The organism is Mycobacterium sp. DL592, from assembly GCF_011694515.1.
Taxonomy (GTDB): domain Bacteria; phylum Actinomycetota; class Actinomycetes; order Mycobacteriales; family Mycobacteriaceae; genus Mycobacterium.
The window spans coordinates 1,619,399-1,807,726 of the sequence record NZ_CP050192.1 but is presented as its reverse complement, the minus strand read 5'-3'; the positions used below and the strand labels follow the sequence as shown (position 1 = coordinate 1,807,726).

Below are 188,328 nucleotides of genomic sequence, written 5' to 3'. Positions count from 1 at the left end.
GCTGCTGAGTAGGGCGGGCGGGGCTCGAACCCGCGACCAGCGGATTATGAGTCCGCGGCTCTAACCGACTGAGCTACCGCCCCCGGTGCGGCCCCTATGGTCGCATGCCCGGGGGTCCAATCGCGACCAGGCCCTGGTCAGCCCAGCGCGCTGCGGTCACTGTCGATGATGCCTTCCACCGTGCCGGCCAGCGCCGAAAGCTGGGCCAGCTCGTCGTCGGTGTAGTCGCGCGCGAAGTCGTCGAGCACGCACACCGTCCCCACCACGGCGCCCGACCCGTCATGCACCGGCAGCCCCAGGTAGTTGTGCAGACCGAACTCCACCTCGTCCTCGTTGCCCGCGAACGTCGCGTCCGCCCGGGAATCGCGGACGAACACCGGGCTGTCGGAGTCGACCACCCGCTCGCAGTACAGCGGCACCTTCGCCTCGTCACCAAGGGCCTTCTTGCCTGCGGCGCCGACGGTGTAGTGCTGGGTGGCTTCGCCCGCGGTGGCGGCCACCACCATCGAGTCCGGCTCGGAGCGCATCACCAGCACCGACTTCACCCCCAGTAGTGCCGCGATCTTCTCCAGTTCCTCGGCCAGGGGCGCCAGCCCCGCGGTGGTGTCCGTCTTGTAAGGCTGCGCGTCAGACATGCCCGCAGTCTCCCAGCGGCCGTCCATCCGGGCGAGCCTTTCACTCACCCCGAATGCGGATGTAACGATGAATGCCGTGCCGCACACGTCCGCCGCCTTCGCCTCCGACAACGCCGCCCCGGCCCACCCCAAGGCCATCGCGGCGCTCGTGGCCGCCAACCACGGCGCTGTCGTGTCCTACGGCGCCGACCCGATCACCAAGCGCGCCATCGGCCGGATCAAGAAGACGTTCGACGCACCGGACGCGCACGTGCTGTTCGCATTCACCGGCACCGGGGCCAACATCGTCGCGCTCGCATCGGCGGTGCGCCCCTGGCACGAAATTCTCTGCAGCGATATCGCACACTCCCTGCTCGACGAGGCCGGCGGACCGGTCCGCGTCTCCGGCGCGAGCCTGGTGCCGCTGCCCAGTGCCGACGGCATCATCGACCCGGCCGAACTGGACCGCCGCATCACCCGCCGCGGCGACGTCCATCACTCCCAGCCGCGCATCGTCACCATCACCCAGTCCACCGAGAACGGCCGCGTCTGGCAGCCCGATACCATCGCGGCCTTCGTCGACCACGCCCACGAACTCGACCTGCTGGTCCACGTCGACGGATCACGCATCGCCAATGCCGTTGCCGCCCTGGGCGTTACCCCTGCCGAGGCGGTCGGCGACGCCGACGTCGTCACCCTCGGTGGCACCAAGAGCGGCATGCTGTTCGGCGACGCCATCCTGGTACGCCGTCCCGAACACTTCGCCGGAATCGAGTTCGTGCAGAAGCAGATCGGTCAGCTGGCAAGCAAACATCGTTACGTGTCAGCGCAATTCGAGGCGATGCTTGCCGACGGCGATTGGCTGCGCGCAGCTGCTCATGCCAATGCCATGGCGGCCCGGCTGTCCACCGGCATGACCGACCTCGGGCTGCAGCTGGCCTCCCCCACCGACGCCAACGAGATCTTTGTCGAACTCGACCCGCACACCCTGCACGCCGTCCGGGAACACTTCCTCGTGCACGTCCCAGACCCACACGCACCGGCCGTGCGCTTCGTCTGCTCCTGGGCCACCACCGACGAGGATGTCGACGCCGCCCTCGGGGTGCTCAGGCGAACTGTGTCTGACCGTCGGCGTCGATGAGATACCGCTCGGTGCCCTGCTCGACCCGCGGTGCATCGGCGGCCAGCGCCACCGCGATCTTGTTACTCGCGTTGCGCATGACATCGAGCGTGAGCTCGCGGGCCTGCTCGTCGGAGAAATGCTTGCGCACCCCCGCCGCCACCGCCGGGCTGATCCGCGCCGGTGACCAGATCAGCGCGTCGGCGTACCGCAGCGCCGCCTTGTGGGCGTCGCTGAGCCGCTCAGAGGCTTCGTAGTGCTCGATGTCCTCGTACAGGCTCTCCGACCCGCCCGCGTCGAGCGCGTTACCTTCGCGGAGCGACTTGCACAGCCGGCAGTTGTGCTGGGCGGCGCCCCGTAGCCGCACCACTTCGGAGGTCACCGGGTCCAGCGCCCGCAGCCTGGCAATTCCGGGCAGCAGCCGGTTGAACACTACGTCGGTAGCGTCGACGTGGACGTCCCACACCGGCTCCTCGGGCAGCCACGGCACCGGAAGACCCAGGATCTCCAGCGCAGTGCGTACCCGCGGCAGGAAGTCGGCGACGAACATCTGCGTCGCCACGGCGAATGTCGTAGCCCCTAGTGCGCCCGTCAGCGCCGCTCGCTGCGCCTCGGACACCGTGGAGACGTCCACGCTGAACTGCTCGGCGAAGTCGGCCACCACCTTCTCGGTGTCCGACTCGGGGTGGGTGACGACGACCTCCGAGGGCAGCGGTGTGAGCTGCAGCGCGGTCGCGCACGTCGACCTGATCAACCCCACCAGCCGTTGCTGGCCCGCCGGGGACTGCACGACGAGGGAGTTCAGCTCGGCATCGACATCGTCGGTCATAGCTGAATTATTGCGCTTGGCTCACCGATGACATGTGAAAGTCCGGGATTCGCAAGGTCGGCATCACCGCGCGAGTGGCCCAGTCGCCCCACTCCCGGGGCAGGGTGGCCTCGGGAACGCCGGCCTCGCTGGCCCGGCGCAGCAGGTCCATCGGGCTCTCGTTGAACCGGAAGTTGTTGACCGCGGCGGTGACCTCGCCGTCCTCGATGAGGTACACGCCGTCGCGGGTGAGCCCGGTCAGCAGCAGCGTCGTCGGGTCGACGGTACGGATGTACCACAGTGTGGTCAGCAGTAGTCCGCGCTCGGTGGCGGCCACCATGTCGGCCAGGTCGGCCGAACCACCGGTCATCAGCAGGTTGTCCGCGGGCATCGCGGGCGCGACGCCGAACTCGGCGGCCGCGGCACGTGGATAGGCCAGCGCGTTGACGGCGCCGTCCCGGATCCAGTCGACGCGGCCGATGTCGATTCCGTTGTCGAACACCGAGATTCGCTCCGAGCTGCTGGTGGCCGCGACGAAGGGCGCACATTCCTGTCCGGGCGCGAACGGATCGGAGTACATCGTCAGCGGCAGATCGGAGAGCTTCTCCCCCACCCGGGTGCCCCCGCCGGGCGCCGACAGCGCGGTGCGTCCCTCCTGGGCGCCGCGGCCGTCCATCGACCAGCCGAGGTAGATCATCATGTCGGCCACCGTCGACGGCGGCATCAACGTCTCGTACCGCCCGGCCGGCAACTCGACGGTGCGCTGAGCCCAGCCCAGCCGCATCGCCAGGTCGTCGAGCATCGCATCGGTCGGGACATCGGCGAACCACGGCGTGCTCACCCCGGCCCACGCGCTCGCGCGAGCGCGCTTGGCGTTGATCTCCACCGTCCCGGTGGGCTGGGTGAACCGACGGCGAAGCCCGGTCGAGGTGGCCAGGAATGTCGTCTCGACGAGGTGGTGGGCGTAGCCGTAGAGGCGATCGGTACCGGTGAACCCGCCCGCCAACGACTCGGCGACGTCGGCGAACACCTCGGCCCCGGTCTCCGGCACCGCATGGTTCCAGTCGCCGGGAGTGCCGGTGCCCGACAACAGCGCCGCGCTGTCGCGGGCTTCGGGCGCAGCGTGCGCGGCCTGCTCGGCGGCGGCCACCAGGGCACCGATCGCCGCCGGGTCGACGTCACTGGTGCGGATCGACCCGGTGTGCGACGTATTGCCCTTTCGCACAATGGAAATCACCGTGGTGGAGCGGGTGGTCGACACACCGTTGGTGGTCATCGAGTTCCCGGCCCAGCGCAGCGAGGCCTCGGCGCGGTCGGTGACGATGACGATGGTCTCGTCCACCGTGGCCGCGGCCAGCGCCAGTTCCACGACCTGCTGTGCGGGGATCATGCGCGGCCCGATTCTTCACGCGTGTTGAGCACATTGACACCCCGGAACAAGGCCGACGGGCAGCCGTGGCTGACGGCGGCAACCTGACCGGGCTGGGCCTTACCGCAGTTGAACGCCCCGCCCAGTCGCCAGGTCTGCGGCCCGCCAACGGCTTCCATCGAGTTCCAGAAGTCCGTCGTGGTGGCCTGATACGCCACGTCGCGCAGCTGGCCGTCCAGCTTGCCGTCCCGGATCCGGAAGAACCGCTGCCCGGTGAACTGGAAGTTGTAGCGCTGCATATCGATTGACCACGACTTGTCACCGACGATGTAGATGCCGTCGCGCACCCGGCTGATCAGGTCCACGGTGGACAGATTGTCGGTGCCCGGTTGCAACGAGACGTTGGCCATCCGCTGGATCGGAACATGGTGTGGGGAGTCGGCATACGAGCACCCGTTGGAGCGGGCCTGCCCCAGCCGGGGGGCGAACACCCGGTCCAGTTGGTAGCCGACGAAGATGCCGTCGCGCACCAGATCCCAGCTCTGGGCGGCCACGCCTTCGTCGTCGTATCCGATTGTGGCCAAACCGTATTCGACGGTGCGGTCGGCAGTCACGTTCATCACCGGCGAGCCGTAACGCATGGTGTTCAGCTTGTCGGGGGTGGCGAACGAGGTCCCGGCATAGGCCGCCTCGTAGCCGATGGCCCGGTCGTATTCGGTGGCGTGGCCGATGGATTCGTGGATCGTCAGCCACAGGTTGGTGGGGTCGATCACCAGGTCGGTGGGTCCGGCGATCACGCTGGGCGCCTTGGTCTTCTCGGCCAGCAGGGTCGGCAGCTCGGCCAGCTCGGAGGTCCAGTCCCACACCTCGTCACCGGCCACCGCCTCCCAGCCGCGCGCGGTGGGTGGGGCCAGGGTGCGCATCGACTCGAAGCTGCCCGCGGCGGCGTCGACGGCCACCGCCTCCAGCATCGGCATCACCCGTACCCGCTGCTGGGTGATGCTCGACCCGAATGTGTCGGCGTAGAACACCTGCTCCTTGACGGTGTTCACCATCGCCGAGACGTGGTCGACGCCGTCGGATGCCAACAGCCGCCCCGAGTACTCCCCCAGCACGGCGATCTTGTCGGCGGTCGAGATGGTGAACGGGTCGACCGCGTACGTCGACACCCAGCTGGCATCGGAGTACACCGGCTCGGCGGCCAGCTCGATGCGTTCGGCATTGAGCGCGGCCAGGGTGGTGGCCACCGCCACCGCCCGCCGCGCCGTCTCGGCCGCGACCTCCGGCGCCAGCTCGGCATGCGAGGCGAACCCCCAGGTGCCGTCGACGATCACCCGCACCGCCAGGCCGATCTCGCGGTCAGTGACCGCGGTCTCCAGCTCACCGTCGCGCAGCTGCACCAACTCGGTGGTGATCGCATGAATTCGCAGGTCGGCGTAGCTGGCACCGGCCGCGCGGGCCGCCGTCAGCGCGGCGTCGGCCAGCTGGTGGCGCGGCAGAGCGACGAAGTCGGCGTCGACATCACGAAAACTCACCGCTACACCGTAACGGGCGACCCCGCACACCGGCTTTAATGACTGGCGTGACCATCCGTCGTCGGCGCTCGGGCCTGCTGGGCTACGCGCTGCTGGCGCCCAGCCTGTTCGGGGTGGTCTGCTTCCTGCTGCTACCGATGCTGGTGGTGGTCTGGCTCAGCGTTCACCGCTGGGATCTGCTCGGCCCGATCCGCTATGTGGGACTGCAGAATTGGCGTTCGGTGCTGACCGATCCGGGGTTCGGCAACTCGCTGCTGGTGACCCTGGCGTTCATCGCGATCGTGGTCCCCGTGCAGATCGTCCTCGGGTTGGTGGCCGCCTCCCTGCTGGCCCGCGAGCTGCCCGGCAGCGGCATGTTCCGCACCCTCTACGTGCTGCCATGGGTGTGCTCGCCGCTGGCGGTGGCGGTGCTGTGGCATTGGATTCTGGCGCCGACCGACGGTGCGGTCAGCACACTGCTGGGCCGGCCCGTCGAATGGCTGACCGACCCGGGGCTGGCCCTTCCGGTGGTCTCGGCGGTGACGGTGTGGACCAACGTCGGCTATGTGACGCTGTTCTTCCTGGCCGGCATCCTGGCGATCCCGCCGCAGATCCAGGCCGCCGCGCGTCTGGACGGCGCAACCGGCTGGCAGCGGTTCTGGCATGTGACGCTGCCGATGCTGCGCCCGACGCTGTTCTTCGTCTCGGTCACCGGCATCGTGAGCGCCGCGCAGGTGTTCGACACCGTCTACGCGCTCACCGGCGGCGGGCCTGCCGGGCGCACCGACCTGGTGGCCCACCGCATCTACGCCGAGGCGTTCGGCGCGGCGGCGATCGGGCGGGCCGCGGTCATGGCTCTGGTGTTGTTCGTGATCCTGGTCGGCGCGACGATCGTCCAGCACCTCTACTTCCGGCGCCGGGTCAGCTATGACGTTACGTAACGCGGTGGTCTACCTTGCACTGCTGGCCGGTGCGGTGATCACCCTGGCGCCCTTCGGTCTTGGGCTGCTGACGTCGTTCACCTCCGCCGAACAGTTCGCCACGGGCACGCCGCTGTCGCTTCCGCGCCCGCCGACGCTGGCCAACTACGGTGCACTCGGCGACGCCGGGTTCGGCCGGGCACTGGCCGTCACCGCGCTGATGACGGCGATCATCACGCTGGCCCAGCTGACGTTCTCGGTGCTGGCCGCTTTCGCGTTCGCCCGGCTGGAGTTCAGAGGTCGCGACGCGTTGTTCTGGGTGTACATCGCCACGCTGATGGTTCCCGCGACGGTGACGGTGGTCCCGCTGTACCTGATGATGGCCCAACTCGGTTTGCGCAACACCTTCTGGGCGCTGGTGCTGCCGTTCGTGTTCGGCTCGCCGTACGCGATCTTCCTGCTGCGGGAGTACTTTCGGGCCATCCCGGGTGATCTGATCAATGCTGCGCGGCTCGACGGGGCCAACACCCTCGATGTGATCGTCCACGTGGTGCTCCCGGCGAGCAAGCCGATCCTGGCGACGCTGACCCTGATCACTGTTGTGAGTCAATGGAATTCGTTCATGTGGCCGCTGGTCATCACCAGCGGCGGCACGTGGCGGGTGCTGACGGTGGCGACGGCGGGCCTGCAGTCGCAGTACAACGCGCAGTGGACTCTGGTGATGGCCGCGACGACCGTCGCGATCGTCCCCCTGCTGGTGCTGTTCCTGGCGTTCCAGCGACACATCGTGCGCTCCATCGTGGTGACGGGTCTCAAGTGAGCCGGCCGCGCGTATCGACGCTCATGCTGGCGACCCTGCTGTCCGTCGCGCTGGTACTCGCGGCGTGCGTGTGGGTGCTGGGGCGGACCGGCGAACCCAGCGGCAAGACCGTGGTCACGGTGCGTCTGTGGGACCCCCAGGTGGCCGCCGCCTACCGCGACTCCTTCGCCGAATTCAGCCGCACCCATCCCGACATCGAGGTCCGCACCAACGTCGTCGCCTACGCGAGCTACTTCGACACCCTGCGCACCGACGTGGCCGGCGGCGGGGCCGACGACATCTTCTGGATCAACAACGCCTACTTCGCCGAATACGCCGACAACAACCGCCTGCTGGCCGTCACACCGAGCCCGGACTGGGATGGCTCGGTGGTCGCCCAGTTCACCCGCAACGGCACACTGTGGGGGGTGCCGCAGCTGACCGATGCGGGTATCGCGCTGTACTACAACGCCGATCTACTGGCCGCCGACGGCGTCGATCCCGCCGAGCTGGACAGCCTGCGCTGGGATCCCGACCCGGCCGTCGACACGCTGCGGCCGTTGCTCACGCGCCTCACCCACGGCCGCCAGTGGGCGTACAACGCCGCCAACGATTTACAGGGCATCTACCTGAACTACATCGGCTCGGCGGGCGGGGTGTTCGCCGACGGCGACCGGTTCGCGTTCGACAATCCCCAAGCCACCGAGGCATTCCGCTACGTCGTCGGCCTGATCAACGCCGACCGGGTCGCACCGCCGGCGTCGGACACCAACGGCAACGGCGACTTCTCCCGCAACCAGTTCCTGTCCGGGCGGATGGCGCTGTTCCAGTCCGGGACCTACAACCTGGCCCAGATCGCCGAGCAGGCCCGGTTCCGCTGGGGTGTCGCGATGCTCCCGATCGGGCCGGCGGGACGGGTCAGTGTCACCAATGGCATTGCCGCTGCGGGCAATCCGGCCAGCCGGCACCCCGATGCGGTCCGGCAGGTGCTGGCCTGGCTGGGCAGTCGGGAGGGCAACGAATACGTCGGCAGGCGCGGTGCGGCGATCCCGGCGGTGCTGCCGGCCCAGCAGGTGTACTTCGACTACTGGTCGGCCAAGGGCGTCGACGTCACCCCGTTCTTCCGGGTGCTCGACGGACCGCGGATCGCCGCGCCCGGCGGGGCCGGGTTCGCCGCCGGCTACCAGGCGATCAAGCCCTACTTCGACGAGATGTTCCTGGGCCGAGCCTCGGTCGCCGAGACGCTGGCCACCGCGCAGCGTGCCGCCAACGACGCGGCGAACCGCTAGCCCAGGACGATCAGCTCGAGCCCGACCGACAGGACACACACCGCGGCGGTGACGGCGAGCGCCACCCAGTCGGCCCGGCGCGGGCCCGACGGTGCCGCGGCGATCTGGCCGGTGCCGCCGCGCGCGGTGATCGCATCACCCATCTCGTCGGCGCGGCGCAATGTCACGGTGATGCCCGCGGCCAGCAGGTCGACGATCTCGATGGACCAGCGGCGCCGGCGCGCCCGCCGGCTGGTCAGCACGGGGCTGGGCCGAAGCCGCCGCGCGGCATACATCATCCGGAACTCGTCGAGCAGCATCGGAAAAGACCGCAGCGCCAACGACAATGCCACCGCCCAGTCGTCGACCGGGATTCGGAACACCTTGAACGGGCGGCCCAGTTTGGCCACGGCGGGCGCGACGTCGGCGACATTCGTCGTCCACGACACCAAGCCGGCCAGTGCGATCAGAAGGAAGGAGACCGCGGTGAGCCGCAGGAAATTCAGCAGTCCGTGCAGACCGATGGTGATCGGGCCGATGTGGACCTCGGGACTGCCACCTGCCAGGGCCGCGGTGACGCCGCCGAGGAGGATCAACAGCCACAACCACTTCGGGATCGTCGGCAACACACCCCACGTCACCCGGGCCAGCCAGAGGGCGACGGCGACCAGGACGGTGACCAACGCGATCGGCACCCAACCCGGGTAGAACGCGAGCAGGGCCGACAGCGCCAGGACGACAAGGATCTTGGTGCCCGCCCACAGTTCGTGGATCGTCGAGGTTCCCGGCGTCGGGCGCAGCAGGACGACGGGACGACGCTGACGGGTGGACGTCATGCCATCCCTCCCGCAGCGGTGGGAGCCGCAGCCAGGACCCCGTCGTCGAGATGCAATGTCTGCGGGCACAATTCTTCGAGCCCGACGAAGTCGTGCGAGATCACCACGACGGTCAGCCCGGTGTTACGGCGCAGGTCGGTCAGCAGGCGCAGCAGCCCGCGCTGGGCGGCGGCGTCCAGACCGGCCAGCGGTTCATCGAGGATCAGCGCCTGCGGCGAGCGGGCCAGCAGGCCGGCCAGCACCACGCGGCGCATCTGCCCGCCGGACAGCTGGTCGATGCGGCGGCGCGCCAGCGAGGCGTCGAGGCCGACGTTGGCAAGGGCCGAGGCGACGCGGGCCTTGTCGTCAGGTGAAAAGCCTGCTGCTGATGCAACTTCCAGGTCGACGCGGGCGCGCATCAGCTGCAGGCGCGCGGCCTGGAAGGCGATCGCGACCTCGCCCACGTGCTCACCGGCGGGCCGGCCGCGCACCAGGCACGAACCGGAGGTCGGGGCGATGAGCCCGGCCATGATCCAGGCCAGCGTCGACTTGCCTGAACCGTTACCGCCGTGGATGAGAAGGCCCTCGCCTTCACGGACGGTGAAGCTCACATCCCGCAGTGCGGACTTGGCCCACGGTGTGCCCTGGGCGTATTCGTGACAGACGTTGTCCAGCTGCAACACCGGTGCGCCGCCGCGCGGTGCGTGTGCAGCTGCCGTGGTGGTCGGCGCGTCGGCGCTGTCGACCATCGTGGTGTTGTCCAGCGACTCGCTGAGGTTGACGATCCGGTCGGCGATGTCGGCCTCGTTGGCGTAATGGGTGATCTGCACCAGCGCCATGCGGTGCCGTTCGGTCAGACCCGACAGCACGCTCAGCAGACCCTCCCGGCCTTGTTGGTCGACCATGCTGGTGATCTCGTCGGCGATCAGCATCGAGGGCTGACGGGCCAGCGCGGCCGCCACCGCCAGGCGCTGCAATTCGCCGCCGGACAGTCCGCCGGTGTCACGCTCCTCCATACCGGTCAGCCCGACCTCGGCGAGCAGGGTGGACACGTCGGTCTTCGTTCCCGGCGGGAGACCCCAGACGATGTCGTCGGCGACCCGGGTCCCCAGCACCTGGCTCTCCGGGTGCTGCAGGATCACCGCCGTCCCACCGACCTGGCCGAGTCCGACCGCGCCCGGGCGCTCCAGGGTGCCCGACGTGGGCCGCCGACCGGACAGCAGCAGCATGAGGGTGGTCTTGCCGGAGCCGTTGGCACCGGTGATGGCCACGTGCTCACCGGCCTCGACAGTCATCGACAGCGGCCGCAGTGCGTCGTGGTCGGCGCCCGGGTAGCGGAAGCGCGCGTCGACCAGCCGGACCGGCACCGGCGCGACGGGACCCGAGTCGGACGGGGCCTCCAACTTGTGGACATCAGGGATGCCGCGCAGCCGTTCCAGGACCCGCGACAGCGCCCACCAGCCGACCAGCGTCACGACCATGATCGACAAGATCGCGTACACCATGATGATCAGCGGCCAGTACTGCAGCGCGGTGCCGAAGAATGCTCGGAAGTCCTGGGCGGCGGGCCGGAACGGTTCGAAGCGCGACATCACCGACACCACGCCGTCGACATTGGCGGTCATCGCATCGAAGGTCAGGGTGCGCAGCCGGGCCAGCACGGTCAGCGCGGCGATGATGAACAGCCCGGAGATCACCCCGGCCACCACCGAGACCGCGATCACCGTCGGCGTTCCGCGCTTGCGACGCTTGATGATGCCGGTGAGTCCGCCCACGTAGGCGCAGTTGAGCACCACCATGAAACCGGCGATGCCGCCGATGAGGAACGCGATGACGCTGCCGGCGAAGGTGGCCGCGACGAGCACCCGCAGCCGGTAGCGGTAGCCCAGCAGACCCATTGGAACGGTCACCAGCAGCGACAGGCCGCCGGCGAACGGGATCACCACCGACAGGATGGACAACGCCGCAGCAAGGGCGGCCATCACCGACGCGTGCGCCATCTCGACGGGCGTCATCGATCGGTTGGCAGGTGCCTGCGACGCGGAGTCGGGAGGGTCCTGGAGCGCCCCCGGTCGCGTCGCGGTCATCTCCCGATTCTGCCAGTCGGCGCGCCCGGGCCCCGGTTGCGACCTGTCTGTGAGGAAACCCACGGCCCACCTGGCGTCACAACATAGTAAATCTATGTAAATATGTACCCATGAGTTCGACGCCGCCACAGACCACTGGCCTGGGTTCCGAACTGCTCAGCGTCGTCGCCAAGTTGAACCGGCTGGCCACCCAGCGCATCAGACTGCCGTTGCCGTGGGCGCAGGCTCGGCTGCTGAGCACCATCGACGACCAGGGCGAGGCCCGGATCTCGGATCTGGCCGAACTCGACCACTGCTCGCAGCCGACGATGACCACCCAGGTTCGCCGACTCGAGGATGCGGGGCTGGTGGCCCGCACGGCCGATCCCGACGACGCGCGCGCGGTGCGGATCCGCATCACGCCGCAGGGCCAGCGTGTCCTGGCTCAGGTTCGCGCGGATCGCGCCGCGGTGATCGATCCGCGTATCGCGCGGCTGTCCGAGGAGGACCGCGCCGTTCTGTCGGACGCCGTCGGTGCCCTGCACCGCCTCCTCGGCGATCTCGACGCTTCTCCCCGTTCGTAACTGACCGCACCGACATAGTGAGGAGGGGCCACTCATGTGGCGCCAACCCAAGGCTGTTTGGGCCGTTGCCTTCGCGTCCGTCGTCGCCTTCATGGGCATCGGACTCGTCGACCCGATCCTCAAACCGATCGCCGACAACCTTAATGCCACACCGTCACAGGTGTCGCTGTTGTTCACCAGCTACATGGCGGTGATGGGCATGGCCATGCTGATCACCGGCGTGGTGTCGAGCCGGATCGGCCCCAAACGCACACTGCTGCTGGGCCTGGTGATCATCATCGCCGGGGCCGGGCTGGCCGGTATGTCGGACACCGTCATGGGAATCGTCGGCTGGCGGGCACTGTGGGGACTGGGCAACGCGCTGTTCATCGCGACCGCACTGGCCACCATCGTCAGCTCGGCTCGCGGCTCGGTGGCCCAGGCGATCATCCTGTACGAGGCTGCGCTGGGACTGGGCATCGCGGTGGGCCCACTGGTCGGCGGTGTGCTGGGGTCGATCTCCTGGCGCGGACCGTTCTTCGGGGTGTCCGTGCTGATGGCGGTGGCGCTGGTGGTCACGGCCGTGCTGCTGCCGGAGACGCCGCGTCCGCAACGGGCCACCACGCTGGCCGATCCGTTCCGGGCACTGCGCCACCGTGGCCTGCTCGGGGTGGCCATCACCGCGCTGCTCTACAACTTCGGGTTCTTCACCCTGCTGGCGTTCACCCCGTTCCCGCTCAACATGACTGCACACCAGATCGGGCTGATCTTCTTCGGCTGGGGGCTGGCGCTGGCCTTCACCTCGGTGGTGGTGGCTCCCCGGCTGCAGGTCCGGTTCGGCACCGTGCCGACCCTGCTGGCGAACCTGCTCTGCATGTCGTCGGTGCTGGCGGTCATGGCGTTGGGCACCGACCACAAAGCTGTGCTCGCCGCGTGTGTGGTGGTGGCGGGCCTGTTCATCGGCATCAACAACACGCTGATCACCGAGACGGTCATGAAGGCGGCCCCGGTCGAGCGCGGGGTGGCGTCGGCGGCCTACAGCTTCGTGCGGTTCGGCGGCGCGGCGGCGGCACCCTGGCTGGCCGGCGTTCTCGGTGAGCGCTTCGGCGCGCACGTGCCGTTCTGGGTAGGTGCCGGTGCGGTGCTGGCGGGCGCGGGCGTGCTCGCCGCGACGAGTCGACATCTGAGCGGTATCGACACCCACCATGATGAACTCGACGAGATCACCGACCAGGCCACCGCCGTGACGGTGGGCAGCGACAGCTGACCGCACCACGGGGCCGGACCCGAGGAGAACGAAGCAGTTCTGGTGCGGTACCCCGTTCATGAAGCGGCCGGCCGAGGCCCCCGCGGTGGCCCGGATGGTTGACGAGGCCGGCTACGACGGCATGATCTGTGCCGACCATCTGATCTATCCGCGGGTCCTGCGTTCTGCATATCCCTCACCCAGCGGTGAGCCCGGCTGGGCGCCCGAGACACCGTGGCCGGACAGCTGGGTGCTGATCGGCGCGATGGCAGCGGTGACCACCCGGCTGCGGTTCTCCAACGCGATCTACGTCGCACCGGCCCGCCCGCTGCTGGAAGTGGCCAAGCAGGTGGCCACAGCCGCTGCGCTCTCGGAGGGGCGGGTGTCTCTCGGTGTCGGAATCGGCTGGATGCGTGAGGAATACGAGCTACTGGGACAGGACTTCGCCAACCGGGGCAAGCGCCTGGACGAGATGATTCCGGCGCTGCGCGCCCTGTGGCAGGGCGGCTGGGTGTCGTGGGACGGCACCTACTACCAGGTACCGGAGATGATGATCGAACCCCATCCCCCACAACCGATACCGATTTGGTGCGGCGGCGAGTCCGCGGCAGCGCTGCGCCGTGCGGCAAGGCTGTGTGACGGCTGGATAGGCACGGCCTACAGCTGGGACGGCGCGGTGACCTTCGTCGAGAAGCTGGCTGCCCTGCGGCGCGAATTCGGCCGCAGCGGCGAACCTTTCGACATCATGGTGGCGCTGCTGGAGCGGCCGTCGCCCGATCTGTACAAACGCGCCGAGGACATCGGCATCACTGCGGTGATGTGTGCGCCCTGGGTGACCGAACCGGGTATCGAAACCGGCACCGACGTCGAGCGTTTTCGCGCGCCGATCGAACGGTTCGCGCACGCGGTGGTCGCCAAATGCCGTTGATCTCAGCCGAAATCACACGACCGTGCCGATGAGCTTTCCGACGGTGTAGGTCGCGGCGATGGCCACCACGCCGAATGCCAGTTGCCGTCCGGCGCCGAACCACAGCGAGCCCTTGGTGAAACGCGCCGCCACCGCGCCGGCCACCAGCAGGCCGGCCCCGCCGCACACCAGGCCCGGCCACAACGACTCGGCCCCCAAGAGGTAAGGCAGCAGCGGGACGATGGCGCCGATCGCGAACAACAGGAACGACGACACCGCCGCGACCATGGCCGACGGCTTCTCCCGCGGGTCCACGCCGAGCTCCTGGGTGATGTGGAAGTGCACGGCCTTGTCCTCGTCGAGGTGGATCTCCTCGGCGGCGGCGCGGGCCGTCGGCTCGGTCATCCCCATGTCCATCAGCATGGCGACGAGTTCGACCTGCTCGGCATGCGGATGACGCTCGAAGGCCAGCCGCTCGGCGCGCACCTCGGAATCGAGCTGCTCGTTGGCGGTGGTGACCGAGGTGTACTCGCCCAGCGCCATGGAGAACGCCCCGGCCAGCAGGCCGGCGACACCGCTGAGTACGACAGTTTGCGCGCCGGCGCTCGCGGCGACACCGGCGATCAGTGCGGTGTTGCTCACCAGTCCGTCCATCGCGCCGAACGTGGCGGCACGCAGCCAGCCGCCCGTGACATCGGCGTGGGAGTGGTCGATCTCGTGGGGAAGGGCGACCTCAGGCTGCGTGTCGCCCCCGGTCTGTTCAGGCATGACCGCTATTCAACGCGGCCCGCCGAGGTCACATCGACTCAGGTTTACCTGTGTTTGCCACAAGGGCGTTTGCGCGCACAACAAGCGGGTTACTTTCACGTATGACTACCACTGCTGAGCATCTTCGCAATGCGCTCGACGGTCGCTGGCGCGACGTCAAGAACGACGTCCGCGCCGAACTGGCGACGGAAGTGTTCCGGCCGCACTACACACCCAACACCGTCATCGCCCGCGCCAAGGTCGCCGAGCAGCTGAAGATCATGGCGGCCGCCGGCGCCGCCGAGGACGGCTTCCGCAAGGAGTACGGCGGCAACGGGGATGTCGGCGCCGCGGTCACCCGTATCGAGATGCTGGCGATGTCGGACCTGTCGCTGATGGTCAAGGCCGGTGTGCAGTGGGGTCTGTTCGGCGGAGCCATCGAGAATCTGGGCACCGAACGTCACCACCAGGCCTACGTGCAGCGGATCATCGACCTGGACCTCCTGGGTTGTTTCGCCATGACCGAGACCGGTCACGGCAGTGACGTCCAGTCCATCGAGACCACGGCGACCTACGATCCGGACACCCAGGAGTTCGTCATCAACTCCCCCACCCCGTCCTCACGCAAGGATTACATCGGCGGTGCGGCGCAAACAGCAAGGGTCGCAGCGGTTTTCGCGCAGCTGATCACCAGCGGCGAAGGACACGGGGTGCACTGCTTCGTCGTACCGCTGCGCGACGAGGACGGCAACGACCTGCCCGGTATCACCACCTCGGACTGCCACTACAAAGGTGGGCTGCCCGGTGTCGACAACGGCCGGATCATGTTCGACCAGGTCCGTGTTCCCCGGGAGAACCTGCTCAACAAGTACGCCGACGTCGCGCCCGACGGCACCTACTCCTCGCCCATCGAGAACCCGAACCGCCGGTTCTTCACGATGCTGGGCACCCTGATCCGCGGGCGGGTCACCGTCGGTGGCAGCGCAGCGGCGGCAGCGCGGGTCGCCTTGGACATCGCGGTGCGGTATGCGTTGCAGCGCAGGCAGTTCAGCGCACCCGACGACGAGAACGAAGTGCTGATCATGGATTACCTGGTGCACCAGCGCCGGCTCTTCCCGCTCGTCGCGCGCTCCTATGCGCTGCAGTTCGCCCAGAACGAGCTGGTCGCCCGGTTGCACGACCTTCAGACCTCCGACAGTCCCGACGCCGAGGAGCAGCGCGAGCTGGAGTCGCGGGCGGCCGGGCTCAAGGCCGCCAACACCTGGCATGCCAGCGCCGCCATCCAGGAAGCCCGCGAAGCCTGCGGCGGCGCGGGCTATCTCGCCGAGAACCGGCTGATCGCGCTGCGCGCCGACACCGACGTGTTCACCACCTTCGAAGGCGACAACCATGTGCTCACCCAGTTGGTCGCCAAGGAACTGTTGACCGCCTACGCCGACGACATCAAGGGCATGAGCCCGGTCGAATGGGTGCGCTTCGCCGCGAACTTCGCCGGCGACCGGGTGCTGAAAAGGACTGCGGCAGAGACGATCATGCAGACCATCCTCGACACCCGCCAGGACAACGAGGAGGAGGGCAGCCTGTTCAACCGCGGCACCCAGGTCAAGATGTTCGAGGACCGCGAGCAATACCTGCTCTCGACGGTGGCGCGGCGCCTGCAGGGCAAGTCCAAGGAGTCCTCGGCGTTCGAGGCGTTCAACGCCGTCCAGGACCACGTACTGCACACCGCGCAGGCGCATATCGACCGGATCGTGCTGGAGGCGTTCATCGCCGGTATCGACGCCTGCGAGTCCACGTCGGTTGAAGGGCGGGAGGCGCGCCGGGTGCTGGAGATGGTCTGCGACCTCTACGCGCTGACGGTGCTCGACGAGGACAAGGCCTGGTTCATCGAGCATCGGTTCCTGTCCACCGAGCGGGCCAAGGCCGTCACCCGGGGCATCAACGAACGCTGCCGGACGCTGCGGCCGTATGCCGAGGCGCTCGTCGACGGCTTCGGGATTCCGGAGCAGCTGCGGTACGCCGAGATGCTGCACCCCGAACACTTGCAGTGAGTTTTGACATTTTTGACAAAACGCGAGTGATATCCCAGTAGCCTTCCCGGCGTGGAACTGACGCTGCAGCGGATTGGTGCCTGGTCCGGGACGATCATGTTGATCCTCTACGGGACGTGTATGTCGGGGCTGGCGCGGATGTTTCCGCCGATGTCACCGGTGTGGTCGGCCCAGGAGGTCGCCGACTTCTACGTCGACCACAAGATCTGGATCCGGATCGGCGTCGCCGGGTGCCTGCTGACGTCGGTGATCGCGCTGCCGTTCCTGGCGACCATCGTGCTGCGCATCCGCCGCGTCGAGGGCCACTGGGGCATGCTGACGGTCACCCAGCTGTTCGCCGCGGTGATCTTCGTTCCCGCCCTGCTGTTTCCGTTCCTGGTGATGGCGGCCGCCGCGTTCCGGCCGGAGACCCGCCCTGCCGAGATCACCATGGCGCTCAACGACGTGTTCTGGCTGATGTTCATCGGCATCGTCGGAACGATCATCATGCAGAACATCGTGCTGGCGATCGCCTCGTTCATCGACAAGACCGATCCGTTGACCTTCCCGCGGTGGTATGGCTACCTCAACCTCTGGGTGGCGCTGCTGTCGCTGCCGGGGTGTGTGGTCGTGGTGTTCAACGACGGACCGCTGGCCTGGTCGGGCGTGTTCGCGTTCTACATCCCCGGCGCCGCCCTGACCGTCTGGATGTTCACCACCACCTACGTGCTGTTGCGCGGCATCAAGGCCCAGCAGCGGGCCGAGGCGCCGTGACGGCGGTCGGCGGCTCGGCGCCGCCGGCCCCCCGCCGCATCCCGGGTGAGCAGGGCACGTGGGTGTTCCTGTTCGGCGACATGCTGGTCTTCGCGGTGTTCTTCGCCACCTTCATGGTCGAAAGATCAAAGGCGCCAGTCATTTTCGACATTGCCCGCAAGACCCTGCACCTCAACATCGGACTGGTCAACACACTGGTCCTGCTCACCAGCTCGCTGTTCGTGGTCGCCGCGGTGGGAGCGATCCGCACCGGCGCCCGTGCGATCGCCGCCCGCGCCCTGCTGGCCGCGATCGGCTGCGGCGTGATGTTCGTGGCCCTCAAGATCACCGAGTACGTGCTGCTCGCCAGCGACGGACATACCCCCGGCGACAACCACTTCTACCTGTACTACTTCATCCTGACCGGACTGCACCTGCTGCACGTGCTCATCGGCATCGTCGTGCTGGTGCTCCTGCTCACCCAGACCCGCCGGGTCGACCTGTCTGCAACCAGGCTCGCCGTGATCGAGGGCGGCGGGTGCTTCTGGCACCTGGTCGACCTGTTGTGGATCGTCCTGTTCCCGCTGCTGTACCTGGTGAGCTGATGCTGTCTCTGATCCCTGTGCGCGCCCGCGTGAGCTGGCTGATCCTGGTGGCCGCCACGTGCGCGTCGTGGGCGCTGGGGGCCGAACACGGCACCGGCTCGGTGGTCGTGGTGGCCGTGCTGGGTATCGCCGCGGTGAAGGTGCGCTTGGTCGGCCTGGACTTCATGGAACTGCGCCACGCGCCGATACCGCTGCGAACGGTCTTCGAGGTCTACTGCGTGGCGTTGTGGGCCCTGCTGTCGGGCCTGTATCTGTGGCTGTAGCCACACTGGTCGTGTGTGCTCCCCCGGATGGACTCGAACCATCAACCTGCCGATTAACAGTCGGCTGCTCTGCCAATTGAGCTACAGGGGACTGACTTCCCGGCCAGGCGCGCTTGCGCTGACGCGGACCGGAGAGTGACTCTAGCCTACCGGGGACCCTCGACGCCAAAACGGGTGGACGGGCATCCACCCACCCGCGTCAGGCAGGATGGTGGAGACCAGCCGAGGAAGGGAGCGCAGTGATTCGGTATCTGGCCGTACTGGGCGTGGGCTACGTGTTGGGCACCAAAGCCGGACGACGTCGCTACGAGCAGATCGTGGGTACCTATCGTGCGCTCACCGAGAATCCCGCCACCAAGACAGTGCTCGATGCGGGTCGTCGCAAGATTGCCGACCGGGTCTCGCCGGACCCGGATCCGAAGATGGTGACGTTGACCGAGATCGACGCCGAGACCACCGTGGTGGAACCACGGCGGCCTGAAGCGAAGTGAGCGGAGAACCTAGCCCAGCGGGATGCTGATGGTCTGACCCGGCATCAGCGGACCTGTGGTCACGCCGATACCGCCACCGGGCATCGACCCTGCATCGGGGCCGTACACACCGAGCTGCGGCGTGCCGATGTAGGTAGGCGTGCCGTTGGAGTACGAGATGCACTGGCCGTCGTTGCGCGAGCCGACCCAGGCCAGGCAGGTGCCGGTGGCCGAGGTGCTCGAGGTGCTGGCATCGGTCAGCGCCGCCAGAGCCGGCACCGCAGCCGCGGCCACGGCGAGCGCGCCGAAGGCGGCGATACGCCGGGCACGAGTATTTGCGGTAGTCATATCTGACCTTTCGCCGGAGACAGGCAGCGTGTTAACCATACCGTGATCACAGTTGTCACGCAGTGAGGTCGTCGCCGCTGGCCTGCTCGAGCAGGCTGCGCCGATACGACTCCAGCGCCACCAGGTCGCCGAACAATGCGTGATATTCGTCTCCCTGCTCCACCGGCGACATCCGCTGCAACTTGGACTTGACCTCGGCGACCTGCCGTCCGACCCAAACTTCCTGCAGCCGGGCCAGCACGCCGCCGATATAGCGGGGCAGCTTCTCCTCCTCGTCGACCCGGATCGCCTCCACGCCGAGCTCGGTGATCAGGCCCTGTGCAGCCGGGGAGCCGCTCTGCTCGCGGACCGCGTCGATCCACTGTCCGCCGCTGATCCCCGACGACGTTCCCCCGGCAGCCTCGATCGCCAACCGCACCGCGGCATAGCCGGGATGGGTGAAGCTCTCGACGGTCAGGGTGTCGAAGATGGGCCCGGCCAGCGCCGGATACTGCAACGCCGCCTTGAGCGCCTCCCGTTGGGGCCAGAGCGTCGGGTCGCGCGGATCGGGCCGCACCGCCACGGCCTCGGCAGAGGATTTGGGCCGCGCGGGCTGGCGCCGGTTGTCCCGCGCGCCGGGCTTGTGGCCGGCCTCCTCACGAACCCGTGCGATCACCTGGGCCACGTCGTCCCAGCCCACCCAGCCGGCCAGCTGCCGGGCGTACTCGTCACGCAGCGTCGGGTCTTTGATCTGGGCCACCATCGGCACACAGCGGCGCAACGCCGACACCCGCCCCTCGGCGAGGTCGAGGTCGTGCTCGGCCAGTGCGGTGCGGATGGCGAACTCGAACAGCGGAGTGCGGCGGGCCACCAGGTCGCGCAGCGCGCCGTCGCCGTGCGCCAGTCGCAGATCGCACGGGTCCATCCCGTCGGCGGCGACCGCCACGAAACTCTGCCCGGCCAGATTCTGCTCACCCTCGAACGCCTTGAGGGCGGCCGCCCGGCCGGCAGCATCGCCGTCGAAGACGTAGATCAGCTCGCCGCGGAAGAACTTGTCGTCCATCATCAGCCGCCGCAGCATCGACAGGTGCTCATCGCCGAACGCGGTGCCGCAGGACGCGACCGCGGTGGTGACGCCGGCCAGGTGCATCGCCATCACGTCGGTGTAGCCCTCGACGACAACCGCCTGGTGTCCCTTGGCGATATCGCGCTTGGCCAGGTCGATGCCGAACAGCACGTTGGACTTCTTGTAGAGCACCGTCTCCGGGGTATTGACGTACTTGGCTTCCATGGTGTCGTCGTCGAAGATGCGGCGGGCGCCGAAGCCGACGGTTTCGCCGCTGGCCGTGCGGATCGGCCACAGCAGCCTGCGGTGGAAGCGGTCCATCGGTCCGCGCCTGCCCTCACGAGAAAGCCCCGCGGCTTCGAGTTCCTTGAACTCGAAGCCCTTGCGGATGAGGTGCTTGGTCAGCGAATCCCAGCCCGACGGCGCGAAGCCGCACCCGAACTGGCGGGCCGCGGCGGCGTCGAAGTTGCGCTCCGTCAAGTACTTTCGCGCAGGCGCGGCCTCGTCGGACTCCAGCGCTGCCGTGTAGAACTCCTGGGCTGCAGCGTTGGCGGCGATCAGCCTGCTGCGGCTTCCGCGGTCGCGCTGCACGCTGGTACCGCCGCCGCTGTAGGTGACGGTATAGCCGATGCGATCGGCCAGCATCTCCACTGCCTCGACGAAGCTGATGTGGTCGATCTTCTGGAGGAATGCGTAGACGTCGCCGCCCTCGCCGCAGCCGAAACAGTGGAAGTGGCCGTGGTTGGGCCGGACGTGGAACGACGGCGACTTCTCGTCGTGGAACGGGCACAGACCCTTCATCGAGTCCGCGCCGGCCCGGCGCAGCTGCACGTAGTCGCCGACGACGTCCTCGATGCGTACCCGCTCCCGGATGGCGGCGATATCACGGTCGGAGATGCGGCCCTTCCGATCTCCGCCCCCGCTCACGCCACCGGCCATCGGCACAGTCTAGAGCGCCACGATCCGCTCGAGCCTGCCCTCGGTGTAGGAGGCGATCTGGTCGACGACGACCCGCATCCGAGCGCCGTCGTCGGCGGCGTCGTTGAAGGCCGGGACGAAGATGGCATCCAGCGTCGCGGGCGCTCCGGCCAGCAGCCAGTGCGCCACCGCGTGGATGCGATCGCGCTGGCGGGCCTGCAGTTCCAGGTGCCGCGGATCGGACATGATGAATTGCAGCGCAAGCGTCTTGAGCACCACGACTTCAGCGCGCACGGTGGCGGGCACCGCAAGGTCGGCCTGGTAGCGCACCAGCGGTTGCGGCCCGGCGGTCTGGTGGGTCAGCGCGATCGCGGCCGAGGCGAACCGGCCCACCAGCTCGCTGGTCAGCCGCTTGAGGGCCACCGACGCGGTCAGGGTCCCGTCGTATTTGCCGACGGCGGCGACCACCGGCAACCGGGACAGCCGCCCGGCGGCCTCCTCCAGATCGTCGGCGGCGATGGTGTCCGACTCCCCCAGCCGGGCCAGCGTCGCGGCGGCGTCGTCGTCGGCGAGGACGCGCAGGTCGATGCGGCCCGAGACCACGCCGTCCTCGACGTCGTGCACCGAATAGGCCACGTCGTCGGCCCAGTCCATCACCTGAGACTCCAGGCACGGCCGCTGCTCGGGCAGGCCGCCACGCACCCAGTCGGCCAGTTCGCGGTCGTCTTCGTAGAAACCGAACTTGCGGCCACGCTCACCGCGGAACCACGGGTACTTCGTCACCGCGTCCAGCCCCGCGCGGGTCAGGTTGAGACCGACGCTGCGCCCTTGGGCGTCAAGCACTTTCGGCTCGATGCGGGTCAGGATGCGGAAGTTCTGTGCGTTGCCCTCGAAACCGCCGCACGAGGCGGCGAACTCGTCGAGGGCGCGTTCGCCGTTGTGCCCGTAGGGCGGGTGCCCGATGTCGTGGGCCAGCCCGGCCATGTCGACCAGGTCGGGGTCGCAGCCCAGCGGGATGGCCATACCCCGGCCGATCTGGGCGACCTCGAGCGAATGGGTCAGCCGGGTGCGCGGGTTCTCGCTTTCCCGCGGCCCGACCACCTGGGTCTTGTCGGCCAGCCGGCGCAGCGCAGCGCAGTGCAGCACGCGGGCCCGGTCCCGGGCGAACTCGCTGCGATGCTCGGCACTGGTCCCGGGCAGCCCCGCCGCCTTGGGTGGCTCGGTCACCACCCGTTCGTGATCGGCCTCGTCATAGCGGCCCTGCTGATTCGTCGTCACCGAGGCACAGTCTGCCAGCTACATTTGACCCTCATGCGCATCGCTCGTCTGCTCAGCCTGCTCGCCGTCATCGTGGCGGCCGCGACCCTGGTGGCACCGGCCGCCACCGCCGAGCCGCCGTTCCGGTTGCCCGACTACGTCACCGACAACGCGGGCGTGCTCTCCGACAAGCAGATCACCGATGTGCAGAAGGCCGTCGATCAGCTCTACGCCGACCGGCACGTACGGCTGTGGGTCGTCTTCGTGGATTCGTTCGCGCCCAAGGGCGCCATGTCGTGGGCGCAGGACACCCGCCGAATCAGCGATCTGGGGGATGAGGACGCCATCCTCGCGGTGGCCACCCAGGACCGGTCGTATTCGTTCCTGGTGCCTTCGGCGGCGGCAGGCGGCAGCTCCACCAAGGTCGACGACATCCGCCGGGACCGGATCGAGCCTGCCCTCCGCTCCAACGACTGGGCGGGCTCGGCGATCGCCGCCGCCAACGCCCTGGGCACGCTCGGAGCGGCCGGCGGCGGCACGGCGGCGGCCAGCATTTCGTGGGTGCCGGTGCTGATCATCGCGGCGATCCTGGTGCTGGCCGTGGCGCTGCTGATCCTGTGGAGCCGGCATCGCAAGCGCAAGCGCCACGAAGCCGAAGTCGCGGCAGCCAAGCGGGTCGATCCGACCGATCCGAATGCACTGGCCACCGTGCCGATCGACGCTCTCGACGAGCTGTCCCGCTCGATCGTCGTCGACGTCGACAACGCCGTCCGCACCAGCAGCAACGAACTGGATTTGGCCGTCGAGGAATTCGGCCCGAAGGACACCGAGCCGTTTGCCAAGGCCGTCGAGAACGCCCGGATCACCCTCAAGCAGGCGTTCAACGTGCGCCAGCAGCTCGACGACGACGTCCCCGAAACCCCGACCGAGCGCCGGGACCTGCTGACCCGGGTGGTCGTCGCCGCGGCCAGGGCCAACCGTGAACTCGACACCCAGACCCAGTCGTTCCACCAGCTGCGCGATCTGGTGATCAACGCACCGGACCGCCTCGACGCGCTGACCCAGCAGCTGGTCGACGTCACCGCGCGTATCGAACCCTCGCAGCAGAAACTGACCCAGCTGCACAGCGAGTTCGCCGACTCGGCCCTGGCGTCGGTGGCCCGCAACGTCAATGCGGCCAAGGAGCGGGTGGCCTTCGCCGACGAGTCGATCTCCCGCGGCCGCGAGCTGGTGGCCAAGCCGGTGGCCGGTAAGCAGTCCGAACTGGTCGACTCGGTTCGCGGTGCGGAATCGGCTCTGCAGCAAGCGACGTCGATGCTCGACGCGGTGGACAGCGCGGCCAGCGACATCCGCAAAGCGGTGAGCACCCTGCCCGCGGCGATCGCCGACATCCAGAACGGCATCAACCAGGCCGCTGCCCAACTGGCCCAGGGCGAGCTGGCCAACGCCCCCGAACTGTCCGCCGCGCGCGACGTCGCGGTGAAGGCGGTCACCGCGGCCCAGAGCACCGGCGCGGCCGACCCGCTCGGCGCGTTCACCCAACTGACCGAGGCCGACGCGCACCTGGACCGGTTGCTGGCCGCGGTGGCCGAGGAGCGGGAGGCCGCCGAGCGGCTCAGCCGGTCCTACGACCAGGCCCTGTTCACCGCGCAGTCGCGGGTGCGTTCGGTGTCGGACTACGTCGACACCCGCCGCGGCAGCATCGGCCCGGAGGCACGTACCCGGCTCAACGAGGCGGTGCGGCAACTAGAGGCCGCCCAGTCCAAGCAGAAGTCCAACATCACCGAGGCCATCGCGCACGCGAACGGCGCGTCACTGTTGGCCGCCCAAGCCCAGCAGCTGGCCAACAACGACGTGCAGGTGGCCCAGCGCGCCTACATGAATCGCTATGGCGGCGTTGGCCGTTCGTCGGACATGGGCGCGGTGATCGGCGGCATCATCCTCGGCAACATCCTGTCCGGCGGCTCGCGCGGCGGCGGCTTCGGCGGTGGCGGCGGCTGGACGTCGACCACCTACGGCGGCTCCCAGGGCTCGTCCGGGGGCGGCATGCTCGGCGGTGGCGGGCGGTTCTAGCCCTTCAGCCGCGTCGCCAGGTAGTCGACCACCGAGTCGATACCGATGCGCTCCTGGGTCATGTGGTCGCGCTCACGCACCGTGACCGCGTAATCCTCGAGCGTGTCGAAATCGACTGTGACGCAATAGGGTGTGCCGATCTCGTCCTGGCGGCGGTAGCGCCGCCCGATCGCGCCGGCGTCGTCGAACTCGATATTCCAATACTTGCGCAGCTCGGCGGCCAGGTCCTTGGCCTTCGGTGTCAGGTCGGCGTGCCGCGACAGCGGTAGCACTGCCGCCTTTACCGGCGCCAGCCGCGAATCCAGGCGCAGCACCGTGCGCTTGTCCACCCCACCCTTGGCATTGGGCGCCTCGTCCTCGGCGTAGGCGTCGACCAGGAAGGCCATGAACGAACGGGTAAGTCCCGCTGCGGGTTCGATGACGTAGGGGACGTAACGGATGTCGTTGGCCTGGTCGTAGAACGACAGGTCGGTACCGGAGTGCTGCGAATGCGTCTTGAGGTCGAAATCGGTGCGATTCGCGATGCCTTCAAGCTCACCCCACGGGTTGCCCTGGAAGCCGAACTTGTACTCGATGTCGACGGTGCGATCGGAGTAGTGCGACAGCTTCTCCTTGGGATGCTCGAACAGCCGCAGGTTCTCCGGCTCGATGCCGAGGTCGATATACCACTGCAGGCGGGTGTCGATCCAGTACTGGTGCCAGTCGCGCGCGGTGTCGGGCTCGACGAAGAACTCCATCTCCATCTGCTCGAATTCGCGGGTGCGGAAGATGAAGTTGCCGGGGGTGATCTCGTTGCGGAAGCTCTTGCCGATCTGGCCGATGCCGAACGGCGGCTTCTTGCGCGAGGTGGTGACCACGTTGGCGAAGTTGACGAAGATGCCCTGTGCGGTCTCGGGGCGCAGGTAGTGCAGGCCCTCCTCGGTCTCGATCGGGCCGAGGTAGGTCTTGAGCATCATGTTGAAGTCGCGCGGCTCGGTCCACTGCCCTTTGGTGCCGCAGTCGGGGCAGGTGATGTCGGCCATCGGCACCGAGTCAGGGTCTGAAAGGCCCTTCTTCTCGGCGTAGGCCTCCTGCATGTGGTCCTGGCGGTGCCGCTTGTGGCAGTTCAGGCACTCGACGAGCGGGTCGTTGAAGACCTCGACGTGGCCGGAGGCCACCCACACCTCGCGCGGCAGGATGATCGAGCTGTCCAGGCCGACGACGTCGTCGCGACTGGTGACCACCGACCGCCACCACTGCCGCTTGATGTTCTCCTTAAGTTCGACGCCCAGCGGGCCGTAATCCCACGCAGACTTGGTGCCGCCATAGATCTCGCCGGACTGGTAGACCAGGCCACGCCGCTTGGCGAGGTTGACGACGCTATCGATCACGGACGCCACGATGGGTGTCACTCCTTTGTCTGTCGGTGGGCAATAGTTCCCTAGCCTAGCGACCCGCGGATGCCGCCTTGTTTGCCCGGCGGTTGTGCGCCGTCGTTGAAATGCACAACTGCGCATGTATTCTGGGTGCTATATGAAAACCGTTTCCAATTGGACTGATGTCGATGCATCGCCGCAACTGCCCGCCGACCTGCTGGACCGCGCCGGTGAGTTGCTCCGGGCGCTGGCCGCGCCGGTGCGCATCGCCATCGTGATGCAGCTGCGCGAGTCTCAGCGTTGCGTGCACGAGCTCGTCGACGCCCTGGACGTGCCGCAGCCGCTGGTCAGCCAGCACCTGCGGATCCTCAAGGCCGCGGGTGTCGTCGCCGGCGAACGGTCCGGACGCGAAGTGATGTACCGGCTCGTCGACCATCACCTGGCCGAGATCGTCGTCGCTGCGATCACCCACTCCGGCGAGGACCACGCGTGACCAAGGCCGAGGTGCGCTCCGCCGGAGCAGGCGTGCGCGCCACCCGCCAGCGGGCGGCCATCATCGCCCTGCTCGACTCCGTCGAGGAATTCCGCTCGGCCCAGGATCTGCACGACGAGCTTCGCCGCCGCGGCGAAAACATCGGCCTGACGACGGTCTATCGCACACTGCAGTCACTGTCGTCGGCCGACCTGGTGGACATGGTCCGCACCGATACCGGTGAGTCGATGTACCGGCGCTGCTCGGCGCCACATCACCACCACCACCTCGTGTGTCGGCACTGCGGCTCGACGGTGGAGGTCAGCGGCCGCGAGGTCGAGGCATGGGCCGCCGAAGTTGCTCAGGCGCACGGCTTTTCCGATGTCAATCACACCATCGAGTTGTTCGGGACCTGCGCCGACTGCACGCCCTAGCCGGTCAGAGCGGCCCGCGCGTCGACCCCGCCGGCGAGCACCATCAACACCAGCGTGCTCAACGCATGATTCTCCAGGCCGTCACCGGGAAAGTTGTAGCGCAGCATCACATCACCGCGCTTGCCCGGCTGCTCGACCAGCGTCACCGTTCCCAGCATCGTCGACTGTGCTTGGGCGGCAACGCGTTTGCGTAAATCGGCGGTCAGTGGCAGATCCCAGGCAAGCACCTGGGTCACCGACACCATCACGATGTCCTCGGCGATCGTGACCGTCCGCAGCGAGGCGAACGTGCCGTCGTGGCGCACCGTCAGCGCGCCGTCCTCCTCGACCTCGACGGGCATGACGTCGGTGAGTGCCTCGGCAAGACGTTCGGCGAGAGCCACGGGCTAGGCGCGCCCGAAGCGCCGGTTACGTTCGGCGTACTCTTCGCACGCCGCCCACAGGTCGCGGCGGTCGTAGTCCGGCCACAGCTTGTCCTGGAAGACGTATTCGGCGTAGGCGGCCTGCCACAGCATGAAGTTGCTGGACCGCTGCTCCCCCGATGTCCGGATGAACAGGTCGACATCGGGGATGTCGGGGCGGTGCAGGTGCTCGGAGATCGTGGTCTCGTCCACGCGCTCCGGGTCGATCCGGCCGGCGGCCGCGTCGCGCGCGATCTGCTTTGCGGCTTCGGCGATTTCGGCCCGGCCGCCGTAGTTGACGCAGTAGTTGACGGTGATGACGTCGTTGTCGGTCGTCATGTTCTCGGCGATGTCGAATTCCTTGATGACGCTGCGCCACATCCGCGCCCGCGAACCCACCCAGCGCATCTGCACACCCATGATGTCGAGGTTCTCGCGGCGACGGCGCACCACCTCGCGGTTGAACCCCATCAGGAAGCGGACCTCGTCGGCGCTGCGGCGCCAGTTCTCGGTGGAGAACGCATACACGGTCAGATGTTTGATGCCGATCTCGATGGCCCCGCAGGTGATGTCGATGAGCACCGCCTCGCCCATCTTGTGGCCCTCGGTGCGACTGAGCCCCCGCTGAGTGGCCCAGCGGCCGTTGCCGTCCATCACCACGGCGACGTGCTTGGGCATCTGGTCGGCGGGGATCGCCGGCGGCACCGCCTTGGAGGTGTGCTGAGGCGGCCTGCACGGGCCGCCATCCGGCGCCGGAGGCAACGCCGGAAAAACAACCGGCCAGCTCGAAGTGTCGGGGAACGTCGGGTAATCGTCGGGCGCCGGGGGCAGCTGGGGGAATTGTTCCTTCCGCCTGCGGTTAGCCCCCCGCCACGAGCTGGTCACCCGGTTCATCGCCATGGGGCACATCCTGCCTGAACATCTCCTTACCGTGGGTAGCGGGCTGCCGGTAGACGCGCTCCACCAATGGCAGCGTTCGCAGCTGGCGTTCCAGGTGCCACTGCAGGTGAGCAGCGACCAAGCCGCTGGCATGGCTGCGATGCGACGGCGTCGAGGCCTCCGCCACCTCCCAGTCACCGTCGTGCAGTGCCGACATCAGTTCCAGCACCGCCTGCGGCGGGGTCGTCGACCCGGACGGCCTGCAGTGTATGCATACGCTGCCACCTGCACCGATGTGGAACGCGCGATGCGGTCCCGGCGCCGCGCAGCGGGCACATTCGGTCAGCGCGGGCGCCCAGCCGGCGATCCCCATGGCCCGCAACAGGTAGGCGTCCAGGACCAGTTCGCGGGGGCGGCCGCCGTCGGCGACCGCCCGCAACGCCCCGACGGTCAGCCGGTGCAGCGCAGGAGCCGGTGCATGTTCCTCACCGGCCAGCCGCTCGGCGGTCTCCAGAACCGCACACGCGCAGGTGTAGCGGCCGTAGTCGCTGACGATGTCGGTGGCGAACGCGTCGATGGACACCACCTGGGTGACGATGTCCAGGTTGCGGCCGGGATGTAGTTGCACGTCGATATGCGCGAACGGCTCCAGCCGGGAACCGAACTTGCTGCGGGTACGCCGGACACCCTTGGCCACCGCGCGGACCAGACCGTGGTCGCGGGTCAGCAAGGTGACGATGCGATCGGCCTCACCGAGCTTGTGCTGGCGCAGCACGACCGCCCGGTCCCGGTACAGCCGCATGAAAGCCAGTTTCGCACCGCAATGCGACAACCACAGGGACCCGCGCCGTTAGTCTCGACGTCGCGATGTCTGTGAATGTGAATCCGAGCAGGTCGACACGGTTTCCGACCGTCTCCGAGCAGCTGTACCAGTTGGCCAGCGGCGCGGTGACCTCTGCCGAACTGGTACGGCGGTCCCTGCATGCGATCACCGTCAGCCAGTCGACGCTCAATGCCTTCCGGGTGGTGCTCACCGAAAGCGCACTCGCGGAGGCCGCCGAGGCCGATCACCGGCGCGCCGCCGGTGAGCAGGCCGCCCTGCTGGGAGTTCCGATCGCCGTCAAGGACGACGTCGACATCGCGGGCGTGCCCACCTCCTTCGGCACCGCCGGGCGGATCCGCCCCGCCACACAGGACGCCGAGGTGGTCCGCCGCCTGCGGGCCGCCGGTGCGGTGATCGTCGGCAAGACCAACTGCTGCGAGCTGGGCCAGTGGCCGTTCACCAGTGGCCCGGCGTTCGGGCACACCCGGAACCCGTGGTCACGCAAGCACACCCCGGGCGGCTCCTCGGGCGGCAGCGCCGCCGCGGTGGCCGCCGGCCTGGTGGCCGCGGCCATCGGCTCCGACGGAGCCGGCAGTGTGCGGGTGCCCGCGGCGTGGACACATCTGGTCGGCATCAAGCCGCAGCGTGGCCGCATCTCGACCTGGCCGCTGCGCGAGCCGTTCAACGGCATCACCGTCAACGGTGTGCTGGCCCGGACCGTCGCCGATGCCGCGCTGGTGCTCGACGCCTGCTCGGGCAATGTCGAAGACGATCCGCACCAGCCGCCTCCGGTACGGATCTCCGACCATGTCGGTGTCGCGCCGGGTGCGCTGCGCGTCGCGATGTCCACCCGGTTTCCCTACACCGTGTTCGGCGCCAAGCTGCACCCCGAGATCCGGTCCGCCATGCAGACCATCGGCGACCAGCTGACCGACCTGGGCCACACCGTGATGGCGGGCAACCCGAACTACGGGCTGCGGCTGCCGCTCAGCTTCCTGCCGAGGTCGACCGCCGGGCTGCTGGAGTGGGCCGACCGGCTCGGCGAGGACGTCACCTTCGACCGCCGCACCGAGGCGAATCTGCGGATGGGGCAACTGTTGTCGGGGTCGATGCTGCGCTGGGCGCGCCGCAGCGAGCCGGCGCTGCAGCGCCGGGTGGGCGCGATATTCAACGCCGTCGACGTGGTGCTGGCGCCGACCACCGCGCAGCCGCCGCCCCCGGCGCGGATGTTCGACGACCTCGGACCGACGGGCACCGACCGGGCCATGATCGCCGCGTGCCCGGTGACGTTCCCGTGGAACGTGCTGGGCTGGCCGTCGATCAGCATCCCGGCCGGTTTCACCGCCGACGGTCTGCCGATCGGTGTCCAGCTGATGGGACCGGCCAACAGCGAACCGCTGCTGGTCTCGCTGGCCGCCGAACTGGAGGCCATCAACGGGTGGGCCGACAAACAGCCGGCGGTGTGGTGGAACACCCCGGTCGTCAAGGATCTAGAAGCCTAACCGCCCAAGCTGTTTGGGGTCGCGCTGCCAGTTCTTGGCGATCTTGACCCGAAGATCCAGGTACACCTTGGTGCCGAGCAGTTTCTCGATCTGCGTGCGCGCGGCGGTGCCGACTTCTTTGAGTCGGGTCCCGCCCTTGCCGATCACGATGCCCTTCTGGCTGTCGCGCTCGACGTAGAGCACGGCGTGCACGTCGATGAGGTCGTCACGGCCTTCCCTGGGCTCGATCTCCTCGATCACCACGGCCAGTGAGTGCGGCAACTCGTCGCGCACACCTTCGAGTGCGGCTTCCCGGATGAGCTCGGCCATGAGCACCTCCTCGGGCTCGTCGGTGAGCTCGCCGTCGGGGTAGAACGCCGGCCCCGGTGGCAGCTGCGCGGCCAGGACATCGATGAGGAGGTCGACCTGTTCGCCCGTGCTGGCCGACACCGGAACGATCTCGGCGGCGGTGTCGCCGACGAGCTCGTGCACGGCGATGAGCTGTTCGGCCACTTTCTCTTTGGTGACCTTGTCGATCTTGGTGACGATGACGACGAAGGTGGTTCGGGGTGCGACGGTCCGGATCTGTTCGTAGATCCACCGGTCGCCGGGGCCGATCGGCTCGTCGGCGGGGATGCACAGGCCGATGACGTCGACTTCCGAATAGGTGTCGCGCACCAGGTCGTTGAGCCGCTTGCCCAGCAGGGTGCGCGGCCGGTGCAGACCCGGGGTGTCGACGAGGACGATCTGGAACTCCTCGCGGTGCACGATGCCGCGGATGGTGTGCCGGGTGGTCTGCGGGCGGTTGGAGGTGATCGCCACCTTGGAGCCGACGAGAGCGTTGGTCAAGGTGGACTTGCCGGTGTTGGGCCGGCCGACGAAACAGACGAAACCGGAATGGAATTCGCTCATTGCGGTGTCCCGGCGCGGTCGGTGACGATGACCGCAGCGTCAGGCGAGAGCTCGCGCACCGCCGCGACACCGGGGTCGTCCGCGGATCCGCCGACGAGCACCGCGGCCTCCAAACCCGTTGCCCCGCTGGATACCGCGGCGGCCACCGCGGCCTGCAGCGCGGTCAGGCCCAGCGCGGCCAGCGTGACCGGTGCCCCGGCGTAGGTGCGGCCGTCGAGGTCGCGCACCGCCGCTCCCTGCGGGGCTTCGGCACGGGCCATCGCCCCTCGTGCGAGCACCACCAGTTTGGCGTCTTCCGCGTCGAGCTCACTCATCGGTTACCTCGTTCTCCAGTTCCGTCCTGCTGACGAGGACGGTTTCGATCCGCACCCGGCCGCGGTGGTCGCGGCCGCCTTCGGCGATCAGCCGTAGACCGTGCGACACCACTTCGGCTCCGGGCAGGGGAACACGGCCCAACTCCAGGGCCAGCAGTCCACCGACGGTGTCGACGTCGAGGTCCTCTTCGAACTCGACGTCGTACAGCTCGCCGACGTCCTCGATCGGCAGCCGCGCCGACACCCGGAATCTGTTGTCGTCCAACTCCTCGACGGGTGCCACCTCGTGGGTGTCGTATTCGTCGGCGATCTCGCCGACGATCTCCTCGAGGACATCCTCGATGGTGACCAGCCCGGCGATGGCACCGTACTCGTCGACGAGCAGGGCCATGTGGTTGCGGTCGCGCTGCATCTCCCGCAGCAGGTCGTCGAGCGGCTTGGAGTCCGGCACGAAGACGGCTGGGCGCATGACGTCGCAGACGGCGGTGTCGTGTCCGCCGTTGGCGGAGTAGTAGGTGCGCTGGACAAGGTCTTTGAGGAAGACGACGCCCACGACGTCGTCGACGTTCTCGCCGATCACCGGGATCCGGGAGTGCCCACTGCGCACCGCGAGCGAGGTGGCCTGCCCGGCTGTCTTGTCGGACTCGATCCACACCATCTCGGTCCGCGGGACCATCACCTCGCGGGCCGGGGTGTCCCCGAGTTCGAACACCGACTGGATCATGCGACGTTCGTCGTCGGCCACGATGCCGCGCTGCTGTGCCAGGTCGACGACCTCGCGCAGTTCGATTTCCGAGGCGAACGGGCCGTTGCGGAAGCCGCGGCCGGGCGTGACGGCATTACCGAGCAGGATCAGCAGCCGGCTGATGGGGGTCAGGAGCACCGAAATCGCTTGCAGCGGAACCGCGGACACCAGGGCGATGGTGTACGCGTTCTGCCTGCCGATGGTGCGCGGGCCCACCCCGATCACCACGAAGCTGGCCACCGTCATGATGGCGGCGGCACCGACCAGACCCCACGTCAGACCCAGGTCGTCCCACAGGAAGGCCACCAGCAGCACGGTGGCCGCCGCCTCGCAGGCGATCCGCAGCAGCACGACAAGGTTGATGTAGCGCGGCCGTTCGGCCATCACCCGGGCCAGGCGCAGCGCCCCGGGCCGTTCGTCGCGCACGAGTTCCTCGACGCGGGCCACCGACACCGTGCTGATGGCGGCGTCTATCGCCGCGAACAGTCCGCCCAGCGCGATGAGCGCGATCGCGCCGAGCAGCGGGACGATTCCGGTCACGGTTCGTCGAAATACCGTGACTTGTCGAGCAGTCGCCGGTCCTTCTCGTTCTGGCGCTCGGAGTGATAGGACTCGACCTGGTCGGCCACCCACTCCTCGAGCAGCTGCCGCTGCAGGGCGAACATCTCTTTTTCCTCGTCCGGTTCGGCGTGGTCGTAGCCCAGCAGATGCAGTACGCCGTGCACGGTGAGCAACGCCAGCTCCTGACCCAGGGTGTGGCCGGCCGACTCGGCCTGGCCGGCGGCGAACTCCGGGCACAGCACGATGTCACCGAGCATCGCCGGCCCGGGCTCCGGTGAGTCGGGCCGGCCGCCGGGTTCGAGCTCGTCCATCGGGAAGCTCATGACGTCGGTGGGCCCGGGCAGGTCCATCCAGCGCATGTGCAGGTCGGCCATGGCGTTGGTGTCCAGCAGCACCATGGACAGCTCGGCGGCCGGGTTGACGTTCATCTTGCGAATGACGAACCGCGCGACGCTGATCAGTTCCTCTTCGGAAACGTCGAGGCCGGATTCGTTGGATACCTCGATGCTCATGTTCTCGGCCGCCGCCTAACGTCTGGGCGAGCGCCGCTGCGCCCGGTTCATCATGCCCGGCTGCTCGGCTTTCGCGTAGGCGTCGACGATCTCGGAGACCAGCCGGTGGCGCACCACGTCGGCGGAGGTGAGCTGGGCGAAGTGGATGTCGTCGATGCCGTCGAGGATCTCCGCGGCCGCGCGTAGACCCGAGGTAGCTCCCCCGGGCAGATCGACCTGCGTAACATCGCCTGTGACAACGATTTTCGAGCCGAACCCCAGCCTGGTGAGGAACATCTTCATCTGCTCGGCGGTGGTGTTCTGCGCCTCGTCGAGGATGATGAACGCGTCGTTCAGGGTGTTGTGCGTCAGAAGGAAGTCCTCCGTGACATACAACGAGTCTTGGGCCGCAACCCGGATGCAGACGGCCTCCTCTGTGCCGGCAGATTCGATCCGATCGACGAATCGCTTAGGGTGGCCGCCCCCAGTCACGTTGTACTTCGCAGCCTTACGCGCCAATCGGAAAGGCGCGAGACCCTCGGGCAATCGGATGTCCAGAACGTGTGCATCGGATCGGTAGTGGACCTCCCTGCCACGTGCGAGGCCGGGTTTGCGGCCCTCCGCTTTTCGCGTGCGGCAGTACACGACACCGCCCAGCGACCGGACGAGGAAGACAACGTCACCGCGCAGGCGGTCAGAGACCGTCGTGTATTGAATCCGACAGGTGCGGGCCTGTTGAGTGACGGGACCGCCATCGGTGTCCAGCAGTCCCTGCAAGACCGCTAGCCGCACGTCAGCCGAGTTGAGCAGGTAGTCCTTGGGGACGAACTTGGTATTCGAGCGCTTGCCGTCGAGCCCCAACAGGCGCATCGCGCCGGTGACGGGGTTCTCGATAGTGATGACTTCACCCGGCTTCCGGATCCTGTTCAGGACGTAGTCGACCTCGGTCTTTTGCCGCGCTTGGATTCCGGGGATGAGATCGGTCAGCGCCTGGGCCAGCTCGGGATCGGTGGTGGCGAAGGTCGGGGTGGCGCGGCAACTGAAGCAACCGTCGCCCAACAGAAGGCCCAAGGCGTACGGGTCGAGCGGCACTGGTCGCGATTCAAAAGCGACGGGCTTATCGAGCAGCGGCAGTTCATACCTGTGCTGGTGTGCGGTCCGCAAATTCCCGATCATCTGCTTGGTTTCCAGAACCCGGGCGGGCCGGTTACGCCGCCGATCACTTGCGGTGTAGACCGACCAGAGGTGATCTCCCGACGCGAGAGTCGACGAGCCGTCCTGGGTGAAGACTCGATAAATCTCCTTGTAGCCCTGCGGATAGACACCGAGCACCTCGGTTGGCCGACCGTCCGAGCCGATGACGAAGTCGCCGACCTCAAGTTCACCGATCGGCCGGAAACCGGACGGAGTCAAGACATTCGTCGACAGGGGCTGCGCCCGGCCCCGCATAAAAGCCAGCGGCGCAACCTCGATCACCCCTGCCGTCATCAGCTTCGGGATGGCGTCGGGATCCATCATGTCGTGCAGCGCGTCGTACAGCGGCCGCAGATACGGGTCGATCTTCTCGTAGAGCGTGCCCGGCAAAAAGCCAAGGCGCTCACCGGCTTCCACCGCCGGACGGGTCAAGATGATGCGGGTGACCTGCTTGGTCTGCAGCGCGCTGACGGCTTTAGCCATCGCCAGGTAAGTCTTGCCGGTGCCGGCCGGGCCGATTCCGAACACGATGGTGTTGGCGTCGATGGCGTCGACGTAGCGCTTCTGGTTGAGCGTCTTGGGCCGGATGGTCTTGCCGCGCCGCGACAGGATGTCCAGGCTCAGCACCTCGGCCGGCGATTCGTTCTCCGCACCCGACATCATCGCCACACTGCGGCGCACCGCGTCGGGCGTCAGGCTCTGCCCGCCGGCGACGATCGCGACGAGCTCGGAGATGACCCGCTCGGCCAGCGCCACGTCGGCGGCTTCACCGGCCATCGACACGGTGTTGCCGCGAACGTGGACGTCGGCCGTGAGGCTCTTCTCTATCGCACGCAGATTCTCGTCAGCGGAACCCAGCAGGCCCACGACGAGGTCGGGCGGAACAGTCATGCTGCTGCGCACTTGCGAGGCAGCGGTCGTCTCGCGGGGCGTCACGTGGTCTTCGAAGCCTGCTTCCTGGGTTCCCTGGTCGGACGTAGTGAGCGCCCAGTTTACCGCGTTCGGGTGAACGCATCGTGGGTCAGCGCCGAGTTCATGAAGTCCCGGAAGTGCAGCCACTTGCCATCGCGCAACGTGATGATGTGGGCGAACTCCGATTCCCAGGTGTGCCCGGTGGACGGCCGCAGGAACTTCTGGTGGCCCCAGACCGCCAGGTTGTCGCCGTCGGGGATGAACAGCCAGGGCTCCATGGCCACGATCTGGATGTGTTCGGCCACCGTCGCGAAGAACTCCAGCGCGCGGGCCATGCCATGGTAGTCGCCGGCATATGGGATCGCGTCGCTGCCGTAGTAGGTGATGCGGACCTCGGGATCCAGCAGGCTCACCGCGGTCTCGAGGTCACCGGCGGGAACGGCGGTGTAGATCGCCCTGGTGTTCGCGATATTGCGCCGTTCGCTCATCGGGCCAGCTGCAGCGGGAGCCGGACGAAGCCGTGGGTGAGCAGGCTGGCGGTCTGCCGCTCCCCCGGTTCCTCGGACAACCCGATCGTCGGGTAGCGGTCGAGCACCGCGTTGACCACTGCGAGCACCTCCAGCCGGGCCAGCGGTGCGCCCAGGCAGAAGTGCAGACCCTGGCCGAAGGCCATGTGCTGACGGATGTTGGGCCGGTCGAGGTCCAGGCGCTCGGGATCGTCGAAGACGGCCGGGTCGTGGTTGGCCGACCCGAAGAACAGCGCGACCCATTCGCCCTTGCGGATGGTGGCCCCGCCGATCTCGACGTCGCGGGTGGCGATCCGGAACAGTCGCTGCGGACCGGTGAGCCGCGCGACCTCCTCGATGAACGTGCTCACCAACGACCGGTCGGACCGCAGGCGGGCGGCCACTGCGGGCTCCCGTGCCAGCGCGTGCAGGACGCTGCCGATCAGGTAGGTCGTCGTCTCGCTGCCCGCGACCACCAGCGTCACGCAGAACCGCACGATCTGTTCGGCCGTCAGGCGCTGCCCGTCGAGTTCGGCGCGCAGCAGCGCCGAGATCAGGTCCTCGGCCTCTTCGACGTCCTGGTCCTCGCCAAGGCGTGCGCTGTGCTCGACGACCCGCTCGGCGAACGCCGCCACCATTTCGGCGTTGCTGGCCATCCGCTCCTCGGGTGTCATCGCCGAGGACAGCATGAAGGCGTTGGCCCAGTTCTTGAACCGGATGTGGTCACCGTCGGGCAGGCCCAGCAGCCGGACCATCGCGCGGGTGGGCACCTCGGCGGCGAACTCCATCACGTCGCGGTCACCGTCGCCGGTACGGTCGTCGAACTCGGCGAGCAGGGCCGGCACCAGATCGGTGAGCCAGCCTTCGAGCCGGCGGATGCGCCGCGGCGAGAACGCCTGGCTGACGAGTTTGCGCTCCCCGGTGTGCGCGGGCGGGTCGGTGTTGACCAGCATCAGACTGGGCGCCGACGAGGCCTCCTGGATGGGATCGCGGGAGGAGAACGTCTCGTTGTCCCGCGCCGCGGCGAAGACCTGGTCGTAGCGGAACAGCGCCCATGCCGTCACGGGTTCGTCGGCTCCGGGCACCGTGCCGGGCGGCCAGTCCCGGTAGCCGGGCACCGGTGAGACCTCGCGCAGGTGCTCGAAGAGCGGATAGGGGTTGGCCACGCCCTCCGGGGTGGTCAGCTGGTGCAGTGCCGATGTCGTCGTCAAGGTCATGCCACCAGCGTCGCGGCAGCCGATACGGCGGGTCGATCTCCCGATGGAGGTCAGTTCTGCCCCCGAGCGGGCGGATTTGCCACCGCAGGCCGCGAACCGGTGCGACGATCGACGCACTGTGAGCCTTGTCAGCGAACCTTTGTCCCTCAGCGCACTCGCCGACGGCGACCATCCCGGGTGGGCATCGAAGCCCGCACCCCTGAGCCCGGTGTCCCGTCGCTACGCCGAGGCGTGCCGGGCCGGCACCGTGGAGCCAGGCGGCGATCCGATCACCGCGGTGGCCGAAACCGTTGACGCCCAAGCCGCCATCGTCCGGGACGCCCTGGAGGCTCTCGGCGACGAGCGGGCGTTGGCCGCACTGGAAGCCGTGCTGGACCTCTCGCTGCTCGAACGCCAGCTGATCGAGGACGGTGCGCGCCGGAGGGCCACGGCGCTGCTGCAGGTTCAAGATGGGCTGAGCAAGCTGCGGGCCGTGGACGAGGTCGCGGCCATCGTCGACCGCGCGCCGCGTGAGCTCGTCGAATGCTGCGGTTTCGATCGGGCGGTGCTGTTCCGGGTGCACGACGGCCGCATGGTGATGGAGTCGGCGTACTTCGGCGACGACGTCGAAGGCGCCGAGAAAATGGTGGCCTTCGCCCAGTCGGTGTCACCGCCACTGGACCATATGTTGTTGGAAACACAGATGATTCGCCGGCACGCGCCGGCGATCGTTCGCGACGCCCGCAACGACCCGAGGGTCAACCGGCCGATCATCGACTTCTCCCTGACCCGCTCCTACGTCGCCGCGCCGGTGATGCCGACCGGCCGGGTGATCGGGTTCCTGCACGCCGACCGGTTGTACAGCGGGCGCACGGTCGACGAGATCGACCGCGACACGGTGTGGGCCTTCGCCGAAGGGTTCGGCTATGCCTTCGAGCGGACCGTCCTGGTCGAGCGGATGCGCCGCCAGCATGCCGAGGTCCGCACCGCGCTGGCCACCGCCGAGAAGGCGGCGCAGGCCGTGCAGGACGCCGACCTGGAATTGCGCAAGGTCGAGCCTGCGGTGCGCAGCCCGGCCAGCCGGATGCTGGCCACCATGACCTCGCGGGTCAATCAGATGCTGACCCGCCGCGAGGTCGAGGTCTTGCGGCTGATGGCCGACGGGCGCACCAACCAGCAGATCGCCGACGAACTCGTGATCACACCGGGCACCGTGAAATCCCACGTGAAGCGGGTGCTGCGTAAGTTGCATGCGACCAACAGGGCCGAAGCGGCGTCGATCTATGCCCGGCTGGGGAACGCACCCACCGAGTTGTGACCGGTCATGACGACGGCGCCGCCCACCGCGGCGTGAGCACGCCGAGGGCGCCCAGGGCCACCGCTGCCGCCGTGGAGGTGCGGAGCACCGTCGGGCCCAGCCGGACCGTCCGGGCACCCGCGGCCGCCAGGTCGGCGAGCTCGCCGTCGCTGATCCCGCCCTCCGGTCCGACGATCAGCAGAATTGAATCCGCTTGCGCCACAGGAATTTCGGCGAGCGGCACGGTGGCAGACTCGTGCAGGGCCAGCACCACCGCACCGGCGGCGACCCGGTCAGCGACCAGCTCGGCCAAGGCCGCCGTGGTGACCGGGCCGCTGACGTCGGGGATCCACGCCCGGCGGGACTGCCGGGCAGCCGAGCGGGCCACCGCATGCCAGCGCCGCAGCCCCTTCTCGGCACGGTCGCCGTCCCAGCGGGCCACGCAGCGGGCGGCCTGCCAGGCGATGAAGCCGTCCGCACCGGCCTCGGTGGCCAGTTCGACGGCCAACTCCGAACGCTCAGACTTCGGAATGGCTTGCACGACGGTCACTTCGGGCACCGGTCGCGGCGCGGACCACCGCTGCAGCACGGTGGCCGTCAGGCCGCGCTTGGTCGCTGATTCGACCTCGCACCGGGCCAGCGCTCCCGCACCGTCGGAGAGCACGAGCACTTCACCGGGCCGGATGCGGCGCACCGTGGCGGCGTGAAAACCCTCGTCACCCTCGACGACGGCGCTGGCGCCGACAGCCGGGACGGCGTCGGTGTAGAACAGCGTGTCGGCCACCGCGTCAGCGGCCGCTGAAGGTTTCCCGCAGCCGGCTGAACAGGCCGCCCCCGGCGTTGGCGCTCTGCGCGTGCGCGGAGCGGACCGCAGCCTCTTCGTGGCTTCGGGTCTTGACCTCGGTCAGAAGTTCCTTGACGCGGGCATCCAGTTTGGTCGGGATGCTGACCTCGATGTGGGCGTGCAGATCACCGCGAACACCGGAGCGAAGGTGTGGCATACCATGGCCGCGCAGCGTGGTCACCGAACCCGGCTGGGTTCCGGGCGCGATGGTGATCTCGGTGAGCCCGTCGAGGATCGCGTCGACGGTGACGGTGGTGCCTAGCGCCGCGTCGACCATCGGCACCGACACGGTGCAGTGCAGGTCGTCGCCGTCGCGCACGAAGATGTCGTGCGGCTGCTCGTGAACCTCGACGTAGAGGTCGCCTGCCGGCCCGCCACCGGGTCCGACTTCACCCTGGGCGGCCAGCCGCACCCGCATGCCGTCGCCGACGCCGGCGGGGATCTTCACGCTGATGTCGCGGCGGGCCCGAACCCGTCCGTCGCCGCCGCAGCGGTGGCACGGATCCGGAATGACCTCACCGACCCCGCGACACTGGGGGCACGGGCGGGACGTCATGACCTGGCCGAGCAGCGAGCGCTGAACGGTCTGCACCTCACCGCGCCCACCGCAGACGTCACAGGTGGTCGGGGTCGAGTTGCCGTGGGTGCCCTTGCCCTGGCAGATGTCGCACAACACGGCGGTGTCGACGGTGACCTGCTTGGTCACGCCGGTCGCGCACTCGGACAGATCCAGCCGCATCCGCAGCAGCGAATCCGACCCGGGCCGCACCCGGCCGACCGGGCCACGCGATCCGGTACCACCGCCGAAGAACGCCTCGAACACGTCGCCTAAGCCACCAAAGCCGCTGAAGCCGTTGGCCGCCGCGCCGTTCTCCAGCGGGTCGCCACCGAGGTCGACGATGCGCCGCTTCTCGGGATCGGAGAGCACCTCGTAGGCGGCGCTGATCTCCTTGAACTTGTGCTGGGCTTCCTCGTCGGGGTTGACGTCGGGATGCAGCTCGCGGGCCAGCTTCCGATAGGCGCGCTTGATCTCCTGATCGCTGGCGCCCTTGCTCACCCCGAGCAAGCCGTAGTAGTCGCGTGCCACCCTTGACCTTTCGAAAATCTAGTTATCGGCTCGAACCGCTTATCGGCCGCCGAGAACCTCGCCGATATACGTCGCAACCGCCGCGACGTTGGCAATAGTTCCCGGATAGTCCATCCGCGTTGGCCCCAGCACACCCATGCCGCCGTACACCGTGTTCGAGCTGCCGTAGGTCGTGGTCACCACCGAGGTACCGACCATCTGCTCGGCCTCGGTTTCGTGACCGATACGCACCGTGACTTTACCCGCCTCCTGCTGGGCGGCGAGCAGCCGAAGAACCACCACCTGCTCCTCGAGCGCTTCGAGCACCGTGCGCAGCGATCCGCCGAAATCAGCGGTATTGCGGGTCAGGTTCGCGGTGCCACCCATCAGCAGCCGCTCTTCGTTGTGTTCGACCAACGACTCCAGCAGCACCGTCGCCGACCGGCCCACCGCGTCACCCAGACCGCCGGACCCGTCGAGCCGGGCCGCCAGGTCGGCCACGGCCACCGAGGCCGCCGCCAGGCGCTTGCCGTCCAGCGCCTGGCCCAGCAGTTCCCGCAGCTGCGCCAGCTGGTGCTCGTCGATGGCGTCTCCGAGTTCGACGATGCGCTGGTCGACCCGGCCCGAGTCGGTGATGACGACCATCAGCAGCCGCGCCGGGGTCAGCGAGACGATTTCGAGGTGGCGCACGGTCGAGCTGGACAGCGTCGGGTACTGCACGATCGCGACCTGCCGGGTGAGCTGGGCCAGCAGCTTCACCGCGCGGCGCAGCACGTCGTCGAGGTCGACCCCGGACTCCAGGAACTGCAGAATCGCGCGCCGCTCCGAGGACGACAACGGCTTGACCTGGTCAAGCCGGTTGACGAACTCGCGGTAGCCCTTCTCCGTGGGCACCCGGCCGGAGCTGGTGTGTGGCTGGGCGATGTATCCCTCGGCCTCCAACACGGCCATGTCGTTGCGCACCGTGGCACTGGATACGCCGAGGTTGTGTCGCTCGACCAGGGCCTTGGAACCGATCGGCTCCTGGGTCGCGACGAAGTCGGCGACGATGGCACGGAGCACCTCAAAGCGACGGTCGTCAGCACTTCCCATCTGGTACACCTCCAAGTCGTCTCCATTTTACGGCCATCATCTGCACAATTAGCACCCACAGCCGGAGAGTGCCACCGCGCGTCCCAGCGCGTCACACCTCGGTCACCGGCGCATCGAAGTTCGCCCAGCACTGGCATTCCGTCAGGCAGCGACTAGCCTTGCTCAAATGTTGACGCCAGGCCTGGGGGTTGCGCTCGGGACGGCACGTCGATGATCTTCAAGGGCGTCCGGGAAGGTAAGCCGTATCCGGAGCACGGGCTGACCTACCGTGACTGGTCACAGATCCCGCCGCGACAGATCCGCCTGGACGAGCTCGTCACGACCACCACCGTGCTGGCGCTGGATCGGTTGCTGTCGGAAGACTCGACGTTCTACGGCGACCTGTTCCCCCATGCGGTCAAGTGGCACGGCGTGGTCTACCTCGAAGACGGCCTGCACCGGGCGGTGCGCGCGGCCCTGCGGAACCGCACCGTGTTGCACGCGCGGGTCTACGACATGGACGCCGGGACCGGCGCCCAGTACTAGTTCGTCGAGGACGTCACGCACCACGGCGTCGGCCAACAGCCTGCCCCGCGGGGTCAGCACCAGCCGGTCGGCGTTGCGCGTCAGCAGACCGTCGGACACCGCCTGCCCGGCCCGTGCCCGTTCCGAGTCGGTGAGAACCTCCAGCGGCAGACCGCTGCTCAACCGAATCCGCAGCAGCACATCCTCGACGTGGCGGTCATGGGCACCGAGGCGCTCGAAATCGGCCACCGGCATGAGCTTTTCGCTGAGCCGCTCCGCATAAGCGTTGGGATGCTTGACATTCCACCACCGGGTGTCGCCGACGAAGCCGTGCGCACCGGGACCCACACCCCACCACTGGCCGCCGTTCCAGTAGCCAAGGTTGTGCAGGCACTCACCGCCGGGCTTGCTCCAGTTGGACACCTCGTACCAGTCGAAGCCCGCCGCCGACAACCACGAGTCCAGGAGTTCATAACGGTGGGCCAGCACGTCGTCGTCGGGCCGGGTGACCTCGCCGCGCCGAACCCGCCGTGCCAGCGCGGTCCCCTCCTCCACCACCAGTGCGTAGGCCGACACGTGGTCGACGTCGGCGGAGAGCACCGCTTCGACCGACTGCCGCAGGTCGTCGTCGGACTCCCCCGGTGTGCCGTAGATCAGATCGAGGTTCAGGTGCTCGAACCCGGCCGCCCGCGCCTGCGCCGCCGCCTGCAGCGCCCGCCCCGGGGAATGGGTCCGGTCCAGCGTCGCCAGAACCCTGGGCACCGCGGACTGCATGCCCAGCGACACCCGCGTATAGCCGGCAGCGCGGATCTGGTCGAAGAACGCCGCCGACGTCGACTCGGGGTTCGCCTCGGTAGTGACCTCGGCGCCGGCGGCCAGCGGGAAGTGGGCGCGGATCGCGTCCAGTACGGCCGCGAGGCCGGCGCCACCGAGCAGCGACGGCGTGCCGCCCCCGACGAAGACCGTGTCGATCGTCACGTCGCCGAGCATCTCGGCGGCCAGCGCGAGTTCGGCCCGGGCGGCGACGAGCCAGCCCTCCGGGGTGGCACCGCCGAGTTCCCCGGCGGTGTAGGTGTTGAAGTCGCAATACCCGCAGCGGCTGGCGCAAAAAGGCACGTGAACGTAGATGCCGAACGCCGTGCCCCGGGCGGCAGTGAGCTCGGGCACAACGGCCGGAACGGGTCGGACCGACATGCTGTCAGTGTCGCAGACCCTAGTTTTACTCATCGCGAGCACAAATCTGGCCCGGTTAGAGGTATCGCGAGCGTTCGTGGCAGAATGGCGCGCATGGCTGCACCTCAGACACTGCGTAACGGTGTACTGGTGGCTCGGCGCCATGTCGATTTCAAGCGCGTCTGTACCTGTTGTTGTTTGGTTTGACGCCGTAGACCCGCCCGCTCGTACTTCAGCTGGCCGACGGATCTGCGCCGCCGGAACAGCTCACCGGTGATCAGCGCAGTCCGAACGTCAGCTCCTTGACATGAGGAGCACATTTCATGAGTCAGCCGACCAAGGCCACACAGAAGCGGCCCAAGGGCGAAGGCCAGTGGGCTCTGGGCTATCGCGAGCCGCTCAACGCGAACGAGCAGAGCAAGAAGGACGACAACCCGCTCAATGTGCGGGAGCGCATCGAGAACATCTACGCCAAGAACGGCTTCGACAGCATCGATAAGGGCGACCTGCGCGGCCGCTTCCGCTGGTGGGGCCTCTACACCCAGCGCAAGCCCGGCTATGACGGCACCTGGACCGGTGACGAGAACACCGACATGCTCGAGGACGAATACTTCATGCTGCGGGTCCGCAGCGACGGCGGCGCGCTGACCACCGCCGCGCTACGCACCCTCGGCGGCATTTCTACCGAGTTCGCCCGCGATACCGCCGACATCAGCGACCGCGAGAACGTGCAGTACCACTGGATTCGCGTCGAGGACATGCCAGAGATCTGGCGCCGGCTCGACGAGGTCGGCCTGCAGACCACCGAGGCGTGCGGGGACTGCCCCCGGGTGGTGCTCGGCTCGCCGCTGGCCGGCGAATCCGTCGACGAGGTTCTCGACGGCACCCCCGCGATCGACGAGATCGTCCGCCGCTACGTCGGCAAGAAGGAGTACTCGAACCTGCCGCGCAAGTTCAAGACCGCCATAAGCGGTCTGCAGGACGTAGTGCACGAGGTCAACGACGTGGCGTTCATCGGGGTCAACCATCCCGACCACGGCCCCGGTTTCGACCTGTGGGTCGGCGGCGGCCTGTCGACCAACCCGATGCTGGGCCAGCGGGTGGGCGCCTGGGTTCCCCTCGACGAGGTGCCCGATGTCTGGGAAGCGGTGGTCAGCGTGTTCCGCGACTACGGCTACCGGCGGTTGCGCGCAAAGGCCCGGCTGAAGTTCCTGATCAAGGACTGGGGTATCGAAAAATTCAGGGAAGTTCTCGAACAGGAATACCTCAAGCGTCCGCTGATCGACGGCCCGGCACCCGAGCCCGTCGTCCGCCCCATCGACCACGTCGGTGTACAACGGCTGAAGAACGGTCTCAACGCCGTCGGAGTCGCGCCCATCGCGGGCCGCGTCTCGGGCACGATCCTGACCGCAGTCGCCGACCTGGCCGAGGCCGCGGGCTCCAACCGGGTCCGGTTCACCCCGTACCAGAAGCTGGTCATCCTCGATGTCCCCGACGACAAGTTGGACGAGCTGCGGGCCGGTCTCGACGCGCTCGGTCTGCCGTCGAGGCCGTCGCACTGGCGGCGCAACCTGATGGCCTGCACCGGAATCGAGTTCTGCAAGCTCAGCTTCGCCGAGACGCGGGTGCGCGCCCAGAGCCTGGTGCCCGATTTGGAGAAGCGCCTCGAGGACATCAACGCGGGGCTGGACGTGCCGGTGACCATCAACATCAACGGCTGCCCCAACTCGTGCGCCCGCATCCAGATCGCCGACATCGGGTTCAAGGGACAGATGGTCGACGAGGGTAACGGACCGGAGGAAGGGTTCCAGGTTCACCTGGGCGGCAGCCTCGGCCTGGACAGCGCTTTCGGCCGCAAGCTGCGTCAGCACAAGGTGCTCTCCAGCGAGCTGGGCGACTACATCGAGCGGGTCGTGCGCAACTTCGTGAAACAAAGACACGACGGTGAGCGTTTCGCCCAGTGGGCGCTGCGCGCTGACGAGGCTGATTTGCGATGACCATTGGGGTGCATGAGATGACCGAGACTGACCTGCGGACACTGGCGGAGCGCGGGGCCGCCGAGTTGGACGGAGCCAGCGCCGCCGAACTCCTGGCCTGGACTGACGAGCATTTCGCCGGTAGCTACGTGGTGGCCTCCAATATGCAGGACGCCGTGCTGGTCGACCTTGCCGCCAAAGTCCGCCCCGGGGTAGACGTGCTCTTTCTCGATACCGGCTACCACTTCGCCGAGACCATCGGCACCCGCGACGCCGTCGAAGCCGTCTACGACATCACCGTGGTCAACGTCACCGCCGAGCACAGTGTCGCCGAGCAGGATCGGCTGCTGGGCAAGGACCTCTTCGCCCGCGATCCCAACGAGTGCTGCCGCCTGCGCAAGGTGACGCCGCTGCGTAAAGCGCTGCAAGGCTATTCGGCCTGGGTGACCGGGATTCGCCGGGTGGAGTCACCCACCCGCGCCAACGCACCCCTGATCTCCTTCGACGAAGCGTTCGGCCTGGTGAAGGTCAATCCGCTCGCGGCGTGGACCGACGAGGACATGCAGGCCTACATCGACGCCAACGGTGTGCTGGTCAACCCGCTCGTCGACGAGGGCTACCCCTCGATCGGCTGCGCGCCGTGCACGGCCAAGCCGGTCGACGGCGCCGACCCGCGCAGCGGCCGTTGGCTCGGTTCGGCCAAAACCGAATGCGGACTTCACGTTTCGTGAAGCTGCTCCTGACCGCGCACGGCAGCGCTGATCCGCGTTCCGCGGCGACCACGCACGCCGTCGCCGAGCAGATCCGGCTGCTGCGTCCCGCGCTGGACGTATCAGTGGCGTTCTGCGAGAAGAACTCTCCGAATCTTCGCGACGCATTGCGCGCGACCAATGGGCCTGCCGTCGTCACTCCCCTGCTGCTGGCCAGCGCGTACCACGCCCGGGTCGACATACCGGAGATGATCGCCGACGCGGGCGCCGACGTGCTGCAAGCGGACACGCTGGGTGAGGACCCCCGCCTCGTAGAGGTCATGCGTGAACGCCTGGCGCAGGCCGGAATCCCCGGTGACGCCGAGAACGTGGGGGTGCTGGTCGTGGCGGTCGGTTCGTCGCACGCACAGGCCAACGCCCGAACGGCGACACTGGGCGATGCCCTGGCCGACGGATCCCGGTGGGCGGGCGTGCAGGTTGCCTATGCCACCGGCCCGCAGCCCTCGGTGCTCGACGGCGTCGAACTTCTACGGGGGCGTGGCGCGAGCCGGGTGGTCCTGGCGCCGTGGTTCATCGCGCCCGGCCGTATCACCGACCGGGTAGCCGAGATTGCCGGTGCCGCAGGCATTGTGATGGCAGCGCCACTGGGCGCACATCCGTTGGTCGCCCAGACGGTGCTGGACCGGTTCGACCTGGCGGTGGCGCAGCGGGCCGCGGCCTAACTCGCCGCGACCTGCACTTCACCGGCGATCGGCGGCACCCGGGTGGCCCGCACGTAGACGGTGTCACCTTCCTTAAGGCCAAGCGCCTCGGCGTCGCCGCGGGTGATCTGGGCGATGAACGGTGCACCGTTGGTGGCGCTGGTCAGTTCCACCCGGACTTCGAAGCCGAGGTAGGCCACGCGGTCGATGGTGGCCCGTATGACACCGGTGGACTCCGCGGTGCCGTCGCCAGCCGCGATGGCCAAGTCCGGGCTGCGGCCCACCCGAATATCGTGCGGACGCACCAGGATTCCGTTCAGCGCCGACACGGTGCCCAGGAAGGACATGACGAACGCGTTGGCGGGACTGTCGTACACCTCGGTCGGTGAGCCGACCTGCTCGATGCGGCCCTTGTTGAGCACTGCGATCCGGTCGGCCACGTCGAGCGCTTCGGCCTGGTCGTGAGTCACCAGCACCGTCGTCACGTGGACTTCGTCGTGCAACCGGCGCAGCCATGTCCGCAGGTCCTCGCGGACCTTGGCGTCCAGCGCGCCGAACGGCTCGTCGAGCAGGAGCACCTCGGGGTCGACCGCAAGGGCCCGGGCCAACGCCATGCGTTGGCGCTGACCGCCGGAAAGCTGGTTGGGATAACGGTTTTGGAATCCCGCCAGCCCCACCACCTCGAGCAGATTGTCGACCTTGTCCTTGATCTCCGGCTTGGCGACCTTGCGGATCTTGAGTCCGAACGCGACATTGTCCCGCACGGTCAGGTGTTTGAAGGCGGCGTAGTGTTGGAAGACGAACCCGATCCCCCGGCGCTGCGGCGGCACATTGGTGACTTCGCGGCCGTTGATGGTGATGGTACCGGTGTCCGGCTGGTCTAGGCCGGCGATCGCTCGTAGCAGGGTCGACTTGCCCGAGCCGCTGGGGCCCAGCAGGGCCGTCAGTGACCCGGAGGGCACTACGAAGTCGATGTTATCGAGAGCGACGAAATCGCCGTAACGCTTGTTGGCGCCGCTGACGGTGATCGCATTGGTGGTCATGACAGTTCCATTCTTGTCTGGCTCACTCGGCAGCCTGAGTGCGCCGCGCGTCGAGCACGACTTGAACGACGAGGACGATGACCGCCACCGCCATCAGCAGAGTCGATACGGCGTAGGCGCCGTACTCGGCGCCGCGGGTGTAGCGGTCGGACACCAACAGGGTCAGCGTCTGGGACTTACCGGGCAGGTTGGAGGACACCATGATCACGGCGCCGTACTCGCCGAGGGTCCGGGCCACGGTGAGCACGATGCCGTAGGTCAGGCCCCACCGAATCGACGGCAGGGTGATCCGCCAGAACGTCTGCCACCAACTCGATCCCAGCGTCGCGGCGGCCTCTTCCTGGTCGGTCCCGAGTTCATGGAGCACCGGCTCGACTTCCCGGATCACGAACGGCACGGTGACGAAGATGCTGGCGAGCACGATGCCCGGGAAGCCGAAGATGATCTTGAAGCCGAGGCTGTTCTCCACGAAGCCGAACACCCCGGCCGTGCCCCACAGCAGGATCAGGGCCACGCCGACGACCACCGGCGACACCGCGAACGGCAGGTCGATGATCGCCTGTAGAGCGGACTTGCCACGGAACTTGTTGCGCGCCAGCACCAGTGCGGTCGGGACGCCGAAGATGACGTTCAGCGGCACGACGATCGCCACCACCAGAAGCGACACCTGCAACGCCGACAAGGCGGCCGGGGTGGTGATCGATCCGAAAAACGCACCGAAGCCGGGGGCGAAGGTGCGCCACAGGATCAGCCCGACCGGAACGAGCACGAGAACCAGGATGTAGGCCAGCGCCGTGTAGCGGGCCAGGTACCGCACCAACGGTGATGGAGTCATGACGCCAAGGCCTCCCGTTTGGCTGCCCGTGACCCGATCGTACGGAGGATGAACAGCACGACGAACGAGATCAGCAGCAGCACAATCGAAATCGCTGCCGCACCGGTCCGGTCGTCATTCTCGATCAGGGTGCGAATCCACTGTGAGGACACCTCGGTCTCACCTGGCACGGCGCCGCCGATCAGCACCACCGATCCGAACTCGCCGATGGCGCGGGAGAACGCCAGCCCGGCACCGGACAGCAACGACGGCAACAGTGCGGGGACGATCACCTGTAGGAAGATGGTCCTGTTGTTGGCGCCCAGCGAGGCCGCCGCCTCCTCGACCTCACGGTCGAGTTCGAGAAGGACCGGCTGAACCGAGCGCACCACGAACGGCAGCGTGACGAACAGCAGGGCGATACCCACACCCCACTTGGTGTGCTGCAGATGCAGATCGACCGGGCTGTTCGGGCCGTACAGCGCCAGCATCACCAGGCTCGCGACGATGGTGGGCAGCGCGAACGGTAGGTCGATCACCGCGTCGACCAGCCGCTTGCCGGGGAAGTCGTCGCGGGTCAGGACCCAGGCCACCAGCAAGCCGAACACCGCGTTGATCAGCGTGACCCCGATCGAGATGGTCAGCGTCACCCGGAACGACTCCAACGCGGCGTTCGAGGTGACCGCGGCCCAGAAGGCGGCCCAGCCGCCCTTGGCGGACTGCCAGACGATGGCCGCCAAGGGAAGCAGGACGATGACGCTCAGCCAGATCGACGCGGCACCGACCCGCAGCCGGGTGGTGCCGTGCCTGCGGGACCGGAAGCCGGGCGGCCCGCCCGAGTCACCACCGGTGAGCTCGGGACGGACCACCTGAGGATTCGGCTCGACAGCTGCTGTCATCCAGTGGCCTGCTTGTAGATCTTGGTGATGGAGCCATTGTCCTTGTCGAACAGCGCGGGATCCACTGTCTTCCAGCCACCCAGGTCAGCGATCGTCCAGAGCTTCTCCGCGGGTGCCGGGAAGTCACTGGCGAAGTCCGCGGCAACCTTGGGGTCGACCGGGCGGAAGCCGGCCTCGGCCCAGATCTTCTGCCCCTCCGGGGTGTACAGGAAGTTCTTCAGCGCGGTCGCCTTGTCCTGATGGGCGCCGGTGGTCACGACTGCCACCGGGTTCTCGATCTTGAAGGTCTGCGGCGGGATGAAGTGCTCGACATCCTTGCCCTGACGTTCGACGTTGATGGCCTCGTCCTCGTAGCTCAACAACACGTCACCGGTGCCCTGCAGGAACACGTCGGTGGCCTCCCGGCCCGAGCCCGGGCGGGTCTTGACGTGCTCGCTGACCAGCTTGCTGATGAAGTCCAGGCCGGCCTGCGGGTCCTGGCCACCGTTACTCTTGGCGGCGTAGGGCGCAAGCAGGTTCCACTTGGCCGAACCCGAGCTCAACGGGCTCGGGGTGACGACCTCAACACCGGGTGCCAGCAGGTCGTCCCAGGTCTTGATGTTCTTCGGGTTGCCCTTGCGGACGACGATGGCCACGACCGAACCGAACGGGATACCCTTAGTCGCGTCGGCGTTCCAGTCGGCGGCGACCTTGTTGGCCTTCACCAGTCGGGTGACGTCGGGCTCGACGGAGAAGTTGACGATGTCGGCGGGCTTGCCGTCCACCACCGCGCGCGACTGGTCACCGGAAGCGCCATAGGACGTCGTGACCGCGACACCCTTGCCGTCCGGGGTGGCCGCGAAGGCCGGAATGATCTTGCTCCAGCCGGGTTCCGGCACCGCGTAGGCGACCAGCGTCAGCGTGGTGTCGGCTTTGGCGCCGCTAGTACCGCCTGCGACGTCGCTGGAGCCGCCGCCGCACGCGGCGAGCACGGTCGCGGTGACGGCAAGCGCCGCCGCCGCGCGCCAGCGGCTGGGGATCGAGGTGACTCTCTTCATTGGGGGCCTTTCTCATTGCGGAACGGGGAGGGATCGAACCCGTGGCAACGGAATGGCGTTGTGTCATGAGCGAATTGCCGTGACCAATACCGACACCAAACCGCAGACGGGCAGGGGTGTCAGCGACAACAAGCAACATCAGCAACGGCGCAAGCACCGACGGCAATGAGGGCCAAGATGTGGCCCTCGCCGTAACCGGTCGCCGATTGCATGGCGCGAAGCTTAACAGAGTTCCGACGCAGGGCGACTCGGGCCGTCAGCGGTTCAACAACCACACGACGACGACGAGGATCAGCAGCGCCACCAGGGCCAGAGTCACCCGGGATCGGGGCATTCCGCTCATCGGCGCTGCCTGTCGCCGCGGCGAATCCAGTGCAGTGCCTTGATGCCGTTGCCCAGCAGCACGTCAACTGTGACGGCGATCCCGTAGGCCAGCGCCAGAACCACCGGCATCACGATGATCACCTGCAGGACGAACCCGAGCCCGGAGAGCCACAACTCAACGCCGTCCCACCAACTCAGGATCCCGGTCACGTTCCCCACCTTATGCCGACGCCGCAAAACAGTTGCGATCTGCGTGAGCAGCAAAGTTACGGTTCGGCCTACAAGTAGACGCCAGGCGTCTGCGCGGTCGATGATGTCTGAATGGTTCTGCAAGCCCAGCCAGCGGACGAGGACACAGCCGTGCCGGCCTACCAGACGCCGACGCCGCTGTCTGCCACTGCCCCGGTGCCGTACACCCCGGGCGGGCCACTGCGTAACCCGTTCCCGCCGATCGCCGACTACGCCTTCCTGTCGGATTGCGAGAACACCTGCCTGATCTCCTCGGCGGGCGCCGTCGAGTGGCTATGCGTCCCGCGGCCGGACTCCCCCAGCGTCTTCGGCGCCATCCTCGACCGCGGCGCCGGGCACTTCCGGCTCGGGCCCTACGGCGTGTCGGTTCCGGCCGCGCGCCGCTACCTGCCCGGCAGCCTGATCCTCGAGACCACCTGGCAGACCCACACGGGTTGGGTGATCGTGCGCGACGCGCTGGTCATGGGTCCCTGGCACGACATCGACACCCGGTCGCGCACACACCGTCGCACCCCGATGGACTGGGACGCCGAGCACATCCTTTTGCGCACCGTGAAATGCGTCAGCGGCACTGTCGAACTGGTGATGAACTGCGAGCCGTCGTTCGACTACGCCCGGGTCAACGCCACCTGGGAGTACTCGGCCAACGCCTACGGCGAGGCCATCGCCCGGGCCCGCAAGGATCCCGACGCGCATCCGACCCTGCGGCTGACGACCAACCTGCGCATCGGTCTGGAAGGCCGGGAGGCCCGGGCCCGCACCCGGCTCAAAGAGGGCGACAACATCTTCGTCGCGCTGTCGTGGTCCAAGCATCCGTCGCCGCAGACCTACGACGAGGCCGCCGACAAGATGTGGCAGACCAGCGAGGCGTGGCGGCAGTGGATCAACATCGGAGACTTCCCGGACCACCCGTGGCGGTCGTATCTGCAGCGCAGTGCGCTCACGCTCAAGGGGCTGACCTACTCGCCCACCGGCGCCCTGCTGGCGGCCAGCACCACCTCGTTGCCCGAGACACCGCAGGGGGAACGGAACTGGGACTACCGCTACGCCTGGGTACGTGACTCGACCTTCGCGCTGTGGGGGCTTTACACCCTGGGTCTGGACCGCGAGGCCGACGACTTCTTCTCCTTCATCGCCGACGTGTCGGGTGCCAACAACGGCGAACGCCATCCGCTGCAGGTGATGTATGCCGTCGGCGGCGAGCGTGAACTGGTCGAAGAGGAACTCAATCACCTCTCCGGCTACGACAACGCCCGGCCGGTGCGCATCGGGAACGGGGCCTATAACCAGCGCCAGCACGACATCTGGGGCACCATGCTCGACTCGGTGTACCTGCATGCCAAGTCGCGCGAGCAGATCTCCGATCAGTTGTGGCCGGTGCTCAAGGAGCAGGTCGAAGAGGCCATCAAGCACTGGAAGGAACCCGACCGCGGGATCTGGGAGGTGCGCGGGGAACCGCAGCACTTCACCTCCTCGAAGGTGATGTGCTGGGTGGCCCTGGACCGCGGCTCGAAGCTGGCCGAACTCGTCGGCGAGAAGAGCTACGCCCAGCAGTGGCGGGCGATCGCCGAGGAGATCAAGGCCGACATCCTGACCAACGGGGTCGACAAGCGTGGGGTCCTCACCCAGCGCTACGGCGACGACGCCCTGGACGCCTCCCTGCTGCTCGTCCCGCTGGTGCGGTTCCTGCCGTCCGACGATCCGCGGGTGCGGGCGACGGTGCTGGCGATCGCCGACGAGCTCACCGAAGACGGGCTGGTGCTGCGCTACCGCGTCGAGGAGACCGACGACGGGCTGTCCGGCGAGGAGGGCAGCTTCACCATCTGCTCATTCTGGCTGGTGTCGGCGCTGGTGGAGATCGGCGAGGTCAGCCGGGCGCGCCATCTGTGCGAGCGACTGCTGTCCTTCGCCAGCCCGTTGCATCTGTATGCCGAGGAGATCGAGCCGCGGACAGGGCGGCACCTGGGCAACTTCCCGCAGGCCTTCACACACCTGGCGTTGATCAACGCCGTCGTGCACGTGATTCGTGCCGAGGAAGAGGCGGACAGCACCGGGGTGTTCCAGCCGGCCAACGCGCCGATGTAGGCGGATGGCCTACAAATAGCCGGATGTAGGCGGATGGCCTACAAACAGCCGGATATAGCGGGTCAGCCCAGGCGGTCGGCCAGCAGCCGCGCCTCGGCGCGATCCAGCAGGTTCTTGACGGTCGCCACATCCCGCAGATCGTCACCGAACGCGATCGACATCTGCCGGGCCCACTGGCTGCGCAGTCGGGTCAGGTTGTCGGCGGCAAGCGTGGTCGGGAAGAGGTTGACTCCGCGGGCGTCGTGCACGTCGGCGCGGCGTTCGACGAATCCGCGGCGCTCGAGCCCTTTGAGGGCGGTGCTGAGGTTGCTGCGCTGCAGGCCGGTGAACCTGGCGACGTCGCTGGGCGCCGCCCCCGGGTGGTCGTCGATATAGCGCATGACGTGCGCCTCCGATGGCGTCAGCACCGTGTCGGGTTCCATCCCCATCCGGATCTCGCGGGCGACGACGAGGATCACCTCGGCGAGGTCGGCCAGCTCACTCTCCATGGACAAATCCTAACGGAGTTGGTTATGATTACATAGTTATTACATCATAATTATCTAGCTTCAAGGATGGACATGACGACCGCCGTGACCGAGCCGACCCAGACTGCCCAGCGCGACAGATCGATATCGCCCTGGCTGCTTCTGGTGCTGGCGTTGTTGTCGGCCGTCGCCCCGGTGGCCACCGACCTGTACCTGCCCGCCTTCCCGGAGATGACGGTCGAACTGCACGCCAGTGCCACCGCCGTCCAGTTGACGCTCACCGCATTCCTGCTCGGCCTCACCTTCGGACAGCTCGCCTTCGGGCCGCTCTCGGACCGGATCGGACGGCGCGGCCCGCTGGTCGTCGGCACCCTGCTGTGTGTGGTCGCCAGCGCGGTGGCGGCGATGGCCCCGACCGTCGGCATCCTGGTCACGGCACGCTTCGCGCAGGGGTTCACCGGCGCGGCCGGCATGGTCATCGGCCGGGCCGTCATCTCCGACCTCGCGACCGGAAAGGCTGCGGCACGGGCCTTCAGCCTGATGATGATCGTCGGCGGCATCGCCCCGGTCGTCGCCCCGTTCGCCGGCGGGCTGCTGGTGGGTCCGGTCGGCTGGCGCGGCATCCTGTGGGTCGTCGGCGGCATCGCCGTGGCGATGTTCGTCGCAACTGTCGCACTGGTGCGCGAATCGCATCCCAAGGAACGCCGAGCCGCCCTGAAAGCGCATGCCGCCGATGGTGTCTCACCGTGGCACGAGTTGCGGTCACGCACCTACATCGGCAATACGCTGGCGTTCGGCTTCGGTTTCGCGGTGATGATGGCCTACATCTCGGCCTCGCCGTTCGTCTACCAGGTGATGCTCGGCCTCACCCCGATGCAGTACGGCATCGCGTTCGCCGTCAATGCGCTGGGACTCACCGCGGTGAGCGCGCTGTCCGCGCGCCTGACTGCGAGCATCTCCAGCCGAAAGCTGCTCGGTGCGGGCCTCGGCCTGACGCTGGCGGCGACGCTGACCCTGCTGGGCCTCGTGCTCACTGGTGCGCCGGCGTGGACGATCGCCATTCCGATCTTCGTGGCCGTGTCCTGCCAGGGCCTGATCCTCGGTAACGCCACCGCATTGGCACTGTCCGCAGTCCCGCGTGCTGCCGGCGCAGGCTCGGCGGGCCTGGGCGCCGTGCAGTTCGGGCTTGGGGCGGCGGTCTCTCCGCTCGTCGGTCTCGGTGGCGAGCACACCGCGCTACCGCTGGCGGTGGTGATGGTGACACTGTCGGTCCTGGCGATGGCCGCCTATCTCAGCGGCGGCCGCACGTCAGCTGACCAGCGGCCGGCCCAGCGGTAGCGCGCGCCCTCCGGTCTCCTCCCACAGGGTTGCGACATAGAAGTAGACGACGAAGGCCACGAAGGCGAATACGAACCAGCCACCCGCCTTCGTCGCCACGTCGCTACCTGTCAGCGTTCCGATCAGAAGCAGGATCAACGCGACGTCGACGATCGCCAGCAACAGCGGGTATGTCCACGGCAGCCGTAGCGTCAGCACGGTGAGCAGACCGATGGTCAGCAACCAGCTGGCCAGCCACAAGGCCGTGGTGTCCTGGACGGCGGCTGCCGGAATGCCGAACCAATCGTGGGTGAATCCCAGCGACAGAACCGAATAGCTTCCGTAGAAACCGAAGAACACCCCGTAGACGGTCACATTGACGTTCTGTCGCAGTGCCGCCGACCAGATCGTGGTGATCAGCAGTCCCACCGTGGTGGCCGACAGCAGGATCGGCACGGCGGCCGAGCCTGCTGTGATGATCCCGGTGTTGGTGAATCCCAGGCCCAGCGCTCCGGCGATGATCAACGGAAGCCCCAGTACCCCGGGATTGCCCTGGGGTTCGCGTGTGATGGTGTCCGCGACCGCAATTCGCTCGACCTCGGGTGCGATGACGGTATCGGTCATGACGTCTCTCCTAGTCTCGACGCGGTCACCCGGCCAGGGCCGGTTCGTGGGCGGCCGTGTACTGCTGCCAGGCCACCAGCACCGCCTCCAGCTGCTCGGCCGAGTGCCGCCCGAGACCGCATTCGGTCGACAGGCCGAAATCGGGGAGAAACTCCGCCGCCACCGCCGCGCGGGCGGCGGCCCCCTGTGCACCGTCCTCGGCATGCAGGAGGCCGAGGTAGAACTCCGTCTCCGGTTCCAGGGCGAGGTCAGCCAGCGGCTGCCAGTGCGCACGCTTAGTCCACGCGGCCACCGTCGCGGCCTGGATCGCATCGATGCGGCGCGAGACGTGCCGCGACAGACCGTTGGATACCGCCACGATCGTCGAGGCATCGCGCGGCAGGATGTGCCGTCCACCGCGGGCGGCGGCCTCGGCGTTGGGCGGCTCCCCCATGAACGGCGAGGCCCCGAACTTGGAGTCGCCGTAGCACAGATGGAACGTCAATTCGGCGTCGTCGTGTACCCAGTCAGCCACCCTCGCAGTGGCGGCGAAGATCGGTTCGAAACCGTCATAGGGGTTCTCGAACCAGCCCTCGATCGTTGCCAGTTCCGTCGGCAGATCCCACTGGATGGCAAGGTCCGCGGGCGGGATCGCGTCCTGCACGGCATCGACACTGTGCCGCAGGGCTTGCTCGTAGGCGGCGGCCACCTCGACCCGATCGTCGAACTCGACAAACGAGTTCACCGCGTTGAAGGGGGTCGGGATCGACACCAGGAATCGCGAGCCCTCCTGCAGCACCCCACTTTCGCGGGCCTGGCGGAATTTCGCATAGGACTCCGCGGCGATGCTGTGGTAGTCGACGGGGCCGAAACTCACTGCGACGCCGGGCCGAACCCTGGCCCGGTCGCCGACCACGTCCAGGGTCGGGTTGTTCAGGAAGTGATCCGCCTGGGTGAACACCCAGTTGGCCCGGTCACCGGGCTCCCCGTCGGGAACCCTGCTCACGCCGGGTTGTAGCCGAGCGCCCACGAGCCGAAAGGCATCCTCGACGGTAGGGACGTTGATACTGCCGGTGACATAGAACTTGGTCATGAAAACTCCTGTGAGAAAACAGGTTTACAAGAGAACGCCGAGGCGCGGCGGACGGGTGCCGTGCAGCGTGTGATTGCCGAGGTGGACGTACTTCCACCGGGCCGGGTCGTGCAGGGAATGCACTCGGATATTGCGCCAGTGCCGATCCAGGGCGTGACGGCGGTCGGTCGCCGAGGCGCCGGCGAGTTCGAACACCCCGCTGGCGATCTCCACGGCGAACTCCTGGGCCAGCGCCTTCGCCGCGGCGACCTGCAGTGAGGCCGCGGCCGCGGAATCCCTGGTCAGCTCCGCCTCAGCCAGTGCGTCGTCGACCAGTCCGGCACCGTGCGCCAGCAGTGCCTCCAATGCGAACAGCCGCGCCGTCAGTTCGCCGAACCGCCGGATGACGTGCGGCTCGTCGGCCGCGGAGTCGACCTGGGCCTCGAACCATGGCCTGCTGGTGGTGCGGACGAACTCGGCGCCGTCCTCCAACGCTGCCCGCGCGATTCCGATGTCCACTGCGGCGTGCAGGGCTTGGTCGAACGCACCGAGAACAGACGGGTCCGATGTGACCGGGTCGGGATCGGGTCCCTCGTCGATCACGAACTCGTCGTCGACCACCACGCCGTCGAAAACCACCTCGCCGCTGGCCGTGCCACGCTGGCCGAAGGACGACCACTTGTCCAGATGCAGTGCGACACCGACGTCCTCGGGCCGGACGAAGACCGTCGCCCCGTGTGCCGGATCGGTGCCGGGGATGCGCGCCGCGACAGCGATCCAGGTCGCACCGAGCGAGCCGGTGGCGTAGTACTTCGTGCCGTCGAGCACCCATCCCCCCTCCGACCGCCGCCGCACCGTGGTGAGTCTGTCCACCGAGGTCCGGGTCCCACGCTCCACGCTCGCGTTACCCAATTGGGCACCGGCCAGTACATCGGCGAAAATCCTTGGTGCAGGATCATTTTGACCCAGTCCGCGAATCGCCGCCGACAGCACGTAGTGGGACAGCAGCAGCTGACCGACCGCGGAGTCGGCCCGGGACAGGATGCGCAAGACCTCGACCGCCGTCGACCGTGGAAGATCAGGCCCGCCGTGTTCGGCAGGCACGATGATGCCCAGCAGCCCCGAAGCCCCCACCTGGCGGAGTTGCTCGACGGGAAGCACGCCGTCGATCTCCCGTTGGACGGCACCGGCGCCGATGTCGGCGGCAAGCAGGTGCGCGACCGCGAGGGCCTCGTCGGCCGAGTGCAGCACCGGGGCTGAGGTTTGGGCGGTGGTCATGGCAATTCACTCCTGGCTAGATGTGCGGTGGATGGGGGTGGATGGGACATCGGTTGTGCGGGAATCTCATTGGTCACCTATGCGGTTCGGCGATCGGGTTGATGACCAGGAATGCTAGGCGGAGAATTGGCGGGGCGAGCCGGTGTCAAGCGACGCTGAACGGGTGTGCAGGAATGCTGTACACCTCGTCGGCGGCAAGCCGCGCACCAACTGCCTGGATGAGGGCGACCAGCGCTGCCAGTGCCGTTCCACGCCCGGGCGGCTCGGCAGTCGCCACCGCGATCCGCCGTACCGGTCGCCGGCCGGCGACCCGTCGTACCGCCACGTCCGATCGCGATCCGGAGGCCGCCAGCGAGGGCACCAGTGACACCCCGAAGTTGGCGGCCACCAAACCCTGCACGGTGGCGTAATCCTCCGCGCGGAAGGTCACTGAGGGCGCGAAACCGGCTTGGCGACAGGCATTGTGGAACACCCGGGTATCCGGACAGGTCCCGGTCGCCGAGCTCACCACCCATTGGTCGGTGGCCAGGGCCGGCAGCGGCACTTCAGCTGCCGCGCAGAGTCGGTGATCGGACGGCAGGACGACGAAGAACTCGTCGTCGTACACCGGGACGGCCACCACGTGCGGGTACTGACTGCGTTCGCCGGGGACTTCGGTGATGATCGCTGCGTCCACTCCCCCGGCGGCAAGCAGGGCGACGCCGTCGTCCGGATCGGCGTCGACGATCTCCACGTCGGTGCCCGGGTAGCGGCTGCGAAACCTCGCCAGCGCGCGGGGCAGGATCGCCGCGGCCGCACTGGTGAACGACGCGACCCGCACGACAGCGGGCGCTGCCGTGGCCAGTCGGGTGAGGTCGCGCTCGGCGGCGTCAATGGCGTCGAGGATCCGCTCGGCGTGCTCGAGCAGCCTGGTGCCCGCGGCGGTGACTTGAGCACCCGACGGACCACGCACCAACAAGGTCGCTGCGAGTTCGCGTTCTAGCGCCGAAATCTGTTGCGATACAGCCGAGGTCGTGTAGTTCAGGGTGGCCGCTGCACCGGACAGCGAACCGCACCGGGCAACCTCCTGCAGGACCCGCAGCCGGCGCACATCGAACACCCTGTTCAAGCTAGCGCCGGGGGCCGCACCCGCCCATGGTTGTGCTCAACACGAAGAAATCAGTATGCCGCGGCCGGCCCTGCGGGTTTGATCCCGTGGTGCAGTTCAGCCACGTCGGGGTGCGCTCGGGTCCGCGACTTCCACGCGTTCTCGCCGTAGGTGTTGAAGATGGGGTTGTCCGGGTCGGCCTCCACACCCCGGGAGCGGGCCGCCAAGTCGGGCGGCAACGCGATGATCGGGATGGTCGCGTCCAGACCGGGGTTGACGAAGTACGGGATGGACACCCGATCGGTGCCGGGCTCCGGCGCCAGCACCCGGTGGCGGGTGGCGCGCAGATATCCACCGGTGGCGACCTCGAGTAGCTCCCCGATGTTGACGACGAAGGCGCCGGGCACCGGCGGGGCGTCGAGCCACTGCCCATCGGAGAGCTCGACCTGCAGGCCGGTGGATCCGGGCTCCAATAGCAGTAGGGTCAAAACGCCCGAATCCTTGTGCGTACCAACGCCTTGCCGATAGTCGTCGCGCCCCGGGTACCGGACCACCTTTATCAGGGTTGCGGGCCGGTCGGCGAAAGCCGCGTCGAAGGTGTCCTCGGCGGCCCCCAGTGAGGCCGCCCAGTGCCGCAACAACCGCAGACCCAACGCGGACAGGCTGGCGTCCCAGGCTTCGAACGCCGCCCGAAAGCCCGGCGGCGAGGACGGCCACAGATTGGGGCCCTGCAGCCGCCAGTAGCCCGTCGCGCCGTCGATCACCGGGCGTTGCGGACCGATGTCGATCTGCTCACGCCAGTCGACTTTGCCGTTGGTCAGCTCACCACCGAGGCGCGAGTAGCCCCGGAACTGGGGGCTTTTCAGCTGGCTGATCTCGGCTTTAACATCGGCCGGCAGCGCGAAGAACTCTCGCGCCAGCGCCAGCACCTGCCGGGCCTGCTCGTCGTCGACCCCGTGGCCCACCAGATAGAAGAAACCGAAGTCGTGGGCGGCCTCGCGCAACCGCGACCGAAACGCCTGCGGATTGCCGTCGGCCTGCCTCAGGTCGAGTACGGGGAGCACGTGCGCCATTGTGCGGGACCGGCGGTGGGCACCGCCACGGGCCTTCACGAGAACTACACGGGTCTGAAGCAGGTCGACACGGCGGAATCCACCTCGGATCATCGTGCACCGATCTCTTGTCCCGCGACCGCGGCCACCGCGACGATGAACCCATGAGCTACCGCTACGTTGACACCTCGCGCCGAGTCATCGATCTGGCGACCGGCATTCTGGTCGGCCTGCGCGGCTGCTCGGAGCGGGAGGCGTTCGCCGAGCTGGTCGCCGCCGTCCACCGGACCGGGGTCGGCCTCGGCGCGATCGCCCGCGCGCTGGTCGCCATCGCCGGACCCGTCGACCAGTCGGTACCCCATCAGGCCGAGGCGTTCGACCTGTGGGCCGATCTGCTCGCCGCCCGCCCGACGACGTTCGCCACCCGATAGCGCTACCGGTCAGGCCTTGAGCTGGTCAGACCCGAAGATCACCGCCGACCACACCGACAGGCCCAGCGCAAGCGCCCACACCACGGCCAGCGCCGCACCGGCGCTGACATCGGCATCTCCGAGAAGCCCGATGCGCTCCACCTGCACCAGCCAGAAGACCGGATTGACCCGGCTCAGCAGATCCCAGACATGGGGCAGCTGCCGCACCGAATAGAAGACGCCCCCGAGGAAGCCCAAGGGCAGCAGGATGATCGACTCCATCGAGTAGACGTGGTCCAGCGACTTGGCCAGGCTGCCGGCGATCACGCCGGTCTGTGCCGCGACCACCAGAACCCCGAGCGTCCCGAGGGCGAAGACAACCGGACGGGCCACACCGGCGGTGTGGGTCAGCGGCAGGGCGATCGCCAGCACTGCGGCACCGACGATCGTGCCGCGGGCCAGCCCCCCGGTCACCAGTGCCGCGTTGATCTCCCACCATCGCAGTGGGCTGGCGAACACATCATGGATGTACTTGTCGCGACGGGCCTCGAACAGGCTCGTCGTGCCGTTGAAGAATCCGACGTTGACGATGGCCTGGGCGAACAGACCGGGAACGATGAACTGTCCGTAGGGAATTCCGGCGATTCCGTCCACGTGGTTGCCCAGAGCCGAACCGAACACGATGACGAACAGGATGGTGGACAGTACGGGCCCGACAATCGTGTACTGCCAGATGTTGAGGAAGCGCAGGATCTCCCGCTCGGCCAACCACAGAAACGGCGCCCGCTCGAATGCCACTCGGGAGCTGCTCATCGGGCACCCTCGCGGCTGATGACCCGGTGGTAGACCTCGGAGATGTCGCGTGCCCGGTGCCGTCGGCGCAGTGTGGCCGCCGAGCCCCGATCGACGATCCGGCCGGCCACGATCAGAGCGAACTCGTCGCAGAGAGTCTCGGCTTCCTCGAGGTAGTGGGTCGTCAGCAGGATCGTCGTTCCGCCTGCGTTGAGTTCCTTTGTCAGCCGCCAGATCTCGGTGCGCAGCGCAACGTCGACACCGGCGGTGGGCTCATCGAGGATCAGCAACCGCGGCCGGTGCATCAATGCGCGCGCCAGCACCAACCGGCGCTGCATACCGCCGGAGAGTTCGTAGGCCCGCGCGGTGCTCTTGTGCCCCAGCTCGAAAAGCTCCAGCAACTCGTCGGCGCGGCGGCGCGCCGTCGCGCGCCCGATCCCGTGATAGCCGGCGTGGTACACGAGCAGCTGGCGGACCGACAGGAATCGGTCGAGGTTGATCTCCTGTTCTGCCAACCCGATCAGGCGACGCGCGGCCCGGGTGGTGTGATCGTGGCCGAAGACCCGGAGCTGACCGTCGGTCGGACTGACGATGTTGCACACCGAGCCGATGAGCGTGGTCTTGCCGGCTCCGTTGGGTCCCAGCAGACCGAAGATGGTGCCCTCGGGCAGTTCCAGGTCCAGGCCGTCGACTGCGGTGAAGCCCCCGCGGTAGACCTTGCGCAACCCCTTGATCGACAGGGCGGGCGGCGAAGGCTCAGCAGATGTCACACCGAAAGTGTGCACCGTTGCTGGACACAACGTCGGCTCGGGTGGCTGGCTCAGTTGCCCTGCCCGCCACGGCCCAGTGACGCCAGGTCGGCCACCGGATCGGCACGGTTGATCAGCCAGTCACCGAGGATCCGGGCCTTGTACACCCGCGGATTATGCGAGGCCAGCGTCCGCGCGTTACGCCAATGCCGGTCCAGTCCCAGCCGTTCGGACACCCCGGAGGCCCCGAGTGCATCGAAGACGTGCGTGGTGGCCGACAACGCAGCGGCGATGATGACCAGCTGTGCCTGGTCGACGGCGACCTCCGCGTCGATCAGACGCTGACGCGCATCGGCGGGGTCACCGCTGATCCTGCCTTCGACGATCCGGTCCAGGGCACGGCTGCTGCGCGCGAGCGCGGACTCCGCTGCGAACACATCGGCCGACACCTCACCGATCACCTGAAGTAGCTGGGGGTCGGCGGCCGGGACCGGGGTCAGGCCCTGCGGATAATTCCTGATCCGCTCGGTCAATGCCGTCGACCCGTCCCGCAGTGCGGCTTTGGCGATTCCGGTCAGCACCGAGTGCATCGCGTTCTGATAGAAGTGGCCCTGATAGCTGAACCGGTCGGTCGCCGGGAACACGTCCCCACGGTCGGCGCGCGCCCGCTCGTAGCGTGCGGTACCGCTGGCCGTGGTGCGCTGACCGAATCCCTCCCAGTCGTCGACGAGGGTGACGCCGACATCGTCGCTGCGGACCAGCGCCGTCAGGAGTTCGCCGTCATCACCACGCCCGAGGACGTCGAGCCAGTCCGCGTAAAGGCTACCTGTCGCATAGTATTTCGCGCCGCTGACCAACCAGTGGTCGTCCTCGGCGGTGATCGTCGTCGTCAGGTTGGCCAGCGGAACATTGTTGGCCTCGGTCCATCCGCCGCCGACGAACTCGCCACCGAGGAAGCGTTTGATCCAGGTGTCGTTGCCGTCGGTGACCTCAGCGTTGAGCCTGTCCTCGACAAAGGCCAGATGATTGCGCCAGACATGCGCGACGTTGGAGTCGGCGGCGGCCAGGTCGGCCAGCAGCTGGAACGTCTGCTCCAGGGAGGCACCGAACCCGCCGTTGGTCGCCGGAATGCGCAGCGTCCCGAAGCCGGCGTCGTTGAGCCAGCGCACCTGCTCGTAGGGAAACACCCGGTCGCGTTCACGTTCGACACTGGCCTCGGCGATCTTGTCGAAGATCGGGCCGAACGCTGAGGACAGATCGGTGTCCGACGCCGTCGGAACAGCAAGATAAGTCGTGGATTCGGTCATGACTGCGCCCCTGCGGTATCGATCCGGTAAGCCGACTGATGCGACACCGTGACATAGCCGAGGCGCCGGTAGAGCAGATGGGCCTTGCTGCGGTTGTTGATATCGGTGCCTAGCGAGGCAGCGGTCAGTCCGCGGCGCAACGCGGCCAGCCAGATCTTGCGCAGCAGGAGCTCGCCGATTCCATGCTTGCGCTGGTCGGGCCGGACACCGATGTAGTCGGTGTGAGCGCTGCGCTCCTCGCCCGGTGCTGTCCCCGAGGTGTAGGTGGAGCCCAACACGTAGCCGACGACCTCGCCACTGTCATCCACCGCGGCATTGCTGAAATCCGGTGTGAATGATCGGCTGTGAATGTGGTGCTGCCAGTCCTCGGGCGTCTTCGACATGTTGCCGAAGTGCTCCAGGAAGGTCGCATGCTGGAGTTGGCGCACCTGCTCGCCCAGCCCGCGGCTGATGATCTCGGGCCAGCCGATCACCGTGATGCCCGGAATGCGGTACTGCTCCAACGCATCCTCATCCTCGGTATGCAACGGCTTGCGAGTACCGACGAACTGGGCCTCTCGCACGGCACCCCGCCGTTTGAGGGCATCGATCACGTCGGTCTGGTCGTCGCCGAGGATGACGCGGAAGAACGACCCTGCGATGGCCGCCGATTCGCGTTCGAAGCGGCGAACTGTCAGCCCGATGACATCGTCGACGATGTCGGAGGGCACCTCGCCGCCGAACGCGAAGTCACCGAGGATCTCGGGCTGTTCACCGTGCGGGTGATGCACCGCCGCGTACCCGCGCACCCGGCCGCGACTGTCGCGCACGACACGCGTCTGGAAGGCCCCGTCCAGCTGCTCGGCCACATCGCGGGAGTCGGCGGCGAACTTGCGGCCACCCAGTCCGGGAGTGGTCGCCAGAAAGTCGGCGATCAGCGGATGGTCGGTGGGTGCGATCGGGTTGACCGACCAACTACCTGTCACCGAAATGTCGAGCAGTGTCATTTCTTGCTCCTTGGCGGCGGGACCGAGATGCCCACCAACGTCGCTTCGTTGAGCCAGCTCAGTTCGATGCTCTCCGGTTGCTTCAGCTCGCGCGGAGGTGTTGTGGCAGTGAGCCATCCACTACGGATCGCGGAGAAGAACAGTCGAGTGCGACCGCTCATTTCGCCACCGCCTGCTTGTCGCGGTCGTCGTCGTGCCGGGGGGCCTCGTCGGTGAGCACCTCGAGGATTCCCTCGTCGATCAGCCGCTGCTGTTCGGCCTCCGACAGCGTCTGGATGGTGCCGAGGCGGGCGGCCACCTCGGGCCGGGTCTTACGCAGGTAGAGGTACCAGGCCAGGCCGGCGGCGAGCAGACCGAGGAAGACGAACGGCAGGATGTTGAACGGGAACTCCGGAACCGGGTAGAAGTTGGAGAAGATCACATAGCCGATGCCCAGTGTCGCGGCAACAGAGACCACGAGCCGGGTCACGTTGAGCGCGTTGATCTTCCGCAGCCAGATAGGTGTTGCGATGACGACAAGGAGGTAGCTGACCAGGAATCCCCAGTTGGCCACGTAGCCGCCGTAGACGTCGAACACCAGCCGGCCCACCGAGCTGAAGGTCGCAGTCGCCGAGAAGATCAGCGCCAGAGCTCCGACGAAGACGATGCCCACCCACGGCGTCTTGTATTTGGCGTGCACGCGGGTCAGCGCCTGCGGTAACGCACCTTCGTGGGCCAGGGTGAACAACGACCGGGCGGCGGCGGTGGTCACCGCGGTGACGAACACGATGTAGGCGATCGCCACCGTCAGACCCACGACATAGTTGACCCACGAGACCCCGGTGACGTCGGCCAGCTGGGGCAGCACGGCCTTGTCCCCGTCGATGGCGCCGAAGTGCAGAATCTGCGGGTACGTCGTGAAGATGTAGAGCACACCGATCAGCAGCACCACCCGCAGCAGCGAACGGGCGATGTTTTGGTGAGCATTCTTGGCCTCCGCGCCAAGAGACGCCACACTTTCGAATCCGGCGTAAGAACCGACTGCGCTCACTGCGGCGATGAAAGTGGCACTGTTGCCCAGGTGCGAGAGGCTGAACTGCTCGGTGTCGATGTGTGCGCCGTAGCTCACATAGGAGGCCACGATGATCACCAGGATCGACGCGATAGCAATTACCTCGAAGGCCAGTTCATATTTCGCGGCGATCGCGACACCCCGGATGGGCAGGAACGTGGCGGCGGCGACCACGACGACCACGAGCAGCAGTCGGAACCAGGCCGCCTGCGAACCCAACCCGATGGACTCCAGGAACGAGTCGAGATACAGCACACCGCCGAGGGTCCCGGTGATGGCGAACCCGATGTAGCCCAGCAGCAAGCTGAACCCGGCGGCGTAGGCGAAACCGGGACCGAGGCCGTTACCGGTGTAGGTGCCCAGCGATCCGGACGACACGGTGCGTTTGGCCTGGAAGCTGATCGTCGTCGCGATCAGGATTGTCAACGCCAGACCGATCAGTACCGCCCACGTGGCACCCCCGCCGGCTGCGACGAACAGTCCGAAGGGCACCGACGCGATGGCCACGCTGGGCGCCGCCGCGGCCAGACCCTGGGCGAACACGCCCCAGGGGCCCAGCGCTTCTCGTTCCAGCCCGGTGGATTCTGCCGCGGTCAGCCGACGGCCACCGAGTCCGATGTGTGATGTGGACATGACGTTACCTCTCTGAACCCGGCGTGCATCACCGGCGCCACGCAAGTGCCTGGCACGCAAGGGTTTTACCTGTTGTTGATGTGATAGTTACGGTGCCGGAAAGCTTTCCGTACCGTCAGTTATCGAATCGCTGAGATTCTTTTGCGGTATGCCGAACCCGGATGGTCATCCGGCAGATAGGCCGATCCGGCCGGGAACAGTCGCTGGCGCAACGTCTCCCCCGGGTCCGAACTGACCAGCCCCCGACGCCGCAACTCCGGTACGAGGTATTCGGCGACGTCGGCGAAGCTGCCGGGGGTGACGTGGTAGGCCACATTGAACCCGTCGACCCCGGTGCGGGCGGCATAGTCGCGAAGGCCGTCGGCCACACTGCCCGGATCCCCCACGAAGAGCGGACCGCCGAAGCCGCCGAGCTTTCCGACATAGTCGCGCAATGTGATTCGCTGCCGAAGGCCGGGATTCGCGGGGTCTTCGATGGTGGACAGGATCGAGCGACACGCGTCGGTGTCGAACTGCTCGATCGGCCGGTCGACCCCGTAGGTCGACCAGTCGACCCCGGTGAGTGCGGACAACAGAACCAGCCCGCCCTCGAGGTCGGTGTAGCGCGACAGCTCGTCAGCCTTAGCCTGCGCGGCCCGTGCCGTGCTGTCGACGACGATCTCCACCGACGTCAGGAACCGCACCGAGTCCGGCGCCCGCCCCTGTTCGACCGCCCGGCGCCGGATGTCATCGACACGCGACCGGACGACATCGGGCCGAGGGTCCGACAGGAACACCAATTCGGCGTTGCTGGCCGCGAATTCGCGGCCCGCCGTCGACGAGCCGGCCTGAAACAGCACCGGCGTCCGCTGCGGTGAGGGCTCGACCAGATGCGCTCCGGGGACGCTGAAGTAACGGCCCTCGTGCTCGATCGGATGAACCTTGTCGGGGTCGGTGAACACGCCGCGCGCGATATCGCGCACCACCGCTCCGTCCTCCCACGATCCCTCCCACAGCTTGTAGGTGACGTCCAGGAACTCCTGGGCGATGGCGTAGCGCTCGTCGTGCGGAATCTGGCGCTCGCGGCCGAGGATGTTGCGCGCAGCGCTGTCGAGTAGCGAGGTGACGACGTTCCAGCCGATCCGCCCGCCGGTCAGGTGATCGAGCGTGCTGAACTTGCGGGCCAACAGGTACGGGCTCTCGTAGGTCGTGGAGACCGTGATACCGAACCCGAGCCGGGTGGTGGCCGCGGCCATCGCCGAGACGGCGAGCAGCGGATCGGTGACGGGGGTCTGCACAGCATGGGCCAGCGCGGCCTGTGCGCTGCCCCCGAACACGTCGAGCTGGCCGACGGCGTCGGCGACGAACAGCAGATCGAAGCCCCCGGTATCGAGCAGGCGGGCCAGATCCACCCAATAGTTCAGGTCGGTGTAGTGCGCGGTGCGATCCGCCGGATGCCGCCACAGGCCGAAGTTTCCATGCGAAGCGGTCGACATGGTGAAGGCCGAGAGCACGAACGGCGCGAGGCTCATGCCGACCTCACCCGGCGCGCAGGGACGGCGAGTCCGAGATGGTCACGCAGGGTGGGCCCGCTGTACTCGTGGCGGAACAGTCCACGCTTGCGCAACACCGGAACGACCTGTTCGACGAAATCGTCGAGCTGTCCGGGAAGTCCGGAGTCGGCGAGCACGAAGCCGTCGGCTGCCCGGCCGACGAACCAGGCCTCGATCTCGTCGGCGATCTGCTCAGGCGTACCGGCCACCCGGGCGCCCCACCCGTTGACAGTGCGGTAGAGGAACTCCCGGACCGTAGGATTGCCGTCGGTGGCCAGTGCGCGGTATCCGGCCAGCGCCGTCTGGTGGGTCTCGGTGGTGGCCGGGAACGCCGAGTCGGGAACCGGCCCGTCCAGGTCGGCTCCGGTGACGTCGACGTCCACTTCGAGCAGCCAGCCCGCCTGGTACTCGGGACTGAAGTAGTCGAACTCCGCCTGCTGCAATCGCCGCACCTCGTCCTCGGTCGAGCCGACGAGGACCCGCAGCGACGGTGTGATCAGCGGTGCCTGTGCCCGGCCCTGGCGACGCGCCTCGGCCTGGATCTGCCGGTAGAACTCCTGGCCGCGGGAGATGGTGCCCTGCCCGGTGAAGATCACCTCGGCATGCCGGGCGGCGAACTGACGGCCGCGCGGCGACGAGCCCGCCTGGAAGATGACCGGCTGGCCCTGCTGCGAGCGCGCCGCTCCCAGTGGTCCACTGACCTGGAAGTGCCGGCCGCGGTGATCGGCGACCTGGATTGTGTTGACGTCGTTGAAGATTCCGCGCCGGCGATCTTCGACGATCGTCTCCTCACCCCAGCCGTCCCACAGTTTCTTGACTACCTCGATCGCCTCGTCGGCGACGGCGTAGCGCTCGTCATGGTCAACCACCCCGCGGTCGCTGAAGTTGTCTGCCGCGGCGCGGGCGAAGCTGGTGACGAGGTTCCACCCGGCCCTGCCGCCGCTGAGGTGATCCAGTGAGAGCAACTGGCGGGCAAGGTGATAAGGGTGGGCGAGCGTGGCTGAGCCGGTTACCACCAGCCCGATGTATTCGGTCACCGACGACAGCGCCGCGGTGGCCGTCAATGGTTCGAAGTCCTCAGTTGTCTTGTACGCCCAGGTGGCCGGCGGACCGAAGTTCAGTCCGTCGGGGAAGAACAGCGCATCGAAGGTGCCCCTTTCCGCGGTGCGAGCGCGTTCGATCAGCCGGCGGCGCACCGCCGACGTGCTGTTGTCGATATCGGGATGGCGCCACGGACCTGCGGAACGGGTGCTGCCGAAAGCCAGCAGATGCACTTCTCGGGACACCTTGGCAGGTTAGAACCCGTTGGTGCGCAGGCGCATCGGTTAAACCCGCCGCGAATCGAACTGTCCGGCAGCCTCGAACGGCTACTTCTTCTTGGCCGCGTTGCGCAGCATCGCGGTGACGATGCTCTTGGCCTCGTCACCGATCGAGTCGCTGCACGCCCACGCCTCGACGATCAGGTTGGTGCCGGTGGCCATCGCGTGCTGGCAGCCCCATCCCCCGGCGTCCTGCTGGTCGGCGCTCTGCGTCAGGACATCGCCGGAGGTGTCGGCCGGCCCGATGTCCCATGTCGAGTGGACCTCGTCATGGTCGATGTCGATCGAGGTGTTCTGACACGTCGTCCACGTCGACCGTGACTTCTCCAGGAACTTCTGCGCCTTGCCCGCAGTCGGGTACAACACGGCGATCTGTTCCACCCAGTGTTGGTTGTCACCGTTGGGCTCCTGCAGGACCTCGTCGCGTACGGCGGTCCAGTCACTGCCCTTGTAGACCAGTTCCTCGGCACCGTAGATGGCCCCCAGACAGTCAACATCGGACACCACGTCAGAGTTGTCGCTCATCGCGTCGCTGGACCCGCCCCCGCGGATACCCGTGGCCCCCATGATGCCGTTGATCTCCCCGGCACTGAGCATGACCCGGCCGAGGTCGGACTCCTTCAACTCGGGCAGGTTCGCCGGGACTACGCCGCCGCCTTGCGCCCTTACTGCCGTTCCCTGCACCGTCGAGGCGCAGCCGGACAGCGCAACACCGACGGCGAGAGCGGCACACACCACGGAAACGGGGCGGATCACGGGGTCATTCTCCCCCGGCTGGACGTTTCCTGTGCACCTTCCGGGCCGAACCGCGATCAGCGAGCTCGAAGGATGTTCCTGGCTGTCAGTCCGGCGATGTCAGCCGCCCGGCGCCGCGGCGTCTGCTGCGCGGGTCCGCCGGCGGTCACCGCGACGTCGACGTCGACCAGGCAGTCGCCGGCCAACTCGACCGCCCGCTCGGTGGGGAACGCGGCATCTCCCTGATTGTCGGAGTTGACCACGGTCGCCGTCAGCAGCGTTCCGTCCACCCGGACACCGGTGATCTTCTCGTAAAGCTCGGTGCCATTGGCGTCACGCAGGAACGTGGTCACCGTCGTGCCGTCGCAGGACTTCCAGCGGTTCACGAAATCGGTGAACATCCGCTGCGCCTCGGCTTCCGAACGGAACTGCACCACCCCGGTGTCCGCGCTGGACACCGCCTGCCCGCCACCGTAGTTGGCGAACTGCTGCCAGGCCGCGCCCACGACATCGCCTTTCTCGTAGACGATCCGCATGAACGGCGATACCGGCCCCAGGCAATCGATCGGCCTGGCCGTGTCGTTGTCGCGAATTCCGTTGGGCAGGACGTCGATACCGCCCTGCTGCAGTTTGGAACCGTTGTTGTCCAACGGATTTCCGACAATCTTGCTGACCTCGGCACTGCCGGGCAGTGCCGAGGCAAGATCCCGCGGTGTCACGCCGCCCGTCTGGCGCACCGCACTGCCGCCGACGGTTGCTGTGCAGCCTGCCAAGACGGCGATGCCGAGCACGGCACCAAGTATCGATCGCCCCCGAACGACACGAATGTCGTGTGTGATGTGCCCTACTTCCTGGTTTTGTCGGCGGCGGCATCGGCGGACAGCGCAGCGACGAAGGCCTCCTGCGGCACATCGACCCGCCCGATGGTCTTCATCCGCTTCTTGCCCTCTTTCTGCTTCTCGAGCAGTTTGCGTTTGCGGGTGATGTCGCCGCCGTAGCACTTGGCGAGCACGTCCTTGCGGATGGCCCGAATGTTTTCGCGGGCAATGATTCTCGATCCGATGGCTGCCTGCACCGGGACCTCGAACTGCTGGCGCGGGATGAGTTCCTTGAGCTTGGTGGTCATCTTGTTGCCATAGGCCGACGCGGAGTCCTTGTGGACGATCGCGCTGAACGCGTCGACCGCCTCGCCCTGCAGCAGGATGTCCACCTTGACCAGGTCGGCCTGTTGTTCGCCGGCCTCCTCGTAGTCGAGGCTGGCGTAGCCGCGGGTGCGTGACTTCAGCGAATCGAAGAAGTCGAAGATGATCTCGCCCAGCGGCATCGTGTAGCGCAGCTCAACGCGTTCCGGCGAGAGGTAGTCCATGCCGCCGAGCTCGCCGCGCCGGGACTGGCACAGCTCCATGATGGTGCCGATGAACTCGCTGGGCGCGATCACGGTGGTCTTGACCACCGGCTCGTACACCTCGCGGACCTTGCCCTCCGGCCAGTCCGAGGGGTTGGTGACGATCTTCTCGGTTCCGTCGTCCTGGACCACCCGGTAGACGACGTTGGGCGCGGTCGAGATCAGGTCGAGGTCGAACTCGCGCTCGAGACGCTCGCGGGTGATCTCCATGTGCAGCAGGCCCAGGAAACCGCACCGGAAGCCGAAGCCCAGCGCCACCGAGGTTTCCGGCTCGTAGGTCAGTGCGGCGTCGTTGAGTTGCAGCTTGTCCAGGGCTTCGCGCAGGTTCGGGTAGTCCGAGCCGTCGACGGGATACAGCCCGGAGTAGACCATCGGCTTGGGTTCGCGGTATCCGGTCAGCGCCTCGGTGGCACCGTGGCGGGCGGAGGTGACGGTGTCGCCGACCTTCGACTGGCGCACGTCCTTCACGCCGGTGATGAGGTAGCCCACCTCGCCGACGCCGAGACCCTCGGTGGGTTTGGGCTCCGGGGAGACGATGCCGACCTCGAGCAGCTCGTGATGGGCGCCGGTGGACATCATCTTGATCCGCTCGCGCGGGGTGATCTTGCCGTCGACCACCCGCACGTAGGTGACCACGCCGCGGTAGATGTCGTAGACCGAGTCGAAGATCATCGCCCGGGCGGGGGCATCGGAGTCGCCGGTCGGCGCGGGAACCTGGCGGACCACCTCGTCGAGCAGCTCGCGCACCCCCTCGCCGGTCTTGCCGGAGACGCGCAGCACGTCGTCGGGTTCGCAGCCGATGATGTGGGCGATCTCACCGGCGTAGCGCTCCGGGTCGGCGGCGGGCAGGTCGATCTTGTTGAGCACCGGGATGATCGTCAGGTCCCGGTCCAGGGCGAGGTAGAGGTTGGCCAGGGTCTGGGCCTCGATGCCCTGGGCGGCGTCGACCAGCAGGACCGCGCCTTCGCAGGCTTCCAGCGCACGGGACACCTCGTAGGTGAAGTCGACGTGGCCCGGCGTGTCGATGAGGTGCAGGACGTAGTCGGTGTCGGCAACCTTCCAGGGCAGCCGGACGTTCTGGGCCTTGATCGTGATGCCGCGTTCCCGCTCGATGTCCATCCGGTCCAGGTACTGCGCCCGCATATCCCGGTCAGCGACGACGCCGGTGAGCTGCAGCATCCGGTCGGCCAGCGTCGACTTGCCGTGATCGATGTGGGCGATGATGCAGAAGTTCCGAATCTGTGCCGGCGCGGTGAACGTCTTGTCGGCGAAACTGCTGATGGGAATCTCCTGGTCGGGCGGTGTTCGGAGGGCCGTTGGGCAGCTCAAGAGTATCGACACCGGCGCCGTCGAGCACAATCGCGCTCCATCCTCCTCGCCTATGCTGTCGAGAATGGCGTCGCAGTGGAAGACGTTGCAGCGGATTCTGATAGGCACTGAGCACCTGGTGTTCAACGAGGCCCCGAAGCTCATCCGTCAGCTGCAGGGTCCGCAGGGGGTGCAGCGGACCATCCAGCAGGGCCTCAAGTTCGGTCTCGACGCATTGCTCGCGACCGCCCTCGCTCCCGAGCCGCCCGCCGCGATCACCGCCGGCCGCCCGGTGACCAACAACAGCGTCCCGAGCGCCCACCGCGCCCGCAAGGTGGTCTACGCCCCCGACCTCGACGGACGTGCCGACCCGGGCGAGATCGTCTGGACCTGGGTGGTCTACGAGGACGACCCCACCCGGGGCAAGGACCGGCCGGTTCTCGTCGTCGGCCGCGACCGGCAGGTCCTGCTGGGGTTGATGCTGTCCAGCCAGCATCACGGGGAGGACCCGAACTGGATCGGGATCGGTGCGGGTAACTGGGACTACGAGGGCCGGGCCAGTTGGGTGCGGCTGGACCGGGTGCTCGACGTGCCCGAGGAGGGCATCCGGCGCGAAGGGGCGATCCTCGACGCGGTGACCTTCGAGCTCGTGGCGACCCGGCTGCGCGCCGAGTACTCCTGGAGCTGAGCGCTCAGACCGCCGCGCCAGACCGTTCGGCGTCGCGCACCACCGGCAGCACGCCGCTGCCGACATGGGCGATCTCGTCGATCTGGGGATAGCCGGACAGCACGAACTCGCTGATGCCCAGGCGGGCGTACTCCTCGAACAGTGCCGCGACATCGGCGTAACTGCCGACCGCGGCGGTACCCGCGCCGTCGCGCAGCAGGCCGGGTCCGGCCCACAGACCCGGATGCACCTCGAGGCTGCGGGCATCCAGGAGTTCCCCGTTGGTCAGGGCGGCCATCCGGCGCTGCCCTTCCGAGCCCGAACGCAGGAAGCGCTCATGAGCGGCGCGGACCTGCTCGGCGGTCAGGTCGGCCAGCAGCTCCTCGGCGCGGGTCCAGGCTTCCTCGCGGGTGGGCCGGGCGACGGTGTGCACCCGAAGGCCGTAGCGCAGGGTGCGCCCGTGGCGGGCCGCGGCGGTGCGCACCTGATCAATCTTCTCGGCGACCTGGTCGGGTGTCTCACCCCAGGTGAGGTAGACGTCGGCGTGCTCGGCGGCCACCTCGATGGCCTCCGGTGACGACCCGCCGAAGTAGATGGCCGGCGCCTCGGGCACCGGGTAGGCGACGCGGGCGTTCTCCACCTGATAGAACTCGCCACGGAACGAGAACTCGCCGCCGCGCCACACACCGCGAAGAATCGACAGGAACTCGCCCGTGCGGCGGTAGCGGGCCGCTTTGTCGAGATGGTCGCCGTAGCGGCGCATCTCGAGGTCTTCCCCGCCGGTGACGATGTTGAGCGCCAACCGGTTGCCGGTGAACCGCTGGTAGGTGCTGACCTCCTGGGCGGCCAGGGTCGGCGAGAGCACCCCGGGCCGGAACGCGACGAGGAACTTCAGCTTCTCACTGTGCTGTGCCAGAGCCGCGGTGGCGATCCAGGAGTCCTCGCATGCCGAACCGGTGGGGGTCAGCGCCGCCTCGAAGCCGAGGTGTTCGGCGGTGCGGACCAACTTGGTCAGGTTCTCCAGTGTCGGCAGCAGATGCGACTGGGCGCGTCGTTCGAAGTCGAGCTGATTGTCGGCGATGGTGGTGGTGTCACCATGGGTGGGCAGATACCAGTGGAACTTCAGCTGGTCACTCATGAAATCCGTTCGACTCCCCATCATTTCAGCGCAGACGCACCCCTGCGCAGGATGACAGGATCGAGCCGGTGAAGCGATATTTCAAACCACGGTGATTGCAGGCCTACATCACCCAGGCCGGCTAGCCGCCCTGGGTGATGTAGGCCTGCAGTTGCGCTTGTTCGGCCTGCAGTTCCTCCATCCGGTTCTTCACCACGTCGCCGATGCTGACGATGCCGACCAGCCGGCCGTCGTGCAGGACCGGGACGTGCCGGACCCGATTGTTGGTCATCAGGGCGCTGAGATCGTCGATGTGATCCTCGGGCGTGCAGGTCACCAGCACGCTGCTCATGATGTCGCCGACCTGGCGGTGCAACAGGTCGGGGCCGTGCTCGAGCAGGGTGCGCACCACGTCGCGTTCCGAGACGATGCCCAGCACACCGTCGGGGCCCACGACCACCATGGCGCCGATGTTGTGGGCGGCCAGTTCGGTCAGCAGGCCTTTAACCGTGGTCGTCTCGGTGACAGTCGCCACCGCCGAGCCTTTGCTCCGCAAGATGTCCGCGATGCGCATCGTCACTCCTTTGTGATCGACCTCACACCAGGTTAGGGCGTACCTGGGCGGCGCGGATGCAAACCGCACGTGTTGGGTGTTGAGCGAGACGACTACTGAGGAGGCTTGACGATGGGCACACTTCCCGCTACGCAGCTGGGCGATGGCTTGACGGTCAGTGCGATCGGGTTCGGCGCGATGGCGCTGACCCCGGTGTACGGCGAGGTCGACGACACCGAATCGCTGGCCACGCTGCACCACAGCATCGATGTCGGGGTCAGCTTCATCGACACCGCCAACGTCTACGGGTTGGGTGCCAACGAGCAGTTGATCGGTCGGCTGCTCGCCGATCGCCGGGACGAGGTGACGCTGGCCACGAAGTTCGGCATCGGCGGCGATCCCACCACCGGCAAGCTGCGCGCCCGCGGCGACGCCGCCTACGTGCGGCAGTGCCTCGAGGAGAGCCTCACGCGCCTGGGCACCGATGTGGTCGACCTCTACTACATGCACCGTCGCGACCTGTCGGTGCCGATCGAGGAGACCGTGGGCGCGATGGCCGAGCTGGTCGCCGCGGGCAAGGTCCGCCACCTCGGCCTGTCGGAGGTCACCGCCGACGAACTACGGGCCGCGGTCGCCGTGCACCCGATCGCCGCGGTCCAAAGCGAGTGGTCGCTGTGGAGTCGCGACGTGGAACGCCATGTCGTGCCGGCCGCGGCCGAACTCGGCGTGGGTTTCGTGCCGTACTCCCCGCTGGGTCGCGGCTTCCTGGCCGGCGCGCTGCGTTCGGCAGGTGACTTCTCCTCCGAATGGGACTTCCGCCGCACCATGCCGCGTTTTGCCGGCGCGGCCTTGGACGCCAATCAGGCTGTTGTGCAGGCTGTTTCCGACATCGGGCAGCAGGTCGGGGCCACCCCGGCCCAGGTGGCGCTGGCCTGGCTTCGGCAGCGCGCGCAGGGGTTGGGCATTGCGTCGGTGCCGATTCCGGGAACCCGCCGGGCCGCCCGCGTCGACGAGAACGCAGCCTCGCTGTCGGTGGAGCTGACCGGAGAGCACCTGGCCGGACTGGACGCCGCCGCCGCCGCGGTCACCGGCGACCGGTTCGGCGATCTCACCTGGGTGTCGGCGGGCCGGGAATGACCATCGCGGCGTCGTCGAACTGGGCTGCCTGACTGCTGATTCGCGCGATCTCACTCGGTCGCTTCAGCAGGCCGCGCACGGCGATGACGGCGACCTGTTCGGCCACCCTGATCGCCTCGGCCCCGCGGTCCCCCTCGTCGGTGTGCAGCCGGGTGCGCTTCTGCGCGCCTTCGTCGAAGTTCAGCAGCAGACCCGCGGTCTCCTGCTGATCGCAGTCGATGAACTTGCCTTCGGCGATCCCGGCACCGATCAGGTCCGCCACCCAGTTCTTCAGCCGCTCATAATCCGTCCAGAACTGGTGGAACTCGGTGCGCTGGTTGTGGGCGATGCGCTGGATCTCGTTGAAGTCGATCGGCGACAACGCCAACTGCAGGGTGTCGAAGCGCAGCAACCGGTACAACTTCACCGCCGGTGAGCCCGAACCGGCGCCCACCTCGGAGATGAACTTCAGCGGCGCCCGGTTCACCAGCAGTGTCTCGCCCAGCAGCTGCTCCTTGTTGCGGAACCAGTAGTACAGCGAGGACTGCTGCAGGCCCGCCGCCCTGGCGATGTCGCTCATCGAGGTTTGCGCGTAACCCTTTTCGGAGAACAGGCGGGTCGCGGCACTGACGATGCCGGACCGCGGCGAGGCCGCACTCACCGATTCGGCATCGTTGCGGGGTCGCCCGATGGCACGGACCTGCGACCGGCGCTCCGATGTCGGCACACGGCGAATTGTACGGTCAGCGCTCACCCCAGTGGAGGGACCTCGTTGTGGGCGCGTTCGACCACATCCCGGGCCGCCGTCACCACATCCCCCCACAGCTGCAGACCGAATGCTTTCGAGGCCCGCGACGGGTGGCCGGTCACCCCGTTGGTGGACACCTGCTGAACGGGGTAGCGAAATACCTTACCGGCGGTGCGATCTGGATCGTCGGCATCGGCCATCGCGTCGATGTCCACCAGCTCCGGGCGAACCGCAAGCATGAGCGAGGTTTCCGCAGCATTGGCATGCCAGTCGGCGGCGTCCTCGGTGGCCCGCCGGGAGATGTCGGGTGTGAGGTCCCACCACTGCATGACCCCGATGCGCCGGTCCGGATGCAGCCGCCGAAACCGGTCACAGGACAGCCACAGTGGTGCGGCATTGCCGACGTGGCCGTTGACGAACAGGATGCGCCGCACACCGGAGTCGACGCACGCCTGGGCGACCCGCACCGCCGCGTCCGCAGTGTCCTCGCCGGAAAAGGCGATCGTGCCGGCCAATTGGGTGCCGTGAAACATGCTGGCGCCGAACGACAATGCGGGCAGCACCAGCGCGCTGGCACCGGCTGCGGCCTCGGCTACCGCGGTCGCCATGATGGTGTCGGTGCCGACCGGCAGATGCGGGCCGTGTTGCTCGGTGGCACCAACCGGGATCAGGGCCACCGTGTCGGGGTCGGCGGCCAGGCGCGCGGCGATCTGGACCGAGTTGAGGTCCTCCCAGCGGTTGCCGCGACCGTCGGCCATCAGAAGAACCTCAGGTAGCGCTCGGACTCCCATGACGACACGTGGGCGTTGTAGGAGTCCCACTCGGCGCGCTTCTCATCGATGAACGAGGTGAACATCGCCGGGCCGAATACGTTGCGGGCCAGCGGGTCCGATTCGAGCGCCTCGATGGCTTCCCCGAGTGAACGCGGCAACCAGGTGATCCCCCGCTCCTGCAGCTCGACGTCGGAGAGCCGGTAGAGGTTGTCCCGGTTGGGCTCTCCGGGGTCGAGCCCGTCGCGAATCCCCTCCAATCCGGCGGCCAGCATCAGCGCGGCCCCCAGATAGGGATTGTTGGCGCTGTCGGCGGCGCGGCACTCGACCCGGCCGCCACCCCTGGGGATCCGCAACATGTTGGTGCGGTTGTTGTCCCCGTAGCAGGCGAAGATCGGAGCCCAGGTCAGACCCGACATGCTGCCCTGCTTGACCAGCCGCTTGTAACTGTTGACGGTCGGTGCGATCACCGCGCAGATCGCCGGCGCGTGGCGGAGCACACCGGCGATGAACTGGTATCCCAGCCGCGAGAGACCACACCCGCGGGGGTCGTCGTCAGCGGCGAACAGGTTGGTGCCGGCGGAGTCGGCCAGCGACATGTTGAAGTGCGCACCGCTGCCGGTCCGATCGGCGAACGGTTTGGGCATCCACGACGCGAACAACCCGTGCTTGCGGGCGATCTCACCGACCATCATCCGGAAGAACACGAAGCGGTCGGACATCGAGACCGCATCGGTGTAGGTGAAGTCGGTCTCGAACTGGCCGTTGCCGTCCTCGTGGTCGAACGAGTAGACATCCCAGCCCAATTCGTTCATGGCGGTGACGATCTCGTCGACCACACCGAAGTTGTGCAACATGGTGCGCAGGTCGTAGCAGGGCTTGTCGAGATTGTCGTCCGGGCTGGCGGGAGCCGGAACGCCGGAACTGTCCGACAGCAGGAAGAACTCGGTCTCGATCCCGAGGTTGAAGGTGTACCCGAGCGATGCGGCGTCGGCGGTCACCCGTTTGAGGATCTGCCTGCTGCACGCCTCGAACGGCGTGTCCCCGATCCACAGATCGCCGGGGAACCAGGCGATCTCACGATTGAACGGCATGATGATCGCACCGCCGAGATCCGGGTGGGGTGCCACCTCGTCGTCGTTGACGTCCTGGGGCACGCCGTCGAGGGCGGCGCCGGTGAACATCTCCGATCCGAAAGCGGCCTGCCTGAGGTGCGCTAGTGGCACCATTTTCGACTTCGGCTTGCCGTGCATGTCGACGAAGCTGATCGCGGCGTACCGAACGCCTGCGGTCGCCAGCTTCTCGGCGATCTGGTCAACCTCCGACTGCTGCGCGTGGCCGTTGAGGGTGGTGGTCATCTGATTCCTTTCAGCGGTCGACGCGACGTCGGCGGCGGTAGAACTCCGACCGTAAGGGCGGACTGTTGCCGGGGTGTTTCCGCGCAGTGAATGACCTATTGAAAGACGAGCCGCTGTTTGAGGTCTAACTGTGTCTATGCCGCTGGGCGACGGCCGCTGGCCGTCAATAGGTTATTGAAACAGTCGTGCTGGGGTGTCAGCCAGGCGCGAATAACGCTCGGCAGGGTAGGAATAACGCCATGATCGACATCACGCTGCTCGGCACCGGAAGCCCCATGGTCGACCCGAACCGGGCGGGGCCCGCCACCCTGGTCACCGCCGGTACCGGGGTGTTCCTGGTGGACTGCGGCCGCGGGGCGCTGATGCGGGCCGCCGCTGCGGGAGTCGGTGCGGCCAACATCACCGCGCTGCTGCTGACACACCTGCACAGCGACCACATCACCGACCTGTCCGATGTCATCACCACCCGTTGGGTGACGACGTTCGTGCCGACACCACTGCCGATCATCGGCCCGCCGGGCACGAAGGCTGTCGTCGAGGCCACCCTGGCCGCGCTGGCACCCGACATCGCCTACCGCATCGGCCATCACCCCGATATCACCGAGCCGCCGTCGATCCAGGTGCACGAGTACACCGAGGGCCAGGTGTGGGATGCCGACGGCCTGCGGATCACCGTCGCCCCCACCGACCACCGGCCGGTGGAGCCGACGATCGCCTTCCGCGTCGAGTACGACGGCACCTCGGTGGTCCTGGCCGGCGATACGGTACCGTGCGCCACGCTCGACGAATTAGCCAGTGGTGCAGATGCTTTGGTGCATACCGTGATCCGGGCCGATCTGGTCGAACAGATCCCCGTGCAGCGGTTGCGCGACATCCTCGACTATCACTCGTCGGTGGAGCAGGCTGGGGCCACCGCAGCGCGCGCCGGCGTCAAGACCCTGGTACTCACCCACTACGTGCCGCCGCTGGCACCCGGCCAGGAAGACCAGTGGCGTGAGCGGGCGGCCACCGAGTTCAGCGGTCGTATCGAACTCGGCGACGACCTGCACCGGGTGTCCATCGGTTAGATCGCCACCTGTTCGTCGGCGGCCCGATGGCGGCGGCCGACGGATGCGTCGTCAACAACGGGCACACGCACCCTGACCACTTCCAGCTGATTCGCCGCGCCGGGAACCAACACCGAATGACACCCGACTAGTGCACCGTGACGACGACCGATACTTCGAGACGACGCGGTGACGCCGCAACGCTGCGCCGGATCTGGCGGCTGCACTTCTGGGTGGCGCTCTTCGCAGCACCGGTGCTGGTGGTGCTGGCCTGCACCGGACTGGTAATCCTGTACAGCCAGCCACTGGACGCCGCGCTGAACCGGCACCTCTTTATCGTCGAGCAAGGGCCGGCGACGGTCCCGCTGGATCAGCAGGTGACCACAGCCAAACAGCACGTCGGTTCCGACTTCTCGCTCGAAGCCGTCACCCCCGCGGATAACGCCACCGGGTCTACCCGGGTAGATTTCCTGGCCCCCGACGCCCCCGGATATCCACAGGCCGAGACCAATGTCGTCCAGGTGTTCGTTGACCCCTACACCGGTGCATATCTCGGTCAGCGTGACCAACTGTCCGGGCTGGTGGGATGGGCCAACCAACTGCACCGGATGTTCGGCAACGACGGCCCGCACGTGCAGTTGCCGTCGCTTGGGCATCTGATCAACCCCTCGGCCTACCCCGACTCCACCATCCCGGTCGGAGTGGGCAATCTGTGGATGGAACTGACCGCCACCTGGATTCTGGTGTTGCTGGGCAGCGGTATCTACCTGTGGTGGCCGCGGGCCATCGAGGCTGCCAAGCCGCTACTGAAAGTCCGGTGGCGCAAGGGCGGCCGGATCCGTTGGCGCGACGTACACGCCCTCACCGGTGTGGTGATCGCGGTCATCCTGATCTGCTACATCGTCTCGGGAATGACCTGGACCCGCTACTGGGGCGAGAACTGGCGTGCGGTCGCCGCCACCGTCACCCCTTCCGCCCAGATCGACGCCCCGTCCACCGCGGCGAAGCTCGGCGACTACGACCGGCTGGGCCGACGAATTGCCTGGGCCGCCACCGACGATCCGATCTATGCGTCACAACCCGGCGGGGCCGTCGCGACGCGGTTGTCCTACGCCGACATCGACAAGATCGCCAAGGACGAGCACATGGTGCCCGGCTACTCGATCATTCCCCCGTCGGACTCCACCGAAGACGGCAAGACCGTTTACGGCAGCTACACGGTGGTGAATCGCTGGCCGCAGCGGGTTTCCGAACAACGCACGCTGTATCTCAACCAATTCACTGGGGCCACCATCACCAATGCCACCGCCGCCCAGGACGGCGCACTGTCCCGGCTCACCAGCTTCGGGATCGCGATGCACATGGGCAACCAACTGGGTTGGGTCACAAGGATTTCAGCGACCGTGGCCTGCCTCGGCGTGCTGACCAGCGTGCTGACCGGATTGCTCATGTGGTGGAAGCGACGGCCGAAGGGCGGCACCGGTCTACCCGCACCGGCCAGTGCAGCAACCCGCGCTGACACACCAAAGGGCGCGATGGTCGCAGTGACCGTCGTCGCCGTCGCACTCGGGGTGCTCTATCCGGTCTTCGGGATGTCGCTTCTGATCGTCCTGGTGGCCGAAGGGGTCATCGCTGCCACCCGCCGCGCGCCGTCCGACCCGGAAGCCGACGAGTCGCACACCTTGACGACTTCTCAGGCCAACCGGGTAATCTCCACCACCACATCGAGGTCGGTGGAGCCCTCACCGGAATAGATGCCCTTCAACGGTGAGACATCCGCGTAGTTGCGGCCCACGCCGACGCTGATGTACTGCTCGTTGATCGTGGTGTCGTTGGTCGGGTCGTAGTTCCACCAGCCGCCCGTCCAGGCCTGGATCCAGGCGTGGCTTTGCCCGTCGACCGTGTCACCGATGACGGCCTTGCGGTTGGGGTGCAGATAGCCCGACACATAGCGTGCTGGAATTCCCATGCCGCGCAACAGAATCAGTGTCAGATGGGCGAAATCCTGGCAGACGCCTTTACCTTCGCGCAGGGCGTCGAGGCCCGACGAATGCACGCCGGTGGTGCCGGGAACATACTGCAGCTCGCTGTGCGCCCACCTGGCGGCGGCGATCACCGCGTCGTTCGGGTCGTTCTCCTTGATGATGCGTCTGCCGACGCGCTCGAGCCGCCGGCTGGCCGGGGTGTACTGCGTCGGGGTGAGCACTTCGTCGAACCGGTCGCGCACCGCCGGGGAGGCCAGTTCCTCCCACGAGACGGACTTGCCCAGCGGCTCGGCCTTGTCGGTTTCGACGACCGATGAGGACGTCACCTCCAGCTCGGTGTGCGGCGCATGCAGGTCGAAAGCCGTGACGGCGGTTCCCCAATAGTCGACGTAGCGGTAATTACGGGTCGCGGGAACGGTTTCCACCCGGTTGAGGATCACGTTCTGCCGGGAGTCCGACCGCGGGGTGAGCCGGGCCTCGTTGTAGGAGGCGGTCACCGGCGACTTGTACGCATAGCCTGTCGCGTGCACCACGCGCATCCGCCACATCTAGATCTCACCTTCCTCGACAACCAGCGCCCCGTTGTGCCCGGCGTCCGACCAGGCCACCCACGGTGCGGAGTGGAAGTATTGCAGCGCAACGGCTTCGCCGACGTCGGCGCATGTCTCCTGCAAGGCCGCCAGCCGTTGCTCGAGTGTCTCCAGCAGCACACCGGGCTGGATGAACTCCAGCTCGCTGCGGGCCCGGCCCAGCAGCCGCTGAGCCTCGGCGGTGGCGCCGATCCGGTTGTGGGCGCGGTGCATCAGTTCGTCGAGGCTGTGCTCGGCGAGTTTGAGCGAATAGTAGATCGAGCGCGGGAAAAGCCGGTCCAGCAACATGAATTCGACGACCCGGTTGGCGTCGAGCACACCGCGGTAGGTCCGCAGATAGGTGTCGTGCGCGCCCGCCGAGCGCAGCACCGTGACCCAGGCCGGCGATGACGCGCTGTCGCCCACCCGGGACAGCAGCAGCCGCACCGTCATGTCCACCCGCTCGATGGCCCGCCCCAGCACCAGGAACCGGTAGCCGTCGTCGCGGGACAATGTCGAGTCGGCGAGCCCGGCGAACATCGCTGCCCGGCCCTCGATGAAGGAGAAGAATTCGTGCGGGCCGAGCCTGCGGGCCGCCCGCTCCCGGTCGGCCAGCGCGTTGTAGGTGGTGTTGAGGCACTCCCACATATCGCTGGAGGTGACTTCCCTTGCGGATCGGGCGTTTTCGCGTGCCGCCGAGATGGCGTCGACGATCGAGCAGCCGCCCGGGAGACCCTTGCTGAACGCCACCAGGTCGGTCAGCGACCACAGGTCGAGCTGGTGTTTGGGCGGTTCGATGCCAAGAACCTGAAGCAGCACCCGGGAGGTCTGGTCGGGGTCGACGCTGGAATCCTCGAGCAGCTGGTGCACGGTGACGTCGAGAATGCGGGCGGTGTCGTCGGCGCGCTCGACGTAGCGCCCGATCCAGTACAGCGCCTCGGCGTTACGAGCGAGCATCAGTGCATCACCGCCTGCTGCTGTTGCTGCTGTTGCTGCTGTTGACCCTGCTGTTGCTGGCCGGTCTGCTCGGGAGCTTTCTCGGCCGCGGGGGCCTTGGCCGCCTTGGGCAGCTTGCGGACGATCTCGGCGGCACCCAGCTCGCGGGCCGCGACCGAGGAGCGCGACGCCAGCACCCAGGTATCCTTCGATCCACCGCCCTGGCTGGAGTTGACCACCAGCGAGCCTTCGGTGAGGGCGACGCGGGTCAGTCCGCCCGGCAGCACCCAGACATCCTCGCCGTCGTTGACGGCGAACGGCCGCAGGTCGACGTGGCGCGGCGCCAGGCTGTCCCCGACCTTGGTCGGCACCGTCGAGAGCTGGACCACCGGCTGGGCGATCCAGCCGCGCGGGTCGCCGAGGATCTTCTTGCGGGTGGCGGCCAGTTCCTTGTCCGAGGCGTCCGGTCCGAACACGATGCCGTACCCGCCCGATCCCTCGACCGGCTTGATGACCAGTTCGTCGATGCGGTCGAGGACCTCTTCGCGTTCGTCGTCCAGCCAACAGCGGAAGGTGTCGACGTTGGCCAGCAGCGGCTTCTCGCCCAGGTAGTACTCGATGATCGTCGGCACGTAGGTGTAGACCAGCTTGTCGTCGCCGACGCCGTTGCCCACCGCGCTCGAGATCACCACGTTGCCGGCGCGGGCGGCGTTGAGCAGCCCGGCCACCCCGAGCACCGAGTCGGGCCGGAACTGCATCGGGTCCAGGAAGTCGTCGTCGATGCGGCGGTAGATGACATCGACCTGCCGCTCCCCTTCAGTGGTGCGCATGTAGACGGTGTTGTCGCGGCAGAACAGGTCGCGGCCCTCGACGAGTTCGACACCCATCTGCCGGGCCAGCAGCGAATGCTCGAAATAAGCCGAGTTGAACGGGCCGGGGGTCAGCACGACCACCGTCGGGTCGGCCTCGTTGGTCGCCGCCGCGTTGCGCAGCGCCCGCAACAGATGGGAGGAGTAGTCCGCGACCGCGCGCACCCGGTGGGTCGCGAACAGGTTCGGGAAGACCCGGGCCATTGTGCGGCGGTTCTCCATCACGTAGGAGACGCCCGACGGGGACCGCAGGTTGTCCTCGAGCACCCGGAAGGTGCCCTGGGCGTCGCGGACCAGGTCGATGCCGGCGACGTGGATGCGCACCCCGTTGGGCGGGTTGATCCCGGCGGCCTGGCGGTGGAAGTGCTCGCAGGAGGTCACCAGGCGGCGCGGGATGACCCCGTCCCGCAGGATCTCCTGGTCCCCGTAGATGTCGTCGAGGTACATCTCCAGCGCCTTCACCCGCTGGGTGATGCCCCGCTCGAGCCGGGACCACTCGGCGGCGGAGATGACGCGCGGCACCAGGTCGAGCGGGAACGGCCGTTCCTGGCCGGACAGCGAGAAGGTGATGCCCTGGTCGATGAAGGCGCGGCCCAACGCCTCGGCCCTGGCTTCGAGCTCCTCGGCGTCGGACGGGGCGAGCTCGGCGAAGATCCCTTTGTACGGTCCGCGGACGTTGCCCTGGGCGTCGAACATCTCATCGAACGCCTTCGCATAGGAGCCCATTTTGTTGTAACCACCGAAGATGTGGTCGTGTTGTCGGGGCTCGCGCGAACCGTTTCGCGAGGACCGGCTGGCTTCGGAGGGAAGGGTACGAAGGCTCACCCGTCACATGCTGCACCACGTTGGCCGTTTCGGCAGGCCAGTGCAGGGCCTTGGCCGTCGCTTTTGGGTGATTGTGCCCCTCACTGGTACCCTGAACAGTCGCTGCCCGAGGGCCTGACGGCCCCGGCAAGACCGACACCCCAGCTTGAGAACGAAGAGGATAAACACGCGTGGCCAACATCAAGTCGCAGCAGAAGCGGATTCTCACCAACGAGCGCCGCAGGCTGCGCAACAAGTCGGTGAAGAGCTCGCTTCACACCGCGATCCGCGCGTTCCGTCAGGCTGCCGCCGAAGGCGACAAGGACAAGGCCGGCGACCTGCTGACCGCCACCAGCCGCAAGCTGGACAAGGCTGCCAGCAAGGGCGTGATTCACAAGAATCAGGCGGCCAACAAGAAGTCCGCGCTCGCGCAGGCCTTCAACAAGATCTGATTCAGTCCCGGCCGCTTCCGGCGGCCAGTTGTGCCACTTTGCGCACCGCATCTTCCAGCACGTAGTTGGCGTCGGCCGCTGCGCCCTTGACGTCCGCGTTCAGCGTCGCCACCAGTCGAATCGCCGTGGCGATCTTGTCCCGTGACCAGCGCCGCGACTGCTTCTGCGCTTTCTGGATTCGCCAGGGCGGCATGCCCAGCTCGGAGGCCAGACGGTAGGGGTCGCCCGAGAGCGGACCCACTCGCGCGATCATGTGGACGGCCTCGGCCAGCGCGTCGGCCAGCACGACATGCGGCTCACCGCTCATCATCGCCCAGCGCAGCGCTTCGGCTGCCCCGGCGACGTCACCCACAACGGCCTTGTCGGCGATGTCGAAGCCCTTCACCTCAGCCTTACCGCTGTGATAGCGCCGCACCGCGGCCGCGTCGACAAGGCCTGCGGTATCGGCGACCAGCTGTGAGCATGCCGAGGCCAGCTCCCGGATATCGAAGCCGACTGCGTCCAGCAGTGCGGTGACGGTGTCGTCGTCGACCTTCACCTTGAGGGCGCGGAACTCGGCGCGCACGAAGTCGGCCCGTTCGGGGGCCTTGGTGATCTTCTTGCACTCGTGCGCCTCGGCGCCGAGTTTCTTGAGCTGATCGACCAAACCCTTGGCCCGGCCGCCGCCGCTGTGCACGACGACGAAAACCGTGCCCGGCGGCAGGTCGGCGGCGGCCGAGGCGATCAGGTCGACGGCTTCCTTGCCGGCTTCGGCGGCTGACTCCAGGACCACCACCCGCTCGTCGGCGAACAGCGACGGGCTGAGCAGTTCGGCCAGTTCGTTGGTCGACACCTCACCGGCACGTAGCCGGTTCACCGGAACGTCGTCGGTGCCGGCGGCGGCCCGCGCGGCCCGCACCACCGTGCCGATGGCGCGATCGACGAGCAGTTCCTCGTCGCCCAGGATCAGATGCAGGCTAGCTACCGTCGCGCTCACGCCCCGATCGTTTCACGCCCACCCGACAGCGCCGAATCATCCGCGCCGCGCCCGCCACCACAGCCCGGCGCCGAGCGCCGTCACACCACCGACCGTCACCACCCCGGCCACGCCTGAGGGCACCGTGATCGCCGCCCCGGGGACAGCGCTGGCCCAGTGGGCGACGTGTAACAGCCACCACAGTTCCGGTCCGGTGAACCTGATCAGCAACCCCGCACCGGCAGACCACACCGGGCACAGTGCCGCCGCAGCCGTCCCCAGCACGGTGATGGGCGGAATCACCACGCCCACAACAAGATTGGCTAACACTGCGACCAGGCTTAGTTGTCCGGAGATGGCGGCCACCAACGGTGCGGTGACCAGTTGCGCGGCCACCGCGATACACAGCGCATCGGCAAGCGGTTTGGGCCAGCCCCGGGCCACCAGCCGGGCGGACCAGACCGGGGCCAGCACCACCAGCGCGGCGGTCGCCGTCACCGACAGGGCAAAGCCGGCATCGACGGCCAGTTGCGGGGCGGCCACGAGCAGCGCGAGGACCGCGGCCGACAGAACAGGGATGGCCTGTCGGCGGCGGCCGGACAGCACCGCCAGCAGCGCCAGGGCCCCCATCACCGCAGCGCGCAGCACACTGGCGCCGGGCTGCACCACGACGACGAAGGCCAGCAACGCCACCGCCGCCAGCCCGGTGGCCGCGCGCGGTCCGATCAGCCGCGCCGAGAGCAGCACCGTGCCGCACACGATCGTGACGTTGGCGCCGGAAACGGCCGTCAGGTGCGTCAGGCCCGCCGTGCGGAACTCGGCGGCGGTGCTCGGCGGGACCGACGACGTGTCGCCCAGCACGAGTCCGGGAAGCATGGCCGCCTGGTCGGCAGGCAACACCTGCAGCGCCGCGGCGGCGAACCGGGACCGCACGGCCTGTGCGGCGCGCTGCACCGAGGAGGCCTCGCCCAGCATCGGTTCCCCGGTGGCGCTCAGGACCGCCACCGTCAGATCCCGCCGGGTGGGCCTGCCGACCCGGGCACGGAACCGGGCCGGCCGCCCGGCAGAGATCTCGGCGAAGCCGAGCACGGGTGCGAAAACGACCACCCGGCCTGATGATTCGGCGGTCTCGACGCGATCGAGGTTGGCAGCGAACATCAGCCGACCGTTGCCCAGCGATCGCGGACTCTCCGTCGGTGTCACGGTCAGCGTGGTGGTGCTGCCGAACCGCGCGGTGACCGGATGCTCGCGCACCGCGTCGCTGCGTAACGCGACCGCCATACCGAACCCGGCGCCGACGACGGCGGTACCGATCACGCTGACGGCACAGGCCCGGACTGCGGCGCGATCCCGGCACCACCACGCCAGGGCGCCGCACCCGGCAGCGACCACGACGCATGTCGCCGCGAGCGCGGCGCCGACCGGCCAGACGATGCCGGCGGCCGTCACCACCCAGGCCGTCAGCGCCGCGGGCACCAGCCGCAGATCCAGCCGCGCCGCGGGCTCGGTGTCCACGTGGTCAGACCCGGACCAGGCTCCGCAGCTTCTCCAGCCGCGCCGTGCCGATCCCGTCCACCTCGCCAAGTTGGTCGACACTGGTGAACTTTCCGTTGGTCTCGCGCCAGGCCACGATGGCCGCCGCCATCACCGGCCCGATGCCGGGCAGGGTGTCGAGTTGCTCGGCGCTGGCGGTGTTCAGGTCCAGCGGCGCCGAGGGGGCTGCGGCCGCCGGCGGACCCGAGGTGGCCGGGCCGCCGCTGACCGAGCTGCCCAGAGCGTCGGGCTGGCCGGCAGGCATGGTGATGCCGACGACAACCTGCTCGCCGTCGACCACATGGCGGGCCAGATTGAGTCCGAGCAGATCAGCACCGTCGAGTGCGCCGCCGGCGGCCGAGACCGCGTCGGCGATCCGCGCATCGGGGGCCAGGGTGACCAGACCGGGTTTGGTCACGAGGCCGACGACACTGACGACGACGGGCCCCGTCGGTGCCGCCGCCCCGGAACGCGGAGCCGCCGAGGACACCATCTCCACCGGCGGCAGCTTGGCCGACATCACCGGGGCGGAGTCGTCACGCATCAGGGTGACCACGGTGACGAGCACGGCGATCACCGCGACTACTCCCATGGCGAGCGCGCCGGCGCGGCCGGGGTCGGTCCGGATCGCCGCCACCAGCTTCCGCCCGCGTTCGGGTCGCCCGTCGGGAATCCAGCTGGGCAGGTCGGCGGCGTCCTCGTCGTCATCGTCGGCGTGCTCCTCACCGACCCCGCCGACCCCGAGGCGGCGGTGCAGGCTGGCCAGCGGCGGTTCCGATCCCATGCTGCGACGTTAGGTCGGTCGCCCGACGCGAACGGCCCGGCAGGCAGCTGAACCGGGCGGGCTGTGGACGAATCCGGGACTGTGCACAATGCCGGGCGAACATGGTGTACAAAGCGACGAGAGTGTCTACTGACGTCCAGGAGGTCGCCCCGATGAGCGCACGCACCGACAAGCCGATACGAGTCATCCAATGGACCACCGGCAACATCGGCCGCCGGTCCCTGCACGCCATCATCGGCCGCTCGGACATGGAACTGGTCGGGGTGTACGCCCACGGCGCCGACAAGGTCGGAGTGGACGCCGCCGAGCTGTCGGGCTGGCCCGAGCCGACGGGCATCAAGGCGACCAGTGACATCGACGCGCTGCTGGCAGCCAAACCGGACGCCTGCTGCTACAACCCGCTGTGGCCCAGCGTCGACGAACTCGTGCAGCTGCTCGAGGCCGGCGTGAACGTGTGCGCCTCAGCGGCCTGGATCACCGGCGGCAAGCAATCCCCGGAGGATCTGGAACGGATCCGGAAGGCTTGCGAGAAGGGCAATTCCACGATCTTCGGCAGCGGCGCCCATCCCGGCATGACCAACATGGTGGGAATGGTGCTCTCCGGCGCATGCGAACGTGTCGACGAGATCCGCATCACCGAGTCAGTGGACTGCTCGACCTACGAGTCCGCGGGCACCCAGGCCGCGATGGGGTTCGGTTGCGACCCCGACACCCCGGGCCTGGCCGAGAGCGTGCGCCGGGAAAGCGAGGTGTTCGCCGAGTCTGCGGCGATGATGGCCGACGCGATCGGCGCCGACCTCGACCGGATGACCTTCGACGTCACCTTCACCCCGGCGACCGGGGACTCCGACCTCGGGTTCATGACGATCCCGGAGGGCACCGTCGGCGGCGTGTACGGCTACCACCGCGGCTGGGTCGGGGACCGCAATGTGGTCAGCGTCGGATTCAACTGGATCATGGGCTCCCACGTCACCCCACCCAAGCCGCTGGAACACGGTCACGTCATCCAGGTCTTCGGTGTGCCCAACATGCGCACGGTGCTGCACTGCCTGCCGCCGAAGAACTGGCCGGAGCAGGGTTTCATGGGGCTGGGCATGATCTACACGGCGATGCCGGTGACCAATGCGGTCCCCGCGGTGGTCGCCGCCGCACCGGGCATCGTGACGCTGGCCGACCTGCCCCCGGTGACCGGGCGGTTCGCCGCGCTCTGAGCTCAGGGCTGCGGTTCCTCCACCGCCGCAACGACACCCACCGCGCCGCTGCCGACATGCACGCCGATCACCGGACCGAGATCGGTGATCACGGCGGGTCCGCAGCCGGGTAAGGCCGCGGCCAGCGTCGCGGCGAGATCGGCCGCGGCGTCAGGATTGTCGATGTGATGCACAGCCAACCTGGCCCGGTGTTCCCCGACCGCCGCGAGCACCTGTTCCACCATCGCCGCGAGCGCCTTGGAGGCGGTCCTGACCCGTTGGACCAGGACCAGCTGGCCGTTTTCGTCAATCCGCAGCAGCGGCTTGAGCGCCAGTGCGGTACCCAACCACGATGCCGCCGTCCCGATCCGGCCACTGCGCCGCAGATTCTCCAACCGGTGCACCACGATGTAGCCGTGCACCCGCTGCACCGTCGACTCAGCCTGTGCGACAACGGCATCCAGATCGAGTCCGGCCCGTGCCGCACGGGCGGCCGCCAGTGCGACGAATCCGGTACCCATCGCCGTCGACTTCGAGTCGACCACGCGGACTGATCCCCCGAACTCCCCCGCCGCATATTCGGCGGCGCCCAGCGTGCTCGACAGCGCCCCAGAGATGTGCACGGCCACCACACCGTCTCCCCCGCTGTCGGCCAGCGCTTGACGGTAGGCCGCGGTCAGCTCGGCGGGCGTGGCGCCAGCCGTGGTGACGTGGCCGCGCTGGTAGAGATCCGGCGGGATCTCGTCGCTGCCGTCGCGCAGATCGGCACCGTCGACCAGAATATGGAGGGGCACAACGTGGATACTCCACTCGTCGACGTCACCGGCGGGCAGCCGGGCCGACGAGTCGGTCACCACGACGACGGCCATGGGTCAGTCGAGTGATTTCTCGGGCGGCACACCGACTTCGGCGAGCGCTTTGAGCATCAGTTCGGCGACCCGCCGGTGCGCCTCGAAGTTCCAGTGGATGCCGTCGGGGTTTCCCCGCCCGGCCAGGACCTCCTCGGCGACCGCTTCTTTCAGGTCGACCAGCGCAATCCCGTGCTGGTCGGCCCATTCGGTGATGGCCTTGACGGTGCCGCGGCGCCCGTGGTGGGCATGGCCGTAGGTGTCGGCGATGTGCACCGACGGCAGCGATGCCACCACAGGTATGCCCGGTCTGTTGAAATCGATTGCAGCTCGCGTCATTTCGAGATATTCGACGGTCAGGTTCGGCGGCAGTGCGGGCCGAGCGATCGGCGACAGGCGGGGCTGTAGCCAGCCGTATCCGTCGCGCACCCAGCGCCGCAGCACGGCGGGGCGGACATAGCGGATGAGTTCACGCAGCGCGGTCGGCAGCGGTGACGGCAGCGAGTCCATGCCGCTGGTGGCAAACACCACCGCACCGGCACGCGGCAGCGCCGCCCATGCCCGCGGGTCCTGGGTGGCCGCCCACCACACGTCGCGCGACGTCCAGCCGATGCGGCCGATCAGCTCCAGGTCCCAACCCAGCTGGGCGGCAACAATATTGGGCCAGATCCTCGGGTCGTCGGAGGGAAGACCGCCCTGCGGGCCGTAGTAGGACAGCGAGTCGGCGAAGACCAGCAGGGCCCGGCGGGCAGGAGCGGAGCGACCCGGGGATGGACTTGGGCGGGCAGGAGCGGAGCGACCCGGGGATGGACTTGGTCGTTCAGAGGACATCGTTGGCCACCTGGGCCGAGGCGTTCCACACATCCAGGCGCCACCGGATATCGGCGAACGGCGCGTCGTCGGCGCTGTGCCCGGACAACTGCACCCAGCTCGCATTGCCCATGCCGCCGAGCACCGGCCAGCTGTCGACGGGAAGGTCCAGCAGCGCTGCGGTGAGGGCCGCGATGAGCCCGCCATGGGCGACCAGCACCACCGGCCGGTCAGGCTCGTCGAGCCCCCATTCTGGCTCAGCCGCAACGAGTTCGGCGACCAACGGCCGGCTTCGGTCAGCGACGTCGATACGGCTCTCGCCACCGTGCGGGGCCCAGGTGGCGTCGTCGCGCCATGCGATGCGCGCACCGGGGGCGGTGGCATCCACCTGATGGTGGGTCAGCCCCTGCCAGTCACCGAGGTGGGTTTCGCGCAGCCGGATGTCGACGTTGACCGGCAGCGCCGTGCGCTCGCTGAGCGCGACGGCGGTGTCGTAGGCGCGCCGCAGATCCGACGAGACGATCAGCAGCGGCTGCCGCTTGGCGAGCACCTCGGCGGCAGCGACCGCCTGGGCCCGGCCGAGGTCGGTCAGTTCGGTGTCAAGCTGGCCCTGCATCCGGCTACCGGCGTTGTACTCGGTCTGGCCGTGCCGCAACATGACCAGTCGGCGCACCCTCACGGCGCCGCGCCGGTCTGCGGGTCGGCGGACGCCTCGTCCAGGTCGACCTCCACCAGCGGGCAGTCCCGCCACAGCCGGTCGAGCGCATAGAAGTTGCGTTCGTCCTGATGCTGGATGTGCACCACGATGTCGACGTAGTCCAACAGCACCCAGCGGCCTTCGCGGGTGCCTTCCCGACGGGCGGGCTTGTAGCCGGCCAACCGCATCTTCTCCTCGATCTCGTCGACGATGGCGCTTACCTGCCGGTCGTTGGCAGCCGATGCGATCACGAAGAGGTCGGTGATGACGAGCTGTCCCGAGACGTCGATGACGACGACATCCTGGGCGAGTTTGGCCGCCGCAGCTCGGGCGGCGATGGTGGCCATCGCGATGGCTTCAGCGGACGCGGGCATGATGGTTTTCCCCTCGATGTTCGCGGTAGAGGCCGCGTTTGGCGACGTACTGCACGACGCCGTCGGGCACCAGGTACCAGATCGGCCGGTTCTTGGCGGCGCGGATGCGGCAGTCAGTGGACGAGATCGCCAGCGCCGGCACCTCGACCAGGTTCAGTGCCTCTTCGGGCAGCTGGTCAAATGCGGCGACGATGTGCTGACCATTGAGCTCGTACCCAGGTCGGCTGACACCGATGAACGTGGCCAGGGCGAACAGCTCCTCCCAGTTCTGCCAGGACAGGATCGAGGCCAACGCGTCGGCGCCGGTGATGAAGTACAGGTCGGCATCCGGGTTCAGTGCGCGCAGATCCCGCAGGGTGTCGTTGGTGTAGGTGGGTCCGCCCCGATCGATGTCGACCCGGCTGACCGAGAACCGCGGGTTGGCCGCCGTCGCGATGACGGTCATCAGGTAGCGGTCCTCGGCCGGGGTCACGTCGCGGGACTTCTGCCAGGGCTGCCCGGTGGGAACGAACACCACTTCGTCGAGCTCGAACAGATCAGCCACCTCACTGGCGGCAACGAGGTGACCGTTGTGGACGGGATCGAACGTCCCGCCCATCACTCCGATCCTGCGCCGAGCCGAGGAAACCACGATTGACCAGCTTACGGGAGGCCGCCGGGCGGGTCGCGGTGCTCGCGGCGCCGACCGGTCGCGACACGGCAGCAAAGCCGAACCGGCTATGGCGCCATGGCGCTCGGGTTACGATCCGGCTCGGAGAAGGGGGTATCGGATGCGCGGCTCGACGGGTGGCGGCAAAGCGGCAATGACGTTGGGCGGCGCGCTGACCGGTGTGACTGCGGCCGTCGCTGCCGTGGTCGTCGGATTGACCCCGACGGTGTCGAGCGTTCCCCAGCTTGCGGCGGCCACCGTGACCTATCTGCGTGGGACCAACATCGGCTGGACACCCACCGACGCCGAGTACCGCGCCTTCATCGGTCGCGTCCTCGACGGCACCGGGACTCCCTCAGATCCGCCCACGCCGGCGGGCAACGTCGATTACAACGCCGGATTCTGGCCTGTCTCACACGGTCTCATCTTCGACCTGACGTGGAACGACTCCGTCGCCCAGGGCGTGGCGAACCTAGACGCCCGCAACCCCACCGGCAACGTCGTCTTCGGGCTGTCCCAGGGGGCGGTGGTGGCATCGCAGTACAAGGCCGAACACCCCGGCGGGACCGGCAACACCTTCGTCCTCGTCGAGAACCCCAGCCGACCCAACGGCGGCGTGCTGGCCCGTTTCAACGGACTGCACATTCCGATCCTCAACGTCACGTTCAGCGGCGCCACGCCCGACAACGGCGATCCGACGATCGACGTCGCACGCCAGTACGACGGCTGGGCCGACTTCCCGACCCGCCCGCTGAACCTGCTGGCCACCGCCAATGCCGTCCTGGGCATGATCTACATCCACGGCCGAACCCAGACCGAGCTCACCGCAGCCGACCTCGCAGCCGCCAAAGCCAGCGGCGACAGCATGTACTACCAACAGCACAGCAACACCACCTACTACCTGGTCCGCACACCGCGGCTGCCACTGTTGATGCCCCTGACCGGCGTCCTGCCCGAGTCGCTGCTCAACTCCTGGGACTCGGCTCTGCGGCCGATCATCGAGCAGGGCTACGACCGCACCGACTACAACCGGCCGACCCAGGCCCAGTGGGTTCCACCAGCCGGTTCGGCCGCCGTCGCCAACCCTCCCGCGGTGGCGTCACCGGCCCAGGCGATCCGCAGCGCGGTCCAGAATGCGCGAACGGCCCGCACCGCCAAGCCCGCCGCCACGACGGCGCACGCCCCAAAGCCCGCGGCCGCAGACTCGACGCCCTCGGCCGGCCAGGCGCCTGGCCACAGCGCGGGAGCGAGGACCACCGGGGGCAGCGCCAGGGCGGCGCGCGCCGACTAGACCGGCAGGAGCTGATCGACCACGGCCGCCAGCTGCTTGGCCGACCGGCATTCGTGCATGGTGATGACGTCCTCGTAGCGCGGCACCGCGGAATCGCCGCTGCCCCACAGATGACGTGGTTCGGGGTTGAGCCAGTGCGCGTGGCGGCTGGCGCTGACCATGCGGGCTAGGACGTCGGTCGCGGGGTTGCGGTAGTTGGTGCGACCGTCGCCGAGTACCAGCAGCGACGTGCGTGGGGAGAGCACGTTGTGGAAGTTCTCGGTGAACGACACGAACGCGTTGCCGTAGTCGGAGTGGCCGTCGCGGGTGTAGACCCCGGCCTCGCGGGTGATCCGCTGGATGGCCACCGCGAGGTCGGCGTCGGGGCCGAACAGGTGGGTCACCTCGTCGGTGGTGTCGATGAAGGCGAACACCCGCACCCGGGAGAACTGCTGGCGCAGCGCGTGCACCAACAGCAGGGTGAAGTGGCTGAACCCGGCCACCGAGCCGGACACGTCGCACAGCACCACAAGCTCCGGGCGGGCCGGGCGCGGCTTGCGCAACACCACGTCGATCGGCACACCGCCGGTGGACATCGACTTGCGCAGCGTCTTGCGCAGGTCGATCGACCCGGCCCGGTGGCGCCGCCGTTTGGCCGCCAGCCGGGTGGCCAGCATCCGGGCCAACGGCTGGACGGTCTTGCGCATCTGGCGCAGCTGATCGCCGGATGCCCGCAGGAATTCGACGTTCTCGGCCAGCTGCGGGATGCCGTACATCTGCACATGTTCGCGGCCGAGCTGTTCGGCGGTGCGCCGTTTGGTCTCACTTTCGACCAGCCGGCGAAGCTGCTGAATCTTCTGCGCGGCAAGCGCTTTGGCGATCTGCTCCTGGGTGGGGCTGGGATCGTCGCCGTGCGGGGCCAGCAACCCGGCCAGCAGCCGGCCCTCCAGCTCGTCGAGGCCCATGGCCTTGAGCGCCTGATACGACGAGTACGACGGGCCACGGCTGGAGGTGTATCGGCCGTAGGCCTCGACGATCTGGGCGATCATCGCGACCAGCCGGTCGTCCATGTCGCCGATCTCGGGGTTGTCGGCCAGCAATTGCAGCAGCATCTCGCGCATGGCGTCGACGTCCTCGGGCGGCAGCCCTTCGGGCGTGTCGTCGTCGGCGTCTTCGTCGACCAGAACGGTTCGCCCGCCCAGGGCGGCCGGCCACCACAGGTCGAACATGGCGTCATAGGTTTCGCGGTGGTCGGCCCGGCGTAACACCGCGCACGCCAACCCTTCCCGCAGGGCCTGGCGGTCGCCGAGGCCCAAGACGGTGAGCACCCGCCCGGCATCGACAGTCTCCGAGGGCCCGACCGAAATACCCTGCGCGCGAAGCGCTTCGACGAAGCCGACCAGATGGCCGGGCAGGCCATACGGCGCCAGCGGCTGTGGGGGGCGGACCCTGCGGACGGCCATCTGCTGACTCCCTAGTTGAGCCGGAGCTCGCCGGCCGCGCGCTGCTGGTCGGACTGGTGTTTGAGTACCACGCCCATGGTGGCGGCGATGGTGGCGTCGTCGATGGTGTCCAGGCCCAACGCCAGGATGGTGCGGCCCCAGTCGATGGTCTCGGCGACCGACGGCAGCTTCTTGAGCTGCATGCCGCGCAGCACGCCGATGATGCGGACCAGCTCGGCGGCCAGCGACTCGGGCAGCTCCGGGACCCGGGACAGCAGGATGCGCCGCTCGAGGTCGGGGTCGGGGAAGTCGATGTGCAGGAACAGGCAGCGTCGTTTGAGCGCCTCGGAGAGTTCGCGGGTGGCGTTGGAGGTCAGCACGACGAACGGGGTGCGCGATGCGGTGATGGTGCCCAGTTCGGGCACGGTGACCGCGAAGTCGGAGAGCACCTCGAGCAACAGGCCTTCGATCTCGATGTCGGCCTTGTCTGTCTCGTCGATCAGCAGCACTGTGGGCTCGGTGCGCCGGATGGCGGTCAGCAGCGGGCGGGACAGCAGGAACTCTTCGCTGAAGATGTCGGTCTTGGCCTGATCCCAGTCATTGGCCCCGGACTGCATCCGCAGGATTTGCTTGGCGTGGTTCCACTCGTAGAGGGCCCGCGCCTCGTCGACCCCTTCGTAGCACTGCAGCCGCACCAGGCCCGAGCCGGTGCACTGTGCGACAGCGCGGGCCAGTTCGGTCTTACCGACGCCTGCCGGGCCTTCCACCAGCAGCGGCTTGCCGAGCCGGTCGGCGAGGAACACCGCGGTGGCCGTCGCGGTGTCGGGCAGGTAGCCGGTCTCGGCCAGTCGCTTGGAGACATCGTCGATGTCGGCGAACAGCGGGGCCGGGCGTGCCGGGGTTTCAGTCACGGGTTCTCCTGTCGTGGTCAGGCAGGTCGGGTATGACCGTCTCCCCAGACGATCCACTTGGTCGATGTCAGTTCTGGCAGACCCATCGGGCCGCGGGCATGCAGCTTCTGGGTGGAGATGCCGATCTCGGCGCCGAAGCCGAATTGCTCACCGTCGGTGAAGGCGGTCGACGCGTTGACCATCACCGCGGCCGCATCCACCTGTTCGGTGAACCGTTGTGCCGCTGCGAGATTGGTGGTGACGATGGCCTCGGTATGCCCGGTGCCGTAAGTGTTGATGTGCTCGATGGCGGCGTCGAGGTCCGCGACAACGGCCACCGCGATGTCCATCGACAGGAACTCGGCCCGCAGCTCGTCCTCGGTCGGGTTGGCGTGCACGGTGACCCCGGCCTGCTCCAGCGCCCCGAGCAGCCGCGGCCTGGCGACCTCGGCGATACCGGCGTCGATCAACAGGGTCTCGGCGGCGTTGCAGACACTGGGACGACGGGTCTTGGCGTTGAGGATGATTCGCTCGGCGACGTCGAGGTCGGCCGCGGAATGCACGTAGACGTGGCAGTTCCCGACGCCGGTCTCGATGGTGGGCACGGTGGCGTCGCGGACGACGGCGTCGATGAGTCCGGCGCCGCCGCGCGGGATGACCACGTCGACCAGGCCACGGGCCTGGATGAGGTGGGTGACGCTGGAGCGGTCGGCGCTGGGCAGCAGCTGTACCGCGTCTTCGGGCAGACCTTCGCCGGCCAGCGCTCCGCGCAGCACGGTGACCAGTTCGGCGTTGGAGTTGGCCGCCGAGGAGCTGCCGCGCAGCAGCACGGCGTTGCCGGACTTCAGCGTCAGCCCGAAGGCGTCCACGGTGACGTTGGGCCGGCCCTCGTAGACGATTCCGATCACGCCGAGGGGAACGCGCTGCTGGCGGAGCTGCAGGCCGTTGGGCAGGGTTCGGCCGCGCAGCACCTCGCCGACCGGGTCGGGCAGCCCGGCAACCTGGCGCAGTCCGGCAGCGATGCCGTCGACCCGCTGCGGGTTCAGTGCCAACCGGTCCAGCATGGCCTCGGGGGTGCCGACGGCGCGGGCGGCGTCGAGGTCCTCGGCGTTGGCGGCGATGATCTGGTGGGTGTGGGCCAGGACGGCGTCCGCGGCGGCGTGCAGCGCCCGGTCTTTGACCGTGGTGGTCAAGGATCCGAGGGTGCGCGACGCGACGCGGGCGCGCCGGGCCGCCTCATGCACCTGTTCGCGAACATCGGGAACCGACGGTGCTCGGACACTCATCGGTCCAGCGTATCGGTCTCCCGACCAACCGGCAGGTGGGGGCTAGCGTAGAATGCATGGCACGGGTCTGTGTGGTGGGCAGCGTCAACGTCGATCAGTTCTTCACGGTGGCAGCGTTACCCGGGCCCGGGGAGACAGTCCTTGCCTCAGCTGTGCGCACCGAACCCGGCGGCAAGGGCGGCAACCAAGCCGTGGCCGCGGCCCGGGCCGGTGCCGAGGTGACGTTCGTCGGCGCGGTCGGTACCGACCCGGCCGGTGCGCAACTGCGAACCCACCTCAGCACCAACGGAGTTGACCTGACCGGTGTGGAGGAACTCTCGGCGCCCAGCGGCAGCGCCGTGATTCTGGTCGGCGCGGACGGGGCCAACCTGATCGTCGTCGCCCCCGGCGCCAACGGCCACCTGACCCTGGCATCCGCGGCCGCACGGTCGGCGATCGCGGGATGTGAGGTGCTGCTGGTCCAGCTCGAGATACCGGTGGCGACCGCAGTGGCGGCCGCGCGGGAGGCTCACTCGGTCGGGGCGACCGTCATCGTCAACGCCTCACCGGTGAGCACCGACGCAGCAGTGGCGGATCTGGCCGCGGTGACCGACGTGGTGGTCGTCAACGAAACCGAGGAGCCGCACTGGGATTGGCCGACGCCGCATCGCGTGGTCACCCGGGGCGCGCGCGGCGCCAGCTACTCCGGACCCGACGGCACGCTGGAGGTGCCGGCACCAGAGGTCGAGGCCATCGACACCACCGGCGCCGGCGACGTGTTCGCCGGGGTGCTCGCCGCCGACTGGCTGACGGGCACGCAGCGGGCGCTGCGACGGGCGTGCGCGGCAGGGGCGTTGGCCACGCTGGTTGCCGGCGCGGGAGACTGCGCGCCGCGTGCGGAGGCGATCGACGATGCGTTACTGAACGATTTACGGTAGAGGCGATAGTCTCGTCGTCGATGACGCACACCGATACCCCCCGCCCGCCCGATGGGGACTGGCTGGGCACGCCGTACCTGAAGTTCACCCGCGAAGGCGCGTTCGGGGTGTGCACCCTGGACCGCCCTGAGGCACGCAACGCCATGACACCGGCGATGTACTTCGGCATCAAGTACGCGGTCAACCACGTCGGCTCCGATCCGGAGTTGACCGGCCTGCTCATCACCGGGACCGGTGACGTCTTCGCCCCCGGCGGGGACATGGGTGGCGGCGGCGTGGACAACTGGCTGACGTTCGGCGCAGCCCTCGGGATGGACGCTCTGCCGTTCGACACGCTGCGCCAGTCGACCAAGCCGGTGGTCGCGGCGGTCAACGGGTTGTGCCAGGGCGGCGGGCTGCAGATCGCGCTGTGCGCCGACATAGCGGTGGTCAGCGAGCGGGCGACGTTCCGGGTGCCGGAGTTGTACCGCGGGATCGCCGATACCTATTACAGCCAGATGCTGACCCGGCTCATCGGCCCGGTGCGCACCCGCGACCTGATGTTCACCGGCCGAACCCTCGATGCCCAGGAGGCCCTGGACTGGGGCATGGTCGCGCGGGTGGTCCCCCACGACGAGCTGGCCGGCACCGCACGCGAGGTGCTGGCCCAGTGCTGCCGCACCGCGCCGGACGCCCGCTCGGTGGTCAAGGCGAGCATCGACAACTACATCGGGCTCTACGACCGGATCGGCATGCAGCGCAGCCTCGGCTCACCGGAGTCCATCGAGGGTTTCCTGGCGTTCAAGGAGCGGCGGTCACCGGACTGGGTGCATCCAGACCTGCGCATCGACGGCAGGCTCTAGCCGCGGTCAGTCATCTTCCGGCCACAGGATGAAGTCGTCGCTGACGTAACGCACCGGATCCGGGCCGGCGGCCTCGAGCGCTGCCCGAACAGCGTAGAGGTGCTCGACGGACATCTCCAGGGCCGGCTCGTCGGGCTGATAGGTCGTCAGAACGGGGTAGTCCACGCCGGGCGCGCAGGTCATCTCGATGTGACAACCGATCACATGGTTCACGCGGTGCGATTCGGAGAACTCGATGAGCCGGTCGATGCTTCGCGCGAAGGCCTGCCAGTCGACGATATACAGCCTGCCGCGGTAAACCGTGTCGCCGGTGAACAGGATGCCCGTCCACGGGTCGTAGTACGTGACCGATGACGCGTCATGTCCCGGTGTGGCAAGAACGTCCAGCGTTCGGTCGCCGAGGTCGACCGTCCGGGGCCCGTGGTCATCTTCGGTGAAACCGAAGTAGTCCCAGGCGTTTTCCTTGTCGGCCGGCACCAGGGTGGTCCCAGGCCGGTCTGTGAACTGAGTGTCGCCGGCGACGTGATCGCCATGGGAGTGGGTGTGCAGCACCAGAAGTTCATAGGGGCGATGTGTCTCGGGGTAGCGATCGAGCCACTCCTCGATGACGTCATCAACCACGGCACGCAGCGGGAAATACTGCTCTTCGGCTGTGGCGCCGGTGTCCAGCAGAACCGCCCGGTCACAACCGAACAGCAGGAACATGAACGGCGCCTCGTAGTGAATTGCCTTGTTCTGCCGCAAGATCACCGTGTCATCGTCGTACCAGTGGACCTGCACATCCGGGTCGGCATTGTGCTTGGACGACACCGATCCGTGTATCCACCGCACACCTAAGGGCTTTGGGACAGTACAACCGGTAGTGCTGAGCGCGTCGGACATCAACCCTCCAAGGTGCGTCGTCTTGACAAGCCGGGTACGGCGCACATCTCGTCCGGGGATGCGCTGAAACGCATCGACGAAGTCGAGGCTAACACCGGCGTCATCCTGCATCAAGGCAGCTGTCGACTCCGGCCACCGATCACTCCTGCGGTATATCGCGTTCGATCTCGGCAAGCCAGATCCGCGCGGACATGTCCGACGGCGCCCGCCAGTCACCGCGCGGCGACAGCGAACCGCCGTGCGACACCTTGGGCCCGTTCGGCAACGCTGACCGCTTGAACTGGCTGAACGAGTAGTACCGCTGCGCGAAGACCGCCAGCCAGTGCCGAATCTCCTTGAGCGAGTAGGCCGGTCGCTTGCCTTCGGGAAAGCCGGGGGGCCAGGTGCCATGGTCGGGATCACTCCAGGCGTGCCAGGCCAGGAACGCGATCTTCGAGGGCCGGAAGCCGTAACGCAGCACCTGGAACAGCGAGAAGTCCTGCAGTGAGTACGGCCCGACCTTGGCCTCGCTGCTCTGGACCTCCTCGTCCTCGCCGGTGGGCACTAGTTCGGGGGTGATTTCCGTGTCGAGCACCGACTGCAGGATCTCGTCGACCTCGTCGTTGAACTGACCCGACGATATGACCCACCGAATCAGATGCTGGATAAGGGTTTTCGGCACGCCGCCATTGACGTTGTAGTGGCTCATCTGGTCGCCGACACCGTAGGTCGACCAGCCCAGCGCCAGCTCGGAAAGGTCACCGGTGCCCAGCACGATGCCGCCGCGCTGGTTGGCGATCCGGAACAGATAGTCGGTGCGCAGGCCGGCCTGCACGTTCTCGAAGGTGACGTCGTAGACCGGCTCGCCGCGGGAGAACGGGTGACCGAGCTCGGTGAGCATCAGCGAGGCTGTCGACCGGATGTCGATCTCCTCGAACGTGACGCCCAGCGCCCGCGACAGCTTGATCGCGTTGTTCTTGGTGCGCTCACCGGTGGCGAACCCGGGCAGGGTGAAGGCCAGAATATCGCTGCGCGGGCGGCCTTCCCGGTCCATCGCCCGTGCGGCGACGATCAGCGCGTGCGTCGAATCCAGACCGCCGGACACACCGATGACGACCTTCGGGTAGTTCAGTGCACGCAGCCGTTGCTCGAGACCGGCGACCTGGATGCTGTAGCCCTCGTAGCAATCCTGTTCCAGCCGAAGCGGATCGCTCGGCACGAACGGAAAGCGTTCGATCTCACGCAGCACGCCGATGTCGCCGGTGGGCGGATCGAGTACGAAACCGATGCGCCGAAACGAGCTCAGTGCGTCTTGGTGGTGGCGGCGATTGTCGTCGAAGGTGCCCATCCGCAGCCGTTCGGCCCGCAACAGGTCGAGGTCGACATCTGCCACCGAGCGGCGCTCGCCTTTCGGGAAGCGTTCCGACTCGGCCAGCAGCCTGCCGTTCTCGTAGATCATGGTCTGCCCGTCCCAGGCCAGGTCGGTGCTCGACTCCCCTTCGCCCGCCGCCGCGTAGACGTAGGCGGCCAGGCAGCGCGCCGACGCCGAGCGGGCCAGCAGCTTGCGGTCCTCCGCACGCCCGATCGTGATCGGGCTTCCCGACAGGTTGGCCAGCACCGTGGCCCCCGCCAGCGCGGCGTGCGCGCTGGGCGGCACGGGCACGAACATGTCCTCGCAGATCTCCACGTGCAGCACCAGACCGGGCACGTCCTCGGCGGTGAACAGCAGATCCGGGCCGAACGGCACCTCGGTGCCGCCGATGCGGATGGTGCCGTGCAGGTCGTCACCCGCGGCGACCTGCCGGCTCTCGTAGAACTCCCGGTAGGTGGGCAGATAGGACTTCGGGGCGACGCCGAGCACGACGCCGCGATGGATCACCACAGCGGTGTTGTAGATGCGGTGCAGGTAGCGCAGCGGAGCCCCCACCACGAGCACCGGAAGCAGGTCCGCCGAGGCGGCGATCACCTCCAGCAGGGCGTCCTCGACGGCGTCGAGCAGGCTGTCCTGCAGCAGGATGTCCTCGATCGAATAGCCCGACAGCGTCAACTCCGGGAAGACCGCCACAGCCACGCCATCGTCGTGGCAGGCGCGCGCGATCCGCACCACCGACTCGGCGTTGGCGGCCGGGTCTGCCAGCACCGTGTGGTGCGTGCACGCGGCCACCCGCGCGAACCCGTGCCGGTAGACGGAGTAGAAATCCATGCCCCATTGTCGCCCGTATAGCCCACCAGCCGGAAACGGGTATCCCCCAACCCGCGGAGCCGCGTCACCGGGCTGCTGATGTGAGCCGGCGCACAGTCGCCGCGCCAGGTGCTTGCGCTCACCATTCTCGATGCGGTGCAACGTCTTTCGCGGTCTTTCGCGACGATTCGAGTACCCCGCTACTCGTTACGGCGAGCCTGCGCGGCCATAGCTTTCTGGTACGGGCCGGACCGGCCGGCCCCACCACCAGGGAGATCGCCATGACATCTGTTGCCTACCGGCCCGAGACGCCGTTCGCCCCGCGGCTGTGGTCGCGTTGGACCGCCGCCACCCGCGCCGCGTTGGCCGCTCGGCCCGTGGCGCAGCGCCCGGCCCGCCCGCGTTACGTGCCAACCCGCTACGACTTCCTAGAGACCGCAGCGATGAAGCGGGCCATGGAGAGGCTCTGAGCGGCTCTGAACGGTTGAGACGCAGTAACGATCCACCGTCGCCGCACGATTACGCAGTCGACAATTCCGATACTTCCGCGGAGGACACGTGCGTCGTCGACTCAAAGCTGCTGCCGCCGCTCTCGCCGTCGCCGCCGCCGTGGTCTTGGGTGGTTTCTCACCGGCGCCCGCCCAGGCCGCTCCCCCCACATCAGCCAAGGATTTCTCCAAGCCGGCGATCGTGGTCCTCGGTTACGGGCTCAATGACGACGGCAGTATGCGGTCGGTGCTGCGCAACCGGGTGTTCACCGGTCTGGCCGTCGCACAGTTCTTCCCGCAGTCGCCGATCATCGTCACCGGCGGCAACCCGCGCAACGGGCAGACCGAGGCCGGGCAGATGCGCCGCATGCTGTTGATGTTCGGCTTCCCCGACAACCGAATCATCGTGGAGGACAAGGCCAACAGCACCGTGCAGAACGCCCGGTTCTCGGTGCCGCTGGCAGAGCAGGCCGGAACGTCGGGAATCATCCTCGTGACGTCATCGACTCACCAGGGCCGCGCCGACGGCGACTTCGTGGACGCCGGGGGCCATCTGCTGTCCACGGTGAGCTTCCCCGACGGCGACGCCTCGGTCAACGTGGCCCAGTTCGCCCGCGACGCAGTCAGTCCGTTCATCAACATCGGCTAGCCACCTATCCTGGTGGGATGGACGCCCCGGAACTCGTTGCGCTGCTGTCGGGGCGACGGTGCGCCGTGCTCACAGGGGCCGGTCTGTCCACCGACTCGGGCATTCCCGACTACCGCGGACCGGACTCCCCGCCGGCCAACCCGATGACGATCCGCCAGTTCACCTCCAGCCGGGAATACCGGCAGCGTTACTGGGCCCGTAACCATCTGGGGTGGCGGCACATGGCCCAGACCCTGCCGAATGCCGGGCACCGGGCGCTGGCCGCGCTCGAGCGGGCCGGGGTGGTCACCGGCGTGATCACCCAGAACGTGGACCTGCTGCACACCAAGGCCGGCAGCCGCAATGTCATCAACCTGCACGGCACCTACGCGCAGGTGGTGTGCCTGGACTGCGGGCACACCATGTCGCGGGCCGCGCTCGCCGAACAGCTCGAAGCCGCCAACCCCGGGTTCACCGAACGCGCCGAGCGGGTCGGTGGCCTGGCCGTCGCCCCTGACGCCGACGCCGTGGTCGACGACACCGAGTCCTTCCACTTCGTCGACTGCCCGACCTGCGGGGGCATACTCAAACCCGACATCGTCTACTTCGGTGAAAGTGTCAGCAAAGATGTTGTCGCCCAGGCATATTCGATGATCGATGCCTCAGATGCGCTGCTGGTGGCCGGTTCGTCGCTCACGGTGTTCTCGGGTTACCGCTTCGTGCGGCACGCCGCGGCGCTGGGCAAACCCATCGCGATCGTCAACCGTGGCGCCACCCGCGGCGACGATCTGGCCACGGTGAAGGTCGACAACGGCTGTTCGGAGATGCTGGTACTGCTCGCCGACGAACTGGCTGAGACCATGTCGGCATGAAACGCTCCAGAGGCCGGGAGGTCGGCGCCCCCACCCAAGAGGACATCGACACCGAAGCCGGCCGGGTTGCCGCACTGCTCAAACGGATGCGTCCACCACCGGGGCCGATCACACAGCGGTGGGCACTGGGCATCGGCGACATCGTCGCCGACACCACCCGGCTGCCGCAACAGCTGCGGGGCATCGTGCTCTTCCTCAACCGCTACGGCGGCCTGGCGATCACGCCGGAGACCCTCGAATTCGACGGCGACGACGTCAAGTGGTCAAAGATCACCGAGATCGACACCCGCAACCTCGTGGAGTACCTGCTCTCTGGGGCGGTCGAGAAGCAGGTGGACCGGCTGCCGGTGCCATGGTTTCCCGGCCGGGGCCGGCTGCTCGGGCTGGCGTCGGCGGCGGTCCTGACGCTGCTGATGGCGACGGCCAGACGGCAGATCGAAGACCACGCCGACGTCCGCATTCCGGCCGAGGTGCACTTCCGCGGCGGCCTGTTCCGCCGCGACAAAGTGCTCTCACCCGGGGTGATCTCCACCCTGATCCTCGCTGACGCGAAGGTCAGCGAGTCGGTGATCGCCACCGCCACGGCCAACGGTGTCACCGTCCGCAAACGCGACGACGACCCGATGGACGCCGCAGGCGACCGCGCCGAGGTGTTGAAAGCCAAGCTGGCCGAGCTGGAAAAGGGGATCCGCGGGCTACTGCATCGCGGGCGGGGTTAGACCGCGACGAGGTCGTCGGCGTGCACCGCGGGCCTGCGCATCTCGGCAGGCAGGTCGGTCGTGGAGCGGCCGATCATCGTCGTCAGCTCCGCGGCGTCGTAGGCCACCACGCCGCGCGCCACCATCGCCTCGTCCGGGCCGCGCAACTCCACGACGTCGCCGCCGAAGAACCGGCCCGACACCCCGGTGATACCCGCGGGCAGCAGTGAACGGCGTTGTTTGACGACCGCACGCACCGCGCCGGCGTCGAGCGTCAGCGCCCCGGCGACCTCGGCGGCATAGCGCACCCAGAACCGCCGCGCCGACATCCGGTCGGGGCGCGGCGCGAACACCGTGCCAACCGAGGCGTCCGAGAGCGCCGCGGCGGCGTCAGCGGCGGCGGCCAGCAGCACCGGCACGCCGGCGTCAGCGGCCAGCAGTGCCGAGGACAGCTTCGAGCGCATGCCGCCGGTGCCCAGCCGGCTGCCCTGCCCGGCGACGACACCGTCGAGGTCGTCGGGGCCGGCGACCTCGGGGATGAACCGGGCGTCACCCCGGCGTGGATCGGAGTCGTAGAGCCCGTCGATGTCCGAGAGCAGGACCAGCGCGTCGGCACCCACCAGATGGGCCACCAGTGCCGAGAGCCGGTCGTTGTCGCCGAAGCGGATCTCGTTGGTGGCCACGGTGTCGTTCTCGTTGACGATGGCGACCGCGTGCAGCCCGCGCAGCCGGTCCAGGGTGCGCTGGGCGTTGGTGTGCTGCACCCGCATCGCGATGTCGTGCGCGGTCAGCAGCACCTGGCCGACGGTGCGGTCATAGCGACCGAACGCCGCGCTCCAGGCGTTGACCAGCGCGACCTGCCCGACGCTGGCCGCGGCCTGTTTGGTCGCCAGGTCGGTGGGCCGCCGGCTCAGGCCCAGCGGCTCGATGCCCGCGGCGATCGCACCGGACGACACGATGACGACGTCGGAGCCGGCCTGCATCCGCGCCTCGATGGCGTCGACCAGTTTCGCCAGCCGGCCGGCGTCGAAGAGCCCGGACGTCGTGGTCAGTGCGGTGGTGCCGATCTTGACCACAACGCTGCGGGCGCTGCGGATCGCATCGCGGTACTCGCTCACGCCTCGTCCCCGTGATCACGACGCGCGCGGCGGGCTTCCTTGCGCTCGGCGGCACCGATCCGGTCGTTGCGTTCCAGCCGGGCGTCGGTTCCGCGGCCCGTCGGCGTGACGTCCACACCGGCCGGTGTCTGCGGCTCCCAGTCGAAGGTCATGTCGCCGATGGTCACCGCACATCCCGCCACAGCACCCAGCTTCAGCAGTTGGTCCTCGACACCGAGGCGGGCCAGGCGGTCACCGAGATAGCCGACCGCTTCGTCGTTGTCGAAGTTGGTCTGCGCCACCCAGCGCTCGGGGCGGGTGCCGCGCACGATGAAGCCACCGGGGTTGGCCGTGTCGGCCTCGACGGTGAAGCCGCTCTGGTCCACCGGGATCGGCCGGATGACCGGCCGGCGCGGAACCACCTCGGGCTGGGCGGCCTGGTAGGCGGCGACCAGATCCCACAGGGCAAAGGTCAACTCGCGCAGGCCTTCTCGACTGACCGTGGAGACCTCGAACACCGGCCAGCCACGCTTGGCGATCTCGGGACGCACGAAGTCGGCAAGTTCACGCGCCTCGGGGACGTCAATCTTGTTCAGCACCACCGCACGAGGCCGGTTCGCGAGGTCACCGAGCGTCGTATCCCCTTGCAGCGTCGGCTGATAGGCGGCCAGCTCGGCCTCCAGCGCCTCGATGTCGGAGATCGGGTCGCGGCCGGGCTCCAGAGTGGCGCAGTCGACGACGTGCACCAGCACGGCGCAGCGTTCGATATGACGCAGGAAATCCAGCCCCAGCCCACGGCCCTCGGAGGCGCCCGGGATCAGGCCGGGAACGTCGGCGACGGTGAAGGTGTGCTCGCCGGCCGACACCACACCGAGGTTGGGCACCAGCGTGGTGAACGGGTAGTCGGCGATCTTGGGCTTGGCCGCCGAGATGGTCGACACCAGCGACGACTTGCCCGCCGACGGGAACCCGATGAGGCCGACGTCGGCGACCGTCTTCAGTTCGAGGGTGAGGTCGCGTTCCTGGCCCTTTTCGCCGAGCAACGCGAACCCGGGCGCCTTGCGGGCACGGGAGGCCAGCGCGGCGTTGCCCAGTCCGCCCCGGCCGCCTTCGGCCGCCACGAAGCTGGTGCCCGCACCCACGAGGTCGGCTAGTAGCCGGCCCTGCTCGTCGAGCACCATCGTGCCGTCGGGAACCTTGACTTCGAGATCGGCGCCGTTGGCCCCGTCCCGGTTGTTGCCCATCCCCTGCTTGCCCGACGGGGCGACAACATTGGGGTGGAAGTGGAAGTCCAGCAGGGTGTGCACCTGCGGGTCGACGACCAGGATGACGCTGCCGCCGTTGCCGCCATTGCCGCCGTCCGGGCCGCCAAGCGGCTTGAACTTCTCGCGGTGCACCGAGGCGCAGCCGTGACCGCCGTTACCCGCGTGGGTACGAATGACAACGCGGTCGACGAACCGGGGCATCGGAGGGTCCTTTCAATCGTCGAGTGTGAACGTACTGCGAGAAATCGGTCTCAATCTCGCAGTGGACGCACACTCGCGAAATTAAGACCTACTCCGGTCGGGCGACGCGGACGATGTTGACGGTCTTGCGACCGCGCTTCACGCCGAACTCGACCGCGCCCGGCGCGGTGGCGAACAGGGTGTCATCCCCGCCGCGACCGACGTTGACGCCGGGATGGAAGTGGGTGCCGCGCTGGCGGACGATGATCTCGCCGGCCTTGACGACCTGACCACCGAAACGCTTGACGCCGAGTCGCTGGGCATTGGACTCGCGACCGTTGCGCGAGCTGGAAGCGCCCTTTTTGTGTGCCATGTCTGTTCGCTCCCTGTCGCTACTTGATCCCGGTGACCTTGAGCACGGTCAGCGGCTGACGGTGACCCTGCCGCTTGTGGTAGCCGGTCTTGTTCTTGAACTTGTGGATGCGGATCTTGGGACCCTTGGTGTGCTCGAGCACCTCACCGGTGACCGCGACCTTCTCCAGAGCCTTGGCGTCGGTAGTCACCTTGGCGCCGTCGACGACGAGCGCGACAGGCAGCGAAACGGAGCTACCGGCCTCGACCTCGAGCTTCTCGACCTTGACGATGTCTCCCACGGCGACCTTGTACTGCTTGCCGCCGGTCTTGACGATTGCGTACGTCGCCATCAGTTCCTCTGCCTTGCTCTGCGGGCGCGCGCTAACCGAAGCTGCGTGCGCGGGTCTTGGGGGTGCGGGATCTTAAGCCCGCTGCCACCGGCGTCGGACGCCTGGCGACAACTGCTCAAGGTTACGTGACCAGCACCGGGAGGGTCAAACCGCCTCGCCTAGGACACGGGTGGCCCGGCGGGACGGGCCGCTGCACGGCGGCGGGGCCGCCTGCCGGCGACCACGGGCGCCTGCACAACGGCGGGTTCGTCGACGTCGTCGTACTCACCGCTATCGGGCAGATCCTCGTCGTCATCGTCCTCGTCGGCGTCGTCATCGTCGACGTCAAGGGGGTCGTCGAGGTCCTCGTCGTCTTCGTCCAGGTCGACGTCGATCTCGTCGTCGTCCTCGTCGTCTTCGTCCTCGTCGGCCTCGTCCTCGTCGAATTCCTCGTCGTCGAGATCCTCGTCGACGGCCTCGTCGGCCACCTGCTCCTCGATGTCGGCTTCAGCTTCCGAGATCGCCTCGCGGTCGAGCTCGTCGGCCAGCTCCTCCTCGGAGTCCTCGTCCTCGGGTTTGCCGTTGGCCGCGGCCATCGCCTTGAACATCGGGTGCTCGCCGGGGACATGCACAGGTACCCGGGCGACCGACGGCTCCTCGGTGCGTCCCTTCTTGCCACGCTTGCTGCGACGGCTGCCGGACTCGGCCTTGCGCGCCACCGCCTGCGTGGTGTCCACCGGGTCGGCGTGCAGCACGATGCCGCGCCCGCTGCAGTGACTGCACGTCGTCGAGAAGGCCTCCACCAAGCCGGTGCCGAGCTTCTTGCGGGTCAGCTGCACCAGGCCCAGCGAGGTGACCTCGGAGACCTGGTGACGGGTGCGGTCGCGGGCCAGCGCCTCGGTGAGCCGTCGCAGCACCAGATCGCGGTTGGACTCCAGCACCATGTCGATGAAGTCGATCACCACGATGCCCCCGATATCGCGCAGCCGCAGCTGGCGCACGATCTCCTCGGCCGCTTCGAGGTTGTTCTTGGTGACCGTCTGCTCCAGGTTGCCCCCGGCGCCGGTGAACTTGCCGGTGTTGACGTCGACGACCGTCATCGCCTCGGTCCGGTCGATCACCAGGGTGCCGCCCGAGGGCAGCCACACCTTGCGGTCGAGCGCCTTGGCCAGCTGCTCGTCGATGCGGTGCACCGCGAACACGTCCGGCCCGTCGGGACCACCCGGCGGATCGTACTTCGTCAGCTTCGGAACCAGTTCCGGCGCAACCGAATTCACGTACTCGTTGATGGTTTCCCAGGCGCTGTCGCCGGAGACGATCAGCCCGGAGAAGTCTTCGTTGAACAGGTCCCGGATCACCTTGACCAGGACGTCGGGCTCCTCGTACAGCGCGATCGCGGCGCCGGCCTTGTTGCCCTTGACCCGCTCGGCTTCCGCGGCGATGGCATTCCAGCGTTCCTGCAGGCGCTCGACGTCGCCGCGGATGTCCTCTTCCTTGACCCCTTCGGAGGCGGTGCGGATGATCACGCCGGCATCCGACGGAACCACCTCACGCAGGATCTCCTTGAGGCGCTGGCGCTCGGTGTCGGGCAGCTTGCGGCTGATCCCGGTCGACGAGGCACCCGGCACGTAGACCAGATAGCGGCCGGCCAGTGAGACCTGAGTGGTCAGTCGGGCGCCCTTGTGCCCGACCGGGTCCTTGCTGACCTGGACGACGACGTAGTCGCCGGGCTTGAGGGCCTGCTCGATCTTGCGCTGCGCACCGCCGAGTCCGGCCGCCTCCCAGTTGACCTCACCGGCGTAGAGCACGCCGTTGCGGCCGCGGCCGATGTCGACGAACGCGGCCTCCATCGACGGCAGCACGTTCTGCACGATGCCCAGGTAGATGTTGCCGACCAGCGACGCCGACGCCGCGGAGGTGACGAAGTGCTCGACGACCACACCGTCTTCGAGCACCGCGATCTGGGTATAGCGGGCACCCTCGTGCGGCGGTTCGGTGCGGATCTTGTCGCGGACGACCATGACCCGTTCGACCGCTTCGCGGCGGGCGAGGAACTCGGCCTCGGACAGGATCGGCGGGCGCCGGCGACCGGCGTCGCGGCCGTCGCGGCGGCGCTGACGCTTGGCCTCCAGGCGGGTAGAGCCGCTGATGCCCTGGATGGCATCCGGGTCACGCTCGGCCTTGCTGCGCGGGGCGCGTTCGTGAACGACGGTATTGGGCGGATCGTCCTCGGAGGCGGGTTCCCCGTCCTCGCCGCCGCCACCGGTCTTGCGACGCCTGCGCCTGCGGCGGCGCCGGGTGGCTGCCTCGCCGGTGCCCGACTCCTCGTCGCCGGATACCTCGTCGGTCTCGTCATCCTCGGCGCTCTCGGTCGCCTCGTCGTCGGTGTCCTCGCCGGTGGCTTCGCCCTGCTCACCGCGACCACGACCGCGGCCGCGGCGGCCACGCCGGCGGCGGCGGCTGGCCGGCCGCTCGGACTGGTCGTCGTCGGTCTCGACGCCGGACTCCTCGTCGTCGTCCTCGTCCTCGTCCTCATCGTCGTCGTCGCTTTCGACGGCGACGGCTCTGACCGGCTGCGGGGCGACGAACAACGGCATGTACACCGACTGCTCGATGGTGGTGGTTTCCAGGATCAGGCGCGATTCCGGCTCGTCGTCCTCGACGACGTCGGCAGTGGCATCGACCTCGGCGACCGTGGCCTCGACGGGCACCTCGACAGCCGCTGGTTCGACCGGTGCTGCGGGTTGTTCGGCAGCGGGGGCCGGCTCCTGGGCCAGCACGTCGCGCACCCGCACCGCGTCGGTGCGCTCGACGGTGGACTGCGCGCTGCGCGTGCGGCCGTCGAGTTCGCTCAACGCGTCGAGGACGCGTCGGCTGGTGGTGCCGAGCACCCGCGCGAGGGAATGCACCCTCAGGCGGTCCGGCAGCTCCTCACCCGCGGTCGCGGGTGGTTCCCACTTCGGCTCGCTAGCTGGTTCGCTCGCTGGCTCGCTCGGGGTTTCGGGCAGGTCCTGATAGATGTCATCGTCGGCCACGTAGTCTCCTAGGGCCCCCGGGCGCGTCCTACGACGCGGCCACGCGAGGGCTTCCGCTATGCGCCCGGGTTACTTCCCCCGGGCTTGTCATGGTCTCGCTCCGAACGGCTCGTAGCGAACGCGCTCGGTGCCTGGCTGAATGACGGCTGTGGACGGTCGGCGCCGCACCACTGATTGCGATGGTCGCGCTCGTCTAAGTCTTCATTCGGATGTGTTTAGGGGCACATCCGTCCACCAGTATCCCACACCGCAGGGGCAGTTCTGACGTAGTGGCACGGCATTGGCCGCAACGAAGTGTCAGACGGCGGGAAACCACAGCGCGATCTCGCGCTCCGCAGAGTCCGGCGAGTCCGAGCCGTGCACCAGATTGAACTGCGTCTCCAGCCCGAAGTCACCGCGGATCGTGCCGGGGGTGGCCTTCTCGACGGGGTCGGTACCACCGGCGAGCTGGCGGAACGCCGCGACCGCGCGAGGGCCTTCCAGGATCGCCGCCACCACGGGTCCCGAGGTGATGAACTCGAGCAGCGAGCCGAAGAACGGCTTGTCCTCGTGTTCGGCGTAGTGCGCGCGGGCCAGCTCGTCGCTGACCTGCTTGAGCTCAAGGGCCGCGATAGTGAGGCCTTTGCGCTCGATCCGGCTGATGATCTCGCCGACCACCTGTCGTTGCACACCATCGGGCTTGATCAGCACAAGAGTCCGCTCAGTCATCTAGCGCCGTTCCTCCTCATCGCATCGCTGAAGCATCGTCACCGGCGCGGTCACGGCCGACAGCGTACCCGTCAGTCCGGCGGCGTCTGCTGGCCGGGCAGCAGGCCGCGGCGCTGTCTGCGCAGCACCTCGGCCCGCAGATAGGCGATCACGGCCCACACCACGACGAACAGCAGACCGATGAATCCGACCGCCGGGTACACAACGAATCCCGCGACCAGAAGAAGCTGCACACCGAGGTTCATCCAGATCGCCCAGGGCTTGCCCTGCACGCCGGCCAGCAGGATCAGCAGCACTGCGAAACCCACCAGGAACGCCGTCGACCAGGCCGTCAGCCCACCGCCGACCGACCCCACCACCGGCAGCGCCAGCAGCACAACGATCGCTTCGAGGATCAGGGTGCCGGCCATGACGCCGCGGAAACTCTTCCAAGGGTCGGGCGGCGGAGCCGCGGGGCCGGGCGTGTCGTCGGTCATTGCGGGTCCTTCCCGAAGATGGTGCGGGCCGCTCCGGCCGTCACCACCGAGCCGGTGATGACGATTCCGGCGCCGGAGAACCCGTCGGCTTCGGCGGCGTCGTCCTCGACGAGGGCGGTGGCCGTCTCGATCGCGTCGGGCAGCGTCTGGGCGCGCAGCACCCGTTCGGGCCCGAAGATCTCCTCGGCCCGCAGCGCCAGCGCCTCGACCTCCAGCGCCCGGGGCGACCCGTTGTGGGTGACGATGATCTGGTCAAGCACCGGCTCGAGCGCGGCCAGGATGCCCGTGACGTCCTTGTCCCCCATCACGCTGAGCACACCGACGAGCAGACGGAAGTCGAACTCGGTGCTCAACGCACCGGCGAGCACCGCGGCACCGGCAGGATTGTGCGCAGCGTCGATGAACACCGTCGGCGCGCTGCGCATCCGCTCCAGCCGGCCTGGACTCGTCGCGGCGGCGAAACCCGCCCGCACGGCGTCGATGTCGAGCTGCCGCTGCGGGCCGGCCCCGAAGAACGCCTCGACCGCTGCCAGGGCCACCGCCGCGTTGTGCGCCTGATGTTCGCCGTGCAGCGGCAGGAAGATATCGGAGTACCGCCCGCCGAGGCCCTGCAGTTCGAGCACCTGGCCGCCGATCGCGACCTGCCTGCTCAGCACCGCGAACTCGGAGTCCTCGCGGGCCACCGCGGCATCCGCGCGGACCGCTTCGGCCAGCACCACCTCCATCGCCGCCGGCTCCTGGCGGCCGATCACGGCGACGGTGTCGGTCTGCACCAGCTCACCTCGCGGGGCGCTGATGATGCCGGCCTTCTCGGCCGCGATCTCGGCGATGCTGTCGCCGAGGTACTCGGTGTGGTCGATGCCGATCGGGGTGATAACCGCCACGGGTGCGTCGACGACGTTGGTGGCGTCCCAGCGCCCACCCATCCCGACCTCGACGACGGCGATGTCGACCGGCGCATCGGCGAAGGCGGCGAACGCCATCGCGGTGACGACCTCGAACTTGCTCATCGCCGGTCCCCCGCCGGCCTCGGACTGGGCGTCGATCATCTGCACGAAGGGTTCGATCTCGCGGTAGACCTCGACGTAGCGGGCGGGGCTGATCGGCTGGTTGTCGATGGCGATGCGTTCGACGGCCGACTGCAGGTGCGGGCTGGTGGTACGCCCGGTGCGCTGGTTCAGCGCGGTCAGCAGCGCGTCGATCATCCGCACCACCGAGGTCTTGCCGTTGGTGCCGGCGACGTGGATGCACGGATAGCTGCGCTGCGGTGAGCCCAGCAGATCCATCAGCGCCGAGATACGGGCGGTGCTGGGCTCGAGCTTGGTCTCCGGCCAGCGTTGGTCGAGCAGATGCTCGACCTGGAGCAGTGCGGCGATCTCGTCCGGTGTTGGCTCGTCAGCCGGATGTCGCCGGCCCAGCGGCTCCGTCATGCCAGCGCGGCCAGGCGTGCGGTGATCCGGTCGACTTCCTCGCGGGCCAGTTGCTGGCGCCCGCGAATCTTGGCGACGACATCATCGGGCGCCTTGGCCAGGAACGCCTCATTGTCGAGTTTGGCTGTGGTGCCTGCCAATTCCTTCTGCGCGGCGGCCAGGTCCTTTTCCAGCCGGCGACGCTCGGCGGCAACGTCGACGGTCCCGGAGGTGTCGAGTTCGACGTCGACGGTGCCGCCGGACAACCGCACCTCGATGTGCGCCGTCGGGCTGAACTCCGCGGCCGGGCTGGTCAGCCAGGCCAGTGCGGTGACCGGCGCGACGTGTGCACCCAGGCCGGCCTGCTCGACGCCCGACAGGCGGGCGGGCACCTTCTGCCGGTCCGCCAGACCCTGGTCGCTGCGGAACCGGCGCACCTCGGTGACCAGCTTCTGCACGTCGGCGATGCGTTGTGCAGCAACGCCGTCCAGTGTCAGGCCGGACGGCTCAGGCCAGTCGGCGATAACCAAAGATTCCTGCCCGGTCAGCGCCTTCCACAATGTCTCGGTGACGAACGGCATCACCGGGTGCAGCAGCTTGAGCAACGCGTCGAGGACCGCGGCCAGCACCGCGGTGGTGTGCGAAACTCCCTCGGCGATCTGTACTTTGGCCAGCTCCAGATACCAGTCGCAGAACTCGTCCCAGGCGAAGTGATACAGCGACTCACACGCCCGGCTGAACTCGTAGCCGTCAAAGGCTGAATCCACCTCGGCCCGAACCTGTTCCAGCCGCCCGAGGATCCAGCGGTCGGCGTCGGTCAGATCCTCGGCCGCCGGCAGTGGCGCCAGCGCCGCTCCGTTCATCAACGCGAACCGAGTGGCGTTGAACAGCTTCGTGGCGAAGTTGCGCGACGCACGGGCGTGGTCCTCGCCGATCGACAGGTCACCGCCGGGGCTGGCGCCGCGGGCCAGGGTGAACCGCAGCGCGTCGGCGCCGAACAGCTCCACCCAGTCCAGCGGGTCGATGCCGTTGCCGCGGGACTTGCTCATCTTGCGGCCGTGCTCGTCGCGGATCAGGCCGTGCAGGAAGACGTTCTCGAACGGCATCTGCGGGCCGCGCGTGCCGCCGGTGGTGATCGCGTCGTCCCCCGACACGAACGTCCCGAACATCACCATCCGGGCCACCCAGAAGAACAGGATGTCGTAACCGGTGACCAGAACAGTTGTCGGATAGAACTTTTCGAGCTCAGGGGTGCGGTCCGGCCAGCCCATCGTGGAGAACGGCCACAGCGCCGAGGAGAACCAGGTGTCCAGGACGTCGGGGTCCTGCTCCCAGCCCTCCGGCGGAGTCTCGTCGGGACCGACGCACACCGTCTCGCCGTTGGGCCCGTGCCAGATCGGGATGCGATGGCCCCACCAGAGCTGACGCGAAATGCACCAGTCGTGCATGTCGTCGACCCAGGCGAACCAGCGCGGCTCCAGGCTCTTGGGGTGGATCACGATGTCACCGCCGCGGACCGCGTCGCCGGCGGCCTTGGCCATCGACTCCACTTTCACCCACCACTGCAGGCTCAGCCGCGGCTCGATCGGCTCGCCGCTGCGCTCGGAGTGCCCGACGCTGTGCAGATACGGCCGCTTCTCGGCGACGATGCGTCCCTCGGCGGCGAGCGCCTCGCGCACCTTGACGCGCGCCTCGAAGCGGTCCATGCCGTCGAACTGGGTTCCGGTGTCGGCGATCCGGCCCTTGGTGTCCATGATCGACGGCATCGCCAGGTTGTGCCGCAGGCCGATCTCGAAGTCGTTCGGGTCGTGGGCGGGGGTGACTTTTACTGCGCCGGTACCGAATTCGGGGTCGACGTGCGCGTCGGCGACGATGACGATGTCGCGGTCGAGGAACGGGTGCGGCAGCGTGGTGCCGACCAGGTGCCGATAGCGTTCGTCGTCGGGGTGCACCGCGATCGCGGTGTCGCCGAGCATCGTCTCGATCCGGGTGGTGGCCACCACCAGGTGTGGTTGCGAGTCGTCCATCGACCCGTACCGGAAGGACACCAGCTCGCCCTCGATGTCCTCGTACTTCACCTCGAGGTCCGAGATCGCCGTCTCGAGTACCGGTGACCAGTTGACCAATCGCTCGGCCTGATAAATGAGCCCGGCGTCGTAGAGCCGCTTGAAGATGGTGCGCACCGCCCGGGAGAGACCCTCGTCCATGGTGAAGCGGTCGCGGCTCCAGTCCACGCCGTCACCGATGCGGCGCATCTGGGCGCCGATCGCCCCGCCGGACTCGTGCTTCCAGTCCCAGACCTTCTGCACGAACAGCTCGCGGCCGAAGTCCTCTTTGGTTTTGCCGTCTACGGCGATCTGCTTTTCCACCACCGACTGGGTGGCAATGCCGGCGTGGTCCATGCCCGGCAACCACAGCACCTCGAAGCCCTGCATGCGCTTGCGCCGGGTCAGGGCATCCATGAGGGTGTGGTCCAGCGCGTGGCCCATGTGCAGGCTGCCGGTCACGTTCGGCGGCGGCAGAACTATGGAGTACGGGGGTTTGGCGCTGGTGGCATCGGCGGTGAAATAGCCGGCATCGACCCAGCCCTGATAGATCTGCTGCTCTACCGCGCCCGGCTCCCACGACTTGGGCAGGGCCTCGGCACGAGAGTCGTCAGTGGTGGTCACCCGTCAATTCTAGGAACGGGCGAGCCGGGCCCGACGGGCGGTGCGCACAGCGTCGCCTCCCGCCGGGCCGTTCGCTCTACTTCTTGCCGCCGAGCAGCCCGCCGAGGATGCTGCCGATGGCACCGCCCTGCTGGCCGCCGAGGACGCTGCCCAGGATGCTGCCCAGCGCGTTGTTGCCGCCGCCGCTGCCGCCGGTGGCTCCGCCGAGGATGCCGCCGAGCAGATCGCCGAGGCCACCGCCGGAGGCTGCGGCCTGAGTGCTGGCGCCGCCCGCCTGGCTACCGGCGAACTGCTTCCCGATGTAGGCGATGATGATCGGGGTCAGGATCGGCAGCAGCTTCTTGATCAGGTCGCCGCCGCCGGCACCGGTTCCGGCGAGCGCCGAGGCCACCTGGTTGGTGTCGTTGCCCCCGAAGATACGCGAGACGATCGCCTCGCCCTGGCTGGTGTCGACCTGGTCGACGTTCACCCCGCCGTCGAGCAGATCGCTGGAAGCGGTCTCGGCGATCGTCGATTCGAGCTTGCTGGAGTCGATGTCGCCGGAGACGACGTTGTGCTGGATGCTGCCGAGCAGCGTGGGCACCAGCGTCTGGACAGCCTGGCTCACCTCGCCCTGGTCAGCACCGAGCTTGCTGGCGATGTCAGCTACCGGGATCTGGTTCAAGAGGTCTTCGAGACCGGCCATGATGAGGTTCCACCTTCGTGATGAATGTTTGCGGAGATCGGAGCCGACATTAGTCGAGCCGAACCCCTGCGGCACTAATTACGCGCAGAGAATAAATCAGTTGAGGCGGGCCGTCTCCAAGGTGATACCGGCCGCCGGGAATCGGGCCAGCAGTGCGTCACCCATCGCCGCCGCGGGGGTCAGCACACCGCGCAAATCGGAGAGCTTGTCGCGGTCGAACGCCAGGGCCAGGCCGCATTCGCCGAGCATCACCGACGTCGCCTTGTAGCCGGGGTCGCCTTGCTGGGCGATGGTGGCGACGTAACGTGCGCCGCCAGTGGTGGCGGTGTAGGTCTCGGCGCGGTAGTAGCCTTTCTCACGGGCTTCGTCGCTGGGCCCGGTGCCCGGCTTGGGGGCGATGCGCTCGACCAGGCGGCGCGGCAGCAGCCGGAAGAACCGGCTGCCCAGTGCCACCACCCCATTGTTGGCTGCCGTGGCAACCGCGGAGACCGCAGGTGCCAGGATCGACGATCCGACACTCATGTTCTCCGCGTAGCGGAACCTCGTGCCGTAGGCGTAGTCCAGCAATGCGTTGCTGCGCCGCACGATTCGCGTGTTGTAGAGCGCCATGACGAAACCGGTGGTCCAGGTGCCCGCCAGCTCCGGGGCGATATCGCGGCCCCGCCGCCACGGCAGGTCGGGTTGGGGACCGAGCTCGGGTTCAGCGGCCCGGTCCTGGCTCAGTGTGTAGGGATCCTCGAAGAGCCGGCGGGTGTTGGGGTCGTTGGACGACGCCCGAAACACTTCGATCATCGAGGCCACCGTGCCGCCCGAGACGCCGCCGGAGAATCCGCGCAGCACGAAGTTCGTGTCGCCGAGTTCACCCGTGCCGTCCTGCTGCGCCCGGCGATAGAGCGCGAAGACGCTCATATCCGAAGGGATCGAATCGAATCCGCACGCGTGCACGATGCGCGCCCCGGTGTCGACGGCTTCCTTGTGGTAATCGTCGATGCTCTGCCGGACGAACATGGCCTCGCCGGTGAGGTCGGCGTAGTCGGTGCCCGCGGCCGCGCACGCCGCCACCAGTGGCAGCCCGTAGCGGCTGTAGGGGCCGACGGTGGTGACCACCACGCGGGTGCGGGCGGCCATGTCGTTCAGCGACGACGGCGAGGACGCGTCGGCGGTGATGATGGGCCAGGATTGCGCGGCGTCACCGAGGGTGTCCCGGATGGCCAGCAGCCGTTCGGGTGAGCGGCCGGCCAGCGCGATGCGGGCTGCGCCGCCTGCTTGGGCCAGGTACTCGGCGGTCAGCTTGCCGACGAAGCCGGTGGCCCCGTACAGAACGATGTCGAATTCACGCTGCTCTGCGGTCATGTTCGCCAACTTACCGGGACGCGGCTACCCCAACGCTGCGGGGAACTCGGCGGTCTCCCCCAGCACGTGCTCGGCGAGGAACGCGGTGACCACCTGGTACCAGAGCTTGGCGTGCTGGGGTGCGAGCACCCAGTGGTTCTCGCTCGGGAAGTACAGGAACCGGTGCGGCGAGGTGCCGTCGTCGGCGGCGGGCAGGCGCGACTCGGTCAGCAGCTCGTACCACAGCCGCAGAGCCTCGCCGATGGGGACGCGATAGTCCTTGTCGCCATGGATCACCAGCATCGGTGTGCTGATGTTCCCCACGAACCGGTGCGGCGAATTCGCTTGTGCCATAGCCGGTGTCATCTCGCGCGCCCAGTAGTACGCACCGTCGGTGGTGGGCCCGAACTGATCGAGCGCCCACAGGCTGGCATGGGTCACGATGGCGCGGAACCGGTCGGTGTGACCGGCCACCCAGTTGGCCATGTATCCGCCGAACGACCCGCCCATCGCCGCGGTGCGCTGCGCGTCGATCCGCGGGTCGGCGCAGGCGGCGTCGACGGCGGCCATCAGGTCCTCGTAAGGCGCACCGCCCCACTCGCCCCAGCCGCGCTGAATGAACTCCTGGCCGTAGCCGGTGGACAGCGCCGGGTCGGGCAGCAGCACCGCGTACCCGCGGGCGGCCAGCAGCCACGGGTTCCACCGCCATGACCAGACGTTCCAGCTGTTCAGCGGACCGCCGTGGATCCACAGCAGCAGCGGCGCGGGACCGCCCGCAAGATTTCCCCGAGTCGCTTCGCTCCTGCCCGCCGGTGCGGGTAACACCAGCCACGACCGCACCTCGACACCGTCGGCGGTCCTCGCCGTGACCTCGGTGAGTTCGCCGGGTAGTTCGGGACGGTCGACGCACGGCAGCGCCGTCACCGCGTCATCGATGCGCACCGGGTGCGGCGGTGCGGCATAGGAGGTGCGCAGGGCGTAGATGACGCCGCCCGGCGCCGCGACGACGTTGGTGTAGCTGAAGTCGTCGTCGGTGCGCCGCCGGACTTTCCCGTCGAGGCTCACTTCGAAGATCGGGCACCTGCCGTGGTGGTCGGCGGTGACCAGAAGGGCCGAGCCGTCGCGCGTCCAGGTGACCGAGGCCGGCCAGCGGTCCCATCCGGTGGCGAACTCAGTCCAGGCATCTGAGTCCAACCGCTTGTGGCACAGGGTGATTCGTGGTGCGCGCTGCGGAGTCGACACGGTCTCCCTGGTGAACGCCAGCGTGGTGCCGTCCGGGGAGATCGCAGGATTCTCAAGGTCGGCGCCGGGGTCGTCGGCGATCACCGTGCGCTCACCGGTGTGCAGATCGATTCGCATCAGGATCGAGCGCAGCGCGGCGCCCGGTGCGGGCACCCGCCAGGTCGCGACGGCGAAGCTGCCGTCGGGGCTGACTACGACATCCGGCTCACCGCCGAGCGCGGCGCCCGGGCCGGCGGTCACGTCAGCCAGGGCGCCGCCGGGGCCGACGACGAAGAGGTGTCTCTGGTCCGGGCCGAGATCAGAATCCCAATGCCGCACCGGATAACCCGTGTGCAGAATCGCGGTGACCTTGTTGTCCTTACGCAAGGCGCGCAACCGCCGGTCCTCGTCGACCGAGGAGGCCGAAGGAAGCAGTGCACCGGAGGCGACGATCACCGGGGCTGCCGACGCGGTCCGCACCGCCGTGACGCCACCCGGCAGTTCGGCGATCCGGGTCGATTCCCCGCCGGCAGCCGCCAGCCGCCACAGCGCGGCAGGGGGTTTGTCGTCGTCCTCGGTCGGGCGGACCGCGGTGAACACCAGATCGCCCTCGGCGGTGAACGCGGGCGCCGATTCGCCGTTGAGTCCGTGGGTCAGCCGCCGTGCCGGGTGGACTCCTTCGGGGTCGAGTTCCCACACCGCGCTGACGTACTCGGTCTTCTTGGCATTGAGTTCGGCGACGGTCGTCACGACGCGGGATCCGTCGGGTGCGACCGCCAGCCCGGACACCCGGGGTAGCGCGATGTAGGTGTCGAGGTCGTCGAACGGCCCTGAGGTCATGTCCCGTTCGTAGCACAGCCGGGGCTAGGGTCGGCTCCATGGCCGACATCGCCGTCGTCGGGGCGGGTATCGCCGGACTGGCCACCGCCGTCGCGCTACAGCGGCAGGGTCATTCCGTCACAGTGATCGAAGAACGGACCGATACCAGTTCCGGAGCCGGCATCAGCATCTGGCCGAACGCCTTGGCCGCGCTGGACGTGCTGGGGCTCGGCGATCAGGTTCGCGGCGCGGGCGGCCGGGTCCCCGCCGGCGCCATCCGGTGGAAGGACGGCAGCTGGCTGCGCCGGCCGGCCGGTGAGCGCATCGTCACCGCGCTCGGCGAGCCCCTCGTGGTCCTGCAGCGGGTGGCATTGCGCGACGTTCTGTCCGGCGTCCTGGCGCCGCAGACCGTCGTCGCGGGGACCGCGGTGCGCGGGCTGACGGTGTCTGCGGGACGGGTCCGTCTGGACCTCTCGGATTCCTCAGAACTGGAGGTGGACGCCGTCGTCGGCGCGGACGGGACCGGTTCGGTGGTCGCCGGCTATCTCAACGGACCCTTGGCGCACCGCTATGCCGGCTACACCGCGTGGCGTGGCGTCGCCGCGATGGCGATCCCCGCGGAATTGGCCGGCGAGACGATGGGATCCGGCACCGAGGTCGGCCACGTCCCGATGGGTGCGGATCGCACCTATTGGTTCGTCACCGAACGGGTGGCCGAGGGTGCCGCGGCCGCGCAGGGCGAACTGGCGTACCTGCGCTCGAAGCTGGCGTCCTGGGCTGACCCGATTCCCCGGATGCTGGCTGCGACCGACCCGGCGGAGGTGCTGCGCAACGACCTCTACGACCGCAGCCCCGCCCGGTGCTGGACGTCCGGCCCCGTCGCGCTCGTCGGCGACGCCGCCCACCCGATGCGCCCGCACCTCGGACAAGGTGGCTGTCAGGCTCTCGAGGACGCCGCAGTACTCGGTGCCTTCACCGGCCTGCTGCCGGATCTTCCGAGCGCGTTCGCGTCCTACGCGGCGTTTCGGCGTCGACGGGTGGCCGCCCTGGTGCGCGAGTCACGCACGATCGGCCGCATCATGAATCTGCGGCCCGCGGCGCTGAGCGGCGCACTCAGCCGTGCCACAGTGCTGCTGCCGGAGCTCCTGGTGACCCGCCATCTCGCTTCCATCGCCGGGCGGTCGGCGTTTGTGCTGCCCACACGCAACGACGCCCAGTCGGTGTGAACCGGCTGGGCGTCGTTGGCGGGATATCAGCGAAGGCCGAGTGCGTTGGCGATGGCCTTACCCGGGTCGTGGATGGCCTGGCACATCTTGTTGAAGTCGATCGACTTGAACGGGCCGCTCAGAACATTCGCGCATGCGTCCTGGGCCGGGGCGCCGGTCGCGGTGGAGCCGTTGGAGACCGGGACGGCGAAGCCGGGAGTGGCGGCGGCCTGGCCGCAGGTCGGCCATGCGCCGATGCCCTGCTTCTGCACGACGTTCTCGGCGACGCGGATCTGCTCCTCGCGGGAGGCCTGGTGGGGAGAGCCGACACCGCCGTTGGCGGCCCAGGTGGCCTGCTTGAACTGCAGACCGCCGTAGAAACCGTTGCCGGTGTCAGCCGCCCAGTTGCCGCCCGATTCGCACTGCGCCACTGCGTCCCAGTTGACCCCGCTGTCGGCGGAAGCACTTCCGCAGCTCAGCACGAATCCGGCCAGAGCCAGTGCTCCTGAGATGACTGCCAGAGTGACGATCCTGCGAATGGTGCTCATCTGTGTGCCCTTCCCGACCAAGGGGCGCAACTTCTGCGCTGTTGTGAGGTGAATCGCACCTAAAGGGGCGGGTGTTACTGGCGTGTCAATTGAATTCTCTGAGATTTCTGATAGAGGAGCTCTTAATGAGACAAGGGTGGCGCCGGACTCATGAGGTCCGACGCCACCCTTGTGGACAGCTGTTGGCAGCTAGATCAGCCGCGGCGTCCGCACACCGGCCATGCGCCGATGCCCTGACTGCGCAGCACGTTCTCGGCCACCCGAATCTGCTCCTCACGCGACGCCGTGTGCGGCGAGCCGCTGCCACCATTGGCACGCCAGGTGCCGATGGTGAACTGCAGACCGCCGTAGTAGCCGTTGCCGGTGTTGATGGCCCAGTTACCGCCGGACTCGCAGGCCGCAACCGCATCCCAGTTCACGCCACTGTCGGCGGAGGCGGTGCCGGTTCCCATGGCCATCGGAGCGACGACCAGGGCGCCGCCGATGGCGGCCATCCCGAAGGACCGTGCAAGCGTCGTGCGGAGGTGGTTCAAAATCTATCCTTTCGCCGCGCGTCCGCCGGGGAGATCGCCCGCCGTCAGGCAGGGCATCGCTGGCTTGCCAGCAAGGTGTCCTCGGATCGCGCCGTCTCGGTCGGGCACGACAGTGGCGGCCGGCCGGTCCCGCCGGGTTAGGTCACCGGCGACAGCAGGAGGTCCTGTAAACCTCCCCGGCCCCACTCACACGCAGGGTTCGTACATCTGGAGTTGTTTGCTCCCGGTGGGGAACGACTAGGACCGTACGGACCAGCTAGAACGAAGTCACGCCAGCGACACGCTTATCTCGGTTTGATAACAACACAATCACGGTACGAACCTGAGAGTTGTCTGTGCAGGTCAGCCGCGTGTTTACTCCACTGGGCGAATGTTGACGCGCCGGACAATTAAGTGACGTTAATCACGCACTTTTTGTGGCGTGGGTCACACGAATTTTGATAACGCGAGGCGTTCCGGCGCCGATGAATAACAGCTTTTCGGCCACCCGCACCCCAGGTCGACTGAAACAGGCCGTCCCGGTCGGCCACCTGGTTAGCTGCGCGGCGATAGGTCGTCCGCGCCGGTTTGCGACATGTAATCTACTGCGCGACAGTGCTTTTCGAGCTCAATACCGGTATCGCCACGGCGTCGCAGGCGATCGGCGCCTGGGTCGGTGATCCCCGTTTACCACACCGGATACCCCCTTGACCATAGGCTTTCACGGGTACGCCACCGGGGCGCCGGAGCGGCCCCGGTAAGCCCTGCGGCGCGCGGTGGCGGGTTACGGTCGCCCTCGATCACCGGCGCGCAGCGTCTCGGTCACGGTCGGTGAACCCCGGGGGCTGTTTGGGTTAAATGCCGTCTGCCAGCGCTGGGCGATTCCCCGCGGAACGCCGAAAAGCGTTCTGGCGCACCAGTTTTGCGGCCCCTCACAGGGACGGCAGCGCAGATAACAGTAGCCAGGAGATTACCGATTTGTTATTGGCCGGCCTATAACGACTATTGGTCGGTTTATTTCGACGGTTGCTGCGCCATGTCGGCGGGCGAATTGATGTTTGCCAGCTGGTGCTCGAAGGGGACCACCACGCGCTGAGTCACAACGGTTTCGGCCAGTGCACGCATGCTGCGCTCGCCGGCGGTGACCAGGGCGTCGATGTGATCGGCCAACCCGGTGCGGTAGATGCCGGCGAGGTAGTGGTCCCTGCCGTCCCAGGGCAGCACGACGTCGACGCCCTCGTAGTCGGCCAGGGCGTCGATGACTTCGACAGACAGAAAAGGCATGTCGACGGCGCTGACGAAGGCCCGCTCCAACCCGGCGTCGGCGGCAGCACGCAGGCCCCGGCCGGTGGCCAGCAGCGGACCGACCCCGCGGACCTCGTCACGCAGTACCTCAGCAGGCAAGGCAGGAAGGGCTTGACCGGGTGCGGCGATCACGAATACCGGGGCACACCGGGCGCTGAGAACCTCGACGGTGTGCTCGACCATGGTGGTCGCCGCGCTGGGGTGCGGCAGGGTGGCCTTGTCGCGGCCCATGCGGCGCGACGCACCGCCCGCCAGTACTACGGCGGCCAGCGGAGCGTCAGCGCCCATGGCGTATCCCGACTAGTCCACGGTCCAGGTATCACGCCCACGCAGCAGTGACTGCAGTGCATGGCGGTCGTGCGGGGTGGCCTCACGGGCGGAAAGGACCTGGTCACGGGCCGCGTCGTCGTAGGCGGGCCGGCTGACCTGCCGGAAGATGCCCATCACGGTGTGCTCGAGGTTCTGGTCGGACAGCCGGGAAAGGGCGAAGGCGTAGGCCGGGTCGTCGATCTGGGCGTCGTGGACCACGATGTCACTGGCGGACACGTCGGCGGTCTTGGCGACATCCAGGCCGAACCCGGTCTTGACCACGCAGTACTCACCGTTGGCGCCGAATGTCACCGGCTCACCCTGGCGGACGTTGATGACCCGCTCCTCGGCGCCTTCCTTGCGCAGCACGTCGAAGGAGCCGTCGTTGAAGATCGGGCAGTCCTGCAGGATCTCGACGAGTGCAGCACCCCGGTGCTCGGCGGCGGCGCGCAGCACTTCGGACAGGCCCGCACGGTCGGAGTCCAGCGCCCGCCCGACGAACGTCGCCTCGGCGCCCAGCGCCAGCGACACCGGGTTGAACGGGTAGTCCAGCGAGCCCATCGGGGTGGACTTCGTGACCTTGCCAACCTCCGAGGTCGGCGAGTACTGCCCCTTGGTCAGCCCGTAGATCCGGTTGTTGAACAGCAGGATCGTGATGTTGACGTTGCGGCGCAACGCGTGGATCAGGTGGTTGCCGCCGATGGACAGCGCGTCGCCGTCACCGGTGACGACCCAGACCGACAGATCGGGGCGCGCCAGCGCCAGGCCGGTCGCAACGGTCGGGGCACGCCCGTGGATCGAGTGGAAGCCGTAGCTCTCCAGGTAGTACGGGAACCGGCTCGAGCAGCCGATGCCGCTGACGAACGCGATGTTCTCCCGGCGCAACCCGAGCTCGGGCAGGAAGTTGCGGATGGTGTTGAGGATGACGTAGTCACCGCACCCCGGGCACCACCGCACCTCCTGGTCGGTGGTGAAGTCCTTGGCCTTCTGCGGCGCGTCGGTGGTGGGCACCCCCGCCGTCTTCGACGCCGGTGCCAGAAGGTCGGTTCCGATCAGATCGGTCATGCGTTCACTCCCGCGGTAGCTGCCGCCAGCCTGGCGAACTTCGCCTTGTCGCTTTCGGTCTCCCTGAGCGTGCCGTTCAGGGCTCCATCGATGATGCCCTCGACCTCGTCGGCGAGGAATGCCATGCCCTGCACCTTGGTCACCGACTGGATGTCGACCAGGTACTTGCCGCGCAGCAGCAGCGCCAACTGGCCGAGGTTCATCTCCGGCACGACGACCTTCGGGTAGCGCGCCAGCACCTCACCGAGGTTGGCCGGGAACGGGTTGAGGTGACGCAGCTGGGCGTGGGCCACCTTGATGCCGCGGCGGCGGGCTCGGCGGCAGGCCTCGCCGATCGGTCCGAACGACGAACCCCAGCCTAGGAGCAGGAGTTCGGCGTCGCCGGTCGGGTCGTCCACCTCGAGATCGGGCACGTCGATGCCGTCGATCTTGGCCTGACGCAACCGGACCATCAGATCGTGGTTGGCCGGCTCGTAGGAGATGTTGCCCGAGCCGTTGGCCGACTCCAGGCCACCGATGCGGTGCTCCAGACCGGGAGTTCCCGGGATCGCGAACTGACGGGCCAGGGTCTCCGGGTCACGGTTGTAGGGGGCGAAGTCCTCCCCCGCCTTGGCGAAGTTGGCGTCGATCGGTGCGAAATCCCCGACGTCGGGGATACGCCACGGCTCCGAACCGTTGGCGATCGCGCCGTCGGACAGCAGCAGCACCGGCGTGCGGTAGGTCAGCGCGATCCGGGCGGCCTCGATGGCGACCTCGAAGCAGTCCGACGGGGAGCGCGCAGCCAGAACAGCCACCGGCGACTCGCCGTTGCGGCCGAACATCGCCTGCAAAAGATCGGACTGCTCGGTCTTGGTCGGAAGACCGGTCGAGGGCCCGCCGCGCTGCACGTCGATCACCAGAAGAGGCAGTTCGGTCATCACGGCCAGGCCGATGGCCTCCGACTTCAAGGAGACGCCGGGACCCGAGGTGCTGGTAACGCCCAGCGCCCCGCCGTAGGACGCGCCGATAGCGGCACCGATGCCGGCGATCTCGTCCTCGGCCTGGAAGGTCAAGATGTTGAAGTTCTTGTGCTTGGACAGCTCGTGCAGGATGTCCGAGGCCGGGGTGATCGGGTAGCTCCCCAGGATCACCTGAATGTCGGCCAGCTGACCGGCGGCGATGACGCCGTAGGCCAGAGCGGTGTTACCCGAGATCTGCCGGTACTCGCCGGGAGCCAGCTTGGCCGGGGCCACCTCGTAGGTGGTGCCGAACGCCTCGGTGGTCTCGCCGTAGTTCCAGCCCGCCTTGAGCGCCAGCACGTTGGCCTCGGCGACATCGGGCTTGCGGGCGAACTTCTCCCGGATGAACGTCTCGCTGGTCTCGATGGGCCGGCCGTACATCCACGACAGCAGGCCGAGGGCGAACATGTTCTTGGCCCGCTGACCGTCCTTCTTGGACGCGCCGATCTCCTCGACCGCACCGAGGGTCAGCGTCGTCATCGGGATCGCGTGCACCACGAACTCGGAGAGTTCGTCGCTCTCGAGGGGATTGCTCTCGTAGCCAACCTTCGCGAGGTTGCGCTTGGTGAACTCGTCAGAATTGGCGATCACCAGGCCACCGCGCGGCAGGTCGGCGAGGTTGGCCTTGAGCGCCGCCGGGTTCATGGCGACCAGCACGTCCGGGCGGTCACCGGCGGTAAGGATGTCGTAGTCGGCGATCTGGATCTGGAACGACGAAACGCCGGGCAGCGTGCCCTGGGGAGCACGGATCTCGGCGGGGTAATTCGGCTGTGTCGCAAGGTCATTGCCGAAGAGAGCCGCTTCGGTGGTGAACCGGTCACCGGTGAGCTGCATACCGTCGCCGGAGTCACCGGCGAATCGGATGACGACCTTTTCGAGTTTCTGCCGGTTACCCGTAGCCCCGTTGCCGTTCGGACCCACGTGCCCGCCTTTCATTGGTTCTTCTCGGGCCAATTCCGTGTCGCGGTCCAACGACGCGCCAGCGAAATCGGACAGCCGTGTGCAATTGCTGTCACTCGCAGTACCGATTATTGCACTTTCTTAGGCAAGCCATCCCCCCAATGGGCCCTGACACGCCGTCGTCAAGGGCCCAAAGTCACAGCTCACGGCCATGATGTACCGCCAGGTGAGACACTGATGTGTCGTTCGTCACTTTTACGGGCGTGTTAACTCTAAGAGATTTAGCTACTCGCGAGTAAGTCGCCGCGGGCGTTGCGGACGCGCCCACGGCTACGGTGCGTCGCCTCGCCGCTTCTCGAGTTCACCCGCGACGAGTTCACTGGCGGCCTTTGCCGCCGAGGTGGGATCGGCGCCGGCCGCCCGGTTGGCGACATAGCTCGAGGTGAACATGTCGCCGGCCCCGGTGGTCTGCACGTTTTCGACCCGCCACGCAGCCGGAACACGCACACAGCTGCCGCCGGTATAGATGTCGCAGCCTTCCGATCCGTAGGTCACCAGGATCTCCGGGACCCCCAGCTGTCGGGCGGTGCCCTCGTCGAAGTCGCCGTCGGCGACGATCAGCGCCTCGTCCTCGGCCAGCTTGAGGATGTCGATATCGGCCAGGAGTTCGCGCGGATAGTGGCGGTCGACAACCAGCGGCCCCAGCCGGTCGGCCCGCACGAGGCCCTGCCCGTCGTAGGCGACCCGGTGGCCGCGCCGCGCGAGCAACGCCAGCGCGCCCGGCGGGAAGTCGGTGCGCAGCAGCGGCGCCAGATGGACCCACGTGGTGGCCGGGTCAGCGGCTTCGATCTCGGCGTCTCCCCAGACCGGGCCGATGGCCTCCACCGACATCCGGCGGTGATCGACGTCGACATAGTCCAGCCGGAAGGAGCTCGTGCGGTCGGCGGGCAGGACAGTCAGGATCGGGCCGAACCGTTCGATGAGTCCCGCGAACAACGACATGTCCTCGGCAGCCGCCAGGCCCACGATCCGACCGTAGCCACCCGCGGCCTCCAACGCCACTCCCGCGAACGATGCGCACCCGCCCGGGGTGCGGTCACCGCCGTCGATCACGTCGATGGCGAGGTTGCCCAGCACGGTGACTCCCGGAGCGGGCTTCGCGGGAGGCCTTGACATTGGCAAGATCGTAGTGGCCGTACCCGGGACATCGGGCACTATGACAGGCGTGCCACAGGATTTTCCCGACGCCCATTGGGGCAGCGAACGAATCTCGACGCTGTTCCGTCCCTTCTACGCGCTGGCGTCGTCTCGGGTGGGATCACGGTTCATCCGCGTGCTCGTGCCGCTGGATCGTCGGGTCCTTCGGGCGACCAAGGGAAAGTTCACGCTGTTCGGGCCCACGTCACTGCCCGAGCTGCTGCTGACCACCACAGGGCGCAAATCAGGCCAGCCCCGAATGTCGGCACTGAGCTATCTACGTGACGGTGACCGACTGTTAGTGCTCGGCAGCAACTTCGGCCAGCAGCACCATCCCGGGTGGACGGCCAACCTGCTGGCCGATCCCGAAGCTGTGGTGGCGATCAATGGTGTCGAAATACCGGTGACGGCAACACTTTTGACGGGTGACGCCCGGGGCCCGGCGTTGCAGCGGTTCCTGGCCTACCCGATGTACCAGTCCTATCGCACCCGTACCGACCGAGAACTGCGGGTGTTCGCACTGGCGCGCCGGTAACACGAAATCGGCGCCCGGCATATCGCCGGGCGCCGATCATCGTGTCGTCATCTCAGAGGATGTAGAGCATCTCCTGATAGGTCGGCAGCGGCCACAGGTCGTCAGCCACGACACCTTCCAGGGTGTCGGCCGCCGCACGCACCGCGTCCATCAAGGGAAGCAGGCTCGCCGCGTGCTCGGCCTCCTCCTTGCCGGTGTCGCCGCCGTGCGCACCCAGCGCCGTCTTGAGCGCTGCCAGCGCTGCCGTCAGCTCCGAGATCGGCGTCGACACCGTCGCCAGCAGCGTGGTGTCGGCATCCACACCGGCCGCCTTCAGCGCCGCGACGTTCTGCGCCAGCTCGGTCTGGTACCGAACGGCCGCAGGCAGAATCACCGTCGACCCGATCTCCAGCGTCAGCTTGGCCTCGACGTTGACGGTCAGCGCGTAGGTCTCGTAACGGACCTCTTCACGACTGTGCAGCTCGCGCGAGTTGAAGACGCCATACTTCTCGAAGACCTCGATCGCCTCCGGCGTCACCAACTGCGGGATGGCATCGAGCGTCGTCTTGAGGTTCGGCAATCCGCGCGCGGCCGCCTCGATCTGCCAGTTCTCCGAGTAGCCGTCACCGTTGAACACGACGGCGCCGTGCTCGGTGATGATCTCGGTGAGCAGCTTCTGCACGGCGGAATCGAAGTCCTCGCCATCGGCGACGGCGCTCTCCAGCACGGTGGCCATGTAGTCGAGCGAGTCCGCCATGATCGTGTTGAGAATGATCATCGGCACGTTGATGGTCTGGCCCGAGCCCGGCGCACGGAACTCGAAACGGTTGCCGGTGAAGGCAAATGGGCTGGTGCGGTTGCGGTCGCCCGGATCGGTCGGCAGTTCGGGCAGCGTGTCGACACCGATGATCATGGTGCCCTTGCCTTTTGACGATGTCGCCGCACCCTTGGCGATCTGATCGAACACGTCGGCCAGCTGGTCGCCGAGGAAGATCGAGATGATCGCCGGCGGTGCCTCGTTGGCGCCGAGGCGGTGGTCGTTGGTGGCCGAGGCCACCGACACCCGCAGTAGGCCGGAGAACTTGTGCACGGCGCGGATCACGGCAGCACAGAACACCAGGAACTGGGCGTTCTCATGCGGCGTGTCACCGGGCACCAGCAGCGAACCGAACTGCGCGTTACCCAGTGAGAAGTTGACGTGCTTACCCGAACCGTTGACGCCGGCGAACGGCTTCTCGTGGAACAGGCACTCCATACCGTGCTTCTTGGCGATGGCCTTGAACGTGGTCATCAGCAGCTGCTGGTGGTCGGCGGCGATGTTGGCCCGCTCGAACATCGGCGCGATCTCGAACTGTCCGGGTGCGACCTCGTTGTGGCGGGTCTTGGCCGGAATGCCGAGCTTGAACAGCTCACGCTCGGTGTCCATCATGAAGCCGAGCACGCGCTCGGGGATGGCGCCGAAGTAGTGGTCGTCGAACTCCTGGCCCTTGGGCGGCTTCGCGCCGAACAGCGTGCGTCCGGCGTTGATCAGATCCGGGCGGGCCAGGAAGAAGTGACGGTCGACCAGGAAGTACTCCTGCTCGGGCCCGCAGAACGACACGATGTGGTCGAAATCCTTGTGCCCGAACAACTTCAGGATTCGTTCGGCCTGCGCGCCCATGGCCTGCTGGCTGCGCAGCAGAGGCGTCTTGTAGTCCAGCGCCTCACCGGTCATCGAGACGAACACCGTGGGGATGCACAGCGTGTTGCCGTTGGGGTTCTCCAGGATGTAGGCCGGGCTGGTGACATCCCAACCGGTGTAACCCCGCGCCTCGAAGGTGCTGCGCAGGCCGCCCGAGGGGAAGCTGGAGGCGTCGGGCTCGCCCTGGATCAGGGTCTTGCCCGCGAACTCGGCGAGGGTGGTTCCGTCGCCGACCGGGTCGAGGAAGCTGTCGTGCTTCTCGGCGGTCAGCCCCGTCATCGGGTAGAAGACGTGCGCGTAGTGCGTCGCCCCCTTGGACAGCGCCCAGTCCTTCATCACCGACGCGACGGCATCGGCCACGGCCGGGTCGAGCTTGGCGCCCTTCTCGATGGTGGCAACGACAGACTTGTACACCGACTTGGGCAGCCGCAGGCGCATCTCGGCCAGCGTGAAGACGTTGGAGCCGAAGATCTCGCCCGGCGCCTCACCGGGATCGAAGCTGATGGGCGGTGGCTCGTAGGCCTCGACATTGTTGATCGCCGTCAGGCGGACCGCGTTTCCGCTCAAGTGTGTTTCCTCTTCCACCAAGACACCCGCGTCTGCTTCGCGGGTATGTGACCGGCCCACACTAGGAAGCTCCGGTTCCAAACTTGTTACGTCCGCGTCAACGACAGAATGCGGCCTACGCAGGCTTATCTCCCCGCACCCACTACTCCTAGCAACGGCCCCCCTAATGGTCAATACCGACGTAATTACTGGACACCCAATTCGGCACGCTTTCGCGCCCCGACAATAACGGCATATTGCCTTACCAGAAGCGTCGCGTAGCGGCGTGAGTGAGGTTATGGTGATGCCGGTTTGAGTTCATCAGTCGAAACTCTCAAGGGGGGAAATCACCATGCACACTTCACGCGTCATCGCGCCCTTCGCCGTCGCTGCCCTGCTCGCAGGGGCGGTTCCGGTCCTGGAGCACAGCCAAGCGGCCACATTCGCCTCAGTCGAAATCGCACTCACGCATGCGACCGATCAATTGTCGGCAAGTTATTCGGCCATTACCTCTAACCGCCACGATGACGGGGGTGAGGATTCGCCCGATTGGTCGCACAATTGGGGCGGCGGTGGCGGCGGTTGGCCGAGTTTCGATTTGGGCAGCATCATCAACACGTTGACCGCCAATGGCGGGGCGATTCTCACGGCTATCCAGACCGCGGTGGGCACGGTCGTCACGGACCTGGCCAAGGGATCATCGATTGCCCAGGCACTCTCCGACGCCGGCCAGCAGATCGCAACGGCGATCGGCGGCAAGCTGGGCGGCGTCATTCAGGCCGGGCTTGACCGCATCGGCCAGGTGTTGACTGTATTGCCGAATCTGATCAGCGGCGCACTGACCATCGCCACGGCCCTCCCGGGCGCCTTCATGCCGGTGGTGGCCGCAGTGGCCGGCGCTGTCACCAGCGTGCTGGGCGCGCTCGGGTCGGCCGATCTGAGCACCGTCGTGCAGACCGGCATCAAGAACGTCACAACCGCCGTCGCCCAGGGCATCGCCACCATCACGGCGGTGGTCAAGCAGGTCCTCACCGGACAAGCCCCAACTCAAACCGCAGCCGCGGTGGCCCCTGCCGCGGCTCCGTCGGCTGTCGAGGACTCCGCGACGAAGACGACACCGGCCGCGGGCAACGACTCGACCGGGGCGCCCGCCACCGACGCCACCGACGCCGCTGACACGCCCAGCAAGGACAACAAGGCGTCCGACGACACCAGCGCGCCTGCCCCGGCCAAAGCGGGCAGCGCTCGGGAGAGCAAGTCCGCGGTTGCCGCCACGACCGGCGCCAAGAAGGATGCCAGCTCGGCCGACAGTGCCAGCGCGGGCGCCGAGAAGAACTCGTCGGCAGGCGCCTCCGGCGGGTCGGCCCGGGCATCGGGCAAGCGGGGCGGCCACAACTCGGCCGACTGAGACAGTCGGCATCCGAGGGCACGTGCCGGTCCTGACCGAAGCCGCCTAGATTTAGAGGCATGGGTGAGTTTCGGGACGTCGACGCCGACTACGACGAGCATGCGGTAACCGTCGGAGCGCCCAAAGTCGAGGCTGCCGGTGTCCCGGCCGTCATGGTGGCGCTGCGGCGCGGCCTGGCAGAGATGGGACCGATCCGGACTGTCGAAGCCTTGGCGCGACTCAATCAGCGCCACGGCTTCGACTGCCCCGGCTGCGCATGGCCGGAAGAGCATGGCGGCCGCAAGGTCGCCGAGTTCTGCGAGAACGGCGCCAAAGCGGTGGCCGAGGAGGCGACCAAGCGCCGCGTCACGCCGGAGTTCTTCGCCCGGCACACCGTGGCGGAGCTGGCGGCCAAACCGGAGTACTGGCTGTCCCAGCAGGGCCGGATCACCCATCCGATGGTGCTCCGCCCCGGCGAGGCGCACTACCGGCCGATCAGCTGGGACGAGGCGTACGCGCTGATCGCACAGAATCTGAACGCACTGGCCTCCCCCGACGAGGCGGTGTTCTACACCTCGGGTCGCACCAGTAACGAGGCCGCATTCCTCTACCAGCTGCTGGTACGCAGCTTCGGCACCAACAACCTGCCGGACTGCTCGAACATGTGCCACGAGTCCTCCGGCACCGCGCTGGTCGACTCGATCGGCATCGGCAAGGGGTCGGTGACCGTCGATGACATCGAGCACGCCGACGTCATCGTGATAGCCGGCCAGAACCCGGGCACCAATCATCCGCGCATGCTGTCGGTGCTGGAGAAGGCGCGGGCCAACGGCGCCAAGATCATCGCGGTCAATCCACTGCCCGAGGCCGGACTGATCCGGTTCAAGGATCCGCAGAAGGTACACGGCGTCGTCGGTCACGGGATACCGATCGCCGACGAGTTCGTCCAGATCCGGATCGGCGGCGACCTGGCCCTGTTCAAGGGGCTGGGCCGGCTGCTGGTCGAAGCCGACGACCGCTCCCCCGGCAGCGTCATCGACCGGGCTTTCATCGATGACCACTGCCACGGGTTCGAGGACTATCTCGCCGAAGCCCGCACCGTCGACCTCGACACCGTCGTCGAAGCCACCGGAATCCAACGCGCGCAACTCGAGCGGGTCGCGGAGATGCTGGCGGGCTCGCAGCGCACGATCGTGTGCTGGGCCATGGGCATCACCCAGCACACCCATGCCGTAGCCACCATCGGCGAGCTCACCAACGTCCTGCTGATGCGCGGCATGATCGGAAAGCCCGGCGCCGGCGTGTGCCCGGTCCGCGGGCACTCCAACGTCCAGGGCGACCGGACGATGGGCATCTGGGAGAAGGCACCCGAACCGTTCCTGGCTGCCCTGGACCGCCGGTTCGGGATCACCAGCCCTCGCAAGCACGGTTACGACACCGTCGACGCCATCAGGGCGATGCGCGACGGCCGCGCCTCGGTGTTCATCGGAATGGGCGGCAACTTCGCCTCGGCGACCCCCGACACCACGGTCACCGAGTCGGCGTTGAGCTCATGCGCGTTGACGGTGCAGGTGTCGACCAAACTCAACCGCAGCCACCTCGTCCACGGCACCAGCGCGTTGATCCTGCCGACCCTCGGCCGCACCGACCGTGACATTGTCAACGGCCGTAAACAGGTTGTCTCCGTTGAGGACTCGATGTCGATGGTGCATCTGTCACGGGGTTCACTGACCCCGCCGAGTGACCAGGTGCGCAGCGAGGTGTCGATCATCTGCCAGCTGGCGCGCGCAGTGCTGGGCGCCGGGCACCCGGTGGCGTGGGAGAGCTTCGCCGCCGACTATGACACCATCCGCGACGCGATCGCGGCGGTCGTTCCGGGCTGCACCGACTACAACAGGCGGGTACGCCAACCCGATGGATTCCAGTTGCCGCATCCTCCTCGCGATGCGCGCGAGTTCCCGACCATCACCGGCAAGGCGAACTTCAGCGTCAACCCGATGCAGTGGGTGCCGGTGCCGCCCGGGCGGCTGGTGTTGCAGACCTTGCGCAGCCACGACCAATACAACACCACGATTTACGGTCTCGACGATCGGTACCGCGGCGTGAAGGGCGGGCGGCGGGTCGTGTTCGTCAACCCCGCCGACATCGTGTCGCTGGGACTGGCCGACGGCGACCGGGTTGACCTGGTCTCGGAGTTCACCGACGCCACCGGCGAAGTCGAGGAACGGCGCGCCAAGGACTTTCTCGTCGTGCCGTACCCCACTCCGGTGGGCAACGCCGCCGCCTACTATCCCGAGACCAATCCCCTGGTTCCGCTGGATCACGTTGCGCTGAAATCGAATACGCCGGTGTCCAAGGCGATCGTCATTAGATTGGAGCCCTCATGGGGCGGGTGACCGCACGACGACGAGCCAGCCACCTCGCCGACGGCACCGTCACCGAACGGCCCGAGACGCTCGTCGTCGAGGAGCCGCTGGAGATCCGGGTCAACTCCGCGGCGGTGACGGTCACGATGCGCACGCCGGGCTCCGATGTCGAACTGGCCCAAGGCTTTCTGCTCACCGAAGGCGTGATCGCCCGCCGCGAGGACGTGCTGACGGTGCAGTACTGCCGGGGCGCCGGCGAGGACGGGGCCAACACCTACAACGTCCTCGACGTCACACTGCACCCCGATGTACCGCCCCCGGACACCGACGTGACCCGCAACTTCTACACCACCTCGTCATGCGGGGTGTGCGGAAAGGCCTCACTGGAGGCGGTTCGGCTGTCCAGCCGGTACTCCCCGGGCGACGACCCATCGACGGTGTCGACTGCGACTCTGACGTCGATGCCGGCCCAATTGCGGTCAGCCCAGAAGGTTTTCGCCAGTACCGGTGGGCTGCATGCCGCCGCGTTGTTCGCCACTGACGGCGCCCTGCTGGCCGTTCGCGAGGACATCGGCAGGCACAACGCCGTCGACAAGGTGATCGGCTGGGCACTGGAAGCCAACCACGTCCCGCTGGCCGGCACCGTCCTGTTGGTCAGTGGCCGGGCGTCGTTCGAACTCACCCAGAAAGCGGTGATGGCCGGAATACCGGTGCTCGCCGCGGTGTCGGCGCCGTCGTCGCTGGCTGTCGACCTGGCCACCCAGTCGGGTCTGACTCTGATCGCTTTCTTGCGGGGTGACTCGATGAACGTCTACAGCCGAGCGGATCGCGTCATCGGCTGAGACAATGTAAGGCAATGCTTGTCACTCACGCTGGGAGGACGCGGTGACAGAGATCGAGGCACCGGCATCGGTGTACCAGGAAAGAACGAGAACGCTGTTCAAGCGTGACCACATCACAATTACGCGCGCCGACCTGGCCGGGGGTGGGCCCGACGGCGACAGCCTGGACGTGCCGTCGGCTCTCGTCCTGCTCTACCGCCAGTACCTCGCACACCGCTGGGATGTCTTCGGACTCGACTTCAGCCAGGACAGCGAGGACTGGGCCCACGCGCTGAGCGACGACGAGCGGGAGTCGTTCCGGGGTATCGCCGCGAGTTTCCTGCACGGCTGCCGCCAACTCGAAGCAGACCTGCCGGCGTTCATGATCGGCGCAGCCGAGGAACACAAGCTCCACCTCGCCGCCCAGATCGAGACGCAGGCTCGCCACACCGTGTTCTTCGGACGGTTCTTTCGCGAAGCGGTCGGCGTACTGGCTCCCGACGTCATGGGCATGCTCGACGACACATTCCGCTGGGTGCAGGAAACGTTCGTCGGGCCATTCGGTCTGCTGGCCCACCAGGCCGACGAACTGCGGCGCGATCCGGCCGACGTTCGGGCTCGAGTCCGTTACGGCACAACATGTTTCCTGTGGATCCAGGGTGTCCTGGCGCCATCGTTTCTCAGTGTGGTGATGGGATTCGCAGCGGGTCGCGACCTACTGCCCACGTTCCTCGAGGGAGCGCGAGCCACCTATCTCGATGACGCCCGACACGTCCGGGGCGGTCTACTCTTCCTGCAGGATGCGTTGCGACGGGATCCCACAGTGGCCGGCGAAGTCCACGACACCCTGCGCACGATCCTGACAGTCAGCGGGGTGTCGAGCCGCAGGTCCTTCCATGAGCCGCTGGGCTGGAGCGAGGACGAAATGCGGCTACTGCTGTGCAGCAGTCTTCGGCGCAGATGCGACGAGCTGGGCATCACTCTCGCCAATGACCTCGCCAGCCTGCTTGTGCCGCTCGGGCAGAAGTGACCGTGGCATCGATGTTCTGCAGCGACTCGTGGGCGCACGACGTTCGTGCGGCGCTCGACGCCGCGCCGAACGAGGCGGCGCTCGCCGGCAAGTTGCCGCAGTATTGGGATGTCTACGACGTGGTCCGGACCCAGTACAGCGCGTCGTGGGCCCTGGTCGTGCGCAACCTGCCCGCGGAACTGGGCGGCGGAGAGCGCCACCTGTACCTGTCGTGGTCGGGGTACTTCGTGCAGGACTGCCGGGTGGTGCCCGGTGCCGATGCGGCGGATGCGACGTACGTTCTGGCGGCCGACTACACCGACTGGATGGCTCTGTGCGACGGCTACGACGTGCTGCGGTCGATCATGTATCGCCGGGTCACTCTTGAGCGCGGCGATCTGCTCGAGTTCTTCAAGGCGATCTACTTCTTCGCCGAGTCGCTGGCGGTGATCGCCTCAGTGCCCACGACGTTCCCCGCTGTCGGCGTCTGACGCCTGCTCGGCCATCACCTCTCGGTACTTGGTGTAACCGCTGCCCATCGTGAGCGCCAGCGCACTCAGCGTCAGCGCGGACAACACCGCACCACCGGCCGACGAATCGAACGGGCCGGTCTCGTTGTGGAAGAAACTCACCACGATGTAGGCGGCCAGGAACAGCCACACCGCACCGATCGAGCGGCCGGCCTCCCCTGCCCGAATCTGGGCCAGGGTGCTGAGGTTTCGGGCGTGGAACGCCCACACGGTGGTCAGGTACATGCAGATGGCGTGCATGACGAAGGCCAGCATCAGCATCGCGTCCGGGGCGTCCGGTACACCCTTGAGGTGCATCATGGCCATGCCGAACACGATCCACAGGTCGAGAGCGAAGAAGGTGGCCAGCAGCACCCAGCCGGCCTGGGTGTGGATCGCCCAGGCGAGCCCCAAGATCATCGAGCCGAGCAGGGTGACCAGCATGCCCAGCGCCGCCAGGACTGCCGGCCACTGCGTGCACCCGGGAGCGCTGTCGGTGGCGGTGACGATGCTGGCGCCGAAGATCAGCAGGCCCGCGCTCAATGTCACCGCGGCTGAGATACGGATGGCGCGTTTGTCGAGCGCCTTGGTGATTCGCGGGCTGGTGTATCGGGGGACGTCAGTCGGGTGACGTCGTACGACAACGGCCATGATCCAGACCGCGGCCGCTGGAATCAGCAGTTCGCCGGCGAGCTGAACCAGGTCGAGCGACGACCGGAGCACCAGCTGCGGCGACCCGCAGGAGCTCAGATTCGCCGCAAGCGTGAACAGGGTGAAAGCTATGCGCTCTTGTCGCGGCGCTCAGGCCGAGCCGGCTTGCGCGGGACGATGGTCGGCAGCACGTTGTCCTGCACGGTCTCCTTGGTCACCACGACCTTGGCGACGTCGTCGCGGCTGGGGATGTCGTACATCACCGGCAGCAGAACTTCTTCCATGATCGCGCGCAGGCCTCGAGCGCCGGTGCCGCGGTGGATGGCCTGATCGGCGATGGCATCCAGTGCATCCTCGTCGAACTCGAGCTCCACGCCGTCCATCTCGAAGAGCCTGGTGTACTGCTTGACCAGCGCGTTCTTCGGCTCGGAGAGGATCTTGACCAGGGATTCCTTGTCCAGGTTGGTCACCGAGGCGACCACCGGAAGACGGCCGATGAACTCCGGGATCAGCCCGAACTTGATCAGATCCTCGGGCATGACCTCCGAGAAGTGGTCCTGGGTGTCGATCTCGGCCTTGGATTTCACTTCGGCACCGAAGCCCAGGCCGCGCTTGCCGACACGGTCGGAGACGATCTTCTCCAGGCCGGCGAACGCACCCGCCACGATGAACAGGACGTTCGTGGTGTCGATCTGGATGAACTCCTGATGCGGGTGCTTACGCCCACCCTGCGGCGGCACCGATGCCTGCGTACCCTCGAGGATCTTCAGCAGCGCCTGCTGCACACCCTCGCCGGAGACGTCGCGGGTGATCGACGGGTTCTCGCTCTTGCGGGCGATCTTGTCGACCTCGTCGATGTAGATGATGCCGGTCTCGGCGCGCTTGACGTCGTAGTCGGCGGCCTGGATCAGCTTCAGCAGGATGTTCTCGACGTCCTCACCGACGTATCCGGCCTCGGTCAGCGCGGTGGCGTCGGCGATGGCGAACGGGACGTTGAGCATCTTGGCCAGCGTCTGCGCCAGGTAGGTCTTGCCGCAGCCGGTGGGGCCGAGCATCAAGATGTTGGACTTGGCCAGCTCCACGGGCTCGGCGCGGGAGTCACGGTGCTTCTCCTGTGCCTGGATGCGCTTGTAGTGGTTGTAGACGGCGACGGCCAGCGTGCGCTTGGCGGTGTCCTGCCCGATGACGTAGTTCTCGAGGAACTCCCGGATCTCGGCCGGCTTGGGCAACTCATCGAGTTTGACGTCGTCGGCGTCGGCCAACTCCTCTTCGATGATCTCGTTGCAGAGGTCGATGCACTCGTCGCAGATGTACACGCCAGGGCCCGCGATGAGCTTCTTGACTTGCTTCTGACTCTTGCCGCAGAACGAGCACTTCAGCAGGTCACCGCCGTCTCCGATGCGCGCCATGGTGGTGGGGTCCTACTTCCTTCGCCGTCGGTGTTCGATCGTTGCCATCGACCCTGTGTGGTGTATGTCCCGACGCTACCCGTTCGCTCCGCTACGGTGCGACTGATAGAGCCGAATAGCGTCGGTGGTATTCGTGCGTGATGGTGAACATATCCCCTGACACCGCTCTCGTCGCCTCGGGACGCGCCGCAGGTTGTTGGCGTGTCGCCGCCGTTACCCAACCGATAGGCACCGAGTTGCGTGCAGCGCGAACCGATCAGGCGTTCTGAGCCGAGAGCTTCCGGTACTCCAGCACCGTGTCGATGATTCCGTACTCCTTGGCATCGGCGGCGGTGAGGATCTTGTCGCGGTCGGTGTCCTTGCGGATGACCGCAGCCTCTTTACCGGTGTGGCGCGCCAGCGTCTCCTCCATGAGGGTCCGCATCCGCTCGATCTCGGCGGCCTGGATCTCCAGGTCCGAGAACTGGCCCTGAATGACACCGCCGAGCGACGGCTGGTGAATCAGGATGCGGGCGTTGGGCAGCGCCAGTCGCTTACCCGGCGTGCCCGCGGCCAGCAGCACCGCCGCGGCCGAGGCGGCCTGCCCGAGGCAGACAGTCTGGATGTCGGCCCGCACGTACTGCATGGTGTCGTAGATCGCCATCAGCGAGGTGAACGAGCCACCCGGGGAGTTGATGTACATGGTGATGTCGCGGTCGGGGTCCAGCGACTCCAGCACCAGCAGCTGGGCCATGATGTCGTTGGCCGACGCGTCATCAACCTGCACGCCGAGGAAGATGATGCGTTCCTCGAAGAGCTTGTTGTACGGGTTGGACTCCTTGACGCCCCAGCTCGAGTGCTCGACGAAGGACGGCAGGATGTAGCGCGCCTGGGGCGCCAACCGGGGGTCTCCCTGAGAAAAGGGCGTTGTATCAGGCATTGGAGAGTCCGTTCACGTGGGCGCGGGTGATGATGTGGTCGACGAAGCCGTACTCCAGGGCTTCCTGAGCGGTGAACCACCGGTCGCGGTCGGAGTCGGCCTCGATGCGCTCGATCGGCTGGCCGGTGAACTCGGCGTTGAGCCGGAACATCTCCTTCTTGATCAGCGCGAACTGCTCGGCCTGAATGGCGATGTCGGCCGCGCCACCGGTGATACCACCCAGCGGCTGGTGCATCAGGATGCGGGCGTGCGGCAGGGCGTAGCGCTTGCCCTTGGCGCCGGCGGCAAGCAGGAACTCGCCCATCGAGGCGGCCATCCCCATCGCATAGGTGGCCACGTCACACGGGGCGAGGACCATCGTGTCGTAGATGGCCATGCCGGCGCTGATCGAACCGCCCGGTGAGTTGATGTAGAGCGAGATGTCCTTGGTCGGATCCTCGGCGGCGAGCAGAAGGATCTGCGCGCACAACCTATTCGCGATGTCGTCGTCGACTTGGGAGCCGAGGAAGATGATGCGCTCGGCGAGCAACCGCTCATACACCGAGTCGGAAAGGTTCAGCCCTGGCATGCCCGAACGCATATGAGTCACGACTTGATACCTGCTTTCTACAGACCTTGAACTAATCGAAGTTCTACCCGACCCTAACCAACCAGCGGCAATCTGCACTCCCTGAGGAGCGCGCTTTCGCTGTCGGCGTTATTCGGCCTCGTCGGCCTTGGCTTGCGCGTCGTCGTCGTTAGACTCGCCGGCCTCGTCCTCGACCTCGGCGGTCTCGGCGGACTCGGCACCGGCGGGCGGCCCGAAGAACTCGCTGGTGTCGACGACGTTGCCATCGGTGTCGGTGACGGTGGCCGCCTCGACCACCGCGGCGACGGTCAGGCCACGACGCACGTCGGCGAACATCGCCGGCAGCTGGTTGTTCTGCTGCAGAATGCCCAGCAGCTGCTGCGGCTCGATGCCGTACTGACGTGACATCAGCACCAGGCGCTCGGTCAGGTCGTTCTGGCCGACCTGGATCTCGAGATCGTCGGCGATGGCGTCCATCAGCAGCTGGGTCTTGACCGCCTTCTCGGCTGCCTCGCGGGTGTCGGCGTCGAACTGCTCACGCGAGCTGCCCTGGGCTTCGAGCGCCTCGGCGAACTTGGCCTCGTCGTGATCGAGGCCGTGGATGGCGTTGTGGACGGTCTCGTCGACCTGCGCCTGCACGATCGCCTCCGGCAGCGGCACGTCGACCTTTTCCAGCAGCAGCTCGAGGGCGTTGTCGCGGATCTGCTCGGCCTGCTGGATGCGCTTGACGCGGTTGACCTGCTCGACGAGGTTGGCCTTGAGTTCTTCGATGGTGTCGAATTCGCTTGCCAGCTGGGCGAACTCGTCGTCGGCCTCGGGCAGCTCGCGTTCCTTGATCGACTTGACGGTGACCGTCACCTCGGCGTCCTTGCCGGCGTGCTCACCGGCGACGAGCTTGGTGGTGAACACCTTCGACTCGCCCTCCGAGAGTCCGACGATGGCCTCGTCGAGGCCGTCGATGAGCTGGCCGGACCCGACCTCGTGGGAAAGCCCCTCGGTCGACGCCTCGGGGACGTCCTCGCCGTCAACGGTGGCCGACAGATCGATGGAGACGAAGTCACCTTCCTGCGCGGGGCGCTCCACACCCTTGAGGGTGCCGAAGCGGGCCCGCAGCGACTGCAGCTCGTTGTCGACGTCCTCGTCGGAGACCTCGATGGAGTCCACCGAGATCTTCAGCTCAGACAGATCGGGCAGCTCGATGTCGGGCCGCACGTCGACCTCGGCGGTGAAGACCAGCTCCTCGCCGTCCTCGATCTTGGTGATCTCGATGTCCGGCTGGCCCAGCGGGCGCACCTCGGTGGTGGTGACGGCTTCGCTGTAGCGGCTGGGCAGTGCGTCGTTGACGACCTGCTCGAGCACGGCGCCGCGGCCGATGCGTGCCTCGAGAAGCTTGGCGGGAGCCTTGCCCGGCCGGAACCCCGGCAGTCGGACCTGCTTGGCGAGCTCCTTGTAAGCGCGCTCGAAGTCGGGCTGCAATTCCGTGAAGGGCACCTCCACGTTGATGCGAACCCGGGTCGGGCTCAACTTCTCGACGGTGCTCTTCACTGCGGTGCTCCTCGGTGTAGTTCTTCGTTGACGCGTGGTTGTAGGGCGTGTCGGGGTGACAGGATTTGAACCTGCGGCCTTCCGCTCCCAAAGCGGATGCGCTACCAAGCTGCGCTACACCCCGTGCTGTTTTCTCGCGCCCGCGATCCTACGGCCCCACCGCTGCTCAGCCTCAATCCACCTTGTCGAGGAGGGGTTCGACAGGGCCGACTGGATTTGATCTGGGAGCCGCCGGTACATTTGGGCTCGCGCAATGCACGCGGGCGTAGCTCAATGGTAGAGCCCTAGTCTTCCAAACTAGCTACGCGGGTTCGATTCCCGTCGCCCGCTCAGATCATGGCCCTGAACTGCCCGTGCAGTTCAGGGCCTTTTTGTGCGGTCGAAGCGGATGCCGGGAGGGTGATTGCGCCGATCCGACCCGGTCATGTTGCCGTGAAGCCGCTTCGAATCGCCCTCCCGATGCGAGGATCGATCCCGTTCGTGTGAGCCCCGACCGGAGGTAACGATGCCCCGACCATTCGAGTCCACGTCTGCCCGCCCGTACTCCGCCGGGTTGGCTGCCGCCAGTGTCGGCATCGTGACCCTGGGCCTGTTAACCGCGCCACCGACGATCACCGGTGTTGCGGCTCCGCATGCCGAAAGTCATCTGCTGCAGCTCGCGGCAGTCACGACGGCAGACGTGAGCACCGCTGTGGTGAGGATCTCTGCGCCGTTCGCTGCGGTGGCCAGCCCGCCCAGCGTGCCCGGCCCGGCGGCCGTACGACCCGCGGCAGCGAGCCGAACCTCGGCCTCCCCGGCTGCGTCGGCCACCGCCTCGGCTACGTCGTCATCGCCGCCGGACCTGTTGGCGCTGGCGGCATCGTTCCTGGACTACCTCAACAGTCTCGGTCTGGGCCCGGTGCCCGGCCTGCTGGCGATCGGCGTGGGCGGGGTCGTCGTGGCCCTGGGCGCAGTCGTCTACGCATGGAATGGCTTCGCTGGCCTGGTCAATCCATTGCTGGACTTCCTGCACATACCCAGGGTGCCGACAGTCCCGGTGTGTTTCTTCGGCCAGAACTGCGGCAGCGCTGCGGCGGCGCAGGCCCGGCCGGCCGCCGCCAGCGCGGCCGCCGCTGACTCTGGCGAGAGCACCGCCGAACCTGTCCGCAAAAGTGTGGGGCGAAGCAACCGCGACGCTGCCGCTGCCACGGCGCCCGCCAGGACGATCGCGACTCCTGCCACCGCGAGGGCGGCCGCAACCCCGAACGACAACTCCGCACGGGACACCACACCCACGGCGGACCGCGACGCCAAGAAGTCGACCGGTTCAGCAGCGATCGGCAGCAGCAAGCGCGGCAAGACGACGTCCACCGACTAAGGGGCGCACACCACCCGCGACGCGGTCACATGCTGCGCTGCCACGAGCGGTACACCACCCGATCGACTGTGGACGGATCGGGTTCGGGCGCCGAGACCGACGCCGCCAGGCCGCTTCGCTCGTCGAGGGCGAGGACGCTGCGGAGATGAACGGCGACGTCGCCGACGTCGCCGCGATCCGGGTAGGCGAAGTACTTCGTCTGTGGCACTCCGGGTCGCAACCGTTCGGGCCGGTTGCCGGTCACCGCGATGTCGCGGATTCCCGGCCCGAACAGTGGAGCCAAGCCGCCGCCGAACCAGTCACCCCGCACGCTGCCGCGGGTCACCGGAAACCAGATGTTGGTCCAGCGGGTCACCGCGAACGGCGACAGCCCGCCGAGCGTGCCCGCATCGCCGGACTCATCAGGAAGCGGTGGGCAACACACCACGACTCCCCTGCGGGCCAACGATTCGAACAGCGCATGCCGCCGATCGGTGCGGGCGGCGCCGGCCAGGATCGGCGGCCTCGCGACAAAAAGGTCGGCAAACGCCATCGGTGTCCCTAGCGTGACGAAATCGGTTGTACGCCAGGGATTTCCCTGACTTCTCAGCCGCTGCCACAACGCGAATTGTTCGGCTTGGAACTCTTCGACGGAGCCAGGAACGTCCGGCTGCGTCAGCGAGCCGGGGCCGGCCGCTTCGGCGCGCAGTTGATGGGTTTCAGCCCACAGTGTCGTCAACGCGTCGTAGGCGATGAATCCGCCGAGGCCGTGTCCGACCACGACGACGCGCGCGTAGCGGCCCTGCTGCAGCGTGTGCAACAGGTCGACGAGGCCGCCCCGGATGGCGCGCCGTGCCACGTGAGATTCGGGCTGCAGGTCGAAGTAGCGCGCGACGTTGACAAATCCGGTGGTCAGAAAGCTCCGGGTCAGCGCGCGGGGCAGCATGCGGAACACCGCCAACGCGATACTCAGCACCACCACGCTGCTGACCACCCCGAGAATCCAGCCGGGGATTCCGGTGTGCAGCAGGTACCCGCCGACGACGGCCAGCGCCACCAGCACCGCGGTAGGAATCAATACCGCCAGCCACGCCGCCCGCCAGATGCCGAAGATCTGGTCGGGCACGTGGCGCGGCCGGCGCACGAACACCCGCAGCAATGCAGAGCCGAAACCCGCATAGCGGGTGCTCGTCATCAAGAACGACCAGTCGTACTCGAACAGGTCCACCGAGGCTGTGCTGTAGCGCCGCGCCTCGTAGGAGTCGGTGCTCTCAAGTGCCAGCGGGTGGTAGTCCCAGCGTCCGTTCCGCGGGGCCAGCACCGTCTTGGCGATGGTGTCGAAGGTGTCCATCGGCCGGCGTTCGAGCAGACCGTGGACGAAGACCACGGCGGTGCGTACAGCGGGGTCGGTGCTCATCGTCCTCCTGGAACCACCGTCGTCGTTCGACGTCTGAGTGTGAAGTGCCGACCGAGCGAGCGCTCGGGAAGCATGGAATCCGCTGGTCACGACACGATGTCGGTTCGGCTCCAATCAAGTTCGCAGCTTCGGCGGATACGGTCGATCGTCGTAGATTCAGGTTCGGTCCCGACGCCGGTCAGGGATTCCCGACCAGGAGGCGCGTTGAGTAACCCCATCCCCCTCGGCGGCATATGTGTCGCGGGATTCGGCGCGGTGCGCGAGGCCTTCGTCGCGAACTTCACCGACCGTCATGAGGTGGGCGCCGCCGTGGCGGTGTGGGTCGACGGGGAGCTCGTGGTCAACCTGTGGGGCGGGTACGCCGACGCGCGCCGGCGCAGGCACTGGCGGGAGAACACTTTGGCCAGCGTGTTCTCCGGCACCAAAGGCCTGACGAGCACGTGCGTTCACCTGCTCGCCGACCGCGGGGAGATCGACCTGTCCGCACCGGTGGCCACCTACTGGCCCGAATTCGGCCGCAACGGCAAGCAGGACATCACCGTCGCCTCCGTGCTCGGACACCGCTCGGGGGTGATCGGCCCACGCACCCGACTGCACTGGAGTGACACCACCGACTGGGACCGGGTGTGCGAAGAACTCGCCGCCGCCGCGCCGTGGTGGACGCCCGACACCGCGCAGGGCTATCACATGGTCAGCTTCGGCTTCATCCTCGGCGAGGTCGTGCGCCGGGTCAGCGGCCGGACCATCGGGCAGTACCTGCGCACCGAGATCGCCGAGCCGATGGGTATCGACGTCCATATCGGACTGCCCGCCGCCGAACACTCCCGCTGCGCGGAGATGGTGAACAAGCCACATATCCGCGACGTGCTCAGCAGCGGCCAGGCACCCGGGCACCCGTCGTCGCTGGACGAACATCCGATGGCCGGACTGTCTGTCGCGATGGGCTTCGTCCCCGACGACGAACTCGGCTCCAACGAGCTGACCCGTTGGCGCACAGCCGAATTCCCCGGTACCAACGGCCATGTCTCCGCGCTGGGACTGGCCACCTTCTACAACGGACTGGCTCAGGAGAAGCTGCTCAGCCGTGAGCAGATGCACGCGGCCCGGGTGTCACAGGGCGGGTTCGACACCGACGTGGTGCTCGGCCCGCGGGTCGCCGACCACGGCTGGGGCCTGGGCTACATGCTTAACCAGCGCGGGGTCGCCGGACCCAATCTGCTCAGCTTCGGCCACGGCGGATCCGGCGGCTCGTTCGGTTTCGTCGACCTGGAGAACCGGATCGGCTACGCCTACGTGATGAACTACTTCGACGCCACCAAGTGCAACGCCGACCCGCGCAGCACCGCACTGTCCGACGAGGTCTACCGCGCCATCGGCGTTCTCTGACAGGCAAATTCTCAACTGCGGGAGCACTGGCCCCGGCTCGGTACTGTAGGTGCCATGAATGGTGTGCTCGTAGTGCTCATCCTGGTGGTCGTCGCCGCGATCGCGCTGGCGGTGTGGAGTTCGTCGCGGGCTTCGGGCAATCGCAATGCAGCCAGCCTGGCCGACGCGAAGGCCGATGCACGCCGGATCATCGAACGTCTCGGCGGTCAGGTGCTCAACCTCAACGGCACCAATGACGCCTCCAACCAGGCGCTGGCTGACGCTTCGGAGCGGTTCACCGCGGCGTCGTCCCAGATCGACCAGGCGACTACGGCCAAGCAGGCGCTACTGGCCAAGGAGAGTGCCCTGGAAGGGCTGTACTACGTGCGCGCCGCCCGCACCGCGATGGGCATGGACCCCGGACCGGAGCTGGAGCTGATCTCCGGCCAGAAGTCGGCCGGCGCGGTCACCGAGGATCGCAAGGTCGAGTTCGAGGGCCGTCAGATCGAGGCCTCGCCGGTGCCGACGTCGCGCACGCCGAACTACTACCCGGGTGGCCGGGTGGCCGGGCGCCCGGTGCCGGCCGGCTGGTATTCCGAACCGTGGTGGAAGACCGCACTGGTGGCCGGCGCCTGGGGTGTCGGTTCGGTGCTGTTGTTCGACTCGCTGTTCTCCGGCATGGGTGGTGTCGGCTATGACGCCTCTGGCTTCGAGAACGGTTTCGGCACGGGCTTCGACCAGGGCTTCGATCAGGGTTACGACCAAGGCCTAGACGCCGGCGGCCAGGACGGTGGCTGGGCCGGCGACGGCGGCGGCTGGGGTGGCGGTGACAGCGGCGGCTGGGCCGACAGCGGTGGCGGCTGGGGCGGCGACGGCGGCGGGCTCGGCGACTTCGGCGGCGGCGACTTCGGCGGGTTCGGCGACTTCTGAGGACCCGCGTATTTGCATGCGGGAATTGTTCTTTGAGCCCACAAATCTTTCGACGTTAGACATTGTCGGGACGCCGTTCTCGCAACGGGCGTTGGCCGTAGCAGTCCCGTCGAATGAAACTGGGTTCAATGACCGACAGACTTGTCGCGGAGGGGGCTGGACTCTATCTCCACTGGGGTGTGATCCAGATTTCTGTCGCCAACCTGACCATCATCGCCGTGATGGTCGTCCTTTTCATCCTCGCTTTGGTAGTGCCATTCCCGTCCGGACACGGTGACGAGTCCGACGGTGGTGAGAACTCATGACGAACGCCACCGGTTCGACGAATTGGACGACGGGCCTACGGAATCGGATCGTCGGGCTCGTTCCGCCGGGCCAGGCCCTGCCTGACCGCCAACCCGTCTACGTCGCGTCATGGATCTATGTCTTCGGAGTACTCACCATCGCGTCCCTTGCGATCGTGATCGGGTCCGGGTGTGTTCTGGCGATGGGCGGCTCGGCCTGGTGGCACGTCTCGACACTGGGCCGATATGTGAACTCCGTTCACCTGTGGAGTGTGGAACTGCTCTTCGGGTTCATGGTGATCCACCTGTGGGGCAAGTTCTGGATGGCAGCGTGGCGCGGCGGCAGGTCGATGACCTGGATCACCGGAGTCGTGTTGTTCGCGATCTCGATCGGCACGTCCTTCACCGGATTCCTGTCACAGAGCAACTTCGACTCGCAGTGGATCGGCAACGAAGCCAAGGACGGCCTCAACTCGGTCGGGGTGGGCGCGTGGTTCAACGTCCTCGACCCTGGCCAGATGCTCATGTGGCACATCGTGCTGCTGCCCCTGGTGGTCGTGGCCCTCACGCTCGTGCACGTGGTGCTCGTTCGACGCCACGGCGTCGTCCCGCCCATCGACGCCGACGTGGAGGCCTGAGCCATGGCCCGCAAAACGCCCGACTCGCACGATTTCCCCACTCGCCCATACGATCTGGTCAAAGAGTTCGTCATCGCGCTTGTCGTGGTGCTGGTTCTCAGTGTGGGCCTTGCGGCGATCTTCTCCTCGCCGGACGACCCGCCGATCACGATGGCCGCCTGGGCACAGAACGCGCCCGACGACGTCGTGATGACCGCGGTCGGCGAGCTCGCGGGAACCACCGCCAGTGCTAGCTACGGCCCGCCGTACAACACCGCGTCCGAGGGCCAGAAGATCGGCCCGATACCGCTGCAGAAGATCGGTGGGGTACGGCTACCAGTCGACTCGGCGGACCTGGTTCTCGGCCCACTTGGGCAGGTGGCCAACGATCCCAAACTGTCTGCGGCACTTGCTCAGTGGAATGCAGCACCCGCTGATCAACGTACAAAATGGGCCACCGACTATTCCGACGCCATCGGGACACCGGCCACCGACGAGGCGCCCGCGACGGGTGCGGGTGGCGACCCGTCCAAAGTCGCGGCAGGCGATTACGGTCCGGTGCCGGCTCTGTCGACGTCGTTTCTGAACCTGGCCCGTGGCGGCGGCATCGAGGGCGCCCTGACATCGTCGGGGAACTTCTATGGTGGTGACGCAACAAAATCGCTGCTGCTCCTCGGCGACGGTGCCTACTTCGAGGATCAGGCCCGCGCCAAGAACCTGGGCGGCGATCAGTGGGGAATGATGAACGAGGTGGGCAATGCGCCCGGCCAGCCCTGGATGTGGCTGTACACCTTCTGGTATCAGATTCCGCCGTTCTCCACGTCAGACAATGCCGACGCTCTCATCTGGGCTCTGATGATGTTGTTGACCGCGGGGCTGATGCTGGTTCCGTTCATCCCCGGGGTCCGCTCGATTCCGCGACTGATTCCGATCCACCGGCTGATCTGGCGGGACTACTACCGCCGGACCAAGAAGGCGTGAGCCAGGCCCGCCAAAGCTCACAGCTGGCAGGTCGGACACCAGAACAGGTTGCGGCCCTCCAGCTCAGCGGTCCGCACCGGCGTGCCGCACACCCGGCAATCCTCACCCGCGCGGCGGTAAACGTAAGTGCGCGGTCGATTGGGCCGATACGACGGTGCGCCGTGGTCATGTTCGGGGCGCACCACCACGATCTTGCCGCGGCGCACCCCGACCTTCATCAGGTCGACAAGATCTGCCCAGGCGCCGGCGAACTCCTCGGGGGTGATGTCGCGGCCCGGCCGGTGAGGGTCGATGTGCTGGCGGAACAGCAACTCGCAGCGGTAGACGTTACCGACACCGGCCATCACACTCTGGTCCATCAGAAGCGCGCCGATCGGCTTACGGGACTTGATGATTCGCGCCCAGGCCAAGTCCGGGTCGGCGTCGCGGCGCAGCGGGTCCGGGCCCAGCCGGGCCACGATGGCAGACACCTGGGCCTCGTCGAGCAGCTCACAGGCGGTCGGGCCGCGCAGGTCGGTGCCGTACTCAACGCCGACGACGCGCATCCGTACCTGCCCGACCGGTAACGCCATCGGCACCGCAGCCTCGGTGAAGGTGCCGTAAAGACCGAGGTGCACGTGCACGATCGGCCCGCCGTCGTAGTGGTGGAACAGATGCTTGCCCCACACCGAGGCGCGGGTGAACACCCGGCCGTTGACCACCGCCGCGTCGGTGAACCGGCCCTGGGGGCTGGACACCGCGACCGGGGCGCCGGCGAAGCGGCGGTGATGCAGCCGGGCCAGCCGGTGAAGGGTATGCCCCTCGGGCACGGCTAGGCGCCGGGCACCGGCGGCGGCACGTGGTCGCGCTCGTACTCGGCGAGGATGTCGATGCGACGCTGGTGACGCGGCGCCTGTGACCACGGGGTGCTCACGAAGGCGTCGACGATGGCCAGCGCCTCCTCCTGGGTGTGCATCCGGCCGCCGATACCGATCAGCTGGGCGTTGTTGTGCTCGCGGGCCAGTGACGCGGTCTCGATGCTCCACGCCAGGGCGCACCGGGCACCGGGAACCTTGTTGGCTGCGATCTGCTCACCGTTGCCCGAACCGCCGAGCACGATGCCCAGGCTGCCGGGGTCGGCGACCGTGCGCAGCGCCGCAGCGATGCAGAAGGCCGGGTAGTCGTCGTCGGCGTCATAGTCGAAAGCGCCGCAGTCGATCGGCTCGTGGCCGGTCTTCTTCAGATGCTCGATGATGGCCTGCTTGAGTTCGTATCCGGCGTGATCGCCGCCGAGGTAGACACGCATGGCGGTAACCCTAGTGGGCGACCACTCCGGCCGCGAGAAGGTCCATCATCCGCTGGGCCTGCTCAGCCGAACCACTGGTGAGCATGATGCCCAGCAGGCTGGACACGAAGTCATCGGCACGCACGTCGGCACGGACGCTGCCCTCGGCGACACCGGCGGCCAGCAGCACCTCGGCGGCGCCGACGATGCTGGTCATAGTGTCACTGGGCCTCATGGCTCCGGATTCGAAGACGGCGCGCAGCGACTCGGCCATGCCGCGCTTGGCGGCGACGAACTCCGCGTAGCGGTCCATCCAGCGGCGAAGGGCGGTCGCCGGGGGGTGCCGGTCCAGCAGTTGCGCGGCTGACGCCGCGACTTCGGCCAGTTCGGCGCGGTAAACCGCCTCGGTCAGCACTTCCCGACTGGGGAAATGCCGGTACAGCGTGCCGATCCCGACACCGGCCGCGCGGGCAATGCCCTCCAGCGAGACCGGGCCGTCGGCTGCGGTGAACGCCGCGGCGGCGGCGGCCAGCAGCCGCTCACGGTTGCGCAGCGCGTCGGCCCGCGCAGGCTCGGCCATAGCGGAGGCTCCTCCGTTTTGCTATCGTCGACTAACCGGAGGTTCCTCCGCATCGCCGAGTATGACAGTTCAGGAGCATCATGGCAGCCATTTCCCCACCCGCTGGAACAGCCAGGCTGGGCAGCCGACGCGTGGCCCGGGTCGGCTACGGCGCGATGAACGTCGCCACCCCGCCGATCGAGGACGCGGTGGCCCTGCTTCGCCGCGCGGTCGAATTGGGCATCAACCACATCGACACCGCGTCGTTCTACGGTGACGGCGAGGTGAACCGTCGCATATGGCGCGCGCTTGCGCCGTATCCCGAGGACCTGGTGATCGTGAGCAAGGTCGGGGCGCGGTCGGTGCCGGGTGCGGAGGTACCACTGACCCTGGCCCAGAAGCCGACCGAGTTACGCGCGTCCGTCGAACTGGATCTCGAAACCCTGGGCCTGGATCAGATCCCGGTGGTGAACCTGCGTCGCGCGGACATCGGACCCGGATTGCTCGCCGAGGGCGATCAGCAGGTGGATCTCGACGACCAGCTGGCCGAGCTGATCGCGCTGCGCGACGAGGGCAAGATCGGCGCGATCGGGATCAGCAACGTCCCGCTGGCGACTGTGCGCCGAGCCGTTCCTGCCGGCATCGTCTGCGTACAGAATGCCTACAACCTGCTCGACCGGACCCATGAGGACGGGCTGAGGTTCTGCGCTGCCAACGACATCGCCTGGGCCCCGTATTTCCCTCTGGGGTCCGGCTTTCCGGGCTTCCCCAAGGTCGCCGACAATCCGGTGGTGACGCGCATCGCGACCGAAGTCGATGCCCTGCCGGCGCAGGTGGGACTGGCATGGTTGCTCGCCCACTCCCCCGCAATCTTGCTCATTCCCGGCACCGGGTCGGTCGGCCACGTGGAAGAGAACGTCGCCGCGGGCGCTATCACGTTGAGCGAAAAGGCTATTGCCGATCTCGACGCGGTGCCCAGCCCGACATCAGCCAACGGTGATGGCGTCCAACCGTTCCTTGATGAAGGCCGATGACGTGACCGGCGCCAGGCCCGCGACCTTGCCGATCGGCGGGCCCAGTGGGGTGACGAGCGCGTCGTGGTTGGCCTCGTAGAAATAGATCAGCGAGACCAGATCCTCTTCGGGAGCGTGCGGCTGCGGCGGCAGTACCCGGTGCCGCCCCGACGGCCAGCGATAGCCGCTCCAGTACTCGAGCAAGTCACCGATGTTGACGGTCAGCGCAGCCGGGTCGTAGGGTGCGTCTTCCCATCCGCCGGTCTCGGAAAAGACTTGCAGGCCACCGGCTCCCGGCTCGCGGTCAAGGATGGTCACGGTGCCGAAGTCGGTGTGCGGACCGATCCGGAACTGGCCGGGTTCGGGCTCCCCCACCACGCTGATCGGCGGGTAGTGGTTGATGTTCATCGTCCAGGTGGGCCGGTCGGCCAGGTCGACGAACGGGTTGGCCGGCAGGTGCAGCGCGTGGGCCATCAACGCCAGCAGGTCGTCGGCCAGTCGGCGCATCGCCGCGGTGTACCGGGTGACCAGGCTCTGCAGGTCGGGTACCTCGCCGGGCCAGACGTTCGGGGCGAACCAGATCCGGTCCACCTCGGGGTCGCCGACGGCGGTCTCCGCACCCAGGCTGTAGCTCTCCTTGAGATCCGGCGGCGTCTCGGTGCCTTCGGCGTAGGCATTGGCCTCGGCCCCGGGTGCGATCCAGCCGTGCCCGCCGACGGTCACCGAGTACTGCCGTTTGACTTCGTCGGGCAACGCGAAGAACTCGCGCGCCGCGGCGCGGACGGCGGCGGTCAGCTCCGGGTCGATCCCGTGGCCGGTGACCAGGATGAAGCCCGCCTGCTGCAGGCCCTCGTCGAGTTCGGCGGCCACCGCGTCGGCCTCGGCTCCCCCGGCGTGCCAGCGGGAGATGTCGACCGCGGCGATCATTCGGCCACCCCGATGTCCTCGTTCCACAGATGGGGTTTGGCGGCGATGAATTCGTTGAGCAGGTCGTAGCAGCGGTCGTCGTCGAGCACGGTGATCTTGACCCCGTGCGCAGCGAGTTCGGGGTGCCCCCACACAATGGTTCGCGCGTCGCCGATGATCAGGGCGCCGATGTTGAACTGCCGCACCAGCCCGCAGCAGTACCAGCACGGCGAGAGCGTGGTGGCCATGATCGTCGAGCGGTAGTCGGTCTGGCGGCCGGCGTTGCGGAACGCAGCGGTCTCGGCGTGGATCGACGGGTCGTCCTGCTGCACCCGCATGTTGTGGCCGCGGCCCAGCAACACCCCGTCGGCGCTGAACAGCGCCGCACCGATCGGAATTCCGCCCTCCGCGAAGCCTTTTCGGGCCTCTTCGTAGGCGACGTCGAGCATGTCCTGCGGTGTCATACCGCGGTGCGCTCCGCGGCGATCTTCGAACGGCACAACACAAGATAACCGGCGCCGGCAATCAGGAAGCCGACGAAGAACGTGATGTCGCCCAGTTGCGGGACGCCGCGTGCGATATAGCCGACGAACTTCTCCTGGTTGGAGAACAGCAGCACCGAGATCACCAGGCCGGCGGCGAACGACGCGAACCCGCCCCAGTTGGTGTAACTGCGGTCGTAGAGGAACCCTGCGATGGGCTGGCCGCGGCGCAGGTACTGATCGGCGAACACCACGCCGAGCCACGGCCCGATCCAGTAGGCGATGATCAGCAGGAAGGCCTCGTAGCTGGCGGCAGCGTCGGGCAGTGCCCACCATGCCACCAGAAACCCGGCGACGCCGAAGAACACCGTGACCAGCGCGCGGGCGATGTGCTGGGGCAGTTTGACCCCGATTGTCACGAAAGCCATTGCGCCGGAATAGATGTTGATGGAGTTCGCGGCGATGGCCCCGATCGCGATGGCCAGCAGGGTGGCCTTGGCCAGCGGTGTGGCCAGCTCGCCGGTGAACGCCTGGGTCGGGTTGTCCGACAGGGCGGGCCCGATCGTGACCGATGCGGCGCCGACGATCTCGAGCAACGCGCACGACAGGAACAGCCCCGCCGAGGCGTAGAGCCCGGTGAGCGCGGTCGAGACCGTGGACGGCAGGTAGCGGGTGTAGTCCGCGGCGTAGGGCGTCCAGCCCGCGGCGTAGCCGAACGCCGTGCCGACGGTCAGCAGGAAGCCGCCGAGGGAACCGTCGCCCACGATCGGATCCAGTGCCGGCGCAGCGACATTCGACTTGAGCAGGATGGCCACCGATGCGACGGCGAAGATCACCGCAAGCACCGGGAACGACCAGCGCTCGAAGGCCTGCACCAGGTTGTGGCCGAAGAACGCGAACGCCGTCTGCACCAGCACGATGATGACCAGACCGACCAGCGGACCGATGCCGAACAAGGCCGCCAGCGCATACGCTCCGCTGACGCTGTTGGTGGCGAACCAGCCCACTCCGGCGGTCACCGACATGAGGACGGCGGGCACCGCGTTGCCCTTGAATCCGAACGACAACCGCCCCAGCACCATCTGCGGCACGCCGTGCAGCGGGCCGCGCGCCGAGAGCAGGTAGTGCGCGACCGCGCCGAGCCCGGTTCCCAGGACGATCCCGGCCACGGCCTGCCAGAAGCTCATGCCGTAGACGGCCACCGCCAGCACGCCGACGAAGATCGTCGCGAATTCCAGGTTCGGCGAGGTCCACGTCCAGAACAACTGGTGGGGCTTACCGTGCCGGTCTTCCTCGGCGATGAATTCGTTTCCGCCCGGTTCGACCGCGATGATCCGATCGCGGTAGGTGCCGTCGGTGGTGGGCTCGGCAACTGTCATGCGAAGACTCTGGTGCCGCGGGCCCTCGGCTGCAACCCGAGCGGGGTCAGTCGAACTGCGGCGGCTCGGTGCGACTGCGCTTGAGCTCCCAGAAGTGCGGGTAGGCCGCGAACGTCACCGAGGCGTCCCAGAGCTTGCCGGCTTCTTCGCCACGCGGGATCTTCGACAGCACCGGGCCGAAGAACGCGACCCCGTTGACGTGGATCGTCGGGGTGCCGACGTCGTCGCCGACGGCGTCCATCCCGGCGTGGTGGCTTTTGCGGAGTGCGTCGTCGTAGGACCCGTCGGTGGCGGCCTTGGCCAGCTCGGCCGGGAGCCCGGCCTGGTCGAGCGACTTCACGATGACCTCCTCGAGGTTCTTGTTGTCCTCGTTGTGGATCAGGGTGCCCATCGCGGTGTACAGCGGGGCGAGCGCCTCATTGCCGTGGGCCTGCTCGGCGGCGATGGCCACCCGCACCGGCCCCCACGCCTTCTTCATCATCTCCTGGTACTGCTCGGGGAGGTCGCGGCCCTCGTTGAGCACGGCCAGGCTCATCACGTGGAAGCTCACGTCGATGTCGCGGACCTTTTCGACCTCGAGGATCCAGCGCGAGGTGATCCAACACCACGGGCACAGCGGGTCGAACCAGAAATCGGCGCGGGACTTCTCGGACATGCGGGCTCCTCGGATGGACGGATATGACGTCGAGCACAACTCGTCAACAGAGTCGAGTGTTCCCTCTCACGATAAGTTGGAACACGTGCTTCCCAATCTCACCCGCAATGAGGCCGTCGAGCGCGCTGCGCTGATCACCGTCGACAACTACCAGATCGTTCTGGATCTCACTTCCGGCGGGCAGGAGCGTAGCGACCCGGGGATCGAATCCAGCGAGAAGACCTTCCGGTCGACCACGACCGTCGAGTTCGAGGCGCTGCCCGGCGCCGACACCTACATCGACCTGGCGGCCGACACCGTGCACAGTGCGGTCCTCAACGGCCAGGCGATCGACGTGTCCGGCTATGACGAGTCCACCGGCATCGCGCTGCGCGGGCTGGCCAAGCAGAACACCCTCGTGGTGGAGGCCGACTGCCGCTACTCGAACACCGGTGAGGGTCTGCACCGCTTCGTCGACCCCGTCGACGGCGAGGTGTACCTGTACTCGCAGTTCGAAACCGCCGATGCCAAGCGCATGTTCGCCTGCTTCGACCAGCCAGACCTCAAGGCCACCTTCGACGTGACGGTCACCGCACCCGCGCACTGGCAGGTCATCTCCAACGGGGCCACCACCACCGTGGCGGACGCCGGCCAGACCAAGGTGCACACGTTCCTCACCACCCCGCGGATGAGTACCTACCTGGTGGCGCTGATCGCCGGGCCGTATGCCCGCTGGGACGACGTCTACACCGACGAGCACGGCGAGATCGCGCTCGGGCTGTTCTGCCGGTCCTCGCTGGCCGAGTTCATGGACGCCGAGCGGTTGTTTACCGAGACCAAACAGGGTTTCGGGTTCTACCACCGCAACTTCGGGGTGCCCTATGCGTTCGGCAAGTACGACCAGCTGTTCGTGCCCGAGTTCAACGCCGGCGCGATGGAGAATGCCGGCGCGGTGACGTTCCTGGAGGACTACGTCTTCCGGTCCAAGGTGACCCGCTACAGCTACGAGCGGCGCGCCGAGACGGTGCTGCACGAGATGGCGCACATGTGGTTCGGCGACCTGGTCACCATGACGTGGTGGGACGACCTGTGGCTCAACGAGTCGTTCGCGACGTTCGCCTCGGTGCTGTGTCAGGCCGAGGCCACCGAGTACGACCAGGCCTGGACGACGTTCGCCAACGTGGAGAAGTCGTGGGCTTACCGCCAGGATCAGCTGCCCTCGACGCACCCGGTGGCCGCCGACATCCCTGACCTGCACGCGGTCGAGGTGAACTTCGACGGCATCACCTACGCCAAGGGTGCCAGCGTGCTCAAGCAGCTGGTGGCCTACGTCGGTCTGGAGCATTTCCTGGCCGGCCTGCGCGACTACTTCGCCGCGCACGCCTTCGACAACGCCACCTTCAGCGACCTGCTGGGTGCGCTGGAGAAGGCCTCGGGCCGCGACCTGTCCGACTGGGGCCGCCAGTGGCTCAAGACCACCGGCCTGAACACGCTGCGCGCCGACTTCGACGTCGACGACGCCGGGCGGTTCACCCGGTTCGCGATCACCCAGGGCGGGGCGGCGCCGGGCGCCGGGGAAACCCGGGTGCACCGGCTGGCTGTCGGCATCTATGACGACGACCCGTTGACCGGCAAGCTGGTGCGGGTGCACCGCGAGGAGCTCGACGTCTCCGGTGAGATCACCGAAGTTCCTGCGCTGCAAGGTGTTTCGCGTGGCCAGCTGATCCTGGTCAACGACGACGACCTGACGTACTGCTCGCTGCGCCTCGACGAGGATTCGCTGCGCACCGCGCTGAGTCGCATCGCCGACATCGCTGAGCCGCTGCCCCGCACACTGGTGTGGTCGGCGGCCTGGGAGATGACCCGCGACGCCGAACTCAAGGCCCGCGACTTCGTGGCGCTGGTGATGAGCGGTGTGCAGGCCGAAACCGAGGTCGGGGTGGCCCAGCGACTGCTGCTGCAGGCCCAGACCGCCCTGAACTCCTACGCCGACCCGGCCTGGGCGAAGGACAACGGCTGGCCGGCATTCGCCGACCGGTTGCTGGACCTGGCGCGCGAGTCCGCACCTGGATCCGACCATCAGCTGGCGTTCGTCAACGCCCTGTGCACCTCAGTACTGTCCCGTAACCACGTCGCCGTGCTGGCGACCCTGCTGGACAACGAGCCGGCCGCGGTGAACCTGTCGGGCCTGGTCATCGACACCGATCTGCGCTGGCGCATCGTCACCGCGCTGGCGGCCAGCGGCGACCTCGACGCCGACGGTCCGGCGACGCCGTTCATCGACGGCGAGGCCCAGCGCGACCCGACCGCCGCCGGCAAGCGGCAGGCCGCCGCCGCGGCCGCCGCCCGTCCGCAGGTCGCCGTCAAGGAGCAGGCCTGGCAGCAGGTCGTCGAGGACGACACGCTGCCCAACATCACCGCCCGCTCGATCATCGGCGGCTTCGGCCAGCCCGGCCAGGGTGCGCTGCTGGCACCGTTCACCGCGCGCTACTTCGCGGCGATTCCCGGGGTGTGGGAACGCCGGTCCAGTGAGGTGGCCCAGACGGTGGTCGTCGGGCTCTACCCGTCGTGGGACATCAGCGCCGACGCGCTGGCGGCAGCCGACGAGTTCCTCGCCGGTGAGCTGCCGTCGGCGCTGCGCCGGCTGGTGCTCGAGGGCCGTGCCGGTGTGGAGCGCTCGCTGAAGGCGCGCCAGTTCGACGCGGGCTGACCCCCGACACGCCGCCGCGAGGTGTGCGCCCGTGCGCGCTCGCGCTGAGAAGATCGGGCCATGGCGGCCCCCAACTCTCGGCGAGCCCGCGCCGCGCGCAGGCGCACCCGCCGCGTCAGGGCGGTTGTCAACGACCTGACCGAGGAGCAGTGGGCGGCGCTCAAGGAAGCCTGGAACGGCTGCGCCTACTGCGGGGCCACGGGTAGGCCGCTGCAGCGCGATTGCGTCATGGCGATCTCCCGCGGGGGCCGCTACACGGTGGACAACGTGGTGCCCGCCTGCGCGGCGTGCAATGCCAGCAAGTGCAATGACGAGGTCACCAGCTGGATGCGGCGCAAACGCCTCGACGAACGCGCCTTCCTGGAGCGCTACGTCGCGATCAGGAACGCCGGCGCAGCGGTCAGGGTCGAGAAATCCCCGCCGACAGCACCCGCACCGCACTGACCAACCCGTCGATCAGGTTGCCCTCCTTGAACGCTGAGGCAGCCGCAGCCACCCCGAGCGGCGCGGCGGACTCGGCGCCACGGCCGCGAACGTCAGCCCCGTAGACCACCTCGATCGCCCGCTGGTCCGGCGAAACCGCCAGCAGCACAGCGTTGCTCGGCGTCGGAACGTCGTCGAGAAGCTCACGGGCCCGGGCCGCGGTGTCGGCGCCGAGGTCGCCGATGTAGACCGCGAAGCGGGCCTTGGCCTGCCTGCTGCCGTACTTCAGGGCGTCATCGAGGGCGACGAGGTCCTTGGTCGGGAACGGGTAGTTGACCGACAGGTGGCCGGGCTCGGTGACGCCGGACAGCCGGCCGCTGGACGTGACCGCCCAACCCACCGGTAGCTCCGCCGGGCCGGTCGTCGCCAGTGCGCTTCCGTGGTCACCACTTGCCACTTGCGCCACCTCCCACAGTGCTCTCGTCGGAACCATGCCCGTGGTGCCCGTCGCCGGGAACGACCTCGTCGACGGCCGCCCACAGGATCGGTTCATGCGTCCAGGGCTCGGAAAGCTTGTACGTGGCGGGGTGATTGCCTTTACGGGAGAAGATCACCGCGGTGAGGATCGCCACCACCAACAGCGGTATCCCGCCCATCAACGAGTGAATTGCTGCAGTGCTCACGATGCAAACGGTAGCAGCGTCAAGCCGCGCCCTCATCGAGGTAACGCACCCATGCGGGGTCGAGCTCCTTAACCGTGCACAGCAGCCGCCAGTGCTGGCCCTTCGGCGGTGACGGCACCAACCGCAACGTCCAGCCCAATTCGGACAGCAGTTTGTCGGCCTTGCGGTGGTTGCACGTCGCGCAGGCCGCCACGCAGTTCTCCCACGAATGCTCGCCGCCGCGGCTGCGCGGCACCACATGGTCGACGGTGTCGGCCTTGGACCCGCAGTAGGCGCAGCGGAACCGGTCGCGGTGCATCAGCGCGGCCCTCGTCATCGGAATGCGTGCCCGGTAAGGCACCCGCACGTAACTGCGCAGCCGGATCACCGACGGCACCACGATCACCCGTGTCGCCGAGTGGATCACGGGACCGGACGGGTCGTCGTGCACCACGTCGGCCTTACCGCATAAAAGCATGATGACCGCGCGGCGCATCGGCAACGCGGTCAACGGTTCGTAGGTTGAATTCAGCAGCAATACCCGGCGACGCCCCCACACTGACCCGTCAGCCGGGCTGGGTATGTGAGGGTCGGCGTGCAGCCCTGAACTCGGGAGGGACCCGACCGTCCCTGCCGCGGCGCGGTGACCGCGGTTCCGTTTGCGCTGCGACATGCATCCTCCGCGTTCCAGTCCACCACGGATCGGCCGCGAGCGCACGATTATTTGGGCTGTGTTCGCTGGTCGAATCCGTGAACTTCGGGTGACGTCGGGCCCGCCGGGTGCGGCGTACACAATGGTGGTGTGTCCCAAGATCAGCAGACCTTCTACGACGCGGTGGGTGGTGCCGCAACGTTCCGCACCCTCGTGTCCCGGTTCTACGAGCTGGTTCGTGAGGACGAGGTGCTCCTGCCGCTGTATCCCGAAGACGAGCTCGACGCCGCCGAGGACCGGCTGCGGATGTTCCTCGAGCAGTACTGGGGCGGCCCGCGCACCTATTCCGACCTGCGCGGACACCCCCGCCTGCGGATGCGTCACGTCCCGTTCAAGATCGGTTTCATCGAGCGGGACGCCTGGCTGCGCTGCATGCACACCGCGGTCGCCTCGATCGACGCCCAGACCCTGGACGACGACCATCGTCGCCAACTTCTTACGTATCTGGAAATGGCGGCCAATTCGATGGTCAACTCGCCGTTCTGAGCTCGGCGCCTCGATACTCTGAGAAGCGGGGGTGCGGGAAAGGGGTCCTGGGATGGGACGTCAGGCCAGGGCTGAAGCCACCCGGCGACGGATCATCGACGCCGCGGTCGAACTGTTCATCGAGCCGGGCTACGGGGAAACCGGGCTCGCCGAGATCTTGGCGCGCGCCGATGTCACCAAGGGCGCGTTCTACTACCACTTCGAGTCCAAGGAAGCCGTCGCGGCAGCGATCATCGACGAGAGCGTCCGTCGGGTGTCGAAGGCATCGTCGGCGGTCATCGCCTCCTCCGCACCGGCCTTGGAGAACATCATCCGCAGCACGTTCATCGTGGCGGACGTCAAGGCCACCGACCCACTGGTTGCGGTCGGTAAGCAGCTGGCCCGATCGCTGACACAGATCAGCGACCATGGCCCGAAGGCATTCGTGGACTTGACGACGTTGTTTGTCGGGCAGGTCCGCGCAGCCGTCGATCAGGGTGATTTGGTCGCCGACCTTGACGCCGACGAGGTAGGTGCAGCGGTGTGGGCCGCCGTCCTGGGGTCGCACCTGCTGTCCGATGCCACAGGCGAGCAGCTGCCCGCTCTGCTGGAACGCGCATGGCGAGTGCTGCTCGGCGGGATCGTGGGAGCGGAGTCGCTGCCGTACTTCAGGGATTTCGTGACCCGGACCTACCAGGCCTACGCGCACGCGCCACTGACGGCACAATGAGAGAGCGTGACTGCTGAACCGAATTGGTGGGCGAACGCGATCTTCTATCAGGTCTATCCGCGATCGTTCGCCGACAGCGACGGTGACGGTGTCGGTGACCTCGACGGCGTGACGGCCCGCCTCGACCACCTCAGCGCCCTGGGCGTCGACGCGATCTGGCTGAACCCGGTGATGGTGTCGCCGATGGCTGATCATGGCTACGACGTCGCCGACCCCCGCGATGTCGACCCGTTGTTCGGCGGGCTGGGGGCGCTCGAGCAGCTGATCACCGAGGCGCACAGCCGCGGGATCCGCATCACCATGGATCTGGTGCCCAATCACACCAGTTCCCAGCATGCGTGGTTCCAGGAGGCCCTGGCCGCCGCGCCGGGCGGTGCGGCGCGGCAGCGCTACATCTTCCGCGACGGCTCCGGGCCCAAGGGCCAAGAGCCGCCGAACAATTGGGTGTCGGTCTTCGGCGGTCCGGCCTGGACTCGGGTTGCCGACGGTCAGTGGTATCTGCACCTGTTCGACGCTGAGCAGCCCGACCTCAACTGGGACAACCCCGAGGTGTTCGACGACCTGGCGAAGACGCTGCGGTTCTGGCTGGACCGCGGGGTCGACGGGTTCCGCATCGATGTCGCGCACGGGATGGCCAAGCCGCCCGGGCTGCCGGACATGATCAATCCCGACGTCCAGATGCTGACGTCGCAGGACGACGACCCGCGGTTCAACCACGAAGGGGTGCACGACATCCATCGCGGTATCCGATCGGTGCTCGACGACTATCCCGACGCGGTGTCGATCGGTGAGATCTGGGTGTTCGACAACGAGGACTTCGCGAAGTACCTGCGGCCAGACGAACTGCACATGGGCTTCAATTTCCGTTTGGTACGAGCCGATTTCGACGCGGTCAGTATTCATGATGCGATCGAGAACGCCTTGGCCGCAGCTTCTTTGGCAGATGCCAGCCCGACGTGGACGCTGTCCAACCACGATGTGGACCGCGAGGTCAGCCGCTACGGCGGCGGTACGCTCGGCCTGTCCCGCGCCAAAGCTATGGCGATGGTGATGCTGGCGCTGCCGGGTGCGGTGTTCCTTTACAACGGCGAGGAACTCGGGCTACCCAATGTCGACCTGCCCGATGAGGTGTTGCAGGACCCGGTCTGGGAACGATCCGGGCACACCGAACGCGGGCGCGACGGCTGCCGGGTGCCGCTGCCCTGGTCAGGCAGCGCCCCCCCATTCGGCTTCTCGTCGAATCCCGACACGTGGCTGCCCATTCCCGCGCAGTGGCGGACGCTGACCGTGGAGCGCCAGGCCGCTGACCCCGACTCGACGCTGACCTTCTTCAGGACCGTTCTGCGGCTACGCCGCAGCGCGTTTCACTTCACCGAGAACGACGTCGAAGGGGTGCAGCTGGGTCCGGGCGTGCTGGCGTTCTTCTCCGGTGGTGTGCTGTGTGTGCTCAACACCGGCACGTCGGCCGTCGCGCTACCTGACGGCACTGTGATCGCTGCCAGCGCGCCGGTGAAAGGCGGCGCGCTGCAGCCAGATTCGGCGGCGTGGTTGGTGACGGGCTAGTGCAGCGACGGAAGGATATTCACCACTGAGGCGATGATGATCGCCCCGAACCCGAACGACAACAAGCCCTGCCCCAGGGCGGTGGCTCGCATCCTGGTCGACCCGAGATTGGTGTCCGAGATCGCAAAGCTCATCCCCACCGCGAACGAGATGTAGAAGAAGTCCTTGAAGCAGGGCCGGTAGTCGCGGCCCGGAGGGCTGTTGAAGTCGATTCCGCCCCGATGGTGCGGGTTGTAGAAGTGCCTGGCGTAGATCAGCGCATAAAGCGTGTGAATGGTGAACCAGGACAGCACAACGCTGGCTATGCCGAGCCCGGCCCACTGCCGACCGTCGTTGAGCAGGACGAAGACTCCTGCCAGGCTGGCAACTGCTCCGACCAGGATGAGACCCGCGACCACCCAGAGCCGACGTGGCTCCTCATCGTGGGCGTGCTGCTCGGTCTCCTCCGGTGTGAACGGCCACAACAGAATCCAGGTCCAGCCGGTGAAGATCAAGGCCAGCGCGGACCATCCGCCTAGCAATGCCAACACCCCGTTGCGATGCGACAGGGTGACCGCGACGGCCGCGCCCACGACGAGCCCGACGATCAGTCGAGCTGCCGGGCTCTGCCAGAACGGCAGACCCTCAGATGCCTTCTCCGCCATCGGTCTCCCTCTATGATCGCCGACAGTAACCTCACGGCGCCGCAACGCCGACATTTCCGCCGTGAGGTTACTCTCGCGATCAACGGGGCGTGGTTTAACGCAGTACCAGCGCCGGGTCGCCGCGGCGACGGAACACCGAACCGAATCGGGCGTCGATGCGCAGCCATGCCGGCAGCACCCGGACTCGCACGATCTCATCCTGCGATGGCGACTCTGGAACGAAACCCATTGCAGTCAAAGCGAATACGCACCGCATCGGCACGCCCGCCGCAACATCGCCGGAGCTGACCTGCAGCACGTCCTGGTCGAGCAGTGAGGCCGGCGGGCCGTGTGCACTGCTCTGGTCTCTGGCCAGTTCGGCGCCGCGGCGGGCGAGCTCGATCAGCACCGCGGCCGGCACGTCATCGAGATGAGCGAACCCGGTCTCCGGTGGCAGCACACCGCGCCATGCCGAGTCCATCGGGAAGCCGGTGTCGATGTGGCCGGCGGCATCCGCGCCCCGCAGCCCCCGCGCCAAACCGTCGGCGCCACAGGACACGTCGGCGGGATTCAGCTCCCCGGCCACCACCCGCACGGCCAGCACGTCCAGACCGGTACCTACCCATGCCGCGATGTGGCCGTCCGCGCGCCGGCGCAGCCGCACGACCGCCGCTTCGTCGAGCCGCAGGGCCCGTTCGACGAAGGCGGCCAGGTCGTTGCGCTGGACCGCGTCAGCAATGGTGAGGCTCATCGCAGGTAGCGCTGCAGGTACTCCCGGTGCGTCGGCGAGAGCCGGACCAGTCGCTGCTCCTCGATGTGCACCGCGGCCAGTTGTGTCTCGGCGAGCACCGCCGGCCGCGAGTGGGGCTCGGCGCCCACCGAACGGACCTCGTAGCCCAGCGTGAAGTCCACCGCGCGCAACCGCTTGGTCCACATCGTCACCTGCAGTGGTGAATCCACAAGTCGCAGTTGGCCTTTGTAGAGAACCCGAACCTCGTGGATGAGCAGACCAATCGTGGTGATGTCGTCGGCGAAGGGTTCGCGCAGGAAGTCGACCCGCGCCTCTTCCAGGATCGTCACCATGGTGGCGTGGTTGATGTGCTGGTACATGTCGATGTCCGACCAGCGAACATGCACGCCGGTGGTGAATCCGTTAACCACTTGATCCTGTTCCACTCGTCCTGGTCATGCTGCGGATCTGCCGTGCCGCCACCGACAGGGTCGCCAGGTCGCGCTCGTCATCCTCGTAGATCTCGGCCAGGGTGCGACGGGCCCGCTCGACTCGCGACCCGTTGGTGTGTTCCCACTCGGCGATCTTCTGCTCGCCGGTCTCGTCGGGCTCCCCCACCGCCAGCACGTCGAAACACAGCGCCCGCAGTGAGCCGTAGATGTCGTCTCGAATCGCCAAGCGCGCCAAGGCATGCCAACGATCATCACGGGGCAGCCCGGAGACCGCGGTGAGCAGGCCGTCGGTGCCCAGGTGGTCCATGAGGGCGAAGTAGGTGTCGGCGACCTCGGCCGGGTCACGCTCGACGATGTCGGCGATGTCGATAACGTCGAGCAGGCTGTACTGGTAGAGGCCGGTAGCCACGGTATAGGCGAGATCCTGCGGCGCACCGTGGGCGGCGAACTCCGCCGCCTCCTTGGTCACGATCGCCTTGTCGTCACCGCGCAGCCATTCCGACATCCGCGGTGTCAGCGCGGCGACAGTGGTGGCGAACCGGTTGATCTCCGCGCCGACGGCCAGCGGCTGGGGCCGGTAGTTCAACAGCCACCGCGAGGCCCGGTCGAGCAGCCTGCGCAGGTCCAACGTCATCCGATCGGAGACGTTGACCGGCAGGGCCCCGTTCTCGCCGGCGTCGCGGATGCGCCGCCATGTTTCGCCGATCCCGAAGATCGCGTCGGTGGCGCCGAAGGTGCGCACCGCGTCGACATAGCCGACACCGACGTCCTCGGTGACCCGGTAGGCGAAGGTGATGCCGCCGGTGTCGACGACGTTGTTCACCAGCATGGTGGTGACGATCTCCCGGCGCAGCTGATGGCTGCGGATCTCCGTAGCGAACCTGTCGCGCAGCTGGCTCGGGAAGTAGCCCGGCAGCCAGGAGGCGAACACCTCCTGGTCGGGCAGGTCGCTGGCCAGCACCTCGTCCTTGAGCGCGAGCTTGACGTGCGCCATCAGCGTCGCCAGTTCCGGAGAGGTCAGTCCGAGACCGACTTCCTGGCGTCGGCGGATCTCCTTGGTGGACGGCAGCGCCTCGAGCTCCCGGCTGAGCGCCCGGCGCTCCTCGAGTTCACGGATCTGGCGAGCGTGGACGTTGAGCAGCGCGGCGGCGTTGGCCCGGCTGGTGCCCATCAGATCGTTCTGGTCGATGTTGTCGGTAAGCACCAGCTGGCCGACCTCGTCGGTCATCGAGGTGAGCAGTTCGGTGCGCTGCTCGGCGCTGACCTTGCCCGCGGTCACCAGCGAGTCGACCAGGATCTTGATGTTGACCTCGTGGTCGGAGCAGTCCACCCCCGCGGAGTTGTCCATGGCGTCGGTGTTGATGCGCCCGCCGCACAGGTCGAACTCGACTCGGCCCAGCGAGGTGACACCGAGGTTGCCGCCTTCGCCGACGACCTTGGCGCGCACCTGGTTTCCGTTGACCCTGATGGTGTCGTTGGCGCGGTCGCCCACGTCGGCGTCGGACTCCGACTCGGCTTTGATGTAGGTGCCGATGCCACCGTTGAACAACAGGTCCACTGGGGCTTGCAGGATCGCCCGCATCAGGGTCGGCGGGGTCACCTCGGTGACACCGTCCTCGATTCCCAGCGCGTCGCGCATCTGCGGGCTGATCGGGATGGACTTCTGCTGGCGGCTGAACACCCCGCCGCCCTCGCTGATCAGGCTGGGGTCGTAGTCCTCCCAGCTCGAGCGCGGCAGTTCGAAGAGCCTGCGGCGTTCCTCCCACGACCTGGCCGCATCGGGGTCGGGGTCGACGAAGATGTGCCGGTGGTCGAAGGCCGCGATGAGCCGGATGTGGTGCGAGAGCAGCATTCCGTTGCCGAAGACGTCGCCGCTCATGTCGCCGACGCCGACGACGGTGAAGTCCTCGCTCTGGGTGTCCACGCCCATCTCGCGGAAGTGGCGTTTGACCGCTTCCCAGGCGCCTTTGGCCGTGATGCCCATGGCCTTGTGGTCATAGCCGACCGAGCCGCCGGAGGCGAACGCGTCGCCCAGCCAGAATCCGTAGGACTTGGCGACGTCGTTGGCGATGTCGGAGAAGGTGGCGGTGCCCTTGTCGGCGGCCACCACCAGGTAGGCGTCGTCGCCGTCGCGGCGGACCACACCGGGCGGGGTGATGACCTGCCCGGTGGTCCGGTCGACGTTGTCGGTGAGGTCGAGCAGCCCGGCGATGAACAGCCGGTAGCAGGCCACCCCCTCGTTACGGAAGTTGTCACGGTCGGCGGCAGCGTCTCCGGTGGGTGGCACCGGCTGCTTGACGACGAAGCCGCCCTTGGCGCCCACCGGCACGATCACGGCGTTCTTCACCGCCTGCGCCTTGACCAGGCCCAGGATTTCGGTGCGGAAGTCCTCGCGACGGTCCGACCAGCGCAGGCCGCCGCGCGCGACGTGCCCGAAGCGCAGGTGCACACCCTCGACTCGCGGTGAGTAGACGAAGATCTCGAATTTGGGCCTGGGCAAAGGCAGTTCGTCGATCAGCTGCGGATCGAGCTTGAGCGACAACACGTTCTGGGCACGGGCCGAGCTCGGGTCCTCGACGAAGAAATTGGTGCGCAGGGTGGCCTGGATCATCGCGGCGAAGGCCCGCAGCACCCGGTCGGTGTCCAGGCTCACCAGCGCGTCGATATCGGCGGCCACCGCGGCCGCGGCGGCCTGTGCGTCGAGGCCCTTGGCGGCCGACTCGGGGTCGAACATCGCCTCGAACAACGCGACCAGCGATGCCGCGGTGCCGGCATTGTCGTTGAGCGTTGTTTCGATGTGGGCCTGGCTGTAGGGAAAAGCCGACTGCCGCAGATACTTTGCGTAGGCGCGCAGCACGGCGACCTGCTGCCAGGTCAGCCCGGCATGCAACACCAATTCGTTGAACCGGTCGATCTCGGCGCGACCCTGCCAGATCGCGGTGACCGCGTCGGCGAAGCGTTGCGCGGTGGCGTCCCATTCCTCAGAACTGGCGGCCTCGGGCATCGAGGCGTCCGGCCGGATCTTGAACTGGTAGATCCAGACCTTGAGACCGTCGGGGCGGATCACGGTGAACGGCCGCTCCTCGAGAACCACCACGCCCATGCACTGCAACATGGGCAGCAGGTGGCTCAGTGAGGCCGTCGAGCCGCCGAGGTACCAGGTCAGGAACGCCTCGTTGCCCTCGTCGCCCCGCTCGAACTGCAGTTTGACCGAATTCTCTTGCAGCGCTTCGATGAAGCCGATGTCGGTGATGGCCTCGATCGGGGTGACGGCCTGCTTGAACTCCTCGGGCAGCGCGTCGGCATAGTGCTCGGCCATCGCCTGGTCGATCGAGCCGGTGCGCGCGGCGCCGATCAGTCGGTCACCCCAGGTGCGCAGCGCGTCGGTGAGCAGCGCTTGCACCCGGTTGCGGTTGGCAGCCGAGGTTTCGATCGACTGGCGGGTCGAGGTGTCGGGCAGCCGTACCGTGAAATGCACGACCGCCCAAGGCGATTCGCTGACCCTGGCGGTGTAGTCGATGGATTCACCACCGAACTCGCGGACCAGGATGTCCTGCATCGCCAGCCGCACCACGGTGGTGTAGCGGTCACGCGGAAGGTACACCAGGCAGGACACGAAGTGGCCGAGCTGATCGGCGCGCAGGAACAGCAGCGCACGGCGGCGCGAGCCCAGTTCGATGACGGCGCTGGCCATGGCGAGCATCTGCTCAGCGGTCAGCGAGAACAGTTCCGAGCGCGGGATGGTCTGGATGATGTCCAGCATCAGCTGGCCGGGGTGGCTGGGATCGTTCTGCGTCAGTGCGAGCGCCTCGCGCGCGCGCCGCGAGATCAGCGGGATGTCGAGCACGTTGGCGCTCGTCGCCGCCACGGTGAACAGGCCGACGAACCGGTGCTCGACGTCTCCGGTCGCTCGCGTCTCCCGCACCACCACGATGTAGGGGTACGCCCCGTAGCGCAGGAAGCTCGGCATCGTCGCCTGGGCGAGCACCAGCAGGTCACCGGGTTCGGTCAGCTCGGGCAGCACTTCGGTGCGCAGCCGGGCGACACCGAGACGGGTGGACTCGTCGACCGTGGCATGCCCGTCGGCCACCGCGCACAGCTGCGAACCGAGCAGCACGAAGTGGCCATCGGCGAGCCAGCGCAGCAGGTCGGCCACGTCGCGGCGATCGGGGCCGGCGAACCGGACTCCCGTGTCGGCGTCGAGTTCGCGGGCCAGGTTCTGCAGCACCTCGCCCAGCGCCACCGAGTCCAGCGCCACCTGCCGGGCGTCGGCGACGACCATCGGCAGCAGCCGCTGCGCCTCGGCGAGCGCCTTGCGGTTGACCGTGGGGGTCAGTTGAACGTGAATCCAGGACTCGGGGAAGCCGTCCGCGGCGCTGCCGGTGGACTGTGGCTGCACGTCGAGCAGTTCACCGCTGGGGCTGCGCCGGACCTGGAAGACCGGGTTCATCAAGGCGACGTAGGCCACGCCGAGGCGGTGCAGCAGCACCGTCACCGAGTCGAGCAGCATAGTGGCCTGCTCGGTGACGATCTGCAGGGCGGGTCCGAAGCCGCCCGGGTCGTCGGTGCCGTAGACGGCGACGAGCGTTTCGGCAGGGGCCCGGCCGTGCGCCAGCCGCTCCTGGGCGGCGATCAGGGCCGGCGGCACGAGTTCGTCGGGGCTGACTTGGATGAGCGGACCGGTGTCGGAACCGTCGCTGGTGGGCGCACCGCCATGGGGACCGCGATAGGTGGCGAGGTAGGCCGCGGCCATCGCCGTCGTCATCTCGTCGACGGCCGCCTGGCTGAGATTGGTCCACTCGACCGGCAAGTCGAGGCTGGTAGTTCTGGGGTCAACCGTCATACCTGGAACTCCTGATCAGCTTGCGAACCCACGCTGGTCCGCAGCCGATCACATTAGTCGCGTGTGAGCCTGCGGTGGGTGACCCTGTGCGGACGAGCCGCGTCGGCGCCCATGCGCTCGATCTTGTTCTCCTCGTAGGCGCCGAAGTTGCCCTCGAACCAGAACCACTTGGCTTCGTTGGTGTCGTCGCCTTCCCACGCCAGGATGTGCGTGCAGGTGCGGTCGAGGAACCAGCGGTCGTGCGAGATCACCACCGCGCAGCCGGGGAAGTTCTCCAGCGCGTTCTCCAGCGACGACAGCGTCTCGACGTCGAGGTCGTTGGTGGGCTCGTCGAGCAGGATCAGGTTGCCGCCCTCTTTGAGCGTCAGCGCCAGGTTCAGCCGGTTGCGTTCACCACCGGAGAGCACCCCGGCCGGCTTCTGCTGATCAGGCCCCTTGAACCCGAAGGCCGAGACGTAGGCGCGGGACGGGATCTCGTTGTGGCCGACCTCGATGTAGTCGAGGCCGTCGGAGACCACCTGCCAGACGTTCTTCTTCGGGTCGATGCCGCCGCGATTCTGGTCGACATAGCTGAGCTTGACGGTGTCGCCGACCCGCACGGTGCCGCTGTCGGGTTGTTCCAGGCCCACGATCGTCTTGAACAGGGTGGTCTTGCCGACACCGTTGGGTCCGATGACGCCGACGATGCCGTTGCGCGGCAGGGTGAACGACAGGTCCTTGATCAGGGTCCGGCCTTCGAAGCCCTTGTCGAGGTGTTCGACCTCGACGACGACGTTGCCCAGCCGCGGCGGGGCGGGGATCTGGATCTCCTCGAAGTCGAGCTTGCGGGTCTTCTCGGCCTCGGCAGCCATCTCCTCGTAGCGGCTCAGGCGGGCCTTGTTCTTGGCCTGGCGGGCCTTGGCGCCTGAACGCACCCAGGCCAGCTCCTCCTTGAGCCGCTTCTGCAGCTTCTGGTCCTTCTTGCCCTGCACTTCGAGACGGTCGGCCTTCTTCTCGAGGTAGGTCGAGTAGTTGCCCTCGTAGGGGTAGGCGCGGCCGCGGTCGAGTTCGAGGATCCACTCGGCGACGTTGTCCAGGAAGTACCGGTCGTGGGTGACGGCCAGGATGGCGCCCTTGTAGGCGGCCAGGTGCTGTTCGAGCCACAGCACGCTCTCGGCGTCGAGGTGGTTGGTGGGCTCGTCGAGCAGCAGCAGGTCGGGCTTGCTCAGCAGCAGCTTGCACAGGGCCACGCGGCGCTTCTCACCGCCGGAGAGGTGGGTCACCGGCTCGTCGGGCGGCGGGCAGCGCAGAGCATCCATCGCCTGCTCCAGCTGGGAGTCGATATCCCAGGCGTCGGCGGCGTCGAGCTCTTCCTGGAGCTTGCCCATCTCGTCCATGAGCTCGTCGGTGTAGTCGGTCGCCATCAGTTCGGCGACCTCGTTGTATCGGTTGAGCTTGGCCTTGATCGCCACGCCGTCTTCGACGTTCTCCCGGACCGTCTTGGTCTCGTCGAGCACCGGTTCCTGCATGAGGATGCCGACGGTGGCGCCCGGCGCCAGCAGCGCGTCGCCGTTGTTGGCCTGGTCGAGGCCGGCCATGATCCGCAGCACGCTGGACTTTCCGGCGCCGTTGGGACCAACGACGCCGATCTTGGCTCCGGGCAGGAAGGCCAGGGTGACGTCGTCAAGGATGACCTTGTCGCCGTGTGCCTTGCGGACCTTGCGCATCGTGTAGATGTATTCGGCCATTGCCGCGGTGTCGCCTTCCGTCTTTTTATCGGTCTTGCTCGTCGCCCATCCTAGGCCGAGCGGGCCTGGCGCTCTCAGCCGGTAAACGCAGGCCGGACGAAGCGGCGCAGCATCTCTGCCTCGGTTTCCAGGTCTGCGCCCGGCCACAGCAGCATCGAGAAGATGACGCGGGTGATCCACTGGCCGGCCATGCCGTCGGCGGTGTCCAGGCCGGTGTTCTCGGTTGCAAATGAGGCAATGGTGGCCGAATTGATGAAGATGGCGAGGTCGCGCTGGCGTCGCGACGCCAGGAGTTGAGCCATCACCCCGTCGGACCGGATTTCGCGCATCGCGACGACGATCGCCTCGATGACCCGGTCGTCAGGTGCCAGACCCTCGACCGCGGCGAGAACAGTCTGGCTGATGCGCCGCGCGTTTCTGGCCAGGACTTGTTCGAGGATCTGCGCCTTACCGCCGACATGGCGGTAGAGCGTCGCCCGCGAACAGTGGGCCATCTTCGCCAGCGACTCGATGTCGAGTTGGTCGAAACCGTCGCGGGCGATCAGTTCGGCGGCGGCGGCGTAGATGCGCTCGGCGCCGGCTGCGCGGCGGTCTGCACCCACGATCCAATCTGTAGCCATGTCTCAGTATGAGACGAAATCGTCCAGAGATCTCAGCGCAGTGCCACCTCGGCGCCCCGGCTGAGACAGCGACTCGATGTCCCGGTCGAGGGGCCGTCTCAACCTTCGGCGACGCGGTTGACCTGACCGCAGGGGCCGCCGACCCTCGGTGCATGCTCGATTCGCCTGACCCGTATCCGCTGTACAGCTGGCTGCGGGAGAACCAGCCCGTCCACCAGGTCGGTGACTCGGAGTTCTATCTCGTCTCGACCTGGAGCCTGGTCAACGAGGTCCTGGCACGCACCGAGGACTTCTCGTCGAATCTCACCGCGACGATGGTGATAGACGGCGCCGGCGCGCGGCCGTTTCCCTTGGCGGGAGTGGGTGATACCAGCCACGTCCTTGCCACTGCGGACGATCCTTCGCACGCGGCGCACCGCAAGTCGGTGCTGCCGTCCGTCGTCGCGCGGCGAATTCTGGCACTCGAGCCTTTCATCAGCGCCACGGCGCAGCGGCTGTGGGCGAACGCCGGGGCCGACGGCTCGGTTGACTGGGTGGAGGCGGTCTCAGACCGGCTTCCGATGATCGTGGTAGCCCAGTTGTTGGGATTCCCGGCCGTTGACGTCGATTGGCTGATCACAGGCGCGTACGCGACCACGCAGATGCTCGACGGCGTGATCACCGCCGAACAGCTTGACGCTGCCGTCGCCGCCGCCGGCGCACTGGCCGAATACCTGGCCTGCGAATTCGCCAGGGCCACGGCCGATCCCCGCGACGACCTGCTCGGTGACCTTGCCCGACAACGTAATTCGGGACTCCTCGACGACCAGACGTGTGTGCTGATGCTCATGCAACTCGTCGGCGCCGGCGGCGAGTCCACCAGTGGGCTGCTCGGCAATGCGGCCTGGTTGCTGGCGACCCATCCCGACATCGCCGACACGCTAAGGGCGACACCGGAGTCGCTGGCGATGTTCGTCGACGAGGCGCTGCGGCTGGAATCGCCGTTCAAGGGCCACTATCGGCACGTTGTGCGCGATACCCGGCTGGGTGAAGTCGACCTGCCCGCCGATTCGCATCTGCTGCTGCTGTGGGGGTCCGCCAATCGCGACCCGGACGCGTTCGACTCACCAGAGCTACTGCTGCTCGATCGGCCGCAGGGCCGCAATCACCTGGCATTCGGCAAGGGCACCCACTTCTGCATCGGAGCGGCATTGGCCCGGCTGGAAGCCCGAGTAACGCTCGGCATGTTGCTGCGCGAATCGGAGTCGATCACAGTCACCGAACCGCCCACCTGGGTGCCGAGTATCACGATTCGCCGACTGCAGCGATTGTCGTTGCATATCAGCTGATTTCGCGCTGCGGGCCGGGCGACCGCGCCGGGTCTCCCCGCGCGGCCGCCCTCCCGTCATACCGACAGCACCAGATCCGGTGTCTCCTCGGACTCGTCGATCTCGTCGGCGACATCCGATGCCGGCTCGCCGGCGGGAGGTGCGTCGGCGGGCTCGGCCGATTTCGGCTGCGGCTGTTCGATGCGCACGATGGTCCGGGACAGATCCGGCCCCACCGTCGTGGCGCGCATCTCCAGCGACGACCGCTTGAGGCCGTCCTTGTCCTCGTACTCACTGGTGAAGACGTCCCCGACGACGACCACCGGGGCACCCTTGTAGAGGGCGGCGCCCACGCCGGTGACCAGCTTGCCCCAGCAGTTGACCGTGATGAACAGCGAATTGCCGGGCTCCCAGGTGCCTTCGCCGTTGCGGCGCCGCGAGTTGCTCGCGACGCGGAAGCTGATCAGCTCCTGGTTGTTGACGACCCTGCGGCGAAGGTCGGTGACGATGCGGCCGACGACGGTGAGATGGGTTTCGAACATGGCTGTGGTCCTTTCGATTCGTTGCGATCTGTGACCCCAGTGAGCCCCCGCGCACCGACGTCGCCGTGCCACCGCTGCTCCTCCCGGCCGGCGGCTGTGGATGAACAACGGACTGTGGATGGATCAGTGGTTGACGCCGTCGGTGTCGCGGCGGGCCAGTTCGGCCAGCATCGCGTTGTAGGCGGCAAGATCCGCGTCGTGATCGCGGTCGGCGGCCCGGTCCATCCGGGTGGCGGTGCGCCGGTCGCTTCGGCTCCACTGCACCAGAAGCGCGATCATCACCACCACGAGCGGGATCTCCCCGGCCGCCCACGCGATCGACCCACCCAGGTGCTGGTCGCCGGCCAGATCGGTGTGCCAGCTCAATTGCAGTGAGCGGTAGAAACTTTCACCGAGCACACGCTTCATGCCCATCAACACCACACCGAAGAACGCGTGCAGCGGCAGGGTGGCGAACACCATGGCGATCTTGGCCACCGGCAGCAACTGCCGCGGCGCGGGGTCGATGCCGATGACCACCCAGTAGAACAGGTAGCCGCTCATCAGGAAGTGCAGGTTCATCAGGACATGCGCCCCGTGGTTACTCACCGCCGAGTCGAAGATCCCGCCGAAGTACAACGCGTAGAAGCCGGCGACGAACATGATCGTCGCGACCACCGGGTGGGTGAAGAACCGCGACCACCAACTGTGCAAACCGATCAGCAGCCACTCACGCGGGCCGGGCGGGTTGTCCTTGCCCGCGGTCGGCAGCGCGCGCAGCGCCAGCGTCATCGGGGCGCCCAATACCAACAGCACCGGGATCAGCATCGACAGCAGCATGTGTGCGGCCATGTGCATGCTGAACATCGCGGGCATGTAGCGCCCCAGGCCCGAGGATGTGGTGAACAGCAGCAGTCCGCAGCCCAGCAGCCACCCGGCCGTCCGACCCGCCGGCCACGCGTCGCCGCGGCGGCGCAGCCGGATCACGCCACCGATGTAGACCGCGGCGAGCACGATCGCCGCGGTGCCGTAGACCAGATCGAAACGCCAGTCCAACAGGATGCGGGCCACCGTCGGCGGGCCGGCGAAGTCGTAGCCGACGGCCACCTCGGCCGGTGAGGGGTTGGCATTGACCGGCGGCGGTGGCGGGGTCCGTCCCAGCCCGACCGCGATCCCGAACGTCGCCCCGAACACCAGGGCCTCGATGGAGGCCAGCCGAATCAGCGGCCGCCGGTTGTCCGGGTCGGCCCGCAGGGCGGCTATCGCGCTGCGCCGCTGCCGCCAGCCGAGCACCGCCAGCGCGGTCAGAGCCACGATCTTGGCCACGATGAGCCAGCCGTACTCGGTGGTGACCAGGTCGGACAACCGGATCCTGATGAACGCGTTGATCACACCGGAGAACGCCATCGCGACGAAGCACCACAATGCCACCGCCGAGAAGCGCTGTGCGGCAAGGCCGGCATGCTCACCACCGCGGATCGCGTGGGCCAGCAGCGCCAGCAGCCCGCCGGCCCACAACGCACCGGCCATCAGGTGGATCATCAGGCTGTTGGTGGCGAGGTCGTGTGCGCCGCCCGCCGACGAGTGCCCGGTGAGCCCGAGCGGCACCAGGGTGATCAGGGACCCGGCGAGCAGGAACGGCATCCAGCCCCACCGCAGGACCGCTGTCCCGGCGAGGGTGACGATCAGCGCCAGGAACGCCGTCCAGCGCCAGGCGCCTGCGGTGTCGACGAGGTTGGTGACCGACCACAGCTGCACCGGGTTGAGGTGGTCGACCAGCGGCTGGCCGGACACGTCGGAGATGGTCAGCGGCACCAGCAGCGCGGCGCACACCGTCCACACGCCCGAGGCGACGGTGCCCAGCCGCACCGCGCGGTAGCCGGCGACGTCGAGCACCCCATTGTCCTGGGGCGGGACGAAGAACGTCGCCAGCAGAAACGACCCCACGGCGATGACAGCGGCGATCTCACCGGCGGCGCGGACGAACGGCAGCCCCAGCGAGGTCACCGGACCGGGGTCGGGAAGCCCGGTCGCCGCCAGTGCGTCGGCCAGTGACAGCGCACCGATCCCCGCGGCGGTGACGCCGGCGAGCAGTGCCACCACCGAGAGCAGCGGCCAGATCGCGCTGCGGTCAGCCTGCCTGGTCACGCACCGCCAGCTCACGGGCATAGAACTGCTGAGAGGACAGTTCGTGGATTCGGTCCATATCGGACAGGATCGCACGCAACTCGTGCAGGAACGCCTGGCGGCGCTCGCGCAGGTCCGGGGCGGCTTCGAGCAGCTTCTGGTCGGCGGCCACCTGCCGCGCCGTCGCGAACAGCAACGCCGACACCGACTCGTTGCTGCGGATCCGGCCCTGGGCAGCGTATTGGGAGCCGACGCCGAGCGCGATGGTGGACAATTCCTTCTCGCCGATGTCGGCCGGGGCCTCGCACAGCACGTCTGCGACGATCTCGTAGGCCTCGAAGAACGGCCGCAGCATCGCATGCGCCATGAGCGGCTTCTTGGCGCGCAACAGGTTGTCGACGGCATCGCCTCCGGCGGCGACGCCGATCTCCCAATCCTGTTGCCAGGCCATCTCTTCGGCGAGGTGCGCGCGGAAGGCCGCGGAGTCGGCGAAGTAGAAGTCGAACTTCAGCAGGTCGCGCAGCCGCATGGCCTGTGCCCAGAACACCGCGACCCGGTCGCCGTCGGGGGCGCGTCCGGCGTGGGCCATCGCGAGTTCGGCGATCGCGGTCTCCAGGAATGCGTGGATGATCGTGTTGCGATAGAACGCGGCCTCGTGCTCGTGCTCGGGTGCGATGCGCCACACCGGTTCGTGGCCGCCGTCGACGCGGGTCACCGGGTGGCCGTTGGACAGCGCGTCGGCGGCCGCGCGCACCCCTTCGGGTGTGCGAAGTCGCAAGGCGGAGTTGGTGATCGGGCTCTGCTTACGCACCAGATAGTCCAGCGAGTCCTGCAGGGTGTGGTGCAGCTGGCTCAGTGTCAGCGCGCGGCCGCGGGTGGTCAGCAGCAGTGCCGAGACCAGACCGGTGGCGTTGATCGGGGTGGCCTGCAGGATCCGCCAGGCTACCTCGAACGCCATCTTCTGCAGCGCAAGACGTTTGGCGGCCGGGTCCGACCCGGTCGGGCCGCCCGGTTCGCCGAGGTACTGGCGCATCGACACCGCGCCCGGGAACCGGACGTAGATCTTGCCGTAGTTGCGTTCACCCTGGGCCTTGATGAACTTGTACAGCCATTCGGCACCCTCGGGTGTCTTCTCCCCGCCGCGGGCGTATGCCGCGTACTCGGCTGTCTCGTGCAACTGGTCGAAACTGATCGACACCGGCTGCAGCAGGATGTCCTCGCTGCGGCCGTCGAGGTAGGCGTCGGCGACGTAGGCCAGCAGACCGAGCTTGGGCGGCAACATTTTTCCGGTGCGCGACCGGGTACCTTCGATCGACCAGCTGAGGTTGAACCGCTTCTGGACGATGAAACCGACGAACTGGCGCAGCACGTACTTGTAGAGCGGATCGTCGAGTTTGCGGCGCAGGAAGATCACGCCCGAGCGGCGCATCAGCGGGCCCATGAATCCGAAGGACAGGTTGATCCCGGCGAAGGTGTGCGCTGGTGGCAGCTTGTTCTCCTGCATCGCCACCGGCACGATCACGCCGTCGAGGTAGGACCGGTGTGACCACAGCAGAACCGCCGGGTGGTCTTCCAGGGAGCGGCGCATGGTTTCGATTTCGACCGGGTCGTAGTCGATTCGGGGGTCGAATCCCCTGCTGAAGATTGCGCGGCCAAGGTTCGGGATCAGGTCGACGGAGAATCGGCTCCAGCCGGTGGCCAGCTCGTTGAGCATCTCCTCAGCCTTGGCCGGGCTGGCTCCGGGGATCTTCTCGAGGCCCTCGACGAACCTCGACGACGACATCAGCTCATCGGTGATCAGGCGCGGCGACTTGTACTCGGGCCCGAGCAGCCGCAACTCCATGCGTTCGATGGCCAGTGCGGCCCGGCGCAGGACGAAGCGGGCGAAGTCGCGGGGGCTTTCGGCGACGGTGTTGTCCTGCCACTGCTGGCGCAGCTCGGAAACCTTGGCCGGCTCACCGGCGACGATGCGGGCCCGCGAGGGATCTTTGCGAAGAATGCTGCGCTGCAACATCTCTGGGGGCCGGTAGGTGTCGCGGCCGGAGATCAGACCGACGACCTTGACCCGGGTGGGCAGGCCGCCGGGGACCCAGAACACCCGGACCGGGACGACCAGCCTGTCCTCACCGGTGGCGAGTTCCTCGACGAGTTGGGCCACCACCCCGGCAGGCGGATCGCCGGCAGGCAGTTGCAGCACCTCGACTTTGGTGTCGGGGTGTGCCTGTCGCTGGGCGTGCAACCAGTCGTGCAGCAGGTCGAACTCGGCCTTCGACGACACCGAGGCCAGCACCAGGGCGTCGTCGGTGGTGCTGAAGTCGGCCAGGTGGTCGCTCGCGGTCATCGCCGGCCCCTGACGGTGGACGGCTTGGTCTCTGCGGCGGGGGCTTTCTTGGCTGCTGCTTTCTTGGCTGTTGCTTTCTTGGCCGCCGCCTTCTTCACCGGAGCCTTCTTGGCGGGCGCTTTCTTGGCCGCGGCTTTCTTGGCCGGAGCCTTCTTCGCGGGAGCTTTCTTCACCGGGGCATTCTGGTAGATCGGGTGCACCGGCACCTTGTCCTCGGGCCAGTCCTTCAGCGTGTCGAGGTAGAGCTGGCGGACCTCGGCGATTCGGTCCGACAGGTCGTCCAGCGTCCAGTCCTGGACCGAAATCGGCGGGTAGACAACCACATCCACGGTGCCCGGGCTCATCGTCGAGGAGTCACGCGGTGCGATCACCTCGGCGTTGCGGATCACGATCGGGACGATCGGCACGCCTGCGGCCATCGCCAGCCGGAACGGGCCCTTCTTGAACGGACCGACGGTGCGGGTGTCCAGGCGGGTGCCTTCCGGGGCGATCATGATCGACAGACCCTTGCTGACGAGGTCCTCGACATGCTGCAGCGACTCGACGGCGGCCTTGGGGTCTTCACGGTCGATGAAGACGGTGTCGACCAGCTTGCCCAATGTGCCGATGAACGGGTCGCTTTCGAGTTCCTTCTTACCCACCCCGGTCCAGTTGTCCTTGAGCAGTGCTGCGGAGATGACCGGGTCGAAGTTGTTGCGGTGGTTGAAGATGAACACCGCGGGGCGCTTCTTGGTGAGATTCTCCTCACCGAGGACGTTGAGCCGAACACCGTTGGCGGCCAGCAACATGTTGGGGAACGCGGTGGTGAAGAAGTTCACGCCGCGGCGTCTGCTGCGGGTCAGCAGACCCCACCCGATTGCGCCGTAGGCGGCGGGCACCAGCGATCCGACGCCGAGCAGGGTCCGCACCTGGCCCATCAGCCCACCGCTACCCCGGCTGCTGAATTCCAGGATCGGCCAACCCCGCCGGCGTGCGACAGCGGCCATCTTGCCCTCGGGGTTGGTCGGGCGCGGGTTGCCGACGAGGTACATCAGGGCGACGTCTTCGTCGCCGTCGGCGTAAAAGTAGGACTTCTTGAGGTCGATGTCGTTGTCGGCGGCGAACTTCTGCACCGCGTTAGCCTTCCCGGGCCCCCACAGGATTGGCCGGACGACTTCACCGGTGAGGACGTCGTCCTCGTCGACCTCGAACCGGTTGGTCAGGGTGTTCTCGATACCGAGGAAACGGGCCACCGGCTCGACCTGCAAGGTCAGCGCCGAGGAGCTGAGTACCACGGTGTGGCCGCGTTCCATGTGGGCGTGGACCAATTCGCGCATCTCGGGATAGATCCGCTTCTCGATCTTCTGGACGAACAGCCGCTCGCCGATCTCGTGCAGGTCACTGAGCGCGCGGCCGCGCAACGCCTGGGAGGCCTTGGTGATCAGCTCCTCGAATTCCAGGCTCCCGAGCTGGTGGTTGAGCCCCGCCGCGATCATCGTGATCAGCTCGCCGATGCCCATGTCGCGGCTGCGGAACCGCTCCCGGGTGAGGATCACCGCGGTAAACCCGGCCACCAGGGTGCCGTCGAGGTCGAAGAAGGCACCGATCTTCGGTCCCGGCGGGCTGGCCATCACCTCGGCGACCGAACCGGGCAGGCGCATGTTCTTCTCGCTCATCAGTGGGACACCGATCCGCTCGCAGGGGGTGCCGCCGAGTCGGCGGCATCGGGGAACGAGGAGGGCACCACGCGCGGCGGTGGATCACCGGCCAGGGCGAGCACCTCGTCGAAGCCGCGTCGCAGGCATTGCGCAAAGAGGCTCTCGTTGGTGATCGAGGCACGGTCGTAGCGGGTCGTGACGGTGGCGTAGCCACCGCGGGAGACCAGCACCACCATCATCGCGACGCCGGGCAGCGGCCCAAGTCCGTACTGCCGCAACACCTTTGCTCCGGCGATGTAGGTGTCTCCGGAGTACACCGGGACGTTGCTGGCCTGGACGTCGGAGGCGACCACCGATCCGGTCATGGCCTCGAGCACGGCGTCGGGTAGCAGGCCCAGCACCGGCGCCACCGAGCCGATCAGATCGATGGCGGCCTCTTCGCGGCGCGAGGTCATCTGCTTGCGGATCTTCTGGATGCGCAGCGCGGCGTCGGCCACGCCGATCGGTGCCGCCAGGTTGACGCCGGCGAAGCGGTTACCGCCTGCCGGGTCGGCTTCGGCGCGCAGGCTCACCGGGACCGCCATCGGCAGGCTGTTGACGGGAACGCCGAGTGCCTCGTGGTAGAGCCGCAGCGCGCCGCACAACCCGGCCAGGTAGGCGTCGTTGATCGACCCGCCGGCCGCGTGGGCGGCCGCACGCAGGTCGGCCAGCCGCATCTCGATGGACTCGCTTCGCGAGGACAGGCTGCGCCTGCGTAGCAGCGGCGAGGGTTCGGCGGCGCGGCCCATCACCCGTCGCCCGGATCGGGCGTAGTCGATCGCGTCGAACACGGCGGTGCCGGGATTACGCGCCACCCGGCCGATCACCGACAGGCCGCCGGCCACCGCGCCCAGGACACCGCCGACCACGGCACCCGGCAGCTGGTTGAGGCCTTCGCGCATGAGGTCGTTGGGGGTGAGGTCCTGCGGTACCGGCATGGGCGGGGCCGGCCGCGGTGGAGGTTCACGCTCCAGGTCGTAGATCTCGGCGAACATCGCCGTCGCACCGACGCCGTCGGTGACGGCGTGGCTCAGGTGCAGCAGGGTGGCCGCCTTGCCGCCTTCGAGTCCTTCGACGAGGGTGGCGGTCCACAGCGGCCGGGAGATGTCCAGCGGCGATTGCAGACTCACCTCGGCCAGGTCGAGAACCTGGCGCAGCGTGCCCGGTTCGGGGACCCGGACGCGGCGGACGTGGAAGTCGAGGTTGAAGTCGGGGTCGACGACCCAGCGGGCCGGAGCGGTCGGCAGCGTCGGCACGACCACGCGCTGGCGCAGCCGCAGCACCTTGCGTGAGGCGTTGTCGAACGCGGCGCGGAACCGGTCCCAGTCGGGCGTGGTGTCGAGGATCTCCAGCGCCATGATGCCCGAGCGGGTTCGCGGGTTGGCCTCGCCGCGATGCAGCAGCATGTCGAGGGCGCCCAGTTCGGAGGGCATTCCGTTCGCATCGACGGATCGGCTCACCGATCCCTCCTCATCGACAACACCAGCACCACGCTAGTCGGCGCGCGACGCTGACGGGGGCCGATTGGGGGCGTCATGGCAAGGCTCGCGCTACCCGCACGTCGGCGGATCGACGGCCATCATTGGTCTGCGGTTGGGTCGCCGGGCCCCGCAGCTCTGCCACCCTTGTCCATGACAGGAGTGAAAGGGCCGGGCATGGTGGATATCTCGCGCGCGTACAACAGTGTCGGGCAGTTGAGAGCCGATACCTGGTGTCGGCTGGAGGAGGCTGCCGACCGGCTCACCCGAACCACGACAACCGGGGCGCTGAAGGAGAAGTACGTCGGCATCTGCCGGGACCTGCTGGCCGATCTGACCCCGCTGGAGCCCTACTGGGCGTTCCCCGGCTCACCACAGTTCGCCAGAGTGCAACGGCTGTTCACCGGTGGCAGTTACGACAAGTTCGCCAGCATCGTCACTCACATCAACCGGGCACTGACCACCGAGTCCTACCGGTCGGGGCACGATCACAGCGTCGACGGTCAGGACCTGTTTCCCACTGATCCCCGCCAGCTGGAGACTCAGCCGGCGAACCGCCGGGAACAGCCGTACTTCGAAGTCCTGGTCGTGGAGAAGATGACCGAGGCGCAGGAGCGCGCGCTGCGCAAAGAGGTTCGCAGCTGGCGGCGTCCCGACGACGAGTTCATCTACGAGTTGGTGATCGTAGGCAGCGGCGACGAAGCACTGATCGCCGCACGCCTGAACGTCAACCTGCAGGCGGTCGTGATCCGGCGGCGGTTCTCGCATCAGTCCACCCGGGACCTGTCCACCCTGGCGGAGTTCGTCGATACCGAACTCACCGACGACCTCGCCGATCACCAGTCCCCCGACGACCGCGCCCAGATCCTGGCCACCTCGCTGAGCGAACTGCGGCCCGAACTCGACCTCTATCTGATGACCGAGATCGAGGTCGAGGACATCGCCGGACGCCTCGGCCAGCAGTTCCGGCGGGTGTTCCACGCCCGGGAAGGCATGCTCGAGCTGCACCTGTCGATCCTGCACGGAGTCGCTTCCCGTTATCGCACACCGTTCTTCAGCGCGCTCAAGGAGTACAGCCACCGGCCGACCGGGGTGTTCCACGCGCTGCCGATCTCGCAGGGCAAGTCGATCGTCACCTCGCACTGGATCAAAGACATGGTCGGCTTCTACGGCCTCGAGGTCTTCATGGCCGAGACGTCGGCCACCTGTGGTGGCCTGGACTCGCTGCTCGACCCCACCGGCCCGCTGCGTGAGGCGCAGGAACTGGCATCGCAGGCCTACGGATCGCGCCGCAGCTACTTCGTCACCAACGGAACGTCGACTGCCAACAAGGTCGTAACGCAGGCGCTGGTAGCGCCGGGCGACATCGTATTGCTCGACCGGAACTGCCATCAGTCACACCACTACGGGATGATGCTGGCCGGCGCGCAGGTGATCTACCTCGAGGCATACCCGTTGCCCGAATACTCGATGTACGGCGCGGTGCCGTTGCGCGAGATCAAGTCCAAGCTGTTGGCGCTGCGGGCGGCAGGCAAGCTCGACCGGGTCAAGATGATCTCGCTGACCAACTGCACGTTCGACGGCATCGTCTATGACGTCACCCGGGTCATGGAGGAATGCCTGGCGATCAAACCCGACCTCGTCTTCCTCTGGGACGAGGCGTGGTTCGCGTTCGCGCGGTTCCACTCCGTCTACCGCACCCGCACCGCGATGGCGGCGGCGAAGGCGCTGCGGGCGAAGCTGCTCGACCCGTCCTACATCACGCATTACGAGTCGACGCTGGAAGCCCAGGCGACCATGTCGGACGACGAGCTGCTCGATACGCGGTTGAACCCGGATCCGGCCCGTGCCCGGGTCCGGGTGTACGCGACTCAGTCGACCCACAAGACGTTGACTGCGTTGCGGCAGGGTTCGATGATCCACGTCTTCGATCAGGACTTCGAACAGAAGGTCGCCGAATCGTTCCACGAGGCGTACATGGCTCATACCTCGACGTCGCCGAACTACCAGATCTTGGCGTCACTGGACTTGGGCCGCCGCCAGGTGGCGCTCGAAGGGGTCGAGCTGGTGGCCCGTCAGATCGAGAATGCGATGCAGCTGCGCGACGCGATCGACAATCATCCGCTGCTGCGCAAGTACTTCTCGTGCCTACGCACCTCTGATCTGATCCCGGAGGAATTCCGGCCGTCGCGGATCTCGCAGCCGTTGCGCTCGGGCCTGCGAAACATGATGTCGGCCTGGGAAGCTGACGAGTTCGTGCTCGATCCGTCACGAATCACGTTGTCCATCGGCAACACCGGCTACGACGGTGATCAGTTCAAGCGCCAGCAGTTGATGGATCGTCACGGTGTCCAGATCAACAAGACGTCGCGCAACACGGTGCTGTTCATGACCAATATCGGCACGACGCGCAGCTCGGTGGCGTTCCTGGTCGAGGTGCTGGTCAAGATCGCCACCGAGCTCGACGAGCGGGTGTCGGAGATGAGCCTCAGCGAGCGGGGCTGGTTCGAACGCCGGGTGCACCGGCTGACGCGGCAGTCGATCCCGCTGCCCAACTTCAGCGGATTCCACCCCGCGTTTCGCGACGGCGACACCACCCCTGAAGGCGACGTGCGGACGGCCTTCTACCTGTCCTACAACGACGCCAACTGTGAGTATCTGTCTGACACCGAGATCGACCAACGACTGGCCGCCGGCCGGCAGGTGGTGTCGGCGACGTTCGTCACGCCCTACCCGCCCGGATTTCCGGTACTGGTTCCCGGCCAGCTGTTCAGCCCGCAGATCCTGGCCTTCATCCGCGACCTCGACACCCCTGAGGTGCACGGGTATCGGCCCGACTACGGCTACCGGGTGTACACGGAGAAGGCGATGGAGATCCAGTCGGGCGCGGCAATCAGCGACTCCAATGGCCATCGCCTGTTGGTGCCGGCCAGCAGCGACGGCCCGATGGAACCCACCGCCAACTAGCGCACCGGATACCCCCCGTTCACGAACGCGACAACCCCGTACCCCAAGCTTGACGGATGTGGCAGCTCACCTCCCGCGCAGCCGCGGTCATGGCCGTGTCGACCCTGGTCCTGGCGGCCTCCTCCTGTGCTGACAAGCCGACCATGTCCGGCACGGCCAGCACGGCCACACCGATCCACCACCTCGTGGTGATCTTCGGCGAGAACGTCTCGTTCGACCACTACTTCGGCACCTACCCGCATGCCGCGAACACCGATGGGCAGCCGTTCAACGCCCGCCCCGACACTCCCGCCGTCGACGGGCTGACACCCGAACTGCTGACCCGGAACCCGAACAGCCACCAGCCGGTGCGCCTCGGCGGCCCGGATCAGATCGTCACCTGCGATCAGGACCACGACTACACCCCCGAACAACTGGCCTTCAACGGCGGCGCGATGAACAAGTTCGTCGAACACACCGAGATCGCCAACTGCAAGCCGCCGATCTACTCGGCTCCCGGCATGGTGATGGACTACTACGACGGCAACACCGTGACCGCGTTGTGGAACTACGCGCAGCACTTCGCCATGAGTGACAATTCCTACAACTCCACTTTCGGCCCGTCGACTCCCGGACACATCAATCTGGTGTCAGGCCAAACTCATGGCGTCACAAAGGAATTCATGCCCGGCGGGAAGCCGTTCCCCGCCGACCAGGTGATCGAGAACGCCCTCATCGGCGACTCCCAGCCGTTCGGTGACGACTGCTCGAGCCGCGACCAGGTCCAGTTGAGCAGCACCAACAAGAACATCGGTGACCTGCTCAACGCCAAGAACGTCACGTGGGGCTACTTCCAGGGCGGCTTCCGGCCGACGGCAACCAAGCCGGACGGCACCGCGGTGTGCGGCGCCCAACACAACGTCGGGACTGCGCTCGGAGGAACGGGCGCGTCCGGCCCGAAGCCGTTCGGCACCAAGAGCGACTACATCCCCCACCACGAACCGTTCCAGTACTACTCGTCGACGGCCAACCCGCACCATCTGCCACCAGGGTCGGCCGACGGCATCGGGCGCACCGACCAGGCCAACCACCAGTACGACCTCTCGGACTTCTGGACAGCTGCCGACGCCGGCCACCTCCCGGCGGTGAGCTTTCTGAAGGCGCCGGGTTACCAGGATGGCCACGCCCAGTATTCCGATCCCCTCGACGAGCAACAGTTCCTCGTCGAGACGATCAACCGTCTCGAACGCCTTCCGGACTGGAAGGACACGGCGATCGTGCTGGCCTACGACGACTCCGACGGCTGGTATGACCACAAGCCCTCCCCTGTCGTATCGGCGTCGACCACCAAGGCCGACGCGCTCACCGGGCCCGGATCCTGCACCTCCGCGACGGCACCGCCGATCGTCTACCAGGGGCGCTGCGGCTACGGCCCGCGCCTGCCGCTGCTGGTGGTCTCGCCCTACACGAAAGCGAACTTCGTCGATCACACCGTGACCGACCAGACGTCGATCCTGCGGTTCATCGAGGACAACTGGTCGACGGGCCGAATCGGTGACGATTCGTTGGACGCCCGGGCCGGGTCGTTGACCGCGTTGTTCGACTTCAGTGGGCCGGTGCGGCCACCGCTGTTTCTTGATCCGCGTAGCGGAGCGGTCAGCTAGCCGTGCTCACAGCCACCCTCCGAGTGCGCTTGCGGGCGTTGAGATGTCGGCCGTAGACGATGCCAAGGAACGCGGCGACGGCTTCGCTGGCGAGCTGGCAGCGCAGGGTGGCGATGGTGTCGAAGGCGTGGTGGGCGTTGGGCAGTTCGGCGTAGGCCACCGATCGGGCACCGGCGTCGCGCAGCGCGCTACAGAAGGCTCTGGCTTGCGAGTTGGGGACGACAGCGTCGTTCTCACCGTGCAGGACGAAAAACGGTGGCGCGTCGCGGTGGGCGCGGTACATCGGGGAGGCGTCGCGGAACAGCTGGGGATCGTCGGCGAGACGCTGCTGCATGACGACGTGCTCCAGCAGCGGCATCATCAGGCCATGCATGTTCTCGACAGTGGTGAGGTCGTAGACGCCGTAGTAGGGCGCGGCGGCCTGCACGCTGGTGTCGGCGTCTTCGAACCCGGGCTGCAGACTCGGGTCGCCCGCGCTCAGCGCCGCCAGGGAGCTCAGGTGGCCGCCGGCTGACCCGCCGGTGATGGCGATGAAGTCGGGATCGCCGCCGTAGTCGGCGATGTTGGCACGCACCCAGGCGATGGCGCGCTTGACGTCGACGATGTGGGCGGGCCAGGCGTTGCGAGGGCTTCTGCTGTAGTTGATCGACACGCAGATCCAGCCGAGCTGGGCCATCCTGGTCATCAACGGGTAGCCCTGGCCGCGCTTGTCGTTAATGGACCATCCGCCGCCGGGAACGTGGATCAGGACCGGCGCCCGGCCACCCTCGGGAAGGTCGGGACGACGCCACACGTCGAGTAAGTGGTTACGCCCGCCCGGGCCGTAGGAGATGTTGAGTGTCTTCTCGGCGTAGAGGCGCCGATGCCGCATCGCCTCGAGGACGGCGGCCAGGTTGGGCCGACGCGCGGAGTACGGCTCGAGCGGGTGGTGCACCGCATCGGCGTAGGCGTCGCCGAAGGTCTCGCGCAGAGCGGTCTCCAGCACGGTGTCGGCGCGCTGGACGGCCAGTGCGGCTGCGACTTTCTCGAGCGGCGACGGAATCGCCGAGAGCGCGTGCCCGGTGAGCACGTGCGGGGCGAATTCGGCGGCAATCCAGCCCAGCACCCAGCCGGCAGCGGCCGGTGAGCCACGGAGCAGCAACGAGCCGGTGTGGTAGGCCCGCGTGCACTGCGAGGCCACCTGCTCGATCGGGTTGCTCATCGGGGTTCGGACTCCCTTGACACTTAGCCAACCTAAGGCGTTTGCCCAGTTTGGGCGGCTGCACGCGGGATTCGCGTGTGCCGCCCGTCACACCATAGCGAATTGCCAGCGCACTCAACGACATTTCATCCACGGGCCGAGGGGCTTGCCGCGTTCCCGCAGGCCACAAGCCTGCACTTTCGACACGGCGGGAGGTAGCTCGGCCTTCCAGCAAAGTGAATAGTTCGTAGACGGCTGGTGTCGGGCAACTCCGTTGTCAGGAAACAAGAAGTAGACAGGGCCACGCTATGTGGATGCTTCTTCACGATTGGAGTCCTGCCGCGGCAGGCCGCGTTGCACCCGCAGTGCCGACCCCGCGCAGACTGGTCGCGGTGGCGCCGCCGTCGCACCCCAACGATGCCGCCCAGGCGAGGGTGTTTGCCGAGCTCATGCGCGTGGAGATTGCCGAGTTAGATCACCTCATCGACATCGCGCAGACGCGCTGGGCCGAGCGCGTCGATGCCGGCTGGGGCAATGTGCGCACGCCGGAGCCGGTGCTGCGGCTCAAGGCCAAGCGGGCCGAGGTCCAGGGATTCCTGGACAGATTGCAGGCCAGGTTCGCCGCGGACTGAATTCGGCTCAGCCGGATTTGAAGGCGCAAACACCTGTGGGCGCCCTGCCGAGCAAACCGCGCCGACTAGAATCGGTGCACGCGCTGCCTCCGTAGCTCAGTCGGATAGAGCAAGGGCCTTCTAATCCCTAGGTCGCAGGTTCGATTCCTGCCGGGGGCGCTGTGTGATG

172 protein-coding genes, 5 tRNA genes, 5 pseudogenes and 1 riboswitch are annotated in these 188,328 nt (G+C 67.6%); of the genes and pseudogenes, 62 read left to right on the top strand and 120 right to left on the bottom strand.

The genetic code is table 11. From position 1 onward, the window contains the following. Positions 1–9: 9 nt before the first annotated feature. Together HBE64_RS08700 and HBE64_RS08695 are read right to left on the bottom strand one after the other, a co-directional pair. Positions 10–83: transfer RNA gene (locus tag HBE64_RS08700), tRNA-Ile, on the bottom strand. A gap of 54 nt (positions 84–137) precedes the next feature. Then, the gene (locus HBE64_RS08695) at positions 138–635 is read right to left on the bottom strand and encodes a GAF domain-containing protein (protein ID WP_167100418.1); all 498 of its coding nucleotides are present in this window, start codon (positions 633–635) and stop codon (positions 138–140) included. Positions 636–702: 67 nt separating this feature from the next. Between HBE64_RS08695 and HBE64_RS08690 the strand changes: the two genes are divergently transcribed. Further along, positions 703–1,755, top strand: a complete 1,053-nt coding sequence (locus HBE64_RS08690) for a low specificity L-threonine aldolase (RefSeq protein ID WP_167100415.1) — start codon at positions 703–705, stop codon at positions 1,753–1,755. Here the strand turns inward: HBE64_RS08690 and HBE64_RS08685 are convergent. The 3 genes from HBE64_RS08685 to HBE64_RS08675 are packed head-to-tail and all read right to left on the bottom strand — an operon-like array spanning position 1,721 to position 5,446. Beyond that, positions 1,721–2,563: a carboxymuconolactone decarboxylase family protein gene (locus HBE64_RS08685; protein WP_167100412.1), complete on the bottom strand. Its 843-nt coding sequence runs from the start codon at positions 2,561–2,563 to the stop codon at positions 1,721–1,723. The genes HBE64_RS08690 and HBE64_RS08685 overlap by 35 nt on opposite strands. Positions 2,564–2,570: 7 nt before the next feature. Then, complete coding sequence (locus HBE64_RS08680) at positions 2,571–3,932, bottom strand: metallopeptidase TldD-related protein (protein WP_167100410.1); 1,362 nt, start codon at positions 3,930–3,932, stop codon at positions 2,571–2,573. Further along, a complete protein-coding gene (locus HBE64_RS08675; RefSeq protein WP_167100408.1) occupies positions 3,929–5,446 on the bottom strand; it encodes a TldD/PmbA family protein in 1,518 nt (505 codons plus the stop codon). Before HBE64_RS08675 ends, HBE64_RS08680 begins: the two co-directional genes overlap by 4 nt. Before the next feature lie 38 nt (positions 5,447–5,484). Between HBE64_RS08675 and HBE64_RS08670 the strand changes: the two genes are divergently transcribed. The 3 genes from HBE64_RS08670 to HBE64_RS08660 are packed head-to-tail and all read left to right on the top strand — an operon-like array spanning position 5,485 to position 8,433. Continuing rightward, the gene (locus HBE64_RS08670) at positions 5,485–6,366 is read left to right on the top strand and encodes a carbohydrate ABC transporter permease (RefSeq protein ID WP_167100405.1); all 882 of its coding nucleotides are present in this window, start codon (positions 5,485–5,487) and stop codon (positions 6,364–6,366) included. Further along, positions 6,353–7,165: a carbohydrate ABC transporter permease gene (locus HBE64_RS08665; protein WP_167100402.1), complete on the top strand. Its 813-nt coding sequence runs from the start codon at positions 6,353–6,355 to the stop codon at positions 7,163–7,165. Before HBE64_RS08670 ends, HBE64_RS08665 begins: the two co-directional genes overlap by 14 nt. After that, on the top strand, positions 7,162–8,433 hold the full coding sequence (locus tag HBE64_RS08660) for a sugar ABC transporter substrate-binding protein (protein WP_243841542.1): 1,272 nt from the start codon (positions 7,162–7,164) through the stop codon (positions 8,431–8,433). Before HBE64_RS08665 ends, HBE64_RS08660 begins: the two co-directional genes overlap by 4 nt. On the opposite strand, the gene HBE64_RS08655 is transcribed toward HBE64_RS08660, so the two are convergent. Together HBE64_RS08655 and HBE64_RS08650 are read right to left on the bottom strand one after the other, a co-directional pair. Then, a complete protein-coding gene (locus HBE64_RS08655; protein ID WP_167100400.1) occupies positions 8,430–9,248 on the bottom strand; it encodes an energy-coupling factor transporter transmembrane protein EcfT in 819 nt (272 codons plus the stop codon). The genes HBE64_RS08660 and HBE64_RS08655 overlap by 4 nt on opposite strands. Beyond that, positions 9,245–11,314: a DUF2232 domain-containing protein gene (locus HBE64_RS08650; protein WP_167100397.1), complete on the bottom strand. Its 2,070-nt coding sequence runs from the start codon at positions 11,312–11,314 to the stop codon at positions 9,245–9,247. The genes HBE64_RS08655 and HBE64_RS08650 overlap by 4 nt, the downstream gene beginning before the upstream one ends. A gap of 110 nt (positions 11,315–11,424) precedes the next feature. Here HBE64_RS08650 and HBE64_RS08645 point away from each other — a divergent pair, with 110 nt between their 5' ends. The 3 genes from HBE64_RS08645 to HBE64_RS08635 are packed head-to-tail and all read left to right on the top strand — an operon-like array spanning position 11,425 to position 14,030. Further along, on the top strand, positions 11,425–11,877 hold the full coding sequence (locus tag HBE64_RS08645) for a MarR family winged helix-turn-helix transcriptional regulator (protein WP_167100394.1): 453 nt from the start codon (positions 11,425–11,427) through the stop codon (positions 11,875–11,877). Positions 11,878–11,911: 34 nt separating this feature from the next. Further along, positions 11,912–13,123: an MFS transporter gene (locus HBE64_RS08640; RefSeq protein WP_167100391.1), complete on the top strand. Its 1,212-nt coding sequence runs from the start codon at positions 11,912–11,914 to the stop codon at positions 13,121–13,123. A 58-nt stretch (positions 13,124–13,181) separates the two neighbouring features. Beyond that, positions 13,182–14,030, top strand: a complete 849-nt coding sequence (locus tag HBE64_RS08635; protein WP_167100388.1) for a TIGR03619 family F420-dependent LLM class oxidoreductase — start codon at positions 13,182–13,184, stop codon at positions 14,028–14,030. Positions 14,031–14,042: 12 nt separating this feature from the next. Here the strand turns inward: HBE64_RS08635 and HBE64_RS08630 are convergent, their stop codons facing one another. Beyond that, a complete protein-coding gene (locus tag HBE64_RS08630) occupies positions 14,043–14,777 on the bottom strand; it encodes a VIT1/CCC1 transporter family protein (protein ID WP_167100385.1) in 735 nt (244 codons plus the stop codon). A gap of 101 nt (positions 14,778–14,878) precedes the next feature. Between HBE64_RS08630 and HBE64_RS08625 the strand changes: the two genes are divergently transcribed. The 4 genes from HBE64_RS08625 (at position 14,879) to HBE64_RS08610 (ending at position 18,407) form a co-directional block, all read left to right on the top strand. Continuing rightward, a complete protein-coding gene (locus HBE64_RS08625) occupies positions 14,879–16,807 on the top strand; it encodes an acyl-CoA dehydrogenase (protein WP_167100382.1) in 1,929 nt (642 codons plus the stop codon). Between the two features lie 96 nt (positions 16,808–16,903). Next, positions 16,904–17,560, top strand: a complete 657-nt coding sequence (locus tag HBE64_RS08620; RefSeq protein WP_167108928.1) for a hypothetical protein — start codon at positions 16,904–16,906, stop codon at positions 17,558–17,560. An 80-nt stretch (positions 17,561–17,640) separates the two neighbouring features. Then, positions 17,641–18,144 carry a cytochrome c oxidase subunit 3 gene (locus tag HBE64_RS08615; protein ID WP_371744176.1) on the top strand — a complete coding sequence of 168 codons (504 nt, stop codon included), beginning with the start codon at positions 17,641–17,643 and terminating at the stop codon, positions 18,142–18,144. Continuing rightward, complete coding sequence (locus HBE64_RS08610; protein WP_167100376.1) at positions 18,144–18,407, top strand: cytochrome C oxidase subunit IV family protein; 264 nt, start codon at positions 18,144–18,146, stop codon at positions 18,405–18,407. Before HBE64_RS08615 ends, HBE64_RS08610 begins: the two co-directional genes overlap by 1 nt. An 18-nt stretch (positions 18,408–18,425) precedes the next feature. Here HBE64_RS08610 and HBE64_RS08605 read toward each other — a convergent pair. Next, a tRNA-Asn gene (locus tag HBE64_RS08605) sits at positions 18,426–18,498 on the bottom strand. A 148-nt stretch (positions 18,499–18,646) separates the two neighbouring features. Here HBE64_RS08605 and HBE64_RS08600 point away from each other — a divergent pair. Further along, positions 18,647–18,898: a hypothetical protein gene (locus HBE64_RS08600; protein ID WP_167100373.1), complete on the top strand. Its 252-nt coding sequence runs from the start codon at positions 18,647–18,649 to the stop codon at positions 18,896–18,898. A 9-nt stretch (positions 18,899–18,907) separates the two neighbouring features. Here the strand turns inward: HBE64_RS08600 and HBE64_RS08595 are convergent, their stop codons facing one another. Genes HBE64_RS08595 through HBE64_RS08585 form a run of 3 tightly spaced genes read right to left on the bottom strand, consistent with a single transcriptional unit; the run spans position 18,908 to position 22,466 of the window. Beyond that, positions 18,908–19,225, bottom strand: coding sequence for a hypothetical protein (locus HBE64_RS08595; RefSeq protein WP_167100370.1), 318 nt, complete (start codon positions 19,223–19,225; stop codon positions 18,908–18,910). Positions 19,226–19,280: 55 nt separating this feature from the next. Next, on the bottom strand, positions 19,281–21,209 hold the full coding sequence (dnaG, locus tag HBE64_RS08590; protein ID WP_167100367.1) for a DNA primase: 1,929 nt from the start codon (positions 21,207–21,209) through the stop codon (positions 19,281–19,283). Positions 21,210–21,218: 9 nt separating this feature from the next. Next, complete coding sequence (locus tag HBE64_RS08585; protein WP_167100364.1) at positions 21,219–22,466, bottom strand: deoxyguanosinetriphosphate triphosphohydrolase; 1,248 nt, start codon at positions 22,464–22,466, stop codon at positions 21,219–21,221. 33 nt (positions 22,467–22,499) lie between these two features. Here HBE64_RS08585 and HBE64_RS08580 point away from each other — a divergent pair, with 33 nt between their 5' ends. Continuing rightward, complete coding sequence (locus HBE64_RS08580) at positions 22,500–24,518, top strand: TPM domain-containing protein (protein WP_167100361.1); 2,019 nt, start codon at positions 22,500–22,502, stop codon at positions 24,516–24,518. Here HBE64_RS08580 and HBE64_RS08575 read toward each other — a convergent pair. After that, entirely contained in the window at positions 24,515–25,897 is a 1,383-nt protein-coding gene (locus HBE64_RS08575; RefSeq protein ID WP_371744120.1) for a glycine--tRNA ligase, read from the bottom strand. The two genes, HBE64_RS08580 and HBE64_RS08575, sit on opposite strands and share 4 nt — an antisense overlap. A 133-nt stretch (positions 25,898–26,030) precedes the next feature. Here HBE64_RS08575 and HBE64_RS08570 point away from each other — a divergent pair, with 133 nt between their 5' ends. Beyond that, the gene (locus tag HBE64_RS08570) at positions 26,031–26,366 is read left to right on the top strand and encodes a helix-turn-helix transcriptional regulator (RefSeq protein ID WP_167100355.1); all 336 of its coding nucleotides are present in this window, start codon (positions 26,031–26,033) and stop codon (positions 26,364–26,366) included. Positions 26,367–26,377: 11 nt separating this feature from the next. Next, a complete protein-coding gene (locus HBE64_RS08565; RefSeq protein WP_167108925.1) occupies positions 26,378–26,779 on the top strand; it encodes a Fur family transcriptional regulator in 402 nt (133 codons plus the stop codon). Here the strand turns inward: HBE64_RS08565 and HBE64_RS08560 are convergent. The 3 genes from HBE64_RS08560 to recO are packed head-to-tail and all read right to left on the bottom strand — an operon-like array spanning position 26,776 to position 28,861. Then, complete coding sequence (locus HBE64_RS08560) at positions 26,776–27,120, bottom strand: hypothetical protein (protein ID WP_243841624.1); 345 nt, start codon at positions 27,118–27,120, stop codon at positions 26,776–26,778. The genes HBE64_RS08565 and HBE64_RS08560 overlap by 4 nt on opposite strands. A 45-nt stretch (positions 27,121–27,165) precedes the next feature. Beyond that, positions 27,166–28,074 carry a decaprenyl diphosphate synthase gene (locus HBE64_RS08555; protein WP_167108922.1) on the bottom strand — a complete coding sequence of 303 codons (909 nt, stop codon included), beginning with the start codon at positions 28,072–28,074 and terminating at the stop codon, positions 27,166–27,168. Then, a complete protein-coding gene (recO, locus tag HBE64_RS08550; protein ID WP_167100350.1) occupies positions 28,040–28,861 on the bottom strand; it encodes a DNA repair protein RecO in 822 nt (273 codons plus the stop codon). The genes HBE64_RS08555 and recO overlap by 35 nt, the downstream gene beginning before the upstream one ends. A 65-nt stretch (positions 28,862–28,926) precedes the next feature. Between recO and HBE64_RS08545 the strand changes: the two genes are divergently transcribed. Beyond that, on the top strand, positions 28,927–30,384 hold the full coding sequence (locus HBE64_RS08545; protein ID WP_167100347.1) for an amidase: 1,458 nt from the start codon (positions 28,927–28,929) through the stop codon (positions 30,382–30,384). On the opposite strand, the gene era is transcribed toward HBE64_RS08545, so the two are convergent. The 9 genes and pseudogenes from era to HBE64_RS08510 form a co-directional block, all read right to left on the bottom strand. After that, positions 30,373–31,275 carry a GTPase Era gene (gene era / locus HBE64_RS08540; protein ID WP_167100344.1) on the bottom strand — a complete coding sequence of 301 codons (903 nt, stop codon included), beginning with the start codon at positions 31,273–31,275 and terminating at the stop codon, positions 30,373–30,375. The genes HBE64_RS08545 and era overlap by 12 nt on opposite strands. Then, positions 31,272–31,589 (bottom strand): cytidine deaminase, encoded by a 318-nt coding sequence (locus HBE64_RS08535; RefSeq protein ID WP_167100341.1) that lies wholly within the window; start codon positions 31,587–31,589, stop codon positions 31,272–31,274. Before HBE64_RS08535 ends, era begins: the two co-directional genes overlap by 4 nt. Next, the gene (locus tag HBE64_RS08530; RefSeq protein WP_167100338.1) at positions 31,582–32,874 is read right to left on the bottom strand and encodes a hemolysin family protein; all 1,293 of its coding nucleotides are present in this window, start codon (positions 32,872–32,874) and stop codon (positions 31,582–31,584) included. The genes HBE64_RS08535 and HBE64_RS08530 overlap by 8 nt, the downstream gene beginning before the upstream one ends. Next, on the bottom strand, positions 32,871–33,407 hold the full coding sequence (gene ybeY / locus HBE64_RS08525) for an rRNA maturation RNase YbeY (protein WP_167100335.1): 537 nt from the start codon (positions 33,405–33,407) through the stop codon (positions 32,871–32,873). The genes HBE64_RS08530 and ybeY overlap by 4 nt, the downstream gene beginning before the upstream one ends. A gap of 15 nt (positions 33,408–33,422) precedes the next feature. Then, positions 33,423–33,746 (bottom strand): annotated as a pseudogene (locus HBE64_RS24670) (PhoH family protein); the annotation flags it as partial. Between the two features lie 306 nt (positions 33,747–34,052). After that, positions 34,053–34,256: pseudogene (locus HBE64_RS24665) on the bottom strand (hypothetical protein); the annotation flags it as partial. A gap of 567 nt (positions 34,257–34,823) precedes the next feature. Further along, a pseudogene (locus HBE64_RS24660) lies at positions 34,824–35,516 on the bottom strand (PhoH family protein); the annotation flags it as partial. A 56-nt stretch (positions 35,517–35,572) separates the two neighbouring features. After that, positions 35,573–35,980 (bottom strand): nuclear transport factor 2 family protein, encoded by a 408-nt coding sequence (locus HBE64_RS08515; protein ID WP_167100332.1) that lies wholly within the window; start codon positions 35,978–35,980, stop codon positions 35,573–35,575. Then, positions 35,977–37,215 (bottom strand): cytochrome P450, encoded by a 1,239-nt coding sequence (locus tag HBE64_RS08510; protein WP_167100329.1) that lies wholly within the window; start codon positions 37,213–37,215, stop codon positions 35,977–35,979. The genes HBE64_RS08515 and HBE64_RS08510 overlap by 4 nt, the downstream gene beginning before the upstream one ends. 118 nt (positions 37,216–37,333) lie before the next feature. Here HBE64_RS08510 and HBE64_RS08505 point away from each other — a divergent pair, with 118 nt between their 5' ends. After that, positions 37,334–38,512 (top strand): LuxR C-terminal-related transcriptional regulator, encoded by a 1,179-nt coding sequence (locus HBE64_RS08505; RefSeq protein WP_243841541.1) that lies wholly within the window; start codon positions 37,334–37,336, stop codon positions 38,510–38,512. 4 nt (positions 38,513–38,516) lie between these two features. Here the strand turns inward: HBE64_RS08505 and HBE64_RS08500 are convergent, their stop codons facing one another. Genes HBE64_RS08500 through hrcA form a run of 3 tightly spaced genes read right to left on the bottom strand, consistent with a single transcriptional unit; the run spans position 38,517 to position 41,493 of the window. Next, positions 38,517–39,275, bottom strand: a complete 759-nt coding sequence (locus tag HBE64_RS08500; RefSeq protein ID WP_167100324.1) for a 16S rRNA (uracil(1498)-N(3))-methyltransferase — start codon at positions 39,273–39,275, stop codon at positions 38,517–38,519. Positions 39,276–39,279: 4 nt separating this feature from the next. Then, a complete protein-coding gene (gene dnaJ, locus HBE64_RS08495) occupies positions 39,280–40,422 on the bottom strand; it encodes a molecular chaperone DnaJ (RefSeq protein ID WP_167100320.1) in 1,143 nt (380 codons plus the stop codon). Between the two features lie 39 nt (positions 40,423–40,461). Further along, positions 40,462–41,493 carry a heat-inducible transcriptional repressor HrcA gene (gene hrcA, locus HBE64_RS08490; RefSeq protein WP_167100316.1) on the bottom strand — a complete coding sequence of 344 codons (1,032 nt, stop codon included), beginning with the start codon at positions 41,491–41,493 and terminating at the stop codon, positions 40,462–40,464. A 210-nt stretch (positions 41,494–41,703) separates the two neighbouring features. On the opposite strand from hrcA, the gene HBE64_RS08485 reads away from it, so the two are divergent. Then, positions 41,704–42,018 (top strand): type II toxin-antitoxin system VapB family antitoxin, encoded by a 315-nt coding sequence (locus HBE64_RS08485; protein ID WP_167100313.1) that lies wholly within the window; start codon positions 41,704–41,706, stop codon positions 42,016–42,018. A gap of 6 nt (positions 42,019–42,024) precedes the next feature. Here HBE64_RS08485 and hemW read toward each other — a convergent pair. Next, positions 42,025–43,191 (bottom strand): annotated as a pseudogene (gene hemW / locus HBE64_RS08480) (radical SAM family heme chaperone HemW); the annotation flags it as partial. 302 nt (positions 43,192–43,493) lie between these two features. Between hemW and HBE64_RS08475 the strand changes: the two are divergent. From HBE64_RS08475 to HBE64_RS08465, 3 genes are read left to right on the top strand one after another with little or no spacing between them, the layout of a single operon-like run. Continuing rightward, a complete protein-coding gene (locus HBE64_RS08475) occupies positions 43,494–45,167 on the top strand; it encodes a nitrite/sulfite reductase (RefSeq protein WP_167100310.1) in 1,674 nt (557 codons plus the stop codon). Continuing rightward, the gene (locus HBE64_RS08470) at positions 45,164–45,877 is read left to right on the top strand and encodes a phosphoadenylyl-sulfate reductase (protein ID WP_208300592.1); all 714 of its coding nucleotides are present in this window, start codon (positions 45,164–45,166) and stop codon (positions 45,875–45,877) included. Before HBE64_RS08475 ends, HBE64_RS08470 begins: the two co-directional genes overlap by 4 nt. Next, positions 45,874–46,578 (top strand): sirohydrochlorin chelatase, encoded by a 705-nt coding sequence (locus HBE64_RS08465; RefSeq protein WP_167100304.1) that lies wholly within the window; start codon positions 45,874–45,876, stop codon positions 46,576–46,578. Before HBE64_RS08470 ends, HBE64_RS08465 begins: the two co-directional genes overlap by 4 nt. Here HBE64_RS08465 and HBE64_RS08460 read toward each other — a convergent pair. From HBE64_RS08460 to HBE64_RS08440, 6 genes are all read right to left on the bottom strand, one after another. Next, positions 46,575–47,600, bottom strand: a complete 1,026-nt coding sequence (locus HBE64_RS08460) for a sulfate/molybdate ABC transporter ATP-binding protein (RefSeq protein ID WP_167100301.1) — start codon at positions 47,598–47,600, stop codon at positions 46,575–46,577. The two genes, HBE64_RS08465 and HBE64_RS08460, sit on opposite strands and share 4 nt — an antisense overlap. A 22-nt stretch (positions 47,601–47,622) precedes the next feature. Beyond that, positions 47,623–48,435 (bottom strand): sulfate ABC transporter permease subunit CysW, encoded by an 813-nt coding sequence (gene cysW, locus HBE64_RS08455; protein ID WP_167100298.1) that lies wholly within the window; start codon positions 48,433–48,435, stop codon positions 47,623–47,625. Next, entirely contained in the window at positions 48,432–49,313 is an 882-nt protein-coding gene (cysT, locus tag HBE64_RS08450) for a sulfate ABC transporter permease subunit CysT (protein ID WP_167100295.1), read from the bottom strand. Before cysT ends, cysW begins: the two co-directional genes overlap by 4 nt. Next, a complete protein-coding gene (locus HBE64_RS08445; protein ID WP_167100292.1) occupies positions 49,310–50,350 on the bottom strand; it encodes a sulfate ABC transporter substrate-binding protein in 1,041 nt (346 codons plus the stop codon). Before HBE64_RS08445 ends, cysT begins: the two co-directional genes overlap by 4 nt. Positions 50,351–50,469: 119 nt before the next feature. After that, on the bottom strand, positions 50,470–50,562 hold the full coding sequence (locus HBE64_RS24985) for an Ms4533A family Cys-rich leader peptide (RefSeq protein WP_353612230.1): 93 nt from the start codon (positions 50,560–50,562) through the stop codon (positions 50,470–50,472). Between the two features lie 127 nt (positions 50,563–50,689). Continuing rightward, positions 50,690–50,884, bottom strand: a complete 195-nt coding sequence (locus HBE64_RS08440) for a hypothetical protein (RefSeq protein ID WP_167100289.1) — start codon at positions 50,882–50,884, stop codon at positions 50,690–50,692. A 111-nt stretch (positions 50,885–50,995) separates the two neighbouring features. On the opposite strand from HBE64_RS08440, the gene HBE64_RS08435 reads away from it, so the two are divergent. After that, a complete protein-coding gene (locus HBE64_RS08435) occupies positions 50,996–53,008 on the top strand; it encodes a glycoside hydrolase family 15 protein (RefSeq protein WP_243841540.1) in 2,013 nt (670 codons plus the stop codon). Between the two features lie 62 nt (positions 53,009–53,070). Here the strand turns inward: HBE64_RS08435 and HBE64_RS08430 are convergent, their stop codons facing one another. After that, positions 53,071–53,496 carry a MarR family winged helix-turn-helix transcriptional regulator gene (locus HBE64_RS08430; RefSeq protein WP_167100286.1) on the bottom strand — a complete coding sequence of 142 codons (426 nt, stop codon included), beginning with the start codon at positions 53,494–53,496 and terminating at the stop codon, positions 53,071–53,073. 72 nt (positions 53,497–53,568) lie between these two features. Between HBE64_RS08430 and HBE64_RS08425 the strand changes: the two genes are divergently transcribed. Beyond that, complete coding sequence (locus HBE64_RS08425; RefSeq protein ID WP_167100283.1) at positions 53,569–54,813, top strand: multidrug effflux MFS transporter; 1,245 nt, start codon at positions 53,569–53,571, stop codon at positions 54,811–54,813. On the opposite strand, the gene HBE64_RS08420 is transcribed toward HBE64_RS08425, so the two are convergent. From HBE64_RS08420 to HBE64_RS08400, 5 genes are all read right to left on the bottom strand, one after another. Then, on the bottom strand, positions 54,784–55,416 hold the full coding sequence (locus tag HBE64_RS08420; protein WP_167100279.1) for a GPR1/FUN34/YaaH family transporter: 633 nt from the start codon (positions 55,414–55,416) through the stop codon (positions 54,784–54,786). The two genes, HBE64_RS08425 and HBE64_RS08420, sit on opposite strands and share 30 nt — an antisense overlap. Before the next feature lie 25 nt (positions 55,417–55,441). Further along, complete coding sequence (locus tag HBE64_RS08415; RefSeq protein ID WP_167100276.1) at positions 55,442–56,488, bottom strand: hypothetical protein; 1,047 nt, start codon at positions 56,486–56,488, stop codon at positions 55,442–55,444. 24 nt (positions 56,489–56,512) lie between these two features. Then, positions 56,513–57,745, bottom strand: a complete 1,233-nt coding sequence (locus tag HBE64_RS08410; RefSeq protein ID WP_167100273.1) for an acyl-CoA dehydrogenase family protein — start codon at positions 57,743–57,745, stop codon at positions 56,513–56,515. 145 nt (positions 57,746–57,890) lie between these two features. Beyond that, positions 57,891–58,844, bottom strand: coding sequence for a LysR family transcriptional regulator (locus HBE64_RS08405; RefSeq protein ID WP_167100270.1), 954 nt, complete (start codon positions 58,842–58,844; stop codon positions 57,891–57,893). Positions 58,845–58,903: 59 nt separating this feature from the next. Continuing rightward, positions 58,904–59,896 (bottom strand): isopenicillin N synthase family oxygenase, encoded by a 993-nt coding sequence (locus HBE64_RS08400; protein ID WP_167100267.1) that lies wholly within the window; start codon positions 59,894–59,896, stop codon positions 58,904–58,906. Between the two features lie 152 nt (positions 59,897–60,048). Here HBE64_RS08400 and HBE64_RS08395 point away from each other — a divergent pair, with 152 nt between their 5' ends. Beyond that, a complete protein-coding gene (locus tag HBE64_RS08395) occupies positions 60,049–60,315 on the top strand; it encodes an ANTAR domain-containing protein (RefSeq protein WP_167100265.1) in 267 nt (88 codons plus the stop codon). 9 nt (positions 60,316–60,324) lie between these two features. Here HBE64_RS08395 and HBE64_RS08390 read toward each other — a convergent pair whose 3' ends face one another. The 10 genes from HBE64_RS08390 to lepA all read right to left on the bottom strand — a co-directional run bounded on the left by HBE64_RS08390 (position 60,325) and on the right by lepA (position 72,162). Further along, the gene (locus tag HBE64_RS08390) at positions 60,325–61,107 is read right to left on the bottom strand and encodes an ABC transporter permease (RefSeq protein ID WP_167100262.1); all 783 of its coding nucleotides are present in this window, start codon (positions 61,105–61,107) and stop codon (positions 60,325–60,327) included. After that, on the bottom strand, positions 61,104–61,856 hold the full coding sequence (locus HBE64_RS08385; RefSeq protein ID WP_167100260.1) for an ABC transporter ATP-binding protein: 753 nt from the start codon (positions 61,854–61,856) through the stop codon (positions 61,104–61,106). The genes HBE64_RS08390 and HBE64_RS08385 overlap by 4 nt, the downstream gene beginning before the upstream one ends. Before the next feature lie 50 nt (positions 61,857–61,906). Then, positions 61,907–63,142, bottom strand: a complete 1,236-nt coding sequence (locus HBE64_RS08380; RefSeq protein WP_167100257.1) for an acyl-CoA dehydrogenase — start codon at positions 63,140–63,142, stop codon at positions 61,907–61,909. Further along, positions 63,139–64,128, bottom strand: a complete 990-nt coding sequence (locus HBE64_RS08375) for an N-acetyltransferase (protein WP_167100253.1) — start codon at positions 64,126–64,128, stop codon at positions 63,139–63,141. Before HBE64_RS08375 ends, HBE64_RS08380 begins: the two co-directional genes overlap by 4 nt. Positions 64,129–64,285: 157 nt before the next feature. After that, entirely contained in the window at positions 64,286–65,812 is a 1,527-nt protein-coding gene (locus tag HBE64_RS08370; protein ID WP_167100251.1) for an APC family permease, read from the bottom strand. Positions 65,813–65,931: 119 nt separating this feature from the next. After that, positions 65,932–67,323, bottom strand: coding sequence for an LLM class flavin-dependent oxidoreductase (locus HBE64_RS08365; RefSeq protein ID WP_243841539.1), 1,392 nt, complete (start codon positions 67,321–67,323; stop codon positions 65,932–65,934). Continuing rightward, complete coding sequence (locus HBE64_RS08360) at positions 67,320–68,630, bottom strand: NtaA/DmoA family FMN-dependent monooxygenase (RefSeq protein WP_167100248.1); 1,311 nt, start codon at positions 68,628–68,630, stop codon at positions 67,320–67,322. Before HBE64_RS08360 ends, HBE64_RS08365 begins: the two co-directional genes overlap by 4 nt. 81 nt (positions 68,631–68,711) lie before the next feature. Beyond that, a complete protein-coding gene (locus HBE64_RS08355) occupies positions 68,712–69,419 on the bottom strand; it encodes a sensor domain-containing protein (RefSeq protein WP_243841538.1) in 708 nt (235 codons plus the stop codon). A gap of 56 nt (positions 69,420–69,475) precedes the next feature. Next, on the bottom strand, positions 69,476–70,189 hold the full coding sequence (locus HBE64_RS08350; RefSeq protein WP_167100246.1) for a sensor domain-containing protein: 714 nt from the start codon (positions 70,187–70,189) through the stop codon (positions 69,476–69,478). A 53-nt stretch (positions 70,190–70,242) separates the two neighbouring features. Then, positions 70,243–72,162 (bottom strand): translation elongation factor 4, encoded by a 1,920-nt coding sequence (gene lepA, locus HBE64_RS08345; RefSeq protein ID WP_371744118.1) that lies wholly within the window; start codon positions 72,160–72,162, stop codon positions 70,243–70,245. A 34-nt stretch (positions 72,163–72,196) separates the two neighbouring features. Here lepA and HBE64_RS08340 point away from each other — a divergent pair, with 34 nt between their 5' ends. Next, entirely contained in the window at positions 72,197–72,799 is a 603-nt protein-coding gene (locus HBE64_RS08340) for a type II toxin-antitoxin system PemK/MazF family toxin (RefSeq protein ID WP_208300590.1), read from the top strand. Between the two features lie 4 nt (positions 72,800–72,803). Here HBE64_RS08340 and HBE64_RS08335 read toward each other — a convergent pair whose 3' ends face one another. Both HBE64_RS08335 and HBE64_RS08330 read right to left on the bottom strand, forming a co-directional pair. Continuing rightward, positions 72,804–73,916: an LLM class flavin-dependent oxidoreductase gene (locus tag HBE64_RS08335; RefSeq protein ID WP_167100238.1), complete on the bottom strand. Its 1,113-nt coding sequence runs from the start codon at positions 73,914–73,916 to the stop codon at positions 72,804–72,806. 121 nt (positions 73,917–74,037) lie between these two features. Continuing rightward, positions 74,038–74,469: a CBS domain-containing protein gene (locus HBE64_RS08330; protein WP_167100236.1), complete on the bottom strand. Its 432-nt coding sequence runs from the start codon at positions 74,467–74,469 to the stop codon at positions 74,038–74,040. A gap of 111 nt (positions 74,470–74,580) precedes the next feature. Here HBE64_RS08330 and HBE64_RS08325 point away from each other — a divergent pair, with 111 nt between their 5' ends. Further along, positions 74,581–75,585: an aldo/keto reductase gene (locus HBE64_RS08325; protein ID WP_208300589.1), complete on the top strand. Its 1,005-nt coding sequence runs from the start codon at positions 74,581–74,583 to the stop codon at positions 75,583–75,585. On the opposite strand, the gene HBE64_RS08320 is transcribed toward HBE64_RS08325, so the two are convergent. From HBE64_RS08320 to glnT, 3 genes are read right to left on the bottom strand one after another with little or no spacing between them, the layout of a single operon-like run. Continuing rightward, positions 75,557–76,291 carry a TetR/AcrR family transcriptional regulator gene (locus tag HBE64_RS08320; RefSeq protein ID WP_243841537.1) on the bottom strand — a complete coding sequence of 245 codons (735 nt, stop codon included), beginning with the start codon at positions 76,289–76,291 and terminating at the stop codon, positions 75,557–75,559. The genes HBE64_RS08325 and HBE64_RS08320 overlap by 29 nt on opposite strands. A gap of 23 nt (positions 76,292–76,314) precedes the next feature. Further along, positions 76,315–77,070, bottom strand: a complete 756-nt coding sequence (locus HBE64_RS08315; RefSeq protein WP_167100231.1) for a creatininase family protein — start codon at positions 77,068–77,070, stop codon at positions 76,315–76,317. Further along, positions 77,070–78,440 carry a type III glutamate--ammonia ligase gene (glnT, locus tag HBE64_RS08310; protein ID WP_167100228.1) on the bottom strand — a complete coding sequence of 457 codons (1,371 nt, stop codon included), beginning with the start codon at positions 78,438–78,440 and terminating at the stop codon, positions 77,070–77,072. Before glnT ends, HBE64_RS08315 begins: the two co-directional genes overlap by 1 nt. A 239-nt stretch (positions 78,441–78,679) precedes the next feature. Here glnT and HBE64_RS08305 point away from each other — a divergent pair, with 239 nt between their 5' ends. Continuing rightward, the gene (locus tag HBE64_RS08305; protein ID WP_167100226.1) at positions 78,680–79,507 is read left to right on the top strand and encodes a ribonuclease Z; all 828 of its coding nucleotides are present in this window, start codon (positions 78,680–78,682) and stop codon (positions 79,505–79,507) included. A 137-nt stretch (positions 79,508–79,644) separates the two neighbouring features. Beyond that, on the top strand, positions 79,645–81,240 hold the full coding sequence (locus HBE64_RS08300; RefSeq protein WP_167100222.1) for a PepSY domain-containing protein: 1,596 nt from the start codon (positions 79,645–79,647) through the stop codon (positions 81,238–81,240). Here the strand turns inward: HBE64_RS08300 and HBE64_RS08295 are convergent. The 3 genes from HBE64_RS08295 to HBE64_RS08285 are packed head-to-tail and all read right to left on the bottom strand — an operon-like array spanning position 81,180 to position 84,571. Further along, positions 81,180–82,019 carry a transglutaminase family protein gene (locus tag HBE64_RS08295; RefSeq protein ID WP_167100219.1) on the bottom strand — a complete coding sequence of 280 codons (840 nt, stop codon included), beginning with the start codon at positions 82,017–82,019 and terminating at the stop codon, positions 81,180–81,182. The genes HBE64_RS08300 and HBE64_RS08295 overlap by 61 nt on opposite strands. After that, entirely contained in the window at positions 82,020–82,997 is a 978-nt protein-coding gene (locus HBE64_RS08290; protein WP_167100216.1) for an alpha-E domain-containing protein, read from the bottom strand. After that, positions 82,997–84,571 carry a circularly permuted type 2 ATP-grasp protein gene (locus HBE64_RS08285; RefSeq protein WP_371744175.1) on the bottom strand — a complete coding sequence of 525 codons (1,575 nt, stop codon included), beginning with the start codon at positions 84,569–84,571 and terminating at the stop codon, positions 82,997–82,999. The genes HBE64_RS08290 and HBE64_RS08285 overlap by 1 nt, the downstream gene beginning before the upstream one ends. Before the next feature lie 269 nt (positions 84,572–84,840). Between HBE64_RS08285 and rpsT the strand changes: the two genes are divergently transcribed. Continuing rightward, complete coding sequence (gene rpsT / locus HBE64_RS08280; protein WP_167100209.1) at positions 84,841–85,101, top strand: 30S ribosomal protein S20; 261 nt, start codon at positions 84,841–84,843, stop codon at positions 85,099–85,101. A gap of 1 nt (position 85,102) precedes the next feature. Here rpsT and holA read toward each other — a convergent pair whose 3' ends face one another. The 3 genes from holA to HBE64_RS08265 are packed head-to-tail and all read right to left on the bottom strand — an operon-like array spanning position 85,103 to position 88,373. Beyond that, positions 85,103–86,056: a DNA polymerase III subunit delta gene (holA, locus tag HBE64_RS08275; protein ID WP_167108900.1), complete on the bottom strand. Its 954-nt coding sequence runs from the start codon at positions 86,054–86,056 to the stop codon at positions 85,103–85,105. Between the two features lie 57 nt (positions 86,057–86,113). Next, positions 86,114–87,571, bottom strand: coding sequence for a ComEC/Rec2 family competence protein (locus tag HBE64_RS08270; RefSeq protein WP_243841536.1), 1,458 nt, complete (start codon positions 87,569–87,571; stop codon positions 86,114–86,116). Between the two features lie 4 nt (positions 87,572–87,575). Then, positions 87,576–88,373 (bottom strand): ComEA family DNA-binding protein, encoded by a 798-nt coding sequence (locus HBE64_RS08265; RefSeq protein ID WP_167100207.1) that lies wholly within the window; start codon positions 88,371–88,373, stop codon positions 87,576–87,578. A 152-nt stretch (positions 88,374–88,525) separates the two neighbouring features. On the opposite strand from HBE64_RS08265, the gene HBE64_RS08260 reads away from it, so the two are divergent. Further along, positions 88,526–89,584, top strand: coding sequence for a dihydrodipicolinate reductase (locus HBE64_RS08260; protein WP_167100204.1), 1,059 nt, complete (start codon positions 88,526–88,528; stop codon positions 89,582–89,584). Positions 89,585–89,586: 2 nt separating this feature from the next. On the opposite strand, the gene HBE64_RS08255 is transcribed toward HBE64_RS08260, so the two are convergent. Genes HBE64_RS08255 through nadD form a run of 5 tightly spaced genes read right to left on the bottom strand, consistent with a single transcriptional unit; the run spans position 89,587 to position 92,890 of the window. Further along, a complete protein-coding gene (locus HBE64_RS08255) occupies positions 89,587–90,432 on the bottom strand; it encodes a DegV family protein (RefSeq protein ID WP_167100201.1) in 846 nt (281 codons plus the stop codon). A 3-nt stretch (positions 90,433–90,435) separates the two neighbouring features. Further along, entirely contained in the window at positions 90,436–91,242 is an 807-nt protein-coding gene (octT, locus tag HBE64_RS08250) for a diglucosylglycerate octanoyltransferase (RefSeq protein ID WP_243841535.1), read from the bottom strand. Continuing rightward, positions 91,232–91,900 carry a glucosyl-3-phosphoglycerate phosphatase gene (gene gpgP / locus HBE64_RS08245; protein ID WP_167100198.1) on the bottom strand — a complete coding sequence of 223 codons (669 nt, stop codon included), beginning with the start codon at positions 91,898–91,900 and terminating at the stop codon, positions 91,232–91,234. The genes octT and gpgP overlap by 11 nt, the downstream gene beginning before the upstream one ends. Continuing rightward, a complete protein-coding gene (gene rsfS / locus HBE64_RS08240) occupies positions 91,897–92,292 on the bottom strand; it encodes a ribosome silencing factor (RefSeq protein ID WP_167100195.1) in 396 nt (131 codons plus the stop codon). The genes gpgP and rsfS overlap by 4 nt, the downstream gene beginning before the upstream one ends. Next, the gene (gene nadD, locus HBE64_RS08235) at positions 92,276–92,890 is read right to left on the bottom strand and encodes a nicotinate-nucleotide adenylyltransferase (protein WP_208300664.1); all 615 of its coding nucleotides are present in this window, start codon (positions 92,888–92,890) and stop codon (positions 92,276–92,278) included. The genes rsfS and nadD overlap by 17 nt, the downstream gene beginning before the upstream one ends. Positions 92,891–93,062: 172 nt before the next feature. Between nadD and HBE64_RS08230 the strand changes: the two genes are divergently transcribed. Beyond that, entirely contained in the window at positions 93,063–94,232 is a 1,170-nt protein-coding gene (locus HBE64_RS08230) for a PE-PPE domain-containing protein (protein WP_167100192.1), read from the top strand. Here HBE64_RS08230 and HBE64_RS08225 read toward each other — a convergent pair. Genes HBE64_RS08225 through HBE64_RS08215 form a run of 3 tightly spaced genes read right to left on the bottom strand, consistent with a single transcriptional unit; the run spans position 94,229 to position 97,829 of the window. After that, positions 94,229–95,674 carry a VWA domain-containing protein gene (locus HBE64_RS08225; RefSeq protein ID WP_167100189.1) on the bottom strand — a complete coding sequence of 482 codons (1,446 nt, stop codon included), beginning with the start codon at positions 95,672–95,674 and terminating at the stop codon, positions 94,229–94,231. The two genes, HBE64_RS08230 and HBE64_RS08225, sit on opposite strands and share 4 nt — an antisense overlap. An 11-nt stretch (positions 95,675–95,685) precedes the next feature. Then, positions 95,686–96,564 carry a MoxR family ATPase gene (locus HBE64_RS08220; RefSeq protein ID WP_167100186.1) on the bottom strand — a complete coding sequence of 293 codons (879 nt, stop codon included), beginning with the start codon at positions 96,562–96,564 and terminating at the stop codon, positions 95,686–95,688. 17 nt (positions 96,565–96,581) lie between these two features. Continuing rightward, complete coding sequence (locus tag HBE64_RS08215; RefSeq protein ID WP_167100183.1) at positions 96,582–97,829, bottom strand: glutamate-5-semialdehyde dehydrogenase; 1,248 nt, start codon at positions 97,827–97,829, stop codon at positions 96,582–96,584. 56 nt (positions 97,830–97,885) lie between these two features. On the opposite strand from HBE64_RS08215, the gene HBE64_RS08210 reads away from it, so the two are divergent. Beyond that, entirely contained in the window at positions 97,886–98,746 is an 861-nt protein-coding gene (locus tag HBE64_RS08210; RefSeq protein ID WP_167100180.1) for a PfkB family carbohydrate kinase, read from the top strand. A gap of 20 nt (positions 98,747–98,766) precedes the next feature. After that, positions 98,767–99,588, top strand: coding sequence for an enoyl-CoA hydratase/isomerase family protein (locus HBE64_RS08205; protein WP_167100177.1), 822 nt, complete (start codon positions 98,767–98,769; stop codon positions 99,586–99,588). Between the two features lie 6 nt (positions 99,589–99,594). Here HBE64_RS08205 and HBE64_RS08200 read toward each other — a convergent pair whose 3' ends face one another. After that, positions 99,595–100,398 (bottom strand): MBL fold metallo-hydrolase, encoded by an 804-nt coding sequence (locus HBE64_RS08200; protein ID WP_243841534.1) that lies wholly within the window; start codon positions 100,396–100,398, stop codon positions 99,595–99,597. An 83-nt stretch (positions 100,399–100,481) separates the two neighbouring features. Continuing rightward, positions 100,482–100,548: riboswitch (guanidine-III (ykkC-III) riboswitch) on the bottom strand. A 61-nt stretch (positions 100,549–100,609) separates the two neighbouring features. After that, the gene (locus tag HBE64_RS08195) at positions 100,610–102,652 is read right to left on the bottom strand and encodes an NAD(+) synthase (RefSeq protein WP_167100174.1); all 2,043 of its coding nucleotides are present in this window, start codon (positions 102,650–102,652) and stop codon (positions 100,610–100,612) included. 260 nt (positions 102,653–102,912) lie between these two features. Here HBE64_RS08195 and HBE64_RS08190 point away from each other — a divergent pair, with 260 nt between their 5' ends. From HBE64_RS08190 to HBE64_RS08175, 4 genes are all read left to right on the top strand, one after another. Next, positions 102,913–103,101, top strand: coding sequence for a hypothetical protein (locus tag HBE64_RS08190; RefSeq protein WP_167100171.1), 189 nt, complete (start codon positions 102,913–102,915; stop codon positions 103,099–103,101). An 88-nt stretch (positions 103,102–103,189) separates the two neighbouring features. After that, positions 103,190–103,768, top strand: a complete 579-nt coding sequence (locus HBE64_RS08185; RefSeq protein ID WP_167100168.1) for a YdcF family protein — start codon at positions 103,190–103,192, stop codon at positions 103,766–103,768. A gap of 17 nt (positions 103,769–103,785) precedes the next feature. Next, positions 103,786–104,619 (top strand): NAD-dependent protein deacetylase, encoded by an 834-nt coding sequence (locus tag HBE64_RS08180; RefSeq protein WP_167100165.1) that lies wholly within the window; start codon positions 103,786–103,788, stop codon positions 104,617–104,619. Further along, on the top strand, positions 104,616–105,338 hold the full coding sequence (locus HBE64_RS08175; RefSeq protein WP_167100162.1) for a hypothetical protein: 723 nt from the start codon (positions 104,616–104,618) through the stop codon (positions 105,336–105,338). The genes HBE64_RS08180 and HBE64_RS08175 overlap by 4 nt, the downstream gene beginning before the upstream one ends. Here the strand turns inward: HBE64_RS08175 and proB are convergent. The 12 genes from proB to HBE64_RS08115 all read right to left on the bottom strand — a co-directional run bounded on the left by proB (position 105,335) and on the right by HBE64_RS08115 (position 120,917). After that, on the bottom strand, positions 105,335–106,435 hold the full coding sequence (gene proB, locus HBE64_RS08170) for a glutamate 5-kinase (protein ID WP_167100159.1): 1,101 nt from the start codon (positions 106,433–106,435) through the stop codon (positions 105,335–105,337). The two genes, HBE64_RS08175 and proB, sit on opposite strands and share 4 nt — an antisense overlap. Next, positions 106,432–107,880: a GTPase ObgE gene (gene obgE / locus HBE64_RS08165; protein ID WP_167100156.1), complete on the bottom strand. Its 1,449-nt coding sequence runs from the start codon at positions 107,878–107,880 to the stop codon at positions 106,432–106,434. The genes proB and obgE overlap by 4 nt, the downstream gene beginning before the upstream one ends. Positions 107,881–107,968: 88 nt before the next feature. Continuing rightward, positions 107,969–108,232: a 50S ribosomal protein L27 gene (rpmA, locus tag HBE64_RS08160; protein ID WP_167100152.1), complete on the bottom strand. Its 264-nt coding sequence runs from the start codon at positions 108,230–108,232 to the stop codon at positions 107,969–107,971. A 19-nt stretch (positions 108,233–108,251) separates the two neighbouring features. Then, complete coding sequence (gene rplU, locus HBE64_RS08155; protein WP_167100150.1) at positions 108,252–108,563, bottom strand: 50S ribosomal protein L21; 312 nt, start codon at positions 108,561–108,563, stop codon at positions 108,252–108,254. A 158-nt stretch (positions 108,564–108,721) separates the two neighbouring features. Next, a complete protein-coding gene (locus HBE64_RS08150) occupies positions 108,722–111,577 on the bottom strand; it encodes an Rne/Rng family ribonuclease (protein WP_167100147.1) in 2,856 nt (951 codons plus the stop codon). Positions 111,578–111,874: 297 nt separating this feature from the next. Continuing rightward, positions 111,875–112,285: a nucleoside-diphosphate kinase gene (gene ndk, locus HBE64_RS08145; RefSeq protein ID WP_167100144.1), complete on the bottom strand. Its 411-nt coding sequence runs from the start codon at positions 112,283–112,285 to the stop codon at positions 111,875–111,877. A gap of 71 nt (positions 112,286–112,356) precedes the next feature. After that, positions 112,357–112,761: a DUF4233 domain-containing protein gene (locus tag HBE64_RS08140; RefSeq protein WP_167100141.1), complete on the bottom strand. Its 405-nt coding sequence runs from the start codon at positions 112,759–112,761 to the stop codon at positions 112,357–112,359. Next, positions 112,758–114,191 (bottom strand): folylpolyglutamate synthase/dihydrofolate synthase family protein, encoded by a 1,434-nt coding sequence (locus HBE64_RS08135; protein WP_167100138.1) that lies wholly within the window; start codon positions 114,189–114,191, stop codon positions 112,758–112,760. Before HBE64_RS08135 ends, HBE64_RS08140 begins: the two co-directional genes overlap by 4 nt. Further along, on the bottom strand, positions 114,188–116,839 hold the full coding sequence (locus tag HBE64_RS08130) for a valine--tRNA ligase (RefSeq protein ID WP_167100135.1): 2,652 nt from the start codon (positions 116,837–116,839) through the stop codon (positions 114,188–114,190). The genes HBE64_RS08135 and HBE64_RS08130 overlap by 4 nt, the downstream gene beginning before the upstream one ends. 76 nt (positions 116,840–116,915) lie before the next feature. Beyond that, on the bottom strand, positions 116,916–117,524 hold the full coding sequence (locus HBE64_RS08125) for a DUF937 domain-containing protein (RefSeq protein ID WP_167100132.1): 609 nt from the start codon (positions 117,522–117,524) through the stop codon (positions 116,916–116,918). A gap of 96 nt (positions 117,525–117,620) precedes the next feature. After that, the gene (locus tag HBE64_RS08120) at positions 117,621–118,877 is read right to left on the bottom strand and encodes a trans-acting enoyl reductase family protein (protein ID WP_167100128.1); all 1,257 of its coding nucleotides are present in this window, start codon (positions 118,875–118,877) and stop codon (positions 117,621–117,623) included. 24 nt (positions 118,878–118,901) lie between these two features. Next, entirely contained in the window at positions 118,902–120,917 is a 2,016-nt protein-coding gene (locus HBE64_RS08115; protein WP_167100125.1) for a S9 family peptidase, read from the bottom strand. Between the two features lie 38 nt (positions 120,918–120,955). Between HBE64_RS08115 and HBE64_RS08110 the strand changes: the two genes are divergently transcribed. Beyond that, entirely contained in the window at positions 120,956–122,122 is a 1,167-nt protein-coding gene (locus HBE64_RS08110) for an FAD-dependent oxidoreductase (RefSeq protein WP_167100122.1), read from the top strand. A gap of 26 nt (positions 122,123–122,148) precedes the next feature. Here the strand turns inward: HBE64_RS08110 and HBE64_RS08105 are convergent, their stop codons facing one another. From HBE64_RS08105 to HBE64_RS08080, 6 genes and pseudogenes are all read right to left on the bottom strand, one after another. Then, the gene (locus tag HBE64_RS08105; RefSeq protein WP_167100119.1) at positions 122,149–122,649 is read right to left on the bottom strand and encodes a transglycosylase family protein; all 501 of its coding nucleotides are present in this window, start codon (positions 122,647–122,649) and stop codon (positions 122,149–122,151) included. Positions 122,650–122,843: 194 nt separating this feature from the next. Further along, a pseudogene (locus HBE64_RS08100) lies at positions 122,844–123,139 on the bottom strand (transglycosylase family protein); the annotation flags it as partial. Between the two features lie 1,036 nt (positions 123,140–124,175). Then, entirely contained in the window at positions 124,176–124,754 is a 579-nt protein-coding gene (gene mobA / locus HBE64_RS08095) for a molybdenum cofactor guanylyltransferase (protein ID WP_167100113.1), read from the bottom strand. A gap of 12 nt (positions 124,755–124,766) precedes the next feature. After that, a complete protein-coding gene (locus HBE64_RS08090) occupies positions 124,767–125,840 on the bottom strand; it encodes a 2-oxoacid:ferredoxin oxidoreductase subunit beta (RefSeq protein ID WP_167100110.1) in 1,074 nt (357 codons plus the stop codon). Continuing rightward, on the bottom strand, positions 125,837–127,759 hold the full coding sequence (locus HBE64_RS08085) for a 2-oxoacid:acceptor oxidoreductase subunit alpha (protein ID WP_167100107.1): 1,923 nt from the start codon (positions 127,757–127,759) through the stop codon (positions 125,837–125,839). Before HBE64_RS08085 ends, HBE64_RS08090 begins: the two co-directional genes overlap by 4 nt. 309 nt (positions 127,760–128,068) lie before the next feature. Next, entirely contained in the window at positions 128,069–128,914 is an 846-nt protein-coding gene (locus tag HBE64_RS08080; protein ID WP_167100104.1) for a PfkB family carbohydrate kinase, read from the bottom strand. Between the two features lie 49 nt (positions 128,915–128,963). Between HBE64_RS08080 and HBE64_RS08075 the strand changes: the two genes are divergently transcribed. After that, complete coding sequence (locus HBE64_RS08075) at positions 128,964–129,470, top strand: nitroreductase family deazaflavin-dependent oxidoreductase (RefSeq protein WP_243841532.1); 507 nt, start codon at positions 128,964–128,966, stop codon at positions 129,468–129,470. A 52-nt stretch (positions 129,471–129,522) separates the two neighbouring features. Here HBE64_RS08075 and HBE64_RS08070 read toward each other — a convergent pair whose 3' ends face one another. After that, positions 129,523–131,697, bottom strand: a complete 2,175-nt coding sequence (locus tag HBE64_RS08070) for a glutamine synthetase III (RefSeq protein ID WP_167100098.1) — start codon at positions 131,695–131,697, stop codon at positions 129,523–129,525. Positions 131,698–132,295: 598 nt separating this feature from the next. Here HBE64_RS08070 and HBE64_RS08065 point away from each other — a divergent pair. From HBE64_RS08065 to HBE64_RS08045, 5 genes are read left to right on the top strand one after another with little or no spacing between them, the layout of a single operon-like run. Continuing rightward, complete coding sequence (locus HBE64_RS08065) at positions 132,296–133,084, top strand: hypothetical protein (RefSeq protein WP_167100094.1); 789 nt, start codon at positions 132,296–132,298, stop codon at positions 133,082–133,084. Between the two features lie 59 nt (positions 133,085–133,143). Further along, positions 133,144–135,459 carry an FdhF/YdeP family oxidoreductase gene (locus tag HBE64_RS08060; RefSeq protein WP_167100091.1) on the top strand — a complete coding sequence of 772 codons (2,316 nt, stop codon included), beginning with the start codon at positions 133,144–133,146 and terminating at the stop codon, positions 135,457–135,459. Beyond that, positions 135,447–136,271, top strand: a complete 825-nt coding sequence (gene fdhD, locus HBE64_RS08055; protein ID WP_167100088.1) for a formate dehydrogenase accessory sulfurtransferase FdhD — start codon at positions 135,447–135,449, stop codon at positions 136,269–136,271. Before HBE64_RS08060 ends, fdhD begins: the two co-directional genes overlap by 13 nt. A gap of 43 nt (positions 136,272–136,314) precedes the next feature. Continuing rightward, on the top strand, positions 136,315–137,280 hold the full coding sequence (locus HBE64_RS08050) for a ribonucleotide reductase (RefSeq protein ID WP_167100085.1): 966 nt from the start codon (positions 136,315–136,317) through the stop codon (positions 137,278–137,280). Positions 137,281–137,282: 2 nt separating this feature from the next. Next, a complete protein-coding gene (locus tag HBE64_RS08045) occupies positions 137,283–137,750 on the top strand; it encodes a hypothetical protein (RefSeq protein ID WP_167100083.1) in 468 nt (155 codons plus the stop codon). Here HBE64_RS08045 and HBE64_RS08040 read toward each other — a convergent pair. The 6 genes from HBE64_RS08040 to HBE64_RS08015 form a co-directional block, all read right to left on the bottom strand. Then, on the bottom strand, positions 137,715–138,491 hold the full coding sequence (locus HBE64_RS08040) for a hypothetical protein (RefSeq protein WP_167100080.1): 777 nt from the start codon (positions 138,489–138,491) through the stop codon (positions 137,715–137,717). The genes HBE64_RS08045 and HBE64_RS08040 overlap by 36 nt on opposite strands. A gap of 56 nt (positions 138,492–138,547) precedes the next feature. Then, positions 138,548–139,828 (bottom strand): ATP-dependent Clp protease ATP-binding subunit ClpX, encoded by a 1,281-nt coding sequence (gene clpX / locus HBE64_RS08035; RefSeq protein WP_167100077.1) that lies wholly within the window; start codon positions 139,826–139,828, stop codon positions 138,548–138,550. Between the two features lie 256 nt (positions 139,829–140,084). Continuing rightward, positions 140,085–140,747, bottom strand: coding sequence for an ATP-dependent Clp protease proteolytic subunit (locus tag HBE64_RS08030; protein WP_167100074.1), 663 nt, complete (start codon positions 140,745–140,747; stop codon positions 140,085–140,087). Next, entirely contained in the window at positions 140,740–141,327 is a 588-nt protein-coding gene (locus tag HBE64_RS08025; protein WP_167108888.1) for an ATP-dependent Clp protease proteolytic subunit, read from the bottom strand. The genes HBE64_RS08030 and HBE64_RS08025 overlap by 8 nt, the downstream gene beginning before the upstream one ends. 117 nt (positions 141,328–141,444) lie before the next feature. Next, a complete protein-coding gene (tig, locus tag HBE64_RS08020; RefSeq protein WP_167100071.1) occupies positions 141,445–142,860 on the bottom strand; it encodes a trigger factor in 1,416 nt (471 codons plus the stop codon). A 50-nt stretch (positions 142,861–142,910) separates the two neighbouring features. Beyond that, positions 142,911–142,984 (bottom strand) — tRNA-Pro (locus HBE64_RS08015). 135 nt (positions 142,985–143,119) lie between these two features. On the opposite strand from HBE64_RS08015, the gene HBE64_RS08010 reads away from it, so the two are divergent. Then, positions 143,120–143,190 (top strand) — tRNA-Gly (locus HBE64_RS08010). Between the two features lie 175 nt (positions 143,191–143,365). Beyond that, the gene (locus tag HBE64_RS08005) at positions 143,366–144,217 is read left to right on the top strand and encodes a hypothetical protein (protein WP_167100068.1); all 852 of its coding nucleotides are present in this window, start codon (positions 143,366–143,368) and stop codon (positions 144,215–144,217) included. A gap of 25 nt (positions 144,218–144,242) precedes the next feature. On the opposite strand, the gene HBE64_RS08000 is transcribed toward HBE64_RS08005, so the two are convergent. Continuing rightward, positions 144,243–145,613 (bottom strand): hypothetical protein, encoded by a 1,371-nt coding sequence (locus tag HBE64_RS08000; RefSeq protein WP_167100064.1) that lies wholly within the window; start codon positions 145,611–145,613, stop codon positions 144,243–144,245. A 204-nt stretch (positions 145,614–145,817) separates the two neighbouring features. On the opposite strand from HBE64_RS08000, the gene HBE64_RS07995 reads away from it, so the two are divergent. The 5 genes from HBE64_RS07995 to HBE64_RS07975 all read left to right on the top strand — a co-directional run bounded on the left by HBE64_RS07995 (position 145,818) and on the right by HBE64_RS07975 (position 149,790). Further along, the gene (locus HBE64_RS07995; RefSeq protein ID WP_243841531.1) at positions 145,818–146,999 is read left to right on the top strand and encodes a serine hydrolase domain-containing protein; all 1,182 of its coding nucleotides are present in this window, start codon (positions 145,818–145,820) and stop codon (positions 146,997–146,999) included. A 54-nt stretch (positions 147,000–147,053) separates the two neighbouring features. Beyond that, positions 147,054–147,908, top strand: a complete 855-nt coding sequence (locus HBE64_RS07990; protein ID WP_167100061.1) for a DUF1542 domain-containing protein — start codon at positions 147,054–147,056, stop codon at positions 147,906–147,908. A gap of 128 nt (positions 147,909–148,036) precedes the next feature. Continuing rightward, positions 148,037–148,213 carry a hypothetical protein gene (locus HBE64_RS07985; RefSeq protein ID WP_167100058.1) on the top strand — a complete coding sequence of 59 codons (177 nt, stop codon included), beginning with the start codon at positions 148,037–148,039 and terminating at the stop codon, positions 148,211–148,213. Further along, complete coding sequence (locus HBE64_RS07980) at positions 148,210–148,830, top strand: cytochrome b N-terminal domain-containing protein (protein WP_167100055.1); 621 nt, start codon at positions 148,210–148,212, stop codon at positions 148,828–148,830. The genes HBE64_RS07985 and HBE64_RS07980 overlap by 4 nt, the downstream gene beginning before the upstream one ends. A 3-nt stretch (positions 148,831–148,833) precedes the next feature. After that, entirely contained in the window at positions 148,834–149,790 is a 957-nt protein-coding gene (locus tag HBE64_RS07975; RefSeq protein ID WP_167100052.1) for a hypothetical protein, read from the top strand. A 17-nt stretch (positions 149,791–149,807) separates the two neighbouring features. Here HBE64_RS07975 and HBE64_RS07970 read toward each other — a convergent pair whose 3' ends face one another. Genes HBE64_RS07970 through HBE64_RS07960 form a run of 3 tightly spaced genes read right to left on the bottom strand, consistent with a single transcriptional unit; the run spans position 149,808 to position 151,634 of the window. Beyond that, the gene (locus tag HBE64_RS07970) at positions 149,808–150,599 is read right to left on the bottom strand and encodes an Fpg/Nei family DNA glycosylase (RefSeq protein ID WP_167100049.1); all 792 of its coding nucleotides are present in this window, start codon (positions 150,597–150,599) and stop codon (positions 149,808–149,810) included. A gap of 2 nt (positions 150,600–150,601) precedes the next feature. After that, positions 150,602–151,075, bottom strand: a complete 474-nt coding sequence (locus HBE64_RS07965; protein ID WP_167100046.1) for a ribose-5-phosphate isomerase — start codon at positions 151,073–151,075, stop codon at positions 150,602–150,604. A gap of 10 nt (positions 151,076–151,085) precedes the next feature. Further along, positions 151,086–151,634 carry a TetR/AcrR family transcriptional regulator gene (locus HBE64_RS07960; RefSeq protein ID WP_167100043.1) on the bottom strand — a complete coding sequence of 183 codons (549 nt, stop codon included), beginning with the start codon at positions 151,632–151,634 and terminating at the stop codon, positions 151,086–151,088. A gap of 80 nt (positions 151,635–151,714) precedes the next feature. Here HBE64_RS07960 and HBE64_RS07955 point away from each other — a divergent pair, with 80 nt between their 5' ends. Further along, entirely contained in the window at positions 151,715–152,647 is a 933-nt protein-coding gene (locus tag HBE64_RS07955; protein ID WP_167100040.1) for an aldo/keto reductase, read from the top strand. On the opposite strand, the gene HBE64_RS07950 is transcribed toward HBE64_RS07955, so the two are convergent. Genes HBE64_RS07950 through HBE64_RS07935 form a run of 4 tightly spaced genes read right to left on the bottom strand, consistent with a single transcriptional unit; the run spans position 152,600 to position 156,048 of the window. Next, positions 152,600–153,553, bottom strand: a complete 954-nt coding sequence (locus HBE64_RS07950) for an isopenicillin N synthase family oxygenase (RefSeq protein ID WP_167100038.1) — start codon at positions 153,551–153,553, stop codon at positions 152,600–152,602. The genes HBE64_RS07955 and HBE64_RS07950 overlap by 48 nt on opposite strands. After that, on the bottom strand, positions 153,550–153,996 hold the full coding sequence (locus HBE64_RS07945; protein ID WP_167100035.1) for a nucleoside deaminase: 447 nt from the start codon (positions 153,994–153,996) through the stop codon (positions 153,550–153,552). The genes HBE64_RS07950 and HBE64_RS07945 overlap by 4 nt, the downstream gene beginning before the upstream one ends. Continuing rightward, positions 153,993–155,393 carry a cytosine permease gene (locus HBE64_RS07940; protein ID WP_167100032.1) on the bottom strand — a complete coding sequence of 467 codons (1,401 nt, stop codon included), beginning with the start codon at positions 155,391–155,393 and terminating at the stop codon, positions 153,993–153,995. Before HBE64_RS07940 ends, HBE64_RS07945 begins: the two co-directional genes overlap by 4 nt. Before the next feature lie 46 nt (positions 155,394–155,439). Further along, the gene (locus HBE64_RS07935; protein ID WP_167100029.1) at positions 155,440–156,048 is read right to left on the bottom strand and encodes a DsbA family protein; all 609 of its coding nucleotides are present in this window, start codon (positions 156,046–156,048) and stop codon (positions 155,440–155,442) included. A gap of 85 nt (positions 156,049–156,133) precedes the next feature. On the opposite strand from HBE64_RS07935, the gene pepN reads away from it, so the two are divergent. Beyond that, positions 156,134–158,737 carry an aminopeptidase N gene (pepN, locus tag HBE64_RS07930; protein WP_167100025.1) on the top strand — a complete coding sequence of 868 codons (2,604 nt, stop codon included), beginning with the start codon at positions 156,134–156,136 and terminating at the stop codon, positions 158,735–158,737. 60 nt (positions 158,738–158,797) lie between these two features. Then, positions 158,798–159,181 carry an HNH endonuclease gene (locus HBE64_RS07925; protein ID WP_167100022.1) on the top strand — a complete coding sequence of 128 codons (384 nt, stop codon included), beginning with the start codon at positions 158,798–158,800 and terminating at the stop codon, positions 159,179–159,181. Here the strand turns inward: HBE64_RS07925 and HBE64_RS07920 are convergent. From HBE64_RS07920 to HBE64_RS07910, 3 genes are read right to left on the bottom strand one after another with little or no spacing between them, the layout of a single operon-like run. Beyond that, positions 159,138–159,617, bottom strand: coding sequence for a DUF5130 domain-containing protein (locus tag HBE64_RS07920; protein WP_208300587.1), 480 nt, complete (start codon positions 159,615–159,617; stop codon positions 159,138–159,140). The genes HBE64_RS07925 and HBE64_RS07920 overlap by 44 nt on opposite strands. Further along, the gene (locus HBE64_RS07915) at positions 159,604–159,816 is read right to left on the bottom strand and encodes a hypothetical protein (RefSeq protein WP_167108882.1); all 213 of its coding nucleotides are present in this window, start codon (positions 159,814–159,816) and stop codon (positions 159,604–159,606) included. Before HBE64_RS07915 ends, HBE64_RS07920 begins: the two co-directional genes overlap by 14 nt. A gap of 46 nt (positions 159,817–159,862) precedes the next feature. Further along, positions 159,863–160,495 (bottom strand): HNH endonuclease, encoded by a 633-nt coding sequence (locus tag HBE64_RS07910; protein ID WP_167100016.1) that lies wholly within the window; start codon positions 160,493–160,495, stop codon positions 159,863–159,865. A gap of 129 nt (positions 160,496–160,624) precedes the next feature. Between HBE64_RS07910 and HBE64_RS07905 the strand changes: the two genes are divergently transcribed. The 3 genes from HBE64_RS07905 to HBE64_RS07895 are packed head-to-tail and all read left to right on the top strand — an operon-like array spanning position 160,625 to position 163,292. Beyond that, complete coding sequence (locus tag HBE64_RS07905; protein WP_167100013.1) at positions 160,625–161,020, top strand: globin; 396 nt, start codon at positions 160,625–160,627, stop codon at positions 161,018–161,020. Between the two features lie 52 nt (positions 161,021–161,072). Next, on the top strand, positions 161,073–161,729 hold the full coding sequence (locus HBE64_RS07900; protein ID WP_167100010.1) for a TetR/AcrR family transcriptional regulator: 657 nt from the start codon (positions 161,073–161,075) through the stop codon (positions 161,727–161,729). Between the two features lie 6 nt (positions 161,730–161,735). After that, positions 161,736–163,292 (top strand): glycoside hydrolase family 13 protein, encoded by a 1,557-nt coding sequence (locus HBE64_RS07895; protein WP_167100007.1) that lies wholly within the window; start codon positions 161,736–161,738, stop codon positions 163,290–163,292. Here the strand turns inward: HBE64_RS07895 and HBE64_RS07890 are convergent. The 6 genes from HBE64_RS07890 to HBE64_RS07865 all read right to left on the bottom strand — a co-directional run bounded on the left by HBE64_RS07890 (position 163,289) and on the right by HBE64_RS07865 (position 172,269). Beyond that, positions 163,289–163,936 carry a DUF1345 domain-containing protein gene (locus HBE64_RS07890; RefSeq protein WP_167100004.1) on the bottom strand — a complete coding sequence of 216 codons (648 nt, stop codon included), beginning with the start codon at positions 163,934–163,936 and terminating at the stop codon, positions 163,289–163,291. The two genes, HBE64_RS07895 and HBE64_RS07890, sit on opposite strands and share 4 nt — an antisense overlap. Before the next feature lie 94 nt (positions 163,937–164,030). Next, positions 164,031–164,666: a hypothetical protein gene (locus HBE64_RS07885; RefSeq protein WP_167100001.1), complete on the bottom strand. Its 636-nt coding sequence runs from the start codon at positions 164,664–164,666 to the stop codon at positions 164,031–164,033. Continuing rightward, a complete protein-coding gene (locus HBE64_RS07880) occupies positions 164,663–165,025 on the bottom strand; it encodes an acyl-CoA thioesterase (protein ID WP_371744174.1) in 363 nt (120 codons plus the stop codon). The genes HBE64_RS07885 and HBE64_RS07880 overlap by 4 nt, the downstream gene beginning before the upstream one ends. 43 nt (positions 165,026–165,068) lie before the next feature. Continuing rightward, entirely contained in the window at positions 165,069–169,940 is a 4,872-nt protein-coding gene (locus HBE64_RS07875) for an NAD-glutamate dehydrogenase (protein ID WP_167099995.1), read from the bottom strand. A 53-nt stretch (positions 169,941–169,993) separates the two neighbouring features. Then, positions 169,994–171,667, bottom strand: coding sequence for an energy-dependent translational throttle protein EttA (gene ettA, locus HBE64_RS07870; protein ID WP_167099992.1), 1,674 nt, complete (start codon positions 171,665–171,667; stop codon positions 169,994–169,996). A 74-nt stretch (positions 171,668–171,741) separates the two neighbouring features. Beyond that, positions 171,742–172,269 (bottom strand): TetR/AcrR family transcriptional regulator, encoded by a 528-nt coding sequence (locus HBE64_RS07865; protein WP_243841530.1) that lies wholly within the window; start codon positions 172,267–172,269, stop codon positions 171,742–171,744. A 170-nt stretch (positions 172,270–172,439) separates the two neighbouring features. Between HBE64_RS07865 and HBE64_RS07860 the strand changes: the two genes are divergently transcribed. Continuing rightward, positions 172,440–173,615, top strand: a complete 1,176-nt coding sequence (locus HBE64_RS07860; protein ID WP_167099986.1) for a cytochrome P450 — start codon at positions 172,440–172,442, stop codon at positions 173,613–173,615. Between the two features lie 56 nt (positions 173,616–173,671). Here the strand turns inward: HBE64_RS07860 and HBE64_RS07855 are convergent, their stop codons facing one another. From HBE64_RS07855 to HBE64_RS07835, 5 genes are all read right to left on the bottom strand, one after another. Next, the gene (locus HBE64_RS07855) at positions 173,672–174,136 is read right to left on the bottom strand and encodes a single-stranded DNA-binding protein (RefSeq protein ID WP_167099983.1); all 465 of its coding nucleotides are present in this window, start codon (positions 174,134–174,136) and stop codon (positions 173,672–173,674) included. A 123-nt stretch (positions 174,137–174,259) separates the two neighbouring features. Then, complete coding sequence (locus tag HBE64_RS07850) at positions 174,260–176,284, bottom strand: cytochrome c oxidase assembly protein (protein WP_167099980.1); 2,025 nt, start codon at positions 176,282–176,284, stop codon at positions 174,260–174,262. Next, positions 176,247–178,583, bottom strand: coding sequence for a glycerol-3-phosphate 1-O-acyltransferase (locus HBE64_RS07845; protein ID WP_167099976.1), 2,337 nt, complete (start codon positions 178,581–178,583; stop codon positions 176,247–176,249). Before HBE64_RS07845 ends, HBE64_RS07850 begins: the two co-directional genes overlap by 38 nt. Then, positions 178,580–180,238, bottom strand: a complete 1,659-nt coding sequence (locus HBE64_RS07840) for an HAD-IB family hydrolase/lysophospholipid acyltransferase family protein (RefSeq protein ID WP_167099973.1) — start codon at positions 180,236–180,238, stop codon at positions 178,580–178,582. Before HBE64_RS07840 ends, HBE64_RS07845 begins: the two co-directional genes overlap by 4 nt. After that, complete coding sequence (locus tag HBE64_RS07835; RefSeq protein WP_167108879.1) at positions 180,238–181,692, bottom strand: wax ester/triacylglycerol synthase family O-acyltransferase; 1,455 nt, start codon at positions 181,690–181,692, stop codon at positions 180,238–180,240. The genes HBE64_RS07840 and HBE64_RS07835 overlap by 1 nt, the downstream gene beginning before the upstream one ends. A 222-nt stretch (positions 181,693–181,914) precedes the next feature. Between HBE64_RS07835 and HBE64_RS07830 the strand changes: the two genes are divergently transcribed. Next, complete coding sequence (locus HBE64_RS07830) at positions 181,915–184,704, top strand: aminotransferase class I/II-fold pyridoxal phosphate-dependent enzyme (RefSeq protein WP_167099970.1); 2,790 nt, start codon at positions 181,915–181,917, stop codon at positions 184,702–184,704. A gap of 56 nt (positions 184,705–184,760) precedes the next feature. Then, positions 184,761–186,347 carry a phospholipase C gene (locus tag HBE64_RS07825; protein ID WP_167099967.1) on the top strand — a complete coding sequence of 529 codons (1,587 nt, stop codon included), beginning with the start codon at positions 184,761–184,763 and terminating at the stop codon, positions 186,345–186,347. On the opposite strand, the gene HBE64_RS07820 is transcribed toward HBE64_RS07825, so the two are convergent. Then, complete coding sequence (locus HBE64_RS07820) at positions 186,340–187,548, bottom strand: alpha/beta hydrolase (protein ID WP_167099964.1); 1,209 nt, start codon at positions 187,546–187,548, stop codon at positions 186,340–186,342. The two genes, HBE64_RS07825 and HBE64_RS07820, sit on opposite strands and share 8 nt — an antisense overlap. A gap of 293 nt (positions 187,549–187,841) precedes the next feature. Here HBE64_RS07820 and HBE64_RS07815 point away from each other — a divergent pair, with 293 nt between their 5' ends. Further along, complete coding sequence (locus HBE64_RS07815; RefSeq protein ID WP_167099961.1) at positions 187,842–188,159, top strand: hypothetical protein; 318 nt, start codon at positions 187,842–187,844, stop codon at positions 188,157–188,159. An 85-nt stretch (positions 188,160–188,244) separates the two neighbouring features. Next, positions 188,245–188,318, top strand: a tRNA-Arg gene (locus HBE64_RS07810). Positions 188,319–188,328: the final 10 nt, after the last annotated feature.

What these genes read in the sequence shown, in the direction of transcription:
- HBE64_RS08695 (WP_167100418.1), bottom strand. Translation starts at nt 635, where the DNA reads ATGTCTGACGCGCAGCCTTACAAGACGGACACCACCGCGGGGCTGGCG.
- HBE64_RS08690 (WP_167100415.1), top strand. Translation starts at nt 703, where the DNA reads ATGAATGCCGTGCCGCACACGTCCGCCGCCTTCGCCTCCGACAACGCC.
- HBE64_RS08685 (WP_167100412.1), bottom strand. Translation starts at nt 2,563, where the DNA reads ATGACCGACGATGTCGATGCCGAGCTGAACTCCCTCGTCGTGCAGTCC.
- HBE64_RS08680 (WP_167100410.1), bottom strand. Translation starts at nt 3,932, where the DNA reads ATGATCCCCGCACAGCAGGTCGTGGAACTGGCGCTGGCCGCGGCCACG.
- HBE64_RS08670 (WP_167100405.1), top strand. Translation starts at nt 5,485, where the DNA reads ATGACTGGCGTGACCATCCGTCGTCGGCGCTCGGGCCTGCTGGGCTAC.
- HBE64_RS08665 (WP_167100402.1), top strand. Translation starts at nt 6,353, where the DNA reads ATGACGTTACGTAACGCGGTGGTCTACCTTGCACTGCTGGCCGGTGCG.
- HBE64_RS08655 (WP_167100400.1), bottom strand. Translation starts at nt 9,248, where the DNA reads ATGACGTCCACCCGTCAGCGTCGTCCCGTCGTCCTGCTGCGCCCGACG.
- HBE64_RS08650 (WP_167100397.1), bottom strand. Translation starts at nt 11,314, where the DNA reads ATGACCGCGACGCGACCGGGGGCGCTCCAGGACCCTCCCGACTCCGCG.
- HBE64_RS08645 (WP_167100394.1), top strand. Translation starts at nt 11,425, where the DNA reads ATGAGTTCGACGCCGCCACAGACCACTGGCCTGGGTTCCGAACTGCTC.
- HBE64_RS08640 (WP_167100391.1), top strand. Translation starts at nt 11,912, where the DNA reads ATGTGGCGCCAACCCAAGGCTGTTTGGGCCGTTGCCTTCGCGTCCGTC.
- HBE64_RS08635 (WP_167100388.1), top strand. Translation starts at nt 13,182, where the DNA reads ATGAAGCGGCCGGCCGAGGCCCCCGCGGTGGCCCGGATGGTTGACGAG.
- HBE64_RS08630 (WP_167100385.1), bottom strand. Translation starts at nt 14,777, where the DNA reads ATGCCTGAACAGACCGGGGGCGACACGCAGCCTGAGGTCGCCCTTCCC.
- HBE64_RS08625 (WP_167100382.1), top strand. Translation starts at nt 14,879, where the DNA reads ATGACTACCACTGCTGAGCATCTTCGCAATGCGCTCGACGGTCGCTGG.
- HBE64_RS08620 (WP_167108928.1), top strand. Translation starts at nt 16,904, where the DNA reads ATGTTGATCCTCTACGGGACGTGTATGTCGGGGCTGGCGCGGATGTTT.
- HBE64_RS08615 (WP_371744176.1), top strand. Translation starts at nt 17,641, where the DNA reads ATGCTGGTCTTCGCGGTGTTCTTCGCCACCTTCATGGTCGAAAGATCA.
- HBE64_RS08610 (WP_167100376.1), top strand. Translation starts at nt 18,144, where the DNA reads ATGCTGTCTCTGATCCCTGTGCGCGCCCGCGTGAGCTGGCTGATCCTG.
- HBE64_RS08595 (WP_167100370.1), bottom strand. Translation starts at nt 19,225, where the DNA reads ATGACTACCGCAAATACTCGTGCCCGGCGTATCGCCGCCTTCGGCGCG.
- dnaG (WP_167100367.1), bottom strand. Translation starts at nt 21,209, where the DNA reads ATGGCCGGTGGCGTGAGCGGGGGCGGAGATCGGAAGGGCCGCATCTCC.
- HBE64_RS08580 (WP_167100361.1), top strand. Translation starts at nt 22,500, where the DNA reads ATGCGCATCGCTCGTCTGCTCAGCCTGCTCGCCGTCATCGTGGCGGCC.
- HBE64_RS08570 (WP_167100355.1), top strand. Translation starts at nt 26,031, where the DNA reads ATGAAAACCGTTTCCAATTGGACTGATGTCGATGCATCGCCGCAACTG.
- HBE64_RS08560 (WP_243841624.1), bottom strand. Translation starts at nt 27,120, where the DNA reads ATGCCCGTCGAGGTCGAGGAGGACGGCGCGCTGACGGTGCGCCACGAC.
- HBE64_RS08555 (WP_167108922.1), bottom strand. Translation starts at nt 28,074, where the DNA reads ATGAACCGGGTGACCAGCTCGTGGCGGGGGGCTAACCGCAGGCGGAAG.
- recO (WP_167100350.1), bottom strand. Translation starts at nt 28,861, where the DNA reads ATGCGGCTGTACCGGGACCGGGCGGTCGTGCTGCGCCAGCACAAGCTC.
- HBE64_RS08545 (WP_167100347.1), top strand. Translation starts at nt 28,927, where the DNA reads ATGTCTGTGAATGTGAATCCGAGCAGGTCGACACGGTTTCCGACCGTC.
- era (WP_167100344.1), bottom strand. Translation starts at nt 31,275, where the DNA reads ATGAGCGAATTCCATTCCGGTTTCGTCTGTTTCGTCGGCCGGCCCAAC.
- HBE64_RS08535 (WP_167100341.1), bottom strand. Translation starts at nt 31,589, where the DNA reads ATGAGTGAGCTCGACGCGGAAGACGCCAAACTGGTGGTGCTCGCACGA.
- ybeY (WP_167100335.1), bottom strand. Translation starts at nt 33,407, where the DNA reads ATGAGCATCGAGGTATCCAACGAATCCGGCCTCGACGTTTCCGAAGAG.
- HBE64_RS08515 (WP_167100332.1), bottom strand. Translation starts at nt 35,980, where the DNA reads ATGAGCGAACGGCGCAATATCGCGAACACCAGGGCGATCTACACCGCC.
- HBE64_RS08510 (WP_167100329.1), bottom strand. Translation starts at nt 37,215, where the DNA reads ATGACCTTGACGACGACATCGGCACTGCACCAGCTGACCACCCCGGAG.
- hrcA (WP_167100316.1), bottom strand. Translation starts at nt 41,493, where the DNA reads ATGGGAAGTGCTGACGACCGTCGCTTTGAGGTGCTCCGTGCCATCGTC.
- HBE64_RS08485 (WP_167100313.1), top strand. Translation starts at nt 41,704, where the DNA reads ATGATCTTCAAGGGCGTCCGGGAAGGTAAGCCGTATCCGGAGCACGGG.
- HBE64_RS08475 (WP_167100310.1), top strand. Translation starts at nt 43,494, where the DNA reads ATGAGTCAGCCGACCAAGGCCACACAGAAGCGGCCCAAGGGCGAAGGC.
- HBE64_RS08470 (WP_208300592.1), top strand. Translation starts at nt 45,164, where the DNA reads ATGACCATTGGGGTGCATGAGATGACCGAGACTGACCTGCGGACACTG.
- HBE64_RS08460 (WP_167100301.1), bottom strand. Translation starts at nt 47,600, where the DNA reads ATGACCACCAATGCGATCACCGTCAGCGGCGCCAACAAGCGTTACGGC.
- cysW (WP_167100298.1), bottom strand. Translation starts at nt 48,435, where the DNA reads ATGACTCCATCACCGTTGGTGCGGTACCTGGCCCGCTACACGGCGCTG.
- cysT (WP_167100295.1), bottom strand. Translation starts at nt 49,313, where the DNA reads ATGACAGCAGCTGTCGAGCCGAATCCTCAGGTGGTCCGTCCCGAGCTC.
- HBE64_RS08445 (WP_167100292.1), bottom strand. Translation starts at nt 50,350, where the DNA reads ATGAAGAGAGTCACCTCGATCCCCAGCCGCTGGCGCGCGGCGGCGGCG.
- HBE64_RS24985 (WP_353612230.1), bottom strand. Translation starts at nt 50,562, where the DNA reads ATGCAATCGGCGACCGGTTACGGCGAGGGCCACATCTTGGCCCTCATT.
- HBE64_RS08435 (WP_243841540.1), top strand. Translation starts at nt 50,996, where the DNA reads ATGGTTCTGCAAGCCCAGCCAGCGGACGAGGACACAGCCGTGCCGGCC.
- HBE64_RS08430 (WP_167100286.1), bottom strand. Translation starts at nt 53,496, where the DNA reads ATGGAGAGTGAGCTGGCCGACCTCGCCGAGGTGATCCTCGTCGTCGCC.
- HBE64_RS08425 (WP_167100283.1), top strand. Translation starts at nt 53,569, where the DNA reads ATGACGACCGCCGTGACCGAGCCGACCCAGACTGCCCAGCGCGACAGA.
- HBE64_RS08420 (WP_167100279.1), bottom strand. Translation starts at nt 55,416, where the DNA reads ATGACCGATACCGTCATCGCACCCGAGGTCGAGCGAATTGCGGTCGCG.
- HBE64_RS08415 (WP_167100276.1), bottom strand. Translation starts at nt 56,488, where the DNA reads ATGACCAAGTTCTATGTCACCGGCAGTATCAACGTCCCTACCGTCGAG.
- HBE64_RS08410 (WP_167100273.1), bottom strand. Translation starts at nt 57,745, where the DNA reads ATGACCACCGCCCAAACCTCAGCCCCGGTGCTGCACTCGGCCGACGAG.
- HBE64_RS08395 (WP_167100265.1), top strand. Translation starts at nt 60,049, where the DNA reads ATGAGCTACCGCTACGTTGACACCTCGCGCCGAGTCATCGATCTGGCG.
- HBE64_RS08390 (WP_167100262.1), bottom strand. Translation starts at nt 61,107, where the DNA reads ATGAGCAGCTCCCGAGTGGCATTCGAGCGGGCGCCGTTTCTGTGGTTG.
- HBE64_RS08380 (WP_167100257.1), bottom strand. Translation starts at nt 63,142, where the DNA reads ATGACCGAATCCACGACTTATCTTGCTGTTCCGACGGCGTCGGACACC.
- HBE64_RS08375 (WP_167100253.1), bottom strand. Translation starts at nt 64,128, where the DNA reads ATGACACTGCTCGACATTTCGGTGACAGGTAGTTGGTCGGTCAACCCG.
- HBE64_RS08370 (WP_167100251.1), bottom strand. Translation starts at nt 65,812, where the DNA reads ATGTCCACATCACACATCGGACTCGGTGGCCGTCGGCTGACCGCGGCA.
- HBE64_RS08365 (WP_243841539.1), bottom strand. Translation starts at nt 67,323, where the DNA reads ATGAGCCTCGCGCCGTTCGTGCTCTCGGCCTTCACCATGTCGACCGCT.
- HBE64_RS08340 (WP_208300590.1), top strand. Translation starts at nt 72,197, where the DNA reads ATGGCGTCGCAGTGGAAGACGTTGCAGCGGATTCTGATAGGCACTGAG.
- HBE64_RS08335 (WP_167100238.1), bottom strand. Translation starts at nt 73,916, where the DNA reads ATGAGTGACCAGCTGAAGTTCCACTGGTATCTGCCCACCCATGGTGAC.
- HBE64_RS08330 (WP_167100236.1), bottom strand. Translation starts at nt 74,469, where the DNA reads ATGCGCATCGCGGACATCTTGCGGAGCAAAGGCTCGGCGGTGGCGACT.
- HBE64_RS08325 (WP_208300589.1), top strand. Translation starts at nt 74,581, where the DNA reads ATGGGCACACTTCCCGCTACGCAGCTGGGCGATGGCTTGACGGTCAGT.
- HBE64_RS08315 (WP_167100231.1), bottom strand. Translation starts at nt 77,070, where the DNA reads ATGGCCGACGGTCGCGGCAACCGCTGGGAGGACCTCAACTCGGTCCAG.
- glnT (WP_167100228.1), bottom strand. Translation starts at nt 78,440, where the DNA reads ATGACCACCACCCTCAACGGCCACGCGCAGCAGTCGGAGGTTGACCAG.
- HBE64_RS08305 (WP_167100226.1), top strand. Translation starts at nt 78,680, where the DNA reads ATGATCGACATCACGCTGCTCGGCACCGGAAGCCCCATGGTCGACCCG.
- HBE64_RS08295 (WP_167100219.1), bottom strand. Translation starts at nt 82,019, where the DNA reads ATGTGGCGGATGCGCGTGGTGCACGCGACAGGCTATGCGTACAAGTCG.
- HBE64_RS08290 (WP_167100216.1), bottom strand. Translation starts at nt 82,997, where the DNA reads ATGCTCGCTCGTAACGCCGAGGCGCTGTACTGGATCGGGCGCTACGTC.
- HBE64_RS08285 (WP_371744175.1), bottom strand. Translation starts at nt 84,571, where the DNA reads ATGGGCTCCTATGCGAAGGCGTTCGATGAGATGTTCGACGCCCAGGGC.
- HBE64_RS08265 (WP_167100207.1), bottom strand. Translation starts at nt 88,373, where the DNA reads ATGGGATCGGAACCGCCGCTGGCCAGCCTGCACCGCCGCCTCGGGGTC.
- HBE64_RS08260 (WP_167100204.1), top strand. Translation starts at nt 88,526, where the DNA reads ATGAGCGCACGCACCGACAAGCCGATACGAGTCATCCAATGGACCACC.
- HBE64_RS08255 (WP_167100201.1), bottom strand. Translation starts at nt 90,432, where the DNA reads ATGGCCGTCGTCGTGGTGACCGACTCGTCGGCCCGGCTGCCCGCCGGT.
- octT (WP_243841535.1), bottom strand. Translation starts at nt 91,242, where the DNA reads ATGTCCTCTGAACGACCAAGTCCATCCCCGGGTCGCTCCGCTCCTGCC.
- rsfS (WP_167100195.1), bottom strand. Translation starts at nt 92,292, where the DNA reads ATGCCCGCGTCCGCTGAAGCCATCGCGATGGCCACCATCGCCGCCCGA.
- nadD (WP_208300664.1), bottom strand. Translation starts at nt 92,890, where the DNA reads ATGGGCGGGACGTTCGATCCCGTCCACAACGGTCACCTCGTTGCCGCC.
- HBE64_RS08230 (WP_167100192.1), top strand. Translation starts at nt 93,063, where the DNA reads ATGCGCGGCTCGACGGGTGGCGGCAAAGCGGCAATGACGTTGGGCGGC.
- HBE64_RS08225 (WP_167100189.1), bottom strand. Translation starts at nt 95,674, where the DNA reads ATGGCCGTCCGCAGGGTCCGCCCCCCACAGCCGCTGGCGCCGTATGGC.
- HBE64_RS08215 (WP_167100183.1), bottom strand. Translation starts at nt 97,829, where the DNA reads ATGAGTGTCCGAGCACCGTCGGTTCCCGATGTTCGCGAACAGGTGCAT.
- HBE64_RS08210 (WP_167100180.1), top strand. Translation starts at nt 97,886, where the DNA reads ATGGCACGGGTCTGTGTGGTGGGCAGCGTCAACGTCGATCAGTTCTTC.
- HBE64_RS08205 (WP_167100177.1), top strand. Translation starts at nt 98,767, where the DNA reads ATGACGCACACCGATACCCCCCGCCCGCCCGATGGGGACTGGCTGGGC.
- HBE64_RS08195 (WP_167100174.1), bottom strand. Translation starts at nt 102,652, where the DNA reads ATGGATTTCTACTCCGTCTACCGGCACGGGTTCGCGCGGGTGGCCGCG.
- HBE64_RS08190 (WP_167100171.1), top strand. Translation starts at nt 102,913, where the DNA reads ATGACATCTGTTGCCTACCGGCCCGAGACGCCGTTCGCCCCGCGGCTG.
- HBE64_RS08180 (WP_167100165.1), top strand. Translation starts at nt 103,786, where the DNA reads ATGGACGCCCCGGAACTCGTTGCGCTGCTGTCGGGGCGACGGTGCGCC.
- HBE64_RS08175 (WP_167100162.1), top strand. Translation starts at nt 104,616, where the DNA reads ATGAAACGCTCCAGAGGCCGGGAGGTCGGCGCCCCCACCCAAGAGGAC.
- obgE (WP_167100156.1), bottom strand. Translation starts at nt 107,880, where the DNA reads ATGCCCCGGTTCGTCGACCGCGTTGTCATTCGTACCCACGCGGGTAAC.
- rpmA (WP_167100152.1), bottom strand. Translation starts at nt 108,232, where the DNA reads ATGGCACACAAAAAGGGCGCTTCCAGCTCGCGCAACGGTCGCGAGTCC.
- rplU (WP_167100150.1), bottom strand. Translation starts at nt 108,563, where the DNA reads ATGGCGACGTACGCAATCGTCAAGACCGGCGGCAAGCAGTACAAGGTC.
- ndk (WP_167100144.1), bottom strand. Translation starts at nt 112,285, where the DNA reads ATGACTGAGCGGACTCTTGTGCTGATCAAGCCCGATGGTGTGCAACGA.
- HBE64_RS08140 (WP_167100141.1), bottom strand. Translation starts at nt 112,761, where the DNA reads ATGACCGACGACACGCCCGGCCCCGCGGCTCCGCCGCCCGACCCTTGG.
- HBE64_RS08135 (WP_167100138.1), bottom strand. Translation starts at nt 114,191, where the DNA reads ATGACGGAGCCGCTGGGCCGGCGACATCCGGCTGACGAGCCAACACCG.
- HBE64_RS08125 (WP_167100132.1), bottom strand. Translation starts at nt 117,524, where the DNA reads ATGGCCGGTCTCGAAGACCTCTTGAACCAGATCCCGGTAGCTGACATC.
- HBE64_RS08120 (WP_167100128.1), bottom strand. Translation starts at nt 118,877, where the DNA reads ATGACCGCAGAGCAGCGTGAATTCGACATCGTTCTGTACGGGGCCACC.
- HBE64_RS08115 (WP_167100125.1), bottom strand. Translation starts at nt 120,917, where the DNA reads ATGACCTCAGGGCCGTTCGACGACCTCGACACCTACATCGCGCTACCC.
- HBE64_RS08110 (WP_167100122.1), top strand. Translation starts at nt 120,956, where the DNA reads ATGGCCGACATCGCCGTCGTCGGGGCGGGTATCGCCGGACTGGCCACC.
- HBE64_RS08105 (WP_167100119.1), bottom strand. Translation starts at nt 122,649, where the DNA reads ATGAGCACCATTCGCAGGATCGTCACTCTGGCAGTCATCTCAGGAGCA.
- mobA (WP_167100113.1), bottom strand. Translation starts at nt 124,754, where the DNA reads ATGGGCGCTGACGCTCCGCTGGCCGCCGTAGTACTGGCGGGCGGTGCG.
- HBE64_RS08090 (WP_167100110.1), bottom strand. Translation starts at nt 125,840, where the DNA reads ATGACCGATCTGATCGGAACCGACCTTCTGGCACCGGCGTCGAAGACG.
- HBE64_RS08080 (WP_167100104.1), bottom strand. Translation starts at nt 128,914, where the DNA reads ATGTCAAGGCCTCCCGCGAAGCCCGCTCCGGGAGTCACCGTGCTGGGC.
- HBE64_RS08060 (WP_167100091.1), top strand. Translation starts at nt 133,144, where the DNA reads ATGGGTGAGTTTCGGGACGTCGACGCCGACTACGACGAGCATGCGGTA.
- fdhD (WP_167100088.1), top strand. Translation starts at nt 135,447, where the DNA reads ATGGGGCGGGTGACCGCACGACGACGAGCCAGCCACCTCGCCGACGGC.
- clpX (WP_167100077.1), bottom strand. Translation starts at nt 139,828, where the DNA reads ATGGCGCGCATCGGAGACGGCGGTGACCTGCTGAAGTGCTCGTTCTGC.
- HBE64_RS08030 (WP_167100074.1), bottom strand. Translation starts at nt 140,747, where the DNA reads ATGCCTGATACAACGCCCTTTTCTCAGGGAGACCCCCGGTTGGCGCCC.
- HBE64_RS08025 (WP_167108888.1), bottom strand. Translation starts at nt 141,327, where the DNA reads ATGCGTTCGGGCATGCCAGGGCTGAACCTTTCCGACTCGGTGTATGAG.
- HBE64_RS08005 (WP_167100068.1), top strand. Translation starts at nt 143,366, where the DNA reads ATGCCCCGACCATTCGAGTCCACGTCTGCCCGCCCGTACTCCGCCGGG.
- HBE64_RS08000 (WP_167100064.1), bottom strand. Translation starts at nt 145,613, where the DNA reads ATGAGCACCGACCCCGCTGTACGCACCGCCGTGGTCTTCGTCCACGGT.
- HBE64_RS07990 (WP_167100061.1), top strand. Translation starts at nt 147,054, where the DNA reads ATGAATGGTGTGCTCGTAGTGCTCATCCTGGTGGTCGTCGCCGCGATC.
- HBE64_RS07985 (WP_167100058.1), top strand. Translation starts at nt 148,037, where the DNA reads ATGACCGACAGACTTGTCGCGGAGGGGGCTGGACTCTATCTCCACTGG.
- HBE64_RS07980 (WP_167100055.1), top strand. Translation starts at nt 148,210, where the DNA reads ATGACGAACGCCACCGGTTCGACGAATTGGACGACGGGCCTACGGAAT.
- HBE64_RS07975 (WP_167100052.1), top strand. Translation starts at nt 148,834, where the DNA reads ATGGCCCGCAAAACGCCCGACTCGCACGATTTCCCCACTCGCCCATAC.
- HBE64_RS07965 (WP_167100046.1), bottom strand. Translation starts at nt 151,075, where the DNA reads ATGCGTGTCTACCTCGGCGGCGATCACGCCGGATACGAACTCAAGCAG.
- HBE64_RS07960 (WP_167100043.1), bottom strand. Translation starts at nt 151,634, where the DNA reads ATGGCCGAGCCTGCGCGGGCCGACGCGCTGCGCAACCGTGAGCGGCTG.
- HBE64_RS07955 (WP_167100040.1), top strand. Translation starts at nt 151,715, where the DNA reads ATGGCAGCCATTTCCCCACCCGCTGGAACAGCCAGGCTGGGCAGCCGA.
- HBE64_RS07950 (WP_167100038.1), bottom strand. Translation starts at nt 153,553, where the DNA reads ATGATCGCCGCGGTCGACATCTCCCGCTGGCACGCCGGGGGAGCCGAG.
- HBE64_RS07945 (WP_167100035.1), bottom strand. Translation starts at nt 153,996, where the DNA reads ATGACACCGCAGGACATGCTCGACGTCGCCTACGAAGAGGCCCGAAAA.
- HBE64_RS07940 (WP_167100032.1), bottom strand. Translation starts at nt 155,393, where the DNA reads ATGACAGTTGCCGAGCCCACCACCGACGGCACCTACCGCGATCGGATC.
- HBE64_RS07935 (WP_167100029.1), bottom strand. Translation starts at nt 156,048, where the DNA reads ATGTCCGAGAAGTCCCGCGCCGATTTCTGGTTCGACCCGCTGTGCCCG.
- HBE64_RS07925 (WP_167100022.1), top strand. Translation starts at nt 158,798, where the DNA reads ATGGCGGCCCCCAACTCTCGGCGAGCCCGCGCCGCGCGCAGGCGCACC.
- HBE64_RS07915 (WP_167108882.1), bottom strand. Translation starts at nt 159,816, where the DNA reads ATGGGCGGGATACCGCTGTTGGTGGTGGCGATCCTCACCGCGGTGATC.
- HBE64_RS07910 (WP_167100016.1), bottom strand. Translation starts at nt 160,495, where the DNA reads ATGTCGCAGCGCAAACGGAACCGCGGTCACCGCGCCGCGGCAGGGACG.
- HBE64_RS07900 (WP_167100010.1), top strand. Translation starts at nt 161,073, where the DNA reads ATGGGACGTCAGGCCAGGGCTGAAGCCACCCGGCGACGGATCATCGAC.
- HBE64_RS07890 (WP_167100004.1), bottom strand. Translation starts at nt 163,936, where the DNA reads ATGGCGGAGAAGGCATCTGAGGGTCTGCCGTTCTGGCAGAGCCCGGCA.
- HBE64_RS07885 (WP_167100001.1), bottom strand. Translation starts at nt 164,666, where the DNA reads ATGAGCCTCACCATTGCTGACGCGGTCCAGCGCAACGACCTGGCCGCC.
- HBE64_RS07880 (WP_371744174.1), bottom strand. Translation starts at nt 165,025, where the DNA reads ATGTACCAGCACATCAACCACGCCACCATGGTGACGATCCTGGAAGAG.
- HBE64_RS07875 (WP_167099995.1), bottom strand. Translation starts at nt 169,940, where the DNA reads ATGACGGTTGACCCCAGAACTACCAGCCTCGACTTGCCGGTCGAGTGG.
- ettA (WP_167099992.1), bottom strand. Translation starts at nt 171,667, where the DNA reads ATGGCCGAATACATCTACACGATGCGCAAGGTCCGCAAGGCACACGGC.
- HBE64_RS07860 (WP_167099986.1), top strand. Translation starts at nt 172,440, where the DNA reads ATGCTCGATTCGCCTGACCCGTATCCGCTGTACAGCTGGCTGCGGGAG.
- HBE64_RS07855 (WP_167099983.1), bottom strand. Translation starts at nt 174,136, where the DNA reads ATGTTCGAAACCCATCTCACCGTCGTCGGCCGCATCGTCACCGACCTT.
- HBE64_RS07850 (WP_167099980.1), bottom strand. Translation starts at nt 176,284, where the DNA reads ATGCCCGTGAGCTGGCGGTGCGTGACCAGGCAGGCTGACCGCAGCGCG.
- HBE64_RS07845 (WP_167099976.1), bottom strand. Translation starts at nt 178,583, where the DNA reads ATGACCGCGAGCGACCACCTGGCCGACTTCAGCACCACCGACGACGCC.
- HBE64_RS07840 (WP_167099973.1), bottom strand. Translation starts at nt 180,238, where the DNA reads ATGAGCGAGAAGAACATGCGCCTGCCCGGTTCGGTCGCCGAGGTGATG.
- HBE64_RS07835 (WP_167108879.1), bottom strand. Translation starts at nt 181,692, where the DNA reads ATGCCCTCCGAACTGGGCGCCCTCGACATGCTGCTGCATCGCGGCGAG.
- HBE64_RS07830 (WP_167099970.1), top strand. Translation starts at nt 181,915, where the DNA reads ATGGTGGATATCTCGCGCGCGTACAACAGTGTCGGGCAGTTGAGAGCC.
- HBE64_RS07825 (WP_167099967.1), top strand. Translation starts at nt 184,761, where the DNA reads ATGTGGCAGCTCACCTCCCGCGCAGCCGCGGTCATGGCCGTGTCGACC.
- HBE64_RS07820 (WP_167099964.1), bottom strand. Translation starts at nt 187,548, where the DNA reads ATGAGCAACCCGATCGAGCAGGTGGCCTCGCAGTGCACGCGGGCCTAC.
- HBE64_RS07815 (WP_167099961.1), top strand. Translation starts at nt 187,842, where the DNA reads ATGCTTCTTCACGATTGGAGTCCTGCCGCGGCAGGCCGCGTTGCACCC.